Source organism: Streptomyces yangpuensis (assembly GCF_024666385.1).
Classification (GTDB): Bacteria; Actinomycetota; Actinomycetes; order Streptomycetales; family Streptomycetaceae; genus Streptomyces; species Streptomyces yangpuensis.
In genome coordinates this window covers 5,187,827-5,417,234 of the sequence record NZ_CP102514.1, presented here as the reverse complement: position 1 = coordinate 5,417,234, position 229,408 = coordinate 5,187,827, and the positions used below count along the sequence as shown (strand labels likewise).

200 protein-coding genes, 5 tRNA genes, 7 pseudogenes and 1 riboswitch (2 of these 213 cut by a window edge) are annotated in these 229,408 nt (G+C 70.9%); of the genes and pseudogenes, 70 read left to right on the top strand and 142 right to left on the bottom strand.

What is annotated here, in order from left to right:
- The 3 genes from NRK68_RS24955 to NRK68_RS24945 all read left to right on the top strand — a co-directional run.
- Positions 1-1,112, top strand: the 3' portion of a protein-coding gene (locus NRK68_RS24955) for a sensor histidine kinase (protein ID WP_373023645.1). The gene continues 100 nt to the left of window position 1, outside the view; the window shows 1,112 of its 1,212 coding nt (coding positions 101-1,212); its start codon lies beyond the left edge, outside the window; the stop codon is at positions 1,110-1,112.
- The gene (locus NRK68_RS24950; protein ID WP_183068651.1) at positions 1,109-1,780 is read left to right on the top strand and encodes a response regulator; all 672 of its coding nucleotides are present in this window, start codon (positions 1,109-1,111) and stop codon (positions 1,778-1,780) included. The genes NRK68_RS24955 and NRK68_RS24950 overlap by 4 nt, the downstream gene beginning before the upstream one ends.
- Positions 1,781-1,928: 148 nt before the next feature.
- Positions 1,929-3,152: a serine hydrolase domain-containing protein gene (locus NRK68_RS24945; protein ID WP_257856770.1), complete on the top strand. Its 1,224-nt coding sequence runs from the start codon at positions 1,929-1,931 to the stop codon at positions 3,150-3,152.
- On the opposite strand, the gene NRK68_RS24940 is transcribed toward NRK68_RS24945, so the two are convergent.
- Both NRK68_RS24940 and NRK68_RS24935 read right to left on the bottom strand, forming a co-directional pair.
- Positions 3,142-3,615, bottom strand: coding sequence for a hypothetical protein (locus NRK68_RS24940; RefSeq protein WP_257856769.1), 474 nt, complete (start codon positions 3,613-3,615; stop codon positions 3,142-3,144). The genes NRK68_RS24945 and NRK68_RS24940 overlap by 11 nt on opposite strands.
- A 315-nt stretch (positions 3,616-3,930) precedes the next feature.
- On the bottom strand, positions 3,931-5,370 hold the full coding sequence (locus NRK68_RS24935) for a gamma-aminobutyraldehyde dehydrogenase (RefSeq protein ID WP_183068649.1): 1,440 nt from the start codon (positions 5,368-5,370) through the stop codon (positions 3,931-3,933).
- Between the two features lie 169 nt (positions 5,371-5,539).
- Here NRK68_RS24935 and NRK68_RS24930 point away from each other — a divergent pair, with 169 nt between their 5' ends.
- From NRK68_RS24930 to NRK68_RS24885, 10 genes are all read left to right on the top strand, one after another.
- Entirely contained in the window at positions 5,540-6,043 is a 504-nt protein-coding gene (locus NRK68_RS24930; RefSeq protein ID WP_030651035.1) for an Lrp/AsnC family transcriptional regulator, read from the top strand.
- A complete protein-coding gene (locus NRK68_RS24925; RefSeq protein ID WP_257856768.1) occupies positions 6,028-7,407 on the top strand; it encodes an aspartate aminotransferase family protein in 1,380 nt (459 codons plus the stop codon). The genes NRK68_RS24930 and NRK68_RS24925 overlap by 16 nt, the downstream gene beginning before the upstream one ends.
- A gap of 185 nt (positions 7,408-7,592) precedes the next feature.
- A complete protein-coding gene (locus NRK68_RS24920; RefSeq protein WP_183068647.1) occupies positions 7,593-8,348 on the top strand; it encodes an ABC transporter ATP-binding protein in 756 nt (251 codons plus the stop codon).
- On the top strand, positions 8,330-9,400 hold the full coding sequence (locus NRK68_RS24915) for a hypothetical protein (protein ID WP_257856767.1): 1,071 nt from the start codon (positions 8,330-8,332) through the stop codon (positions 9,398-9,400). The genes NRK68_RS24920 and NRK68_RS24915 overlap by 19 nt, the downstream gene beginning before the upstream one ends.
- Before the next feature lie 26 nt (positions 9,401-9,426).
- The gene (locus tag NRK68_RS24910; protein ID WP_183068645.1) at positions 9,427-10,518 is read left to right on the top strand and encodes an LOG family protein; all 1,092 of its coding nucleotides are present in this window, start codon (positions 9,427-9,429) and stop codon (positions 10,516-10,518) included.
- 81 nt (positions 10,519-10,599) lie between these two features.
- Positions 10,600-11,505: a DMT family protein gene (locus tag NRK68_RS24905; RefSeq protein ID WP_183068644.1), complete on the top strand. Its 906-nt coding sequence runs from the start codon at positions 10,600-10,602 to the stop codon at positions 11,503-11,505.
- Positions 11,506-11,618: 113 nt separating this feature from the next.
- A complete protein-coding gene (locus NRK68_RS24900; protein ID WP_257856766.1) occupies positions 11,619-12,254 on the top strand; it encodes a hypothetical protein in 636 nt (211 codons plus the stop codon).
- Between the two features lie 134 nt (positions 12,255-12,388).
- Positions 12,389-12,646 carry a ferredoxin gene (locus NRK68_RS24895; protein WP_183068642.1) on the top strand — a complete coding sequence of 86 codons (258 nt, stop codon included), beginning with the start codon at positions 12,389-12,391 and terminating at the stop codon, positions 12,644-12,646.
- A complete protein-coding gene (locus NRK68_RS24890) occupies positions 12,643-14,046 on the top strand; it encodes an NAD(P)/FAD-dependent oxidoreductase (RefSeq protein WP_257856765.1) in 1,404 nt (467 codons plus the stop codon). The genes NRK68_RS24895 and NRK68_RS24890 overlap by 4 nt, the downstream gene beginning before the upstream one ends.
- A gap of 39 nt (positions 14,047-14,085) precedes the next feature.
- Positions 14,086-15,342 (top strand): cytochrome P450, encoded by a 1,257-nt coding sequence (locus tag NRK68_RS24885; RefSeq protein ID WP_257856764.1) that lies wholly within the window; start codon positions 14,086-14,088, stop codon positions 15,340-15,342.
- A 192-nt stretch (positions 15,343-15,534) separates the two neighbouring features.
- Here the strand turns inward: NRK68_RS24885 and NRK68_RS24880 are convergent, their stop codons facing one another.
- From NRK68_RS24880 to rpsB, 9 genes are all read right to left on the bottom strand, one after another.
- Positions 15,535-16,578, bottom strand: coding sequence for an ABC transporter ATP-binding protein (locus NRK68_RS24880; protein ID WP_183068640.1), 1,044 nt, complete (start codon positions 16,576-16,578; stop codon positions 15,535-15,537).
- Entirely contained in the window at positions 16,578-18,194 is a 1,617-nt protein-coding gene (locus tag NRK68_RS24875; protein ID WP_257857921.1) for an ABC transporter permease, read from the bottom strand. Before NRK68_RS24875 ends, NRK68_RS24880 begins: the two co-directional genes overlap by 1 nt.
- A gap of 113 nt (positions 18,195-18,307) precedes the next feature.
- Positions 18,308-19,408 (bottom strand): thiamine ABC transporter substrate-binding protein, encoded by a 1,101-nt coding sequence (locus NRK68_RS24870; RefSeq protein WP_257856763.1) that lies wholly within the window; start codon positions 19,406-19,408, stop codon positions 18,308-18,310.
- Between the two features lie 253 nt (positions 19,409-19,661).
- A complete protein-coding gene (gene rlmN, locus NRK68_RS24865) occupies positions 19,662-20,777 on the bottom strand; it encodes a dual-specificity RNA methyltransferase RlmN (RefSeq protein WP_183068638.1) in 1,116 nt (371 codons plus the stop codon).
- Between the two features lie 133 nt (positions 20,778-20,910).
- The gene (locus NRK68_RS24860) at positions 20,911-21,987 is read right to left on the bottom strand and encodes a phosphatidate cytidylyltransferase (protein ID WP_183068637.1); all 1,077 of its coding nucleotides are present in this window, start codon (positions 21,985-21,987) and stop codon (positions 20,911-20,913) included.
- Positions 21,987-22,544: a ribosome recycling factor gene (frr, locus tag NRK68_RS24855; RefSeq protein ID WP_030028670.1), complete on the bottom strand. Its 558-nt coding sequence runs from the start codon at positions 22,542-22,544 to the stop codon at positions 21,987-21,989. Before frr ends, NRK68_RS24860 begins: the two co-directional genes overlap by 1 nt.
- 82 nt (positions 22,545-22,626) lie before the next feature.
- Entirely contained in the window at positions 22,627-23,406 is a 780-nt protein-coding gene (gene pyrH / locus NRK68_RS24850) for a UMP kinase (protein ID WP_037928730.1), read from the bottom strand.
- Positions 23,407-23,568: 162 nt separating this feature from the next.
- On the bottom strand, positions 23,569-24,405 hold the full coding sequence (gene tsf / locus NRK68_RS24845; RefSeq protein WP_030650996.1) for a translation elongation factor Ts: 837 nt from the start codon (positions 24,403-24,405) through the stop codon (positions 23,569-23,571).
- 135 nt (positions 24,406-24,540) lie between these two features.
- Positions 24,541-25,407, bottom strand: a complete 867-nt coding sequence (rpsB, locus tag NRK68_RS24840; protein WP_183068636.1) for a 30S ribosomal protein S2 — start codon at positions 25,405-25,407, stop codon at positions 24,541-24,543.
- A gap of 251 nt (positions 25,408-25,658) precedes the next feature.
- On the opposite strand from rpsB, the gene NRK68_RS24835 reads away from it, so the two are divergent.
- A complete protein-coding gene (locus NRK68_RS24835) occupies positions 25,659-26,258 on the top strand; it encodes a M23 family metallopeptidase (protein WP_183068635.1) in 600 nt (199 codons plus the stop codon).
- On the opposite strand, the gene NRK68_RS24830 is transcribed toward NRK68_RS24835, so the two are convergent.
- From NRK68_RS24830 to NRK68_RS24790, 9 genes and pseudogenes are all read right to left on the bottom strand, one after another.
- The gene (locus NRK68_RS24830; RefSeq protein ID WP_183068699.1) at positions 26,212-26,751 is read right to left on the bottom strand and encodes a TetR/AcrR family transcriptional regulator; all 540 of its coding nucleotides are present in this window, start codon (positions 26,749-26,751) and stop codon (positions 26,212-26,214) included. The two genes, NRK68_RS24835 and NRK68_RS24830, sit on opposite strands and share 47 nt — an antisense overlap.
- A gap of 70 nt (positions 26,752-26,821) precedes the next feature.
- The gene (gene whiG, locus NRK68_RS24825) at positions 26,822-27,658 is read right to left on the bottom strand and encodes an RNA polymerase sigma factor WhiG (RefSeq protein WP_183068634.1); all 837 of its coding nucleotides are present in this window, start codon (positions 27,656-27,658) and stop codon (positions 26,822-26,824) included.
- Positions 27,659-27,867: 209 nt separating this feature from the next.
- Positions 27,868-28,383 (bottom strand): annotated as a pseudogene (locus NRK68_RS24820) (DNA-processing protein DprA); the annotation flags it as partial.
- A gap of 82 nt (positions 28,384-28,465) precedes the next feature.
- On the bottom strand, positions 28,466-29,086 hold the full coding sequence (locus NRK68_RS24815) for an RNA polymerase sigma factor (protein ID WP_257856762.1): 621 nt from the start codon (positions 29,084-29,086) through the stop codon (positions 28,466-28,468).
- On the bottom strand, positions 29,013-29,525 hold the full coding sequence (locus NRK68_RS24810) for a hypothetical protein (protein WP_257856761.1): 513 nt from the start codon (positions 29,523-29,525) through the stop codon (positions 29,013-29,015). Before NRK68_RS24810 ends, NRK68_RS24815 begins: the two co-directional genes overlap by 74 nt.
- 635 nt (positions 29,526-30,160) lie before the next feature.
- On the bottom strand, positions 30,161-32,641 hold the full coding sequence (locus NRK68_RS24805; RefSeq protein WP_257856760.1) for a tyrosine-type recombinase/integrase: 2,481 nt from the start codon (positions 32,639-32,641) through the stop codon (positions 30,161-30,163).
- Positions 32,634-33,830, bottom strand: coding sequence for a tyrosine-type recombinase/integrase (locus NRK68_RS24800; protein ID WP_257856759.1), 1,197 nt, complete (start codon positions 33,828-33,830; stop codon positions 32,634-32,636). The genes NRK68_RS24805 and NRK68_RS24800 overlap by 8 nt, the downstream gene beginning before the upstream one ends.
- A gap of 59 nt (positions 33,831-33,889) precedes the next feature.
- Positions 33,890-34,582 (bottom strand): annotated as a pseudogene (locus NRK68_RS24795) (DNA-processing protein DprA); the annotation flags it as partial.
- Positions 34,555-36,030, bottom strand: a pseudogene (locus tag NRK68_RS24790) (YifB family Mg chelatase-like AAA ATPase); the annotation flags it as partial. The pseudogenes NRK68_RS24790 and NRK68_RS24795, both read right to left, overlap by 28 nt.
- A gap of 44 nt (positions 36,031-36,074) precedes the next feature.
- Between NRK68_RS24790 and NRK68_RS24785 the strand changes: the two are divergent.
- Genes NRK68_RS24785 through NRK68_RS24770 form a run of 4 tightly spaced genes read left to right on the top strand, consistent with a single transcriptional unit; the run spans position 36,075 to position 41,897 of the window.
- A complete protein-coding gene (locus tag NRK68_RS24785) occupies positions 36,075-37,604 on the top strand; it encodes a site-specific integrase (protein ID WP_257857920.1) in 1,530 nt (509 codons plus the stop codon).
- Positions 37,601-39,340, top strand: coding sequence for a hypothetical protein (locus NRK68_RS24780; protein WP_257856757.1), 1,740 nt, complete (start codon positions 37,601-37,603; stop codon positions 39,338-39,340). The genes NRK68_RS24785 and NRK68_RS24780 overlap by 4 nt, the downstream gene beginning before the upstream one ends.
- Positions 39,337-41,481, top strand: coding sequence for an integrase (locus NRK68_RS24775; protein WP_257856756.1), 2,145 nt, complete (start codon positions 39,337-39,339; stop codon positions 41,479-41,481). The genes NRK68_RS24780 and NRK68_RS24775 overlap by 4 nt, the downstream gene beginning before the upstream one ends.
- Complete coding sequence (locus tag NRK68_RS24770) at positions 41,478-41,897, top strand: hypothetical protein (protein ID WP_257856755.1); 420 nt, start codon at positions 41,478-41,480, stop codon at positions 41,895-41,897. Before NRK68_RS24775 ends, NRK68_RS24770 begins: the two co-directional genes overlap by 4 nt.
- 142 nt (positions 41,898-42,039) lie before the next feature.
- On the opposite strand, the gene NRK68_RS24765 is transcribed toward NRK68_RS24770, so the two are convergent.
- Positions 42,040-43,521, bottom strand: coding sequence for an NsdA family TPR-like regulatory protein (locus NRK68_RS24765; RefSeq protein WP_505514230.1), 1,482 nt, complete (start codon positions 43,519-43,521; stop codon positions 42,040-42,042).
- 234 nt (positions 43,522-43,755) lie between these two features.
- Here NRK68_RS24765 and NRK68_RS24760 point away from each other — a divergent pair, with 234 nt between their 5' ends.
- From NRK68_RS24760 to NRK68_RS24750, 3 genes are all read left to right on the top strand, one after another.
- On the top strand, positions 43,756-45,522 hold the full coding sequence (locus tag NRK68_RS24760) for an asparagine synthetase B family protein (RefSeq protein ID WP_257856754.1): 1,767 nt from the start codon (positions 43,756-43,758) through the stop codon (positions 45,520-45,522).
- 28 nt (positions 45,523-45,550) lie between these two features.
- Complete coding sequence (locus tag NRK68_RS24755) at positions 45,551-45,988, top strand: NUDIX hydrolase (RefSeq protein ID WP_257856753.1); 438 nt, start codon at positions 45,551-45,553, stop codon at positions 45,986-45,988.
- A 72-nt stretch (positions 45,989-46,060) separates the two neighbouring features.
- Positions 46,061-47,380, top strand: a complete 1,320-nt coding sequence (locus NRK68_RS24750; protein WP_257856752.1) for a UDP-glucose dehydrogenase family protein — start codon at positions 46,061-46,063, stop codon at positions 47,378-47,380.
- Between the two features lie 121 nt (positions 47,381-47,501).
- Here NRK68_RS24750 and NRK68_RS24745 read toward each other — a convergent pair whose 3' ends face one another.
- Positions 47,502-49,172, bottom strand: a complete 1,671-nt coding sequence (locus tag NRK68_RS24745) for a hypothetical protein (RefSeq protein ID WP_257857918.1) — start codon at positions 49,170-49,172, stop codon at positions 47,502-47,504.
- A 453-nt stretch (positions 49,173-49,625) separates the two neighbouring features.
- Positions 49,626-50,558, bottom strand: a complete 933-nt coding sequence (locus tag NRK68_RS24740) for a restriction endonuclease (RefSeq protein WP_257856751.1) — start codon at positions 50,556-50,558, stop codon at positions 49,626-49,628.
- 47 nt (positions 50,559-50,605) lie between these two features.
- Between NRK68_RS24740 and NRK68_RS24735 the strand changes: the two are divergent.
- The 7 genes and pseudogenes from NRK68_RS24735 to NRK68_RS24705 form a co-directional block, all read left to right on the top strand.
- Positions 50,606-50,896 (top strand): annotated as a pseudogene (locus NRK68_RS24735) (TadA family conjugal transfer-associated ATPase); the annotation flags it as partial.
- A gap of 1,259 nt (positions 50,897-52,155) precedes the next feature.
- Entirely contained in the window at positions 52,156-52,428 is a 273-nt protein-coding gene (locus NRK68_RS24730; RefSeq protein WP_257856750.1) for a helix-turn-helix transcriptional regulator, read from the top strand.
- A 312-nt stretch (positions 52,429-52,740) separates the two neighbouring features.
- The gene (locus NRK68_RS24725; RefSeq protein WP_257856749.1) at positions 52,741-53,979 is read left to right on the top strand and encodes a hypothetical protein; all 1,239 of its coding nucleotides are present in this window, start codon (positions 52,741-52,743) and stop codon (positions 53,977-53,979) included.
- Between the two features lie 668 nt (positions 53,980-54,647).
- Complete coding sequence (locus NRK68_RS24720) at positions 54,648-55,736, top strand: ABC-three component system protein (protein WP_257857917.1); 1,089 nt, start codon at positions 54,648-54,650, stop codon at positions 55,734-55,736.
- Positions 55,733-56,194 (top strand): ABC-three component system middle component 2, encoded by a 462-nt coding sequence (locus tag NRK68_RS24715; protein ID WP_257856748.1) that lies wholly within the window; start codon positions 55,733-55,735, stop codon positions 56,192-56,194. Before NRK68_RS24720 ends, NRK68_RS24715 begins: the two co-directional genes overlap by 4 nt.
- On the top strand, positions 56,187-58,034 hold the full coding sequence (locus NRK68_RS24710; RefSeq protein WP_257856747.1) for a P-loop NTPase family protein: 1,848 nt from the start codon (positions 56,187-56,189) through the stop codon (positions 58,032-58,034). The genes NRK68_RS24715 and NRK68_RS24710 overlap by 8 nt, the downstream gene beginning before the upstream one ends.
- A gap of 42 nt (positions 58,035-58,076) precedes the next feature.
- Positions 58,077-58,193, top strand: a pseudogene (locus tag NRK68_RS24705) (IS630 family transposase); the annotation flags it as partial.
- A 51-nt stretch (positions 58,194-58,244) separates the two neighbouring features.
- Here NRK68_RS24705 and NRK68_RS24700 read toward each other — a convergent pair.
- The 20 genes and pseudogenes from NRK68_RS24700 to proS all read right to left on the bottom strand — a co-directional run bounded on the left by NRK68_RS24700 (position 58,245) and on the right by proS (position 75,190).
- The gene (locus NRK68_RS24700; protein ID WP_257856745.1) at positions 58,245-59,264 is read right to left on the bottom strand and encodes a hypothetical protein; all 1,020 of its coding nucleotides are present in this window, start codon (positions 59,262-59,264) and stop codon (positions 58,245-58,247) included.
- 257 nt (positions 59,265-59,521) lie between these two features.
- Positions 59,522-59,920 (bottom strand): DUF5958 family protein, encoded by a 399-nt coding sequence (locus tag NRK68_RS24695; RefSeq protein WP_257856744.1) that lies wholly within the window; start codon positions 59,918-59,920, stop codon positions 59,522-59,524.
- Positions 59,917-60,573 carry a Fic family protein gene (locus NRK68_RS24690; RefSeq protein ID WP_257856743.1) on the bottom strand — a complete coding sequence of 219 codons (657 nt, stop codon included), beginning with the start codon at positions 60,571-60,573 and terminating at the stop codon, positions 59,917-59,919. Before NRK68_RS24690 ends, NRK68_RS24695 begins: the two co-directional genes overlap by 4 nt.
- Complete coding sequence (locus NRK68_RS24685) at positions 60,570-61,505, bottom strand: hypothetical protein (RefSeq protein WP_257856742.1); 936 nt, start codon at positions 61,503-61,505, stop codon at positions 60,570-60,572. Before NRK68_RS24685 ends, NRK68_RS24690 begins: the two co-directional genes overlap by 4 nt.
- 388 nt (positions 61,506-61,893) lie before the next feature.
- Positions 61,894-64,503, bottom strand: a complete 2,610-nt coding sequence (locus NRK68_RS24680) for a DEAD/DEAH box helicase (protein ID WP_257856741.1) — start codon at positions 64,501-64,503, stop codon at positions 61,894-61,896.
- A 315-nt stretch (positions 64,504-64,818) separates the two neighbouring features.
- Positions 64,819-64,980, bottom strand: a pseudogene (locus NRK68_RS24675) (magnesium chelatase); the annotation flags it as partial.
- The gene (locus NRK68_RS24670) at positions 64,980-65,351 is read right to left on the bottom strand and encodes a YraN family protein (RefSeq protein WP_046776326.1); all 372 of its coding nucleotides are present in this window, start codon (positions 65,349-65,351) and stop codon (positions 64,980-64,982) included. The pseudogene NRK68_RS24675 and the gene NRK68_RS24670, both read right to left, overlap by 1 nt.
- A 109-nt stretch (positions 65,352-65,460) precedes the next feature.
- Positions 65,461-65,769, bottom strand: coding sequence for a DUF2469 domain-containing protein (locus tag NRK68_RS24665; RefSeq protein WP_005311352.1), 309 nt, complete (start codon positions 65,767-65,769; stop codon positions 65,461-65,463).
- Between the two features lie 29 nt (positions 65,770-65,798).
- Entirely contained in the window at positions 65,799-66,332 is a 534-nt protein-coding gene (locus NRK68_RS24660) for an NUDIX hydrolase (protein WP_183068631.1), read from the bottom strand.
- Positions 66,322-67,101, bottom strand: coding sequence for a signal peptidase I (lepB, locus tag NRK68_RS24655; RefSeq protein ID WP_257856735.1), 780 nt, complete (start codon positions 67,099-67,101; stop codon positions 66,322-66,324). The genes NRK68_RS24660 and lepB (NRK68_RS24655) overlap by 11 nt, the downstream gene beginning before the upstream one ends.
- A 41-nt stretch (positions 67,102-67,142) precedes the next feature.
- Complete coding sequence (lepB, locus tag NRK68_RS24650; RefSeq protein WP_183068629.1) at positions 67,143-68,039, bottom strand: signal peptidase I; 897 nt, start codon at positions 68,037-68,039, stop codon at positions 67,143-67,145.
- A gap of 112 nt (positions 68,040-68,151) precedes the next feature.
- On the bottom strand, positions 68,152-69,222 hold the full coding sequence (gene lepB, locus NRK68_RS24645; RefSeq protein ID WP_373023644.1) for a signal peptidase I: 1,071 nt from the start codon (positions 69,220-69,222) through the stop codon (positions 68,152-68,154).
- A complete protein-coding gene (lepB, locus tag NRK68_RS24640; protein WP_183068627.1) occupies positions 69,215-69,958 on the bottom strand; it encodes a signal peptidase I in 744 nt (247 codons plus the stop codon). The genes lepB (NRK68_RS24645) and lepB (NRK68_RS24640) overlap by 8 nt, the downstream gene beginning before the upstream one ends.
- 44 nt (positions 69,959-70,002) lie before the next feature.
- Positions 70,003-70,353 carry a 50S ribosomal protein L19 gene (gene rplS / locus NRK68_RS24635; RefSeq protein ID WP_030823745.1) on the bottom strand — a complete coding sequence of 117 codons (351 nt, stop codon included), beginning with the start codon at positions 70,351-70,353 and terminating at the stop codon, positions 70,003-70,005.
- A gap of 134 nt (positions 70,354-70,487) precedes the next feature.
- The gene (gene trmD / locus NRK68_RS24630) at positions 70,488-71,309 is read right to left on the bottom strand and encodes a tRNA (guanosine(37)-N1)-methyltransferase TrmD (protein WP_183068626.1); all 822 of its coding nucleotides are present in this window, start codon (positions 71,307-71,309) and stop codon (positions 70,488-70,490) included.
- Positions 71,309-71,905 carry a ribosome maturation factor RimM gene (gene rimM / locus NRK68_RS24625; RefSeq protein WP_183068625.1) on the bottom strand — a complete coding sequence of 199 codons (597 nt, stop codon included), beginning with the start codon at positions 71,903-71,905 and terminating at the stop codon, positions 71,309-71,311. Before rimM ends, trmD begins: the two co-directional genes overlap by 1 nt.
- 83 nt (positions 71,906-71,988) lie before the next feature.
- Entirely contained in the window at positions 71,989-72,228 is a 240-nt protein-coding gene (locus NRK68_RS24620) for an RNA-binding protein (protein WP_030011889.1), read from the bottom strand.
- Positions 72,229-72,230: 2 nt separating this feature from the next.
- Positions 72,231-72,668: a 30S ribosomal protein S16 gene (rpsP, locus tag NRK68_RS24615; RefSeq protein ID WP_030031059.1), complete on the bottom strand. Its 438-nt coding sequence runs from the start codon at positions 72,666-72,668 to the stop codon at positions 72,231-72,233.
- A gap of 302 nt (positions 72,669-72,970) precedes the next feature.
- On the bottom strand, positions 72,971-73,567 hold the full coding sequence (locus NRK68_RS24610) for a hypothetical protein (protein ID WP_031148710.1): 597 nt from the start codon (positions 73,565-73,567) through the stop codon (positions 72,971-72,973).
- A gap of 210 nt (positions 73,568-73,777) precedes the next feature.
- Positions 73,778-75,190: a proline--tRNA ligase gene (proS, locus tag NRK68_RS24605; RefSeq protein WP_046776320.1), complete on the bottom strand. Its 1,413-nt coding sequence runs from the start codon at positions 75,188-75,190 to the stop codon at positions 73,778-73,780.
- Between the two features lie 131 nt (positions 75,191-75,321).
- Between proS and NRK68_RS24600 the strand changes: the two genes are divergently transcribed.
- Complete coding sequence (locus NRK68_RS24600) at positions 75,322-76,008, top strand: methyltransferase type 11 (RefSeq protein WP_257856729.1); 687 nt, start codon at positions 75,322-75,324, stop codon at positions 76,006-76,008.
- Positions 76,009-76,103: 95 nt separating this feature from the next.
- Here the strand turns inward: NRK68_RS24600 and ffh are convergent, their stop codons facing one another.
- The 5 genes from ffh to nsdA all read right to left on the bottom strand — a co-directional run bounded on the left by ffh (position 76,104) and on the right by nsdA (position 83,795).
- Positions 76,104-77,675 carry a signal recognition particle protein gene (gene ffh / locus NRK68_RS24595; RefSeq protein ID WP_183068623.1) on the bottom strand — a complete coding sequence of 524 codons (1,572 nt, stop codon included), beginning with the start codon at positions 77,673-77,675 and terminating at the stop codon, positions 76,104-76,106.
- Positions 77,676-77,825: 150 nt separating this feature from the next.
- Positions 77,826-80,252 (bottom strand): [protein-PII] uridylyltransferase, encoded by a 2,427-nt coding sequence (locus NRK68_RS24590; RefSeq protein WP_257856728.1) that lies wholly within the window; start codon positions 80,250-80,252, stop codon positions 77,826-77,828.
- A gap of 16 nt (positions 80,253-80,268) precedes the next feature.
- Positions 80,269-80,607 (bottom strand): P-II family nitrogen regulator, encoded by a 339-nt coding sequence (locus tag NRK68_RS24585; protein ID WP_030844530.1) that lies wholly within the window; start codon positions 80,605-80,607, stop codon positions 80,269-80,271.
- Complete coding sequence (locus NRK68_RS24580) at positions 80,604-81,947, bottom strand: ammonium transporter (protein ID WP_183068621.1); 1,344 nt, start codon at positions 81,945-81,947, stop codon at positions 80,604-80,606. The genes NRK68_RS24585 and NRK68_RS24580 overlap by 4 nt, the downstream gene beginning before the upstream one ends.
- 357 nt (positions 81,948-82,304) lie before the next feature.
- Positions 82,305-83,795: a transcriptional repressor NsdA gene (nsdA, locus tag NRK68_RS24575; protein ID WP_183068620.1), complete on the bottom strand. Its 1,491-nt coding sequence runs from the start codon at positions 83,793-83,795 to the stop codon at positions 82,305-82,307.
- Between the two features lie 449 nt (positions 83,796-84,244).
- Here nsdA and NRK68_RS24570 point away from each other — a divergent pair, with 449 nt between their 5' ends.
- Complete coding sequence (locus NRK68_RS24570; RefSeq protein ID WP_183068698.1) at positions 84,245-84,913, top strand: bifunctional DNA primase/polymerase; 669 nt, start codon at positions 84,245-84,247, stop codon at positions 84,911-84,913.
- Between the two features lie 73 nt (positions 84,914-84,986).
- On the opposite strand, the gene ftsY is transcribed toward NRK68_RS24570, so the two are convergent.
- Positions 84,987-86,198, bottom strand: coding sequence for a signal recognition particle-docking protein FtsY (gene ftsY, locus NRK68_RS24565; RefSeq protein WP_183068619.1), 1,212 nt, complete (start codon positions 86,196-86,198; stop codon positions 84,987-84,989).
- A gap of 141 nt (positions 86,199-86,339) precedes the next feature.
- Here ftsY and NRK68_RS24560 point away from each other — a divergent pair, with 141 nt between their 5' ends.
- Together NRK68_RS24560 and NRK68_RS24555 are read left to right on the top strand one after the other, a co-directional pair.
- Positions 86,340-87,836 carry a purine-cytosine permease family protein gene (locus tag NRK68_RS24560; protein ID WP_257856725.1) on the top strand — a complete coding sequence of 499 codons (1,497 nt, stop codon included), beginning with the start codon at positions 86,340-86,342 and terminating at the stop codon, positions 87,834-87,836.
- A gap of 62 nt (positions 87,837-87,898) precedes the next feature.
- Positions 87,899-88,885 (top strand): LLM class flavin-dependent oxidoreductase, encoded by a 987-nt coding sequence (locus NRK68_RS24555; protein WP_183068617.1) that lies wholly within the window; start codon positions 87,899-87,901, stop codon positions 88,883-88,885.
- A 41-nt stretch (positions 88,886-88,926) separates the two neighbouring features.
- Here the strand turns inward: NRK68_RS24555 and NRK68_RS24550 are convergent, their stop codons facing one another.
- The 4 genes from NRK68_RS24550 to NRK68_RS24535 form a co-directional block, all read right to left on the bottom strand.
- Positions 88,927-90,360: a sugar porter family MFS transporter gene (locus NRK68_RS24550; RefSeq protein WP_183068616.1), complete on the bottom strand. Its 1,434-nt coding sequence runs from the start codon at positions 90,358-90,360 to the stop codon at positions 88,927-88,929.
- A 184-nt stretch (positions 90,361-90,544) separates the two neighbouring features.
- Positions 90,545-94,399, bottom strand: coding sequence for an SMC hinge domain-related protein (locus NRK68_RS24545; protein WP_257856723.1), 3,855 nt, complete (start codon positions 94,397-94,399; stop codon positions 90,545-90,547).
- Between the two features lie 185 nt (positions 94,400-94,584).
- Complete coding sequence (locus NRK68_RS24540) at positions 94,585-94,803, bottom strand: hypothetical protein (RefSeq protein WP_030032603.1); 219 nt, start codon at positions 94,801-94,803, stop codon at positions 94,585-94,587.
- Positions 94,804-95,151: 348 nt separating this feature from the next.
- Entirely contained in the window at positions 95,152-95,433 is a 282-nt protein-coding gene (locus tag NRK68_RS24535) for an acylphosphatase (RefSeq protein ID WP_183068614.1), read from the bottom strand.
- Positions 95,434-95,570: 137 nt separating this feature from the next.
- On the opposite strand from NRK68_RS24535, the gene NRK68_RS24530 reads away from it, so the two are divergent.
- Positions 95,571-96,509, top strand: a complete 939-nt coding sequence (locus NRK68_RS24530; protein ID WP_257856721.1) for a CAP domain-containing protein — start codon at positions 95,571-95,573, stop codon at positions 96,507-96,509.
- A gap of 119 nt (positions 96,510-96,628) precedes the next feature.
- Here NRK68_RS24530 and NRK68_RS24525 read toward each other — a convergent pair whose 3' ends face one another.
- On the bottom strand, positions 96,629-97,231 hold the full coding sequence (locus NRK68_RS24525; RefSeq protein ID WP_446459249.1) for a flavodoxin family protein: 603 nt from the start codon (positions 97,229-97,231) through the stop codon (positions 96,629-96,631).
- A 135-nt stretch (positions 97,232-97,366) separates the two neighbouring features.
- Between NRK68_RS24525 and NRK68_RS24520 the strand changes: the two genes are divergently transcribed.
- Entirely contained in the window at positions 97,367-97,777 is a 411-nt protein-coding gene (locus tag NRK68_RS24520; RefSeq protein ID WP_183068611.1) for a winged helix-turn-helix transcriptional regulator, read from the top strand.
- On the opposite strand, the gene mutM is transcribed toward NRK68_RS24520, so the two are convergent.
- The 9 genes from mutM to fakA all read right to left on the bottom strand — a co-directional run bounded on the left by mutM (position 97,750) and on the right by fakA (position 106,781).
- Entirely contained in the window at positions 97,750-98,619 is an 870-nt protein-coding gene (gene mutM / locus NRK68_RS24515; protein WP_183068610.1) for a bifunctional DNA-formamidopyrimidine glycosylase/DNA-(apurinic or apyrimidinic site) lyase, read from the bottom strand. The genes NRK68_RS24520 and mutM overlap by 28 nt on opposite strands.
- Positions 98,620-98,734: 115 nt before the next feature.
- Positions 98,735-99,574, bottom strand: coding sequence for a ribonuclease III (gene rnc, locus NRK68_RS24510; protein ID WP_183068609.1), 840 nt, complete (start codon positions 99,572-99,574; stop codon positions 98,735-98,737).
- Between the two features lie 19 nt (positions 99,575-99,593).
- Positions 99,594-99,767, bottom strand: a complete 174-nt coding sequence (gene rpmF, locus NRK68_RS24505; protein WP_003965982.1) for a 50S ribosomal protein L32 — start codon at positions 99,765-99,767, stop codon at positions 99,594-99,596.
- Positions 99,768-99,769: 2 nt separating this feature from the next.
- Complete coding sequence (locus NRK68_RS24500) at positions 99,770-100,480, bottom strand: YceD family protein (protein WP_183068608.1); 711 nt, start codon at positions 100,478-100,480, stop codon at positions 99,770-99,772.
- A gap of 68 nt (positions 100,481-100,548) precedes the next feature.
- Positions 100,549-101,625, bottom strand: coding sequence for a F0F1 ATP synthase subunit B (locus NRK68_RS24495; RefSeq protein ID WP_183068607.1), 1,077 nt, complete (start codon positions 101,623-101,625; stop codon positions 100,549-100,551).
- Between the two features lie 103 nt (positions 101,626-101,728).
- Positions 101,729-102,208 carry a pantetheine-phosphate adenylyltransferase gene (coaD, locus tag NRK68_RS24490; protein WP_183068697.1) on the bottom strand — a complete coding sequence of 160 codons (480 nt, stop codon included), beginning with the start codon at positions 102,206-102,208 and terminating at the stop codon, positions 101,729-101,731.
- Positions 102,209-102,222: 14 nt separating this feature from the next.
- Positions 102,223-102,801 carry a 16S rRNA (guanine(966)-N(2))-methyltransferase RsmD gene (rsmD, locus tag NRK68_RS24485; protein WP_257856709.1) on the bottom strand — a complete coding sequence of 193 codons (579 nt, stop codon included), beginning with the start codon at positions 102,799-102,801 and terminating at the stop codon, positions 102,223-102,225.
- 72 nt (positions 102,802-102,873) lie between these two features.
- Complete coding sequence (gene recG / locus NRK68_RS24480; protein ID WP_257856708.1) at positions 102,874-105,078, bottom strand: ATP-dependent DNA helicase RecG; 2,205 nt, start codon at positions 105,076-105,078, stop codon at positions 102,874-102,876.
- 26 nt (positions 105,079-105,104) lie between these two features.
- A complete protein-coding gene (gene fakA, locus NRK68_RS24475; protein ID WP_257856706.1) occupies positions 105,105-106,781 on the bottom strand; it encodes a DAK2 domain-containing protein in 1,677 nt (558 codons plus the stop codon).
- A 243-nt stretch (positions 106,782-107,024) separates the two neighbouring features.
- Between fakA and rpmB the strand changes: the two genes are divergently transcribed.
- Entirely contained in the window at positions 107,025-107,210 is a 186-nt protein-coding gene (gene rpmB, locus NRK68_RS24470; RefSeq protein WP_007266795.1) for a 50S ribosomal protein L28, read from the top strand.
- 103 nt (positions 107,211-107,313) lie between these two features.
- On the opposite strand, the gene thiD is transcribed toward rpmB, so the two are convergent.
- Positions 107,314-108,114 carry a bifunctional hydroxymethylpyrimidine kinase/phosphomethylpyrimidine kinase gene (gene thiD, locus NRK68_RS24465; RefSeq protein WP_183068603.1) on the bottom strand — a complete coding sequence of 267 codons (801 nt, stop codon included), beginning with the start codon at positions 108,112-108,114 and terminating at the stop codon, positions 107,314-107,316.
- The gene (locus NRK68_RS24460; protein WP_183068602.1) at positions 108,111-109,094 is read right to left on the bottom strand and encodes a thiamine-phosphate kinase; all 984 of its coding nucleotides are present in this window, start codon (positions 109,092-109,094) and stop codon (positions 108,111-108,113) included. Before NRK68_RS24460 ends, thiD begins: the two co-directional genes overlap by 4 nt.
- Before the next feature lie 245 nt (positions 109,095-109,339).
- Here NRK68_RS24460 and NRK68_RS24455 point away from each other — a divergent pair, with 245 nt between their 5' ends.
- Positions 109,340-109,573: an Lrp/AsnC family transcriptional regulator gene (locus tag NRK68_RS24455; RefSeq protein ID WP_030028650.1), complete on the top strand. Its 234-nt coding sequence runs from the start codon at positions 109,340-109,342 to the stop codon at positions 109,571-109,573.
- Between the two features lie 23 nt (positions 109,574-109,596).
- A complete protein-coding gene (locus NRK68_RS24450; RefSeq protein ID WP_183068601.1) occupies positions 109,597-110,091 on the top strand; it encodes a DUF3515 domain-containing protein in 495 nt (164 codons plus the stop codon).
- A 70-nt stretch (positions 110,092-110,161) separates the two neighbouring features.
- Here the strand turns inward: NRK68_RS24450 and NRK68_RS24445 are convergent, their stop codons facing one another.
- Genes NRK68_RS24445 through NRK68_RS24435 form a run of 3 tightly spaced genes read right to left on the bottom strand, consistent with a single transcriptional unit; the run spans position 110,162 to position 113,118 of the window.
- Positions 110,162-111,319 carry a D-alanine--D-alanine ligase family protein gene (locus tag NRK68_RS24445; RefSeq protein WP_257856705.1) on the bottom strand — a complete coding sequence of 386 codons (1,158 nt, stop codon included), beginning with the start codon at positions 111,317-111,319 and terminating at the stop codon, positions 110,162-110,164.
- A gap of 39 nt (positions 111,320-111,358) precedes the next feature.
- Positions 111,359-112,369, bottom strand: coding sequence for an NAD(P)H-dependent glycerol-3-phosphate dehydrogenase (locus NRK68_RS24440; protein WP_183068600.1), 1,011 nt, complete (start codon positions 112,367-112,369; stop codon positions 111,359-111,361).
- The gene (locus NRK68_RS24435) at positions 112,366-113,118 is read right to left on the bottom strand and encodes a lysophospholipid acyltransferase family protein (protein WP_030958510.1); all 753 of its coding nucleotides are present in this window, start codon (positions 113,116-113,118) and stop codon (positions 112,366-112,368) included. Before NRK68_RS24435 ends, NRK68_RS24440 begins: the two co-directional genes overlap by 4 nt.
- A gap of 244 nt (positions 113,119-113,362) precedes the next feature.
- Here NRK68_RS24435 and cofC point away from each other — a divergent pair, with 244 nt between their 5' ends.
- A complete protein-coding gene (gene cofC / locus NRK68_RS24430; protein WP_183068599.1) occupies positions 113,363-114,166 on the top strand; it encodes a 2-phospho-L-lactate guanylyltransferase in 804 nt (267 codons plus the stop codon).
- A gap of 104 nt (positions 114,167-114,270) precedes the next feature.
- Here cofC and NRK68_RS24425 read toward each other — a convergent pair whose 3' ends face one another.
- From NRK68_RS24425 to leuC, 4 genes are all read right to left on the bottom strand, one after another.
- Positions 114,271-114,948, bottom strand: a complete 678-nt coding sequence (locus tag NRK68_RS24425; RefSeq protein WP_183068598.1) for an HU family DNA-binding protein — start codon at positions 114,946-114,948, stop codon at positions 114,271-114,273.
- 144 nt (positions 114,949-115,092) lie between these two features.
- Positions 115,093-115,320, bottom strand: a complete 228-nt coding sequence (locus NRK68_RS24420) for an SCO5555 family protein (protein WP_030009267.1) — start codon at positions 115,318-115,320, stop codon at positions 115,093-115,095.
- A gap of 137 nt (positions 115,321-115,457) precedes the next feature.
- Positions 115,458-116,051: a 3-isopropylmalate dehydratase small subunit gene (gene leuD, locus NRK68_RS24415; RefSeq protein WP_183068597.1), complete on the bottom strand. Its 594-nt coding sequence runs from the start codon at positions 116,049-116,051 to the stop codon at positions 115,458-115,460.
- 3 nt (positions 116,052-116,054) lie between these two features.
- On the bottom strand, positions 116,055-117,479 hold the full coding sequence (leuC, locus tag NRK68_RS24410; protein ID WP_183068596.1) for a 3-isopropylmalate dehydratase large subunit: 1,425 nt from the start codon (positions 117,477-117,479) through the stop codon (positions 116,055-116,057).
- 182 nt (positions 117,480-117,661) lie between these two features.
- Here leuC and ndgR point away from each other — a divergent pair, with 182 nt between their 5' ends.
- Positions 117,662-118,378 carry an IclR family transcriptional regulator NdgR gene (gene ndgR, locus NRK68_RS24405; RefSeq protein ID WP_007266782.1) on the top strand — a complete coding sequence of 239 codons (717 nt, stop codon included), beginning with the start codon at positions 117,662-117,664 and terminating at the stop codon, positions 118,376-118,378.
- A gap of 185 nt (positions 118,379-118,563) precedes the next feature.
- On the opposite strand, the gene NRK68_RS24400 is transcribed toward ndgR, so the two are convergent.
- From NRK68_RS24400 to NRK68_RS24360, 9 genes are all read right to left on the bottom strand, one after another.
- A tRNA-Glu gene (locus NRK68_RS24400) sits at positions 118,564-118,636 on the bottom strand.
- 14 nt (positions 118,637-118,650) lie between these two features.
- A tRNA-Gln gene (locus NRK68_RS24395) sits at positions 118,651-118,722 on the bottom strand.
- A gap of 21 nt (positions 118,723-118,743) precedes the next feature.
- Positions 118,744-118,816, bottom strand: a tRNA-Glu gene (locus NRK68_RS24390).
- 63 nt (positions 118,817-118,879) lie between these two features.
- Positions 118,880-118,952 (bottom strand) — tRNA-Glu (locus NRK68_RS24385).
- 27 nt (positions 118,953-118,979) lie between these two features.
- Positions 118,980-119,051 (bottom strand) — tRNA-Gln (locus NRK68_RS24380).
- Between the two features lie 86 nt (positions 119,052-119,137).
- On the bottom strand, positions 119,138-119,866 hold the full coding sequence (locus NRK68_RS24375; RefSeq protein WP_183068595.1) for an HAD family hydrolase: 729 nt from the start codon (positions 119,864-119,866) through the stop codon (positions 119,138-119,140).
- Between the two features lie 173 nt (positions 119,867-120,039).
- Positions 120,040-121,515 (bottom strand): glutamate--tRNA ligase, encoded by a 1,476-nt coding sequence (gene gltX, locus NRK68_RS24370; protein ID WP_183068594.1) that lies wholly within the window; start codon positions 121,513-121,515, stop codon positions 120,040-120,042.
- Complete coding sequence (locus NRK68_RS24365) at positions 121,508-122,314, bottom strand: fumarylacetoacetate hydrolase family protein (protein WP_183068593.1); 807 nt, start codon at positions 122,312-122,314, stop codon at positions 121,508-121,510. The genes gltX and NRK68_RS24365 overlap by 8 nt, the downstream gene beginning before the upstream one ends.
- Positions 122,315-122,411: 97 nt before the next feature.
- Positions 122,412-122,600, bottom strand: coding sequence for a hypothetical protein (locus NRK68_RS24360; RefSeq protein WP_030029864.1), 189 nt, complete (start codon positions 122,598-122,600; stop codon positions 122,412-122,414).
- Positions 122,601-123,176: 576 nt separating this feature from the next.
- Here NRK68_RS24360 and NRK68_RS24355 point away from each other — a divergent pair.
- From NRK68_RS24355 to NRK68_RS24320, 8 genes are all read left to right on the top strand, one after another.
- A complete protein-coding gene (locus NRK68_RS24355) occupies positions 123,177-126,788 on the top strand; it encodes a nitrate- and nitrite sensing domain-containing protein (protein ID WP_257856701.1) in 3,612 nt (1,203 codons plus the stop codon).
- A 9-nt stretch (positions 126,789-126,797) separates the two neighbouring features.
- Positions 126,798-127,211, top strand: coding sequence for a roadblock/LC7 domain-containing protein (locus tag NRK68_RS24350; RefSeq protein ID WP_030846990.1), 414 nt, complete (start codon positions 126,798-126,800; stop codon positions 127,209-127,211).
- Between the two features lie 152 nt (positions 127,212-127,363).
- On the top strand, positions 127,364-127,756 hold the full coding sequence (locus NRK68_RS24345; RefSeq protein ID WP_030037344.1) for a DUF742 domain-containing protein: 393 nt from the start codon (positions 127,364-127,366) through the stop codon (positions 127,754-127,756).
- Positions 127,737-128,318: a GTP-binding protein gene (locus NRK68_RS24340; RefSeq protein WP_046776286.1), complete on the top strand. Its 582-nt coding sequence runs from the start codon at positions 127,737-127,739 to the stop codon at positions 128,316-128,318. The genes NRK68_RS24345 and NRK68_RS24340 overlap by 20 nt, the downstream gene beginning before the upstream one ends.
- A 296-nt stretch (positions 128,319-128,614) precedes the next feature.
- Positions 128,615-131,797 carry a sensor histidine kinase gene (locus NRK68_RS24335; RefSeq protein WP_183068591.1) on the top strand — a complete coding sequence of 1,061 codons (3,183 nt, stop codon included), beginning with the start codon at positions 128,615-128,617 and terminating at the stop codon, positions 131,795-131,797.
- Between the two features lie 10 nt (positions 131,798-131,807).
- A complete protein-coding gene (locus NRK68_RS24330; RefSeq protein WP_030037347.1) occupies positions 131,808-132,221 on the top strand; it encodes a roadblock/LC7 domain-containing protein in 414 nt (137 codons plus the stop codon).
- 93 nt (positions 132,222-132,314) lie between these two features.
- Positions 132,315-132,848: a DUF742 domain-containing protein gene (locus NRK68_RS24325; RefSeq protein ID WP_183068590.1), complete on the top strand. Its 534-nt coding sequence runs from the start codon at positions 132,315-132,317 to the stop codon at positions 132,846-132,848.
- Complete coding sequence (locus tag NRK68_RS24320) at positions 132,829-133,413, top strand: GTP-binding protein (protein ID WP_007266770.1); 585 nt, start codon at positions 132,829-132,831, stop codon at positions 133,411-133,413. Before NRK68_RS24325 ends, NRK68_RS24320 begins: the two co-directional genes overlap by 20 nt.
- A 167-nt stretch (positions 133,414-133,580) precedes the next feature.
- Here the strand turns inward: NRK68_RS24320 and NRK68_RS24315 are convergent, their stop codons facing one another.
- On the bottom strand, positions 133,581-133,781 hold the full coding sequence (locus tag NRK68_RS24315; protein WP_183068589.1) for an acyl-CoA carboxylase subunit epsilon: 201 nt from the start codon (positions 133,779-133,781) through the stop codon (positions 133,581-133,583).
- A gap of 23 nt (positions 133,782-133,804) precedes the next feature.
- Positions 133,805-135,388, bottom strand: a complete 1,584-nt coding sequence (locus tag NRK68_RS24310) for an acyl-CoA carboxylase subunit beta (RefSeq protein ID WP_030958489.1) — start codon at positions 135,386-135,388, stop codon at positions 133,805-133,807.
- A gap of 277 nt (positions 135,389-135,665) precedes the next feature.
- Between NRK68_RS24310 and NRK68_RS24305 the strand changes: the two genes are divergently transcribed.
- Positions 135,666-136,274, top strand: coding sequence for a YceI family protein (locus NRK68_RS24305; RefSeq protein WP_046776281.1), 609 nt, complete (start codon positions 135,666-135,668; stop codon positions 136,272-136,274).
- Positions 136,275-136,305: 31 nt separating this feature from the next.
- On the opposite strand, the gene NRK68_RS24300 is transcribed toward NRK68_RS24305, so the two are convergent.
- The 6 genes from NRK68_RS24300 to ureA form a co-directional block, all read right to left on the bottom strand.
- A complete protein-coding gene (locus NRK68_RS24300; RefSeq protein ID WP_257856700.1) occupies positions 136,306-137,661 on the bottom strand; it encodes a hypothetical protein in 1,356 nt (451 codons plus the stop codon).
- A gap of 177 nt (positions 137,662-137,838) precedes the next feature.
- Positions 137,839-139,467, bottom strand: coding sequence for a citramalate synthase (gene cimA, locus NRK68_RS24295; RefSeq protein WP_257856699.1), 1,629 nt, complete (start codon positions 139,465-139,467; stop codon positions 137,839-137,841).
- Positions 139,468-139,799: 332 nt separating this feature from the next.
- A complete protein-coding gene (locus NRK68_RS24290; protein WP_183068585.1) occupies positions 139,800-140,420 on the bottom strand; it encodes a TetR/AcrR family transcriptional regulator in 621 nt (206 codons plus the stop codon).
- Between the two features lie 30 nt (positions 140,421-140,450).
- Entirely contained in the window at positions 140,451-141,500 is a 1,050-nt protein-coding gene (locus tag NRK68_RS24285; protein WP_257856698.1) for an agmatine deiminase family protein, read from the bottom strand.
- A gap of 29 nt (positions 141,501-141,529) precedes the next feature.
- Positions 141,530-143,272: an urease subunit alpha gene (locus tag NRK68_RS24280; RefSeq protein ID WP_183068583.1), complete on the bottom strand. Its 1,743-nt coding sequence runs from the start codon at positions 143,270-143,272 to the stop codon at positions 141,530-141,532.
- Entirely contained in the window at positions 143,269-144,006 is a 738-nt protein-coding gene (ureA, locus tag NRK68_RS24275) for an urease subunit gamma (protein WP_183068582.1), read from the bottom strand. Before ureA ends, NRK68_RS24280 begins: the two co-directional genes overlap by 4 nt.
- Before the next feature lie 156 nt (positions 144,007-144,162).
- On the opposite strand from ureA, the gene NRK68_RS24270 reads away from it, so the two are divergent.
- Positions 144,163-145,587 (top strand): cytosine permease, encoded by a 1,425-nt coding sequence (locus NRK68_RS24270; protein ID WP_183068581.1) that lies wholly within the window; start codon positions 144,163-144,165, stop codon positions 145,585-145,587.
- A gap of 86 nt (positions 145,588-145,673) precedes the next feature.
- Here NRK68_RS24270 and NRK68_RS24265 read toward each other — a convergent pair whose 3' ends face one another.
- The 4 genes from NRK68_RS24265 to NRK68_RS24250 all read right to left on the bottom strand — a co-directional run bounded on the left by NRK68_RS24265 (position 145,674) and on the right by NRK68_RS24250 (position 149,391).
- On the bottom strand, positions 145,674-146,759 hold the full coding sequence (locus NRK68_RS24265; RefSeq protein WP_183068580.1) for a branched-chain amino acid aminotransferase: 1,086 nt from the start codon (positions 146,757-146,759) through the stop codon (positions 145,674-145,676).
- 225 nt (positions 146,760-146,984) lie between these two features.
- Positions 146,985-148,025 (bottom strand): 3-isopropylmalate dehydrogenase, encoded by a 1,041-nt coding sequence (locus NRK68_RS24260; RefSeq protein ID WP_257856697.1) that lies wholly within the window; start codon positions 148,023-148,025, stop codon positions 146,985-146,987.
- A gap of 92 nt (positions 148,026-148,117) precedes the next feature.
- On the bottom strand, positions 148,118-148,246 hold the full coding sequence (locus tag NRK68_RS24255) for a hypothetical protein (protein ID WP_257856696.1): 129 nt from the start codon (positions 148,244-148,246) through the stop codon (positions 148,118-148,120).
- Positions 148,247-148,506: 260 nt separating this feature from the next.
- The gene (locus tag NRK68_RS24250) at positions 148,507-149,391 is read right to left on the bottom strand and encodes a LysR family transcriptional regulator (RefSeq protein ID WP_257856695.1); all 885 of its coding nucleotides are present in this window, start codon (positions 149,389-149,391) and stop codon (positions 148,507-148,509) included.
- 100 nt (positions 149,392-149,491) lie between these two features.
- Here NRK68_RS24250 and NRK68_RS24245 point away from each other — a divergent pair, with 100 nt between their 5' ends.
- Both NRK68_RS24245 and NRK68_RS24240 read left to right on the top strand, forming a co-directional pair.
- Entirely contained in the window at positions 149,492-150,505 is a 1,014-nt protein-coding gene (locus NRK68_RS24245) for an NADP-dependent oxidoreductase (protein ID WP_257856694.1), read from the top strand.
- A gap of 119 nt (positions 150,506-150,624) precedes the next feature.
- Entirely contained in the window at positions 150,625-152,655 is a 2,031-nt protein-coding gene (locus NRK68_RS24240) for a phosphocholine-specific phospholipase C (RefSeq protein ID WP_257856693.1), read from the top strand.
- 35 nt (positions 152,656-152,690) lie between these two features.
- Here the strand turns inward: NRK68_RS24240 and NRK68_RS24235 are convergent, their stop codons facing one another.
- Positions 152,691-153,257 (bottom strand): GNAT family N-acetyltransferase, encoded by a 567-nt coding sequence (locus NRK68_RS24235; RefSeq protein WP_257856692.1) that lies wholly within the window; start codon positions 153,255-153,257, stop codon positions 152,691-152,693.
- Between the two features lie 115 nt (positions 153,258-153,372).
- On the opposite strand from NRK68_RS24235, the gene NRK68_RS24230 reads away from it, so the two are divergent.
- Positions 153,373-154,074 carry a nitroreductase family protein gene (locus NRK68_RS24230; RefSeq protein ID WP_183068574.1) on the top strand — a complete coding sequence of 234 codons (702 nt, stop codon included), beginning with the start codon at positions 153,373-153,375 and terminating at the stop codon, positions 154,072-154,074.
- Positions 154,075-154,178: 104 nt separating this feature from the next.
- Here the strand turns inward: NRK68_RS24230 and pruA are convergent, their stop codons facing one another.
- The gene (pruA, locus tag NRK68_RS24225) at positions 154,179-155,810 is read right to left on the bottom strand and encodes an L-glutamate gamma-semialdehyde dehydrogenase (protein ID WP_257856691.1); all 1,632 of its coding nucleotides are present in this window, start codon (positions 155,808-155,810) and stop codon (positions 154,179-154,181) included.
- Between the two features lie 32 nt (positions 155,811-155,842).
- Positions 155,843-156,769, bottom strand: coding sequence for a proline dehydrogenase family protein (locus tag NRK68_RS24220; RefSeq protein ID WP_046776264.1), 927 nt, complete (start codon positions 156,767-156,769; stop codon positions 155,843-155,845).
- Positions 156,770-156,928: 159 nt separating this feature from the next.
- Between NRK68_RS24220 and NRK68_RS24215 the strand changes: the two genes are divergently transcribed.
- Entirely contained in the window at positions 156,929-158,452 is a 1,524-nt protein-coding gene (locus NRK68_RS24215; RefSeq protein ID WP_257856690.1) for a PucR family transcriptional regulator, read from the top strand.
- A 48-nt stretch (positions 158,453-158,500) separates the two neighbouring features.
- Here NRK68_RS24215 and NRK68_RS24210 read toward each other — a convergent pair whose 3' ends face one another.
- The 7 genes from NRK68_RS24210 to NRK68_RS24180 form a co-directional block, all read right to left on the bottom strand.
- The gene (locus NRK68_RS24210) at positions 158,501-159,079 is read right to left on the bottom strand and encodes a TetR/AcrR family transcriptional regulator (protein WP_257856689.1); all 579 of its coding nucleotides are present in this window, start codon (positions 159,077-159,079) and stop codon (positions 158,501-158,503) included.
- Between the two features lie 165 nt (positions 159,080-159,244).
- The gene (gene serA, locus NRK68_RS24205) at positions 159,245-160,834 is read right to left on the bottom strand and encodes a phosphoglycerate dehydrogenase (protein ID WP_183068569.1); all 1,590 of its coding nucleotides are present in this window, start codon (positions 160,832-160,834) and stop codon (positions 159,245-159,247) included.
- A 310-nt stretch (positions 160,835-161,144) separates the two neighbouring features.
- Entirely contained in the window at positions 161,145-162,146 is a 1,002-nt protein-coding gene (gene ilvC / locus NRK68_RS24200) for a ketol-acid reductoisomerase (RefSeq protein WP_030664757.1), read from the bottom strand.
- A gap of 157 nt (positions 162,147-162,303) precedes the next feature.
- Complete coding sequence (gene ilvN / locus NRK68_RS24195) at positions 162,304-162,828, bottom strand: acetolactate synthase small subunit (protein WP_030027475.1); 525 nt, start codon at positions 162,826-162,828, stop codon at positions 162,304-162,306.
- Positions 162,829-162,859: 31 nt separating this feature from the next.
- Positions 162,860-164,746 carry an acetolactate synthase large subunit gene (locus tag NRK68_RS24190; RefSeq protein ID WP_183068568.1) on the bottom strand — a complete coding sequence of 629 codons (1,887 nt, stop codon included), beginning with the start codon at positions 164,744-164,746 and terminating at the stop codon, positions 162,860-162,862.
- Positions 164,747-164,950: 204 nt separating this feature from the next.
- On the bottom strand, positions 164,951-167,839 hold the full coding sequence (locus NRK68_RS24185; protein WP_257856688.1) for a putative bifunctional diguanylate cyclase/phosphodiesterase: 2,889 nt from the start codon (positions 167,837-167,839) through the stop codon (positions 164,951-164,953).
- Between the two features lie 299 nt (positions 167,840-168,138).
- A complete protein-coding gene (locus NRK68_RS24180; protein ID WP_257856687.1) occupies positions 168,139-169,086 on the bottom strand; it encodes a 2-hydroxyacid dehydrogenase in 948 nt (315 codons plus the stop codon).
- A gap of 72 nt (positions 169,087-169,158) precedes the next feature.
- On the opposite strand from NRK68_RS24180, the gene NRK68_RS24175 reads away from it, so the two are divergent.
- From NRK68_RS24175 to NRK68_RS24165, 3 genes are all read left to right on the top strand, one after another.
- Positions 169,159-170,166, top strand: a complete 1,008-nt coding sequence (locus tag NRK68_RS24175) for an aldo/keto reductase (protein ID WP_257856686.1) — start codon at positions 169,159-169,161, stop codon at positions 170,164-170,166.
- A gap of 108 nt (positions 170,167-170,274) precedes the next feature.
- On the top strand, positions 170,275-171,510 hold the full coding sequence (locus tag NRK68_RS24170; protein ID WP_257856685.1) for a PQQ-dependent sugar dehydrogenase: 1,236 nt from the start codon (positions 170,275-170,277) through the stop codon (positions 171,508-171,510).
- A 41-nt stretch (positions 171,511-171,551) separates the two neighbouring features.
- On the top strand, positions 171,552-171,731 hold the full coding sequence (locus NRK68_RS24165) for a DUF6191 domain-containing protein (RefSeq protein WP_183068696.1): 180 nt from the start codon (positions 171,552-171,554) through the stop codon (positions 171,729-171,731).
- Here the strand turns inward: NRK68_RS24165 and NRK68_RS24160 are convergent.
- The 6 genes from NRK68_RS24160 to NRK68_RS24135 form a co-directional block, all read right to left on the bottom strand.
- Complete coding sequence (locus NRK68_RS24160; RefSeq protein ID WP_257857916.1) at positions 171,694-174,798, bottom strand: helix-turn-helix transcriptional regulator; 3,105 nt, start codon at positions 174,796-174,798, stop codon at positions 171,694-171,696. The genes NRK68_RS24165 and NRK68_RS24160 overlap by 38 nt on opposite strands.
- Before the next feature lie 59 nt (positions 174,799-174,857).
- On the bottom strand, positions 174,858-175,040 hold the full coding sequence (locus NRK68_RS24155; protein ID WP_257856684.1) for a hypothetical protein: 183 nt from the start codon (positions 175,038-175,040) through the stop codon (positions 174,858-174,860).
- Between the two features lie 176 nt (positions 175,041-175,216).
- Positions 175,217-175,825 carry a hypothetical protein gene (locus NRK68_RS24150; RefSeq protein WP_257856683.1) on the bottom strand — a complete coding sequence of 203 codons (609 nt, stop codon included), beginning with the start codon at positions 175,823-175,825 and terminating at the stop codon, positions 175,217-175,219.
- Between the two features lie 97 nt (positions 175,826-175,922).
- Complete coding sequence (locus NRK68_RS24145) at positions 175,923-176,477, bottom strand: GNAT family N-acetyltransferase (protein WP_183068561.1); 555 nt, start codon at positions 176,475-176,477, stop codon at positions 175,923-175,925.
- A gap of 39 nt (positions 176,478-176,516) precedes the next feature.
- Positions 176,517-178,766, bottom strand: a complete 2,250-nt coding sequence (locus NRK68_RS24140) for an MMPL family transporter (RefSeq protein ID WP_257856682.1) — start codon at positions 178,764-178,766, stop codon at positions 176,517-176,519.
- Between the two features lie 208 nt (positions 178,767-178,974).
- On the bottom strand, positions 178,975-179,412 hold the full coding sequence (locus NRK68_RS24135; RefSeq protein ID WP_257856681.1) for a cupin domain-containing protein: 438 nt from the start codon (positions 179,410-179,412) through the stop codon (positions 178,975-178,977).
- A 61-nt stretch (positions 179,413-179,473) separates the two neighbouring features.
- Here NRK68_RS24135 and NRK68_RS24130 point away from each other — a divergent pair, with 61 nt between their 5' ends.
- Both NRK68_RS24130 and NRK68_RS24125 read left to right on the top strand, forming a co-directional pair.
- Entirely contained in the window at positions 179,474-180,283 is an 810-nt protein-coding gene (locus tag NRK68_RS24130) for a GNAT family N-acetyltransferase (RefSeq protein ID WP_257857915.1), read from the top strand.
- A gap of 166 nt (positions 180,284-180,449) precedes the next feature.
- Positions 180,450-180,629: pseudogene (locus NRK68_RS24125) on the top strand (mycothiol transferase); the annotation flags it as partial.
- Between the two features lie 159 nt (positions 180,630-180,788).
- Here the strand turns inward: NRK68_RS24125 and NRK68_RS24120 are convergent.
- Complete coding sequence (locus NRK68_RS24120; RefSeq protein ID WP_183067435.1) at positions 180,789-181,520, bottom strand: siderophore-interacting protein; 732 nt, start codon at positions 181,518-181,520, stop codon at positions 180,789-180,791.
- 75 nt (positions 181,521-181,595) lie between these two features.
- On the opposite strand from NRK68_RS24120, the gene NRK68_RS24115 reads away from it, so the two are divergent.
- The 3 genes from NRK68_RS24115 (at position 181,596) to NRK68_RS24105 (ending at position 186,552) form a co-directional block, all read left to right on the top strand.
- A complete protein-coding gene (locus tag NRK68_RS24115) occupies positions 181,596-183,827 on the top strand; it encodes a penicillin acylase family protein (RefSeq protein WP_373023643.1) in 2,232 nt (743 codons plus the stop codon).
- Positions 183,824-184,438: a GNAT family N-acetyltransferase gene (locus tag NRK68_RS24110; RefSeq protein WP_183067434.1), complete on the top strand. Its 615-nt coding sequence runs from the start codon at positions 183,824-183,826 to the stop codon at positions 184,436-184,438. Before NRK68_RS24115 ends, NRK68_RS24110 begins: the two co-directional genes overlap by 4 nt.
- 185 nt (positions 184,439-184,623) lie before the next feature.
- The gene (locus tag NRK68_RS24105) at positions 184,624-186,552 is read left to right on the top strand and encodes a protein kinase domain-containing protein (protein ID WP_257856680.1); all 1,929 of its coding nucleotides are present in this window, start codon (positions 184,624-184,626) and stop codon (positions 186,550-186,552) included.
- On the opposite strand, the gene NRK68_RS24100 is transcribed toward NRK68_RS24105, so the two are convergent.
- The 12 genes from NRK68_RS24100 to NRK68_RS24045 form a co-directional block, all read right to left on the bottom strand.
- Positions 186,542-187,081 carry a hypothetical protein gene (locus tag NRK68_RS24100; protein ID WP_076042858.1) on the bottom strand — a complete coding sequence of 180 codons (540 nt, stop codon included), beginning with the start codon at positions 187,079-187,081 and terminating at the stop codon, positions 186,542-186,544. The two genes, NRK68_RS24105 and NRK68_RS24100, sit on opposite strands and share 11 nt — an antisense overlap.
- Positions 187,082-187,196: 115 nt before the next feature.
- A complete protein-coding gene (gene gatB / locus NRK68_RS24095; protein WP_183067432.1) occupies positions 187,197-188,711 on the bottom strand; it encodes an Asp-tRNA(Asn)/Glu-tRNA(Gln) amidotransferase subunit GatB in 1,515 nt (504 codons plus the stop codon).
- 16 nt (positions 188,712-188,727) lie between these two features.
- Positions 188,728-188,973, bottom strand: a complete 246-nt coding sequence (locus NRK68_RS24090; protein ID WP_030030669.1) for a hypothetical protein — start codon at positions 188,971-188,973, stop codon at positions 188,728-188,730.
- Positions 188,970-190,463 (bottom strand): Asp-tRNA(Asn)/Glu-tRNA(Gln) amidotransferase subunit GatA, encoded by a 1,494-nt coding sequence (gene gatA / locus NRK68_RS24085; protein ID WP_183067431.1) that lies wholly within the window; start codon positions 190,461-190,463, stop codon positions 188,970-188,972. Before gatA ends, NRK68_RS24090 begins: the two co-directional genes overlap by 4 nt.
- A gap of 5 nt (positions 190,464-190,468) precedes the next feature.
- The gene (gene gatC, locus NRK68_RS24080) at positions 190,469-190,765 is read right to left on the bottom strand and encodes an Asp-tRNA(Asn)/Glu-tRNA(Gln) amidotransferase subunit GatC (protein ID WP_030030671.1); all 297 of its coding nucleotides are present in this window, start codon (positions 190,763-190,765) and stop codon (positions 190,469-190,471) included.
- Between the two features lie 257 nt (positions 190,766-191,022).
- Positions 191,023-193,203 carry a putative bifunctional diguanylate cyclase/phosphodiesterase gene (locus NRK68_RS24075; protein WP_257856677.1) on the bottom strand — a complete coding sequence of 727 codons (2,181 nt, stop codon included), beginning with the start codon at positions 193,201-193,203 and terminating at the stop codon, positions 191,023-191,025.
- A 387-nt stretch (positions 193,204-193,590) separates the two neighbouring features.
- Entirely contained in the window at positions 193,591-195,792 is a 2,202-nt protein-coding gene (ligA, locus tag NRK68_RS24070; RefSeq protein ID WP_257856676.1) for an NAD-dependent DNA ligase LigA, read from the bottom strand.
- Positions 195,793-195,822: 30 nt separating this feature from the next.
- The gene (locus NRK68_RS24065; RefSeq protein ID WP_183067428.1) at positions 195,823-196,806 is read right to left on the bottom strand and encodes a methionine synthase; all 984 of its coding nucleotides are present in this window, start codon (positions 196,804-196,806) and stop codon (positions 195,823-195,825) included.
- Positions 196,803-197,492, bottom strand: coding sequence for an SDR family oxidoreductase (locus tag NRK68_RS24060; protein ID WP_183067427.1), 690 nt, complete (start codon positions 197,490-197,492; stop codon positions 196,803-196,805). Before NRK68_RS24060 ends, NRK68_RS24065 begins: the two co-directional genes overlap by 4 nt.
- A 224-nt stretch (positions 197,493-197,716) precedes the next feature.
- On the bottom strand, positions 197,717-198,667 hold the full coding sequence (locus NRK68_RS24055) for a hypothetical protein (RefSeq protein WP_257856675.1): 951 nt from the start codon (positions 198,665-198,667) through the stop codon (positions 197,717-197,719).
- On the bottom strand, positions 198,667-199,011 hold the full coding sequence (locus NRK68_RS24050; protein ID WP_183067425.1) for a DUF1330 domain-containing protein: 345 nt from the start codon (positions 199,009-199,011) through the stop codon (positions 198,667-198,669). Before NRK68_RS24050 ends, NRK68_RS24055 begins: the two co-directional genes overlap by 1 nt.
- A 94-nt stretch (positions 199,012-199,105) precedes the next feature.
- Entirely contained in the window at positions 199,106-200,143 is a 1,038-nt protein-coding gene (locus NRK68_RS24045; protein ID WP_220819110.1) for a GlxA family transcriptional regulator, read from the bottom strand.
- 127 nt (positions 200,144-200,270) lie between these two features.
- Between NRK68_RS24045 and NRK68_RS24040 the strand changes: the two genes are divergently transcribed.
- Positions 200,271-201,194 carry an NADP-dependent oxidoreductase gene (locus tag NRK68_RS24040; protein ID WP_183067424.1) on the top strand — a complete coding sequence of 308 codons (924 nt, stop codon included), beginning with the start codon at positions 200,271-200,273 and terminating at the stop codon, positions 201,192-201,194.
- A gap of 11 nt (positions 201,195-201,205) precedes the next feature.
- Here the strand turns inward: NRK68_RS24040 and mnmA are convergent, their stop codons facing one another.
- Positions 201,206-202,339, bottom strand: a complete 1,134-nt coding sequence (gene mnmA / locus NRK68_RS24035; RefSeq protein WP_183067423.1) for a tRNA 2-thiouridine(34) synthase MnmA — start codon at positions 202,337-202,339, stop codon at positions 201,206-201,208.
- 70 nt (positions 202,340-202,409) lie between these two features.
- Here mnmA and NRK68_RS24030 point away from each other — a divergent pair, with 70 nt between their 5' ends.
- Positions 202,410-203,075: an N-acetylmuramoyl-L-alanine amidase gene (locus tag NRK68_RS24030; RefSeq protein ID WP_183067422.1), complete on the top strand. Its 666-nt coding sequence runs from the start codon at positions 202,410-202,412 to the stop codon at positions 203,073-203,075.
- Positions 203,076-203,106: 31 nt separating this feature from the next.
- Here NRK68_RS24030 and NRK68_RS24025 read toward each other — a convergent pair whose 3' ends face one another.
- From NRK68_RS24025 to NRK68_RS23975, 11 genes are all read right to left on the bottom strand, one after another.
- Positions 203,107-204,270, bottom strand: coding sequence for a cysteine desulfurase family protein (locus NRK68_RS24025; RefSeq protein WP_183067421.1), 1,164 nt, complete (start codon positions 204,268-204,270; stop codon positions 203,107-203,109).
- A 108-nt stretch (positions 204,271-204,378) separates the two neighbouring features.
- Positions 204,379-205,233 (bottom strand): thioesterase family protein, encoded by an 855-nt coding sequence (locus tag NRK68_RS24020; RefSeq protein WP_257856674.1) that lies wholly within the window; start codon positions 205,231-205,233, stop codon positions 204,379-204,381.
- A gap of 46 nt (positions 205,234-205,279) precedes the next feature.
- Positions 205,280-205,936, bottom strand: coding sequence for a trimeric intracellular cation channel family protein (locus NRK68_RS24015; RefSeq protein WP_046776240.1), 657 nt, complete (start codon positions 205,934-205,936; stop codon positions 205,280-205,282).
- A gap of 245 nt (positions 205,937-206,181) precedes the next feature.
- A complete protein-coding gene (locus NRK68_RS24010) occupies positions 206,182-207,288 on the bottom strand; it encodes an ABC transporter ATP-binding protein (RefSeq protein WP_183067419.1) in 1,107 nt (368 codons plus the stop codon).
- A complete protein-coding gene (locus NRK68_RS24005; RefSeq protein WP_183067418.1) occupies positions 207,285-208,418 on the bottom strand; it encodes an ABC transporter ATP-binding protein in 1,134 nt (377 codons plus the stop codon). The genes NRK68_RS24010 and NRK68_RS24005 overlap by 4 nt, the downstream gene beginning before the upstream one ends.
- Complete coding sequence (locus NRK68_RS24000; RefSeq protein ID WP_183067417.1) at positions 208,415-209,413, bottom strand: ABC transporter permease; 999 nt, start codon at positions 209,411-209,413, stop codon at positions 208,415-208,417. The genes NRK68_RS24005 and NRK68_RS24000 overlap by 4 nt, the downstream gene beginning before the upstream one ends.
- A 132-nt stretch (positions 209,414-209,545) precedes the next feature.
- On the bottom strand, positions 209,546-211,324 hold the full coding sequence (locus tag NRK68_RS23995) for an ABC transporter substrate-binding protein (RefSeq protein WP_183067416.1): 1,779 nt from the start codon (positions 211,322-211,324) through the stop codon (positions 209,546-209,548).
- Between the two features lie 74 nt (positions 211,325-211,398).
- On the bottom strand, positions 211,399-212,394 hold the full coding sequence (locus NRK68_RS23990) for an ABC transporter permease (RefSeq protein ID WP_183067415.1): 996 nt from the start codon (positions 212,392-212,394) through the stop codon (positions 211,399-211,401).
- 464 nt (positions 212,395-212,858) lie between these two features.
- Positions 212,859-213,599 (bottom strand): enhanced serine sensitivity protein SseB C-terminal domain-containing protein, encoded by a 741-nt coding sequence (locus NRK68_RS23985; RefSeq protein WP_183067414.1) that lies wholly within the window; start codon positions 213,597-213,599, stop codon positions 212,859-212,861.
- 94 nt (positions 213,600-213,693) lie between these two features.
- Positions 213,694-214,428 carry an enhanced serine sensitivity protein SseB gene (locus tag NRK68_RS23980; RefSeq protein ID WP_257856673.1) on the bottom strand — a complete coding sequence of 245 codons (735 nt, stop codon included), beginning with the start codon at positions 214,426-214,428 and terminating at the stop codon, positions 213,694-213,696.
- Between the two features lie 112 nt (positions 214,429-214,540).
- Positions 214,541-215,197, bottom strand: coding sequence for an AAA family ATPase (locus NRK68_RS23975; protein WP_183067412.1), 657 nt, complete (start codon positions 215,195-215,197; stop codon positions 214,541-214,543).
- A gap of 205 nt (positions 215,198-215,402) precedes the next feature.
- Positions 215,403-215,506, top strand: a riboswitch (glycine riboswitch).
- 171 nt (positions 215,507-215,677) lie between these two features.
- Here NRK68_RS23975 and gcvT point away from each other — a divergent pair.
- From gcvT to NRK68_RS23950, 5 genes are all read left to right on the top strand, one after another.
- Positions 215,678-216,793: a glycine cleavage system aminomethyltransferase GcvT gene (gene gcvT, locus NRK68_RS23970; protein ID WP_030961310.1), complete on the top strand. Its 1,116-nt coding sequence runs from the start codon at positions 215,678-215,680 to the stop codon at positions 216,791-216,793.
- A gap of 103 nt (positions 216,794-216,896) precedes the next feature.
- Positions 216,897-217,277, top strand: coding sequence for a glycine cleavage system protein GcvH (gene gcvH, locus NRK68_RS23965; RefSeq protein WP_030846773.1), 381 nt, complete (start codon positions 216,897-216,899; stop codon positions 217,275-217,277).
- A gap of 15 nt (positions 217,278-217,292) precedes the next feature.
- Positions 217,293-218,549, top strand: coding sequence for a serine hydroxymethyltransferase (gene glyA, locus NRK68_RS23960; protein WP_183067411.1), 1,257 nt, complete (start codon positions 217,293-217,295; stop codon positions 218,547-218,549).
- A 267-nt stretch (positions 218,550-218,816) separates the two neighbouring features.
- Positions 218,817-220,199 (top strand): L-serine ammonia-lyase, encoded by a 1,383-nt coding sequence (locus NRK68_RS23955; protein ID WP_030846770.1) that lies wholly within the window; start codon positions 218,817-218,819, stop codon positions 220,197-220,199.
- Positions 220,200-220,339: 140 nt separating this feature from the next.
- Entirely contained in the window at positions 220,340-220,840 is a 501-nt protein-coding gene (locus NRK68_RS23950) for an AMIN-like domain-containing (lipo)protein (RefSeq protein ID WP_183067410.1), read from the top strand.
- 41 nt (positions 220,841-220,881) lie between these two features.
- Here the strand turns inward: NRK68_RS23950 and NRK68_RS23945 are convergent, their stop codons facing one another.
- Positions 220,882-221,526 carry a dihydrofolate reductase family protein gene (locus NRK68_RS23945; protein WP_257856671.1) on the bottom strand — a complete coding sequence of 215 codons (645 nt, stop codon included), beginning with the start codon at positions 221,524-221,526 and terminating at the stop codon, positions 220,882-220,884.
- Between the two features lie 58 nt (positions 221,527-221,584).
- On the bottom strand, positions 221,585-222,316 hold the full coding sequence (locus NRK68_RS23940) for a flavodoxin family protein (protein ID WP_183067408.1): 732 nt from the start codon (positions 222,314-222,316) through the stop codon (positions 221,585-221,587).
- A gap of 112 nt (positions 222,317-222,428) precedes the next feature.
- On the opposite strand from NRK68_RS23940, the gene NRK68_RS23935 reads away from it, so the two are divergent.
- On the top strand, positions 222,429-222,986 hold the full coding sequence (locus NRK68_RS23935) for a PadR family transcriptional regulator (RefSeq protein ID WP_183067407.1): 558 nt from the start codon (positions 222,429-222,431) through the stop codon (positions 222,984-222,986).
- Positions 222,987-223,035: 49 nt separating this feature from the next.
- On the opposite strand, the gene NRK68_RS23930 is transcribed toward NRK68_RS23935, so the two are convergent.
- Positions 223,036-223,248 carry an EF-hand domain-containing protein gene (locus NRK68_RS23930; protein WP_183067406.1) on the bottom strand — a complete coding sequence of 71 codons (213 nt, stop codon included), beginning with the start codon at positions 223,246-223,248 and terminating at the stop codon, positions 223,036-223,038.
- A 154-nt stretch (positions 223,249-223,402) separates the two neighbouring features.
- Here NRK68_RS23930 and NRK68_RS23925 point away from each other — a divergent pair.
- Positions 223,403-224,334, top strand: a protein-coding gene (locus NRK68_RS23925) for an IS5 family transposase (RefSeq protein WP_373023642.1) whose coding sequence is annotated in 2 segments (ribosomal slippage) — positions 223,403-223,780 and positions 223,783-224,334 — 930 coding nt in all. Because the reading frame shifts where the segments join, the coding sequence is not laid out codon by codon here.
- 15 nt (positions 224,335-224,349) lie between these two features.
- On the opposite strand, the gene NRK68_RS23920 is transcribed toward NRK68_RS23925, so the two are convergent.
- The 5 genes from NRK68_RS23920 to NRK68_RS23900 all read right to left on the bottom strand — a co-directional run.
- A complete protein-coding gene (locus NRK68_RS23920; RefSeq protein ID WP_183067405.1) occupies positions 224,350-225,537 on the bottom strand; it encodes a YncE family protein in 1,188 nt (395 codons plus the stop codon).
- Complete coding sequence (locus NRK68_RS23915; RefSeq protein WP_373023641.1) at positions 225,534-226,343, bottom strand: polysaccharide deacetylase family protein; 810 nt, start codon at positions 226,341-226,343, stop codon at positions 225,534-225,536. The genes NRK68_RS23920 and NRK68_RS23915 overlap by 4 nt, the downstream gene beginning before the upstream one ends.
- A gap of 363 nt (positions 226,344-226,706) precedes the next feature.
- The gene (locus NRK68_RS23910) at positions 226,707-227,219 is read right to left on the bottom strand and encodes an ATP-binding protein (RefSeq protein ID WP_183067404.1); all 513 of its coding nucleotides are present in this window, start codon (positions 227,217-227,219) and stop codon (positions 226,707-226,709) included.
- A gap of 244 nt (positions 227,220-227,463) precedes the next feature.
- Complete coding sequence (locus NRK68_RS23905) at positions 227,464-228,231, bottom strand: enoyl-CoA hydratase/isomerase family protein (RefSeq protein ID WP_046776226.1); 768 nt, start codon at positions 228,229-228,231, stop codon at positions 227,464-227,466.
- A 127-nt stretch (positions 228,232-228,358) separates the two neighbouring features.
- Positions 228,359-229,408 carry the 3' portion of a L,D-transpeptidase gene (locus NRK68_RS23900; protein ID WP_183067403.1) on the bottom strand. It continues 192 nt past the right edge of the window, so only the last 1,050 of its 1,242 coding nucleotides appear in the window; its start codon lies off the right edge, out of view; the stop codon is at positions 228,359-228,361.

The window sequence follows — 229,408 nt, the reverse complement described above, 5'->3', positions numbered from 1 at the left end:
TGCCGTTCGTGCTGCCGCGGGAGCCCGGGCTGCCCCCGGTGACCTGGGCCTCGTACGCGGTCACCACGCTGGGAGTGCTGCCGCTGGTGTGGCGCCGGCGCCGGCCCGTGCTGGTCCTGGCGGCGATCCTGCTGATCGGCGGCGGGTACAAGGTGGCGATGGACGGGCCCGGCCAGCCGCTGCCCTACGCCGGGCTGATGGCCTTCTACACGGTCGCGCTGCAGTGTCCCGGCCGGGTGCGGGCGGTGGTCGGCGCGGGATCGGTGGTGGTCGTCGCCGCGTCCGCGGGGCTGGGGACGGGAACGGCCAGGGAGCTGTCCTTCACCCTGTTCTGCGCGGGCGCGGCCTACGCTCTGGGCCGGCTGCAGTTCACCCGGCAGGCCTACACCGCGGCCGTCGAGGACCGGGCGGAGCAGCTGGAGCGGGCCAACCGCATCGAGGCGGAACAGGCCGTGGCCCGGGAGCGGGCCCGGATCGCGCGGGAGATGCACGACATCCTCTCGCACGCCGTCAGCATCATGATCGTGCAGGCGGAGGCCGGTCCGGTGGCGGTGCGGCGGGCGCCGGAGCGGGCCGAGGCGGCCTTCGAGGCGATCTCGGAGACCGGCCGGGAGGCGATGGCGCAGCTGCGCACGATGCTGGGGGTGCTCCGCGAGGCGGACGGCCCGGCGCCGCGCGAGCCGCAGCCCGGGGTGGCGGCGCTGCCGGCCCTGCTGGAACGGGTGCGGCGGGGCGGGCCGGAGATCGCGTACGAGGAGACGGGCGAGGTCGGGGGGCTGCCGCCGGCGGTGGACACCGCCGCGTACCGCATCGTGCAGGAGGCGCTGACGAACGTGGTGAAGCACGCGCGGGCCCGGCGGGTGGGCGTACGGCTGCACCACGGGGACCGGGAGCTGGAGATCACCGTGACGGACGACGGGCGGGGACCGGCGGGCGGTGCCGGAAGTGGCGGCGGAAGCGGTGGCGGAATCGGCGGCGGGCACGGGCTGATCGGGATCAGGGAGCGGGCGGCCGCCCACGGCGGGACGGCACGGTGCGGTCCGCGGCACGACGGCTCCGGGTTCGAGGTACGGGCGGTGCTTGTAACCTCGCCGCTGGAGGTGGGGAGTTGACGATCCGTGTGGTGGTGGCCGACGACCAGGAGCTGGTGCGCAGCGGGTTCGCGATGATCCTCGACGCCCAGGAGGACATCGAGGTGGTGGCGGAGGCCGGGGACGGCGCGGCGGCGGTCGCGGCCGTGGAGCGGCTGCTCCCGGACGTGGCGCTGCTGGACGTCCGGATGCCGGTGCTGGACGGGATCGAGGCGTGCCGGGCGATCTCGGCGGGCGGTGCGTGCCGGACGGTGATGCTGACGACTTTCGACTCTGACGAGTATGTGTACGAAGCGCTGCACGCGGGGGCGAGCGGGTTCCTGCTGAAGGACGTGCGGCGGGACGACCTGGTGCACGCGGTACGGGTGGTGGCGGCGGGCGAGTCCCTGCTGGCGCCCTCGGTGGCGCGCCGGCTGATCGAGGAGTACACGGCGGCGACGGTACGGGCGCCCGCGCTTCCCGCGGAGCGGCTGGAGGTGCTGACCGCGCGGGAGCGGGAGACGCTGCTGCACCTGGGGCGGGGGCTGTCGAACGCGGAGATCGCGGTGGCGCTGGTGGTGAGCGAGCACACGGTGAAGTCGCATGTGGGGAACGTGCTGGCCAAGCTGGGGCTGCGGGACCGGATCCAGGCGGTGATCTGCGCGTACGAGACGGGTCTGATCGCGGCGGGCACTCCCTCCGGGGAGTGAGGGGACGGCGTGTCGCCTCCCTCGCGCCGGTGAGTTGTCGTACCGGTGAAGACCCCTCTCATCGGTGATCCGCAACCACCCCTGTGAGCAGGAGCATTGAGGTCATCGGGGCGGAGGTCCCCGAGTGATCGCAGGGGAGCACACCGTCATGAACGCAAGGATGCGCACACTGGTCGCCGCGGCACTGGTCGTCGGGATCGCGTCGGGACCGGCCGTCGCCCACGCGGCGTCGCCGCCGGGCTCCGTCTCTTCGGAGTGGATGGCACCGTCCGTTTCGACGCCGTCCGTGTCGACGCCGTCGGTGTCGACGCCGCCGAACGCGGCGGCGCTGGAGGCGGCGATCGCCGGGCTCGGTCCGCAGCACCGGGACGCGACGGCCGCGCTGGTCCGGGTGGGCGGCACGGCCGGCCGCTGGCAGGGCAGTTCGGGGGTGGCGGACATCCGCACGGGGCGCGATGCCGTCGAGCAGGGCCGGTTCCGGGCGGGGTCGGTGACCAAGGTGTTCACGGCGGCGGTCGTCCTGCAGCTGGCGGCGGAGGGCCGGGTGGATCTCGACATGCCGGTCCGGCGCCATCTGCCCGGGACCGTGCCCGACCGCTACGGGGCGGTCACGGTGCGGCAGTTGCTGAACCACACCAGCGGCATTCCGGCGGCCGACGGTCCCGGTGACTCCTTCGAGGCGCAGTGGGAGCACCGGTTCGAGGTGACCGATCCGCATGCGCAGATCGCCGACGCGGTCGCGAAGGAGCGGGAGTTCGCGCCCGGCACCGCCCAGCACTACCTGAACATCAACTACACGCTGCTCGGTGTACTGATCGAGAAGGTGACGGGCATGCGGTACGAGGAGGCCGTCGGCGCGCGGATCCTGAAGCCGCTGGGGCTGCACGGGACATCGTTCCCGGGGCGGACCGGGACGAGGATCCATGGCCCGCACAACCGGGGGTACCAGGCGATACCGCGGGCGGACGGCTCGCGCGAGCTGCGTGACGTGACCGAGTGGAACTCCTCGGACCGGTGGGCGGCGGGCGACATCATCTCGACGACGGCGGACCTGGAGCGGTTCACCGTGGCCCTCTTCGGCGGCAGGGTGGTGCCCGAGGACCGGCTGGAGGAGATGTTCACCGTGCCGGACGTGCCGGACCGGGTGAGCGGCAAGCCGGCGGTGATGACGGCGGGTCTGTCCAGGATCGTCCTGCCGGACGGCACGGTGGCCTGGGGCAAGACGGGTGGGCGGCACGGCTACAACACCGCGATCGGGGCCACCCGGGACCTCTCCCGCACCCTCGTCTACTCGGTGAACGCCACCGACGCCAAGGGCCAGGACATGAACGGGGTGGCCCTCGGCATCGTCATGGCGGCCTTCACGAAGTAGTGGCGGCCTCGGTCTCCAGCCGCTTGATCATGCGGCGCAGGATCAGCAGGGGGATCACCCCGAAGACGCCGAACGAGATGTCGATGATGCTCCACCAGAAGGGGATGCCGCGGATGGGGCCGCAGATCAGTGCCAGGGGGACCACTCCGGCGCAGGCGATCATGCCGGCTTCGATGATCCAGATGTTGCGGACGGGGTCGCGGTACACGCCGTAGAAGAAGACGGCGATCACGAGGTGGGCGAAGGCGAGCCAGTCGGTTCCGTAGAGGAGGAAGGGGTATTCGGCATCGGCCCGGTCCAGCCCGTCGCCCACCCGTCGCAGCCATATGTTGTCGATCAGGGCGTTGGCCCAGCGGAGCTCGCTGACCAGCGGGAAAGCTGTGAGGCCGCTGAGGACCAGGCATACGACGAAGAGGATCAACCAGGCACGGATCCGCCGCTCAAGGGCGCTTCTCTCGCTCATGGAAGGAAGCCTACGCCGATTTCTGAACACGTTCAGCCAAAGGACTGAACGCGTTCAGTTCCGTGTCCGGACCGTGATCAGAGGCCGACGACGGTCTCGGCGAGTTCGGCGGTCTCCTTGTCCTCGGAGGCAGCCAGGACCTCCCGGGCGGCGGGTACGGGACAGACGTAGTCCGCCCGCCCCTCCTCGGGAACGAAGGCGGGGGAAGGCGAGTTGAGGCATGGCCACAGCCTCGGCGAACGCGGAAGGGGCGGACCATGGACATGTCGTCCACTGCCCGCCCCTTCGGGGCCCTGCTGTGATCGATGCGGCCGATCAGCCGTCGAGCGAGGTCATCACGTGCTTGATGCGCGTGTAGTCCTCGAAGCCGTAGGCGGACAGGTCCTTGCCGTAGCCGGACTTCTTGAAGCCGCCGTGCGGCATCTCGGCGACGAGCGGGATGTGGGTGTTGATCCACACGCAGCCGAAGTCGAGGTTCTTGGACATGCGCATCGCGCGGCCGTGGTCCTTGGTCCAGACGGAGGAGGCGAGGGCGAACTCGACGCCGTTCGCGTACTCCAGGGCCTGGGCCTCGTCCGTGAAGGACTGGACGGTGATGACGGGGCCGAAGACCTCGTTCTGGATGATCTCGTCGTCCTGCTTGAGGCCGGAGACCACGGTCGGGGCGTAGAAGTAGCCCTTCTCGCCGACCCGGTGGCCGCCTGCCTCGACCTTGGCGTGGGCGGGGAGCCGCTCGATGAAGCCGGCGACCTGCCCCAGCTGGTTCGGGTTGTTCAGCGGGCCGTAGAGCACGTCCTCGTCGTCCGGCGCGCCGGTCTTGGTGTCGGCGGCGGCCTTGGCGAGCGCGGCCACGAACTCGTCGTGGATCGACTCGTGCACCAGCACGCGGGTGGCGGCGGTGCAGTCCTGGCCTGCGTTGAAGTAGCCGGCGACCGCGATGTCCTCGACGGCCTTCGGGATGTCGGCGTCCTCGAAGACGACGACCGGGGCCTTGCCGCCGAGCTCCAGGTGGACGCGCTTGACGTCCTTGGAGGCGCTCTCGGCTACCTGCATGCCCGCGCGCACCGAGCCGGTGATGGAGGCCATCGCCGGAGTCGAGTGCTCGACCATCGCCTTGCCGGTCTCGCGGTCGCCGCAGACGACGTTGAAGACGCCCTTGGGCAGGACCGAGTCGATGATCTCCGCCATCAGGACGGTGGAGGCCGGGGTGGTGTCGGAGGGCTTGAGCACGACCGTGTTGCCCGCCGCGATGGCCGGGGCGAACTTCCACACAGCCATCATCATCGGGTAGTTCCACGGCGCGACCTGGGCGCAGACGCCGACCGGCTCACGACGGATGATCGAGGTCATCCCGTCCATGTACTCACCGGCCGAGCGGCCCTCGAGCAGACGCGCCGCACCCGCGAAGAAGCGGATCTGGTCCACCATCGGCGGCAGCTCCTCGCTGGCCGTGAGGCCCAGCGGCTTGCCGGTGTTCTCCGACTCGGCGGCGACGAGCTCGTCCGCGCGCGCCTCGAAGGCGTCCGCGATCTTCAGCAGCGCCTTCTGGCGCTCGGCGGGGGTGGTGTCGCGCCAGCCCGGGAACGCGGCCGCGGCGGCGGCCATGGCGGCGTCGACATCGGCCTGGCCCGAGAGCGGGGCCGTCGCGTACACCTCGCCGGTGGCCGGGTTGACCACCTCGGTGGTGCGCCCGTCGGCGGCGTCCTTGAACTCCCCGCCGATGTAGTTGCGCAGACGACGCAGTTCGGTGGTCACTACAGCCACACTCCTGATCACATGTCCAACGATTGAGACGAACACCAAGCCTAGCCCCTTGGCAGAGGCTTTCGACAGGCCCGAAGGGCACCACCTACGAAATCAGTGAGATCCGAGTCGCCAAACAACGGATTTCATTGATTCCGTCTTGCGGAACAGACGACTCCTCGTGCACAGTGGGCTCGTGGTCAGTCGAAGCGCAGATTCCAGGAACAGACAACCGTCCCCTTCGGTCGATGCTGTGTCCCTGGCGATCATCGAGCAACTGCAGGAGGACGGTCGCCGTCCCTATGCATCGATCGGCAAGGCCGTCGGCCTGTCGGAGGCGGCTGTGCGCCAACGCGTGCAGAAGCTGCTCGACCAGGGCGTCATGCAGATCGTCGCCGTCACCGACCCGCTCACCGTGGGCCTGCGCCGTCAGGCCATGGTCGGCATCAACGTCGAGGGCGACCTCGACCCGGTGGCGGACGCACTGACCGCGATGGCCGAGTGCGAGTACGTGGTGATGACCGCCGGCTCGTTCGACCTGATGGTGGAAATCGTCTGCGAGGACGACGACCACCTGCTGGAAACGATCAACAAGAAGATCCGCACGCTCCCCGGCGTGCGATCTACCGAAAGCTTCGTTTACCTGAAGCTGAAGAAGCAGACCTACATGTGGGGAACCCGATAATCGTGACCCAGGACCTCTCCAAGACCGCGTACGACCACTTGTGGATGCACTTCACCCGCATGTCGTCCTACGAGAACTCCCCCGTCCCCACCATCGTCCGCGGTGAGGGCACGTACATCTTCGACGACAAGGGCAAGCGCTACCTCGACGGTCTCGCCGGCCTGTTCGTGGTCAACGCCGGTCACGGCCGCAAGGAACTGGCCGAGGTCGCCTACAAGCAGGCGCAGGAGCTGGCCTTCTTCCCTGTCTGGTCCTACGCCCACCCGATGGCCGTGGAGCTCGCCGAGCGCCTGGCGAACTACGCCCCGGGCGACCTGAACAAGGTCTTCTTCACCACCGGCGGCGGCGAGGCCGTCGAGACCGCCTGGAAGCTCGCCAAGCAGTTCTACAAGCTGCAGGGCAAGCCCACGAAGTACAAGGTCATCTCGCGTGCGGTCGCCTACCACGGCACCCCGCAGGGCGCCCTGTCCATCACGGGCCTGCCGGCCCTCAAGGCTCCCTTCGAGCCGCTGGTGCCCGGTGCGCACAAGGTGCCGAACACCAACATCTACCGCGCCCCGATCTACGGCGACGACCCCGAGGCCTTCGGCCGCTGGTGCGCCGACCAGATCGAGCAGCAGATCCTCTTCGAGGGCGCCGACACCGTCGCCGCCGTCTTCCTGGAGCCCGTGCAGAACGCCGGTGGCTGCTTCCCGCCGCCGCCCGGCTATTTCCAGCGGGTCCGCGAGATCTGCGACGAGTACGACGTGCTCCTCGTCTCCGACGAGACGATCTGCGCCTTCGGCCGCCTCGGCACGATGTTCGCCTGTGACAAGTTCGGCTACGTGCCGGACATGATCACCTGCGCCAAGGGCATGACCTCGGGCTACTCCCCGATCGGCGCCTGCATCGTCTCGGACCGCATCGCGGAGCCGTTCTACAAGGGCGACAACACCTTCCTGCACGGCTACACCTTCGGCGGACACCCCGTGTCCTCCGCGGTGGCCCTCGCCAACCTCGACATCTTCGACAAGGAGGGCCTCAACCAGCACGTGCTGGACAACGAGAGCGCCTTCCTCCAGACGCTGCAGAAGCTCCACGACCTGCCGATCGTCGGCGACGTCCGCGGAAACGGCTACTTCTACGGCATCGAGCTCGTCAAGGACAAGGTCACCAAGGAGTCCTTCACGGACGAGGAGACCGAGCGCGTGCTCTACGGCTTCCTCTCCAAGGCGCTCTTCGAGAACGGCCTGTACTGCCGGGCCGACGACCGCGGTGACCCGGTCATCCAGCTCGCCCCGCCGCTGACCGCGGACCAGGGCACCTTCGACGAGATCGAGGGCATCCTGCGCTCCGTGCTCACCGAGGCGTGGACCAAGCTGTGACCGGGCTGTAAACAGTCCGAGGCAGCAATCGTCCGAACACACGGCCCGGATCCTCCGTTCGAGTGAGAACGCGGGGGTCCGGGCCGTGTGCTGTCGGCATCCAAGCGGTTCATCTCTTTACATCTCAGTGCGGCGCCAGTGACCGGAAGGGCTCCGTTTCGTTCCCTCGGACGGAGGTGTACGCCATGGTGGTCCCACCGGAGAATGCCCCGCCGGACAACGACGTGCTCTGGGCACGGTCCCTTCACTACGCGCACGACGGTGCCCCCGCCCTCGTCGACGTCTCCCTCGGAGTCCGCCAGGGCGAGATCCTGGCCCTGACCGGGCCCCGCGGCAGCGGCAAGACCACTCTGCTCCGCTGCCTGTCGGGGCAGCTGCGCCCCACCGAGGGCGAGGTCTGGTTCAACAGCGTCCCCGTGCACACCATGGGCGACCTGTCCCGCGAGCGGCTGCGCCGCGACCGCTTCGGCTGGATCGGCCCCGAACCGCAGCTCCTGCCCGAGCTGAAGGCCTGGGAGAACGCCGCGCTGCCACTGCTCCTCGCCGGCGCCTCCCACCGCGCCGCCAAGCACACCGCCTGCGAATGGCTCGACCGCCTCGACATCGGCTCCTTCGCCCGCAAGCGCCCCGCGTCCCTGACCCGCGCCGAGTGCCAGCGCGTCGCCCTGGCCCGGGCCCTGGTCACCGTCCCCTCGGTGATCTACGCCGACGAGCCCACGGCCCCGCTGCACCGGGCCGACCGGGCCCTGCTGCTGCGGACGCTGACCACCGCGGCCCGCTCGCACGAGATCACCGTGCTGCTGGCCACCGACGACGAGGCCACCGCGGCCGTCGCGGACCGCCACCTGACCCTCGTCGACGGCCGGCTCGCGGGGACCGGCGCCGTCTCCCCGCTCCCCGACACCCCGGAGGGCCAGGCCGCGTGCTCGCTCTCCGCCTAGGCCGCGGCTCCCGGCCCCTCGTCCAGATGCGGCGGCTGCTCGTCGCCGCCGCCTCGGCCGGGACCGGGTTCCTGCTGCTGTACGTACTCGCCGGAGCCGTGGCCCGGCCCGCCGGATCGTTCCCTCGCCTGCTGTGGGCACTGGTCCCGCTGGCCGCGACGGTCCACCTCGCCGTCGCCGTCGCCCGCGCCGACCCCGCGACCCGCCCCCGCGAGGGGCTGGACGCCGCCGGGCTGGGACCCGTACGCCTGGCCCTGGTCGCCGCGATCTCCACGGCCGTCGCCTGCACCCTGGGCAGCGCCCTGGCCCTGGCGGTCTTCCTCCACCTGCGCGGGGACCTCTCCGGCCTGCCGTTCGACGGCTCCGGCGCCCGGCTGCTCCACGCCGAGCAGCCGCTGCCCGTGGCGGCCGCCCTGACCCTGCTGGCCCTCGTACCGCTGACCGCGTCGGCCGCCACCGTCCTCGCGCTGCGACCGCACCGGCCGCTGGCTCCGCAGACCGCCCTGCCCTGGGGGATCTCGCTGACCGCCTGCGGGCTCGCCACCGAGGCCTACGCCGGCCGGGGCGGCGGCGTCCTCGCCGGCTGGACGCTGACCGCCGTCGGGCTCGCCCTCGCCGGACCGGGCCTGGCCTACGCCTGCGGGACCCTGGTCCAGGCCGTGCGCCCGGGCGCCCTGCGGCTGCTGGCCGGACGGTCCCTGCAGGCGCAGGCCTCCCGGATCGGGCCGTCGCTGGGCGTGCTGTGCTCCGTCGCCGCCGGGGCCCTGACCGCACTGGCCCTGCGCGACCGGGGCGGGCTGCACGTACCGCTCGGTCCGCTGGCCTGGCCGGCCGCCGCCCTCGTGGCCCTGTGCGCCGCCGCGACCCTTCTCACATCCGCCATGGAGAGCCGCCGCACCGGGGCCGCCGGCCGCGGGGCGATGCTCGATCTGGCCGCTCCCGCAAAGGTCCTGCGTACGGCGGCGGGTCTGCGGGCCACCGCGCTCGTGGCCGTGTGCGTACCGCTCAGCTGGGGTGTGGCACAGCTGACGTCGCTGGCGCTGACCCGCTGAGGTGCCCAGCCCTTAGGGTGGGCCGAATGGTCAACGCAGACATCGAGATCGAGACGCTCGCCGAATTCGACCAGGTCGTGGCACGCGGCTCACTCAGCGGCTACCGGATCCAGTCGGTCAACCTGCTGGAGCGGACCTTCGCCCTGCTGGCCGCCGACACCTCGGCGGCCGTCTTCCTGGGCTGCGCGATGGAGCCCGATGCCTCGGCGAAGGTGCGGGCGGACGGCGCGCTGGTCTTCCCGCCCGTCCCCGACCTGCCCTTCAACCCCTACCGGGGGCTGCTCTACACGCCGGAGGAGCTCTTCGAGGGGCTGTCCGGCGGCTACGAGGCCACCCCGGACGCCGAGACGTACGCCTGGTTCCGGGAGACCGGGGCCGACCGCGACGTCTTCTCGTCGATGCTGCGCTCCGTCCACGACGACGCGATCTCCGACGCCCTCGACGAGCACCTCGCCACGGCCCGCGTGGTGGGCGTGATGGGCGGCCACGCCATGTCCCGGGGCAGCGCGGACTACCGCGGTGCGGCGGAACTCGGCCGGGTCCTGACCCGGTCGGGGCTGACCGTGGCCACGGGCGGCGGCCCCGGCGCGATGGAGGCAGCCAACCTCGGCGCCTACCTGGCGCCCGCCCCCGACGAGGCCCTCGCCGAGGCCCTGGAACTGCTGGCCAAGGCCCCGTCCTTCGAGCCGTCGGTGTCCGACTGGGCGCGCGCGGCCTTCGCCGTACGGGACCGCTGGCCCGGCGGCGGGGACTCCGTCGGCATCCCCACCTGGTTCTACGGTCACGAACCGCCGAACGCCTTCGCCGCGCACATCGCGAAGTACTTCGCCAACGCCATCCGGGAGGACGGGCTCCTGGCCCGGTCCACCGCGGGCGTGGTGTACCTGCCCGGCGCGGCCGGCACCGTCCAGGAGATATTCGACAACGCGACGCCCAACTACTACGGATCCCGGGGCGAGCCCGCGCCGATGGTCCTGGTCGGCCGCACCCACTGGACCGAGCACCTCCCGGCCTGGCCCCTGCTCAGGGCGCTGGCCCGGGGCCGGGCGATGGAGTCGCGGATCGCGCTCGTCGACGCGGTGGACGAGGTCCCCGGCGTGCTCGCTTCGATGAGCTGAGCTCCGGAGGCAACTTCCGGGCCGATTCCCACGTCTGGCAGAGGTACCGCAAAACCTGCCAGACGTGAACGGAGCCCATCGGTGCTCATAGGCCTGCTGACCGCTGTCGCGGCATCCATCTGCTACGGCACGGGATCCGTGCTGCAAGCCGTCGGATCGCGCCGCGCCGCCCGGATGTCCCCGGCTGCGGCCGGGGTGACCGCCCACGGCGGCCCGAACCTGGCGTCCACCGCGAAGGCGGCGATGACGTGGGAGTTCATCGTCGGCACGATCCTGGACTTCGTCGGCTTCGGGCTCGGTGCCCTGGCCGCCCGCCTCCTTCCCCTCTTCCTCTCCCAGACGGTCATCAGCGCCAACCTGGTGATCACGGCCGTGCTGAGTGTGAAGATGCTCGGCATCAGGCTGACCCGCAAGGAATGGGCCTCCATCGGTGTCGTCTGCACCGCGCTCGTCCTGCTGGCGACGGCGGCCGGCCACGAGGGCGGCCACCACGCTCCGATGTCCACCCACTGGTGGCTGCTGGGGATCACCGCGCTGCTGATGGTCGGCGGCACCGTGGCCGTCCGCCTCCTCGGCGGCGGGGCCGCGATCCTGGCGGGTCTGCTGTCCGGTCTGGGCTTCGGCGCGCTCGGCGTCGGCGTGCGGATCCTGGACGGCGTCGACCCGTTCGACCTCGGCACCCTGCTCACCGACCCGGCCCTCTACGCCATCCTGCTGGCCGGCTTCGGCGGGATGTACCTGCACACCGTCGCCCTGCAGATCGGCTCGGTCAACGGTGCCACCGCGGCCCTCGTCGTCGGCGAGACGGTGCTCCCCGGCGCGATCGGCGTGCTCTGGCTCGGCGACGCGTCCCGCCCGGGACTGGCCTGGCTGGCGGTCGTCGGTTTCGTCATGGCGGTGACCGGCGCGGTGGCGGTCGCCTGGTACGGCAAGCACGAGGGCGCGGAGGAGGAAGCACCCGCGCCGGTACCCGAGCCGGTCGGCTGACGGCCCGGCCGGCCGGGCCGGGGCGTACCGGCTCCCTCACCCGGTCGGCCGTCCCCCGCTGGTGACGCGGCGACGGCTGTCGCTTGCTGGACCGGGGGAGAGAGCGAGGGGCCATGGAGCCCACGACCGATCGGCTGAAGACACCCCGCGCCGCCGGTATGGCCGGAGTCGCCTTCGCCCTGCTGCTCGGTGCGGCGATCGTCCTGATGCGGATCTCCGTCCCCGCCGGTGAGGCCGCCGACGCGACCATCGACCAGGACCGCCGGTGGGCGGTCCAGCTGGCCCTGCAGATCGTGCCCTTCGCCGGGATCTTCTTCCTCTGGTTCATGGGCGCCCTGCGCGCGCACACCGGGGAGGCCGAGGACCGGTTCATCGCCACCGTGTTCCTCGGCAGCGGCTTCGTCTTCGTGGCCACCCTGTTCGGGGCCGCCGCGGCGGCCGGCACCGTGCTGAACGAGCAGACGCCCTCCGACTTCGGCCGCCACTACGCCTACACCCTGCTCGCGACGTACGCGATGCGCATGGCCGCGGTCTTCGTCCTCGCGACCTCGATGATCGGGCGGACGCTCGGCGTCTTCCCGCGGCCGCTGGCCATGCTGGGCACCCTCGTCGGCCTGATCCTGATCGTGGTGGGCGCCGGCGTGCCCTGGTCCGAGCTGCTGTTCCCGGCATGGGCCCTGGTGATCAGCCTCTACATCCTGCGGGTCCGGCGCAGGGCGGGGCCCGCGGACCGCTCAGGCCCGCCCTGAACCCCTCCTGACCTGGCGGTCCATGCTCCGGCAGGCGGCCTCCGGGCGGCGCGTGCATGCTGGTGGACAGGGGAGGAACCGGGGGTACCCGGGGGGCGACGGGGATCAACAGCCGAGGGAAAGGCGGATCCGTCATGAGGCTTGTCGTCGACCTCAACCGCTGCCAGGGATACGCCCAGTGCGCTTTCCTCGCTCCCGACGTCTTCGCCATGCACGGCGACGAGTCGCTCCTCTACAACCCGGAGGCGGCTGCCGAGCAGCGCGAGAACGTCGTCCGCGCCGTGGCAGCCTGTCCCGTCGGCGCGATCCTCCTCGAACTCACCGACGAGGACATGGCGGACGTGGTGTCCCAGGGCGCCGGGGCCGGGGCCGGTTCCGGAGGCACCCGGTGACCGGTGAACGCACCCGCGACGGGGCCCTGGAGCAGCTCAAGCGCGAAGGCCGCATCGTCGTCGTCGGCGCTTCGCTCGCGGGTCTGCGGGCCGCCGAGACCATGCGCGACAAGGGGTTCACCGGTTCGCTGACGATGATCGGCGACGAACCCTACGAGCCGTACGACCGGCCCCCGCTGTCCAAGCAGGTCCTGCTCGGCAACGCGGTGGCGGACCACACGGCGCTCCCCCGCCGCCGGGCGATCGACGCCGACTGGCGCCTCGGGGTCCCCGCGACGGGTCTGGACATGGCCGCCCGCAGGGTCCGGCTCGGCAACGGCGACGAGGTCGAGTACGACCGGCTGCTGATCGCCACCGGCGTCCGTGCCCGGCCCTGGCCCAACCCGGAGGAGGCCGAGCTCGAAGGGGTCTTCGTCCTGCGCACCCGCGACGACGGCGAAGGACTGCAACGCGCCCTCGCCGCCGGTCCCCGCCGCGTGCTCGTCATCGGAGCCGGGTTCACCGGGTCCGAGATCGCCTCCGCCTGCCGGGAACGCGGCCTGAACGTGACCGTCGCCGAACGGGGCGAGGCCCCGCTGGTCGGCGCGCTCGGCGCAGTGATCGGCCGGGTCGCGGCCGAGATGCACCGGGAGCACGAGGTCGACCTGCGCACCGGCGTCATGGTCACCGCCCTGGAGGGCGATCCGGCCGGCCGGGTCCGGGCCGCCCAGCTCTCCGACGGCTCCAGCGTGGAGGCCGACGTGGTGGTGGTCTCCCTCGGCGCGCAGCGCAACACCGAGTGGCTCGCCGGCTCCGGACTGGGCGCCGGGCCCCGGGGGATCGCCTGCGACGCGGGCTGCCGGGCCTTCGACGTCCGGGGCATCGTCACCGACGACATCTTCGTGGCGGGTGACGTGGCCCGCTCCCCGCACGCCCTGTTCGGCTACCAGTTCCTGTCCCTGGAGCACTGGGGCAACGCCGTCGCACAGGCCGACACCGCGGCGCACAACATGCTCAGCGAGAGCGCGGACCGCCGCCCCCACCTGTGGGTGCCGGCCTTCTGGTCCTCTCAGTTCGGCGTGAACATCAAGTCGGTCGGGGTGCCGCCGATGGGGACCGAGATCATCGTCACGCAGGGCTCGCTGTCCGAGCGCCGGTTCGCGGCCGTCTACGGCTACCAGGGGCGGGTGATCGCGGCGGTGACCTTCGACAACTGCCGGTGGCTGCCGTTCTACGAGCACCAGATCGAGAGCACCGCGCCGTTCCCGCCGCCGTTCTCCACGGTGGACCGCAGGCCGGAGGGGAACAAGCCGGTGCCGGCGGACTTCCCCGACCCCTCGGTGCCGACCCACGGCCCGACCATCACCCTCAGCGGCTACTCGCCGGCCGACCGGAAGATGACCTTCACCCCCGGGCGCTGACCGCGCCGCGACCGCCCCCGAGGATCACGAGGACCCGTCATGACACAAGCCCTCCTGCGGGAGATCATCGACTACGCGAACCGGGCCAATCCGTACCCGCTGTACGAGGAGCTCCGCAAGACCCCGGTGTCCCACGACGGGACCGGCCCGTACGTCGTGAGCACGTACTACGAGATCCACAGCCTGCTGCACGACCCCCGGATCAGCTCCGACTCGCGCAATCTGAAGGCGACCGGCGACGATCCGCTGGGCGAGTCCGCCGACGACGAGGGGACGGCCCTGCCGCCCTCCTTCCTCAAGCTCGACCCGCCGGACCACGACCGTCTGCGGCGCATGACGAACCGGCCGTTCGGGCCGCCGCACACCCCGCACCGGGTGCACGACATGCGCGACGAGCTCCACGGGCTGGTCGACGGGCTCATCGACGGCATCGCCACCTCCGCAGACCTCGACCGGGTCGACCTGGTCGACCAGTTCGCGTACCCGTTCCCGGTCACGGTGATCTGCCGGCTGCTCGGGGTGCCCCACGAGGACGAACCGCGCTTCCACGTCTGGGCGGAGACCCTCGCCGCCAGCCTGGACCCCGACCCGGACGCGGATCCCGCCCAGCGTGGCAAGGGCACCACGGACGCCCGTATGGAGCTGGGCATGTACCTGGCCGGGCTGATCGAGGAGCGGCGCAAGAACCCCGGTGACGACATGCTGTCCCAGCTGGCCACCGCGGACGGCCCGGACGGGGCGATGACCACCATGGAGGCGCTGAGCACCTCCGCGCTGCTGCTGATCGCGGGCCACGAGACCACGGTCAACCTCATCACCAACGGCATGCTGACCCTGCTGCGTCACCCGGACGTCCTGCAGCGGCTGCGCGAGGAGCCGGGCCTGTCCGTCCCGATCGTGGAGGAGCTGCTGCGCTACGAGCCGCCCGTGCAGCTGCTGCCGCAGCGCACCACGCTCTCCGACATCGAGGTCGCGGGGGTCGCCATCCCCAAGGGCGCCTCGCTGTGGCTGGTCCTGGCCTCCGGGAACCGCGACCCGAAGCGGTTCGAGAACCCGGACCGCTTCGACCCGGACCGCAAGGACATCCAGCACCTCGGGCTCGGCAGCGGTATCCACAGCTGCTTCGGGGCGCCGCTGGCCCGGCAGGAGGCGCAGCTGGCGCTGAGCGAGCTGGCCCGCCGGCTGGTGAACCCCCGACTGCTGGAGGACCCGCCGCCGTACCGTCAGAACGCGGTGCTGCGCGGCCCCCGGCACCTGCCGATCGCCTGCGACGGTGTCCTGCCGAAGGCTGCCTAGGGGGCGTCCGGCGGATCAGGGTCGGACAGCCCGGGTCGTCCGGTGCCATGGGGTCTCCCCAGGCCCGCAGGGCCGAGGGGAAGGAATGCAAGGCGGAGGAGGGAGCCCACGCGGAGCGTCGGCGACCGACGACAACGCAGCAGGCCGCGGTGCCGGACGACCCGGGCCCGGCCCTGATCCGCCGGACACCCCCTAGGGCTTCGCCTCCGGCGGCAGGACCACGACCTCGGCGGGGCTGAAGGTCACGGCGACCTTCTCGCCGACGGCCGGAGCCCCCGCCAGCCCGCATTCGGCCTCCAGCGCCGGGCCGTTCTCGGGGCGCAGGAGCAGGGCGACGTGGGTACCGCGGAAGGTCCGGGACACCACCTCGCACGGCAGGCCGGCCTCGCAGAGCACGACTCCCGCCGGGCGGACCAGCAGCCGCTGCTCCCCCTCGGGGGAGCCGGCGGGGACCGGGACTCTGCCCCAGGCGGTGGCTGCGGCCGGGCCCGCCACGGTCGCCGGGACCACGTTCTCGAAGCCGAGGAAGCGCGCCACGAACTCCGAGGCGGGCTTCTGCCACACCTCCAGCGGGGTCCCGGCCTGCGCGATCCGGCCGTCGCGCATCACCACGACCCGGTCGGCCAGTGCAAAGGCCTCCCCCTGGTCGTGCGTGACGGCCAGGACCGTGGTCCCCAGCCGTGAGAACAGCCCGCGCAGTTCGACGACGAGCCGCTCCCGCAGCCCGCGGTCCAGCTGTCCGAGCGGTTCGTCGAGCATCAGCAGCCGCGGGGAGGGCGCCAGCGCCCGGGCCAGCGCCACCCGCTGCTGCTCGCCCCCGGACAGGGAGGCCACGGCGCGGCCCTGCGCCCCGGGGAGCCCGACCAGTTCGAGGAGCTCGGCGACCCGGTCGGCGTACGAGCGGCTCCCGCGGCCGCGGCCGCCGCCGCGCATCCGGAGCCCGAAGGAGACGTTCGCGCCGACGTCGCGGTGCGGGAAGAGCTGGTGGTCCTGGAACATCAGGCCCACGCCCCGCCGGTGCACGGGGACGGCGGCCTGGTCGGCCCCGTCCAGCAGCACCCGCCCGCCGGACACCTGCTGGAGCCCTGCGACGACCCGCAGCAGCGTGGACTTGCCGCTGCCGCTCGGGCCCAGGACGCAGACGGTCTCGTGTTCGGCCACCGCCAGGTCGACGGAGTCGACGACCGCGCGCTCGCCGAAGCGGACCGACACCCCTTCCAGTTGAAGCAGTGTCATCAGAACTCTCCGGAGGTCTTGTCGGGCCGCAGTCGCTCCAGCAGCAGCAGGGACACCGCGCACACCAGCATCAGGATCGTGCTCAGGGCCATCGCCTGCCCGTAGTTCAGCTCGCCGGCCCGCCCCAGCAGCCGCGCCACGGCCACCGGGAGCGTCGGCCGGTCCGGCCGCGCGATGAAGACGGTCGCGCCGAACTCGCCGAGCGACACGGCGAAGGCGAACCCGGCCGCGATCAGCAGCGCCCGCCGCACCAGCGGCAGGTCCACCTCCCGCCAGGCGCGCAGCGGTGACGCGCCGAGCACGGCGGCCGCCTCCCGCAGCCGCCCGTCCACGGCGCGCAGCACCGGCAGCATGGTCCGTACGACGAAGGGCACACCCACCAGGGCCTGGGCCAGCGGCACCAGGATCCACGAGGTCCGCAGGTCCAGCGGCGGCTCGTCCAGGGTGATCAGGAAGCCGAAGCCGACCGTCACGGCGGACACCCCCAGCGGGAGCATCAGCATCGCGTCGAAGCCGCGGACGAAGCGGCCCCCGCGCCGGGTCAGCGCCGCGGCCGCGAGTCCCCCGATGAGCAGGGCGATCGCGGTGGCGGCGAGCGCGTACTGCAGGGAGTTCCAGATCGCCTCCACAGGCGGCACCAGGAAGGTCCCGCCGCCGGCGCCGGTGACCTGCAGGGCCCGGTAGAAGCCGAGGCCGTAGCCGCCGGGGGCGTCGAAGGACCGCTCGACGAGCACGGCCAGCGGTGCCACGATCAGCAGCCCGATGGTCAGCAGGACCGCGCCCAGCAGGGTGCGCTGCGCCCAGCCGCGCGCCCGGTGCGTGGTGCGGCCCGGGTCGACGAGGCGCAGTGCGGTCTCGCGCCGGCGGACGGTCCAGGCGTGCAGGGCGAGGATCGCGCCTATCGCGGCGAACTGCACCATGGTCAGCACCGCGGCCGTGGACAGGTCCAGGAGCTGCGCGGTCTGCCGGTAGACCGCCACCTCCAGGGTGGAGTAGGCCGGTCCGCCCAGGATCAGTACGACGCCGAAGGAGCTGAAGGTGAAGAGGAACACCATCAGGGAGGCCGCGGCGACGGCCGGGGCCAGGGCGGGCAGCGTCACCCGCCGCCAGGCGGCGAACCGGCCGGCGCCCAGCACCCGCGCGGCTTCCTCCTGGCGCGGGTCGAGCTGGGCCCACAGCCCGCCGACCGTGCGGACGATGACGGCGTAGTTGAAGAAGACGTGGGCCAGCAGGATCGCCCAGACGGTGGTGTCCAGCCGGACGCCGGCCCGTTCGTCCAGCAGTCCGCCGCGCCCGAGCAGGGCGAGGAAAGCGGTGCCGACGACCACGGTCGGGAGCACGAAGGGCACGGTCACCACGGCCCGCAGCAGCTGCTTGCCGGGAAACTCCAAACGCGCGAAGACGTAGGCGCCGGGGAGCGCGATCAGCAGCGTGAGCACGGTGGAGGCGAGCGCCTGCCAGGTGGTGAACCACAGCACGTCGGCGATGTCGGGCCGGGCCAGCACCTCGCCGAACCTGCCGAACTGCCAGCCGGTGTCGGTCTTGAGGCCGCGGCCGACGATCGCGGTGACGGGGTAGGCGAAGAACAGCCCGAAGAAGGCCAGGGGGACGGCCATCAGGGCGAGGCGGACGGCGGTGGCGCGCCCGCTCTCGCCCTGTCCGGGCGTCCTGCCCGGTCCGGGGACCGGGGCGGCGTCGTGCGACGCCGCGCCCGGCTCCTTCGTACCGCTTACTTCACGACGAGCGCGGTCCATGCCTTGACCCACTGCTCACGGTTCTTGGCGATGGTCTCCGGCGCGACGTTCTCGGGCTTCTCGACCACCACTCCGTGCTTGGTGAACAGCTCCGGCAGCGCGGCGTCCTTGGTCACGGGGTTCACGAACATCTGGAGGGGCATGTCCTCCTGGAACTTCTTGCTGATCAGGAAGTCCACGAGGGCCTTGCCGCCCTCCTCGTTCTTCGCGCCCTTCAGAAGGCCCGCGAACTCGACCTGGCGGAAGCAGGTGCCGGTGGAGACGCCCGTGGGGGCCTCGGCCGGCTGCGGCTCGCCGTAGAGGACCTCGACCGGCGGGCTGGAGGCGTAGGAGACGACCAGCGGGCGGTCGCCCTTGGCCTTCTTGCCGCCCGCGGAGCCGGAGAAGCGCTCGTTGTAGGCCTGCTCCCAGCCGTCGACGACCTCGACGCCGTTGGCCTTCAGCTTGCTCCAGTAGTCCTTCCAGCCCTCCTCGCCGTACTTGCCGACGGAGGCGAGCATGAAGCCGAGGCCGGGAGAGGAGGTCGCGGCGTTCTCGACCACCAGCAGGTTCTTGTACTCGGGCTTGACCAGGTCGTCCAGCGTCTGCGGCGGGGCGATCTTCTTGTCGGCGAAGTAGGCCTTGTCGTAGTTGACGCAGATGTCGCCGGAGTCGACCGGGGTGACCCGGTGCTCCTTGTCGAGCACGTACTCGGGCTTCACGCCGCCCAGGCCCTTGGCCTCGTAGGGGGTGAAGATGCCGTTGTCGAGGGCGCGCGAGAGCAGGGTGTTGTCCACGCCGAAGAAGACGTCGCCGCGCGGGGAGCCCTTGGTGAGGATCTCCTGGTTCAGGGCGGCGCCCGCGTCACCGGACTTCAGCACCTTGACGGTGTAGCCGCTCTGCTGCTCGAACTCCTTGAGGACCGCTTCGGTCACGTTGAAGGAGTCGTGGGAGACGAGCGTGACGGTCTTGGACTTCGGGGCGTCGCTCGCGCCGGCGGTCTTGTCCTTGGCGTCGCCGCCGCCGCAGGCGCTGAGTGTGGTGACGCCCAGCGCGGCCGCGAGCGCGGCGCCCGCGATCTTCCTGGTGGTGCTCACTGGTGAATTCCTCCTGGGATGACCAGGAGAAGACGCGGCCCTGCCCGGCGCTCTGTGCGAGCGGACGCCGGGCAGGGCGCAACAGCTTGAGTGGTGACCGAACTTCCTACCCCGAATGACCGGGGCGAGGTTCAGAGGGTCTGCGGATGACGGATACCGCACTCTCAGCGCTGTGGCGCTCCCCTGTCGGAATATGCAATTGGTTCGGCCACAGGGTACCCCGTGGCCGATTCACCTCGAACAGAAGCGGAATTTAGCGCTCCGAGGCGGCCAGCTGGCCGCACGCGCCGTCGATCTCCTGGCCGCGGGTGTCACGTACGGTGACGGGCACACCGTGGCGGGCGATCGCCTCGACGAAGGCCTTCTCGTCCTCGGGCCGCGAGGCGGTCCACTTCGAGCCGGGCGTCGGGTTCAGCGGGATCAGGTTGACGTGGACGCGCTTGCCCTTGAGCAGCCGGCCCAGGAGGTCGCCGCGCCAGGCCTGGTCGTTGATGTCGCGGATCAGGGCGTACTCGATGGAGATCCGCCGGCTGGACTTCTCGGCGTACTCCCAGGCGGCATCGAGGACCTCGCGGACCTTCCAGCGGGTGTTCACCGGGACCAGGGTGTCGCGCAGCTCGTCGTCCGGCGCGTGCAGCGAGACGGCGAGGCGGCACTTGAAGCCCTCGTCGGCGAAGCGCAGCATGGCCGGGACCAGGCCGACCGTGGAGACGGTGATGCCGCGCTGGGACAGGCCCAGGCCGTCGGGCTCCGGGTCGGTGAGCCTACGGATGGCGCCGACGACGCGGTTGTAGTTGGCGAGCGGCTCGCCCATGCCCATGAAGACGATGTTCGACAGCCGTGCCGGACCGCCGGGGACCTCGCCGTCGCGCAGGGCGCGCATGCCGTCGACGATCTGGTGCACGATCTCGGCGGTGGAGAGGTTGCGGTCGAGGCCCGCCTGGCCGGTGGCGCAGAACGGGCAGTTCATGCCGCAGCCGGCCTGCGAGGAGATGCACATGGTGACCCGGTCGGGGTAGCGCATCAGCACGGACTCGACCAGCGTGCCGTCGTGCAGCTTCCACAGGGTCTTGCGGGTGGTGTCGTCGTCGCAGCTGATGTGCCGGATGACGTTCATCAGGTCCGGCAGGAGCTCCTGCTGGAGCTTCTCGCGGGAGCCCGCGGGGATGTCCGTCCACTCGGCCGGGTCGTGCGCGTAGCGGGCGAAGTAGTGCTGGGAGAGCTGCTTGGCCCGGAAGGGCTTCTCACCGATCGCGGCGACCGCTTCGCGGCGCTCGGCCGGGGTCATGTCGGCGAGGTGCCGGGGCGGCTTCTTGGCCCCGCGGGGAGCGACGAAGGTGAGCTCACCCGGAGCGGGACGGGGGGCCATGCGGTACTCCTCAGTACGACGAGGTGGGGGTCACCCCGCGCGTGCAGGGCCGGTCCGCGGCTGAAGCCGCTGGACGGAAAGGGCGCGCCGCGTACACGCGGCGCGCCCTCCAGGATAACCCGACCGGGACCGGTCAGCCGGTGCCGACGAATGCCGCCAGCAGCAGCCACACCACCGGAGCGGTGGGCAGCAGCGAGTCCAGCCGGTCCATGATGCCGCCGTGGCCCGGCAGCAGGGTGCCCATGTCCTTGATACCGAGGTCCCGCTTGATCATGGACTCGCCCAGGTCGCCCAGGGTGGCGCTGACCGCGACCGCGAGGCCGAGGATCAGGCCCTGCCACCAGGCGCCGCCGTCGATCAGGAACTCCATGCAGAGCGCGCCGGCGACCATGGCGAAGGCCACCGCGCCGAAGAGGCCCTCACGGGTCTTGCCGGGGCTGATGCGCGGCGCGAGCTTGGTCTTCCCGAAGCGCCAGCCGACCGCGTAGGCCCCGGTGTCGCTGACCACGGTCAGGAGCAGGAAGGTGATCACGCGCTGCGGCCCGTCGTCGGGGGTGAGCAGCATCGCGACGAAGGTGGCCAGGAAGGGCACGTAGAACGCCGCGAAGGCACCCGCCGTGACGTCCTTGAGGTAGTCCTCGGGCGGCTCGGTCATCCGCCACACCAGGACAGCCAGCACGGTCAGCGCCATGGCCACCCAGGCGCCCTCGGCCCCCCGGACGTATCCGGCGATGACCATGGCCGCGCCACCGACCGCGAGCGGGACCAGAGGGGCCTTGATGCCCTTCTTCTCCTGCAGCCGGGAGGTGAGCTCCCACAGGCCGACGACGACCGCGACGACGACGACGCCGACGAAGACCGCCTTGACGATCAGGAGCGAGGCGAAGATCACCGCGCCGAGACCGACGCCGACCCCTATCGCGGCGCGCAGGTCCCGCCCCGCGCGCTTCTTCTGCGGCGGGGGGGAGGAGTCCTGCGGGTGCTCGGCATGCGGAGGCGGGGGGCTGGGCATGGGCTCCTGCGGCGGCGTATCGGCGCGGAAGGGGGAGCCGCCGTGCGAGGCGGCCCCCCGATCGCGTGCTTCCCGGTCGTCGAAGTCACGGCCGGCGGCATCGGGCACGATGGGCATGGGCCGAGTGTGCGGGCCCACCTGCGCATCGTATGCGGGACCCGCCGGAACCGGCTCCGGCTGCCAGGAAGAGTCGTTCATCAGACTTCGAGGAGCTCGGCTTCCTTGTGCTTGAGGAGCTCGTCCACCTGCGCGACGTACTTCGCGGTGGTGTCGTCGAGCTCCTTCTCCGCGCGACGGACCTCGTCCTCGCCCGCCTCCTTGTCCTTGACGAGCTTGTCGAGGGCGTCCTTGGCCTTGCGGCGGACGGAGCGGATGGAGACCTTGGAGTCCTCGGCCTTGTTCTTGGCGACCTTGATGTACTCCTTGCGGCGCTCCCCGGTCAGCTCGGGGAAGGTCACGCGGATGATGCGGCCGTCGTTGCTCGGGTTGACACCGAGGTCGGAGTCGCGGATGGCCTGCTCGATGTTGCGCAGCGCGGACGCGTCGAACGGCGTCACGATGGCCATGCGCGGCTCGGGGACCGCGAAGGAGGCGAGCTGGTTGATGGGCGTGATGGCGCCGTAGTAGTCGGCGACGATCTTGTTGAACATCGCCGGGTGCGCACGGCCGGTGCGGATCGCGGCGAAGTCCTCCTTCGCGACGACGACGGCCTTCTCCATCTTCTCCTCGGCCTCGAGGAGGATTTCTTCGATCACCACGTGCTCCTGCATGTCTTGAATGGATGGTTCAGGCGGGCGGGCGGGCCGGTCCGGGCCGCCCGGACCGGCAGCGAACTGCTCAGGCCCGGGTTTCCTCGTCGCTGACCAGCGTGCCGATCTTCTCACCCTTGACGGCGCGGGCGATATTGCCCTCGGCGAGCAGCTCGAAGACGAGGATCGGCAGTTTGTTGTCACGGCAGAGGGTGATCGCCGTGGCGTCGGCGACCTTGAGGTCGCGCGAGAGCACCTCGCCGTACTCCAGCGCGTCGAACTTCACCGCGTCCGGGTTCTTCTTCGGGTCGGAGTCGTAGACCCCGTCGACACCGTTCTTGCCCATGAGGAGCGCCTCGGCGTCGATCTCCAGGGCGCGCTGGGCGGCCGTGGTGTCGGTGGAGAAGTAGGGCATGCCCATGCCGGCGCCGAAGATGACGACACGGCCCTTCTCCAGGTGGCGCACGGCGCGCAGCGGGATGTACGGCTCCGCGACCTGGCCCATGGTGATGGCCGTCTGCACGCGGGAGTCGATGCCCTCCTTCTCCAGGAAGTCCTGGAGGGCGAGGCAGTTCATGACCGTGCCGAGCATGCCCATGTAGTCGGACCGTGCCCGGTCCATGCCGCGCTGCTGGAGCTCGGCGCCGCGGAAGAAGTTGCCGCCGCCGATCACGACGGCGATCTCCGCGCCGTCGCGGACCACCGCGGCGATCTCTCGCGCGATGGCGTGGACGACGTCGGGGTCGACGCCCAGTCCTCCGCCACCGGAGAAGGCCTCGCCCGACAGCTTCAGCATGAAGCGGCGGCCCTTCTTGAACTGGTCGCTCTTGTCGTCGGATGCGGTGTGGGGGTCCACGCCCTGATTCATGGAGATCTCCTCGTGCACATACGAAGAAGGCCATTGCCGGTGGGTCCTCGCGGTTCCCTCTACGGCAATGGCCTCCTCGTCAGATCTGCGGTCGCCTCGCGCAAGCGCGGACGACTGCCTCAGACCCTACCGGGGTCCGGTGTCCGTCGCGTACGGACGGACTCAGATGCCGACCTTGATGCGGGTGAAGCGCTTCAGGGTGACACCGGCCTCGTCCAGAACCTTCTGGACGGACTTCTTGTTGTCCAGGGCGTAGGCCTGGCCGAGCAGCGTGGCGTCCTTGAAGAAGCCGTTGACGCGACCCTCGACGATCTTCGCGATGGCAGCCTCGGGCTTGCCCTCCGCGCGGGTGACCTCTTCGGCGATGCGGCGCTCGGACTCGACCTTCTCGGCCGGGACGTCCTCGGCGGACAGCCACTGCGGGGCGAACGCGGCGATGTGCTGCGCGACGCCGCGGGCGACCTCGGCGTTCTCCTTGTCGAGCTCGACCAGGACGCCGATCTGGAACGGCAGGTCGGGCATCGTGCGGTGCATGTACGCGGTCACGTAGCCGCCGGTGAACTGCGCGAAGCGGTCCAGGACGATCTTCTCGCCGAGGTTGGCGTTGGCCTCGTCGACGAAGGCGGTGACGGTCTGACCGGGCTTGATCTCGGACGCGAGCAGCGCCTCGATGTCGGCCGGGGAGGTGGCGGCGACGTGCGCGGCCAGCTCGTTGGCGACGGCCAGGAACTTCTCGCCCTTGGCGACGAAGTCGGTCTCGCACTTCAGCTCGACGATGACACCGGAGGTGTTGTCGTCGGCGATGAGGGAGACGACGGCACCGTTCTCGGCAGAACGGCCCTCGCGCTTGGCGACGCCCTTCTGACCCTTGATGCGGAGGGCTTCCTGGGCCTTGTCGACGTCACCGTCGGCGTCCACGAGCGCGTTCTTGCAGTCCAGCATGCCGGCGCCGGTGAGCTCGCGGAGCTTCTTGACGTCAGCGGCGGTGTAGTTCGCCATGAGTCTGTGATTCTCTCTCGAAGTCGTAGATCTACGGGTGAACGGCGGAGGCGCCGCGCTTGTGGCGCGGCTCCCCCGCCGTCATCGTCCGTGCTGCGAGTGCCCGGCGCGTCAACGCCGGGCGCTCTCAGTGGGTCAGGCCTGCTCGGCGGCCGGGGCCTCGGCGGCCGGGGCCTCGGCGGCGGGGGCCTCGGCGGCGGCCGGGGCGGCCTCGTCGGCCTTCTTGTCACCCTCGAGCAGGTCGCGCTCCCACTCGGCGAGCGGCTCGGCGGCGGCCTTCTCGCCCGGCTTCGAGTCACCGGTCGCAGCGCCGGAGCGGGCGATGAGGCCCTCGGCGACGGCGTCGGCGATCACGCGGGTGAGCAGGGTGACGGAACGGATCGCGTCGTCGTTGCCCGGGATCTTGTAGTCGACCTCGTCGGGGTCGCAGTTGGTGTCGAGGATCGCGACGACCGGGATGTGCAGCTTGCGCGCCTCACCGACGGCGATGTGCTCCTTCTTGGTGTCGACGATCCAGACGGCGCTGGGAACCTTCGACATCTCGCGGATACCACCGAGGGTCTTCTCCAGCTTGGCCTTCTCGCGGGAGAGGACCAGGAGCTCCTTCTTGGTGAGACCCGAGGCGGCGACGTCCTCGAAGTCGATCGCCTCAAGCTCCTTCAGACGCTGGAGGCGCTTGTAGACGGTGGAGAAGTTGGTGAGCATGCCACCCAGCCAGCGCTGGTTGACGTACGGCATACCAACGCGCGTCGCCTGCTCGGCGATGGCCTCCTGGGCCTGCTTCTTGGTACCGACGAACATGATGGAGCCACCGTGCGCGACGGTCTCCTTCACGAACTCGTAGGCGCGGTCGATGTACGACAGCGACTGCAGCAGGTCGATGATGTAGATGCCGTTGCGCTCCGTGAAGATGAAGCGCTTCATCTTCGGGTTCCAGCGGCGGGTCTGGTGACCGAAGTGGACGCCGCTTTCCAGCAGCTCCCGCATCGTGACGACGGCCATGGCCATCTCCTTGGTTTCTCGGTTTGGTTCCTGACGCCCCACCGCGCCCTGCCCCCATGAGAGGACCGAGAGACGCTGTCACCTGGCCGTTTCGGGCTGGTGCCGGGGCGTGCGAAGTCGACCCGGTGACCCGGATCGCCACAAGAAGTGTACGGGACCCGGCGGTATGCCGGGTGACGCCGTTGTCCACAGCGCCCGGTCCGTCCACAGGCCGGCCCGCCGCGGCGGGGGTGCGCGGGACCCTTCGGTGCATGACGACACTGCTGCTCAGCCTGCTGCTGGCCCTGTCCCAGGCGGCCCTCGCCGCCCAGCCGCCCCTCCCGTCCCTCCCGTCCCTCCCGTCCCGGCCGGCCCTGCCCGCGGTCCGTCCGCTCCCCGCGCCGCTGTCGGTGGCGCGCTGGTGGGATCCGCCGCCGACGCCGTACGCGGCCGGCCACCGCGGGGTGGACCTGGCCGCCCCGGTGGGCGCGGAGCTGCGGGCGGTCGCCGCCGGCCGGGTCCACCACGCCGGGCAGGTCGCGGGGCGCGGGGTCCTCTCCCTCGCCCTGCCGAACGGCCTGCGCACCACCTACGAACCGGTCCGGCCGCTGGTCACGGAGGGCGAGGAGGTCTCGGCGGGCCAGGTGGTGGCGGTGCTCACGGAGGGGTCCCACTGTCCGGGGCCGTGTCTGCACTGGGGCCTGCTGGCGGGTGAGGCGTACCTGAATCCGCTGACGCTCCTGGCGCGGCCGACCCCGCGCCTGCTGCCGGATCCCGGCCCGGCCGGCGCGCCGGAGGGGGCTGCGGCGGGCGGGGATGCGGGGCTCAGCCCCGGACCCCCCGCAGGGCGATGGCCAGGGCCGTCTCCGTGATGACCTCGGGGTCCTCCGCCGCGCCGAGCTCGATGCGGCGCACGGCGGCGTCCACGACCCCCTGGAGCAGCATCGCGGCCAGCCGCGGCTGCTCCTGTCCGAGGGCGGCCAGCGCGTCGACGATCATCGCGATCAGTCCGCCGTGCGCGGCGCGGATCTTCTCGCGCGCTCCGGCGTCCAGCTCGCCGGCGGAGATCGCCACGACCGCCCGGTGCCGCCGGTCGCCCACCAGGCCCAGCTGGCTGCGCACGTAGGCCTCGACCTTCGCCTCGGGCGAATCGGCCCGCTCCATCGCCGCCTCGATCTCGGCGGCCCACACGGGGAAGTCCACGGCGCACAGCTCTTCGACCACGGCCGCGCGGGAGCGGAAGTACTCGTACACGGAGGACCGGGCGAGTCCGGTCCGCTCCGCCAGGGCGGGGAAGGTCAGCGCTTCCGTCCCGCCTTCGGACAGCAGGGAGCGCGCGGCGTCCAAGAGGGCGCCGCGCTGCATCGACCGGTGCTCGGCCACGGAGGCCGCTCGAATCCTGGGCACACGTCCACTCTACGGAGGCAGCGCAAGCTCACCGCCCGACATCTGCCAACTTTGCGCGCAGTTGCAGCACGGACTTGGTGTGGATCTGGCTGACCCGGCTCTCGGTGACGCCCAGCACGTTGCCGATCTCGGCCAGGGTGAGGCCCTCGTAGTAGTAGAGGGTGACCACGGTCTTCTCCCGCTCGGGCAGGGTGTTGATGGCCCGCGCGAGCAGCCGCCGCAGTTCGCGGTCCTCCGCCACCTCCACCGGGTTGTCGGCGGCGGTGTCCTCCAGCGTGTCCATCAGCGAGAGGCGGTCGCCACCCTCCCCGCCGACGTGCAGCAGCTCCTCCAGGGCGACCACGTTCGCGAGCGACAACTGGCTGAAGACGGTGTGGAGGTCCTCCACACCGATTCCCATCTCCCCGGCGACCTCGGTCTCCGTCGGGGTGCGCCGCAGCTGGGCCTCCAGCGTGGCGTAGGCCCGCTCCACGGCCCGCGCCTTCTGCCGGACCGAGCGGGGGATCCAGTCCAGCGCCCGCAGTTCGTCGATCATCGCCCCGCGGATCCGGGTGATCGCGTACGTCTCGAACTTGATCGACCGGTCGATGTCGAACTTCTCGATCGCGTCGATGAGCCCGAAGACCCCGGAGGAGACGAAGTCCGCCTGCTCCACGTTGGGCGGCAGGCCCACGCTGACACGGCCGGCCACGTACTTGACCAGGGGTGAGTAGTGCAGGATCAGCTGCTCCCGCAGCCGTTCGTCACCCGAGTCCTTGTACGAGCGCCACAGCCCCTCCAGGGACGAGGGCGCGGTGGACCGCACGCTGCCGCGGGCAGCGGGGGGCACCGCAGCGCGGTCGGACCCTGAGGTGTGCTGGGGCATGCGTCGCCTTTGCCGGAGCCGGATTCCTTGGGAGCGTAGCGTGACGGAAGTGTCGCGGTGCGCGAAGAGTACGGGATGGCGCGGGGCCCGAGGGGCGCCCAGGCTCGCGCGGGCGACCCGGGACCGGCGCCTGGCGCACGGTCCCGGCGACTGTCACCAGGAAGACCGCGTCTCTCATCGGTTTCACTCTTTCACCGGAAGTCCCCAGGTCAACGACCGCCTCGCCGGGTGGGCCGGGTTTGTGTGCCCTCTCCAGCCGGATCTCCGCCCAACCGCCAGCCGTCGCCCTGCCGTTCGACGAACCCCAGAGAGTGAAGTTCGTACAGTCTGCCGATGACTTCATCGGTGCCGGTGCCTGCGGCGAGTGCCACCTCGGCCGCGGTGGCCGGGCGTCCGGCCGGGAGGGCTTCGAGCACGCGGGCGGTCTCCGGGTCCAGGAGGTCGCGGGCGAGCACCGGGCCGCGCCGCTCGGGCGCCAGCTCCCCCATGGAACCGACGAGTTCGACCACCTCCGCGGCATCGGTGACCAGCACGGCCTCGCCCCTCAGCAGTTCGTGCACGCCGGCCGAGAGCCCGCTGGTGGCGGGCCCCGGGACACCCATCGTGAACCGCCCGAGCCGCTGCGCCCGCCGGGCGGTCACCAGGGAACCGCTGCGGTGGGCGGCCTCCACCACGACGGTGCCGCGGGTGAGGGCCGCGATGACCCGGTTGCGCAGGACGAACCTTCTCTGCACTAAGTCAAGAAGGACCGGCCAGGTGAGGGGAGGCGGCGTGGGTGCTTGACCCGCGCCTTGCCTCCGGTCACGCCTAACTGCCGGCGAGCAGTGCGACTGCCCCAACGCGATCGAGTTTCTTCCGCGCGATGGCGATGTGGGACGCGACCGTCCCCATGGAGAGCCCCATCACCGTGGCGATCTCTGAGTGCTTCATGCCGGAGGCCATGAGAAGGACAGCACGACACTGCTGATCGGAAAGATGCTTCCGGAGGACCTCCTGCAGGCCGTTGTAGAGGTCGTCGGCGCCCAGCTCTGTTACTGGAGGACTGACCTGGTCCAGCACGTCGTGGCCGACCGGAACCTCGCGGACGTTCCGCGCCTTGCGGTAGTAGTCGATCCGGAGGTTACGGGCGGACGCAAGAACGTAGGCGCGGTTGCTGTATGCCCGCTCCTTCACGTGATCCCACTTGTGACCGAACGAGATGAAGAGGTCCTGGGCGATGTCGTGTGCGTCGCTTTCCGAGGTCCCCAGCCTCAAGAGGTGAATGACCACGTCCTTGAAGCGGTCAGCGTAGAACTCCTCGAAGCCGTGGCCCCACGACCGGTGACGGTCGCGGGGCTCGCGGGCATCTGGCTGGTCAGGCACCCTCATGGGTTTCCCGCTCGGGCTGGCGCGCGCCTCGCTCCCCGTCGTCACGTCGACGCTGGCCACTCTGGCCGCGGTCGCGCTGGTTCCGGCGCGTGCCGCGCTCGGCCTGGGGTCCGGCCGCCGGACGGCCCTGACCGGGGCTGCGGGTGGGGGGCCGGTTGTCACGGACGGGCGGCTGCCGGTCCTGGCCGCCGGAGTGCCGCTGCCGGGTCTCCGTTCGCGTGTACTCATCGCGCTGCGAGTTCCGCACCAGGCGGAACTCGAAGCCTTCGACGGTCTCGAGCTTCTGCTTCACGGCGATGAAGCCCGTCACGACGAGCTGGATCCCGAGGGCCCAGATGGCCCACGTCTGGACACGTTCCGTGTCGGCTCCCCAGCCGGCGCCGGGCTCGACGAAGTGCTGAACCGCCTCGGTCGTCACGACGACCGAGGCGAGTCCCCACCGCTTGAAGCGGCTGACGAGCCCCACCGCAGCGGCGGGGCTGTTGCTTTCCGAGCTCATGTTCTTCCCAGAGGTTTGAGTAGTGGAGTGATCCCAGTTGAGGTCCGGGCAGGTCCTCGAGATCACCGACCAGAGTCTCCGGAAGGCCCCATTAAGGGCAATACGCAAAGGAGACGCCTGACCACCCTCTGTGATGCGGGTAGCAAAAATACGCCTGCGTCTACTTGCGACGAGGCGTGACCGTTCGGTATGGGCTGGCCGACTGGCCGACTGTTGGTAACTCTTTGCCCGGAGCCAACAGTCGGACCAGCACGACGCGTTCTGTTCAACACACCTCTGGGAAGGCGGGTCCACCCTCTATACGGATCTCACGGCCTGTTTTCTTGATGTCTCTCCAAGATTTCTTGGAGAGACGGTTGCGCGGGACCGTTCCCCGGCAACACGTATCCGCCTGACCAGCGACGATGCCTCTCAGGCGAGGTCCTTGCTCCAACTTTCTTGGCGTGCCAGAGCGAACGGCTTGTTCGCTGCCCTTCTGCATCCGGCAACGTACTCCTCCAACCCTCTGACCTGCAGTTACTCCGTCCTCCGCCGCCTCAGAAGCCAGCTCAGGTCAGCAGGCTTGTGAGTAGCTTCCTGGCGACGCTGGCTGCCGGCCCGGGAGAGGCAGCACTCGATCTGCCTGTCTCTCTGGGTCATGACGGCGGGCGACTGGTCGGGATTCCGAGGGCTACGGGTGTCCGGCGGGTGAGTCGTGCAGCGTCGGCCTGCTTGGTTCGGACGAAGGTCAAGGTCATGTCGATGCCTTCGATCTCGCCGAGCCACTGTTCCTCCTCAGCCCGTTTGCGGCGGAGGATCAGGTCCTTCTCGATCTCGGCCAGCCTCGGCAGCATCTTGGGGTTGACCTGCAGCATTGGGCATCGGATGCATGCGTGTTCATGCTGGCAGGGGGATCCGTAGGGGCGAGCGCAGTTGCCGAGTTCGACCTTGCGCTTGTCGAAGTGCTCTTCGAACTCGTCCCACTCCTCGCTGGTGACGTCGACGTACTCGTCCTCGGGCCTCAGGGTCCGGCGGTGGTTCAGGAACTCCTGGTAGTGCTTGACGATGTCCTCGGCGAAGACCGCGACGTAGCCCTGAGTGGTCTGGAGATTCAGATGTCCGAGTAGGGCTGCGCCGATGTGGATCGGCAGGCCGCCGTTGACGATGTCGGTGGCGAAGAGTCTGCGGAAGTCGTGCGGTGTGAACTTGGTGCCGGCGAAGGCGGGGTTCGTTTCGGCGATCTCCTCGCAGCTGCGGCGGATCATGAGCTGAACTGTTGTCGGCGATACGACATCGTGGCGGGTTCCCAGTTGCCGTTGGAAGAGGAACGGCATGGGTTCTGACCAGGTCTTCTCGTGTCCGTCGTAGCGGCTCAAGAGGGGAATCGGGTGGCCTCTGCGGGTGTGTCGGCGGACGATCTGCGCGACGGCGTGGAAGAGCTCGGCGGACATCGGGATGACACGCTCGCGCTCGGTCTTCGAGGGGGCCACGACCAGGAGGGCGATGACCTCACCACCGGGCCGCTCGTATTGGCGAATGCTGAGGTGGGTGAGCTCAACCAGTTCCTCGACCCGGATACCGCTGTGCCGCAGGATCTCAACGGCGACCCACTCCCAGAACGCGGAGTCCTCGGCCATCGTGACGTGGATCAGCTCGCCGGTCTCGTGGTCGGTGACCCTCACGGCCGGCTCGGCCAGGACCTTCGCCCGGCGGCGGTCCTCGCGGGAGTTGGTGCGGCTGTAGCGGCGGCCCTTGTGCTCAAAGTGCTCACCTAGTGGAATCGGCCGGGCAGCTTCCAGCAGGCCGGCCAGGTGCTCGTAGCGGTCCTCGACGTGCCTGACGAGGACCGGCAACAGGGGCTGGCGAACGCGGGTGCGGTCGGCCATCCTCCGGTAGACCTCTCGGCGCCGCTTGCCGAAGCCCTTCACGTCCCGGGGCAGAATCGGGCAGGGCGTCACCCACTGGGCCCACCGTTCCGGTTCACCGATGGCCCAGCTGTGGAGATCGAGGTAGAGGCCGCGGACGGCCAGCAGAATGGATTCCGAGTCCTTGCGGAGGCGGGTGCGGTCGGTCTTGCCGTCCCTCCGCCAGTACTGGATTTCAGCCCGCCACTGGTCATAGAGCTCCTGGCTGAGGTTCAGGTCGCGCTGATCGGGATTGAGCTCCTCGATCACGGCCCAGAACAGGCTGGCCAGCTGGCGGGCCAATGCCTGGAGGGTGACGTAGTCCGTGTCCGCTCTGCGGCGAGCCAGGTAGTCGACCAGGAGCTGCCGGATCTCGACGTTCTTGATGCCGTAGGCGTCGACAAGTTCCTCGACGCTTCGCTGGCCGCTGTAGGTGAAGGCCCGCAGGGTCGGGCTCGTCTCAGGCGGGAAGTGCCCCATCCTGTGCAGGATCTCCCAGGTGCCCAGGGCCGCGAACCGAGTCGTGTCCCCGTTGGCTCCATGGGTGAGCCCCAGGCGTTTGCTCTCGATCGAGTAGTGCAGCAGGGCCGAGGGAGTCAGTTGCTCCATGGTGATGCCCTGCGTTGTGAGAGCGCAGGTCAGGTCGAATTTGGCGCGCTGCCGGTGCACTGCGGTCAGGTGGTGCTGAGCGTCGACCACTGCGAAGAACTCGTCCAGGCGAGGGTCCTTCTGGACCAGCCGGAACGGATCGGCGTAGTCGCTGAACTTGTTCGCCCGGAACCCGGGCAGCGAGGGCTGGATGATCCTCGCCACGAAGGCCACCTTCAGCGCAGAGAGGATGTCGCTTTGCTCCCAGCGTGCATCCTCGCGACCGAGGACTCGGACCGACAGGGCGTTCTCGCCGTTGAAAGCGCTGGCCTCCCATCGCTCTTGCCAGGTGTTTCCGGGCAGCGTCGCCAAGTGGCCGAAGAGAATGCGGATTCCAGCTCGGCGCTTCCCTGCCCCGGACCTCGACTCCTTCGGCCAGATCGCCCCGGTCAGTTCGCACACATCCGCGATGCCGGCCGTCGACAGGTCCCCGAACGGCGCTGGCGGCCTCTCCGGCCGCGGTGCCGGCGCTGCTTTGACCGAGGCCCTCGAGAACCTCGTCGGTGCCTTGAACCGCGGGACCTCGGCGTAGTTCTGGCGCCGATTGCGGACAGTGGAGACCTCAACCATCGAGTGATCAGCCACCGAACACCGCCTTGATGTCCTCAGCGTCGTAACCAGCGGAGAACGTGCGCTGGACCCGGGGGCGGCTGTAGTGGGCCTGCAGAGCGTCGAAGAGATCCTCCACCCGGGCGTTGAGATAGCGGCCGGTGGTCGCAAGATCGGTGTGCCGCAGGATCGCCCGGACCTGGGCGAGCGTGAGGTTCGGGTCGTTCGCCATGCGGTTCGCGGCGGTGTGCCGCAGGTCGTGCAAGGTCCAGTTCGTGCCGAGCTTCTCGTTCACCCGCTGGAAGACCCGTCGCATCGCCGAGTAGGTCAGCGGCCGGTCCGGCCCCCGCATCGTCCGCAGGACCGGCTCGTGGGCCGGGGGAAGCCCGATCGTGTCGAGGTAGGCGGCCAGGATCGTCAGGGCCTGAGGGCTCACGGGAACGGGCTCGCGGTCGTCGGTGCCCTTGGTCACCACGTAGATCATCTGCTTGGCCCAGTCGATGTCACCGGGGGTGACGCCGAGAAGTTCGCCAGCCCGGGAGCCGCTGGAGACGTAGAGCAGGGTGGCCGCCCGGTCCCGGTCGCAGGTCATCGCCTCGAAGAGCTCGTCCCACATCGCGTCGGGAATGGACCGGGGGTCGGTCTGCCGGACACGCTGGCGCAACCGGGCCCGCCGGAATTGCGGGACCGTGCCGTCCGGAGCCCTGTGTGCGAGGGCCCGGCGCTGGGCGACTGCCTCCGGCACCGGGTTGATCAGCGGACCTCGGTTGTAGTGCCGGTGGTAGGCGTAGAAGCTGCAGATCACGGTCAGGCAGTGGTTGATCGTTGAAGGCGCGTACCCCGCCTTGAGATAGGGCTTGCCGGTGCGGGGATTCACCGAGCCGGGTCGTGGGGCGTCTGGCTTCCGCCGGCGTCGTTGGGGGTTCGGAGCCAGCCGGAGCCAGCCCACCAGCGCGGAGGCTTCCGCCTCGGTCGCCCTGTCCCACGGGACGTCTAGGAACCACAGCAGCCGAAACCAGCGCTGGAGGTCGTACGCGTAGCTCCGGATGGTCAACGGCCGGTTGTCGTCCAGGGTCAGACCCCGCAGGTACGGGACGACGGGAGCGACCGGGGTCCCGTCAGGCCCGAGAACGGCGTACCGCGGTATCGACTCCAGCTCGACGACCGAGCCGACACGGGGCACATCGGCCTGCCCCTCGATTAACTGGCGGTGCAGATCTTGCAAGACACACTTCCTCGAAGACGTAGATCATCTCGCTTCATGATCAGAGACTTAGTGCAGTTAACACACCGGCTGGGCGTGGGATGGCTGCCCGGCGGCAGCTCCCCGAGGACGAGTCCCTGACCGGCGATCCGGCCGAGCAGTCCGGCGTGTCCGCGGGGATAGGCGACGTCCACCCCGCAGGCGAGCACCGCCGCGGTCGCACCGCCGGGCGCCAGGGCCCCGCGGTGCGCGGCGCCGTCGATGCCGAAGGCGGCGCCGGAGACCACGACCCAGCCCCGCTCGGCGAGCCCGGCGGCCAGGGTCTGCGCCATGTGCGCGCCGTACGGGGTGCAGGCCCTGGCTCCCACCACGGCGACCGAACGCAGCGCCCAGGTACGCAGGTTCGGCCGACCCCGCAGCCACAGCCCGACGGGCCGTTCGTCGCCGAGGTCGTCCAGCTGCGTCGGCCACTCCGCCGAACCGGGGTGCACGAACCGGCCTCCCGACCCGGCGGCGAGCTCCAGGTCCCGCCGGGGGTCGGCCAGCGCCGCCCGTCTGCGGTACGCGGCGAGCCGCTCGGGCCCCACCCCGGGCGGCGGCAGCCATGGCGCCTCCGGGTCGGTCAGCAGCCTCATCAGCCCGGCGGCGCCGTACTCCCGCAGCCAGCGCCCGCCGTGCGCGTCCCCCGGCTCCAGCACCCGGGTCAGCGCCGCCCGCGCCAGCAGCTCCTCCTCCCCCGCGCCGGTCATGTCCCCACCCCCGTCATCGACACGGTCCCGCGGGCGATACCGGTCCGCAGCTCCAGCGCCACGGCCACGTCCAGCGCCTCGGGCCGGTCCCGGCCCCGCAGGTCTGCGACGGTCCAGGCGACCCGCAGGACCCGGTCCAGGCCGCGCGCCGTGAGCAGTCCCCGCTCCAGCTCTCGCTCGGCCTGCGCCAGCGCGCCCGGCGCCGCCTGCCAACGGGTCCTCAACTCCTGTCCCGGGACTTCGGAGTTGAGCCGCCACGGGGTGCCCGCGAACCGGACCCCGGCACGCTCGCGGGCCGCGCGCACCCGGTCGGCGACCACCGCGGTGGACTCCCCCCGGCCGCCCTGCCCCAGCAGGTCGCCGCGGGTCACGGGCTCGACCTCCACCCTCAGGTCCACCCGGTCGAGCAACGGCCCCGACAGCCGGGCCTGGTAACGCCGGATCACCGAGGGCGGGCATTCGCAGCCCGACCCGTGCAGGGTGTGCCGCCCGCAGGGGCAGGGATTCGCCGCGAGCACCATCAGGAACCTGGCGGGCAGCCGCACCACGCCGGCGGCGCGGGCGATGACCACGTGCCCCGATTCGAGGGGCTGGCGCAGCGCGTCCAGCGCCCGGCTGTGGAACTCGGCGGCCTCGTCCAGGAAGAGGATGCCGCGATGAGCCAGGGAGACCGCTCCGGGCCGGGGCACCCCGGTCCCGCCGCCCACCAGGGACTGCATGGTCGCCGAGTGGTGCGGGGCGCAGTACGGGGGCCTGGAGACCAGCGGTTCGCCGGGCGGCAGGATTCCCGCGACCGAGTGGACGGCCGTGACCTCCACGGAGTCCTGGCGGGTGAGCGGCGGCAGGATCCAGGGCAGCCGCTCGGCCAGCATCGTCTTGCCCGCGCCCGGCGGTCCGCTCAGGAACAGGTGGTGGCCGCCGGCGGCCGCCACTTCCAGGGCGCGGCGCGCCGTGTGCTGCCCCGTCACATCGGCGAGGTCGGGGAAGTCGGCACAGTCCCCGCCGGGGCGGCCCGGCGCGAGACCGGTGCCCAGGCCCGCTCCGGGCACGAGCAGTCCGGCCAGTATCGGGTCCGGGCGGCCGGGCGGGTCCGGCTGTTCCTCCTCGGGCACCACCCCGTCGGTCAGGACGGCGATCAACTGGCGCAGGCTGCGTACGCCGAGCACCGAGACGTCCGGCACGAGCGCGGCCTCCGCCGCGCACTGCTGCGGCACGACCACCTGACGGTGGCCGGCCTCCGCCGCGGCGAGGACGGCGGGCAGGATCCCCCGGACCGGACGCACCCGCCCGTCCAGCCCCAGCTCGCCGATCAGCACGAGGTCGGCGATGGCCCCCGGGTCGACCACCTCGGCGGCCCCGAGCACCGCGATCGCCACGGCCAGGTCGAAGCCGGCGCCGGCCTTCGGCACGGACGCCGGGCTCAGGCCGACCGTGAGCTTCTTCTGCGGCCAGGCCGCCCCGGAGTTCACCAGTTCCCTGATGATTGAGCGTGTTCAAGCATCAGGGGAGGGAACAGTTGAGCAGGTGGCATGTGGTGCGTGTGCCGGCCCCGTTGAGATGGGGGTCGCTGCCGAACGAGGGTGTACTCGGCGTACAGGATCTGCCTGGGGCGGTGGCCCGGATCGGTTTGCGGCCGGGCGATCCTGTCTTTGTCCGGCCGGATGGAGTAGTCGATCCGGAGTTGCTGGATTTCGTCCGCTCCAAGGAATTCCGGAACCTGGAGTGGGAATCGAAGCGCAATTATGCGACTGACATCCGAATACTTCTGGAGTTCCTGTCGTCCCGCGGGCTGTCGTGGAAAGAGGCGACCGAGCAGGATCTTGCCGACTTCCGGGACTGGCGGTGCCGGGCTCCAGAGAACCCGGAGCGGATCGGCGGGTCGAAGTGGAACCGTGAGGCGGCTGCGTTCACGAAGCTGTTCAGGTGGGGGAAGGTCTACCCGCTGCCGGTGGACGTGTCGCGGCGGGAAGACCGGGCTGCGGACTCGGTCAGTTCGCGGGTGTCGTGGCTGACTCCGCGGACATGGGGGTTGTGGTCGGACGTCGGGCTACGGGGGCACACTCGAGCGGGGGTGGCGGCCCCGGGTTGGGAGTCACGGACGGAGATCCGCAACACGAGCTTCGTGCAGCTGTTGCTGAGCTCGGGCCTGCGTCGGCAGGAGGGTGGTTCGCTGCTGACTCTCGAGTTGCCGACGCAGCGGTTGCGGCACGGCCGCTACTTGCACGGCCGGATCGCGGGGGCCGTGACGAGGTCGAAGAACACCCGCACGTTCTACGCATCGGTCGACTCCGTCGGTCAGGTCGAGGCTTACGTCGAGTCCGAGCGCGCTTGGGCCGTCCAGCGGGCCCAGGAACAGGGGACCTACGACAGGCTGCCGATGATGCGGCTGATCACGAAGGTGAGCCGGGGGCTGAAGCCGAAGGTCGAGTGGATGGATGCCGCTGGCGTCGTCGGCGGGCAGGAATTGAGCCTGCTGGGCTGGCGGGAGAGGCAGTGGTTGTTCCTGGAAGGCCCGGATGGTCCGGAGCCAGCCTGGTTGTGGTTGACCGAGCAGGGCCTGCCGATGGACCCGGATCGGTGGAACGGCGTGTTCAGGGCGGCGAACCTACGCTGCGAGGAGGTTCTGCTCACCGAGGAGGAGCGGAAGGTTGAGCGACGTTTCCGGCTGGCGGAAGTACAGGGGAAGACTCCGTACGCCACCCCGCACTCCGCCCGGCATTCCATGGCCTTGTTCATGTTGATCCTGCTCAACGAGCTGTTCGAGTCCCGCTACGGGCTCACGAGGAAGGATCGGCGTGACTTCGCCCTGCTGTTCGGTGATCCGTGGTGGCTGGTGAAGACGCTTCTGGGGCACGCGGACGTGGAGACGACGAAGCGGCACTACCTCGCGCCCGTCGCACACATGCAGTTGGAGTCGATTCTGGCCGCTGCGGAGAACAACGATGAGGGCCAGGACGCTGAGGACCTGGACGGCGTCTTCGCCCGGCTGGCCAGGGAGACGGCCGGGATCCAGGACATCGACTCGCTCCTGGAGGCGGCTTCGTGAGCGGGCGGGGACGCCGGGCCGTTCTGCCGCCGTCCGGTCACCGCGTCGAGCCCCCGCTGGCGCTGGAGGGCCTGGTGGTCACGGTCACGAATAAGGCGGGCTTCACGAAGGAGTTCGACTTCACCGCACTGTCGGTGGCCGAGCCGATGCAACGGTCGCTCGCTGCGTCCTTCGCGGCTCGGTCCCGCGGCTGGACCAGTCACACCACCGCCAGGACCTGCTGGACCGGTCTTGAGATGTTCGCGAAGTTCGTCGCCGATCTGGGCAGCCCGCCAGATGATCTCGACGGTCTCAGCACGTCCGACCTGCAGTCCTGGCGGGATCGGCACGTCGACACCAACAGCGGCAAGACCACACTGCGCGTCGTTCGGGGCCTGCTGCAGGGCGATGCCCGACTGGCCGACGGTCCAGTGGCGGAGGAGTTGGCACGCCGGATTCCACGGCCCGTGCCGAGCAAGCAGTCCTACGAGGAGAGTGAGCGGGACCGGGTGGTGCTGACGGCTCAGCGTCAGTTCCGGTCTGCCTGGTTGCGGATCGGTGAGAACACCCAGCTACTGAACCGCTGGCGGGCGGGCGATATCGCTGAGGGCAGCCGCGACTGGAAGATCGGGATGGTGCTTGACCACATTGCCCGCACCGGCGACGCTCCCCGCACTGCCCTTCCTGGTGGTCTGAAACAGGTCACGCATCACCGTGCGCTGGGCGGCACGGGCCTGGAGAAGACCTGGGGCCGGCTGTTCCTGACCCGCATGGAACTCACCGCGCTGGCCGTGCTGCTGACGGACCGGTTCGCATGGAACCTGTCCGTCTATGACCGCATGCCAGTGCCGACGAGGAGTCCGTCAGCCGGGGAGACTGCCTCGGTGACTTATCAGGTCCGGGTCGAAAAACGCAGGGCTGGCGATGGACAGTGGTTCTCCACTGAGAACGTCACGGACTCCGGGGCTGACTCTCCCGGCCGACTGATAACGCAGGCCCTGGAAGCAACGGCCCACTCGCGCAGGCTCGCCAACCTCCTGAAGCCGGGGAGCGACCTGCTCATGGCGGCTCGCGCCTATCACGCCGAACAGAAGCACGTCGATCTGGACCGGCCCGCGCCGGTGGGCCCGGTGTCGTTCGGCGTGTCCTACGCCATGGCTAAGCAGTGGGCCAAGAACAACGGGTTGGGCGGGTCCCCGTTCGGGCGGGTCCGCCGGACAACGGTGACGAATGAGGGCCGCCCTCTGCAGCACACTCAGGGCACCCACGAGAGTATTTACGTACTGCCTGACAAGCGGGTCCAGCGTGCTTCTCGGCATGTCTTCGCAGACGGGGCCCGCGAGGCCCTTGAACAGGCTAGGGCTGTTGCGTTCGGCGGAAAGATCGCGGATGAGCCGGCCCCCGGGCATCAGGAGACCGCGACAGCGGACTGCGAGGACGAAGAGACCAGCCCCTGGCCAGCTCCTGCAGGCGGCTGCGGGGCGGATTTCCTGCTCTGCCTGGCCTGCCCCAACGCGCACGTCCATCCCGGGCACCACCCCCGGCTCGCCCACTTGCACCAGCAGATCTTGAGTTTGCTGTCCGCGACGGATGAGCGCACGTTCCGGAAACGCTGGAACGATCATCTGCTGCGTCTGGAAGACCTCCGCGACGACACGAAGGTGGGCCCGGCCGCCTGGGCGGCGGCTCTGGCCCGCGTCAGTGATGCCGATCGCACCGTTGTCCGGCTCCTGCTGAAGGAAGACCTCGCCCCGTGACCAGCCTCGCTGCCGAATACGACCCGTACATCCTGGCCATGCCGGGCCCGGACAGCCCGGTGGTGCTGCCCGAGTGGATCAGCCCCGGCAACACGCACTACAACGCCCGCTACCGGGAGCCCGTCTGGCCGCTTGCGCCTCTCATCGACAATCCCAGCACCAGCCTGCTGTCGATCTCCTGGAGGAACTGCCCAGCCCGTCTGCTCGAGGAGATGAAACTCGTGACCTGGACGATGCTCAACGGCCGGCTCCGGCCCACCTACCTCAAGGAGCGAGGGGCTCAGGCACGGGGCAGGACGTCCGCCTCGGACATGCGGGACACCTGCAACGAATGGATGCGGCTGGCACGCTGGCTGCACGAACGCCGCTTCACCAGCCTCGGGGACTGCACCGAAGAGGTGTGGCGGGCCTACATGTCCGAGCGTTGGAAGGACGGCGTCTCCCGCACCTACGCCGAGAAGATATGCGTCATCTTGTCCGATCTTTGGGCTTTCGACCTACTCAGCGCTCGCCCTGCGAACGTCACGCGGCCCCCGTGGGAGGAGGAGGGCGTCGATGACTTCCTCCCCGCGGCCGACGGCTCCGCGTCCGGAGAGAACAGCCGGGAACCACTGGACCCGCAGACCCTGAGCCCGTTGCTGGTCTGGGCGATCCGCTTCGTCGACGACTTCGCTGACGACATCCTCGCGGCCTGGGCCGAAAGGCGACGGCTGGTCGCCGTGGCCGCCACCAACACGAGTCGCCCGGAGGGACTGGAAGCTCTTGCGGAGCACCTGCTGCCGCTCATCCGGGCGGGTGCAGCACTACCCGCCGTCCGGATGCGCGGCAAGATGGCACTGGCCCGAACCTACATCGCCGCTGTCACCGGCGCGAGCCTTGGTCAGGTCGGCCGCTTCTCCGCACAGCACCGGCTCTCGGCCCTGACCAACGAGTCTCCCGGTCCGTCTCCTTTGCGCGTGCCGGTCACCGGGCGGATCAACGGAAAGCCTTGGCGCACGCACATGGACTTCGACGAGGCCCCTGAGCTGATGCGGCACCTGGGCACGGCCGCAGCGGTCATCTGCCTGTATTTGACTGGTATGCGCCCGCAGGAGGTGCAGGGCTTGCGGTCCGGCTGTTGTCCCGAGCCCGAGCCTGCGACCGACGGCACACGCGGTCGGCATCTGATCCGCGGCCGGCACTTCAAGAACGTCACCGACCACGACGGCAACCTCATCTCGGCGGGTGAGGAGCGCGGGGTCCCCTGGGTTGCTATCCACCCGGTCGTGCATGCCATCCGCGTCCTGGAACGGATGGTGCCTCCTGGCGAGCTCCTTTTGAGCGCTGCACACCACGACTTCATGCAGCAGCGCGGCCACCACGGGGCACTGAAACACGCGGGCCTGAGCACCCGGATCAAGGACTTCGTGGGCTGGGCGAACCAAGAAGCGCAGGTCCTGGGCTTGCCCGATCTGGCCATCCCCGAGGATCCACACGGGACCATCGGCTTGGCCCGGTTCCGGCGAACGCTGGCCTGGCATATCGCGCGGCGTCCCGGCGGGCTGGTCGCGCTCGCGATCCAGTACGGGCATATGCGGACAGTCCTGGATGCCCGAACTTCCAGCGGCTACGGTTCCCGCAGCCGTGGGGGTATCCATAGCGTGCTCGACGTCGAGACCGCCCTCGCCGCTGCGGACACCGCGGCCCGTCTGCGTGACCGCATAGCCGCCGGGGAGAATATCTCCGGTCCGGCAGCCAGGCGGGCTGTTACCGCCGCCGCGACGACGCCACGGTTCGAGGGCCGAATAGTTACCACGACGTTCGCGAGGAAGGCCGCCAAGTTCCTCGCCCGTGACGGCGTCGTGCTCTATGACAACCCGGACGCCTTCCTGATCTGCGCGTTCAAGCACGACAACGCGCTCTGTGAACCTGATCCGGGTGCCACCGCGCCGAGGCAGTACGCCTGTCAGTCCGGCTGCGGCAATACGGTCCGCACCGATACCCACGCCCGTCAGATGCGGGACCGGGCTGGCGAGATCGACCAGCTGGCCGCTGCGGCACCAGAGAAGATCGCCAAGCGTCTGCAGTTGAACGCCTCCAGGCTCCGTGCCACTGCCGACACCCATGACGCCACCGCCCAGACCGCCGAGGCTCTGACATGAACCAGCACGACCAGGAAGAACGCACCCGCATCCGCGAGGCAATGGACCGGCTTCTGGCAGGAAAGGCCGTCGCCTCCAACGGAAGCCTCACCGTCGTCGCTCTCGCCGCCGAGGCCGGCGTCCACCGGATGGCCCTGCTGAAGCGGCACGTGGATCTCAAGAACGAGTTCTACGAGCGGGTCCGATCGGAAGCCCATCAGGTCCCGGAGTCCGAAAGACGGCTCCGGAAAAGCGTCGTCGAGCTCAAGACGACCATCGCGAACCAGAACGCCGAGCTCAAAGAGCTTCGCGCTCTGGTGACCCTTTTGACCCTTGCCAGCGCGGTTCTCACGCAAGACAAGAAGGCGTCCATGGGGCAGGCCCAGGCTCCCGAGCTACCTGAGAACGTCGTGCCGTTCCGTCCGCCCACGGCCTGAGGCCACCGGCCCGCAGGTGACCGCCCAAGATCGAACAGATGGTTGAGCACAGAAGTCCGTACGTGATGGAGCACGAGGAAGTCGTACGCGCCCAGGGACGTCCACCGGCACTTCCCCCTCCTCGAGGAGGGGGAAGTACGCCTCAGGCCGCGATGCCGAGTTCGGTGCGGGTGCGGTGGATGAACTCGCGGACGGCCGGCTCGCGCCGCCAGGGGGCGAGGGCGGTGTTGAACTCGCGGACGTAGTCCTTGGCCCGGGAGGACTGAACGCGGGCGAGGATGTCGACGGAGCGGTGGCCCAGCTCGAGGCCGTGGTCGAGGTCGCGTGCCTGGAGGTGGGCGGTCCCCACGATCGCGAGCCGCATCCCGACCGACCGGGTGAAGACCCCGGACGGCATCGCGGCGGCCCGCTGGTTCCAGGCCAGTGACGCCTTCGGATTCTTCAGATCGCGGAAGACCTCGGCGGCATCCGCCGACAGGCGTGCGTGGTGATAGAAGTCGATCCAGGCAGGCTCGTCACCGGGGCTCTCGTCGGCCTGGCTGATGAGGTCCTCAGACGCGGACAGGGCCCGTGAGGCTGCTTTGGCATCCCTCTCGCGAGCATGGGCGCGGGCTTCGATGAGCTTGGTGAAGGCCAGGACACGCGGGGCGGCCTGGCCCTTCGCGCGTTCGAAGGCACCCTGGGCCATATCGACGGCCTCGGAGGGGAAGCCCCGCAGCAGGGACTGCATGGCCATCGTGGTCAGGACATAGCAGCCGAGCTGGACGTCTCCCCCGGCGCGGGCTAGGCGGAGGGCCTGGATGAAGTGCCGCTGGGCGACATCGTGCTGGCCGACGTCAAAGGCCGTCCACCCCGCGAGCCGCGATAGCTCGGACGTGACGGAGAACAGGTCCTTCCCGACTTTGTCGGTGAAGGAGCCCCGCAGCAGAGGGGCCGCCCGCTCTTGCAGGCAGACGGTGACGGAGTTTGCCTTCCAGTTCCCACCGCCGTATTTGGAGTCCCAGCGGCGGGCCTCGTCGGCCGCATCGCGGAGTTCGTCGAGGTCGGCGCGGCCGACTTGCTTGCCGCCGGCGAGGTCGGAGCCGTCGTCGGCGGGGGTGACCAGCCAGCGGGTCACGGGGGTGGTGAACGCGGACACGGCGAAGCCGGATCCGGTTAAGAAGTCGCGGCGGTTCACGAAACTCCAGAACGACGTGGCCACTCGGACCGCATCAGCACGGTCCCGCGGGAAATCCAACCCCACATCCGCGTCCGGTGTCTCCGCATCGCCCATACCGATTTCGCCAAGCGCCACCGGACGGCCGAGCCGCTCGGAGATCGCCTGTGCGAGGAACGTCGGCACCGGCCACTTGGGGATCATGCCGCGCTGGCACCAGTTCGCAATGGAGGTATGCGAGTAGTCCGTCTCCAGCCCTGCCTGCTGGGCGAGCTGGTTGACCCGCAGAGCCAGAGACTTGTGGCTCGCACCGCAGGTCTCGATGAGCCGGTCCAGGTCCGCGTTCGGCGGACGCTTCCGGCGGCTGGTCGACGCCACCCGAATCCCCTTTTCCACCAGGTCAGCAACATGGCTGCTGACGAGGAAACGCCACGAGGCCAGCCGCGTCGACTGGGCAGTCGTACGCATTCCGACAGGGCACGGGGAGGCCGTTCACCTCTCCGCGTCTGGAGCCACCGAGGGTATTGCCTCGCGGACCCTGGGTGAACCTGCTTTGCGAGTTGTGAGCCCCCCTGCGAGCCCTCCCTGGCATGGGCCGCCGGCGGGTGTGATGAGGACGCAGGCCACCGCCGGGACGCAGGAAGGGCTCCCGGTGGTGGCCGCCGCCAAGGCACCACGACTTCACGCTCGGGGGTGAACCAGATGTGCGGAATTGCAGGACTGGCCGGAGGCGACGCCGTCCGGCACGAGAAGACCGTCGCCGCGATGGGTGCCTCGCAGCACTACCGCGGCCCGGACGGCACCATGCACGCCGCCAGCAGCGACCGCCGGGCGGTGCTGGCCATGAACACGCTGCTGATCGTCGACCCGCAGGCCATGCCTGGCCCCTACCTCGACCGGACCACGGGGGTGCTGCTGGCCTTCAACGGCGAGATCTACAACTGGCGGCAGCAGGCCACCGCCTGGGGCATCGAGATCAGCGAGAGGGAGTCGGACGCCCACTTCCTGCTGCGGGCCTGGGCCAAGATCGGCCCGTCCTGCCTGGACGGCCTGGACGGCATGTTCGCCCTCGCTGTCTATGACCCCAGGGTCGCGAAGCTGTTCCTGGCCCGCGACCGGCTCGGGGAGAAGCCGCTCTACTGGCGGCTGGACGGCGGCCGGCTCGCCTTCGCCTCCGAGGTCACCACCCTTACCGGCTACGGCCCGGCTCCACTGGTCTTACGGCCCGAGGTCACCGCGATCGAGACCCCCGTCGGCGTCGACACCCCGTTCCAGGGAATCCAGCTGCTGGCCCCGGCCACGCTGCTGTCCTTCGACGTCACCACCGGCTCGATCGACCAGATGACCTGGTGGCACCTGGAGGACCGGTCCCCGTTCACCGGCACCTACGACGAAGCCCTGGCCAGGTTCTCGACGATCCTGGCCGAGCAGATCCCGCTCAGGTCGCCGGTCTGCGACTTCGCCCTCCTCCTCTCCGGCGGGCTGGACTCGGCGGTGCTGGCCTACCTGATGCGGCCCCCGGTCTGCGTCACCGTCCGCTACCCGGGCCAGGACCGCCTGGACGAGTCATCGACGGCCGCGGTCATCGCCCGGGACATCAAGGCCGAGCTGGTGGTGGTCGAGCCCGACCACGTCGACTTCACCACCGCTCTGCCGCACATGATGCGAGCCCTGGACTACCCGATGGGCAACGCCTCCACCTTCTCTGAGCACATGGCCTACCGAAAAATCTCCGACCTCGGCCTGCGGGTCGTGATCGGCGGGCTGGGCCCGGACGAGTTTCTGATGGGCTACGTCCGCCAGGCCCTAGTCCTCTTCGGCCCCGACGCCGTCCTGAACGCCGGGCTCGATGCCTACCGGCCACTGGCCGCCAAGCTCATGCACGCCGCCAACGAGCCCCTCGACCCGGCGGAGGCGGTCACCCGGCTGATCCTTCGCGGGCCCGACCCCGACGGCCGCCTCCGCAACCTCGCCGCCGACGCGATGGCCCGCGCGGGCGGTGACCTGGCCCGCGGCCTGACCCTGGCCGACCTGGCGACGGCCTGGAGGCCGCTGGTGATGACCAGCGACAAACTCGCCTCCGCCTACGCGCTCGAACGCCGTTCCCCCTACCTCGCCCGCGACCTGGTCGAGTTCTCATACCGCCTGCCGGTCGACTACAAGATCACAGACCCGGCCCAGGGCAAGCGGATCCTGCGGGACGCCGCCAAGGCCCTCGGCCTGCCCCGCGAGGTCTGGGCCAGCCGGGACAAGCTCGGCTTCGCCTCCCCAGTCCCCAGCTGGCTCAACGGCAACCTCGCGGCCTGGGCCGACACCCAGATCCGCATGGCCCTCACCGACGCCCCGCCCCCGTTCCGCCCCCTCCTCGAGGGGGGTTTGAAGCCCGGCGGCCGCTTCGACCGCACCCGCATGCAGGCCCTCATGGCAGCCGCCTGGTTTTCAGACCAGACGGTGAGGGCTACCGCATGATCCCCAACTCCGTTACTACGGTGAGGGGATGCACTCCGAGACCACCGCCACCGAGGAGCCGGCCGCCGCCCGCGGAGCCGTCGCGATCATCACCAATCGCCGCGGCGAACTCCTCCTCCACCTCCGCGACGACCTCCCCCACATCGCCTGGCCCGCCCACTGGAGCCTCCTGGGAGGCGGCTGCGACCCCGGCGAGAGTCCGGCCACCGCGATCGTCCGCGAACTCGACGAAGAAGCCGGACTCACCACCGACTCGCTGACCGAGCTGTTCGAGATCACCGACCACCGCGGCTCCGGGCAGATCATCACCTTCTTCGCAGCCCGCTGGGACGGCGACGAGACCCGTCTCCCGCTCTCCGAGGGCGTCAAGCTCCAGTTCTTCGCCCCCGAGCACCTCGACATCCTCACGGTCCCGCCCTACATCCGCGACGGGATCAACCGCTATCTGGCCGCCAGGCCCTCCTGACCACCCCGCCCTTCCGGGCGGGGCAAGGGTGGGGCGCCAACGGCGGCCCCACCCGAAGGGACGACCCCGCTCATGAAGATGACCGTCATCGGATGCGGCTACCTCGGCGCCACCCACGCCGCCTGCATGGCCGAACTCGGCCACGAGGTCCTGGGCATGGACTCCGACATCGACAAGGTCCACACCCTCAACTCCGGCCGGGCCCCGTTCTTCGAACGCGACCTCGACGGCCTCCTCGCCAAACACACCGCCCCCGGCCGGCTCCGCTTCACCGCCTCCTACGGCGAGGCCGCCGACTTCGCCGACCTGCACTTCATCGGGGTTGGCACCCCGCCGCAGACCGGCAGCGACGCCTACGACCTCACCCACCTCTTCGACGCCGTCCGCCGCCTGGCCCCCGGACTCACCCGGCCAGCCGTCGTCGCGGTCAAGTCCACCGTCCCGGTCGGCACCGCACCCCGCGTCGCCGAGATCCTGCACGAGTACGCGCCCGCCGGGGACCTCGTCGAGCTCGCCTGGAACCCCGAGTTCCTCCGCGAGTCCTTCGCGGTCGACGACACCCTCCGCCCCGACCGGCTCGTCCTCGGCTTCAACACCACCCACTCCTGGGCCGAGGCCCTGCTGCGGCAGGCGTTCGACAAGATCATCGAGTCGGGGACGCCGACGATCGTCACGGACTGGGCCACCGCCGAGCTCGCCAAGGGCGCCGCGAACTCCTACCTCGCCACCAAGATCTCCTTCGTCAACGCGATGGCCGAGGTCTGCGAAGCCTCCGGCGCCAACGTCGCCGAGCTCGCCGACATCCTCGGCCACGACCACCGCATCGGCCGCCACGGCATGCGGCCCGGCCTCGGCTTCGGCGGCGGATGCCTGCCCAAGGACCTCGCCGGGTTCATCCACCGCGCCGACGACCTCGACGCAGGTCAGGCCGTCGGCATCCTCCGCGAAGCCGCCGCCGTCAACGCCCGCCGCCGCCAGCGCGTGATCGACCTCGCCCACGAAGAACTCGGAGGCGACTTGCGGGGCAAGCGGATCACAGTCTGGGGCGCCGCTTTCAAGCCCGAGACCGACGACATCCGCGACTCGCCCGCCCTCGCCGTCGCCCAGGTCCTCCACGACCTCGGCGCCACCGTCACCGTTACCGACCCCAAGGCCCTCGACAACGCCCGCAAGCTCCACCCCGAACTCGACTACGTCGAGGACCCGATCGCCGCCGTCGATGACGCGGACCTCCTGCTGCACCTCACCGAGTGGCACCAGTTCTCCAACATCGACCCCAAGAGGCTCGTCGCCCGCACCAACAGCCCCAAGGTCATCGACGCCCGAGGCACCCTCAACACCGACCAGTGGCGCGAAGCCGGCTGGATCACCCTGGCTCTCGGCCGCGTCTGATCTGACGACCCCGATGTGGAAGGGACCGGCGCCTTGGGCGCCGGTCCCTTCCACATGGCGCTGGTCCTGGACAGATACGTGCACTGCGCGGACAGGAGGCAGCCAGACCGACACACGAGGATCAGGCTCTGCCGGTCCCAGCCTCCGGACCTGCCAGTTCGGGCTGGGCATCGGCATGCTGAGCGAGCGCTTCGAGCACGTCGGCGGTCGCGGCGAGGAGGCGCGCGAACTGCTCGTCGGGCTTCAGACCGTCGAGCCCGGCCCGGGTCAGGGTGGCCTTCCAGCCCCGGGTCCGGGCGTGGGCAGGTCCGCTGGAGCGCAGACCTTGAAGGACCCGCAGGGGGGCGGTGAGTACGTCAGGGTCTCCGCCGGTCGACTTCACCCAGGCTTCGAGGCAGTTGATGGTCTCAGCCTTGGGGTCGCCTCCTGGCAGGGACCGGATGGCCTTCACGTCGAGGTAGTCGATGACACCCTTGGCCAGTGTCAGGATCAGCGCGTCGGCCGCGCTCTGCTCGCTGCTGGTGGGCAGGTGGAGGCCCTCGAAGGCGATCCGATCCGCAGGGTCCCATTCTCTGTAGACCGCGCGGCCGACAAGTCGGGAGAGCGCCCTGCTGAACTGCTCGCGGCCCTCGAACAGGCGGCGCACAGTGTCAGGGGGACCGTCAACCCACTGCCCGAGGATGTCCCGACGGTGGCGGAGCTCGTCACGACCCCCTCTGGGGGGAACGTTGAAGCTGAGCCAGTGGTCCCGCTCCTCCCCGGGGAGCTTGCCTCCCAGATCTCCGAGCCAGGTCTCGATGAGGCCCTCCGGGTTCGTCCCCAGAGGCAAGCGCCACAGGTCCAGGCAGCTGACTTGGTCGCTCGAAACGCTGTAGCGGGAAGGCTCGGAGTTGTAGCGGTGCAGGACTTCCCGGCGGAAGTACACCCGGGTGAGGTAGTGCGGGGTCCCGCGATCCTCGAAGTAGGTGCTGAGTTTCCTGGGATCGCAGGTCGCGGTGACCTGCTCGCCCGTGGCAGGGTCGACCAGGATGGTGAACTCGGGAAACCGGTCGTCCCGGGGGTGAGGACGAGCCAGATCCGCCGGTTCGGCCGCAATGGGTAGCACGAGCTGCTTTCCAATCAGCCGCACGAAGCCGGGACGATCGGCAGATCGTAGGTCCCCGCTGTGGAATGCGAAGTGGCGTTGTTCCGTGCGGTCTACCGCCTCGATCGGTGGCTCCGGCACAGTGTCCAGCCGGCTGATCCGGTCGTGCTGGAGGACCAGGAGGCGTTCCCGGACGGCGAGGTACCGGCGAAGCGGGAGAGCCGCAACATCGATGCGCAGTTCGGTGTCGGTCCGGCGGATCCGGACCAGTTGGTGGTCGCGGCCGGCGTCGTCTAGGTAGTACCAGGATCCGTCCAGGCCCGGGATCGCGTCGAAGTACCAGAGGAAGGAGGGGGTGAACTCGACGCTGGGCTCAGCTCGGCCGTGGTGAGTACGGCGCTGGACAAAGAACTCCGACTGCTCATCGTGATCTTGGAGACCTTCGTTAAAGACCGTTCGGCGGCTCGGATACTCGGTGCTGATACCAGCGGAGCCGACGGCCCAGGCATTGAAGGTGTACTCGGACAGTGCGTGCGCACGCCCGGCGGGCCAGGTCAGGTAGCTGCTGATCGCCCAGTCGTGGTTTTCGTTCAGCGACACGCCGACGACCGTCACCCAGTCCGTGGGGGCAGGGTCGAGTGAGGCCACATATTCGTCGGGACGCGCATATGCGGGAAGGTCGTCACCGCTGCCACTGCTGTAGTTCATCGCCACGGATCGAGTCTAGGTGGGCGCGGTGACAAGGCACCTGGAGCTGGTATCCACTGGATCACGATGCCGACACCCGCGGAGAGTCCCGGCCGACCAGCACACCGTGAGTACCGCCCCACGCCGATGCGACACGCTTGTGCCAGATGTCCGGTCCTCATTGTCGACTTCAGCGAGTTGCCGCGGCCGATCGAGATCCGCAACAACCTTATCGACCGAATCCGAATCCGAACGCGATGGCTCGGCGATGTCGAGCAGCTATCTGTCAGCCGTACCGCCACAGAGGAAAAGATCGCTCAACTTGAATCGAGAAAGGCCTGGAAGGACTCACCCATCTTCCTCGGCACCCCCAGTTTCGACCGGTCGATTTCTCGGGACGCCGAGACTGGGGTCACCAAGCAGGCATGAAATCTTTACGGAGGACTGAAGGCCAATCACCCGAATGCGACTACTCTAATCGCTAAGCAGGCGAATTAGGTGTCGGAAGTCGCTATCCTTCTCTTTGAGCCCTTCGATGTCGATCTCGGCCACGCGGGCAAGCAGCTCGTTCGGCTTCATTCTTTTCGCTTCACGCTTAGAAGGAAAGCCCAGCCATCTCTCACTCCATGGTCCTGCAATGATCCCGTCCATTCGCCCCGCAGCGTACATTACGTTTTCAGGGAGCTTCTCGGTGGCGCTCTCCAAATCCGTGAAGATCATGACAGGTCCAACACGGGATTCCGCGGCAGCCACCGCAACGTTCGCAAGACCCATGGAGCCTTGCGACCGAATTACAAGCAACTTCCGCGTTCTGACGCCCCCAGCAATGAGATTCTGCGCGATTCCATGGATGAGCAACTCGTCGCGCATCCCCTCCGTTACTACTGTGAGAGGCTTGTCGCTAGGCTGAGGCTTGCCGTTAGGTTGAATCGTTGCAATGTAAGGAACGAACACCTCTCCCAACTCTGCGGCTAGTCGGAGTTTGTGCTGAAGAACTGTGCAGAACCCGTGTGTCGCAGCGGCGAAAACGTCATCGCGATCGAACAGGAGTACGTTCAAATTCTTGCCTACGCGCAGCGCGTCGATGGCGGCAGGGCCGTACTCCGACATGGAAATAAACACACCGATTGTTCCAGCGAGCTTGCCATCTACCTTTCCCTTAAACTGATAGATGGCGGAGGCGGGAACCTGCTCCTTCCACCACTTCGCCTCAAGTAGGTAGAAGCGTCCTTCATGCAGAAAGGAACCATCTATCTCTTCCCCTGGGGGGCGAAATGAAGTTCTCGGTATCATCCCCTCCACTGCGAGAAGCTTGTTCAGCCATTCTTCGAACTTGCGCCCCCGCACCTGTGGCGTCATTCCATGGTGGAGGTTGTCTAGGTTCTCTAGTTCTTCACGTGGCGTCACAGAGAGGAATCCTACGAGCCTTCTGAGTCAGACGGCAGGGTTGGTTCGGAGAAGACACGGTCCACGCGAATGCCGTCGCCCATGCGCCGGCCCGGCTGGAGGCCCTCGGGACGGCCGCCGGGCTCGACCGGGCCGCCCTGCACAGTCCGTTGGCGGCGGCGCTGACCCTGGTGGTCCACCTCGTACGGGACAGGGCCGGCCGGCGCCGAGGTGCACGTCCTGGAGCGGGACCCCGTGGGCTCGTGGTCACCGTGCCGGCGCTGCGCTGGGGTGCGCGCGGGTTCGTACGGGACCGGGGCTGGGAGCGGCTGCGGCCGCTGCTCGCGGGTGCCCGGTGAGCGCCGTGGCGGTGGTGCCGCTACCGGTGTGACGCCGAGACTGGAAACGATCTATTGAGGGGAGCTTCAGGCACCCTGATCAGGGAAGGACCAGTGGAGGTCGTCTAGATCTGTGTCAAGGTGCCAGGAGTGAAGGAGCCGTTTCCTGGACAGCTCGGCCAGGACGAAGGGGATCGACACGAGCGGCAAGCCCGAGCATCGTGCAAGTCGTTCCGCCTCTGCTGACGATCGTCGGGTGCCGAGGGCCGCGTGGGAGGCCAGGACGAGATAAACCAACTGCTCCTGGGTGTTCGCTTCCGCGCGCCTGGCGTGCGCCATCGTCCTCAGAGCCCAGTCCGCTGCGCTTCTGCGAGCTCGCCTGCCAGGATTCTGAAGCAGGACTACGTGGTCGAGTAGTTGGGCGTCCCAGGTGCTGCCGCCTCCTGGCTGGACCGTCGCCCATGCCGGCCTAAGCCAGCCCTCGTGTTCAAGTTCGCTCCAGCAGCTACGGGAGCGTCGCACCCCGGAAGAGCGAACCAGCCCGTACGGCAGCCGTACGGCTCCGAAGGTTGAGGCCCGAAAGGCGCACTGAAGGGCCAGTAGGCGAGCGCCCGCCCCTACCGCTGGGTCGAGGGCTGCGGCGATGTAATTGATCATGTCGCGCGTTCTGCGCCTATCAGCCGAGTCGCGTTGTCCTGAGTTCGATGTGCGCCGCCGACTGCGGCTTCCAGGGACAGGTGTTGGGGTCGGATGCGTGAGCGGTACTACGGCTCCTTGATCCATGGCTGAGGCGCACGCTCTACATGCGTCGGTCAGGTGCCACACCCGCCCGCCGCCGGCGCGTACTACGACGAGAACCAGGGAGCCCTCGCAGCCGCGGTGACGTCGATGCCACCGGCAGTTTTCTTCCCGGCAGCGACATGTCCTCAGATGCGGGAAGGCCGCGCCGCCTCGAGCGTGGTCTGCGAGGTGCGCAAGCGCCGCGGCCCGCCGATGCCCGGGCGCGCTTAGCGGCCCGCAGTGTGCGCATACCGCCGCCAGGTTTCCTGCCTCCGCCCGAATCGTGATCGTCCAGAGGCGGTCGACCTTGCTTACGGGATCGATCTTCATGGGTGTGGCCTCCTCGCGACAGTGGAATCCGAGTCCACCTGCTTCGCAGGTGGTCGACGGCCGCACACCGTAGTGCAGACCTCTGCACTGAGGCTCTGCGGTGCAGATCTGATCAAATAGGGCAGACCTCTGCACTGACACGGCGGGGTGCCGCACCATGCGATAGCCAGGTGACGACTCCTCCGCCAGCCCCGAACCTCAAGGCCCTGCACTTGGAGTTGTCGCGCCTCCGAGCTGCCCGTGGATGGACCTACGATCAGCTTGCCGAGCGCAGCGGCCTGGCCCGACGGACCCTTATTGAGATTGAACAGGGCCGTACGGTGGGGAGCATTCAAACGTGGCATCGCCTCGCGCACGCCCTTGGGACACCCATTGGCGAGATCTTCGAAGCTCTCTGCCATGGACACGAACCGCCCGCGCCCTCAATCGGTGGACCGCGCTGATCGCGGACTGAAGATTCACCCTTCTCGCCTCATGTTTGCGTACCTACGTACAGAATGCGGATGTCTGGTCGAATTGGTGCATCCGAAGGCCGTACGCTACGGCTGCATGGCGGGTTCATGGGATGTATGGCAGCCACTCTCGCGTGTGTGAGCACCTTCGAATCAGCGGGTACCCCCGCCGGCCGGAAGCCTTGGTACCTGACCTCGGCAGATGTGCGGTCTGCCGTCTGCCCCACCTGTGATGCGGCCCGACAAACACCCTGCGTAGATCTGCGCAACAAACCGATCCCCGTTCTTCATCGTGGCCGGACTATGCGCTACCTCGATATCCGGTTCGGGGTTACGCCGTCACCTCGAGCGACTCCAGACAGTGAGCCACAGCCGCAAACGCCGCGCCTGGTCGGGCCTGGCCTGCGCGCGCTACGACCATCCTGTCCCGAGCCCTGGCGCCTTCCGCTGCACGAGCTGGCCGACCAGATCGCTTTTTCATTTCTGGACTACGCCAAGGTGGCAGTGGCCGAAGCGTGTGGACTCGAACGCACCGGTCTGACCGATCTGCTCTACGGTGACGACCGCATCCGACCATCCATCGACGCGCTCACGTACGCGCGCCATCGCCTGCAGCTTCGCAGGGAAGAGCACCACCTGGCCGGCCGATGGGGGGATGATCAATATGAGCACTGGAGATGGCAGTGCGACGCGGTAACTCGTCGCCTCAAGGAGGCCAACACCGAGCTGCAGCGCCAGCGTGACAGGGACCTCAGGCTTCACGGGCTGACCATCGACCATGTAGCGACGGACGATCCGCGTGAACAGGCCCATCGGTGGCTGGCGCAGTACCTCCGCGCGGAATTCAGTGAACTCTTCGTGCGAATCGCCGCGGAAGGCGGCGCACCGCCTCGCGTGCTCACTCCAGCGCGATCTCCTGAGGAAACCATCACCCGTGCATATGACAGGGGCCTGCTGGTTGCCCCGGTTACCCCAGAAGTCGAACGACTGCGCTCATGCGACGACGCGGAGTTCCGACGTCGTGTGCTCAATGACGCAGGTCGTCAGAACGATCGCGATGACATCCTCGCGCATCCGCTGCTCCTGCATCGGTGGCACCGCCAGCTACGGGTACTCCAGGATCAGGTCGCTCCCAGCGCGAGGGCAAGCTCGCCGCGTGGGCTTGACCCGCTTCCCTGGCGGAAGGTCGGGCTGGAGACCGCGGAGGAACTCTCAAGGCTCATGGCCCGGCGCACGCTCTTTGCTGTCCTGCTCCAGCGGTCGGATGAGAACCGGCATCTACGCAACCAGGTCGCCGATGCGATTGTCATCGCTGAAGCCTGCTCTCCAGACACGCCGGTGCTGAGGGAAGCCACTACGTCTGCGCGAGCCGAACTCGTCCGGCGTCATCCTGCCCTCTACCGGCTGATTCGGGATGTACTAGAACCGCACCTGACCAGATACGGACGGTTGAAGGACTGCTCACCCGAGCGGCGGCGGGTGCTCCGTTCCGAAGTCATGAAGACGCTTGACCAACGGCAGGCGTCTTCGGTGGGTGAATGACTGCCGCTCGAGTGGCCGGGACTCGATGGAATCGCCGGGACGCCGTCAGGCGCGAGTGAAGGTTGTTGCTCGGTGTCGTTGGACCCGTCGTGACGATGAGTGCGGATGATGGGAGGTGCTGGCAAGTACACCGGTACGGCCTCAGGCGGATCAGCGCCCTGGCGCCGAGGGCCGTTCGGCGAGAGTCCGGCCCGGCCCAGCCCCGGAGCCGGCAGCGCCCTGGCCTGTTCGAGGTACTTGATCGATCGATTTCAGACCGCAGGGTCAGGGATGTCCGAGAACGGCGTATCACCCGGCGCAATGCAGTTGCTAACTTCCTGGTCAACGCCGGTCGTGACCCTTGAACGCGCACGTCGCGTGGCTTGAATTTCGCTCAAGCATGAGGACTTGCCAGGGCGGCCGAGCCGGGGAACACTGCCGGGCCCGGCCAGGCAGGACGGGGACACAAGGCCGTACCTCATAAGGGAACACGGTCAGGGCCCCTGCGGCCGCCAGCTGCGCTGTGAACGGAGCCCTCCGAGGCGCGGCCCTCCTGGCGCCTTAGGCGTTGGGGTGCCCCGATCGGGAGAGAGCCGGACGGCCACGCGACATTGCATTGGGTTTGTTTGCACTGCATGAGCGGCATGCTGGGGTGTGGGGCGAGACGGCGAGGGGGACGGGTGTCGGACATGCAGGAGCGGCCAGCAGCGGCCGCAGGGGAGCGGCCGCTGACGGTACTGCCCCACACGCTGCGCATGGCGCCGATGCCAACGCCGAAGCAGATGGTCCCCTTCTACGACCCAGAGCAGTTCGAAGAGTTCGTCAAGGAATGGGTCCCGGCTCTCGACTCGCAGTACGTCCTGGTCGAACGCCATGGCGGTGCAGGGGACCACGGGATCGATGTCGCCGGCTACATGTCACCCGCGAGGCTGGAGGGTGCCTGGCACAACTACCAGTGCAAGCGGTACGCCGCCGCTCTCACCTGGGCCACCGCGGCCACAGAGATGCGCAAGATGTTCGTGGCCGCGGCCGCCAAGCACTTCACCGTCCCGACGCGCTACGTGTTCGCGGCCCCCAACATCTCCCGTAGCCTGCCACGCCAGCTCGCGTCACCGACCCAGAGCCGCGCCAGGTTCGTCGCGGAGCTGGCCACGACCACGGACAAGTTCTTCACGGCACTGACCGGTGAAGAACGCGAGGCGGTCACGGAGCTGGCGAAGGCCACCGACTTCTCCATCTTCGAGTGCATCGACCTCGACGAGATGCTCGACCTGCACCGCACAACCCCTCATTGGGCCGACCGGTTTCCCCACGCCCAGCTCCCCCAGGGCCCGCAGAAAATGATCCCGCCCCAGCAGCACCAGGAGGCGGAGACCCGCTACGTCCAGCACCTCCTGGACGTCTACCGCGAGCGCTACCCCGACACGATCACCACCCTTGAGCACGTAGCCGACGTCCCAAAAGCACAGCTGCACCTGAACCGGCAGCGGGAGGCGTTCTACACCGCCGAGGCCATCCGCGTCTTCGCCCGCGACTCCACAACGCCGGCCTACTTCGAAAAACTGAAGGACGACGTGTACGACATCGTCGTCGAGGTGGCGGAGAAGACCTACCCGAACGGCTGGGAACGACACGGTGCGGTCATGGAAGCCGCCGGAACCGTACAGGTGACCCAGACCGTCCTCTCCCCCTACGTTGAGCCCAAGACACGTAAGGGGATCTGCCACCATCTGGCGAGCGAGGACCGTCTGATCTGGTGCGAGAAGGGAGAGGAATGAACCCGCTCAACAGCCCGCTGGAGGTCGGAGTGCGCGCTCTCACCCTCCTCGCCGAGACCTACCCCGAGCCGCTGGACCTGGCCCAGCTCGTCGTCCTGGACCACGCCCTGCTCCACAGCGGCGAGTTCGACGGCCCTCCCAGCCTCCACCCCGACCTTCCCGCGCGGGCCGGGGAGATCGGGATGAAGCGAACCGTGCTGGAGCAGGCCCTGCTGGTGCTGATCCGAGCGGGCCTGGCCGGAGTGGAGAACTGCAGCGAGGGCCTGATGTACAAAGCCACCGACCGCGGCCCGGTATTCGTCGACGTCCTCGAGGCTCCATACGCCGATTCCCTGCGCCGACGCGCCGAGTGGGCCGTGCACCACTACTTCCCCGGAACGGACTCTCGTACCGCCACCCGGGACATCGTCAACCGTGCGGCTGACACTCTCGCCTGGGCGGAGTCTGTACATGAGTGAGCTGCGACTGACCCACCTCACCTATGCGGGGTCCAGCAGGCCGGTGGCGAGCGTGGAGTTCGACGCCGCGCTGACTTTGATCTACGGCGCCTCGGACACCGGCAAGTCATTTATCGCTGAGTCGATCGAGTACATGCTGGGCGGCCGCGGGAACCTGGAACTGGTTCCGGAGGCCGATGGCTACAGCCAGATCCTTCTCGGCCTGCAGCTGCCGGACGGCAGTCCCCTGACTCTGGTTCGGGTACCGGGCAAAGGCACCATCCACATCCACCGCGAAGACCTGCGCTCTCTGGTGACCCGGCCCGCCGATGCCGACGTCACCGCGGCCCACACGGCACGCAGCAGGAACAGCCTCTCCCTGTTTCTGCTCACCGAACTCGGGCTGGAGGGGCTCAGGCTCCGCAAGAATGACGCTGGCGGAACCCGCGAGCTGACCTTGAACGACCTCGTGCACCTCTCGGTTGTTCCCGAAACCCGCATGGTCGATCCTCTCTCCCCGGTCCTCCACTCAAGCGCAACGAGCGGCAAGACCGTGGCAGCCTCCGTCATGAGGCTCCTGCTGACTGGCGAAGGCGACCCGGACGTCGACACCGGCCCGAACGCGGGGCAGCGCCGAGTTAACAAGGGCAAGATCAACCTGCTCGATCAGATCATCATCGATCTGCAGAACAAGCTGACGACCAATGAGAACGTCAGTGAGCTCCGCGCCCGGCAGGTACGCCTACAGACCTCCATCGACGAGCACTCCACGACACTGCGGGTGATCACCGATCGCCACCTGGACGCCGTCACTGCACGGATGAAGGCAGCCGACGAACTCGCCGGCCTTGAAGCGCGGCTCACGGAGGTCGGTGATCTCGTCACCAGATTCGAGCTCCTCGAAGCCCAGTACCGATCTGACCTGGCCCGCCTGGAGATGGTGACCGAAGCGGGCACCCTCCTGGGCTACTTCCAGGTCGGCACTTGCGTCTTCTGCGGAGCCGAGCCCGAGCACCAAAACCCGGACCATGGAGAGCACGAGACCACCCAGCTGCACGTCGCGGTCCAAAGCGAGACGGCCAAGACCAGCGCCCTGCTCGCTGACCTTCTACCCACGATCGAAGACCTGCGTGCACAGTTCGGCGACCTGAGCGCCCGCAGAGCCTCTCTCCTGCAAGAAGCGGCTCGCGCTGATCAACAGATCACCTCAACGCAGGAGCTGATGGCACCCATGCGCGAGCGCATGGACGAGAGCCTTCAGGCCCGCTCCGCCATCGAGCGGGCCCTGGAACTCCACCAGCGGATCGACGAACTGGAGGAGCGGCGCTCACGCCTGGACGGGGAAGGAGCGGTGCCCTCGCAACGCCCCGCCGAATACATTCCCAACCGAGACCTCACCGCCTTCGAGGGTGTGCTGCGCCGGACGCTGGAGACGTGGAAGGTTCCCTCCGTTCAGTTCCCGGAGTACGACCAGTACGCCCTGGACATCCGCGCCGGAGGCCGTACCCGGGCCGGGCGCGGCAAGGGCGTCCGGTCGGTGCTGCACTCGGCGTTCACCACCGCATTGGCACGGTTCTGCTTCGACAACGGCCGGCCGCACCCGGGCTTCGTCGTCCTGGACTCGCCGGTGGTGACCTACCGGGACCCAATCAGCGATGACCCCGTCGGCGAGGACGTCGACATGACCTCGAACGTCGTGGACCACTTCTACCGGAACATGCTCGCCTTCCCCGGACAGGCCATCATCATTGAGAACGGCGACCCGCCGGTCGACGTGATTTCTCAGGCCCTCACCTACCGCTTCGCCGGGGCAGACTCGGGCAGGTCCGGATTCTTCCCCGAACCTGCCCCGCGGGGCTGAGTGCGAGGTCTCGCTCACGGGCGCAAGCCGGGGCCGCACTGCGACCACGCCAGCCACAAGGCCCAAGGCAGCACGATCCGCCGCTACATCATCTGGCGGAACAAGCACGCCGCCGACGAATACCTCCGCAGGGTCGTGGCCAGTGCCAACGCCGCCTGACCGGCCGCTACCCGAACGAGCCGTCGGCTCGACCGGCGAAGCTCTCACAGGCTATTCACTCAGCGGAGCAGGTGAGAGAGACACTGATTCCGATTCCGGCTCCCGCCAATTGGCGTCGTCAAGTCCATCTCTCTCTGAGAGGGAGGCAGTGGGTGCCAGCGTCGAAATCGGCTCAGAATCAAGCAAGGAATATTGTGACATGCCGCGGATTACATCCAGGACCTGCAGCAATGGAAAGCCCCTTCGGGCCTCAAGTTCCTTGACAATATAGCGATCCTCGGCATCTGGGAGATCGACCTGCGCTGGAGTCGCGGCATCACTCCTGAGGAACGCACGGACAAGGAAGAAGCTCTTATAGAAGAGCTCCATGAACGCCGAGTCGTACGGCAGTGGAAGGCGAATGAGATTGAGCTTTTCATCCTTCCGCGGCACGTCCCTATTATTGGCTTTCGGGTAAATCCCGATTCGAAGTCCTTCGGCACCCTCTAGGGCTCCTGGCCGCACCTTCACGGTCGTGCCGACCCACTTGTCAACCTGAGGATTTCCGACGAACAGGTCGGCCTTCCAGAGTCCATTGATTGATCTGGGGAGTGATTCTCTGACATCGCTCCGATGGAATGCCCTAAAGATCTCCGGAATGTATCGCTTGAGCTTTGGGGGGCGCCCACGGTTTCCCACATAGATCAGCGATTCGTCGGTCAGCGAGTTCTGAACCGTCTCCAGAATGGGAATCCTCCCCTCCTTCTCTGGGCCGAAGAGAATCGAACTGGCGCCTCCTGGGATTCCACAGAACCCTTCGAGGACCTCGCTTGCCATCGGCCAGATCAGGTTGTTTCTGTTCCCGATAGCCTCGTGTACGGCCAATTCGAAGCAGATGCCCGCGTCTCCATCCCCCTCGCGGAACTCCCGTGCGAGGTCACGTAGCGTCCAATTTTCGTAACCCCCCAGGCGCTCCACGCGATCCATGGCAACCGAATACAGGATCGCCTCGAAGACGGGTGCCACCATCGCGAACTTAGCCATGACGGCGTCGGAGATATCCTCCTGCTGAAAGCTCTTCAGAACACGCATGGAGTAAGCATCCCAGGTCGGCCAACCGTACGGGCCAGTACGATCCGAGTTCGTAGGCGGGCAGCAGGCGAGCACTGCACCGCCACGGCCGAACGTCGCCAATGGTGCGGCCGAGAGTGACTTACCCCACCGCCTGATCCGCGAGACAGGTACTGACCGTGCCTCATGTGCCGTCTATGACAGCTGCGCTGTGACCTGCAGTGATACCCGCTAGACGTTCGACTGGGAAGTGGCTTCCAGAGTGCGGTGCTGGGTTGTCAGGAGACGGCGGACAGTCTGTGCCACCAGTGGCTGCAGCCGCCAGAGCAGAAGCGCTCGCGCCGCCGTGCGTCGGCGATCGTGATTACTGCGATCAGCAGCCTGAACGCCTTGCGGCGTTCGTCGAGGGGTATGAGACCGGCGATCTTCCCCAGTTGCTCGTCGATCCGGCCTCGTGAGATCAGCACTGCGGGCGTATGCGTCGGGCGCAGCCCGGAACGGCGGATGCTCTCCGGTGCATCCTCAGCGACAGCGCGCGCCTGGACGCAGTGATGGCGCAGGAAGAGCAGCACTTCGGACTGCTCTTCCTGGCTGAGGCCGTCGAACCATTCGATGCCCTCTGACATCGGTCGCAGCCCCTGCGCGAGCTCGTTGAGCAGGACGTCGCGTTCGTTCATGACTGCCTCCCTCGGGACGGACGCCGCTCCGCGGCGATGATCAGGATTCCGAGCAGCACCGCCAGATCGGCCGCACCTTCGACGTCGTCGGCCCAGCGGGTGGTCTCCAGTGGGCGAACCTGGTCGAGTAGGACGCCTTCCCGCGCCAGGACGAAGGCCAACGCCAGCATGGCCGCGCGGGCGTTGCCGTCCTCGAACGGATGGAAGAAGAGGACGTCGAGGTGGGCCCTGGCAGCACGTGAGGGGAGAGGCAGATTCGGTTGAACGCTCTCGGACAGACAGTGCTCGAACAGCGCCTGCGTATCGGGGGCAAGACCGTAGCGCTCCCGTCCGCCCTTCGCGAAGGCCGGCATCGTGCGGAAACCGACCAGGTCGTGGCCCAGTGCAGCCCGCTGCCACTTAGCCATGAGGGCGAAGGTCAGCGGCCTGCCTTGCTCCGCGTCGGCGAAGGCCACGTCGAGGGCGGTCAGGACCCGCGCGGTTCCCTCGCTGTCACGTCCGCCTCGCGTTGCCGTGAAGAAGTTCTGGAAGCCGTCGCGGGCCGGCGCTCCGGAGGCGAGGCATGCGCCGGGCCAGGATGGCCAGGAGATCTCCGGCCGGATGAGCAGCCAGTCGGCGAGGCTGTCCTTCGGTTGGCCGGGCCCGGAAGTCATCTGATTCCGTCCACGCCTCCGGCGAACCGCGAGCTCACGGCGTCGACCACCGGAACTTCAGGGGCGATCCAGCTGTCGAACCGGCCGCCGACCGCGTCCTTGACGATTTCCTCGGCCCGGCCCTCGTCGATGCCGTTGTAGGCGAGGAACCATCGGAGGACTTGCATGCAGTGCCCGTACCAGCCGCTCTCGGCCTGGGTGCGGTCAGCCACCACGGTGACCAGGCGGGTGCATGCTCTCTCCCAGTACCAATGGTCCGCCGAAGTCACCGCAGTGTTCCTCGGCGGAGCCAGGTTCACGAACCGTTCCGCCAGGTCCTCCAGCCAGCCGCGCCATTCCTGAAGAGCCTCAACGACCAGAGGGGCAGTCGCATCCGGGGTCGTCACAGAGTCGGATGAACAGCACCACGCCTCGACGACACCTCCGTCGACGTCACCCTCGCCGACCGACCAGTTCCATCCGCAAGCCCATCGGCCGTACCGGCCTGCCAGGAACTCGGTGACGGGATCCAGCGAACGCCAGCGATCCTCGCGAGCGACCTCAGCGCTGGGCAGCAAGGGCGCGACAAGGCTCGCCAGCTCGTCCGCCGTATCGTCGTTCATCTCGAACGGATGTCGAGCCGGATCCACATCTGCCCACGTCAGGGTGCGTGCCCACAGTTCACTCACCGTCCCACTCTGCCTTGCGTAGCCGCCCTGACTCCACTTCATATCGAGCGGCTGCCCCATCAGCGGGAAACGATCTTCGGTCAACTGGGAAGCGATCTTCAACCGCTTCTGTTTCACCTGGTCAGAGAGACTCGTGAACAGCCGCAGCGGGGTCTGGTCCCGGGCAGTGAGCTGACCGGCGAGCCCGGCCGCGCCGACGCGCTGGCGAGGTCGGTCAGCTTGTGGGGCAAGGCGGGAAGCGCAGCGTTGGGCGGCGAGTCGCACACGGTGGCGTAGGCGCCGCCGAAGACTGCGGCTCCGAGGGTGTCGCCGAGCTGCCGGGTGGAACCGTTGATCTCGGACCCGACGCCGGGCCTATCGGCTGCGGCGGCTCCCCCGAGGGATTCGGCCGCGGGTAGGGAGGTAAGTCTGGTCCTTCTGCTCCCGGCGGCGAAGACGCCGTGCGAGAGCGACGGCCCGAGGCAGTTCCTCCTCTGGTACGCCGAACTCCGCGGCCAGCAGCGTCCGCGAAGCCGGGTCAGGCAGCCACTCGTGGTTCTCCCACCGCGAGCCCGCGCCCTGTTCCAGCAGGTACCCCCGCCTCGTCGCCGCGATTGAGCGCTCTGCTCGGCGGGAAGATCCGAGCAGAGCGCGTCACCGGCAAGGCCCTCACTCAGGAAGTGACTGCGCCGGCGGCACCGACCGGGTACTCAGTGAGGCGCTCGCGGATTTGTGAAGGCAGGAGGCCATAGCGCTGGAACGTCGTAGCGATGAACGGTGTGAGCCCAGCGGCGTCACGGCCTGTCCGACCCGCGAGGAGTTCCTCCCAGGCGTGTTGGACGTCTTGGCCAATCTCCCAGATGGTTTCCGGATGGACGAGGTATGCGTGATCTTCGGCGCCGATAGCACCTGTCGGGTCGACGGCAGGCTTTGGGGAGATGAGGGCAGTGAAGCTGCCGTCCGGGATGACCTGGTGTTTGCGGTCGCTCTTGAGGATTCGGAGTTGGTCGTTGACCTGGCGGATGTCCTTATGGGCCATGACGCCGTCGGGCTCCTGGTCGGACTTGGCCTCGACTACGGCCCACAGGTGATTGCCCCAGCACCAGGTGGAGTCGCAGCGGCCGGTGCCGGACGGCTTGTTCGCTTCTGCGCCAAGGAAGATCCCGAGCTGGGTGAGGGCGGGCTCGTAGGCCGACGCTGCGGTCTCCTTGAGCCCCTCGATCATGCTCCCCAAGCGGTTGTCGAGTTGGCCGGGGGCGATCTTCTGCAGGAGGTTCATGGCAGTAGCCACGGCCTGGTCGTCATGGGCGGGCAGGGCGGGCGCCTCCATGGCGGGCAGGAGCGGCATGTACCTCGCCCATGTGCCCTCGGCGGTTTGCTCTGCCTGCCGAATCAGGGCACGAGCATTCGCGAGACTACCGCTGGCAGCAGGTGCACCGTTAGAGGCAGCGCGGTAGGCCCAGATCCCGGCCAGGTAGAGCCAGAACCCGCGGTATCCCTTGGTGGTGGCGCCGCCGAAGGAGAGTGCTTGTGTGACCTGTTGGGCTTTAGCGCTGGCGTCCTGCCATCGGCCCTGCCCGGCGAGTGCGCATGCCTGGATCTCAGCGGGAACCGCGGAGAAGAGAATCTCGCTGCCATCTGGCAGTTTGCGGACGGCCTCGGCACGTAGCTGGGCAACAATCGGCTCACCGCTCTCGCGCCAGGTGTCGTCAGTCTCCTGAGATAGGAAGGCCGACACGTTCTCCAAGATCTCAGCCTGAGTGGTATTGGTGCTGTTCTCCACCCCGAAGTTGATCTCAGCCTGCAGTTCGGCTGACAGAGCTGTCAGATTCTCCTGGCGGAGCAGGTACTTCGTGAGGTCCCCGAGAACGACGACGACCGCCCAGTCCGACGAACCACGGGTACAGCGACCGACACCTTGAACGACACGGGTGCGAACCCGCTCCGACAAAGCGGCGCCCGCGCGAACCCGACTCGACAGGAACCGCTCCTGCAGATGGTCGCGGTCGGGAACGTTCTCGATGACCTCCAGACGGCAGCCGTGGTCGGGCAGGTCAAGGCCGTCATAGCGGCTGGCCAGCGCACATACCGCGTTCTGCTGAGCAACGAACGGGCCCATCCCGTGAGCGACGTCGTCGATGGTGAGCAGCGGCCATGCCGGTTGACGGACGCTGCCAGCAGTGCGCACAGCGGTTGTCCTGTCCGGCGCTAGCACAAGAGCTTTGCCGGCCAGCTTGACGATCTCCTTGGTCAGCTCGTTGGAGTCGCCGCCGTTGAGGAGACCTGGAAAGACGAAGAACCGCCGGCCAGAACGAGGCTCGGGCGCTGTCTCGGGCAAGCCCAGCCGCTTGATGCCGGTACGCCCGAATGCACGCTCAAGCTCGCCCGCTGCGCCCAGCGTGGCCGACAGGTACAGGCGCTGGCTAGCCTCAGAGAACAAGGTGTTCTCGCGAGTGGGCGGGATAAGTGGGCGGATCTGGATGCTGCTGTGTGTGACGTAGACGAGGCACGAGGCCAGCACATCCCGGATCATGGCGTAGCGGAAACACCATGGTGAGCCGGTCTGGGACAAAGTGCGGGAAAGCCGCTCGGGCATCTGATCGTGACGGGCGGGCACGATGAACTGGACGGCGTTGTGATGACCGGACTCGGCCTCAGGCCTGAGTAGCCGCTGGGCCACTATGCCGTCCAGGGCTGGGGTCAGAATCTCCAGAAGCTTGACGTAGAGGTCGGGATTCGGTGAATCGCCGCCCCACCGGTCAACGGTGACGCTGTACTGGTTCGCGACGTACTGCTCACCGTTGTGTGCGTCATCGAAGATCAGGAGCTGGGGTGGGGCAAGCTTCGGGCTGCTGTTGAACACGGTGGTGTAGGTCGTGATGGCGACTGCCTTGCCCGACACGTAACGCGCATCGTCCGAAGGGTCCCATGCAGTGTGGGAGCCCGTCAGAGTCACAGCGGGAATGCCCTCCCGGTCTGCCGCTGCCGCGACCTGCTTGGTCAGCTGTTCTGTCGGACAGGCGTACACCACCCGCTCCTTGCGCGTGCGCCTCCGCCATTCCGCGATCACCAACGCCGGGATTGTCTTGCCAGTGCCTGTAGGTAGCTCCAGTGCAAGATCGGCGGTAGCGACGTGGCTGTCGGCTGCGTAGCGGCGCAGCAAGTCACCCTGGTGCACCAGCAGGCCCGGCACGGCACCGGATTTGCGGGGCAGATCTGGATACAACGCCTCGGGCGTCGGGTACTTCGTTGCCCCCGTTGCGCCCCCCTTGAATGCCACCACGTCCCCCTTCTGTTCACACCAATGTGGCCACTGACGGTAGCGGCACTGCCCCGCCAACCGGGACGTTTATCCGTCAACTGAGCCGGGTCCCGTTGATCGCCCCCGGGCCCCTCACCGCCACCGGCCTGCCTGGCCCCCCAGGGGCCGACGGGACTGGCGGGATCGGATTTCCTTGGACCTGCTGCACGCGAGGCTCTCCACGGCCGCCAAGGGCCTTCATGGGGCCACTCAGACCGCCACTCCGGCCAGCCGCGCCCTCCACCGCAACCCTGACATCGAGAGGTCAGAACCTGAACACAAGAACTTGACAGGGAACACCACGGCCGCACGCACCCGGTCCCGGCTCTCGACGAGGGTCTTGTCCGGCAGCCCCACCAGCGTGAAGGCCGCGACCCCGGGCTCCAGGTCGGCCTGGACCTCGACCACCACGCCGTCGACGCCGACCAGGGCCACGGAGCAGGCCCGTGCGAACCCCATCAGGCCACCCCCCTGACGTGTTCCACCAGGGGCGCGCCGCGCCGCGGCAGCAGGACACCGACGAGGTCGATACGGACCCCGCCCGGCGGTGGTCCGCCGTGGTCGGCGAGCCAGCGTCCGGCGAGCCGCCTCAGCCGGTCCGCCTTCGCGGCCCGCACGGCCGCCATCGGATGCTCGAAGTCACCCGCGCGCCGCGTCTTGACCTCGCACACGACGAGGGCGTCCCCGTCGCGCGCGACGATGTCGATCTCCCCGGCGCGGCACCGCCAGTTCCGTGCGAGGACGGTCATCCCGGCCTCGGTCAGCCGCCGTGCCGCGAGCTCCTCGCCGTACCGCCCCAATGCCTGTCGTGCCACGCTCTTCGCGTCCATCCGGCACCACCTCCGGCACCGACGGTCCCGCGTCCCCGCCCACCGTGTGGATCTTGGTGGACAACCGGGCCGTTGTGGACGGAGCCCTCACCCTTCCGGGTGAGGCGGCTCAGCTCCCGGGCAGTTCGAGGTCGCTCTTGTTGAGCTCCTCGATGTTCACGTCCTTGAAGGTCAGCACCCGTACCTGCTTCACGAAGCGAGCCGGCCGGTACATGTCCCAGACCCAGGCGTCGGCCATGGAGACCTCGAAGAACACCTCGCCCTGGACGGAGTGCACCTGCATCTCGTAGTCGTTGGTGAGGTAGAAACGACGTTCGGTCTCGATCACATACTTGAACAGCCCGACGACGTCGCGGTACTCCCGATAGAGCTTCAGCTCCATCTCGGTCTCGTACTTTTCGAGGTCCTCGGCACTCATGGCATGTTCCCCTTCAGCCGTGCGTCCCCCTATTGTGCGCCAGCGCCCCGCGCCCCCTGAACGATTTCCGGGGCCAGGACCACCGGCGCACCCGGAGGACCGTCGTCGAGCAGCGTGCGGAGCAGCTCGGCGAGTCTGGTCGGGTACACCGTCTCACGTGCCGCGAGAAGTTCCTCGGAGGTCCACCACCTGGCTCCGGTGACGCTGCGCCGCTCCAGCTCGGTCAGGCCGCCCATGCAGGTCGTGGTGCGGCTGGTCCGGGCCAGGAAGTACCACTCGTCCTGCTCCCAGCGGCGGCCGTCGAAGGGGAAGGAGCAGAAGCGGTGCCACAGCACGGGACCCAGCTCCACCTCGGTGATCCCGGTCTCCTCGGCCAGCTCGCGCAGCGCGGCCTGCTCGCGGGTCTCGGTCCCCTCCAGCCCGCCGCCGGGGGTGAACCACCAGTCGTCCGAGGGGTCGGCCGGTTCGAATCCGTGCAGGAGCAGGATCCGGTCCGCCGGGTCCAGCAGGATCACCCGGGACACCTGCCGCGGGCCGTGACCGCCCACCGGTTCAGGAGGCACCGGCCCGCTCCCGTCGCCCGCGCCCCAGGATCCGTACGAGGGGCCCGTACGCGGCCCCCAGCACCACCAGCGCGGCCCCGGCCACCACGGCCGTCATCTGGAGCCGGAGCGGCCCGTGCCCGGAGATCCCGCCGGGCAGGGCCGCGTACGTCCTCGGCCGCTCCAGCATCGTCACGGACGGCCAGGCCAGGGCGTCGACGCGGGCGCTGACGGCCGACCGGGGCACGGTGCCCTGCCCTGCCTCCTGGAGGTGGGCGCGCGAGTCCAGCGAGGCGGCACGGCGGTCGCCCAGCAGGAAAAGGTTCTCCTCGGGGACCGTCACCTCGAAGGGGGTCCCGGGGGGCGGTGCCTGCCCGGGCGGCATGGCCAGGCCCGAGTCCGGCCGGCTGGTGTCGGCGTAGGGCTCGTCCAGCGGTGTGCCGTTCACGGTCAGCTCGCCGCCCGCGCCGCAGCACTTGACGGTGTCGCCGCCGACGCCGACGACCCGCTTGACCATGGGCAGATCGCTCCACATGGAATCAGTAAAGATGACGACGTCCCCACGGCGCACCTCACCACCGTCGATGCGCTGCGCGAGCACCCGGTCGCCCGGCCGCACCGTCGGCATCATCGAGTCGGTCGGGACCGTGTAGGGCCGGTAGACGAACGCCCCCCACACGAAGCCGCCGAGGAAGAGCGCAAAGCCGATGGCCACGACGATCCCCGACAGCACATTGCCGAGACCACCGCGGCCATCCTTGCCACTGCGTATCGCTTCGGTTCCGCCCATTCCAGCGCCCCCACATCGGGATCGTCGACCTGGGCGGCACCCTACCCGTCGGTACGGCCGCTGGTCAGCCTCCGGCGGCGCCACATCACGAGCGGGACCGCTCCGGTGAGCCCCAGCGCGGCCGGGCCCAGCCCGACCGGCGCCAGTCCGGCGGCCCCGAGGCCGAGCGCGGTGGCCGCGGCCTGGTTGCCGATGCCCGGCTGGTCGAAGGTGTCCGGGACCGGCAGGGTGGACCAGCGGGTGACCGGCCACGCGATCACGACGGCCCGCCCGACGACCTTGTCGACCGGCACGAAGCCCCCGGTGGAGTCCTGCATGTGGTAGCGGGAGTCCTGGGAGTTCTGCCGGTGGTCGCCCATCACCCAGATCTTGCCCTGGGGCACCTTGAGCGGGCCGAACGGAGCGTCGTCGCACGCGGTGTTGCCGGGGTAGATGTACGGCTCGTCGAGCGCCTTGCCGTTGACGACGACCGGTCCGCCCTTCTTGCACTCGACCGTGTCACCGCCGATGGCGATGGTCCGCTTGATCAGGTCCTTCTCCTCGGCGGAGGGCATCAGGCCGATCCAGCTGAGCACCTTCTGGGCGATGTTCGGCTCCGGCGTGGGCTCGCCCGAGAGCCAGTTCGCCGGGTCGTGGAAGACCACGACCTCGCCCCGCTCCGGCTCGGAGCCGAACCACGGCGTGAGCTTGTCGACCAGCACCCGGTCCCCGCGCTGCAGGGTGTCCTGCATCGAGTCGGAGGGGATCGAGAACGCCTGGACCAGGAAGGTCTTGATCAGCAGGGCCAGCAGCAGGGCGATGCCGATGAGGAGCGGGAGCTCCTTCCAGAAGGAGCGGTGCGGCGTCTCCAGAGCGCCGTCCTCCTCGGTCTCTCGCGCGACGGCGTCGTCCGGCCGCTCCTCGCCCTCGTCGCGTCCGGACCGTGCGCCTACCGCCACGTCCCCCACATCCACTCCTCACTCACGATCACCGCCCGCGCCGAACCGGACACGGGCCCTCCCCTCCCTTAACGAGCGGGAGTTCCCTAGGGCTCGGGAGACCGAGGACACACTATGCGAACGGTGTGCCCGTCCGGCGTCGCCTGCGGCCGCGTCCCTCACGGCGTGCCTGGTCCGGCACCATGCGGAAGGTCGCGGGCTGCTCCAGACGGGTCCAGTGCCCGAAGGGCCAGGCGATCACCACGGCCTCCCCCACGACACCTTTCTCGTCGATCGTGCCCTCGAAGGCCTCGTCGAGATGGAAGCGGGAATCGGCCGAATTCGCTCGGTGGTCACCCATCACGAAGATCCTCCCGGCCGGCACCTCCACCTCGAAAGGGATGTCGGAGGGGGTGTTGCCCGGCTTGACGTACGGCTCGTCGAGCGGCGAGCCGTTGACGGTGACCCGGCCCCGGGCGTCGCAGCACTTGACGGTGTCCCCGCCGACGCCGATGACGCGCTTGATCAGGTCCTGTTCGTCGGCCGAGGGCAGCAGGCCGATGAAGGTCAGGGCCTGCTTGATCTGCTTGACCACGATCGGGTCCTTGGGGGGCCGGGCCGCCTCGCCCCTGAGCCAGCCGCCGGGGTCCTTGAACACGACGATGTCGCCGCGCTCGATCTTGGAGCCGAACCACGGGGTCAGCTTGTCCACGAGGACCCGGTCGCCGATCCGAATGGTCTGCTCCATCGAGCCCGACGGAATGAAGAAGGCCTGCACCAGGAAGGTCTTGAGGAGCAGGGCTATGCACAGCGCCACCACCACGAGCAGGGGCAGCTCGCCGGCCCGGCGCGTGCGGCGGCGCCGCCGGACCTTGCGGGCGAGCCGGCGCCGATGGGCCCGGCCCCCCTCCGCCGCGACCGGTTCCGGCTCCGGCTCCCGCCGGCCCCGGGTCCTGCCGCGCGGCTCCGGTTCGGGCTCGCGCTCCCGTCGGCTCCGCGGCCTCCCGCGCGGCTCCGGCGCCGGCTCGGGCTCCCACCGGTCCCTCGGCGTACCGAGGAAGTCCGGCTCCGGCTCGGGCTCCCAGCGGTCCCTCGGCGTACCGAGGAAGTCCGGCTCCGGCTCGCGTTCCCGCCGGGCCCTCGCCCGTCCGCTCGGCTCCGGTTCCCGCTCCCGTCGGCCCTTCGGCCGTCCGCGGCTACCCATGGCCGCCGCCGACGGCACCCCAGCGCGAAACCGGCCAGCCGATCCGGTCGGCCCGCCCGATCACCTTCTCCACCGGCACCATCCCCCCGCCCGGTTCCCCGAGGTGGTCCCGCGAGTCCCGGGACTGGGAACGATGATCGCCCATCACCCACAGGGTCCCCAGCGGCACGACGATCCGGAAGGGCACCGTCGAGGGCGCGTCCCCGGGGTACAGGTACGGCTCGTCCAGCGGAACGCCGTTGACCGAGACCCGGCCGCCCGCGTCGCAGCAGACCACGTCGTCACCACCCACGCCCACCACCCGTTTCACGAAGTCGGTGTCGGAAGGCTCCGCGAGCCCCAGCGCCGAGGCGGCGCCCTGCACCAGGGCGCCGACCGGGCTGCCGTCCGGCCGCTCCCGTACGAAGGATCCCGTGCCGTCGAAGACCACGACGTCCCCGCGGCGCGGCTGGTCGCCGAAACGGTACGCCAGCTTGTTCACCAGTACCCGGTCCCCGACCCGGAGCGTGGGCTCCATGGAACGGCTCGGGATCAGGAAGGGCTGGACCACGAAATTGCTGAGCAGCAGCAGGAAGACCGTGCAGATCACGCCGAGCGCTCCGGCCCGGCGCCAGGTCGGCTGCCGCCGTCCGGGCCCGGCCCCGTCGGTCGTCCGGGAGAACGCAGAACGCGGCCACCCCTCCCCCTCGCGGAGGGAAGAGTGACCGCGCTGCGTGTGAGGTGCTTCGGTGTCCATCGGGGGCGAGCCTATCCGGCCGCCCCCGGACACCGGTGGCGACCTTACTTGTCGCGCTTCTCCTTGATCTTCGCGGCCTTGCCACGGAGCTCACGGAGGTAGTACAGCTTCGCACGGCGGACGTCACCGCGGGTGACGAGCTCGATCTTCTCGAAGATCGGGGAGTGGACCGGGAAGGTACGCTCCACGCCGACGCTGAAGGAGACCTTGCGAACGGTGAAGGTCTCGGAGACACCGGCGCCCTGGCGACGGATGACGACACCCTTGAACTGCTGGATACGGGAGCGGTTGCCCTCGATCACGCGGACGTGCACGTTGATCGTGTCACCCGGGCGGAAGGCCGGGACGTCCGAGCGGAGCGCGGCGGCGTTGACGCCATCGAGCAGGTGAGACATGTTCTTCGTCTGCTTTCTTCGCATGACGCCACAGGTCGCCAGTGCGGGTTTCCGTAGAGAATTCGGGAGCCGTGCCACTCGGCGGCCGACGGTCCCCCTGTGGCAGGGGCGTCCGGCGAGCACACAGCAGCCGCCTATTCTTCCACGGCCTGCGGCCTGCGCCAAAATCGGCCGTCCGGCGACGGCTGCCAGCCCAGGATGGAGAGGATCTCGCGGTCCTTCTTGTCGAAGCCGGAGGCCTCGCAGCGCTCGATCAGGTCGGGGCGGTTGCTCGCGGTCCTGCGGAAGGCCTCGTCCCGGCGCCAGCGGGCGATCCTGCCGTGGTGGCCGCTGAGGAGGACGTCGGGGATGTCCCGGCCGCGCCACACGGGCGGCTTGGTGTAGACGGGACCCTCCAGCAGGTTCGCCATCTCGCCGGGGGCGAAGGAGTCGTCCCGGTGGGACTCGGCGTTGCCGAGCACTCCGGGCAGCAGCCGCGCCACGGCCTCGGTGATGACCAGGACGGCCGCCTCGCCGCCGGCCAGGACGTAGTCGCCGATGGAGACCTCGTACACCGGCATGCGCGTGGCGTACTCGTCCATGACCCGGCGGTCGATGCCCTCGTAGCGGGCGGGCGTGAAGATCAGCCACGGCCGCTCGGAGAGCTCGACGGCGAGTTCCTGGGTGAACGGACGGCCGCTGGGCGTGGGGACCACGATGACCGGGCCGTGCGCGCCCGCCTCGTAGCCGTCGGCCAGCGTCTCGTCCAGCGCCTCGCCCCACGGCCCGGTCTTCATGACCATGCCGGGGCCGCCGCCGTACGGGGTGTCGTCGACCGTGTTGTGCCGGTCGTGGGTCCAGTCCCGCAGGTCGTGGACGTGCACGTCGAGCTGTCCGCGGGCGCGCGCCTTGCCGACGAGGGAGACGTTCAGCGGCTCCAGGTACTCGGGGAAGATCGTGACGACGTCGAGCCGCATCAGGCGTCGTCCTCGGAGCTCGTGGCCTCGGAGTTCGCGGCCCCGGAGTTCGCCGCCTCGTCCTCGCGGGCGGAGGCGATCTCGGCGCGGTCGTCGATCAGCCCGGGCGGCGGGGTGATGACGCAGCGCTGCTCCTCCAGGTCGATCTCGGCGACGATCTCCTCGACGAAGGGGATCATCACCTCGGTGCCGTCGGGGCGCTCGACGATGAAGAGGTCCTGCGAGGGCAGGTGGGAGATCTCGGTGATCCGGCCGATCTCGGTGCCGTCCTCGAGCACCACGTCCAGGTCCATCAGCTGGTGGTCGTAGTACTCGTCCTCCTCCTCGGGCAGCTCCGCCGGGTCCACGTCGGCGATGAGGAGGATGTTGCGGAGCGACTCCGCGGCGGTGCGGTCCTTGACGCCCGCGAAGCGCAGCATCAGCCGGCCGCTGTGCACCCGGCCCGTCTCGATGGTCAGCGGGCCCGCCGAAGCCGGTTCGGTGCGCAGCACGGCACCGGGGCTGAGCCGCAGTTCCGGCTCGTCCGTGCGCACCTCGACCGTGACCTCACCCTTGATGCCGTGGGCGCGGCCGATCCGCGCGACTACCAGCTCCACTGTCTGTGCCTCTCCTGTTCAGACGACGACGGGCCGGGGCGGGCACGTGTGCCCTCCCCGGCCCGTGCCGGTGTTTCAACTGCTCAGCGGACCTGGTCCACGTCGACGAGGTCGACGCGGATCCCCCGGCCGCCGATGGCGCCCACGACGGTACGCAGGGCACGTGCGGTGCGGCCGTTGCGGCCGATCACCTTGCCGAGGTCGTCCGGGTGGACCCGGACCTCGAGCACCTGCCCGCGGCGCAGGTTGCGCGAGGCGACCTGCACTTCGTCGGGGTTGTCCACAATGCCCTTTACGAGGTGCTCAAGAGCCTCCTCGAGCATGCTCAGGCCTCGGTCGACTCGGCGGCGGCCTCAGCCTCGTCCGCCTTCTTGTCGGCCTTCTTCTTCTGCGTGATGGCCTCGCCCTTGCCCTCGCCGATGCCCTCGAGGGCCTTGGCGAACTCGTCGAAGGAGCGACGCTTGTCTTCCTTCGTGGCCGGCTGCAGCAGCGGCGCGGGGGCCGGGAGGCCCTTGTGCGCCTGCCAGTCACCGGTGAGCTTCAGGATGGCGAGAACGGCCTCGGTCGGCTGGGCGCCGACGGAGAGCCAGTACTGGGCGCGCTCACCGTTGACCTCGATGCGCGACGGGTTGTAGGTCGGCTGGTAGATGCCGATCTCCTCGATCGCGCGGCCGTCCCGACGGGTACGGGCGTCGGCGACGACGATGCGGTAGTGGGGAGAGCGGATCTTACCGAGGCGCTTGAGCTTGATCTTGACTGCCACTGGAGTGGTGTCTCCTGAACTTGACGTGGTTGGGCACATGAGATGCCACGTGGGGTTGCGGTACTCGGGTGCCCGATGGACGCGTCAGCCGGAGGAGAGAGGGGTCCTGTGCGACTGTCGAGTACAGCTAGTCATTGTGCCATACGCCTGCGGCGTCCTCGGCCGGGTGGGCAGGACGGACTGCCGCCGGCGGCCCGCTCACGTCTCCGCGCGTGCGCCGGCGGCGGCCGCCCCGGTGGGGGCGGGGGCCCGGCGGCCTCCGCGCCGCAGGACGGTGGTCCCGTCGGCGGGCGGCAGTGCGGTCAGGAGGCCGCCGCGATGGCGACTTCGGGAATCCGGAAGGGCTTCATGCAGCCGCCGCACACGATCGGCGCCTGGGCCAGCACGGAGGGGACGACCCGTACGTTGCGCCCGCAGTCGCAGACCGCTTTGACGCGCACGCCGCCGCCCGAGGAACCGTGCCGGGCGGCGGGCCCGCGGAAGGAGCGCTTGGTGTCGGCGGCGGTGGCGGCGGTGTGCGCCTTCAGCGCGCGCTGCAGCCGCTCCATGGTGGGGCGGTAGCGCCGCTTCGCCTCCGGATTGAGCGTGACCAGCGAGAAGCCGCTGCTGGCGTGCGGCTCGTCGGAGTGGTCCAGCCCCATCTCCTCGGCGATCGCGAGGAATCTGCGGTTGTGGTAGCGGCCTGCGCGGGAGGTGTCACGGACACCGCGGGCGGCCGCGATGCCGTGGACTGCCTCGTGCAGCAGTCGCTCGAAGGAGAGCTCGGCGCCACAGGCGGACGAGGACTCTCCGATCAGGGACTCGGGCGCGGCAAGGTCGGGCAGCTCGGGGTGGTACCGCTGAATGTCGGCCCACGCCTGCGCCAGCTCTGCGGCGAGAACAGGTGGTGTCGTGCTCACGTCGTGACAACGAGCCGAGGTGCCCGGGTGTTCCGATTCCGGGCCATTCCAAATTTTTTGCACGTACCAGTCAGTTCAGCCTGATGCGTCCCGACGAGGACGGGTGCGCCGAACTCAGGAGGAGTCGGTACGTAACGTCGACCAAAAAGCACCGGCCCCGGCGCGCGGCACCAGCCGCACGCCGGGGCCCGGAAGGCTTCGACGGCGGGATCAGTACGAGCGCGCCACGATCGCGAGGGTACCGGGAGCGTCGTCGGCGTCCGGGACGGACCCGTCCTCGGCCACCAGGCAGCGCACGGAGACGGCCTGCTCGGCCAGCTTCGCCTCGCCCTCCGGGCCGAGGTCGGCCCACGGGATCCGCGCCCAGCCGCCGGCGACCGCGGCCTCGGCGGCCTCCTCGATGGTCGCGACGTCGGACGTACGGGCCTCGCGGCGCTCGCGGGACTCGCGCAGCAGCTGCGCCTGGTCCTCGTCCAGCACCTTGGGCAGCAGGTCGACGAGCGCGTCGATCTGGACCGGGGTCTTCCCGCCCGGGATCCGGCGGGCCAGCATCGCGGTGCCGGCCTCCAGGTCGCGGGGGCCGATCTCGATGCGGACCGGAACGCCCTTGAGCTCCCAGTCCACGGCGCGGCGGCCGAAGGGGGTGTCGACGCGGTCGTCGACCTGGACGCGGATACCGGCGGCCTTCAGCCGGTCGCCCAGCTCGCGGACCTTGGCGACGGCCTCGTCACCCTTGATCGCCATGACGACGACCTGGACGTGCGCGAGACGCGGCGGGACGCGCAGGCCGTTGTCGTCGCCGTGGGACATGATCAGACCGCCGACCATGCGGGTCGAGACGCCCCACGAGGTCTGCCAGACGAGCTCCTGCTTGCCCTCCTTCGACAGGTACTGCGTGTTGAAGGCCTTGGCGAAGTTGGTGCCGAGCTCGTGGCTGGTGCCCATCTGCAGGGCCTTGCCGTCGCCCATCATGCCCTCGAGGGTGAGGGTGTTGATGGCGCCGGCGAAGCGCTCCTTGGCGGTCTTGCGGCCGAGCACGACGTCGATGCCGAGCACGTTCGTCATGAAGTCGCCGTAGACGTCGCGGTGGATGCGGGCGGCGTAGTCGCGGGCGTCCTCGTAGGTGGCGTGGGCGGTGTGGCCCTCCTGCCAGAGGAACTCGCTCGTGCGGAGGAAGACGCGCGGACGCATCTCCCAGCGGACCACGTTGGCCCACTGGTTGATCAGCAGGGGCAGGTCGCGGTAGCTCTGGACCCACTTGGAGAAGTAGTCGTTGATGATCGTCTCGGACGTGGGCCGGACGACGACCGGCTCCTCCAGCTCCTTGCCGCCGCCGTGCGTGACGACCGCGAGCTCGGGGGCGAAGCCCTCGACGTGCTCGGCTTCCTTCGTCAGGTACGACTGCGGGATGAAGAGGGGGAAGTACGCGTTCTGGGCGCCCTGGTCCTTGATGCGGGCGTCCATCTCCTGCTGCATCCGCTCCCACAGGCCGTAGCCGTACGGTCGGATGACCATGGTGCCGCGGACCGGACCGTTGTCGGCCAGCTCGGCCTTGTTGATCAGATCCTGGTACCAGCGGGGGAAATCCTCCGCCTGAGGGGTGAGAACGGGTGCCTTTGCCATGCCGCGAATCGTACGGCGCCCGGCACAGGATGCGTGAATCGGGTGCCGCGCTCCTCTGGACGCGGGGGCGAATGGGGAGTTCTCTGGCAACGGGGGCTGGGGGGCGACACGGAATCAGGAGCGCTCATTCGATGACACCGACGCCGACCGCGACGCTCGTCGCCCGGGACTGGGCGGAAATCCAGGAACGGATGCTGGTACCGCTGTACGAGGCGGTCTACGACCGGCTGGAGGTCGGGCCGGGTGACCGGCTGCTGGGCCTCGACTGCGGGGCCGGCCTGGCCCTGCTGCTGGCGGCCGCGCGGGGAGCCGCGGCCACGGGCGTGGAGGGGGACCCGGCCCGGCGGGCACTGGCCCGTGAGCGACTGCTGGAGGTACTGGCGGAGCCGCCGGCGGCGTCCGGGGCGGCCCGCCCCTACGACGCCCTGCTGGCCTTCTCCCCCACCCCGGCGGCCCTGGCCGCGGCCCTGCCGGCCGTGAGACGCGGCGGCGCGGTGGTGCTCGCCGGCTGGGGGCCGGCGGAGCGCTGCACGGTGCCCTCGGTGCTGGGCGGCGGGCCCGCGCCGGGGGATCTGGACGCCCTCGTGGAGGGCGCCGGGCTGCGGCCGGACGGATCGGGGCGGGTGTTCTGCCCGTTCGGCTACGCGGACGTGGACAGCGCGGTGCGGGGACTGCTCTCGACGGGGCTGTACGACGGCGCGTCCGACGCCTCGCTGGTGGAGAAGGAGCTCGCGGAGGCGCTTCATCCCTTCGAGCGACCCGACGGCGCCGTGTGGCTGCCGAACATCTTCCGGTATGTGATCGCCCGGGTGGCGTAACCCGGGCCGGGTGACCTCGTGACGAAGGGCCCCGTACCGTGCGGGCCGGTGCCCGTGCCCGGTCGGGGCCCTTCGTCGCGGCGGCGGTCCGCCCGCTACTTCATGAACTTCTTGAACTCGTCCGGCAGGTCGAAGTCCTGACCGTCCTGGCCGCCGGCGGGGAGGCCGAACGGGTTGGACGCGGCCGCCGGGTCGACCGTCTGCGGGCCCTGCTCGCGGCGGGCCGCGGCGGCGGCCTCCTCCTGCTTGCGCTTCATCGGGTTGCCGCTCTTGCGCTTGCCCTTGGCCTGCTTGACCTGCTTCTTCTGCCGGCCGGGGCCGCCGCCCATCCCGGGGATGCCCGGCATCCCGGGCATGCCGCCGCCCTGGGCCATGCGGGACATCATCTTGCGGGCGTCGAAGAACCGCTCGACCAGCGACTTGACGGCGCTGACCTCGGTGCCGGAGCCCTTGGCGATACGGGCGCGGCGCGAGCCGTTGATGATCGTCGGGTCCTGGCGCTCGGCCGGGGTCATCGACTTGATGATCGCGGCGGTGCGGTCGACGTCACGCTCGTCGATGTTGTTGATCTGGTCCTTGATCTGCCCCATGCCGGGCAGCATGCCGAGCAGCTTGGAGATGGAGCCCATCTTGCGGACCTGCTCCATCTGGGCGAGGAAGTCGTCGAGCGTGAATTCCTTGGGGCCCTTGGCGAGCTTGGCCGCCATCTTCTCGGCCTCGGCCTGCGAGAAGGTCTTCTCGGCCTGCTCGATGAGGGTGAGCATGTCACCCATGTCGAGGATCCGGCCCGCCATGCGGTCGGGGTGGAAGGCGTCGAAGTCGTCGAGCTTCTCGCCGTTGGAGGCGAACATGATCTGCTTGCCGGTGACGTGCGCGATGGAGAGCGCGGCACCACCGCGGGCGTCGCCGTCGAGCTTGGAGAGCACCACGCCGTCGAAGCCGACGCCGTCGCGGAAGGCCTCGGCGGTGTTGACCGCGTCCTGGCCGATCATGGCGTCGACGACGAAGAGGATCTCGTCCGGGCTGACGGCGTCGCGGATGTCCGCGGCCTGCTGCATCAGCTCGGCGTCGATGCCGAGGCGGCCGGCGGTGTCGACGATGACGATGTCGAACTGCTTGGTGCGCGCGTACTCGACGGAGTCCTTCGCGACCTGGACCGGGTCACCGACTCCGTTGCCCGGCTGGGGGCCGTAGAAGGCCACGCCCGCGCGGTCGGCGACGACGGAGAGCTGGTTGACGGCGTTCGGGCGCTGGAGGTCGCACGCGACGAGGAGCGGGGTGTGGCCCTGCCCCTTCAGCCAGAGGCCGAGCTTTCCGGCGAGGGTGGTCTTACCGGCACCCTGGAGACCGGCGAGCATGATCACGGTGGGGGCGGTCTTGGCGAAGCGCAGCCGCCGGGTCTCGCCGCCGAGGATGGTGATCAGCTCGTCGTTGACGATCTTCAGGACCTGCTGGCCCGGGTTCAGGGCCTTGCTGACCTCTTCGCCGCGCGCGCGTTCCTTGACGTTCGCGATGAAGGAGCGGACGACGGGGAGGGCGACGTCGGCCTCGAGGAGGGCGATACGGATTTCCCGGGCCGCCGCGTCGATGTCAGCCTCGGACAGCCGGCCTTTGCCGCGCAGGCCCTTGAAGGTATTCGCCAAGCGGTCGGAGAGCGTATCGAACACGGTGGTCGCGATTCCTCGGGTCGGGGGCGTTGTGGTCGTCCCCCAGGGTATCGGGCCCTTCCCCCGTCCGGGGACCTGCCTGCTCCCTGTACGGTTCCGCCGCTGCCCGGGGTCCGGGGGCGGAGCCCCGCGCAGCGGCGCCGCACCCGGCTACGAGAGGGCCGACTCCACCGCCGCCGCCAGGGCGGCCGCCTCCGCGGTGTCCAGGGGTTTGTCCTCCGGGGTGGTCACGTACAGGGTGTCCACGGCGTTGGCGCCCAGCGTGGAGACGTGGGCGCTGCGCACCCTGACGCCCGCCGTCTCCAGGGCCCGGCCGATCCGGTGCAGCAGGCCGACGGCGTCGGGTGCCCGTACCTCCAGCACCGTGGCCAGTGAGGAGACGTCGGGCACGACGGTGACCCGGGGCGGCGGCGGGACGACCCCCCGGCGCCGCGGGTAGGCCGCCTCGCGGTCCGCCAGCTTGGCCGGGACGTCCAGCGAGCCGTCCAGGGCGCGCACCAGGTCGGTGCGCAGCCGCGCGGCCTCGGGCAGCGCCCCGTACTCGGCGGCCACCCGCCACCGCAGCACGAGGACCTCGCCGAGGCGGTCCGGGAGCTCCACGGAGCGCAGGTCCGCCGCCCGTACGGTGAGCCGGTGCAGGGCCAGCACCCCGGCCGCGGCGGGGAGGACGCCCGGCTGGTCGGGGACGGCCAGGACCAGCTCCACGCCGACCGCGTCCTCCTCCTGGCGGGTGTGGAGCGCCAGGACCGGCTCGCCGGTACGCAGTGCCTCCACCGCGAGGCGTTCCTGCTCGGCGCCCGGGATCTCCGGTTCCCGTTCGGCGGGGGCCGCTCCGCGCAGCACGGCGGCGACGCGGGCGACGAGGTCGGCGACGAGCGAGCCGCGCCAGGCGCTCCAGGCGGCCGGCCCGGTGGCCAGGGCGTCCGCCTCGGTCAGGGCGTGCAGTATCTCCAGCGTGCCCACCGATCCGACGGCCTCGGCGACCGAGCGGACGGTGGCCGGGTCGTCCAGGTCCCGCCGGGTCGCGGTGTCGATCAGGAGCAGGTGGTGCCGTACGAGCGTGCCCAGCACGGCGGCGTCCCGGGCGTCGAAGCCGACCCGTGCGGCGACGTCCCGGGCGATGGTCTCCCCGGCCACCGAGTGGTCGCCCGGCCAGCCCTTGCCGATGTCGTGCAGGAGCGCGGCCATCAGCAGCAGGTCGGGGCGGCCGACCCGGCGGGTGAGGGCCGCGGCCCGCACGGCCGTCTCGATCAGGTGCCGGTCCACGGTCCAGGTGTGGACGGGGTTGCGCTGCGGGCGGCAGCGCACCCGCTCCCAGTCGGGGAGCAGCCGGGTGATCAGTCCTTCCGCCTCCATGGCCTCCCAGACGGCCACGGTCGGCTCGCCCGCGCCCAGGAGCGTGAGCAGCTGTTCCCGGGCCTCGGCCGGCCAGGGCACCGGCAGTGCCTTCCCCTGCTGGGCGAGCCGGCGCACGGCATGCGGTGACACGGGCAGCCCGGCCTGCGCGGCCGCCGCGGCCAGGCGCAGGGCCAGGACGGCGTCGCGGTCCGGGCGGGCGGCCAGGGCCAGGACGGCCTCCCCGTCGGACTCCACCACGCCTTCGGCGAGGGGGGCCCGGGTGGTGGCGGTGGCGCCGCGGCCGCCGAGCAGCCCGCGCAGCCGGGGCCGGGCGGCGCGGGCCCGCAGCACCCGTCCGACCTCGCGCCAGGTCACGTCGCCGGCGTACGCGACCACGCGCGCGGCTTCGTACACCTCGCGCAGCAGTGCGTCGGCGTCGAGCAGTCCGAGCTGCGCCGCGACCTGGTCCTGCTCCTGGAGCGAGAGCCGGTCGGTGGCGCGGCCGGTGACCAGGTGGAGGGCGTCGCGAGCGTCCAGGAGCCGCCGCCGGGCCTCGGCGAGGCCTTCGCGGGGGGCGTCCGCGAGCCAGGAGGCGGCGACGGCCCGCAGCGCGGTGACGTCCCGGAGCCCGCCGCGGGCCTCCTTGAGGTCGGGTTCGAGCAGGAAGCGGAGTTCCCCGGCCCGCTCGGCGCGCTCGCGGCAGAGGGAGTGCAGCTCAGGGAGGCGTTGGGGGGCCTGGTTGCGCCAGTCGGCCAGTACGGCGGTCCGCAGGCCGGCGAGGAGACCGGCGTCGCCCGCGACGGTCCGGGCGTCCAGCAGGCCCAGGTGGACCTTGAGGTCCTCGGCGGCCGTCCGGCGGGCCTCGGCGGGGGTGCGTACGGAGTGGTCGAGGGCGACGCCGAGGTCCCACACCGGGTACCAGAGGCGGTCGGCCAGTGCGCCGAGCGCCGCGGGCTCGGCCTTGCCGTCGTGCAGCAGCAGGAGGTCGAGGTCGCTGCGCGGGGAGAGTTCGGCCCTGCCGTAGCCGCCCACGGCCACGAGGGTGGCGCCGCGGACGCCGGTCTCCCGTGTGGCGGTGGCGAAGAGGGCGCTGAGCCATGCGTCGGTCAGCCCGGCCAGGGCGGAACGCCGCGAGGGCCCGGACCGCGACTCCTCCTGGAGGAGTCGCAGCCGGGCCGCGGCGTATCCGCTGGGTCCCGAGTCGGCCGTGTGGTCCGTGGTGTTCTCGACACTGGTCACCCGGGAACTCCCCTCGCTACAGCGCGTCCGCGCCGCGCTCGCCGGTGCGGACCCGGACGACCGAGTCCACGGGGACGCTCCACACCTTGCCGTCACCGATCTTGCCGGTGGACGCGGCGCTCACGACGACCCGGATGAGTTCCTCGGCGTCGGAGTCCTCGACCAGCACCTCGATGCGGATCTTGGGGACGAGGTCGACCTGGTACTCGGCGCCCCGGTAGACCTCGGTGTGGCCGCGCTGACGGCCGTAGCCGCTGGCCTCGCTGACCGTGAGGCCCTGCACTCCGAAGGCCTGGAGTGCTTCCTTGATCTCGTCCAGCTTGTGCGGCTTGACGATCGCGGTGATCAGCTTCATGCGTCAACCTTCTTGCTCGCGGCGGAGGGGGCGGGGGCGGCGGTGCTCCGCGCGGCGGCTCCGCCGCCGGCTCCGCTGAAGTCGTAGGCGGTCTCGGCGTGCTCGCTCTGGTCGATGCCGGTGACCTCGTCGTCCTCGGGGACCCGCATCCCGATGGTCTTGTCGAGGAGGAGGGCGAGCACCGCGGATGCCACCAGAGAGTAGGCGAGGACGGAGAAGACGCCGATCGCCTGCTTGCCGAGCTGCTCCAGGCCGCCGCCGTAGAAGAGGCCGGCGACGTCGGACTGGACCCCGCCGGTGGCGAAGAGGCCGACGAGCAGGGAGCCGGCGACACCGCCGACGAGGTGGACGCCGACGACGTCGAGGGAGTCGTCGTAGCCGAACTTGTACTTCAGGCCCACGGCCATGGCGCACAGCACACCGGCGATGGCGCCGACGGCGATCGCGCCGAGCGGGCTGACCGCACCGCCCGCGGGGGTGATGGCGACGAGGCCGGCGACCGCGCCGGAGGCGGCGCCGAGGGTGGTGAAGGAGCCGTGGCGCAGCTTCTCGTAGGCGAGCCAGGCGAGCATGGCGGCGGCGGTGGCGACCTGGGTGTTGACGAACATGACCGCGCCGACGCCGTCGTCGTTGCCCAGCCAGGAGCCGGCGTTGAAGCCGAACCAGCCGAACCAGAGGAGACCGGCTCCCAGCATCACGAGGGGCAGGCTGTGCGGGCGCATCGGGTCCTTCTTGAAGCCGACGCGCTTGCCGATGACGAGGATGACGCCGAGGGCGGCGGCGCCCGCGTTGATGTGGACGGCGGTGCCGCCGGCGAAGTCGATGACGCCCATCTCGAAGAGCCAGCCGCCGGCGCCCCAGACCCAGTGGGCGACGGGGAAGTAGACGACGGTGACCCAGAGGGCGGTGAAGAGGATCCAGGCGCTGAACTTGACGCGGTCGGCGAGGGCGCCGCTGATCAGGGCCGGGGTGATCACGGCGAACATCAGCTGGAAGACGGCGAAGACGTAGACCGGGATGGTGTAGCCGTCCCAGAGCTCGGTGATCCCGATGCCGCTGAGGCCCACGTAGTCGGAGTTCCAGCCGATGAGGGAGCCGGAGTCGGTGCCGAAGGCGAGGCTGAAGCCGTAGAGGACCCAGAGGATCGTGACGATCCCCAGGCTGATGAAGCTCATCATCAGCATGTTGAGGCTGCTCTTGACGCGGACCATGCCTCCGTAGAAGAAGGCGAGTCCCGGGGTCATCAGCATGACCAGGGCGGAGCAGATGAGCATGAACCCGGTGTTCGCGGCAGACAGCGTCGGGGCGTCTGCAGCGAGGGTCGTGATGGCTGATGCCATCGGCGTCTCCTCATCGTCGGTACGTTCGCGTGCGGGCGATCGTGAAAACCTGAGCGGCGGCAGAAGGAACTGGCCGGTTATTGGCCATGAGATTCGCGCAGGCCGGTTTCCGGCGGCGCCACCCGATGTTTCGCGGCCGTGACGAAGAGGTCTGTGCTGTTACGCAGCGATGAACACGGCAACCCTCGATTGAGCCACCCCGACGACGAGCAACCCACTCCGGGAGAGCGGCGCCGGATGGGGCGTAAAGGGGTGACCGGCCGCGGCAGTGACCCGGACGTCCTGGCTGGGGGAGCCTGATCGGGCTTCACGGGGTGACTGCCGCGGCCGGAGCCTTGGGAGCGGCCGCTCGGGCCGTCAGACGGCCTCCGCGGCTTCGGGGAGCCGTGAGGCGAGGTGGTCGGTGAGCCGGACCACCTCGGCGACGTCGCCGTATTCACGGGCGGCACTGTCGACGGTCTTGCGGAGGCGGGTGTTCACCCGCTCGGAGCGCACCTTTCCCGCCACGTCGAGGGCCCGGTCGACGAGGGCCGCGGCCTGCTCGGGCTCGCGCTGGAGCAGGTGGACGGTGGCCATGCCGATGAGGTTGAGGGCGTAGGAGCGCTGGTGCTCCGGGTCCTTCTCGAAGAGCTCGACGGCGCGTTCCATGACCGGTTCGGCGAGGGAGGCGTACATGGGGCTGCGCCCGGCGACATAGGCCAGGTCCCGGTAGGAGTGGGAGTTCTCGCCGTTCAGCTCGGCCTCGGAGAAGAAGCGGATCCAGTCGGGCTCCGGCTCGTCCGCGAAGCCCACGTCGGAGAAGGTGTCCTCGGCCATCCGCACGGCCCGCTTGCAGCGGCTGGGCTGGCCCATGTTGGCGTAGGCGCGGGCCTCCATCGCATACAGCATGGCCTGGGTGCGCGGGCCGGCGCAGTCGCGGCTGCCGTACTGCGCGAGGTGGATGAGTTCGAGGGCGTCCTCGGGCCGGCCCAGGTGGATCATCTGGCGGCTCATGTTGGAGAGGATGTACGAGCCCAGGGGCTTGTCCCCGGCCTCCTTGGCGGCGTGCAGGGCGAGGACGAAGTACTTCTGCGCGGTGGGGTGCAGGCCGATGTCGTAGCTCATCCAGCCGGCCAGTTCGGCGAGCTCCGCGGCGACCTTGAACAGCCGCTTCATGACGGGGGCGGGGTGGTTCTCCTGGAGCAGGTCGGTGACCTCGTGGAGCTGGCCCACGACGGCCTTGCGGCGCAGGCCGCCGCCGCACTGGGCGTCCCACTGGCGGAACATCACCGTGGTGGCGTCGAGGAGGTCGAGTTCCGGTTCGGAGAGCCGGGGCGGGCGGTGGCCGCCGAGGGCCCCCGTCGGCCCCGCCCCGCGCGGTCCCGGGTCGGCGGCCGGGGCCGGGACGAGCCAGCGCTGCATGGGCTCGATGAGGGCGGGGCCGGCGGAGAGCGCGAGGGAGGTCCCGAGGAAGCCGCGGCGCGCCAGCATCAGGTCGCTGCGGGAGAACTCGCCGAGCAGTTCGACGGTCTGCGGGCCCGCCCAGGGGAGGTCCACCCCGGAGACGGAGGGGGTCTGGTGGGCGGTGCGCAGGCCGAGCTGTTCGATGGCGACGACGGAGCCGAAGCGCTCGGAGAACAGCTCGGACAGGATCCGCGGGACGGGCTCGCGGGGCTGTTCGCCGTCCAGCCAGCGGCGCACCCGGGAGGTGTCCGTGCTGATGTGGTGGGCGCCCATCTGCCGGGCTCTGCGGTTGACCTGTCGGGCGAGTTCGCCCTTCGACCAGCCGCTGCGGACGAACCACGAGGTCAGCCGGTCGTTGCGCACAGCAGCATCCTCGTTCGTTCCGCTTGCGCCGTTGCCGCTCACTGGAACGCCCCCATCCGCTCAGCCTCTTCCTTACGAAACCCTGGCCGGGACGCCGAGCGTCTCCACGGACCTTCACAGGTCCTTCACGCATTGCCTCCGGCATAACCACGCACGGGCCCGCCTCGGGGTTCGTGCACCGAAAGTAATCCTACGATCACCCCTTCGGCGAGGTCGTTCGCTGAAACGCCACCATTCGCCACCCCTTCGAATGAACTAGCCACCGGCCAGGCGCGATTCACTTGACACGAAGGCGAAACGGACCGGTTGGACCGGAGTGCGCTCGGGGCGCGCGCGGCGAGGAGTGCGCCGGGCGGGTGCGGCGGGCACTCCCCCCGGCGGCAGCGCGGCGGACCGTCGCGCGGCGCCGGCGGCGGGCACTCTGACGTCCTCACCACAGGCGTCGTAACCACCGGCGCGTCCGACCCGTTGGAGGGGGCATGGGCATGGGCATGGGCTTCACGATCGGCGGCAGCCGCGGCACCAAGGAGTTCCGTTCCGGTACCCGGCGCCGCGGCCGGACCTCGGAGTGCACGGCGGTGGCGGAGTACACCGGCTTGTGGGGCTGGGACGTGGTCCCCGGGGCGCGTGCCGCGGCCCCCGCCCGCGACTGCTCCTGCGGGGACGGCCGGTGCGCCGCGCCCGGAGCGCACCCCCTGCCCTTCGCCCGGACGGTCCCGGCCGGCGCCACCCTCGACGAGGTCACCGAGGCCTGGGCCGGCTGTCCGGGCGCCGCGATCCTGCTCCCGGTGGGCCGCGCCTTCGACGTCATCGAGGTGTCCGAGGAGGCCGGGCGGCGGGCCCTGGTGCGGCTGGAGCGGATGGGCCTGCCGCTCGGCCCGGTCATCGTGACCGCGGACGGCCGGGCGCAGTTCTTCGTGGCCCCGGGTGCGGCGGCCGAGCTGCCGCAGCTGCTGTACCGGATGGGCTGGGACGACGCCGACCTGGACCTGCGCGCCCTGGGCCCGGGAGCCTTCGTGACGGCCCCGCCCTCCGACCGGGCCGGGCTCGGCCGGACCGGCTGGCTGCGGCCGCCCGCCCTCGACTGCGCCGGGGGCCCGCCGCAGGCCCGGCTGCTGCTGGGCACGCTGGCGTACATCTGCCACCGGCTGCGCCGCTGACGGTCCCGTACGCACCGGTGCCCCCGCGTTCCTCACGGAAGGCGGGGGCACCGGTACGCATGGAGGGCCGCGCTCAGTCGCCGATCAGGGCGTCCACGAAGGCCTCGGGCTCGAACGGGGCGAGGTCGTCCGCGCCCTCACCGAGACCGACGAGCTTGACCGGGACGCCCAGTTCGCGCTGGACGGCGACGACGATGCCGCCCTTGGCCGTGCCGTCGAGCTTGGTCAGCACGATGCCGGTGATGTCCACGACCTCGGCGAAGACCCGCGCCTGGGTCAGGCCGTTCTGCCCGGTGGTGGCGTCCAGGACCAGCAGGATCTCGTCCAGCGGGCCGTGCTTCTCGACGACGCGCTTGACCTTGCCGAGCTCGTCCATCAGGCCGGTCTTGGTGTGGAGGCGGCCGGCGGTGTCGATGAGCACGACGTCGGCGCCCTCGGCGATGCCCTCCTTGACCGCGTCGTAGGCGATCGAGGCCGGGTCGCCGCCCTCGGGGCCGCGCACGGTACGGGCGCCGACGCGCTCGCCCCAGGTCTGCAGCTGGTCGGCGGCGGCGGCGCGGAAGGTGTCGGCGGCGCCGAGCACCACGCTGCGGCCGTCGGCGACGAGCACCCGGGCCAGCTTGCCGGTGGTGGTGGTCTTGCCGGTGCCGTTGACACCGACGACCATGATCACGCCCGGGGTGTCCTCCCCGCTCTCCGTCTTCACGGCGCGGTCGAAGTCGGTGCCGACCAGCGTCAGCAGCTCTTCCTTGAGCAGAGCGCGCAGGTCCGCCGGGGTGCGGGTACCGAGGACCTTGACCCGCTCGCGGAGCCGCTCGACGAGTTCCTGGGTGGGCACGACACCGACGTCGGCGACGAGGAGGGTCTCCTCGATCTCCTCCCACGTGTCCTCGTCGAGGTGCTCGCGCGAGAGCAGCGTGAGCAGCCCCTTGCCGAGGGAGTTCTGCGACCGGGCGAGACGGGCACGCAGCCGGACCAGACGGCCGGCGGTGGGCTCGGGCACCTCGATCGCGGGCGCGGCCGGGGCCTCCGGCTCGGCGGCCGGCGCTTCGACGGGGGCCTCGGCCTCCGGGAGTCCGACCTCCTCGATCGTGCGGCGCGGCTCTTCCGCCGTCTCTACGGCGTCCTCCCCCACCTGCGGCTCGGCAGGCGGGGCAGTGATGGTCGGCGTGCTCGGCGGTGCCGGGGGCGGCAGCTGCTTCTTCTTGCGGCTGCTGACCACGAGCCCGCTGATCACGCCGACCGCGACCAGGGCGATGACTACAGCAAGGATGAGGATGTCCATAACCCCCCCAGTATCGGCCACGGCCGCCTCGGAGCCGGGAACCCGGGCGCTCCGACCAGGACGTAAGCCTCTGTTTGTGGTTTTAGCGGCACATCTACGATGATGAGCGACTTCCCCTCACACCTCCCAGGGAGCAGCCGCATGCCTGCCGAGCCCGCCGACGGCGGAAACGACACCGCGATGGAGACCCGCGGTCTGGAGCCCGTCCCGGACGCAGAGCGCGGCGGCAGGGCCCGCGAGCTGGTGCCCACCTGGGTCGCCGCCAACATCAGCGTGCTGCTGCTGACCATGGGCGCGGGTCTGGTGATCCTCAACGGGCTGAACGTCTGGCAGGTGCTCGTCGTCGCCGTCGCGGCGCCGGTGGTCTCGTACGGGATCGTCGGCCTGATCTCGATCGCGGGCAAGCGCGGCGGGGCTCCCGGCATGGCCCTCTCGCGGGCGGTGTTCGGGCAGCGCGGCAACCTCTTCCCGGGCGCGCTGATCTGGGTGGCCCGCTGGGGCTGGGAGACCATCAACGCGGTCAGCGGCGCCTACGCCGTGCTGACCGTGCTCGACCTGCTCTTCGGGATCAAGAGCAACACCACCCTCATCGTGGTGACCCTGCTGTTCTTCGTGGGCTGCACCTTCGTGGTCTCGGGCCTCGGCATCAGCGCGCTGCGGGTGTGCTCGACGTGGTCGACGTACCTCTTCGGCGGCTTCAGCGTGCTCGTCCTCGGCCACCTGCTCTTCACGACGGACTGGGCGGCCGTCCTCGGCAAGCCGGCCGGCTCCACCGCGATGATGGTCGCGGGCATCGGCACGATCGCGGCCGGCGGTATCAGCTGGGTGCCCTCGGGCCCCGACTTCACCCGCTACCTGCCGCGCACCGCCTCCTCGAAGGGCATGGTCGGCGCGACGATCGGCGGCGCCGGCATCGTCGTGCTCCCGATGGTCCTGATGGGCGCGGTCATGGCCGTGGGCACCCCGGACCTGGCCACCGCCCAGGATCCGGTCTCCTTCATCGGTGAGCTGCTGCCCACCTGGATCGCGGTCCCGTACCTGCTGATCGCGCTCGTCGGCATGCTGCTGATCAACTCGATGTCCATGTACTCGGCCGGCTTCACCGCGCAGACCCTGGGCATCAAGGTCCCGCGCGCCTGGGCGGTCAGCGTCAACGCGGTCATCAGCCTGGTCTTCGGCTTCCTGCTGATGGTGGTCGCGACCAGCTTCTTCGGCTCCTTCATCTCCTTCCTGACCCTGCTGGCCGTGGCCTTCTCCGCGTGGATCGGCGTGTTCGGCGTGGACATGCTGCGCCGCACGAGCTACGACGGGCCCGCGCTGCTGGACACCACGCGGACCAGCGCCTACTGGTACCGGGGCGGCTTCGCCTGGCAGGCCATGACGGCGTGGGCGATCGCTCTGGTGGTGGGGCTGCTCTTCACCGAGGTGGACTGGTTCGGCGGGCCGCTCGCCGACACCTGGATCGGCCGGAACGGCCTCGGCTGGGTGGCCGGGATCGTGACCTCCGGCGCGCTGTACGCGGTACTGCCCCGGACGGCGCCCACCGGTCCGGCTGCCGCGCCGGAGCAGCTGCCCGAGCCGGATCAGGTGCCCGAGCCGGAGCCCGAGCCCGAGCCCGCCGGATCCCTGTCCAACTGACGTCGCGTCAGCTAACGTCCCCCTTCGCCAGCCCGACCCATCCGGCGAAGGGGGACTTCTCCATGCCCGTCACCGTGGCCCGGTTCAATCTCGTCGACCCGAACGGCACGCCCGAGTCCCTCTCCGCCCGCTACAAGGCCGCGCTGGAGATGGCCCGCTACGCGGACGACCGCGGGATCGACACCGTCCAGACCGAGGAGCACCACGGCACGGACAACAACTGGCTGCCCTCCCCCTTCGCCTTCGCGGGCGCGGTCTTCGGTGCGACCCGCCGGATCGCCGTCACCGTCTCGGCGATCATCGGCCCGCTGTACGACCCCCTGAAGGTCGCCGAGGACATCGCCGTCCTCGACCTGCTGAGCGGCGGACGCCTGGTCACCGTCGCGGGCATCGGCTACCGGCCCGAGGAGTACGAGCAGCACGGCGTGGAGTGGGGCCGGCGCGGCCGGCTCCAGGACGAGCTGCTGGAGACCCTGCTGAAGGCATGGACCGGCGAACCCTTCGCATTCCGCGGGCGCACGGTACGGGTCACCCCCGCGCCCTTCACCCGGCCGCACCCGCTGCTGCTGGTGGGCGGCAGCTCGGAGGCGGCCGCTCGGCGCGCCGCCCGGCTCGGGCTGCCCTTCTTCCCCAGCGCGCACCTGCCGGAGCTGGAGGCGTACTACACGGCGAAGCTGGCGGAGTACGGCACGGAGGGCTTCTGCATGATGCCGGCGGCCGAGACCCCGCTGCTGCACATCGCGGAGGACCCGGACCGGGTGTGGGCCGAGTACGGGGAGCACTTCCTTCACGAGGCGGGCATGTACGCGTCGTGGCAGTCCAAGGACATCCGCAGCGCCGTACGGTCGGCGGCACGCTCGGTGGCGGAGCTGCGCGCGGAGGGCGTCTACCGGGTGCTGACCCCGGACGAGGCGGTCGCGTACGGCCGGGGGGCGGGCGAGGCGGGGAACCTGGTGCTGCACCCGCTGTGCGGCGGGATGCCGCTGGACGAGGGCTGGCGCAGCCTGCACCTGCTGTGCGAACAGGTACTGCCCCGGCTCAAGGGCTGAGCCGGGGCAGTACCGAGGAGAAGGGGTGGTGGCGGGGATGGTCACCCCATCTCCTCCAGCGCCTTGCCCTTGGTCTCCGGCACCCACTTGAGGACGAACGGGATCGAGAGCAGTGCGAAGACGGTGTAGATCACGTAGGCACCGGACAGGCTCCAGTCCGAGAGGGACGGGAACGAGACGGTGATGACCCAGTTGGCGACCCACTGGGCCGAGGCGGCGACGCCCAGCGCCGCGGCACGGATGCGGTTGGGGAACATCTCGCCGAGCAGCACCCAGACCACCACGCCCCAGGACAGGGCGAAGAAGAGCACGAAGGCGTGCGCGGCCACCAGGGCCACCGTGGCCTGGGCGTCGGGCATGGTGATGTCGTCGCCGGTGCCGGTGGTGAAGGAGAACGCCCACGCGCACAGGCCGAGGGAGATCGCCATGCCCGCCGAGCCGATGAGGGCGAGCGGCTTGCGGCCGATCCGGTCGACGAAAATCATCGCGATCACCGTGCCGACGATGTTGATGATCGACGTGGTGAAGGAGTAGAGGAACGAGCTGGTCGGGTCGATGCCGACGGACTGCCACAGCGAGGAGCTGTAGTAGAAGATCACGTTGATGCCGACGAGCTGCTGGAAGACCGAGAGGCCGATGCCGACCCAGACGATGGGCAGGAAGCCGAAGCGGCCGCCGAGCAGGTCCTTGAAGGTGGACTTGGTCTCGGAGTGCATCGCGTGCTCGATCTCGCGGACGCGCCCGTCGAGGTCGGCCTTGGAACCCTCGACCTCGGCCAGCACCTTCTTGGCCTCGTCGGTGCGGCCGACGGAGACCAGGAAGCGGGGGGACTCCGGGATGACGAAGGACAGCAGGCCGTAGAGCACGGCCGGGACGACCATGACGCCCAGCATCCACTGCCAGGCCTCCAGGCCGCCGATCTCGCCGCGCTGGTCGCCGTCGGCGAGGTTGAGGATGCCCCAGTTGACGAGCTGGGAGACGGCGATGCCGATGACGATGGCGGCCTGCTGGAAGGAGGCGAGCCGGCCGCGGTAGGCGGGCGGGGAGACCTCGGCGATGTAGGCGGGGCCGATGACGGAGGCCATGCCGATGCCGAAGCCGCCGATCACGCGCCACATGGCGAGGTCCCAGAGGGCGAAGGGCAGGGCCGAACCGATGGCGCTCGCGGTGAAGAGGAGGGCCGCGATCTGCATGCAGCGGATTCGGCCGATCCGGTCGGCGAGCCGGCCCGCGGTGGCGGCGCCGATGGCGCAGCCGATCAGCGCGGCGGCGATCACCTGGGCGAGCGCCTCCGAACCGACGTCGAAGCGCTCGCGGATGGCGACGACGGCGCCGTTGATGACGGAGCTGTCGTACCCGAAGAGGAAGCCGCCCATGGCAGCGGCCGCCGTGATGAAGACGACGTGGCCGAGGTGGTCGGGCTGGGGCGAGGATCCGCCGCCGGACGCCGGGGGCTGCGCAGTGCTGCTGGTCAAGGTGTGCTCCGTGGGGGTTTCGTCCGTCCTTACAGTGGCGCACAGTTCAAGATCGGGCACCACCCGAAGGCGGGGGACAGCGGAGCGAGCCTATGCGTTCAGTTTTTGAAGTCAAGACCTGGGATGAACTTCGCATGAACCATAGAGCTCTCCCAATGAATTCACTTCTTTAACCAAAGGTGCGTCAGCGCAGCCGCTGGCTGATGACCTTGGAGACTCCGTCGCCCTGCATGGAGACGCCGTAGAGCGCGTCGGCGACCTCCATCGTCCGCTTCTGGTGGGTGATCACGATCAGCTGTGAGCTCTCCTGGAGTTCCTCCATGATCCGGATGAGCCGTTGCAGGTTGGTGTCGTCGAGGGCCGCCTCCACCTCGTCCATCACGTAGAACGGGCTGGGGCGCGCCTTGAAGATCGAAACCAGCATGGCCACGGCCGTCAGCGAGCGCTCGCCGCCGGAGAGCAGCGACAGGCGCTTGACCTTCTTCCCCGGGGGGCGGGCCTCCACGTCCACCCCGGTGGTCAGCATGTTGTCCGGGTCGGTCAGCACCAACCTGCCCTCGCCGCCCGGGAACAAGCGCGAGAACACCCCCTCGAATTCTCGGGCGGTGTCCCGGTAGGCCTCGGTGAAGACCTGCTCGACGCGCTCGTCGACCTCCTTCACCACTTGAAGGAGGTCCGCCCGTGTCTTACGGAGGTCCTCCAGCTGCTCGCTGAGGAACTTGTGGCGCTCCTCCAGCGCCGCGAACTCCTCCAGGGCCAGCGGATTGACCTTGCCGAGCTGCTGGTAGGCCCGTTCGGCCGCCTTGAACCGCTTCTCCTGCTGCGCACGGACGAAGGGGCCGGGCCGGTTGCGCGGGTGCTCGGGGTCCTGCGGCAGCTCCTCGCCGTCGGCCGGCGGGGACGGCGGGACCGGCTGGTCCGGCCCGTACTCGGCGACGAGCGCGAGCGGCTCCATGCCGAACTCCTCCAGCGCCCTGGCCTCCAGGGCCTCGATGCGCAGCCGCTGCTCGGCGCCGAGCACCTCGCCGCGGTGGACGGAGTCGGTGAGCTTGTCGAGCTCGCCCTTCAGGTCGCGGCCGCCGCCTCGCGCGTCGGCGAGCTCGCGCTCGCGCAGACCCTTGGCCCGTTCGGCCAGGGTGCGCTCCGCGTCGGCGCGGTGGAGGGAGACCTCCACATGGGCGAGGAGCTGGCGGGCCCCGTCGGCGACCGCGCGGGCCACGTCCGCCTCGTGGCGCCGCCGTGCCCGGCGGCGTTCGGCGCGGGCCCGGGCCTCGCGCTCGGCGCGGGCCGCCCGGTCGAGGGAGTCGGCCCGCCCGGCGAGCCCCTTGACCCGCTCCTCGTGGGTCCGCAGCTGGAGCCGGGCCTCCATCTCGGTCTGGCGGGCGTTGGCCCCGTCGGCCGCGAGCCGGTCCCGGCGGGAGCTGTCCGGTTCCTCCTCCACCGGCATCTCCTCGGCGACGGCGAGCCGCTCCGCGCACTCCTCGACCTCGGCCAGCGCCTGCTCCAGGGCGTCCTGGGCCCTGGCCGCGGCGGCGGCGCCGCGCTCGGCCTCGCCGACGGCGCCCTTCGCCTGCCCGGCGAGGCGTCCGAGCTGCTGGGCGACCCCGGCCCGGGCCTGTTCCGCGGCGCGCCGCCGCTCGGCGAGCTCCTCGACCAGGGCGGCCGCGTCCTGCCGTCGGGTCTGCGCGGTGGCCTGAGCGGCGGCGAGCTCCTCGCACCGCCCGGCCAACCGGGTCAGCTCCGCCGCGGCCTCGTCGACGGCGGCCTGCACCTCGATCATGCTGGGTGCGCCGGCGGACCCGCCGTGCGCGAGGTGCGCGCCGAGGACGTCGCCCTCGACTGTCACGGCCACGGCGTCGGGGCGCTGGGCGACGAGCGCCTCGGCCTCGTCGAGCGTGCCGACGACGACGTGGTCGCGCAGCACCCACGCCAGCGCCCGCCGCACCTCGTCGTCCCCAGCGATCAGCGCCACGACGGGTACGAACCGCCCCGCCCCGGCCGCCTGGACCTCCACCGAAGCCGACCCGCCGACCGTGGCCTCTGCCGGAGCGAGCCCGGGCCCGGAGCCCTGGCCCGACGGGCCGGGCGCTCCGCCCAGGTCCCCGGCCCGGCCCTCCGCCGCGGGCACCCACGCCGTCAGGCCCTGCCCCGGGCCACCGCCAGAGCCCGCCGCAGGCTCCGCCCCGGCACCCGGACCCGGCCGGACCTCGTCCACCGCAGCGGCCCCGGCCCCGAGGGTCACGCCGCCCGCGGCAGGCGCGGGCCCGGCCCCCTGCACCGGCACCGCCGGACCGCCCCCGGCCGCGACCCCGCCCGGGAGGACGGCCGGTGGGGTGATCAGGAGCGTGGCGCGGCCCGCGTCCGCGTCGCGCAGGTGGCGGATCGCCCCGGCCGCCGCCGACGGGGAGGACACCGCCAGCGCGTCCGCCGCCGAGCCCAGCGCGGCGGCCACCGCCGCTTCGTACCCCGGGGTCACCGACAGCCTTTCCGCCGCAGGCCCGAGCACCCCGGCCAGCCGCTCGCGGGCCGCGAGCAGTGCCCCCGTACCGTCCTTGCGGCGCAGCCCCAGCGCCAGCGCGTCCCGGCGGGCGGCCACCGCCGCCCGCGAGCGCTCCGCCGCCGCCAGCGCCTCGCGCGCGGCGCCCAGCCCGGCCTCGGCCTCCTTCAGCTCCGCCCGCGCGGCCTCGTGGTCCGTCTCCGCCGACGGGTCGTCGAGCCCGCCGACCTCCTCCGCCAGCGCCTCGTACTCGGCCTGCGCGGCCTCGGCCCGGCTCTGTGCCTCGTCCCTCGCCAGCGCGAGCCGGTCGATCTCCGCCTGGGCCGCCCCGGCGCGGGAGCGGGCCGCGCCGAGCCGACCGGTCAGCCGGGCCAGCCCCTCGCGCCGGTCGGCGATGGCCCGCGCGGCGTCCCGCAGCCGGCGTTCCTCGTCGGCCAGCTCCCGTTCCAGCTCCGCGCGGTGCCCGGTGGTGTCCTCCAGGGCGCGGGAGGCCGCTTCCAGGGCGGCCGTCAGCTCGGCCTCCTGTTCACGGATCCGCTCCGCCTCCCGTTCCATGTCCTCGGGATCGCGTCCCCTGCGCTCCTCCTCGACGGGGGCCGTCGCGCTCTTGACCCGCGCGTCCGCGAGGGAGGCGGTGCCGCGTACCCGCTCGGCGAGCTGCGACAGCTCGTACCAGGTCTGCTGCGCCCGCCGGAGCCTGGGGGTGAGTTCCCGTACGGCCTCCTCCAGCTCGGCCTCGCGCCGCAGCGCCGCCGCGAGCTGGGCCTCGGCGGCTTCCTTGCGTTCCTTCAGCGCGGCCTCGTCCGCGATCTCCGCGTCGAGCGCGCGCCGCAGCGCGACCAGGTCGTCGGCGAGCAGGCGCAGCCGCGCGTCGCGCAGGTCGGCCTGGATCACGGCGGCCCGGCGGGCGACGGCGGCCTGGCGGCCCAGGGGCTTGAGCTGCCGGCGCAGTTCGTCGCCCAGGTCCTGCACGCGGGCGAGGTTGGCCTGCATCGCGTCGAGCTTCCGCAGCGCCTTCTCCTTGCGCTTGCGGTGCTTCAGTACGCCGGCCGCCTCCTCGATGAAGGCGCGGCGGCCCATGGGGTCGGCGTGCAGGACGGAGTCCAGCTGGCCCTGCCCGACGATGACGTGCATCTCGCGGCCGATGCCGGAGTCGGAGAGCAGTTCCTGGATGTCGAGCAGCCGGCAGGTGTCACCGTTGATCTGGTATTCGCTGCTGCCGCCGCGGAACATGATCCGGGTGATGGTGACTTCGGCGTAGTCGATGGGCAGCGCGCCGTCGGAGTTGTCGATCGTCAGGGAGACCTCGGCGCGCCCGAGCGGTGGGCGTCCGGTGGTTCCGGCGAAGATGACGTCCTCCATCTTCCCGCCGCGCAGGGACTTGGCGCCCTGTTCGCCCATGACCCAGGAGAGCGCGTCGACGACGTTGGACTTGCCCGAGCCGTTGGGACCCACGACACAGGTGATGCCGGGTTCGAAGCGCAGGGTGGTGGCGGAGGCGAAGGATTTGAAGCCACGCAGGGTCAGGGACTTGAGGTGCACGCCGCCGGACTCTACCTTTCACGTTCGGTTTCACCCATGAAGGTGCAGGGCACGATCGACGTCAAAGGCATCAGGCCCCCCACCCGGCCCTGTGGTCCCTGATGCGGAGTCCAAAGAAAGAAGGGACGCCGGAGCGTCCCTTGCAGATCATGCGGGGCTGGATTCGAGCGACGAGTGAGCGCGGATCAGGTGAGCGCAGGCTCCGCCTGGGGTACGTCGATGTCGATGCTGTCCAGCAGCGAGTCTCCGTCGTGCTGAGCGGCGGCCGCGTTCAGCGCGTCATTTTCGGACTGAATCCGTACGAGCTCGGACTCGAGGTCCTGGACGCGCTGCTGAAGCCGTCGCATCTCGGCGAGGAGTCGCGGGTCGGAACCGCCGACGTAACCGAGAAGCGCCTTTGCCATGATGGATGGTCCTCCACACTGAGTGACCGACCGAAGCGGTGTGGGTCGTGAGGGAATCGCACCCGCGGATGTCCGGCAGCGACTGTCAGTCACTGCGCTTACTACTGCCAGCACTGCCAAACAGCTCAGGTGCGCGGGGCTTCCAGCGTCTCACCAAAAAGTTTGACGGTCAACACGATCACGCCCCGTATCGGCGGGCAGCCCGGGCCCCACAAGGGGCGTGGAGATCATCCTCATCTCCGAGCCTTCCACGGATCGCCCGCCTCGGCAACGCGTCGGCGACGAATGCCCAGTTCCGACCGGGTCCGGACGATCAGAGATGTGATGAGTTCATGATCAGTCGATCGCTCACCGCATCCCGAATCCGTCGTAGCCACCGCGCGGTGTCCCCCAGATCTCTGTCACCCCGTCCACCCGGCCGGGCGTGTCGGCGGACCGCAGCCAGTCGAGCAGGCGGTGGCAATTCTCACGTTGACCTTCGGCGACCACCTGTACCCGCCCGTCGTCGAGGTTGAGCGCGAAGCCGACCATCCCGCCGATCTCCAGGGCGTTCTCCCTGGTGAACCAGCGGAAGCCCACTCCCTGCACACGGCCGCGCACCCACGCGGTCAGGCGGACATCTTCATTCATGCGCGAACGCTATCCGGGCGGCCACTTTTCGGTCACATCGCCCCCGGGGCCCCATGGCGTACAGTCGCGCACCAATGAACTCACCCATTTGGGTGGGTAAGGGATGATCTTGCTCCGGTCAGGAAGGCACGACACCGATGGGACGTCACCGGCTCCCCGCCCCTCCGCGCCGCGGCGGCATGCACGGCACCGCCCTGCGCACCGGCCTGCTCGGGGTCTCGGTCGCCGTCGCCCTCGGCACCGCCGCCGTCACCACCGGCATGGTCCCGGTCGGCGGCTCCTTCCCCTATGTGGGGGTGAGCGGCACGGACACGACCGTGAACGCCACCGCCTCGAAGGCCGCGGCCAAAGCCACCCCCACCCCCGACCCGCTGCTCCAGCGGCAGGGCGGCCTCGCGAGCCTGTCGGGCCACGCCCCGGCGACGACCGGCGCGCCCTCCGCCCCGGCGACCCCGTCGGGCTCCCCTTCACCGTCGGCCTCCCCCACGCCGTCTGCTTCGCCGTCCCCCTCCGCGTCCCAGGCGCCGAAGGCGTCGCCCAGCGCCGCGCCGCCCGCGGCGCCGAGCACCGTACGCAGGACCCCGGCCGCTCCGGCCCCCTCCCCCGAGGCGCCGAAGAAGACCCAGGCCCCGGCACCCACCGAGCCGGCCCCGGCGCCGACCCCGACCACCACCGCGACCCGGCCGAGCCTGGACGGGCACTCCGCGGAGGAGGACGCCGTGGTCGCCCTGGTGAACCAGGAGCGCGCCCAGGCGGGCTGCGGTCCGGTCCGCGCCAACCCGCCGCTGGCGGCGCTGGCCGGCGCCTTCAGCAAGGACATGGCCACCCGCGGCTTCTTCGGCCACGACGACCCCGACGGGAACACCCCCTGGGACCGCGCCGCCCAGGCCGGCCTCTCGGGTCTCGGCGGCGAGAACATCGCCCGCGGCCAGGGCGACGCCGATGCCGTGATGAAGGCCTGGATGAACAGCCCGGGGCACAAGGCCAACATCCTCAACTGCGAGTTCCGCACCCTGGGCGTCGGCGCGCACTTCGCCGCCGGCGGCCCCTGGTGGACCCAGGACTTCGGCTTCTGACACACCCCGCCGTGGGCCGGGCCGCAGGCCGCGGCATGGAACGCCCGGAAGGGGCCGGGTCGCGGACCCGGCCCCTTCTCGTGTCGCGCCGGGCGCCGCCGGGCGCCAGGCGCGAGACGTCAGACGGTGGCGGCCGCCAGGGTCGCCCGGCCCGCGACGACGACGCGGGTGTGCTCGGCCACGCGGCGGCCCAGGTGCTCAGCCGTCGCGATGTCGGCCTTGTGGACCGCGTCCGCACCCTCGTCGGAGTTGGTCTGGGCGGCCGCGCCGGAGAAGAAGCCCAGGCGGTTGAGGTCGTTCTCGGAGGCCGTGCTGGAGTTCCAGCCCGGCTTCAGGCCCAGGTTGACCCAGTTCATGCCGTGCTGCGCGGCCAGGATCTGGAAGAACTGCAGCGTGTGCAGCTTGTCGCCGCTCTTCGAGGCCGAGTTGGTGAAGCCGGCCGCGATCTTGTCCTGCCAGGCGTCGCCGAACCAGCGCTTCGAGGAGGCCTCGGCGAAGACGTGGAAGGCGCCCGAGGCGGTGCCCATGTACGTCGGGGAGCCGAAGACGATCGCGTCGGAGGCGTCGAGCAGCTCCCACTGCGCGTCGTCGATCTCGTCGACCTTGATCAGGTGGACGGTGGCCCCGGCGTCCACGGCGCCGCTGCGGACCGCCTCCGCGACGACGGCGGTGTGGCCGTAGCCGGAGTGGTAGGCGATCGAGACGACGGGGGTGTGCGTGATACCGGACAAGGCTGATCTCTCCCTCGGGAAGACTCCCGTCGCGGCACGGGGCGTGCGGCGACGAGAAGAAGAGAATCACTAACTTTTCGAAAGCGCAAGCTGCGAGTTAGCGCTGCCCGGGAGTACGCTTGTTCCATGGAGACCCCCGCCTGTACCGAAGCCCACGAGTCCGAGTCCGAGCAGCCGTTCGACGTCTTCGCCCGGGCCTGCCCGTCCCGCGAGACGCTGGAGCACGTCACCGGCCGCTGGGGCAGTCTCACCGTGGGCGCGCTGCGCGAGGGCCCGTGCCGGTTCAACGAGCTGCGCCGCCGGGTGGAGGGCGTGAGCGAGAAGATGCTCTCCCAGACGCTGCACGCGCTGGAGCGCGACGGCATAGTCAACCGTGAGGCGCAGCCCACCAACCCGCCGCGCGTCGACTACGAACTGACCCCTCTCGGCACCGAGGTCGCGGACCGGCTCCTCGCCCTGATCCACCACCTGGAGGGGAACATGTCGGCGGTCCTGACCGCCCGGACGACCTACGACGAAACGCGCGGCGGCCGCTGACAGCGCGGGCAGAAGTAGCTCGACCTGTTCATCCACGGCCGGCGGCGCATCGGCGTGCCGCAGCGCCGGCAGGGCTCGTCCTCGCGCCCGTAGGCGTCGAGTGACCGATCGAAGTAGCCCGACTCCCCGTTCACGTTGACGTACAGGCTGTCGAAGCTCGTCCCGCCCACGGCGAGGGCCGCGTTCATGACGTCCCGGACATGGCCGAGGAGTTCCGCGCTCCGGGGGCGCGTGAGGTTGGCCGTGGGGCGCTCGTAGTGCAGCCTGGCGCGCCACAGCGCCTCGTCGGCGTAGATGTTGCCGACCCCGCTGATCAGGGACTGGTCGAGCAGGGCCCGCTTGACGGTGGTCCGCTTGGCGCGCAGCGCCAGGTGGTAGGCCGTCTCGTCGAACAGCGGATCCAGGGGGTCGCGCGCGATGTGCGCGATGACGTCGGGCAGGCCCTCGGCGCTGTCGGCGACGGTCTCGTGCAGCGAGAGCCCGCCGAAGGTCCGCTGGTCCACGAAGCGCAGCTCCGTCCCGGCGTCGTCCCCGAAGCGCACCCGGATCCGCAGGTGCTTCTCGTCGACGGCGCCCTCGGGCTGCACGAGCAGTTGCCCGCTCATGCCCAGGTGCCCGAGCACCGACAGGTCCCGCCCCGCCAGGGGCAGCCACAGGTACTTCCCGCGGCGCTGCGGCACCCCGAGGACCTCGCCCCGCAGCCGCGCCGCGAAGTCGGCCCCGCCGCCCGGATGGCGCCGCACCGCACGCGGGTGCAGGACCTCGACGGCCTCGACGGTCCGTCCGGCCACCCAGCGCTCCAGCCCCCGCCGTACGACTTCGACTTCGGGCAGCTCGGGCACGGGTTTACCTCCGTCGGGTGCGGATCTGACGCTGCCGTGAGCGTACCGGCCGCCCGGGAACGACAACGCCCGCCCCTGCGCTGCGGGGGCGGGCGATGGCGTACGCGAAGGAAGGTCAGGCGTCCGGAGCCGGATCGGCGGGCGTCGGCACCCCGCCGTCCGCGGCCTCGGCCGAAGCCGGGGCCTGCGCCGGAGCGGCGGCCGCAGCCGCCGCGGTCCGCTCGTCCGCCGCGGCGCGGATCCCGCGCCACGCAGACTCCGCGGCCTGCTGTTCCGCTTCCTTCTTGCTGCGGCCGGTGCCGGTGCCGTACGAGACACCACCGACGCGGGCGGCAGCGGTGAAGGTCTTCTCGTGGTCCGGACCGGTCTCGGTGACCAGGTACTCCGGTACGCCAAGACCTTCGGCCGCCGTGAGCTCCTGGAGACTGGTCTTCCAGTCCAGGCCGGCCCCGAGGTTCGAGGACTTCTCGATGAGCGGGTCGAAGAGCCGGTGGACCAGCTCCGAGGCCGCGTCGAGGCCCTGGTCGAGGTAGACCGCGCCGATGACCGCTTCAAGGGTGTCGGCGAGGATGGAGGCCTTGTCCCGGCCGCCCGTGCCCTCTTCGCCCCGGCCGAGCCGGATGAAGGAGCCCAGGTCGAGGCCGCGCCCGACCTCCGCCAGTGCACGCGAGTTGACCACCGCGGCCCGAAGCTTGGCCAGCTGGCCTTCGGGAAGGTCCGGGTGGGTCGTGTACAGCGTGTCCGTGACCACCAGGCCCAGCACGGAGTCCCCCAGGAACTCCAGGCGTTCGTTGGTGGGCAGACCGCCGTTCTCGTACGCGTACGAGCGGTGGGTCAGCGCACGCACCAGAAGGGCGGACTCGAGTCGGTACCCGAGCCGCCCTTCCAGAAGCGTGTGGGACGAGGCCGCGTTGTTACTGTCTGCCTGCTTCTCAGCGTTGGACAGCTCAGACATTGCGCCTCTCACCAGCCGCTCAGACCTCGAGGACCTGGCGCTTGTTGTAGGTGCCGCAGCTCGGGCACGCGATGTGCTGGAGCTTCGGCTCCTGGCAACGCTCACACGAAACCAGGGTGGGGACCGCAGCCTTCCACTGCGACCGGCGGTGGCGCGTGTTGCTGCGCGACATCTTCCGCTTCGGAACAGCCACGGCTACTTCTCCTGCTTCTCGGCGGCGCTCTGAACGTCGTCAGATGCAGTGCCGCTCATGTTGTCCTTCTCGTCGTCCTGATCGGTCACGACGAGTTCCTGCAAAGCCGCCCAACGGATGTCGACGGCGTCGTGGTGGTGGTCCGGGTCGTCGTTGAGGCTGACCCCGCAATCGGGGCACAGTCCCAGACAGTCCTCCCGGCACACCGGCTGCATCGGCAGTGCGAGCACCACCGCATCGCGCAGCACGGGTTCGAGGTCGAACAATCCGTCCTCGAGGAAGAGCGTGTCCTCGTCGTCCTCGGCGTCGTCGGCCGGCTCCGCCTTTGCGCGGCCCCGGTCGTCGGCGTCAGGGTACGAGAACATCTCCTGGAAGTCCGCCTTGAGCTCGCGCTCGACGGCCTCCAGACACCTTACGCACTCCCCCGCCGCCGATGCACGGACGGTGCCTGTGACAAGCACCCCTTCCATGACCGACTCGAGGCGGAGGTTGAGCTTCAGCGGCGCGCCTTCCGGCACTCCGATGACGTCGACGAGACCGAAGTCCGCCGGCGCCGGGATCTCGCGGGACAGCCGCTGCATGGCACCAGGACGCCGGCCCAGCTCGTGCGTGTCGAACACGAGGGGGTTGCGGTGGTCGAGGCGGGTGTTCAGGGCCGTTCCTGCTTTCACAGATCGCTGAAGATCAAATATTCCGCCGCTGAAGGGCAGCATGGATCGCGCCGCATACGCGCGACCGAAGAGCCAGGATACCCGGCGCTTCGCTCTGAGCCCAATCGGCCCTAGCGACCCTGTTCGTACTGGCGCAGCTGGTCCAGGTTGATCATGCTCGTGTCGAAGAAGCTGGTCTCGTCGAGCGAGGGCTGCTGCGCATGCTGCTGGTGCGGGGCCTGCTGCGGCTGCTGGTAGGCCGCGTACGGGTCGGGCTGCTGCGCATCGTAGTGCGCGGCGTAAGCCGCTCCGGTGGAGCCGGTGCTCGCACCGGAGTACGGGTCCGGCTGCTGCTGGTAGCCCCCGTACGGGTCCTGGTAACCGTATGCGTCCTGCTGCTGGGCGGCGGGCTGCTGATAGCCGTACGCGTCGTACACGGGCTCGGCCCGGGCCGGGACCGGCGCCTGCACGTGCGCGGGCTCCGGTTCCGCGAGGCCCGCCAGGAAGTCCGCATCGCTCGCCGAGCGGGAGGGCCGGCCGTCCGCGTCCTGGGCCGCCATGAGCACGCCCAGCTCGTCCGTCGGGACTCGGCCGAGCAGCTTCTGGCGGCCGCGGCCCACGGCCTCCAGGGTCTTGGAGAGCACCGCCTCGAAGGTGGCGAGCTTGGTGTCCACGTAGGCGTCCGCCTGCTGGCGCTGCGTCTCGGGGTCGTGGCTGCGCTCGGGGGCGTCCGCGTCCGGGTAGCCGTCCTCGTCCAGGCCCGGGCCGCGGCCCAGCAGCTTCTCGCGGCCCCGGTCCACCGAGCCGATCGTCTTGGTCAGCACGACCTCGAAGTTCGCCAGCTTGCTGTCGACGTAGTCGTCGGCCTCGGCCCGGATCTGCTCGGCCTCCCGGCGGGCCTCCTCCAGGATCCGGTCCGCCTCGGCCTGGGAGCGCCGCGCGATCTCGGTCTCGGCGATCAGCGAACCGCGCTGGCCGTGCGCGGCGTCGATGATCCGCTCCGCCTCCCGGCGGGCGTCCTCGACCATCTGCTCGCGGCCGCCGATGAGCTCCTGCGCCTGCGCGAGGGAGCCGGGGAGCGCCTGGCGGACTTCCTCCAGCTGGGCGAGCAGCTCGGCGCGGTTGATCACGCAGGACGCCGACATGGGCATGGAGCGGGCGCCGCCGACGGCCGCGACGATCTCGTCGAGCTTCTTCTGCACGTCCATGGGGGCTCGCACTCTCTCGGCCTCGGGCGGTTCCTGAGACGGACGGGTCGACTGTACGGCCACCGGGCGGCCCCCCGACACCGCCTGACGGACTGTCAGGCAGTCAGCGGTCGCGCAGCCGCTCCAGGAGCGCCGCGTGGACGTGCGCCGGCAGCAGGTGGGCGACGTCGCCGCCCCAGGCCGCGACCTCCTTGACCAGCGAGGAGGACAGGAAGCTGTAGGTGGGGATGGTCGGGACGAACAGCGTCTCGACGCCCGACAGGCCCAGGTTCATCTGGGCCATCTGCAGCTCGTAGTCGAAGTCGCTGACCGCGCGCAGGCCCTTGACGATGGCCGGGATGTCCCGCTGCTTGCAGAAGTCGACGAGCAGCCCGCGGAAGGACTCGACCCGGACGTTGCCGTAGTCGGCCGTGGCCTCGCGGATCAGCTCGATCCGCTCCTCGACGGTGAACAGGCCCTGCTTCGACTCGTTGATCCCGACGGCCACGTGCACGACGTCGTACAGCCGGGAGGCGCGTCCGATGATGTCGAGGTGTCCGTTGTGGATGGGATCGAAGGATCCCGGACAGACGGCGCGGCGCAACTGAACTCCCTCGTTCATGAGTCTTCGCAGGTGTTGGCGGCGCGGCCGTACCAAAGGGTGCCCTCGCCGTACTTCCGCGACCGGAGCGGCTCGAAGCCCTCGGGCCACGGGAAGGCGCCGCTCCTGGTGCTGCGCTCCACGGTGACGAGCGCGTCGTCCGTGATCCAGCCATTGGACCGGAGTGTGAGGAGGATCTCGCGCAGGTCGGCGCTGTCCAGGGCGTACGGCGGGTCCAGGAAGACGACGTCGTACGGTTCCCCGCCGGCGCGGGCCGCCACGATCTGCTCGGCCTTGCCCGCCCGGAATTCGGCGCCGGGCAGGCCCAGCGTCCGGATGTTGTCCCGGATCGCCTTGGCCGCCTTGGGGTCCGCCTCGACCAGGAGGGCGTGGTCCGCGCCCCGGGAGAGGGCCTCCAGGCCGACGGCGCCGGAGCCTGCGTACAGGTCGAGCACCCGGGCGCCTTCGACCCCGTGCAGCGACTCCCAGGTGGAGAAGAGCCCTTCGCGCATCCGGTCCGAGGTCGGGCGGGTGCCGGTGCCGGGGGGCACGGCCAGCCGTCGCCCGCCGGCGCTGCCGGCGATCACGCGGGTCATCTGGGGTCCTTCGGTACGGCGGCAGAGTGCCGCGGCGGTCCGCCGCGGCACTCCAACGATATGTCGTGCCGGTCAGCCCTTCTCCAGGTACTGCTCGCGCTCGGTGTCGAGCAGGGCGTCCAGGGCGGTCCGCAGGCCCGGCAGCCGCTCCAGCGCCGGGTCCTCGGCGACCACGCGGGTGGCCTCCTCCCGGGCCTGTGCGATGACCTCCTCGTCCTCGATGACGGCGAGCATGCGCAGCGAGGAGCGCACTCCGGACTGGGCCTGGCCCAGGACGTCGCCCTCGCGGCGCTGTTCCAGGTCGATCCGGGAGAGCTCGAAACCGTCGAGGGTGGCGGCGACCGCGGCCAGCCGGGCCCGGGCGGGGCTCGCCTCGTGCATCTCGCTGACGAGCAGGCACAGGCCCGGGGCGGAGCCGCGGCCGACGCGGCCGCGCAGCTGGTGGAGCTGGGAGACGCCGAACCGGTCCGCGTCCATGATCACCATGACGGTGGAGTTCGGGACGTTCACACCGACCTCGATGACGGTGGTGGCGACCAGCACCTTGACCTCGCCCGCGGTGAAGCGCCGCATGACGTCGTCCTTGTCGGCCGGGTCCATCCGGCCGTGCAGCACCTCGACGCTCAGCCCGGCGAGCGGTCCGCGCGCGAGCTGCTCGGCCACCTCCAGGACGGCGAGCGGGGGCCGCTTGTCGGGGTCGTCCGCGGCGGCGGCCTTCTTCTTGGCGTTCTTGGGGTCGTCCTCCCCGTCGCCGATGCGGGGGCAGACCACATAGGCCTGGTGACCTTTCTCGACCTCCTCGCGGACCCGCTCCCAGGCCCGGGCGAGGAAGTGCGGCTTGTCCTTGGCCGGCACCACATGGGTGGCGATCGGCGAGCGCCCGGCGGGCAGCTGGTCGAGGACGGAGGTCTCCAGGTCGCCGAAGACGGTCATGGCGACGGTGCGCGGGATCGGGGTGGCGGTCATCACCAGCAGGTGCGGGGGCTGCTTGCCCTTGGACCGGAGCGCGTCGCGCTGTTCCACGCCGAAGCGGTGCTGTTCGTCGACGACGACCAGGCCGAGGTCGTGGAACTGCACCTTGTCCTCGATCAGGGCGTGCGTGCCGATGACGATCCCGGCCTCACCGGTGACCAGGTCGAGCAGGGCCTGGCGGCGCGCCGGCATCCCCATCGACCCGGTGAGCAGCACGACCTTGGTGCCCTGGTCGGAGCCGCCGAGCATGCCGCCCTCGGCCAGTTCGCCCATCATCTCGACGATGGAGCGATGGTGCTGCTGGGCGAGCACCTCGGTGGGCGCGAGCATCGCCGCCTGCCCGCCGGAGTCGACGACGGCCAGCATGGCCCGCAGGGCCACCATCGTCTTCCCGCTTCCGACCTCGCCCTGGAGGAGGCGGTGCATGGGGTGGCTGGTGGCGAGGTCGTCGAAGATCTCCTTCGAGACCTTCTCCTGGCCCTCGGTGAGGGTGAAGGGGAGCTTGGCGTCGAAGGCGTCGAGCAGGCCGCCGGGGGCGGGGCGGCGCGGGACGGCCGGGAGCTGGGCGTCGGCGTGGCGGCGGCGGGCCAGGGCGACCTGGAGGACGAAGGCCTCGTCCCACTTCAGGCGTTGACGCGCGTCCTCGATGTCGGCCTTGGTGGCCGGCCGGTGGATCTTCAGCAGGGCCTCGGTGAGCGGGACCAGTCCGCGGCCCTCGCGCAGGGCGGGCGGCAGCGGGTCCACCGCCTCCTGGGCACCGGGCAGTACGGCGTCCACACACTTGGCGATCTTCCAGGACTCCAGCTTCGCGCAGGCCGGGTAGATCGGGATCAGCTGGTTGGCGAAGGCGGTGGCGGCGTCCCGGTCGGAGGCGTCCGCGCCGAGCGGTTCGTACGCCGGGTGCGCGAGCTGGAGCTTGTGGTTGAACCTGGAGACCTTGCCGGCGAACATCGCGCGGCTGCCGGGCAGCAGCTCCTTGTGGGGCTTGTGGACGCCGGCTCCGAAGAAGACCAGCTGGAGCCGGCCGCTGCCGTCGGTGATGGTGACCTCCAGCCGCTTGCCCCGGCCTCCGTTGAAGGTCAGGACGCGGGCGTCGGCGACCTGCGCGACGACGGTCACGTGCTCGTCGATCTGGTCGGCGAGCTCGGCCAGCGAGGTCAGCTCGCCGCGCTCGGCGTACCGCCTCGGGTAGTGGTGGAGCAGGTCCAGGGCCGTGTGCAGGCCGAGCTGCTCGGCCAGCACCTTGGCGGTGGCGGGTCCGAGCGTCTTCTTGAGGTCTTCGTCGAGCGCGGGCACGTGTTCCATTGCACACCATGGCGCTAACAAGCCCGCTATTCCACCCCGATGAGGAGCGGCGCCGAGTACCGGCCGCCCCGGTAGGTGACGGTGTCCACGGCCAGGTGGCCGCACTGGACGTACGCCTCCAGGCGTTCGGCCACGGCGTCCGGCACCTCCGGTCCCAGGACCAGGGTGACGAGTTCGCCGCCGGAGCCCAGCATCCGGTCCAGGACGGCCTCGGCGGTCTCGGCCAGGCCCGCGCCGATCACGGCGACGTCGCCGTCGATGAGGCCGAGCACGTCGCCGGCCTGGCAGATGCCGGCCGAGGTGAAGGACTGGCGTTCGGCGACGGCCAGTTCCCCGTACCGGGTGGCGCCGGCGGCGGCGGTCATGGCCACCACGTCCTCGTCGAAGCTGCCGTCCGGGTCGTGCACGGCGAGCGCGGCGAGGCCCTGGACCGCGGAGCGGGTGGGGATCACGGCCATGCGTACGCCCTCGGCGCGGGCCTGCTCGGCTGCCGCGGCGGCCGCCGCGCGCAGTTCGGCCCCGCCCGGCAGGAGCACCACCTCGCGGGCGTGGGCACGGCGGACGGCGTCGAGGAGTTCGGCGGTGGCCGGAACCTCTCCGGGGCGCACCAGCACGGTGGTGGCGCCGGCCTCGGCGCACAGGCCCGCCAGTCCCTCGCCGGGGACGACGGCGACCACGGCCCGCTGGGCACGCTCGGCGCGGCCCCGCCGGCGCTCGTCGCCGAAGTGCGTGATCCGTATCCGGTACGGCCGCCCGGCGACCACGCCCGCCTCCACGGCAGCGCCGGGGTCGTCGACGTGGACGTGGACGTTCCACAGTCCGTCACCGCCGACCACGACCAGGGAGTCGCCGAGTCCGTCGAGGGTGGCGCGCAGTTCCGCGACCGCCGTCTCCGAGGCCTCCAGCAGGTAGATCACCTCGTACGCGGGCCCGTCCCCGTCCTGCTCGCAGGGGTCGGCCGGCCGCGGTGCGGGCGGCGTCGTCCGGCCGGCCCCCGCGAGCGGTCCGGCGGCCGGCTCGTGGCCGGACAGCGTCTGCCAGAGGGCGCCCAGGACGGCGACCAGGCCGCAGCCGCCGGCGTCGACCACCCCGGCCCGGCCCAGCGCGGCGAGCTGCCCGGGGGTGTCGGCAAGTGCGGCGCGGGCGCCGTCGTAGGCCGCGCGGGCCACGTCCGCCGCGGTGCCGGCGGCCGCCGAGGCCGCTTCGCCGGCCCGCGCGGCGGCGCCCGCGACGGTGAGCATGGTGCCCTCCACGGGGTGGGCCACGGCGGCGTACGCCTCCTCCGCGGCCCGGGTGAGGGCGTGGGCCAGCAGCCCGCCGGGGCCGGTCCGGCGGCCCTCGTGCTCGGCGCCGAGCACGTCGGCCACTCCGCGCAGCAGCTGGGCGAGGATGGTTCCGGAGTTCCCGCGGGCGCCGACGAGCGCGCCGTGCGCCCAGGCCCGTACGGCTTCGGACAGGGAGGTGGGTGCGGGGGTCCCCGCTGCGTCGGCGGCGCTGTCGAAGGCCTCGGCCAGGGCGCGGTCGGCCGACTCGGCGGTGAGGTAGAGGTTGGTGCCGGTGTCCGCGTCGGCGACCGGGTAGACGTTGATCGCGTCGATGTCCTCGCGGGCCCGGCCCAGCGCGGCCAGGGCGAGCGAACTCCAGGTGCGTACGGCCTCGGCGTCGAGCTCGTCGGCGGGCTGCGGCTGCGGCTCGTGCGGCACCGGGCGTTCCTCCTTGTGCGGGCCAGGGTTCACCGCAGGGTAACGAAGGGCCGCGCCTGCGGGGTCCGGACCGCGGGACGGGGTCGCCGGCCGCCATGGTAGTTTTCTTGGACGGGCGCAGTCGTTGTATGCTGCTCCGGTTGCCCGATGAGAGTCGGGTCTTTTCCCCGGCAAACCACTTCAGACCTCTGATCCGGTGCGCCGGATTCACTGTAATTGCATCTGAAGTCTTTGGAGTGACCTGTGGCTGCCAACTGCGACGTTTGCGCCAAGGGGCCGAGCTTCGGCAACAACATCTCCCACTCGCACCGCCGCACCTCGCGTCGCTGGAACCCGAACATCCAGCGCGTCCGTGCCGTGGTCAATGGGACGCCGAAGCGCCTCAACGCCTGCACCTCGTGCATCAAGGCCGGCAAGGTCTCGCGCTGACGCCCGTCGTAGCGCAGCCCCTTCCGGTTGCCAAGAAGGCCGGTCCACCTCTGGTGGACCGGCCTTTTGCCTTGTCCGGGGGATCCCGGTGGGCGGGGCGGGGTCAGCGCAGCCGCCAGGCGTGATCGACCGGGCCGATGCCCCCGCCGAGTGCGAAGCCGGCGGCGATGCCGCCCGTCACGTACTCCTTGGCGGCCGTGACGGCCTCCGGGACGGCGAGGCCCTTGGCCAGTCCGGCCGCGATCGCGCTGGCGAGGGTGCAGCCGGTGCCGTGGGTGTGCCGGTTGGAGTGGCGCGGGGCGCGCAGCCAGCGTTCCTCGGTGCCGTCGGTGAGCAGGTCCACGGCCTCGTCGCCGTGCGCCGCGAGGTGTCCGCCCTTGATGAGCGCCCAGCGGGGGCCGTGGCCGAGGATCGCGTCGGCGGCCCGCCGCATGTCGTCCTCGGACCTCACGGAGATGCCGGTGAGCTGGGCGACCTCGTCGAGGTTGGGTGTGGCCACGGTGGCCCGCGGCAGCAGTTCGCCGCGTACGGCGTCCAGCGCGGAGGCGGCGAGCAGCGCGTCCCCGTGCTTGGAGACGCCGACGGGGTCCACGACGGCCGGGGCCGCGGTGTCGGCCAGCAGCGCGGCCACGGTCTCGACCAGGGCGGTGGAGGAGAGCATGCCGGTCTTCACGGCGTGCACGCCCATGTCGTCCACGACGGCCCGGTACTGGGCCGTGACGGCCTCGGCGGGCAGCTCCCAGGCTCCCCGTACCCCGAGGGAGTTCTGGGCGGTCACGGCGGTCACCACGCTCATGCCGTGGACGCCGAGGGCCAGCATGGTCTTGAGGTCGGCCTGGATGCCCGCGCCGCCGCCGGAGTCCGATCCGGCGACGGTCAGGCACAGCGGCGGCGCCGTGGTCACAGCGTGCCGTCCTGGGCGGCCGGGTCGGCCCCGAAGTGGTCCCAGCCGCCGGTGCTGGTCCAGGGCGCGCCGTCGACGGTCACCTGGGGCAGCGCGGAGCGGTTGAGCACCTCGCCGATGACCTTCCAGCGGGCGGGGAGCTTCACGTCGGGCGGGAAGGTCGCCACGATCGCGTGGTCCTCTCCCCCGGTGAGCACCCACTGGAGCGGGTCCACGCCGACGGCCTGCCCGATGTCGTGCATCTGGGTCGGGATGTCGACGGCGGCCGAGCGCAGGTCGATGCGGACCTTGCTGGCCTCGGCGATGTGCCCGAGATCCGCGATCAGGCCGTCGCTGACGTCGGTCATGGCACTGGCGCCGAGGCCGGCGGCCGCGGGACCGGCGTGGTACGGCGGTTCGGGGCGCCGGTGGGCCTCCACGAACGCCCGCGGGGAGCGGAAGCCGCGCGAGAGCACGGCGAAGCCGGCCGCGGACCAGCCGAGCCAGCCGGTGACGGCGACGACGTCGCCGGGCTGGGCCCCGGAACGCAGGACGGGCTCGTGGTTGCGCAGGTCGCCGAGGGCGGTGATGGAGACGGTGATGGTGTCTCCGCGGACCACGTCCCCGCCGACCACGGCGGCGCCGGCGACCTGGCACTCGTCGCGGATGCCGTCCATCAGCTCGGTGGGCCAGGTGACCGGGAGTTCGGCGGGCACGACCAGGCCGAGGAGCAGTGCGGTCGGCACCGCCCCCATGGCCGCGATGTCCGCGAGGTTCTGCGCGGCGGCCTTGCGGCCGACGTCGTAGGCCGTGGACCAGTCGCGCCGGAAGTGCCGGCCCTCCAGCAGGATGTCGGTGCTCGCCACGACCCGCCGGTCGGGGGCCGAGACGACCGCCGCGTCGTCGCCGGGTCCGAGCCGGACCGCCGGGGTGGTGGTGAGTCGTGAGGTGAGCTCCCTGATCAGCCCGAACTCCCCCAGCTCGCCGACAGTGCCCTTCATCCCTGTGCCCCTTCTTGCCCAGTCCGCTTGCGGTCGCGAGCCGTCACAGCTCTGGGTACCGTCAACAGATACGTCAACTTCTGCTCTCCGTACGCCCCGCTGTGCGTGGCGCCGGGCCCGCAGGTCTCCCCGTGGCGCACGGCGACGCGGTACCGTGGCGTCCCTTCTTCCCCCGGCCCTGTCCATCGTGTGGGGTTCACCCGAAGGTTAGGGGAAATGATCCTCGTGGCCGCCCTGGAGGTTCCGTGGTACAGGCGTACATCCTCATCCAGACCGAGGTGGGCAAGGCGTCGTTCGTCGCCGAGTCCATCGGCCAGATCCCGGGGGTGATCCAGGCCGAGGACGTGACAGGTCCGTACGACGTGATCGTGCGCGCCCAGGCCGACACCGTGGACGAGCTCGGCCGCATGGTCGTCGCCAAGGTCCAGCAGGTGGAGGGGATCACCCGCACCCTGACCTGCCCGGTGGTCCATCTGTAGCCCCCGTCTACTCTTGGCCGGTGATGTCCCTCCACCACCGGCCCCTCCGTGTCCTGGCCGTGCCCGGCGCCCTGGTCGTGCCCGCCGCCCTGGCGGCGTGCTCCCCGGGCGGTTCCGAGGCCCGGGTGGAACCGCCCCCCGCGCCGCCGGGCAATGTCGCGGGGTTCTGTGCGGCACTGCACAAGGAGCTCCCGGAGACGGTGGCCGGCCTGGCACGGACCCGGACCGAACCGGAGTCCGACCTGACCGCCTCGTGGGGCGGCTCGGCGATCGTACTGCGGTGCGGTATCCCCAGGCCCCCCGAGATGCTGGATCCGAAGCAGGGGGGCGTCGAGGTGAACGGCGTGTCCTGGCTGCTGGAGAAGCGCGGCGACGGCGGATTCCGTTTCACCACCGGGATGCGGCTGGCTTACACGGAGGTCCGGGTCGACAAGGAGCATGCCACGGACGCGGGGATGCTCGTCGGTCTGTCCACGGCGATCGCCGCGACCGTGCCCGCGGGCATCGCCTCCTACTGAGCTCCGGCACACCGCCGCCCGCCGGCCGCCCCCGTGCGGGGCGGCCGGCGGGCGGCGGCTCGGCCTGCTGCTAGCGCAGCCCGGTGGAGCGGCGCAGGGCCGCCTGGATCAGGCGGTCCACCAGCTCCGGGTACGCGATGCCGGTCTTCTCCCACATCAGCGGGTACATCGAGATCGGCGTGAAACCGGGCATCGTGTTGATCTCGTTGATGACGAACTCGCCGTCCTCGGTGAGGAAGAAGTCGGCGCGCACGAGGCCCTCGCAGGACGCGGCCTCGAAGGCCTCGATCGCGAGCCGCTGCACCTCGGCGGTCTGCTCCGGGGTGAGCGGGGCGGGCACGATCCCGGAGGCGGAGTCGATGTACTTCGCCTCGAAGTCGTAGAAGTCGTGGCTGGAGACCGGCGGGATCTCGGCGGGCACGCTGGCCCGCGGCCCGTCCTCGAACTCCAGGACGCCGCACTCGATCTCGCGGCCGCGCAGCAGCGCCTCCACGATGATCTTCGGGTCGTGGCGGCGGGCCTCCTTGACGGCGGCCTCCAGGCCGGAGGCGTCGTCGACCTTGGTGATGCCGATCGAGGAGCCGGCCCGGGCGGGCTTCACGAAGAGCGGCCAGCCGTGCTCGGCGGCGAAGTCCAGGATCCGGGCCGTGGCGGCGTCCCGGTCGGCCTCCCACTCACGGGGGCGGATGGTCACGTACGGGCCGACGCTCAGCCCGAAGGACGTGAACACCCGCTTCATGTAGTCCTTGTCCTGCCCGACGGCCGAGGCGAGGACGCCCGAGCCGACGTACGGGATGCCGGAGAGCTCCAGGAGGCCCTGGAGGGTGCCGTCCTCGCCGTAGGGGCCGTGCAGCACGGGGAAGACGACGTCGACCTCGCCCAGGGCCTTCGGGACGGCGCCCGGCTCGGTGTAGACGACCTGGCGGCTGGCCGGGTCGACCGAGAGGACGACGGCGCCGTCCTCGGACTCGGCGAGCTCCTCGACGCTCGGGAGCCTGCGGTCTGCGATGGCCATCCGCGCGGGCTCGTCGGCGGTCAGCGCCCACCGGCCGTCCGTGGCGATGCCGATGGGCAGCACCTCGTACTTGGACCGGTCGATGGAGCGCAGGACGGCGCCCGCCGTGACGACCGAGATGGCGTGTTCCGAGCTGCGGCCGCCGAACACGACGGCCACGCGGGGCTTGCGGCCCTGCTGCTCAGGGGTCTGGGGGAGGTTCTCGCTGCTCATATCGGCATGAGCGTACCCGCTCATGCGTCCGGGAAGGAGTCAGCGACGTTCCGGTTTGGCGCTGCGGCCCATCAGTTCCTTCAGGGCCACCAGGGTCGGCTTGCCGTGGTGGACGATGTCCACCACCGTCTCGGTGATCGGCATGTCCACCCCGTGCCGGCCGGCCAGATCGGCCACCGACTGGCAGGACTTGACTCCTTCGGCGGTCTGCTTGGTGACCGCGATGGTCTCCTCCAGCGTCATGCCGCGGCCGAGGTTGGTGCCGAAGGTGTGGTTCCGGGAGAGCGGCGAGGAGCAGGTGGCGACGAGGTCGCCGAGGCCCGCGAGGCCGGAGAAGGTGAGCGGGTCGGCGCCCATGGCCACGCCCAGGCGGGTCGCTTCGGCGAGTCCGCGGGTGATGAGGGAGCCCTTGGTGTTGTCGCCGAGGCCCATGCCGTCCGCGATGCCGACGGCGAGGCCGATGACGTTCTTGACGGCGCCGCCGAGCTCGCAGCCGATGACGTCGGTGCTGGTGTACGGACGGAAGTACGCGGTGTGGCAGGCGGCCTGGAGGCGCTGGGCCACGGCCTCGTCCACGCAGGCGACGACGGAGGCCGCGGGCTGGCGGGCGGCGATCTCGGCGGCCAGGTTGGGGCCGGTGACGACGGCGATGCGCTCGGCGGGGACCTTGGCCACCTCTTCGATGACCTCGCTCATCCGCTTGGCGGTGCCGAGTTCGATGCCCTTCATGAGGGAGACGAGCACCGTGTCGGGGGCCAGCAGCGGGGCCCAGGCGGCGAGGTTGTCGCGCAGGGTCTGCGAGGGGACGGCCAGGACGGTGAAGTCGGCGCCCGCGGCGGCCTCGGCCGGGTCGCCGGTGGCCCGGATGTTCGCGGGGAGTTCGACGTCGGGGAAGTAGTCCGGGTTGGTCCGGCCGGTGTTGATGGCGTCGACGACCTCGCTGCGGCGGCCCCACAGGGTGACCTCGCAGCCGGCGTCGGCGAGCACGATGGCGAAGGCCGTGCCCCAGGAGCCTGTTCCGAAGACGGTCGCCTTCATGGGACGTGTCACTTCTTGCCCTCCCCTGCGGCCTTGCGCCGCTGTTCCGCCCTGGCGTTGCGATGGTCGTACGGCTGCTCGGGCGCGGTCTCTCCCCGTACCTCCTCCAGGAGGCGGGTGACGGCCGCCATGATGGTCTCGGTGGCCTCCTTCAGGACGTCCGGGGTGGGTTCCCGGTCGTAGTAGGCCGAGAGGTCCACGGGCGGTCCGGCGAGCACCTGGAGGGTCTTGCGCGGGAGGAGCCGGACCTTGTTCTCCTTGGCGTACGGCGGCATGGCGAGGTTCGCACCCCACTGGGCCACCGGAATGACGGGGGCCCTGGTGATCAGCGCGACGCGGGCGACGCCGGTCTTGCCGGCCATCGGCCACATGTCGGGATCCCGGGTCAGGGTGCCCTCGGGGTAAAAGGCGACGCATTCGCCGCGTTCGATGGCGTCGACGGCCGCCCGGAATGCGTCCAGGGCGTTGGTGGTCTCCCGGTAGACGGGGATCTGCCCGCTGCCGCGGAGGATCGACCCGACAAAGGGGACCTTGAAGAGGGCGGCCTTGGCGAGCAATCGGGGCACCCGGCCGGTGTTGTACTGGAAGTGCGCGTAGGAGAGCGGGTCCAGATACGAGTTGTGATTGACGGCGGTGATAAAACCGCCCTCGGCCGGAATGTGCTCCATTCCCCGCCAGTCCCGCTTGAAGAGCACTACCAGCGGCGGTTTTGCGATGACCGCCGCCAGGCGGTACCAGAAGCCGATTCTGCGGCGGGACACTCGGACACCTTCCTCTAGGACCGGTCGCGGCTGGGGCACCTCGTCGTCGGCCGGACAAGTGTCACCCCGGGCCCGGTCTCTGTCGAGAACACCGTACGCCCCGCTCACCCCGGCAGACCCCCGGGCCGCCCGGCGGGGGCGACAATGGGCCGACACATGACCGGGCCATGACCCGGCCTTGGCCCGGGGAGGGCCGGAGCGTACCGGAAGGAAGGGGTCCGTCACGAACGCCGTCTGGAGTCTGGTGGTCCCGCTGAAGCCCCTGTCGGTGGCCAAGAGCCGGCTCGCGGCGGCCGTGGGGGCCTCACGCCCGGGGCTGGCCCTGGCGTTCGCCCTGGACACCGTCGCGGGGGCGCTGGCCTGCACCGCGGTCTCGGATGTGGTGGTCGTCACGGACGACGCCGCGGCCGGCGCGGAACTGGCCGGGCTGGGTGCGCGGATCGTCCCGGACGTCCCGGCGGCCGGGCTCAACGCGGCGCTGGCGCACGGCGCGCGGGCGGCCCGCGAGGCGCGGCCCGCCGCCCCGGTCGCGGCGATGAACGCGGACCTGCCGGCGCTGCGACCCTTCGAATTGCTACGCGTGCTCGAAAACGCATCGGTATTTCCGCGGGCATTTCTGGCGGATGCGGCCGGAATCGGTACGACCTTGCTTTCCGCCGCGTCCGGCGTGGAATTGGTCCCTTCCTTCGGGGGCGCGTCGCGGGCCAGGCATTCCGCCTCGGGCGCGGTGGAAATCGCACTGGCGGACGTGGACAGCGTGCGCCGCGACGTGGACACGGCGGCGGACCTGCGCACGGCGCTCGCCCTCGGTGTGGGGCGGCACACGGCCCGATACAGTGCGGGTATGCAGGCGACCGCGTACACGTACGACTCCCAGACCCGCAGCGGCAGTGTGCTGCTGGACGACGGCACCCCGGTGTCCTTCGAGGCCCCGGCGTTCGACGCGGGCGGCCTGCGGCTGCTGCGGCCGGGGCAGCGGGTCCGGATCGAGACGGACGGCAAGGGCGCCGACCTGCGGATCACCCTGATCACGCTGCAGACCTTCTGAACCGGTCCGCCGGAACGCCCACGGGGCGGCCGGCGGTCCCCGTGACGCACCGCGGGCCGGCTTCCCCGCGGGGGAAGCCGGCCCGGCGTGTGTGACTCGTGCCCTTACTTCTTGCGGGCGGTGGTCTTCTTCGCGGTGGCCTTGCGGGTCGCCGTCTTCTTGGCCGGCGCCTTCGTCGCTGCGGTGACCTTCTTGGCCGCCGGGGCGGTCTTCTTCGCGGCGGCGGTGGTCTTCTTCGCCGCGGCCGTGGTCTTCTTGGCGGTGGTGGCCTTCTTGGCGGCCCCGGTGGTCTTCTTCGCCGTGGTGGTGCTCTTCGCGGCCGCCTTGCCGGCGGTCGCGGTGGTCTTCTTCGCGGCGGACTTCTTTGCGACCGTGGTCTTCGCCGCGGCCTTCTTCGCGGTGGTGGCCTTCTTCGCCGCGGCCTTCTTGACCGTCGCGGAGGCACCGCCGGTGAGGCTGCCCTTCGGCGCCTTCTTCACCGACACCTCGCCGCCCTTGGGCAGCTTCTTGGTGCCGCTGACCAGGTCCTTGAAGCCCTGGCCGGCACGGAATCGGGGCACCGAGGTCTTCTTGACCCGGACGCGCTCACCCGTCTGCGGGTTGCGGGCGTAACGGGCCGGACGGTCGACCTTCTCGAACGAGCCGAAGCCCGTGACCGAGACCCGGTCGCCCGCGACGGTAGCGCGGACGATGGCGTCCAGTACCGCGTCGACAGCGTCCGCGGCCTGCTGGCGGCCGCCCAGCTTGTCGGCAATCGCTTCTACGAGCTGCGCCTTGTTCACGTCTTCCCCTTCGGAGACTTCGCCAGAACGAATGTGTTCAAGCTTATTTCGCACGTTAGGCGGATATATACCGCAAATCAAACACGAAACGGGCTAATCACCCTAGTGCCGCAACGCCGGAGGCGGTTACGGAGTTCCTTCGCATCAGTCGCCTTCAGGGAATCGACCCTCGTCGAGGTCCTTCATCAACCTGTCCAGGCGCCTTGCCGCATCGGCGAGATCATGCTTCGCCGCGGCCGTGACGACCAACAGCTTCCGGGACAGCGCCATCCTTACGCCCTCCGGGACTTGCAGTGAGCGCACCCGTGTGTGTGCTTCTTTCAGCCGGTCCGCGACGAGTTCGTAGAGCTCGAGTTGACTGTCGCGTTCCATGCACAGATTGTGCCATCTGGGGCGAGTTGTCGCCTCACGGGGCCTCAACAAACGGCTATGCCCCCCGCCGGAGGGCGGGGGGCACAGTGTTGTCCTTGTGATCACCCGGGGGTGAATAACCGCTGATCAGGCAGGAATCAGGCCTGAATGGTGCGCGGCTTGAAGGCCGGTCGGCCGCTTTCGTAGGTGGCGATGTCCGCTTCGTTCTGAAGGGTGAGCGAGATGTCGTCCAGGCCTTCCAGCAGACGCCAGCGGGCGTTGTCGTCAAGTTCGAACTCGGCCACGATGCCTTCCGCGCGCACCTGGCGGTCGACCAGGTCGACCGTGATCTCGGCGGCGGGGTCGGCCTCCGTCAGCGCCCACAGCCGGTCGACCGTCTCCTGCGGGAGCACGACGGTCAGCAGGCCGTTCTTCAGCGAGTTCCCGCGGAAGATGTCGGCGAAGCGGGAGGAGATGACCGTCTTGAAACCGAAGTTCTGCAGGGCCCAGACTGCGTGCTCGCGCGAGGAGCCGGTGCCGAAGTCGGGGCCTGCGACGAGCACCGTCGCGCCGGCGCGCTCCGGGCGGTTCGTGACGAACTCCGGGTCCTTGCGCCAGGCCTCGAAGAGTCCGTCCTCGAAGCCGTCGCGGGTGATCTTCTTGAGCCAGTGGGCCGGGATGATCTGGTCGGTGTCGACGTTGCTGCGGCGCAGCGGGACGGCCCGGCCGGTGTGGACGGTGAAGGCTTCCATGGTTCAGACTCCGGCGGTCGCGTCGGCGGCGGACAGGTCGGCGGGCGAGGCCAGATGGCCCAGCACGGCGGTGGCGGCGGCCACCTGCGGGGACACCAGGTGCGTACGCCCGCCCTTCCCCTGCCGGCCCTCGAAGTTGCGGTTGGAGGTGGACGCGGAGCGTTCACCGGGCGCCAGTTGGTCCGGGTTCATGCCCAGGCACATCGAACAGCCCGCGTGCCGCCACTCGGCGCCGGCCTCCTTGAAGACCTTGTCCAGGCCCTCTTCCACGGCCTGGAGGGCGACGCGGACCGAGCCCGGTACGACCAGCATCCGTACGCCGTCGGCGACTTTGCGGCCCTCGATGATCCCGGCGACGGCGCGCAGGTCCTCGATGCGGCCGTTGGTGCAGGAACCTACGAAGACGGTGTCGACCTTGATGTCGCGCAGCGGCTGCCCGGCGGTCAACCCCATGTACTCCAGGGCCTTTTCGGCCGCGAGGCGCTCCGAAGCGTCCTCGTACGAAGCCGGGTCGGGGACCTGGGCCGACAGGGGCGCGCCCTGGCCCGGGTTGGTGCCCCAGGTGACGAACGGGGAGAGCGCGGCGCCGTCGATGACGACCTCCGCGTCGAAGACCGCGTCCTCGTCCGTGCGCAGGGTCTTCCAGTACGCGACGGCCGCGTCCCAGTCCTCGCCCACGGGGGCGTGGTCGCGGCCCTGCAGGTAGTCGAAGGTGGTCTGATCGGGGGCGATCATGCCCGCGCGGGCGCCGGCCTCGATCGACATGTTGCAGATGGTCATGCGGGCTTCCATCGAGAGCTGCTCGATGGCCTCGCCGCGGTACTCCAGGATGTAGCCCTGGCCGCCGCCGGTGCCGATCTTGGCGATGATCGCCAGGATCAGGTCCTTGGCGGTGACGCCTTCGGCCAGCGCGCCGGTGACGGTGATCGCCATCGTCTTCGGGCGGGCCAGCGGCAGCGTCTGGGTGGCCAGTACGTGCTCGACCTGGCTCGTGCCGATGCCGAAGGCGAGCGCGCCGAAGGCGCCGTGCGTCGAGGTGTGCGAGTCACCGCAGACCACGGTGGTGCCGGGCTGGGTCAGTCCCAGCTGCGGTCCCACGACGTGGACCACACCCTGCTCCACGTCGCCCAGCGAGTGCAGGCGGACACCGAACTCGGCGCAGTTCGCGCGCAGCGTCTCCAGCTGGGCCCGGGAGACCGGGTCCGCGATCGGCTTGTCGATGTCGAGGGTGGGGGTGTTGTGGTCCTCGGTCGCGATGGTGAGGTCGAGGCGTCGGACCTTGCGGCCGGCCTGGCGCAGGCCGTCGAAGGCCTGCGGGCTGGTCACCTCGTGCAGCAGGTGCAGATCGATGAAGAGGAGGTCGGGCTCGCCTTCGGCGCGCCGGACGACATGGTCGTCCCAGACCTTCTCCGCGAGTGTCCTACCCATCGCTTTCCCTCCGGCCGGCGGGTTGTGCCGGCGCTTCATAGAGATTCGTGCGCCAGACGCCCGTACCCCACGTCCCGGACGACGGCTCGGACCCAGTGGTTCGTGGACCCGCACATACAGACTCGCTGGTTCTTGGAAAAATTGAACTTGCGTTTCACAGTGTGAGACGCGAATATCGTTTCATGGACAACTCTAGCGGCGTCGGCGTTCTCGACAAGGCAGCTCTGGTATTGAGCGCACTGGAGTCCGGTCCGGCCACCCTCGCCGGGCTGGTCGCGGCGACAGGGCTCGCACGACCCACGGCACATCGCCTTGCCGTGGCACTGGAACACCACCGGATGGTGGCGAGGGACATGCAGGGCCGGTTCATCCTCGGACCGCGGCTGGCGGAGCTCGCCGCCGCGGCCGGCGAGGACCGCCTGCTGGCCACGGCGGGACCGGTACTCACCCACCTCCGTGACGTGACGGGCGAGAGCGCGCAGCTCTACCGGCGTCAGGGAGACATGCGCATCTGCGTGGCGGCGGCGGAACGGCTGTCGGGCCTGCGGGACACCGTCCCGGTGGGCTCGACCCTGCCGATGAAGGCCGGCTCGGCCGCGCAGATCCTGATGGCCTGGGAGGAGCCCGAGCGGCTCCACCGCGGCCTCCAGGGCGCGCGTTTCACGGCGACGGCGCTCTCGGGCGTACGGCGGCGCGGCTGGGCGCAGTCGATCGGCGAGCGGGAGCCCGGCGTGGCGTCCGTCTCCGCGCCGGTGCGCGGCCCGTCGAACCGCGTGGTGGCCTCCGTATCGGTCTCCGGGCCGATCGAGCGCCTGACCCGCCACCCGGGCCGGATGCACGCCCAGGCCGTCATCGACGCGGCCGCCCGCCTCACGGAGGCGCTGCGCCGCTCCGGCTGACGCACCGATCCCACCTGTTCACCCCCGGGCCCGGGGGCGCGTTCGACGCCGCACACGTCCGAACACGCGCCTCCGGGCCCGTACTTGTGCCCGCGGCCTCGTTGGCGGCGCATGCCTGCGTCGGCAGGGGCGGGGCAACAGCGAAGAGGCCCTCCGCGCTGAACGCGGAGGGCCTCTTCTGTGCGTACCCCCGACCGGATTCGAACCGGCGCTACCGCCTTGAGAGGGCGGCGTGCTAGGCCGCTACACAACGGGGGCTTGCTTGTACTGCGCTGGGCTACCAGGACTCGAACCTAGAACAAAGGAACCAGAAACCTTCGTGTTGCCAATTACACCATAGCCCAATGTGGTCTATACCAGACCAGTACCCCCGACCGGATTCGAACCGGCGCTACCGCCTTGAGAGGGCGGCGTGCTAGGCCGCTACACAACGGGGGCCCTAGCGATCCTGCATCAAGACGTCCGGGAGCTACCCAATGGAGATCTTGCGGGAAGGATCTGTACCCCCGACCGGATTCGAACCGGCGCTACCGCCTTGAGAGGGCGGCGTGCTAGGCCGCTACACAACGGGGGCTAAGCACTGCGTTACTACTGCACTGCGCTGGGGTACCAGGACTCGAACCTAGAATAAGGGAACCAGAAACCCTCGTGTTGCCAATTACACTATACCCCACCGAAAGTCAACCCCTTGGGGGGATTTTCTTTCGAGTGGCGCCTCCGTCCGGCCTTTCGGCCCGCTCCGGCGGCGCAGAAAGAACATTACCGGATGCCTGACCGTGCTCCAAAACGGGTATCCCGTGCCAGCAGCTCAGGCAGCCGGTCAAGGCCTTCGATCCGGTGCGCCCCCTCGGGGCCGGGGCCTCTGCGGCCGTCCCGGTCGATCCAGACGGCCAGCAGCCCGGCGTCGCGGGCCCCGCGCGCGTCGATCTCGGGCTGGTCCCCCACGTACGCCACGTCCTCCGGCGGCAGTCCGAGCGCCTCGCACGCGGCGAGGAAGGCCTCCGCCGCGGGCTTGCTGACGCCGAGCTCGACGGCGCAGACCAGCACCTCGAAACGCTCGCGCAGTCCGAGCCGGCGCAGCTTGGGGTCCTGGTTGGCCGTGGAGGAGTTGGAGAGCACGCCGTGGCGGTAGTCGGCGGCGAGGACGTCGAGGGCCGGCACGACGTCGGGGAAGAGGGTCCAGGCGGCCTTGTAGTGCTCCACGTACTGGTCGAACCACGCGTCGGCCTCGGCCGCCGTCATGCCGGGCTCGTCGAGGAACTCCCGCACCCGCTCCTGGCGCTGCCCCTGGAAGGTGCCCACCCCGGCGGCGAAGCGCGCCCAGTGCCGGTCGGTGATCTCCCGCCAGCGCGCGAGCGCCTGCGCGGGGGTCCCGTACCGCTCCGCGAGCCGGACGGCCTCCAGCTGCGCCGCGAGACCGGCCGCGTCGGCCCCCGTGTAGTCGAAGAGGGTGTCGTCGATGTCCCACAGCACGGCGCGGATCGGCATGTGCCAGAGCCTACGCCGCGGGCACCTCCGGGGTGGGCACGATCAGGAAGTCCGTCACGAAGGTCGGCGACACGGGCGTACGTCGCTGCGAGCCCGCCGGGGACAACGCCGCAGGGGGCGGCGGCCCGGGTTCGGGCGCCGCCCCCTGCGGGACGTGACGGTGCTGCCGCGGGTCAGCCGGCCAGCTTGGCGAGGGCCGCGTCGATGCGGGACAGCGAGCGCTCCTTGCCCAGGATCTCCAGGGACTCGAAGAGCGGCAGGCCGACCGTGCGGCCGGTGACGGCCACGCGGACCGGCGCCTGGGCCTTGCCGAGCTTGAGGCCGTGGGCCTCGCCGGCGGTCAGGACGGCCTGCTTGAGGGACTCCGGGTCCGACCAGTCGGCGTCGGCCAGCTTCTCGCGGGCGGTGGTCAGCAGGGCCGCCGGCTCGCCCTTCATCGCCTTGTCCCAGGAGGCCTGGTCCTCGACGGGCTCCTTGCGGAACAGGAAGTCCACGTTGGCGGTGATCTCCGACAGGACGCCCACGCGCGTCTGGGCGTACGGCGCGATGCGCTCCCAGGCCTCGCTGTCGAAGTCCTCCGGCTCCCAGTTGGCGTGCGGGGCCTGCAGCCACGGGGCGCAGCGGTCCGCGAACACCTTCGGGTCGAGCAGGCGGATGTGGTCGCCGTTGATCGACTCGGCCTTCTTCAGGTCGAAGCGCGCCGGGTTGGCGTTCACCCCGTCGATGTCGAACTTCTCGACCATCTGCTCGATGGAGAAGACGTCCTGGTCCTTGGAGAAGGACCAGCCGAGGAGCGAGAGGTAGTTCAGCAGGCCCTCGGGGAGGAAGCCGCGCTCGCGGTACAGGTTGAGCGAGGCCTCGGGGTCGCGCTTGGAGAGCTTCTTGTTGCCTTCGCCCATCACGTACGGCAGGTGGCCGAAGGCGGGGGTGCTCTTGGCGACGCCCAGCTCGATCAGCGCCTTGTAGAGGGCGATCTGGCGGGGGGTGGAGGAGAGCAGGTCCTCGCCGCGCAGGACGTGCGTGATCTCCATCAGCGCGTCGTCCACCGGGTTGACCAGGGTGTAGAGCGGGGCGCCGTTGGCCCGGACGATGCCGAAGTCCGGCACGTTGTCCGGGGTGAAGGTCAGCTCGCCGCGCACCAGGTCGGTGAAGGTGATGGGCTCGTCGGGCATCCGGAAGCGGACGATCGCGGGGCGGTGCTCGCCCTGGTACGCCTCGATCTGCACGGGGGTGAGCTCGCGGCAGTGGCCGTCGTAGCCGGAGGGCTTGCCGGCGGCGCGGGCGGCCGCGCGGCGGGCGTCGAGCTCCTCGGTGGAGCAGTAGCAGTGGTACGCGTAGCCGCCGTCGAGCAGCTTCTTCGCGACGTCCGCGTAGATGTCCATGCGCTCGGACTGACGGTACGGCGCGTGCGGACCGCCGACCTCGGGGCCCTCGTCCCAGGTGAAGCCGAGCCACCGCAGCGAGTCGAGCAGCTGAGCGTAGGACTCCTCGGAGTCGCGGGCCGCGTCGGTGTCCTCGATGCGGAAGACGAACGTGCCGCCGTGGTGGCGCGCGAACGCCCAGTTGAACAGGGCGGTGCGGACCAGACCCACGTGGGGGTTGCCGGTCGGGGAGGGACAGAAACGTACGCGGACAGGTCCGTTAACCACGCTTGATCACCTTGTTGGTGAGAGTGCCGATGCCTTCGATGGTGACGGCGACCTCGTCGCCGACGTTGAGGGGGCCGACTCCGGCCGGGGTCCCCGTGAGGATGACGTCGCCGGGGAGCAGCGTCATGGCCTCGGTGATGTGGACGACCAGGTCCTCGATGGAGCGGACCATGTCACTGGTGCGGCCCAGCTGGCGCTGCCGGCCGTTGACGGTGCACTGGATGGTCAGGTCGCCCGGGTCCAGGTCGGTCTCGATCCAGGGGCCGAGGGGGCAGGAACTGTCGAAGCCCTTGGCGCGGGCCCACTGCTTCTCGCGCTGCTGCACGTCGCGCGCCGTGACGTCGTTGGCGCAGGTGTAGCCGAGGATGACGTCCTTGACGCGCTCCCTGGGGACCTCGCGGCACATGCGGCCGATGACCACGGCGAGCTCCGCCTCGTGGTGGAGGTCCTGGGAGAAGGAGGGGTAGGTGATCGGGTCGCCCGGGCCGACCACGGAGGTGGACGGCTTGAAGAAGGTGATGGGGGCTTCGGGACGGCCTTGATCGTCAAGGATGGCGTTGCCGAGCTCCGCCGCGTGCTCCGCGTAGTTGCGGCCGATGGCCACGACCTTGTTCGGGAGCACGGGCGGCAGCAGGCGGACCTTGCTCAGCGGGACCTTCGTGCCCGAGAGCTCGAAGTCCGCGAACGGGATGCCCTTGATGATGTCGAGCACGAGCGACGCTTCGTTGCCGGGGGCGGCGTCGCCCTCGACCGCGCCGAACGCGACATTGCCGTCGATCGAGAACCTGGCGATGCGCACGTGTTGCGTCTGCCCCTCTGTATGTCCGCTGGCTGGAGTCTGCGGATCCCAGGCTAACGCGGCGGGCAGCGGCGCTTCACGTTCCGTGCGGGGCGGCTTACTGCGCGGCGGCGGCGACCGGCGCGTCCATGAGGACCGTGCGCCGGGGGTTGGCGGTCTGCGTCGGCAGCTCGACGGCGTGCTCCGGGGTGGCCGGTGCCGCCTGCAGCTCCTCGGCGTCCTTGAGGTGCGCGAGGGTGGTGCGGCGGGGGTTGGCTATGTTGCGGAACATCGTCGTCGTCTTCATCGGAGTACGGGGTCCTCGGTTCGCTCTGCGGATGTCGGCCGGCGCGGGCACCAGCCCTGGCCCAACCCTTCAATGGGCAAGGCTAAACATCTGAATCCCCTGGCGAACCGGGAAGTAATGGCCACGGCTATGTGAGTTTGCTCACCAGCGACCGGACATTACTTCCATAATGGACAGTCGATCACACGGACCGAAACGGACATTGCGCCACTGAATGCGCCATTCCGCTCCTGATCATCTCGACTGGGACACCTTGCCGACCATGTTGTTTGGATGACGTAAGTCCGATTTCAACCGAATGTGGTCGCACATCGCGTAGCGCGTCTGTTACGAGCCGTGACCGACTCTCCGGGCCGACACGCGCACCTTGTTGGAGATCCGCCACTGTGCTGGAATTCGCGGGACCGCCGCGGGACTCAGTCCGGCGCGCAGGTGGCGCGACTCAGCGCCGAGCGGCGGAGAGAAAGGGAGACGCGCCGGTCACCGACGACCACCATGGGGCCGAAAGTGCCCCACGACTCGACACCGTTCCGCCGGTCGCCCGGCGGGACGCCTGGTCCAGAGGTTGCGACGCTAGTGCAGGGACGATTCAAGAGGGATGGCAGCGCTGCGGCGGAGCAGGAGCCGCGCGGCGGGACCGACCGTGGCTCCTCGCCCCAGCACGCCCAGAACCGCGGGCCGGCTGTCGAAGGCGTGAGCCCCGACGCTTCCGCAGCGGTGAAGGCGAAGGGCCGCGTGAAGAGCCTGAAGGCCAAGTCCAAGGACAAGGCCGGGCCGGCTGAGCAGGACGCGGCGATACCGAAGGCCCCCAGTGGGCCCGGCTCCCGCCTCGCCATGCAGAACTGGCGCATCAGCACGCGACTCGTGTCGCTGCTGACCCTGCCGGTCGTCGCCGCCACCACGCTCGGTGGCTTCCGTATCAACGACTCGCTCAACGACATCGCGCAGCTCGAGCACATGCAGCTGCTGACGACGATGACGCGGCAGGCCACCAACCTGGCCGCCATGCTCCAGGAGGAGCGCGACCTCTCCGCGGGTCCGCTCTCGCTCTCCAAGGGCAAGACCAACAGCAGCGTCGAAGGTGCCCGCGCACAGACCGACACCGCCGCCAAGGCCTTCGCCGCCGCGACCGACAAGGTCGACAGCACCGGCGAGAAGGACGACACCCTCAAGTCGATCCGCAACAACGTGCTGCAGATCGGCCGTCAGATCGCGAACATCCAGACGGTCCGCGACAAGGCGTACGTCAACGGCGCCCAGCAGACCGTCAGCGAGTACAACGCGATGATCGTCTCGCTGCTCTCGCTCTCCCAGGACATGGCGCAGGCCACCTCCAACCCGGAGATGATCAAGCGTACGCGTGCCCTGGCCGCGTTCTCCGCCGCCAAGGAATACGCCTCCATCCAGCGCGCGATCATCGCCGCCTCGCTCCCCGAGACCTCGGACAAGCAGGGCAAGCTGGAGGAGAACGACCGCCTCTACGCCCTCTCCGCGCAGAAGGGCGAGCAGCAGTCGAAGACCACCTTCGAGCTCGTCTACCAGGGCCGCACCGAGGAGCTCCTCGCGGGTCTGGGCGACAGCAACTCCGAGATCTCCAGCGCCGACCACTACGCCCGCCGCGTGCTGGCCAGCCAGGACGCCTTCCTCCGCGAGAAGAACCGGTCCTGGCTGGACTGGTACGACGCGGACGGCACCAAGCTCCAGGCGATGAAGGTCATCGAGCTGACCCTGCTCGAGGAGATGGAGCAGAAGGCCCGTGAGCTGAAGAACGAGGCCCAGCAGGACGCCATCATCAACGGTGCCCTGATCCTCCTCGTCCTCGGTGTCTCCCTCGTCGGCGCCTTCGTCATGGCCCGCTCGATGATCCGCTCGCTGCGCCGCCTGCAGGACACCGCGACGCGCGTCGCCCAGGACCGTCTGCCCGAGCTCGTCAAGCAGCTGTCCGAGTCCGACCCGCAGGACGTGGACACGTCCGTGGAGTCGGTCGGTCTGCACACCCGCGACGAGATCGGCCAGGTGGCCGCGGCCTTCGACGACGTGCACCGCGAGGCCGTCCGCCTCGCCGCCGAGCAGGCCCTCCTGCGGGGCAACGTCAACGCGATGTTCACCAACCTCTCGCGCCGCTCGCAGGGCCTCATCCAGCGTCAGCTCTCGCTCATCTCCGAACTGGAGTCGCGCGAGGCCGACCCGGACCAGCTGTCCTCCCTCTTCAAGCTCGACCACCTCGCGACCCGCATGCGCCGTAACGGCGAAAACCTCCTCGTCCTCGCGGGCGAGGAGCCGGGCCGCCGGTGGACCCGCCCCGTTCCGCTGGTCGACGTGCTCCGCGCCGCCGCGTCCGAGGTGGAGCAGTACGAGCGCGTCGAGCTGGCCTCGGTGCCCGGCACCGACGTCGCCGGCCGCGTCGTCAACGACCTCGTGCACGTGCTCGCAGAGCTGCTGGAGAACGCCACCTCGTTCTCCTCCCCGCAGACCAAGGTCAAGGTCACCGGTCACGCGCTGCCCGACGGCCGCGTGCTCGTCGAGATCCACGACACCGGCATCGGTCTCTCGCCGGAGGACCTCGCCGCGATCAACGAGCGACTGGCGTCGCCGCCCACCGTGGACGTCTCCGTCTCCCGGCGCATGGGTCTGTTCGTGGTCGGCCGCCTGTCCCTGCGACACGGCATCCGCATCCAGCTGCGCCCCTCCGACTCGGGCGGTACGACGGCCCTCGTCATGCTCCCGGTGGACGTCGCCCAGGGCGGCAAGAAGCCGGGTCCGACGCCCGGCCAGGGCGGCGCCCAGGGCGCCCCCGGTGCCCAGGCCTCCGTGCCCGGTCCGGGCGGACGTCCCTCCGTGGGCCAGAGCCCGCAGCGCGGGCAGGTCGGCGGCGGTCAGCGTGCCGCGCTCCCCGGCCGCGACGGTGCCGGCCAGCGTCCGCAGGGCGGACGGCCGCAGGGCGGACCGCAGGGCGGTCCCGGTGCTCCCGGTGCCCGTCCCCAGCAGGGTGGTCCGACCACCGCCGGCCAGGGCCAGGGCGCCTTCGGCTCCGGCGCTCCGCTGCCGACCCGCGGCCCGGTGCCCAGTGTCGGCTTCGGCGGCAACACCCAGGCCCGTCCGGCGTCCTCCGGTGCCTCCGGCTTCCAGCAGGGCAGCGGTTTCGAGCGTCCGCAGCAGCCCCAGCCGCAGCAGGCCCAGCAGCAGGCCCCGCAGCAGCCCGGTCCCGGGGCTGCGGCCCCTGGCGGTCCGCGGCCGCAGCTGCCGCCGCGCGGTGGCGCCGCCGGCGGCCGTCCGGAGCTGCCCGGCCCGCAGACCACCAGCTGGGGTTCCGACCAGGCCCGCGGCCACGACGAGCTCTCGGGCCCCGGCTCGACGGCCGAGTTCGCGCGCCCGGACTTCAACGCGCCGATGCCCCAGGGCGACGGCATGGGCAGCACCACCGGCCAGTTCGAGCGTCCGGACGTACGGGGCCCCATCGACCCGTCCTCCACCGGCCAGTTCGAGCGCCCGGGCTACCAGCCCCAGCGGCCGGGCGGCCCCGGCGTCGGCGGGTTCGCCCGCCAGCCGCAGGCCCCGCAGCAGCCGCAGGCTCCGCAGGGCGGCGAGTACGCACCCGTACCGCCCGCGCGGTCCGAGGCCCCGCGGCTGCCGCAGGCGCACCGGCCGGAGGCACTGCCCCCGGCCCAGAGCGCCGGCGACGCCCGCAGCCCGATCTTCGACACGCTGGAGTCGAACTGGTTCCGCGAGGAGGGGCAGCAGTCCCCCGCGCAGGTCCCGGCGGTACCCCAGCAGCCGCAGCAGTCCGCTCCGCCGGCCCCTGCCCCGCAGCAGCAGCTGCCGCAGCGCGGCCAGGAGCAGGCGGCCGAGTCCTCCCACACGGCGACCGGCGCCATGCCGACCGTCAGCTGGAAGTCCTCGCCGAACGACGAGCTGATGCGGCAGGCCGAGCGCGTGCGCCAGCCCGCCGCCGGCGGAATCACGACCTCGGGGCTGCCCCGCCGGGTCCCGCGGGCGAACCTCGTGGCCGGCACCGCGCAGCAGCAGTCCGAGGCGCAGGCGGGTCCGCAGGTCTCCCGGGCGCCGGACGACGTCCGCGGCCGTCTGACCAACCTCCGACGCGGTATCCAGCAGGGCCGTCAGGCTGGCAACAACAGCCAGGCGACCGGCAGTTACCACATCGACCCCACTTACCAGCAGGAGCGTTAGTTGAGTTCGATGAGCCAGGCGGCACAGAACCTGAACTGGTTGATCACCAACTTCGTGGACAACACCCCCGGGGTGTCGCACACGGTGGTGGTCTCCGCCGACGGCCTCCTTCTGGCGATGTCCGACGGGTTCCCCCGCGACCGCGCGGATCAGCTGGCGGCCGTGGCCTCCGGTCTGACCTCGCTGACCGCCGGTGCCTCCCGCATCTTCGAGGGTGGCGCCGTCAACCAGACCGTGGTCGAGATGGACCGGGGCTTCCTGTTCCTCATGTCCGTCTCCGACGGATCCTCGCTGGCCGTACTGGCGCACCCGGAGTGCGACATCGGCCTCGTGGGCTACGAGATGGCTCTTCTGGTGGATCGCGCGGGCAGTGTCCTCACCCCGGACCTGCGCGCCGAACTGCAGGGAAGCCTGCTCGGCTGACTTCCCCTCTCCCGGCCGGACGGTACTACCGGCCGGGAGACCGGGGCCTCCGCCCCGGAATCCAGTACCACCGCCAGGCCGTCATACCGTTCCCCCCACCGGCCGCCCCGTCAGACGGCACGCTGACCACTGCTGTCCAGCCCGGAGGATCCATGACCCCGCCCCCCGCCTACCCCGATGCGTACGGAGATTCGTACTCGGAAGGCGATCAGCCGTTGGTGCGTCCCTACGCGATGACCGGCGGCCGGACCCGGCCCCGCTACCAGCTCGCCATCGAGGCGCTGGTCAGCACCACCGCCGATCCGATGCACCTGTCCGGCCTGCTCCCCGAGCACCAGCGCATCTGCACGCTGTGCCGTGAGGTCAAGTCGGTCGCCGAGGTCTCCGCGCTGCTTTCCATGCCGCTCGGTGTGGCTCGCATCCTCGTCGCCGACCTGGCGGAGGCCGGCATGGTGGCCATCCACCAGCCGGGCAACGGAGAGGCCGGCGGCACGCCGGATGTAACACTGCTCGAAAGGGTGCTCAGTGGCCTTCGGAACATCTAGCGGAGCGGCTCCCCGCTCCACCACCTCCGCGAAGATCGTGGTGGCGGGCGGCTTCGGCGTGGGCAAGACCACGTTCGTCGGAGCCGTGTCCGAGATCAACCCGCTGCGCACCGAAGCGGTCATGACCAGCGCCTCGGCCGGCATCGACGACCTCACGCACACGGGTGACAAGACGACCACCACGGTCGCCATGGACTTCGGACGCATCACGCTCGACCAGGACCTGATCCTGTACCTGTTCGGCACGCCCGGCCAGGACCGCTTCTGGTTCATGTGGGACGACCTGGTCCGCGGCGCCATCGGTGCCATCGTGCTGGTCGACACGCGCCGCCTCGCCGACTGCTTCCCCGCGGTCGACTACTTCGAGAACAGCGGCCTGCCGTTCGTCGTGGCGCTCAACGGCTTCGAGGGACACCAGCCGTACACGCCGGAGGAGGTCCGCGAGGCCCTGCAGATCGGTCCCGGCGCCCCCATCATCACCACCGACGCCCGCCACCGCGCGGACGCCAAGAGCGCGCTCATCACGCTCGTCGAGCACGCCCTCATGGCGCGGCTCAAGTAGCGGAGCGGCTCCAACTGCCGCACGGGAGGGGCGGGCTGTGTCGTATGACACGGCCCGCCCCTGTCGTTCATAACGTTTCGACAGAGAATTGAAGCCAATTGGCAACGGGATGCGTTCGGCCGGTGCCACTGCGCTCACAACCACCCCGGCTTTTGCCGCAGGACGCTCTTTATGTCCGGTTTATGTGAGGCGTAGGTCTCTGGAACCCGCGGATTTCAACTGTTTGGAACAGGACCGTCAACCGTGCTGGAATTCAACGAACTAGCTAGTAGCACCGCCGAGAGGTTGTTGGTCGAGTGAGGCGAAGCAACGCAAGCCCCGCGGATGAACCCGCGCGCGGCAACTTCACCCCGCCGCCGCGAGCGGCCGCGTCGCCCGCCGACGTGCCCGTGGAACCGCCTGTGAAGAGCGGGAGCACCAGCCGGTTCTCCCCGCGCAACTGGCGCGTGCCGACCCGCCTGAACGCCATCCTGCTCGTGCCGGCCCTCGTGGGCCTGGTCATGGGCGGGTTCCAGGTGAAGGGCTCCGTCGACACGTGGAACGAGGCCAAGGACGCCGAGCAGATAGCCCGGGTCGTCCAGGCAGCCTCGGAATACAGCCAGGCACTGCTCAATGAGCGTGACCTCACGGCCGAGCCGCTCCTGAACGGCCTCACCAAGGACGACAAGGTCACCAAGGCCTACGCGGACACCACCGCGGCCAAGGAGAAGTTCGACAAGGCCGTCCAGGACCTGCCCGAGAACCAGGGCATGGAGCGGCGTCTGGAGCTCTTCCGCACCGAGGAGCCCAAGCTGACGGACGTCCGTCAGACGGCGTACCAGGCCGGGATCGAGAGCCCCAAGAAGAACCCGCCCACTTCGTTCGGCCCCATCCCGACCGAAGAGGGCTACGTCACGGTCCAGCACTACCTGATGCAGTTCGCCAACGAGCTGGGTCTCGGCACCGGCAACGTGACCTCGTACGGCCGCATGGTCTACGCGATCCAGCTGGCCAAGGCGGCGAACTCCCTCCAGCGCTCCGTCGGCACGCACCTGCTGGTGCGCCCCAGCAACGACGAGAACACCCGCAAGGCCCAGCTCGTCGCCTTCTCCTCCTATGCCTACCTCGAGGAAATCGCCATCGGCGAGTACGTCGCGGCGGGTACCGAGGAGGACGTGACCCGTCTGAAGACGGTCATGGGGAAGAAGTCCGAGGAGGGCGCCGCCAAGCTCGCCGAGGCCAAGGCCGCCGCCGAGCAGGCCGGTACCCCCTTCAAGTCCCCGCCCGTGTCGCAGACCAACAAGTCGATCCTCACGGGTATGACCGAGGCCATCGCCAGCGGCGAGCCCAAGAAGAAGGTCATCGACGGCGGCACCACTCCGGCTGCCTGGCAGTACGCCGCCACCGCCAAGTTCGACGGCTACGACGAGATCGAGAAGGAACTCCTCGAGAAGGCCGTCACCGACGCCGTCGCGGTCTCCGACGACGCCCGCACCGACGCCATCACCAACGGTGCCATCGTGGTCGTGGCCCTCCTCGCCGCCTTCATCCTGGCCGGCATGATGGCCCGCCAGATGGGCCGTGCGATGGGCCGCCTGCGCACCGCCGCCTTCGACATCGCCGAGCAGCGCCTGCCGTCGCTCGTCGACCAGCTCTCGCGCACCGATCCGGGCAAGGTCGACACCCGTGTCCACCCCATCCCGATCGACTCCCAGGACGAGATCGGCGAGGTCGCCCGCGCCTTCGACCAGGTCCACCGGGAAGCGGTCCGGCTCGCCGCCGAGCAGGCGCTCCTGCGAGGCAACGTCAACGCGATCTTCACGAACCTCTCCATGCGCAACCAGTCGCTGATCGAGGGCCAGCTGACCCTCATCACCGACCTGGAGAACAACGAGGCCGACCCGGACCAGCTGGAGAACCTCTTCCGCCTGGACCACCTGGCCACCCGTATGCGCCGCAACGGCGAGAACCTCCTCATCCTCGCGGGTGAGGAGCCGGGACGCCGCTGGGACCAGCCCGTGCCCCTCGTGGACGTGCTCCGCGCCGCCTCCTCCGAGGTGGAGCAGTACGAGCGCATCGAGCTCTCCGGTGTCTCCGAGGCCGAGATCCACGGCCAGGCCGTGACCGACCTCGTGCACCTGCTCGCCGAGCTGCTGGAGAACGCCACCACGTTCTCCTCCCCGCAGACCAAGGTCCGCGTCAACGCCACGCGTCTGCCCGACGGCCGTGTGATGGTCGAGATCCACGACAAGGGCATCGGCCTCACCGCCGAGGACTTCGCGGACATCAACCACAAGCTCGCCAACCCGCCGACCGTGGACGCCGCGATCTCGCAGCGCATGGGTCTGTTCGTGGTCGGCCGGCTGGCGGACCGCCACAACATCCGCGTCCAGCTGCGCCCCTCGGGCGAGGCGGCCGGCACCACCTCGCTGATCATGCTTCCCGACGCCATCACGCACGGTGGCGGTGGCGAGGGCATCCCGGACGACGACTTCACGGTCTCGCAGATCATTCCGGAGCAGCAGGCCCAGCAGGCCGCCCCGATGCGTACGGCCGCGGAGCTCGGCTTCGACGACTCGCGCTACGAGCAGGGCGGCGAGGCGCGCGGCCTCGACCCGGTCGGGCGTTCGCTCGGCCGCGAGGAGCGGCGCGCCGCGCTGGAGGCCCAGGTCGGCTTCCCGCAGGAGCAGCAGTACGCCGACCAGGGCGGCCAGGACTATCCGGAACCTCAGCCGGAGCACGGCTACCAGCCGTACCAGGGCTACGAGCAGCAGTCCGAGCAGGGATACGAACCCGCGTACGACGGACAGCGCCAGGAGCAGGGGTACGAGGCGTACCCGCAGCAGGACTACGCCTATACGGAAGACGGCTACCCGGACCAGCAGTCGAACACTCAGGGCTACGACGACGGCTACGAAAGCCGGTCGGCGCAGGCCGAGTGGCCCGAGCAGAACACGTATCCGGCTGCCTACCAGCAGGATTACGGGACTGAATCGGAATCCCAGGCCGTCCCCGAACCGGCCGCGGAGCGCGTAGGCTTCGACCGTCCGGGCGCCGCTGCCGACACCGGTCACGAAATGACCGGAGCGGGCCTGCCGCGACGCGGCAGCCAGCAGCAGTGGCAGCCGGCACAGCAGGAAGCGGAGTCCCCCGGGTCCCTCTTCGAGCAGCGGCCGCAGCGTCAGCGGCAGGCCGCGGCGCCGGAGCAGGACCAGGACGGTGGCACGGGTTGGCGCTCGGGCAATGACGAGCGCTGGCAGCAGGCCGCCAAACTCCGTGAGCCGAAGGCGGGCGGGGTCACCTCGTCCGGTCTCCCTCGGCGCGTGCCCAAGGCCAACCTGGTCGAGGGCGCAGCGGAGACGACCCCGCAGGGCGGCCCCCAGGTCTCCCGCGCTCCGGAGGACGTCCGCGGCAGGTTGAGCAACCTGCGGCGGGGTGTCCAGCAGGGACGCAGCGCGGGTACTGAGCAGTCAAGTAACAGCTATGACCAGGAGCGTTAGTGTGAGCCCGATGAGCCAGGCGGCACAGAACCTGAACTGGTTGATCACCAATTTCGTGGACAACACCCCCGGGGTGTCGCACACGGTGGTGGTCTCCGCCGACGGCCTTCTTCTGGCGATGTCCGACGGATTTCCGCGCGACCGCGCCGATCAGCTGGCGGCCGTGGCCTCCGGTCTGACCTCGCTGACCGCCGGTGCCTCCCGCATCTTCGAGGGTGGCGCCGTCAACCAGACCGTGGTCGAGATGGACCGGGGCTTCCTGTTCCTGATGTCCGTCTCCGACGGATCGTCCCTCGCGGTGCTGGCGCACCCGGAGTGCGACATCGGCCTCGTGGGCTACGAGATGGCCCTTCTGGTGGATCGTGCGGGCAGTGTCCTGACCCCGGACTTGCGCGCCGAACTGCAGGGAAGCCTTCTCAACTAGCAAACAGGCAGTGCGTTTCGCGCCATCGCACCGTAGGGTGCGGTGGCGCGGTTCCACAGGGAGTACTGCGTTCTTGGAGTCGGAGGAGGAGACGTGACAACACCCGGAGGACATCCTTATGGCGGCGCGCAGCAGCCGCAGGGTGGGCACGACCAGAACCGCTTCAACTTTCCCTCCGCGCCAAGCCGGCCCATGCCGGAGCAGAACCCCTACCAGCAGTACGGGCAGCCCCAGATGCCCGCGCAGGCGCCTCCGCGCGCCGCGCGGCAGCCGGCCCCGAAGGCCCACAACCCGCTGGTGCGCCCGTACGCGATGACCGGCGGCCGTACTCGGCCGCGCTACCAGCTCGCCATCGAGGCGCTGGTCAGTACCACGGCGGATCCCGCGCGTCTGCAAGGGCAGTTGCCCGAGCACCAGCGCATCTGCCGCCTGTGCCAGGAGATCAAATCCGTCGCGGAGATCTCGGCACTTCTCTCCATTCCTCTTGGTGTCGCCCGCATCCTCGTAGCCGACCTGGCGGAGGCGGGCCTTGTCGCCATTCACCAGCCCGGCGGCGACGAGTCTGCCGGTGGCCAGCCAGACGTGACACTGCTCGAAAGGGTGCTCAGTGGACTTCGCAAGCTCTAACGGCGGAGCGGCTCCCCGCTCCACCACCTCCGCGAAGATCGTGGTGGCGGGCGGCTTCGGCGTGGGCAAGACCACGTTCGTCGGAGCCGTGTCCGAGATCAACCCGCTGCGCACCGAAGCCGTAATGACGTCCGCGAGCGCGGGCATCGACGACCTCACCCACACCGGTGACAAGACGACCACCACGGTCGCCATGGACTTCGGACGCATCACGCTCGACCAGGACCTGATCCTGTACCTGTTCGGCACGCCCGGCCAGGACCGCTTCTGGTTCATGTGGGACGACCTGGTCCGCGGCGCCATCGGCGCCGTCGTGCTGGTCGACACGCGCCGCCTCGCCGACTGCTTCCCCGCGGTCGACTACTTCGAGAACAGCGGCCTGCCCTTCGTCATCGCCCTCAACGGCTTCGACGGGCACCAGCCGTACACGCCGGAGGAAGTCCGCGAGGCCCTGCAGATCGGCCCGGACGCTCCCATCATCACCACCGACGCCCGCCATCGCGCGGACGCCAAGAGCGCGCTCATCACGCTCGTCGAGCACGCCCTCATGGCGCGCCTGCGGTAGGAACCGTCGCGCACCCCGACAGGCCCCTGTGTCCACGACGCGGGGGCCTTCGCCATGGGCCGCCTCCCGGGGCGCCTGCACGGGGGGTACGCACGGGACGGTACGCGGAAGGCCCCGCACCCTGGACGGGTGCGGGGCCTTCTCGGCGGATTGCGTGAGCCGGGGGCTCAGCCCTGCCAGCTGTGCGGGGCGCGGAAGCCCGGGGTGCGCTCCAGGCGGCGCCAGCCGGCCTGGCGCGGCAGGCGGACCGCCGCCTGCTCGGGGGTGGCGGCGGCGCGGGCGAGCAGGATCGCGGTGATCGCGGCCAGCTCTTCGGGCGCCGCGGTGCCCTTCTCGACGCGGAGCAGGGTGTCAGAGGTGTTGGTCATGGGGTGGCAGATCTCCTTCGCGGTTACTGCGGCGGGTTGCCGTGCTTGCGGGACGGCAGATCGGCGTGCTTGTTGCGGAGCATCGCGAGGGCGCTGACGAGCACCTCGCGGGTCTCGGCGGGGTCGATGACGTCGTCGACGAGGCCGCGCTCGGCCGCGTAGTACGGGTGCATCAGCTCGGACTTGTACTCCTTGACCATGCGCACGCGCATGGCCTCGGGGTCCTCGGCGTCCGCGATCTGCTTGCGGAAGATGACGTTGGCCGCGCCCTCGGCGCCCATCACGGCGATCTCGTTGGTGGGCCAGGCGTAGGTGATGTCGGCTCCGATGGACTGGGAGTCCATGACGATGTACGCGCCGCCGTAGGCCTTGCGCAGGATCAGCGAGATCCGCGGGACGGTGGCGTTGCAGTACGCGTACAGCAGCTTGGCGCCGTGGCGGATGATGCCGCCGTGCTCCTGGTCGACGCCCGGGAGGAAGCCGGGGACGTCCAGCAGCGTGATGATCGGGATGTTGAAGGCGTCGCACATCTGGACGAAGCGCGCCGACTTCTCGGAGGCCTCGATGTCGAGGACGCCGGCGAGGTGGGCGGGCTGGTTGGCGACGATGCCGACGACCTGTCCGTCCATGCGCGCCAGGGCGCAGATGATGTTGCGGGCCCAGCGCTCGTGGATCTCCAGGACGTCGCCGTCGTCGACGAGCTCCTCGATGACCTTGTGCATGTCGTACGGGCGGTTGCCGTCCGCGGGGACCAGGTCCAGGAGGACCTCGCTGCGGCGGTCCGCCGGGTCGCTCGTCTCGTGGACGGGCGGGTTCTCGCGGTTGTTCGAGGGGAGCATCGAGATGAGGTAGCGCACCTCGGAGATGCAGGTCTCCTCGTCGTCGTACGCGAAGTGCGCGACGCCCGAGGTCTCGGCGTGCACGTCGGCGCCGCCGAGGCCGTTCTGGGTGATCTCCTCACCGGTCACCGCGCGGACCACATCCGGGCCGGTGATGAACATCTGCGAGGTGTCGCGGACCATGAAGACGAAGTCGGTCAGGGCCGGGGAGTACGCGGCTCCGCCGGCGCACGGGCCGAGCATCACCGAGATCTGCGGGATGACGCCCGAGGCCTTGGTGTTGCGCTGGAAGATGCCGCCGTAGCCGGCGAGGGCGGAGACGCCCTCCTGGATACGGGCGCCGGCGCCGTCGTTGAGGGAGACCAGCGGGGCACCGGCCGCGATGGCCATGTCCATGATCTTGTGGATCTTGGTGGCGTGGGCTTCGCCGAGGGCGCCGCCGAAGATCCGGAAGTCGTGGGCGTAGACGAAGACCGTGCGGCCCTCGACCGTGCCCCAGCCGGTGATGACACCGTCGGTGTACGGCTTCTTGTTCTCGAGGCCGAAGCCGGTCGCCCGGTGGCGGCGCAGCTGCTCGACCTCCCTGAAGGACCCTTCGTCGAGGAGCAGTGCGATGCGCTCGCGCGCCGTCAGCTTGCCCTTCGCGTGCTGGGCCTCGGTCGCACGGTCACTCGGTCCACGCCGCGCCTGCTCGCGCAGGGAGTGCAGCTCGGCCACGCGCCCACGGGCGTCCGTCGGCTCGCTCGGGATCTGGTCCACAACGGTCATGTACCGACCTTACGAAGATCGTGATGAAAAACCTCCGTTCATTCCGCACAGTCTCGGGAGTCTTCCGCTGTCCGGCCCGCACAGAACAGCCCTGGGAATTAAGGACTCCGCCAGATGGGGCCATCCCCGCTTGTAGGACCTTCACAGAAATCACCGACACCCCGGATAGTGGTTGAAATTTGAACGGAATGGTTCTAGTGTCTCTGGTGTCGAGGTCGTTGAACATTCAACAGCTTCGGACGTCCCCCCGCACAGAACCACTACCGAGGAGTAGGTCATGGGCCTCTTCAACCGCCGCACCCAGGAGAACACCGCCGCCGTCGCCACCCTGGAGGTGGACCCGGCACTCGCCGCTCTCACCGGCGACTACGCCATCGACCCGGCCCACAGCAGCATCGGCTTCACCGTCCGCCACGCGATGGTGACCAACGTCCGCGGCTCCTTCGCCGACCACGAGGGGTCCCTGCACCTGGACGGCTCCGACCCGTCCCGTTCCACCGCGTCGATCGACGTGAAGATCGCCTCCGTGGACACCGGTATCGCAGACCGTGACGGCCACCTGCGCAGCGGTGACTTCTTCGACGCCGAGGCCTTCCCGCTGATGACCTTCCGCTCCACCGAGGCCGCGTTCCTCGGCGGGGACACCTACCGGATCACCGGCGACCTCACCATCAAGGACGTCACCCGGCCGCTCTCCATCGACCTGGAGTTCAACGGCTCCGCCACCGACCCGTACGGCAACCAGCGCGTCGGTTTCGAGGGCAGCGCCGACATCCTGCGTTCCGACTGGGGCCTGACCTGGAACGCGGCGCTGGAGACCGGCGGCGTCGTGGTCAGCGACAAGGTGAAGCTGACCTTCGACATCTCCGCCATCAAGCAGGCCTGACCGCCGCACGGCGACCCGGGGGCGGCGCGGTCTAGAAGCCGCCCCCGTCGAAGCCACCACCGCCGAATCCGCCTCCGCCGCCGAAGTCCCCGCCCCCGAAGTCGGACGGGTTGAAGTCGGCCCCCGAGAAGTCCCCGCCGTCGTAGCCGCCGCCCATGCCGCCGCCGTAGTCCGCGGCGTAGGCCGGGGTGGACATCATCGAACCGAGCATCGTGCCCATGAGCAGGCCTGGCAGGATGCCACCGCCGAAGTAGCCGCCGGCCCAGGGCCCGTACGCCGGGCCGGCGTCGTAGTAGGGCCGCGGTCCGCGCTCGGTGTCGACCGTGCGCACGGCCGGGTCGAGTCCGTCGCGCAGCCGCACCGCGTCCGCCGTGCAGACGGGCACCGTGCGCGCCGCCCCCGAGGCCGGGGCCCAGGTCGCGTCCTCGGTGCTCGGCCCGTGACGCGGGTCGAAGAAGCAGGGCGCACGGCGCTCGGGCACCGGCTCGCCCCTCCGGCGCGCGTCCAGGCAGGCCAGGGCGTACCGGCCGTCCTCCAGGGCCTGGGTCACCCCGGTGACCTCTTCCGGGCGCTCGACGGAGGCCATGATCCGCTTGGCCTTCTCGTACGAGTCGAGCCCCCGCTCGTAGTCCGCGCGCATGGCGTCGTCGGCGCCGGGCTCACCCGGGTGGAAGTCGAGGCGCTCCAGCTCCTCGCCGAAGGCCGTGATGTCCTCGTCGACGACCACGCCGAGCCGCTCGACGGCCTCGCGCCGGGCCTCTTCCTTCTGCCTGCGGTTCCGGCGGACCAGTACGTACGCACCGCCGCCACCGACCGCGGCCACCGCGCCGAGGGTGATCAGCCCGCCCACCGGGACGCCGTCCTCGGCGCCGGTGGTGCCCCAGGAGTCGGGGGCGCCGCCCCTGGTCTGGGGCAGGGCCTGGTCCACGAAGTTGTTGAGCTGGGTGCTCGCGTCGACCGGGGCGCCGGTCTTGACCGCCTCGGTGAGGTTGCGGACGGCGTTGGCCGGCATGACCGCGCGGTCGGCGCCGGCGCTGAAGCCATCGCCGAGCCGGATCGCGTAGAGCCCGGTGATGCCGGTCTCCGCGCGGACCGCGGCGAGCACCTTGTCCTGCGGGAAGTCGGCGGTGGCCGGGAGCACGGCGACGAAGACCGGCTTCCCGGCGTCCTTGATCTTCTCGGCGAGCGCGTCGGCCTCGGCCTGCGGCAGCTGTGCCGCGGCCCGGGGGTCGACATACACGGGGCCCTCCTTGAGGGCCTCCGCCACGGCGGCGACCCCGGTGTCGGCCGATGCCTGCGGCGCGGCCGCCAGGGCGGTCGCGCCGAGGGCCAGCAGCACACCGGAGAGCAGCGATCCCCAACGTATGGATATCAGCCTGGTCCTCATATCCATGACGCTACCCGAACCGGCACTTTCCCGTGTGAGCCGGACATAAGGTCTGCCCTGACCGGACGCCGAGGACCTCGCCGGGCCGGAGCCCGGCGAAGTGTGGGCGGGCGATCGGGCCATGACGCGGAAGGAGTTCCGCGAGCACCGCGACCACCGGTGCTGAGCCGACGGCGGCTACTCGGCCGGTTCGACGCCCGCGTGCAGGAGGCCGTAGGTGAACGCGTCCTCCAGGGCCTGCCAGGAGGCGGCGATCACGTTGGGGGCGACCCCGACCGTGGACCACTCGCGGACCCCGTCCGTCGTGGCGACGAGCACGCGGGTCGTGGACTCCGTGCCGTGGGTGCCCTCCAGGATGCGGACCTTGTAGTCGACCAGCTCGAACTTGGCGAGCTGCGGGTAGAACCGCTCCAGCGCCACCCGCAGGGCCCGGTCCAGCGCGTTGACCGGGCCGTTGCCCTCGGCCGTGGCGACGATCCGCTCGCCCTTGGCCCACAGCTTCACGGTGGCCTCGTTGGCGTGGGTGCCGTCCGGGCGGTCCTCGACGATCGCCCGCCAGGACTCGATACGGAAGTACTTGCGGGCCCGCCCCTCGGCCTCGGCCCGCAGGAGCAGTTCGAAGGAGGCGTCGGCCGCCTCGTAGGTGTAGCCCTGGAGCTCGCGTTCCTTGACCCGCTCCACGACCCGGGAGATCAGCGCGCGGTCCCCGCCGAGGTCGACGCCGAGTTCCTTGCCCTTGAGCTCGATGGAGGCGCGGCCGGCCATGTCGGAGACCAGCATCCGCATGGTGTTGCCGACCCGCTCGGGGTCGATGTGCTGGTAGAGGTCCGGGTCCACCTTGATCGCCGAGGCGTGCAGGCCCGCCTTGTGTGCGAAGGCGGAGACGCCGACGTAGGGCTGGTGGGTGGAGGGGGTGAGGTTGACGACCTCGGCGATGGCGTGCGAGATCCGGGTCATCTCGGCGAGCGCGCCGTCGGGGAGCACCTTGCGGCCGTACTTGATCTCCAGTGCGGCGACGACGGGGAACAGGTTGGCGTTGCCGACGCGCTCGCCGTAGCCGTTCGCGGTGCACTGGACGTGGGTGGCGCCGGCGTCGACGGCGGCCAGGGTGTTGGCGACGGCGCAGCCGGTGTCGTCCTGGGCGTGGATGCCGAGGCGGGCGCCGGTGTCGGCGAGGACGGTGGCGACGGTCGCGGACACCTGGGCGGGCAGCATGCCCCCGTTGGTGTCGCAGAGGATGACGACGTCGGCGCCGGCCTCGTACGCGGTGCGCACGACGGACTTCGCGTACTCGGCGTTGGCGCGGTAGCCGTCGAAGAAGTGCTCGCAGTCGACGAAGACGCGGCGGCCCTGGGCCACCAGGTGGGAGACGGTGTCCCGGACCATCTCCAGGTTCTCGTCCAGGGTGGTGCGCAGGGCGAGCTCGACGTGGCGGTCGTGGGACTTGGCGACGAGGGTGATCACAGGGGCGCCGGACTCCAGCAGGGCCCGCACCTGGGGGTCCTGGTCGGCCGAGCCGCCGGCGCGGCGGGTGGCGCCGAAGGCCACCAGCCGGGCGTTCTTGAAGTCGATCTCCGCACGGGCGCGGGCGAAGAACTCGGTGTCGCGGGGGTTGGCGCCGGGCCAGCCGCCCTCGATGAAGCCCACTCCGAAGTCGTCCAGATGGCGCGCGATCGTCAGCTTGTCGGCGACCGTGAGGTTGATGCCCTCACGCTGGGCGCCGTCGCGCAGGGTGGTGTCGAAGACGTGGAAGCTGTCGTCCAGGCCTCCGGACAGCGCTGCTGCCGCCTCTGGTGTCGTCGTCATGCTGATCTGACTCCTGTCGGATGAGTGGTTCCGAAAAACCCGCCCATGGGAAGGCCGCCGTCACTGCCCCCATCATCGCGCGCAGTACGGTCCCGGCTGGGATGGTCCGGGAAACGAAAAAACCTCTCGCGGGTAGCGAGAGGTCTGCACGCGGGTCCGAGGCACGGTGGCCGCTTCCGCGAAGTTCTTCCACGGTTCAGCGGCCACTGGGGACCGGCGCGCTGCTGGCGATAATCATGAGCTGAGCAGGCACGCTGGCAGTCTGCCACACCCCTCGCCGTGGATGGACGGCCATCTCACGATGCGGGCAGTGCCTGTCCGTGGCGGTGCGGCTACGGCCGCACGGACAGGGTTTCGGTGAGGAATTCGCGGACGTGGGCCAGGATGGCCGTCCGGTCGAGCGTCGGGAGGCCCACCGCCAGCTGGATGCTGAAGCCGTCGAGGAGGGCCCGGATGCGGGTCGCCACGCGTTCGGCGTCCACCGGGCGGAACTCCCCGCGCGAGATGCCCTCGGCGAGGAGTGCCACCAGGTCGCGGTGCCAGGCGCCCTCGATGGCCGCCTGCCGGTCGCGTTCCTGGGGGCCGGCGTTCTGCGACCGGTTCCACACCTCCAGCCACAGCGTCCAGTGCGGGTCGCGGGCCCGGGTGGGCACGTACAGGTCCACGTACGCCTGCAGGCGCTCGGCCACCGGGCCGCGGCGGGCCAGCAGGGCGCGGCGCGCACTGCCCAGTTCGGCCTCGCTCCATTCCAGGGTCTGGAGCAGGAGCTCGTCCTTGCTGCGGAAGTAGTAGAGGAGGTGGCCGCTGCTCATGCCGACCTCGCGGCCCAGCCCGGCCATGGTCAGGCCGTCCAGGCCGCGCTCGGCGATCGTGGCCATGGCGGCGACGAGTACGTCCTCGCGCGGGGGCGCGTTCTTGCGCGCCGCCCGTACCGGTACTCCGCCCGCCGCCATGCGCCGCTCCTTCGTGAGGTCCGCCGTAGGTCAGACCTTCGGCTGCTGCTGGGTGATGCAATGAATACCGCCACCCCCGGCGAAAATCGTACGTGCGTCGACGAGGGTCACGGTCCGTTCGGGGAACAGGCCACGGAAGATCTCGGCCGCCTCCTCGTCGCGGGGGTCGTCGAAGGAGCACAGCACGACGCCGTCGTTGCACAGGTAGTGGTTGATGTAGGAGTAGTCCACCCACTCGCCGTCCTCCTCCAGCACGGTCGGCGCGGGGATCTCCACGACCTCCAGCCGCCGGCCGGCGGCGTCGGTGGCCGCGCGCAGGATCGCCGCGATGGTCCGGCAGCGCTCATGGTCGGGGTGGGAGGGGTCGGGCTGGCTGTGGACCATGACCACACCGGGCCGGGCGAAGGCCGCGACGATGTCGACGTGGCCCTGCGTGCCGTAGGTGCCGTAGTCGCCGGCCAGGCCGTACGGCAGCCAGATCGCCTTGGTGGTGCCGAGGTGGGCGTGGATCTCGGCCTCGACCTGCTCGCGGGTCCAGTCGGGGTTGCGGCCCTTGCCCAGCTGGACGGTGTCGGTGAGCAGCACGGTGCCCTCGCCGTCGACGTGGATCGCGCCGCCCTCGTTGACCAGCGGGGTGCTGAAGGTGCGGGTGCCGAGCACGTCCGAGACGTGCCGGGCGATCTTCGAGTCGTGCTCCCAGCGGGCCCATTCCTGGGCGCCCCAGCCGTTGAAGGTCCAGTCGACGGCGGCCAGCTCTCCGGTGTCGTCGGTGACGAAGGTCGGGCCGATGTCGCGCATCCAGGCGTCGTCGAGCGGGCGCTCGACGAGGTCGAGTGGGTGGCCGTCGCCGGCGCCGGCGATCGCCCGGGCGTTCTCGGCGTCGCCCGGGCCGACCACGAGGGTCACGGGCTCGTACCGGCGCACCGCGCGGGCGACGGCTCCCCAGGCCTCGCGGGCCTCGGCGAGCTCCTGCTCGGTGGTGAAGGTCGGGTTCGGGCTGGGCCAGGCCATCCAGGTGCGCTCGTGGGGCGTCCACTCGGCGGGCATCCGGAATCCGTGGTGCACGGGCTTGGCGGTCATGGCAGGCAGGTCCTTACGGCTGTGCTGACTTACAGGAAGTACAGGCGGTTGAGGGAGACCGATGCGGCGGCTTCGGAGCGCAGGGGTTCCCCGTCGAGGGAGACGAGTCCGCTGCGCGCGTCCACGTCGACCGCGCCCACCCGGGAGTTGAGGAGCAGGTCGGCGGGTCCGATGCCGCGGGTGCCGCGGACGGCGACCCGGCGTCGGCGGGTCGGCATGGCGTCGCCGCCCAGGGCGGCCGCGGCAGCCGAGACGAAGGCGACGGAGATATCGGCCGCGGTGGCCCCGTACGCGCCGAACTGCGGGCCCAGGACGAGGGGTTCGCAGGTGTCGGTGGCGGCGTTGGGGTCGCCTGTGACGCCGTAGGCGGGGAACCCGGCCTTCAGGACGAGCTGCGGCTTCGCGCCGAAGAACGGGGGCCGCCAGAGCACGATGTCGGCGAGCTTGCCGACCTCGATGGAGCCGATCTCGTGCGCCAGGCCGTGGGCGATGGCCGGGTTGATCGTCAGCTTGGCCATGTAGCGCAGCACGCGGGCGTTGTCGTCGCCCTCGCCGTCGCCCTCCAGCGGGCCGAGCTCGCCCTTCATCTTCGCGGCCATCGCGAAGGTGCGGCGGACCGTCTCGCCGGCGCGTCCCATGCCCTGGGCGTCGGAGGAGGTGATGCCGATCGCGCCCAGGTCGTGCAGGACGTCCTCGGCGCCCATCGTCCCGGCCCGGATCCGGTCGCGGGCCATCGCGGCGTCGCCGGGCAGGTCGGGCTTGAGGTCGTGGACGGAGACGATCATGCCGTAGTGCTCGGCGACGGCGTCCCGGCCGAAGGGCAGTGTCGGGTTGGTGGAGGAGCCGATGACGTTCGGCACGCCCGCCATCTTCAGCACGTTCGGGACGTGCCCGCCGCCGCAGCCCTCGATGTGGAAGGCGTGGATGGTCCGGCCCTCCAGTACCCGCAGGGTGTCCTCGACGGAGAGGCATTCGTTGAGGCCGTCCGAGTGCAGGGCGACCTGTACGTCGTGCTCCTCCGCCACCCGCAGCGCGGTGTCCAGGGCCCGGGTGTGCGCGCCCATGTCCTCGTGCACCTTGAAGCCGGAGGCGCCGCCTTCGGCGAGGGCCTCGACGAGGGGCGCGGCGTCCGAGGAGGAGCCGCGGGCGAGGAAGCCGATGTTGACGGGCCAGGCGTCGAAGGCATTGAAGGCGTGCTTCAGGGCCCACGGGGAGTTGACGCCGACGCCCCAGACAGGGCCGAACTCCTGGCCGATGACGGTGGTGACGCCCGCGGCGAGCGAGGCCTCCATGATGCGCGGGGACAGCAGGTGCACGTGGGTGTCGACGGCGCCGGCGGTGGCGATCAGGCCCTCGCCGGAGACGATCGAGGTGCCGGTGCCCACGACGACGTCGACGCCGTCGAGGGTGTCGGGGTTGCCGGCCCGGCCGATCGCGTGGATGCGGCCCTCGCGGATGCCGATGGAGACCTTGCGGATACCGAGGACGGCGTCGATGACCAGGACGTTGCTGATCACGACGTCGCAGGTGTCGCGGACGGCGGCCGCCTTCAGGTGCAGGCCGTCGCGGGCGGTCTTGCCGAAGCCGGCCAGGAACTCGTCCCCCGGCTTCTGCGCGTCCGACTCCACCCGTACGGTCAGCCCGGAGTCGCCGAGGCGCACCCGGTCCCCCGCCCGGGGGCCGAAGACGGCCGCGTACTCGTGGGGATCGATGTGCCGGCTCCCCGGCGCGCAGTGCGCACTGTGATCGGTGTGCGGCGTCTGCCTGCTCATGCCGTCGTCCCTTCCGGGCGGTCGGTGGTGCCGGCCCGGCCGTCCCCGGCCGGGGTGGCGCCCAGGTAGCCGCAGGCCGCCGCGCGGCGCAGGGCCTCCTCCCGGGCTCCGGGGGCGTCGAGGGGGCCGTCCACCAGGCCCGCGAAGCCGATCGCGATGCGGTCGCCGCCGATGGGGACGAGGCCGACATCGCCCTCGCCGTGCGGGTCGAACCGTACGGAGGAGCCCGCCGGCACGCACAGCCGCATGCCGTAGGCGGCGGCGCGGTCGAAGTCCAGGCGTGGGTTCGCCTCGAAGAAGTGGAAGTGCGAGGTCACGCTCACCGGGACGGCGGCGGTGTTGCGCACGTGCAGGTGCACGGCCGGCTCCGGCTGGGGGACACCGGGGCCGGGGACGACGGCGCCCGGGGCGTCGTCGCCGAGCGGTACCGCGCCGCGGACGGGGGACGAGACCACGGCAAGGCGGGATCCGTCCTCGAAGACGGCTTCCACGTGCACCTCGGTGACCACGTCGGCGACGCCCGGCAGGACGTCGTCGGGGCCCAGCACGGCGCGGGCCTCCTCGATGGCCTCGGCGAGCCGTTTGCCGTCGCGCGCCGCCTCGCAGACCGTGTCCGCGATCAGCGCGGTGGCCTCCGGGACGTTGAGCCTCAGACCGCGGGCCCGCCGGGCCCTGGCCAGTTCCGCAGCGCTGCGGAGCAGCAGCCGGTCGCGCTCCGTAGGGGTCAGCCGCACGCCGATCCACCACCTCTTGAGTCGATGGGTTAGAGCATCACTCTAACTCTTCATTTCGTGGCTGGGAATCATTGACCGGAACGCAGGGCTTGAGTCACATTGAGTGTCGCTCAAACAAAAGCCCGACCACCCCCCGCCCTGCCAAGGGAGTCCCCCATGCCCATCGAACAGCGCGGAGTCGACACCATCCCCGAGGAGGAACGGACCAGCGGTCCCCGTGACCTGATCTCGATCCTCCTCGGCTCCAACCTGTGCCTCGGTGTGATCGTCTTCGGCTGGCTGCCCCCGTCCTTCGGACTGGGCCTGTGGCCCTCGGTCACGGCCATCGTGACCGGCACCCTCGTCGGCATCGCCTTCACCGCGCCGCTGGCCCTCGTCTCCCTGCGCACCGCGACCAACCTCTCCACCTCCAGCGGCGCGCAGTTCGGTGTGCGCGGCCGGCTCGTGGGGTCGGTGGTGGGGCTGCTGCTCTCGCTCGGCTATACCGCCCTCACGCTGTGGATCGGCGGCGACGTGATGGTCGGCACCCTCGCGCGGCTCACCGGGCTCCCGGACACCGGCCTGTCGCGGGCCGCCATGTACGGCCTGCTCGCCGCGTGCACCGTCGTCGCGGCCGTCTTCGGCTACCGGCTGCTGCTGCGCATGAGCAAGGTGCTGTCCATCGCCATGGTGCTGCTGCTGGCCGCCGGCCTCGTCGCCTACGCCCCGGACTTCACCACCGCCGCGCCGCCCGAGACCCCGTACCTGCTCGGCTCCTTCTGGCCGACGTGGCTGCTGGCCGCCGTCGCCGCCGGGCTCAGCGGGCCCGTCGCCTTCATCACCCTGCTGGGCGACTACACGCGCTACATCTCCCCGCGCCGGCACACCTCGCGCACGGTCCTGTGGGCCACCGCCCTCGGCCTGCTGATCGGCCTGCTGATCCCCCAGCTCTTCGGCACCTTCACCGCGCTGGCCGCCCGGGCGGGCCTGGACTACGCCGGTCCGCTGGTCGAGGCCGCGCCGTTCTGGTACCTGCTCCCGCTGCTGGTGGCGGCCGCGGCCGGCTCGGTCGGCAACGCCGGGCTGATGCTCTACTCCATGGGGCTGGACCTGGACGCGATCGTCCCCCGGGCCACCCGCACCACCGCCACCGTGATCGCCGCGGCCGTCGCGACCGCCTTCGTGTTCGTCGGGTCCTTCGAGTGGGACGTGCAGTCGGCGATGACCTCGTTCGTGCTGGTGCTGACCGCGATCGGCACCCCGTGGGCCGTGATCACCCTGATCGGACACATGCGCTGCCGCGGGGTCTACGACGCCGACGCACTCCAGGTCTTCAACCGCCGCTCGGCGGGCGGGGCCTACTGGTACCGCTCCGGCTGGAACGTCGCGGCCACCGCCTCCTGGGTGATCGGCGCGGCCGTCGGCCTGCTCGCCGTGACCACCCCCTTCCACGAGGGTCCGCTGCTCGCCCTCACCGGCGGCGTGGACTGCTCCTTCGTCCTCTCCGGCCTCACCGGCGGCCTCGTGTACACCGCGCTCACCGCCCGCCGAGCCGCCGCCCCGGCCCCGGCGGCCGCCGCCGAGGAGCCGGCGAGCGCCTGAGGCCCCTCCCCGTACGCGAGCGGGCCCGCACCCCGGAGATCCGGAGTGCGGGCCCGCTCCCGTACGCGGGTGGCGACAAACGGCGACTAGCCGAGGGGGTGCATCCAGCCATGGGTGTCGGCGGCGTGGCCGGTCTGGAGCTCCAGCAGCGCCTTGCGCAGGCGCATGGTGACCTCGCCCGGCTCGCCGTCGCCCTGGGTCCAGTTGGCGCGCTCGGACTTGACCGAGCCGACCGGGGTGATGACGGCGGCGGTGCCGCAGGCGAACACCTCGGTGAGAGTGCCGTTGGCGTTGTCGCGCTGCCAGTCCTCGGTGGTCAGGCGGCCCTCCTCGGCGGTGTAGCCGAGGTCGCGGGCGATGGTGAGGAGGGAGTCGCGGGTGATGCCGGGGAGCAGCGAGCCGGTCAGCTCGGGGGTGACGATGCGGTCGCCGTACACGAAGTACAGGTTCATCCCGCCCATCTCCTCGATCCAGCGGTGCTCGACGGCGTCGAGCCAGACCACCTGGTCGCAGCCGTGCGAGGCGGCCTGGGCCTGCGCGACCAGCGAGGCCGCGTAGTTGCCGCCGGTCTTGGCCGCGCCGGTGCCGCCCTTGACCGCGCGGACGTAGTCCTCGGAGAGCCAGACGGAGACGGGCTTGACCCCACCGGGGAAGTACGCGCCGGCCGGCGAGGCGATGACGATGAAGAGGAATTCGTTGGCCGGGCGGACACCGAGGCCGACCTCGGAGGCGAACATGAAGGGCCGCAGGTAGAGGGAGGCCTCGCCGGAGTCCGGGACCCAGGCGCGGTCCTGCTTGATCAGGGCGTCGCAGGCCTCGATGAACAGCTCGACCGGCAGCTCCGGCATCGCCATGCGGCGCGCCGAGGCCTGGAAGCGCTCGGCGTTGGCCTCGGGGCGGAAGGTGGCGACGGTGCCGTCGGGCTGACGGTAGGCCTTGAGCCCCTCGAAGATCGTCTGCGCGTAGTGCAGGGTCATGTTCGCCGGGTCGATCGAGAGCGGCGCGTACGGGACCAGTTCGGCGTCGTGCCAGCCGCGGCCCTCGGTCCACTTGATCGTCACCATGTGGTCGGTGAAGTGGCGGCCGAAGCCGGGGCTGGCCAGGATCGCCTCGCGCTCCGCGTCGGACAGCGGGTTCGAGGAGGGCTTGAGCTCGATCGTGGGCGTCGTCATGAGTGCTTGTCCTTCACCGGTTGTGTATGGCGGACCGCGCTCACGGCGTACCAGGACGTCCGAGCTTCCCGCATTCCGCGGCCTCGCGTTCGATTATCGCGCGCGGGCAGGCTTCGGAGAAGCGGGGGATTGCGGCCCAGGGGAGATGGTGGCACCCGCGGCCGCACAGGAGAAGCCGCCAGGTCCCATTGTGACCCGGCGGCTTCCTGGGGTGGAGCGGCCGGGTCAGCCGGCTACTCGCGCGGCGAGGGCGTCGCCGATCGCGTCGGTGGAGCGGAAGGTGCCGTCGCGCTCCGCGAGGTCGGCGGAGACCGCGTCCTCGATGCGGACGGCCTCGGCCTCGTAGCCCAGATGGCGCAGCAGGAGGGCGACGGAGAGGATCGTCGCGGTCGGGTCGGCCTTGCCGGTCCCGGCGATGTCCGGGGCCGAGCCGTGGACGGGCTCGAACATGGACGGGAAGGCGCCGGTCGGGTTGATGTTCCCGGAGGCGGCCAGGCCGATTCCGCCGGTGACGGCCGCGGCCAGGTCGGTGAGGATGTCGCCGAAGAGGTTGTCGGTGACGATGACGTCGAAACGCTCCGGCTGGGTGACGAAGAAGATCGTCGCCGCGTCGACGTGCAGGTAGTCGGTGGTGACCTCGGGGTACTCCTGGCCGACCTTGTCGAAGATGTTCTTCCACATGTGGCCCGCGTACACGAGGACGTTGTTCTTGTGGACCAGCGTCAGCTTCTTGCGGGGGCGGGAGTCGGCCCGCTCGTACGCGTCACGGACGACGCGCTCGACACCGTACGCGGTGTTGACGCTGACCTCGGTGGCCACCTCGGCGGGGGTACCGGTGCGCAGGCTGCCGCCGTTGCCGGTGTACGGGCCCTCGGTGCCCTCGCGGACCACGACGAAGTCGATGTCCGGGCGGCCCGCCAGCGGGGTGGCGGTGTTGGGGAACAGCTTCGACGGCCGCAGGTTGATGAAGTGGTCGAAGGCGAAGCGCAGCTTGAGCAGCAGGCCGCGCTCCAGCACGCCGGACGGGACCGAGGGGTCGCCGATGGCGCCCAGCAGGATCGCGTCGTGGTGTTTCAGAGCTTCGAGTTCCGCGTCCGGGAGGGTCTCACCGGTGCGGTGCCAGCGCTGGGCGCCGAGGTCGTATTGCCTGGTCTCCAGCTTCACATCCTGGGGCAGGACCGCGGTAAGGACCTTGAGTCCCTGAGCCACGACTTCCTGGCCGATGCCATCACCGGGGATCACTGCGAGATTGATGCTGGTCGACATGGCGAAACCGTACTCCGTGTCCAGCCCTCAGACATTTCACGTCCACGATGTGGACGCGAAATGTCCCGGTCGGGCGTGGCGCCGAGGGCCGGTCAGTGGCCGGTCGAGCCGCCGTTGTCACGGCGGTCGAGGGCACGCTGCAGGGCCGCGGCGGCGTTCTTGCGTTCGTCGGCCGAGGCGGAGGCGTGGCGGACGCGGCGGGTGGCGGTGGTTGCGGTCATGGTGATCGACTCCTTGAGATCACGGCGTGGCGGGGCCACGGATGAGGGGTTCCTTCAAGGCGCCGGAAGAGGCGGGGAGCAGCGCGCCGCAGGGGTTGCCTGCCAGGGGCACGCGCTCTCGACCGCCATTCGCCCGATCGGCGAGACGTTCGGCTTCTACAAAGCTAGGTCAGGTCCCGCTGTATGTCTCGGCAATTACTCGGACTTCCTACTATCTGAGACGCGAATCCCCTCCAACACCCTCCTCCCGAGGGTCCGTTTCAGCCCTTCTGCGAGCGAAGTTCCCTGATCAGAGCCCTGACGGCGAGGGTTGCGGCGGATTCCGCCGTAGTGACGTATCCCACCTGTCTCACGGGCCCCTGCGGGCCCAGACCGGTGATCTCCACCGCCTCGGTCGCGTCCCGCAGCGACAGCTCGGGCATGATCGCCATGCCGAGTCCGCGGCCGACCATGGTCAGCACCATCGCGTCGTCCTCCGCCTTCACCGTCGCCCGAGGGATCCAGTCCTGGGCCCGCCACCAGGCGCGGGTGTAGGAGCCGCAGTTCTCGTCCCAGTCCACGAGGGGCAGCGACCTCGGGTCCGGATGACCGGCCGGGTGCACCAGGCGGTACGCCTCCCGCGCGAGCACCCCTGTCAGCAGGCCGGGCGGCGTCTCCTCCCGGGCGCCGCCCAGGGTGGCGATGCCCAGGTCCGCGCGGCCCGCCGCCACTTCCCCGGCCGCACCCGCGCCGATCTCGCGCACCACGCGGACCTCGGGGCGGATGCCGGGGTGCCGGGCGGCCAGCCGTTCCAGGGCCGGCGGGAGCAGATGCAGGGCGGCGCTGCGGAACGCCACGATCCGCAGGACGCCCCCGAGTGCGTCGCGGCCCGCCTCCCGGGCCGCGCCGCGCACCTCCGCGCCCATGACCTCGTACGACCGCAGGATGCGGCGGGCGTGGCCGACCGCCCGCTCCCCCGCCGGGGTGGGCGAGGCCCCGGACCGCCCGCGCTCGAAGAGCACGGCGCCGAGCTTGGCCTCGCTGCCGCGCACCGAGTGGGACACGGCCGACTGGGTCACGCCGAGCGCCGTGGCCGCGGCGGAGAAGGCGCCGGCCTCCGCGACGGCGACCAGGATCCGCAGTTCCTGCGGGAGCAGTTCGGACACCCGGGGCCCACCTCGTCGTATGAGTGCTGTTCATGGATGCGTGACTTCCATGAACCCAACCCCCTGCCCGGCCGCCGGATTCCTTCCTAGCGTCGTGGCCATGACCACGAACACCGCTCACGCCGTCCACCAGATCGCCCGCCCCGAGGGCTTCCCCGGCGCCTGCGACTTCGCGTACGTCACCTCCCCGGTACCCGAACCGCGGCCCGGCACCGCCCTGGTGGAGAACCTGCTGCTCTCCGTGGACCCGTACCACCGCGGTCTGATGGACGGCGGGGAGGGTGGCTTCGAGCTGAACACCCCGCTGGAGGGCCGCTCGGTGGGCCGGGTGATCGCCTCCCGCGACCCGGGGCTGCGCGAGGGCGACCTGGTCTTCCACCGCGCGGGCTGGCGCACGCACGCCCTGGTCACCCTCGGCGAGGCGGGGACGCGCCGGCTGCGCGACCACGCGGGCGTCCCGCTGGAGGCGTACCTCTCGATCCTCGGCGGCACCGGTCTGACGGCGTACGCCGCACTGACCCGGACGGCCGCGCTGCGCGAGGGCGAGGACCTGTTCGTCTCCGCCGCCGCGGGCGGGGTCGGCACCGCCACCGGGCACATCGCCCGGCTGCTGGGCGCGCGGCGGATCATCGGCAGCGCGGGCTCGGCGGCGAAGGTCCGCCACCTCACGGACGTCCTCGGCTTCGACGCCGCCTTCGACTACCACGACGCCCCCGTCGGCGAGCAGCTCGCGAAGGCCGCCCCGGAGGGCATCGACGTCTACGTGGACAACGTGGGCGGCGAGCACCTGGAGGGCGCGATCGGCGCACTGCGCGAGTTCGGGCGGATCGCCTGGGTCGGCGCCGTCTCGACCTACAACGGCGACCGGTCCCCCGCCGCGCCCCGCAACCTCTTCGAGGTCGTCCACAAGTCGCTGCGCATGGAAGGCGTATTGGTCCGCCATCACACCAATCTGCAGGACGAGCTGGAGGACTTCCTCGTCCCCCATCTGCGCAGCGGCCGGATCGGCACCGACACCACCGTCGTGCAGGGGTTCGAGCACACGGTGGACGCCTTCCGGGGCATGCTCCGCGGCGAGAACGTGGGCAAGATGCTCGTACGCGTCGGCGGCTGACCCCGGCCGTCCCGAAGTTCACCGAACTCTTGCCGCACGGATGTAGACCTTTACGGCCACCCCCGCCACCCTTGCCGTCGATGTGCCACCGGGGCACCACCGTGGGAGGCGAGGGACCAGTGACACCGATCAGCCGCAGAGGTTTCGTGGGCATCGGCGCCGGGCTGATGGCGGGTGCGGCGCTGCCCGTCGCGGCGCCCTCGTCGGCGGCCGCGGCCGCCGCGAGCGGCACCATCACCGACGTGAGGCACGTGGTGATCCTGATGCAGGAGAACCGCAGCTTCGACCACTACTTCGGCCGGCTGAAGGGGGTACGCGGCTTCGGCGACCGTGCCGCAGGCAACATCCCGGGCGGCTGGGGCACCTTCGCCCAGCCCAACTGGGGTGGCCGGCAGTACCCGTGGAAACTCTCGTCCACCCCGCCGGCGGGCGGCGCGGACGGTGCGACCCTGGCCCAGTGCAGCGGCGACCTCCCGCACAGCTGGACCTCGCAGCACGCGGCGTGGAACAAGGGCCGGATGGACAACTGGGTCCTGGGCGTCGGCAACACCCGCACCCTGGGCCACCTGGACCGCGGCGACATCCCCTTCCACTACGCCCTCGCCGACCACTACACGATCTGCGACGCCTACTTCTGCTCCGCCCTCAGCGCCACCGGCCCGAACCGCACCTTCCTGTGGAGCGGGAAGATCGACGCCGCCAGCAAGGACGGCGGCGACGAGTCGGGGCTGACCTGGGAGACGTACGCGGAGGCCCTGCAGCGCGCCGGGATGACCTGGAAGGTCTACCAGAACGCCCAGGACAACTACGGCGACAACGGCCTGGCCTACTTCAAGAACTTCACCGACGCCGCCCCCGGCAACCCCCTGTGGGACCGGGGCATGGGCTCGGTCCCCAGGGTCACCGGCTCCACCCCGGACGACATCGCGGCCGCGATCCGCGCCGACGTCGTCGCGGGCACCCTGCCCCAGGTGTCCTGGGTCGTCGCGAACGAGGCCTTCTCGGAACACCCCTACGCCCCGCCCGGCGACGGCGCGCACTTCGTCGACCTGGTCTACCGCGCCCTGGCAGCGAACCCGGAGGTCTTCGACTCCACCGTCCTGTTCCTCAACTACGACGAGAACGACGGCCTCTTCGACCACGTACCGCCTCCGGTCGCCCCGCCCGGCACCCCCGGTGAGTACCTGGACGGCATCCCGATCGGCCTCGGCTTCCGCGTCCCGATGCTGGTCATGTCCCCGTGGACGCGCGGCGGCTGGGTCAGCTCGGAGGTCTTCGACCACACCTCCGTGCTCCGCTTCATGGAGACCTGGACGGCCGCCCTCGGCACCCCCGCCGCCTGCCCCAACATCAGCGCCTGGCGCCGCAGGGTGGTGGGCGACCTGACCGGCGTCTTCGACTTCACCCGGCCCGTGTACGGGGTGCCCGCGGGCCTCCCGTCGACCGCCAGGGTGATCGGCCAGGCGACCTGCGCCCCGCTGCCCAATCCGGTCCCGCAGGACAACGCCCTCCCGGTGCAGGAGCCGGGCACCCGCCCGGCGCGCGCCCTCCCGTACCAGGTCAACGGCAACCTGGACCGTTTCGAGTTCGGGGCCGCCGGCCAGATCACGGCCTGGTTCTCGATGAGCAACCAGGGCCCCCGGGCCAAGCGCCCGGCGCACTTCTCGATCCATCCGCACCAGCACCGGGACACGGCGGCCTGGCAGTACACGGTGGACCCGGGCGCGACGTCGACCGACTACTTCCACATCGGGCTCGGCCACGGCTCCGGCAGGTACGACATCTCGATGTACGGCCCGAACCGCTTCCTGCGCCGCTTCATCGGCGACGCGTCCAAGGCGGGCAGGGCCATCGAGGTGGCGGCGCGCTACGCCGTGGAGCCGGGCACCGGAAAGACGGCGGTCTGGTTCAGGATGACGAACTCCTCCGCCTCCCCCGTCACCTTCACCATCCGCTCCAACGCCTACCGTTCGGACGGCCCGTGGACCTACACCGTCCCGGCGAACTCCTCCCGCGAGGACTTCTTCAACGCGGTGGCCTATCACAAGGGCTGGTACGACTTCACGATCCTGGCCGACTCCGACGGCACCTGGTCGCGCCGCTACACGGGCCACATCGAGACGGGCTCGGCGAGCATCACGGGGTCGTAGGCCCTGCTCCCGGGGCGGCCCCTACGGGACAGCCCTTAGAGGACGTCCCCGTCGCGCCAGTCGAACTCGAGCCGCGCGGCGGGGTCCGGCCGGGCTCCACCGGGCGGCGCCCAGACGTAGGTGGAGCCCTCCTCCTCGGGCAGCCGTACCGGCCCGTCCGGCGAGAGCGCGCCCACCTCGCCCGGCCACACCGACCAGCCGCGGGCCAGGTAGAGCCCGGCCCCCTCCTCCGACGCCGACAGCGCGCCCAACACGTAGGCCCGGGCCACGATCTGCTCCAGCCCGGCCATGACCCGCCCGCCGAGACCGCGCCGACGCAGGTCGGCCCGTACGGCAACGGCCTCGACATACCCCGTGCGCAGGGCGTGCCCGCGGTGCACGACCCGCCGCTGCACGACGCTGCCGTGGGCGGCGAGCCGGCCGTCCACGCCGATCAGGACGTGCATCCCACCGAGCGCGTGCTCGAAGTCCTCGTCGGCGAAGTCGCCCTCGAAGGCGTCGTCGAGCAGCGCCCGGACCGCGCCGAGCTCACCGGCGGTCAGCTCCGAGGTGTGCGCGGTCCGCGTGTCCGTGTGACAGGTTCCGAAGTCCTGGTCGCTCATCCCCCGAACGTACCAAGGACGGGTACCGCATTGCGGACGCCGAACGCCGCACTCCGGCCGCCATCGGCCGAAGCGGCTCTAGCGGTCTGGACCAATATCTCGGCAGACTCGCCCCATGTCGCCCGATACCCAGCGGTGGACCCCCACCCACGGCCAGCCGTACCGCCCCGCCTCCTACCGGCCCGAGCGGATGCCGCACCACGAATCCCTGGCCCGGGCCGCCGAGTTGCGGGCCCGGATGGACGAGCGGCGGACCGTACGCCACTTCTCGGCCGACCCGGTGCCCGAGCAGGTCGTCCGGGACGCCATCGCCTGCGCGGCCACCGCGCCGTCCGGGGCGCACCAGCAGCCGTGGACCTTCGTCCTGGTCAAGGACCCGGCCGTGCGGCGGCAGATCCGCGCCGCCGCGGAAGAGGAGGAGGAGCTCTCCTACGACGGCCGCCTCGGCGACGAATGGCTGGCGGCCCTGCGCCCGCTCGGCACGGACGCCGTGAAGACCCATCTGACGGACGCGCCCGCGCTGATCGTGGTGTTCCAGCAGCGGTACTGGCTCGGCCCCGACGGTACGAAGCGCAAGCACTACTACGTGGACGAGTCGGTCGGCATCGCGGTCGGCATGCTCCTGTCCGCCCTGCACCTGAGCGGTCTCGCCGCCCTGATCCACACCCCGAGCCCGATGCGGTTCCTGGGGCACGTCCTGGACCGGCCGGCGAACGAGAAGGCCTTCGCGGTCGTCCCGGTCGGCTATCCGGCGGACGACTGCGAGGTCCCGGACCTGGTCCGCAAGTCCCTGGACCAGGTCATGGTCGAGGTGTGACGGCCTCCGCGCGCCGCATCCCGGTCCGGTGGGGAAATGGATACCGCCCCCGCTCCGGACTTGGGGGTACCGGAACGGGGGCGGGGTTCAGCAGGGGCCGGAGGTCAGCCCATGTGGGGGTAGCCGTACTCGGTCGGCGGGACCAGGGTCTCCTTGATGGAGCGGGTCGAGGTCCAGCGGAGCAGGTTCGACGCGGCGCCGGCCTTGTCGTTGGTGCCGGAGGCGCGGCCGCCGCCGAAGGGCTGCTGGCCGACGACGGCGCCGGTGGACTTGTCGTTGATGTAGAAGTTGCCCGCCGCGAAGCGGAGCTTCTCCATCGCGTCCGCCGCCGCGTAGCGGTCCGCGGCGATGATCGAGCCGGTCAGGGCGTAGGCCGAGACGGACTCCATCTGCGCCAGCATGGCGTCGTAGTTCTCGTCCTCGTAGACGTGGATCGCCAGGATCGGGCCGAAGTACTCGGTCGTGAAGACCTCGTTCTCCGGGTCGGTGCAGACGATGACCGTCGGGCGGACGAAGTAGCCCTCGGAGTCGTCGTAGCTGCCACCGGCGACGATCTCGCAGGTCGGGTCGGCCTTGGCACGGTCGATCGCGGCCTTGTTCTTCGCGAAGGACCGCTCGTCGATGACGGCCCCGATGAAGTTGGACAGGTCGGTGACCGGGCCCATGGTGATGCCGTCGACCTCGGCCGCGAAGGCCTCCTTGAAGCCGTCGTTCCAGATGGAGGCCGGAACGTAGGCGCGCGAGGACGCCGAGCACTTCTGGCCCTGGAACTCGAAGGAGCCGCGGGTCAGGGCGGTCTTCAGGATCGCGCGGTCCGCGGACGGGTGCGCGACGACGAAGTCCTTGCCGCCGGTCTCGCCGACCAGGCGCGGGTAGGACCTGTACTTCTCGATGTTGTTGCCGACCGTCTTCCACAGGTACTGGAAGGTCTTGGTCGAGCCGGTGAAGTGGATACCGGCGAGCTCCGGGTGGTTCAGGGCCACCTCGGACACGGCGATGCCGTCGCCCGTCACCAGGTTGATGACGCCCTTGGGCAGGCCGGCCTCCTCCAGGAGCTCCATCAGGAGGACCGCGGAGTGGGTCTGCGTCGGGGACGGCTTCCACAGGACCACGTTGCCCATCAGGGCGGGAGCGGTCGGCAGGTTGCCGGCGATGGCCGTGAAGTTGAACGGCGTGATCGCGTAGACGAAGCCTTCGAGCGGGCGGTGGTCGCTGCGGTTCCACACGCCTGCGGAGTTCGCGACCGGCTGCTCGGCCAGGATCTGGCGGGCGAAGTGGACGTTGAAGCGCCAGAAGTCGACAAGCTCGCACGGGGTGTCGATCTCCGCCTGCTGGGCGGTCTTCGACTGGCCCAGCATGGTGGAGGCGGCGAGCTTCTCGCGCCACGGGCCGGACAGCAGCTCGGCGGCGCGCAGGATGATCGCGGCGCGGTCGTCGAAGGACATCGCGCGCCAGGCCGGGGCGGCGGCCAGGGCGGCGTCGATGGCCTCCTGGGCGTCGGCCTGGGTGGCGTTCGCGTAGGTGCCGAGCACCGACTTGTGGTCGTGCGGCTGGACCACGTCGAAACGCTCGCCGCCGCCCATCCGCTTGACACCGTTGATCGTCATCGGAAGGTCGACCGGGTTCTCGGCGAGCAGCTTGAGCTGCGCCTCGAGCCGCGTGCGCTCCGGGGTCCCGGGGGCGTACGAGTGGACCGGCTCGTTGACCGGCGCGGGGACCTGGGTCACAGCATCCATGGGGCTGATAACTCCTTAGACCTGGTTCTTGGCTAGTTCTTGGTGATCATCGAGCGGACGAAGAAGAGCAGGTTGGCGGGCTTCTCCGCGAGGCGGCGCATGAAGTAGCCGTACCAGTCCGTCCCGTACGCGGTGTAGACGCGCATCCGGTGACCCTCGGCGGCGAGCCGCAGGTGCTCCTCGCTGCGGATGCCGTACAGCATCTGGAATTCGTACTCGTCCAGCTTGCGCCCGGCCTTGCGGGCGAGCTCCTGGCCGATGGCGATCAGACGCGGATCGTGGGACCCGATCATCGGGTACCCCTCGCCGTCCATCAGGATCTTCAGGATGCGGACGTAGGCCTTGTCGATCTCCGCCTTGTCCAGGTACGCGACCTCGGCGGGCTCCTTGTAGGCGCCCTTGACGATCCGGACGCGGCTGCCGTTCGCGGCGAGCCGGCGGGCGTCGGCCTCGGTGCGGAAGAGGTAGGCCTGGATCACGCAGCCGGTCTGCGGGAAGTCCTTCCGCAGCTCCTCGTGGATGGCGAACATCGAGTCGAGGGTGGTGTGGTCCTCGGCGTCCAGCGTCACGGTGGTGCCGATGGCGGCGGCGGCCTCGACGACCGGGCGGACGTTGGCGAGCGCCAGCTCGTGGCCGCCCTCCAGCGCCTGGCCGAACATGGACAGCTTCACGGACATCTCGGCCTTCTCGCCGAGGCCGAGCTCCGCGAGGCGCTCGATGAGCTGGAGGTAGGCGTCGCGGGCGGCGTGGGACTGCTCCACCTCGGTGATGTCCTCACCGACGACGTCCAGGGTGACCTCGAGGCCGGCCCGCGTGAGGTCCTCGACGATCGGGATGACCTGATCGACCGTCTCGCCGGGGATGAACCGGTTCACCACGGGCTTGGTCACCGGGGCGGCAGAGACGATACGGCGCATCTTGTCGCTGCGCGAAGCGGCGAGGATCACGGGACCCAGCACGGGGCACCTCCAGCGGGTGGCAGAAGAAAAGCTCAAGTAAAACCACCGTGAAACTTAAGGATCGCTTTGATCCTCTGCCATCGACAGCTGTCACGCATCCGTGTCCGCGATCTCATACATCTGTCTGAAGAGCGGGGCCGGAGGTGGGAGAATGTCCGGGTGAAGGGCGATTACCAGGACCTGGTGGACGAGATCTCGGCGCTGCTCGGCGCCCCGGCGACCCTGGAGAACCGGGACTTCCGCCTCATCGCCTTCGGTGCCCACGACAGCGACGACGACCTCGCCATGGACCCGGTGCGCACCCGCTCGATCCTGACCCGGCAGTCGACAGCGGCCGTGCGGTCCTGGTTCGAGGGCTTCGGCATCGCCCGCGCCACCGGCCCCGTCCGCATCCCGGCGGCGCCCGACGCGGGGGTGTTCCGGGGCCGGATCTGCCTGCCCGTGCGCTACCGGGGCATCGTGCAGGGGTACGTGTGGCTGCTCGACCAGGAGCCCGGAACGCCCGGCCCCGGCCCCGCGGCGCTGGACGCGGCCATGGAGGTGGCCCAGCGGATCGGGGTGCTGCTCGCCGAGGAGGCGAAGGCGGGGGCGGACCTGTCGCGGGAGTTCCAGGCGGTCCTCACGGCGGGGCGGGGGTGGCAGCAGGACATGGCGGTGGCCGCACTGCGGGCCGCCCTCGGCCCGGCCGGGGACGGCCTGCACGCGGCGGTCTGCGTGGCGCCGTGGTCCGGCGAGGCCCCGGCGTCGGTGCCGGGCGCCGCGGCGGTCTGCGTCGTACCCCGGCGTGGCGGCGGGGCCGGCGAGCCGGGCGAGGCGCCCGGTTCCGGCGGGGCGGCGGGCCCGGCCCTGGCCGTGCTGCTGCGGCTGCGGTCGACGGACGCGCTGGCGCCGGCGCTGACGGCGGTGGCACGCCTGCTGCCGCGCCCGCCGGAACCGACGGCGGCCGCAGTGGGCGCCGTCTCGGGTGCGGGCGGCGCCGGGCCGCAGAACCGGGCGGCGGGCAGGACCTCGGCCGGGGCCTCCGCGCAGGCGGCGGGGGCGGCCGGACCGGCCGGCGCCGCGACGGCCCGCTCGGCGACGTCCGGGCAGGGGCCGGCCCGGTCCGCGAGTGCCGGCCAGGGGGCGGCCCGGTCCGCGACGGCCTCACCTGGGACATCCGCACCTGGGCCGGCCGGGCCCGCGTCGGCCGGACCCGGGGCGGTCACACCCGGGGCAGTCACCCCGGGGGCGGCCTGGGGCCCGGGGGGCGCCTCCCCGGCCGGCCCGCACCGGATGACCGCGGGAGTCGCCGACCCCGTCCGCGGGCTCGCCGACCTGCCCGCCGCCTGGGAGCAGGCCGTCGCCGCGGCCCGCGCGGCGGTCGCCGAGCCCCGGCTCGGCCCGGTCGCCCAGTGGTCGCGGATCGGGCCGTACCGGCTGCTGGCGAGCCTGGGCGCCGACCCGGTGGACGATCCGGCGGCCCGGCCGCTGCTCGCGCCCGCCCACCGCGAACTCGCCCGTACCGCAGAGGTGTTCCTGGACTGCGCCGGCCAGGCGGGCCGCGCCGCCGCGGCCCTCGGCATCCACCGCCAGACCCTCTACTACCGCCTCGGCCGCGTGGAGCAGCTGACCGGCCTCGACCTCGACGCGGGCGAGGACCGCCTGCTGTTGCACATGGCCCTCAAGGCCTCCCGTATGGCCTGAGGGTCACGTCCGGGACGGGACCGGCTGCGCCGGGAGCCCTCTCCGGGGCTACGCCTGCGCCCCGGTCACCGCCTCGGCGGCCCGGCGCATGCCCTCGGTGAACTCCTCGGCCGTGGCGGCCGACTCCGGGTCGAAGAGCCACTGCACCATCAGGCCGTTGAGCAGCGCCTGGTAGAAGGAGCCCAGGGTGCGCACGTCCCGCTCGTCGAGTTCGTCCTCCGGGGTACCGGTGAGCAGGGAGACCAGCCCGCGGCGCCCCGCGGCCTGCGAGGCCGCGAGCACGGCCCGCAGCTCGGGACGCCTGTCCCGGCCGAGCGCCACCTCCAGGCTCGCCGCCCAGACGGGCGCGGACTTCTCGCGCTGCCCGAGGACTCCTTCCCAGAGCGCCCGGAAGCGTTCCAGCGAGCCGTCCTCACCGGCCAGGCCGTCCTGGAAGACCGCCCCCCACTCCTCCATCAGCCCGATGAAGGCCTGGCTGAGCAGGGCGTCCTTCGAGCCGTAGTGGTAGCCGATGGAGGCCAGGTTCGTCCCCGACGCGCTGACGACGTCGCGCGCGGTGGTGCGTACGAACCCCTTCTCCACCAGGCACTTCTTGGCGCCCTCCAGCAGATCTTCGCGGTGTCCCATGGCCTCACCGTAGCCGCCTTGGACAGCGGTCCCGTACGGCCGTTCCATACAAGCGTCATATTCGAGCCTTCACGACGCACGCGGCCCGGCGCGGCGCGCCCTGCGGGACGCGGAAGGGCCCGGGGTCTGCCCCGGGCCCTTCCTCGTGGCACTGCCGTGGCGGCGTCAGGCGAGGCTGACGGTGCGCGCCGAGGCGGCGCCGATCTCGGCGGCGATGTCCGCGAGGACGTTCGCCGGCACCTCGGCGTCGACGGTGAGGACCGCGAGGGCCTCGCCGTGCTCCTCCGCACGGGCGACCTGCATGCCCGCGATGTTCAGGCCGCCCTCGCCGAGGACGCGGCCGACGGTGCCGACCACGCCGGGACGGTCGGTGTAGCGCAGGACGACCATGTAGTCGGCGAGCGCCAGGTCCACGTCGTACTCGCCGATGCCCACGATCTTCTGCAGGTGCTTCGGGCCCGCGAGCGTGCCGGAGACCGAGACCTCCTGACCGTCCGACAGGGTGCCGCGCACGGTCACCACGTTGCGGTGGTCCGGGGACTCCGAGCTGGTGGTCAGGCGCACCTCGACGCCGCGCTCCTGCGCGAACAGCGGGGCGTTGACGTAGGAGACCGTCTCGTCGACGACGTCCTCGAAGACACCCTTGAGCGCGGAGAGTTCGAGCACCTTGACGTCGTGCTGGGTGATCTCGCCGCAGACCTCGACGTCGAGCCGGACCGCGACCTCGCCGGCGAGGGCGGTGAAGATGCGGCCGAGCTTCTCGGCGAGCGGCAGGCCCGGACGGACGTCCTCGGCGATGACACCGCCCTGGACGTTGACCGCGTCCGGTACGAGCTCACCGGCGAGCGCGAGGCGCACCGACTTGGCGACCGAGACACCGGCCTTCTCCTGGGCCTCGTCCGTGGACGCGCCGAGGTGCGGGGTGCAGACGACCTGGTCGAGCTCGAAGAGCGGGGAGTCCGTGCAGGGCTCCTTCGCGTACACGTCGAGGCCGGCGCCGGCGACGCGGCCCTCCTTGATGGCCGAGTACAGGGCGGCCTCGTCCACGATGCCGCCGCGCGCGGCGTTGACGATGCGGACGGACGGCTTGACCTTGTGCAGGGCCTCGTCGCCGATGAGACCGATGGTCTCGGGGGTCTTGGGCAGGTGCACCGTGATGAAGTCGGCGACCTCGAGGAGCTCGTCCAGCGTCAGCATCTTGACGCCCATCTGGGCGGCGCGCGCGGGCTGCACGTAGGGGTCGTACGCGACGATCTTCATGCCGAAGGCCGACATGCGCTGCGCGACGAGGACGCCGATGCGGCCGAGGCCGACGACGCCCAGGGTCTTCTCGCTGAGCTCGACGCCCGTGTACTTGTTCCGCTTCCACTCGCCGTTCTTCAGGGCGGTGTTCGCCTGCGGGATGTTGCGGGCGGTGGCGACCAGCAGGCCGCAGGCGAGCTCGGCCGCGGTCACGATGTTCGAGGTCGGGGCGTTGACGACCATCACACCGGCCTTGGTGGCGGCGGAGACGTCGACGTTGTCCAGACCGACGCCGGCGCGGGCGACGACCTTCAGCTTCTTCGCCGCGGCGATGGCCTCGGCGTCGACCTTCGTCGCGGAGCGGACGAGGATCGCGTCGACGTCGACGATGGCGGGCAGCAGCTCCGCGCGGTCGGCTCCGTTGACGTGCCGGATCTCGAAGTCCGGACCGAGCGCGTCCACCGTGGCGGGCGACAGCTCTTCGGCGATGAGTACGACAGGTTTCGAGCTCACGTGGGTCATCCTCACAAGTCCAGTGCGGACGGCCGTCCCGACGGCCGCAGGCGGTGGAGGGGGTAGCCGCGTGGAAGACGCACGACACTGTGGGCCTGACGCGTATGTGTTGAGCAGTGTAGTGGCGCGGGCGGACCGGTTTTCCGCCTGTACGGAAGGATCACTCTTCCGTGGTTGGCCGGGGTGGACAAGCCACGCCCGCGAGAGCCCGGTCCCGGGCGCCCCGGTCACCGGTGCGGCCGGTGCCGCCCGGCCGCGTGATGTGCGGCGGGGCCGGGACGCTCACCGTCCCGGCCCCGCCGCCACGAGATCAGCTCTCGTCGTTGTCGACCCAGCTCATCAGCTTGCGCAGCTTCTTGCCGGTGGTCTCCAGCAGGTGCTCGGAGTCGGCCTTCTTGTACTCGTTGTACTTCGGCAGACCGGCCTTGTACTCGGCCATCCACTCCTCGGCGAACTTGCCGCTCTGGATCTCCTCCAGGACCTTCTTCATCTCGGCCTTGGTGGCGTCGGTGATGACGCGCGGGCCGGTGATGTAGTCGCCCCACTCGGCGGTCTCGGAGACCGACCAGCGCATCTTCTCCAGGCCGCCCTCGTACATGAGGTCGACGATGAGCTTCAGCTCGTGCAGGCACTCGAAGTAGGCGATCTCCGGCTGGTAGCCGGCCTCGGTCAGGGTCTCGAAACCGGCCTTGACCAGCGCGGACGCACCACCGCAGAGGACGGCCTGCTCACCGAACAGGTCGGTCTCGGTCTCCTCGGTGAAGGTGGTCTTGATGACACCGGCGCGGGTGCCGCCGATGCCGGCCGCGTAGGAGAGCGCCAGGTCGAAGGCCTTGCCGGTGGCGTCCTGCTCGACGGCGGCGATGCACGGAACGCCGCGGCCCTCCTCGTACTGGCGGCGGACCAGGTGGCCCGGGCCCTTCGGCGCGACCAGGGCGACGTCCACGTTGGTGGGGGGCTTGATGAAGCCGTAGCGGACGTTGAAGCCGTGGCCGAAGAAGAGCGCGTCGCCCTCCTTGAGGTGGTCCTTGATGGACTCCTCGTAGATCTCGGCCTGCAGCGGGTCCGGGGTGAGGATCATGATGACGTTCGCCCATTCGGCGGCCTCGGCCACGGGGACGACCTTCAGGCCCTGCTCCTCGGCCTTGGCCTTGGACTTCGAGCCCTCCTTCAGGCCGACGACGACGTCGACGCCGGAGTCACGGAGCGACAGCGCGTGGGCGTGGCCCTGGCTGCCGTAACCGATGACCGCGACCTTGCGGCCCTGGATGATGGACAGGTCGGCGTCGTTCTCGTAGAACAGCTCGGCCACTGGGATATCTCCTTGGTGCGCTGGTGTTGCTCCCACCGTACGGCGGGGAACGGAATCTGAGTCTGTCGGTCTCGCTATGCGGGCCGAGCGTGTCTGCGGCGGCCCGGGCGGGCGTCGTACCGCGGGCGCCGGGCCTCGGCCGCCGCGCCGGTACGGGTCAGGCGCTGCGGTCGAGCGCGCGCAGGCTGCGGTCCGTGATGGACCGTCCGCCACGCCCTATGGCGATCGTGCCGGACTGCACGAGCTCCTTGATGCCGAAGGGCTCCAGCATCTTGAGCATGGCGCCGAGCTTGTCGGAGCCGCCGGTCGCCTCGATGGTGACGGCCTCCGGGGAGACGTCGACCGTCTTGGCGCGGAACAGCTGGACGATCTCGACGATCTGCGAACGGGTTTCGTTGTCGGCGCGGACCTTCACCAGGACGAGTTCGCGCTCGATGGCGTTGTGCGGCTCCAGCTCGACGATCTTGAGCACGTTGACCAGCTTGTTCAGCTGCTTGGTCACCTGCTCCAGCGGGAGGTCCTCGACGTTGACGACGATGGTGATGCGGGAGATGTCGGGGTGCTCGGTGACGCCGACCGCGAGGGAGTCGATGTTGAACCCGCGGCGGGAGAACAGGGCGGCGATCCGGGCGAGGATGCCGGGCGTGTTCTCGACCAGGACGGAGAGCGTGTGCTTGGACATGTGAGGCGTTCTCTCTCTCGGCTCTCTCGGCTCAGTCGTCTTCGTTGTCGCCGAAGTCGGGACGGACGCCCCGGGCTGCCATGACCTCGTCGTTGGAGGTGCCGGCGGCGACCATCGGCCACACCATGGCGTCCTCGTGGACGATGAAGTCGATGACGACGGTGCGGTCGTTGATGGCGTTGGCCTCGGCGATGACCTTGTCCAGGTCGGCCGGGTCCTCACAGCGCAGCGCCACGCAGCCCATGGCCTCGGAGAGCTTGACGAAGTCCGGGACGCGCGTGCCCTTGCGGGGCGCGATGGACTCGCCGAGCTGGGAGCCGACCGTGTCGTGACCGGTCTCGTCGGCGTGCAGGACGGTGTTGGAGTACCGCTGGTTGTAGAACAGCGTCTGCCACTGGCGGACCATGCCCAGCGCACCGTTGTTGATGATCGCGACCTTGATCGGGATGTTGTTCAGGGCGCAGGTGACCAGCTCCTGATTGGTCATCTGGAAGCAGCCGTCGCCGTCGATCGCCCAGACGGTGCGCTCGGGCATGCCGACCTTGGCGCCCATCGCGGCCGGGACCGCGTAGCCCATGGTTCCGGCGCCGCCCGAGTTCAGCCAGGTGCGGGGCTCCTCGTACTTGACGAAGTGCGAGGCCCACATCTGGTGCTGGCCGACACCGGCCGCGAAGACCGTGCCCTTCGGCGCGAGCGCGCCGATCCGCTCGATGACCTGCTGCGGCGAGAGGCTGCCGTCCTCGGGCAGGTCGTAGCCCAGCGGGTAGGTCTCGCGCCAGCGGTTGAGGTCGTTCCACCAGGCGGTGTAGTCGCCGGCGCTTCCCTCGGTGTGCTCGGCCTGGACCGCCTGGATCAGGTCGGCGATGACCTCGCGGGCGTCACCGACGATCGGGACGTCGACGGCGCGGTTCTTGCCGATCTCGGCCGGGTCGATGTCCGCGTGGATGATCTTGGCGAAGGGGGCGAAGCTGTCCAGCTTGCCGGTGACGCGGTCGTCGAAGCGGGTGCCGAGCGCGATCAGCAGGTCCGACTTCTGGAGCGCGGTGACACCGGTGACGCTGCCGTGCATGCCGGGCATGCCGACGTGCAGCGGGTGGCTGTCGGGGAAGGAGCCCAGCGCCATCAGGGTGGTGCAGACCGGGACGCCGGTCAGCTCGGCGAGGACCTTCAGCTCGGCGGTCGCGCCGGACTTCATGACGCCGCCGCCGACGTACAGCACCGGGCGCTTGGCCTGGCAGATGAGCTTGGCGGCCTCGCGGATCTGCTTGGCGTGCGGCTTGGTGACCGGCCGGTAGCCGGGGAGGTCCTGGGAGGGCGGCCACGCGAAGGTGGTCTTCGCCTGCAGGGCGTCCTTGGCGATGTCGACGAGGACCGGGCCCGGGCGGCCGGTGGCGGCGATGTGGAACGCCTCGGCGATCGTCCTCGGGATGTCCTCGGCCTTGGTGACCAGGAAGTTGTGCTTGGTGATCGGCATGGTGATGCCGACGATGTCCGCCTCCTGGAAGGCGTCGGTGCCGATCGCCTTGGAGGAGACCTGGCCGGTGATCGCGACGAGCGGGACGGAGTCCATGTGCGCGTCGGCGATCGGGGTGACCAGGTTGGTGGCGCCCGGGCCGGACGTGGCCATACAGACGCCGACCTTGCCGGTGGCCTGGGCGTAGCCGGTGGCGGCGTGGCCGGCCCCCTGCTCGTGGCGGACCAGGATGTGACGGACCTTCTTGGAGTCCATCATCGGGTCGTACGCGGGGAGGATGGCGCCTCCCGGAATCCCGAAGACGGTGTCGCACCCCACCTCTTCGAGAGAGCGGATGAGGGACTGCGCACCCGTGACGTGCTCAACTGCGGCGGACTGCTGTCCGCCGGAACGGGGCCGCGGCTGCGGATGGTGGGCCCCGGTGGCCTGCTCGGTCATCGGCATTCTCTTCTCGAAGCTGAGGGTTTTACGCGGATTCGACTCTGTGCCAGTGCAACAAAAAACCCCTCGTGCCAGGAGGCAAGCGAGGGGAGCGCGTCGGGTGTGTTGAGCGGGGACATGCAGGCCCCAGCTTCAGCCGACGCGCTTTCCAAGTACGAGAATTCGGGTGCGCATGGCACTGACCCTCCCTCCGGCGGGAGGGTGATGTCAAGTAGGTGGGACGGGCGTCTCATTATGTGAGCCTCTGCGGACGACCATGGAGCCCCCGGAGGAGCCGCCCGCCAGTGCGGGCTGGGCCGCTCCGCCCGGTACTGGGAACGTACCGCGCACCAGCGCGCGCCGCAGCCTGTACTCGTCGAGGGGGCCGGAAAAGGCCATCCCCTGGCCGTGTGTGCACCCCATGGCGCGCAGCGCGGCCACCTGCTCCGGCAGGTCCACCCCGTCGGCCACCGACCGCATGCCGAGGTCGTTTGCGATGCGCAAGAGGCCGGCTGTGATCTTGTGCAGGCGGGCCGACTCGACCACGCCCTCCACCAGCCCCCGGTCCAGCTTGAGCAGGTCCACGGGGAGCCGGCGCAGGGCGCTGATGGCGGCGTAGCCGCTGCCGAAGCCGTCCAGGGCGATCCCCACCCCGAGCCGGTGCAGGGCGGCGAGGCGGCGCTCCAGGTCGTCGAAGGGGACCCTGGGGTCGGAGACCGCGAGCTCCAGCATGAGGGCCCCGGAGGGCAGGCCGTGCCGGGTCAGGAGTGCTTCCACGGAGCCGATCGGCATGGCGCTGTCCAGCAGCCGCTGGGCGGTCATCCGCACGGCCACCGGTACGTCGTGTCCGGCCCGGTGCCGGTCGGCGGCCTGCTCGACGGCCTCCTCCAGCAGCCAGCGGCCCAGCTCGGCGGTGCGCGAGGCGTCCGGGCCGGTGCCGGCCGCGCCGCCCGCCACGCCCTCGCTGTATTCGGCCACCCGGAGGAACTCCGCCGGGGTGAAGAGGATCCCCTGGGCCGACCGCCACCGCGCCTGCGCGGCGACGGCCGCGATCTCTCCGGTGGCCAGCGAGACCATGGGCTGGTGGAGCAGGGCGAACTCTCCCTCGTGCAGTGCGGTGCGCAGCCGGCCCGCCAGCTCGGCCTTGCGCACCACCTCTGCCTGCATCTGGGGGGCGTACACCTCGACCCGGTCCTTGCCTCCGGCCTTGGCCCGGTACATCGCGAGGTCCGCGTTGCGCATCAGGTCCGAAGGGGTGATCCCGGGGTCGGCGAAGGCCACGCCGATGCTGGCCGCCACCCGTACCTCGTTGCCGCCGATCCGGTACGGCTGGGAGAGCCGGGCGCGGAGCCGGTCGGCGATCTCGCGGGCCTGGTACTCGCGGGCGCTGCGGTCGCGGCTGCCGTCGCCGAGGATCAGCGCGGCGAACTCGTCGCCGCCGAGCCGGGCGGCGGTGTCCCCGGCCCGGACGGAGTCCTGGAGCCTGCGGGCGGCCTCGACGAGCAGTTCGTCGCCGGCCTGGTGGCCGATGGTGTCGTTGACCGCTTTGAAGCCGTCGAGGTCGATGAAGAGGACGGCGGTGCTGTGGTCGCCGGCGCGGCGGCCCGTCAGGGCCTGGCGTACACGCCGGGTGAAGAGGGCCCGGTTGGGCAGGTCGGTCAGGGGGTCGTGCTCGGCGCTGTGCTGGAGCTGGGCCTGGAGCCGGACGCGCTCGGTGACGTCCCGGCTGTTGAGGATGAGTCCGCCCTGGTGACGGTTGACGGTGGACTCCACGTTCAGCCACTCGCCGCCGCCCGACTTGAAGCGGCATTCGATGCGGGTGGTGGGTTCCTCGGCGGGCGGTGCGGCGAGGAAGCGGCGTACCTCGTGGACCACCCTGCCGAGGTCGTCGGGGTGGATCAGGGTGGCCAGTTCCGTGCCGACCAGCTCCTCCGCCTCGCGGCCGTAGACCCCGGCGGCGGCCGGGCTGACGTAGCGCAGGGTCCCGGTGGGTGCGGCGATCATGATGACGTCGCTGGAGCCCTGGACCAGGGAGCGGAAGTGGTTCTCCTTCTGCGCCAGTTCCTGGGTCAGCGCGATGTTGTCGAGGAGCATGATGCCCTGCCGGATGACGAGGGCGAGCACGACCGTGCAACCGGTGAAGACGACCATCCGGTCGACCTTCCGGCCGTCCACGACGTTGTAGAGGATTCCGAGGGTGCACACGGCAGCCGCGAGGTAGGGCGTGAGGGCGGGCAGCGACCCGGTGAGCGGGCGGCTGTGCGGGCGGTCCCGGCGCGGGGGGCCGGCCGGCACCGGGCCCTGGTGGATGCGCCGGGCGCCCCAGGGCGCGTACGCGAGCAGCAGCGAGCCGGCGAACCAGCCGGCGTCGAGCAGCTGCCCGGACTGGTACTCGGCGCTCAGCAGGGGCGAGGTGAACAGGGCGTCGCTGAGGACGGTCAGGGCCAGCGCCGCGATGGCGGTGTTCACGGCGGAGCGGTTGGTCTCGCTCCGCCGGAAGTGCAGGACGAGGACCATCGAGACGAGCGCGATGTCCAGCAGGGGGTAGGCGAGGGAGAGCGCGGCGCGCGGGACGCTGCCCGGGGCGCCGGACTGCGCGGTGCGCGCGGCGTGGGCCAGGGCGAGGCTCCAGGACAGCGTGAGCAGGGAGCCGCCGATGAGCCATGAGTCGAGCCCGAGGCAGACCCAGCCGGCGCGGGTGACCGGGCGTTTGGCGAGGACGAGCAGGCCCACGATGGCGGGCGGGGCGAAGCAGAGGAAGGCGAAGTCGGCGAGCGAGGGCTTCGGCACGTCCTGGCCGAGGACCACCTCGTACCAGCCCCAGACGGCGTTGCCGCAGGCGCCCATGAGGGAGGAGAAGGCGAAGAGCAGCCAGGCGGGGCGCTCCCGGTTGTCGATCGTCCGCGAGTAGGTGTAGCAGGAGACTGCGGCCAGCAGTCCGGCCGTACTCAGTCCGAAGTCGCCCATGATCTCTGCGAGTTCCTCGGACCCCCAGTTGAGGGCGGCACCGACGGCATACCCGCCGCAGACGACCGCGAGGATCACCTGCATCGCCCGGCACCTGCCTCCGCCCGATACGGACGGCCGGTCCAGGAGCGCCGCCCCCTGGGTGCTCACCGGTCCCCCTCGCCGGCTGGTCCCGGCGCGGCCCAGTCCCGGCAGCGTCGCCTTCTGCGGCCGTGCCGCGTCGGATCCTTCATCCATTGGCCGTGCATCGCCCGTCGCCCCCCAAAGTGTCCGATCACTCCCCAGCGCCAGACGTTCCCGGCGCAGCCCCTTCTTCCGGACGATACACCACTTTCGTCACTCAGGGACATAGTTGGCCTACGCTCCGTTACCAAGCAGGGAGTTGCGGCGACGACACGCGTTCGGATGACTGCGGAGCGTACACGCCACGGGTGTCGTTCCGGGGGCGGTCATTCGGTGATCAGCACGGTGTGCTCCACGGGCTCTCCGGCGGCGAAGCGGGTGAGCTGGCGCACCAGCAGTCGCTTGGCCCGCGGCTCGAACGCCGAGCTGCTGCCGCCGACATGAGGCGTGATCAGGACGTTCGGAGCGTGCCAGAGCGGGTGGCCGGCGGGCAGCGGTTCCGGGTCGGTGACGTCGAGCGCCGCGCGCAGCCGGCCGGACTCCACCTCCGCCAGCAGGGACTTGGTGTCGACGACGGGGCCGCGCGAGACGTTCACGAGCAGGGCGCCGTCCTTCATCCGGGCGAGGAACCCGGCGCCCACGAGCCCTCGGGTGGCTTCGGTCAGGGGCGTCACGAGGATCACCACGTCGGCCTGCGGCAGGAGCCGGGGCAGCTCGGCGATGGCGTGCACCGGCCCGCGTTCGGTGGTCCGCGCAGACCGGGCCACCCGTTCGATCCGTTCGCACTCGAACGGCACGAGCCGGTCCTCGACGGCCGAGCCGATGGATCCGTAGCCGATGATCAGAACTGACTTGTCGGCGAGGGCGTCGTAGAAGCCGGAGCGCCATTCCTCGCGGTCCTGCCCGCGGACCATGCCGGGGATGCCGCGCAGGGAGGCGAGGGTCAGGGCGAGGGCCAGCTCGGCGGTGCTGGCCGTGTGGACCCCCACGGCGTTGCACAGCCGTACGCCGGGGCGCAGGTCTGCGAGGCCGCCCAGCATGTGGTCGATGCCGGCCGTCAGGGTCTGGACGACCCGGACGGCCGGCATCGCGGCGAGCGGGCGCACGGTGACCTCGGCGGACTTCATGTAGGGGGCCACGTAGAAGACGCAGTCGGCCGGATCGGCCGGGAAGGCGTCCTCGCCGTCCCACTGGCGGTACCGGAAGGAGTCGGGGAGGCCGGCGACCTCTTCGGCGGGGAAGGGGAGCCAGACGTCCCCGGGCGTTGCAGTCATGATCACGAGGCTATGCCAAGCCGTCTTGATCAAGCCGTTAGTTTGGTTGCCGGAGCGGAGGGGGACGCAGGGGTGGAGCGCAGGTCGATCGGGGCGGGGACGCTGAGCGTGGGCGCCGTCGGCCTCGGCTGTATGCCGATGAGCTGGGCGTACACGCCTTCGCGGCGACGGGGACACGAGTCGCTGGCCGCCGTGCATGCGGCGCTGGACCTGGGATCGAACCTGCTGGACACGGCCGATGTGTACGGGCCGTTCACCAACGAGCTGCTGCTGGGGCGGGTGCTGCGGGAGCGGCGGTCCGACGCGTTCGTGTCGGCCAAGGTCGGACTGCGGGCGGGCGACCAGCACGTGGTGGCGGACGGGCGGCCCGGCTATCTGCGGCGGGCTTGCGACGCCTCGCTGCGGCGGCTGCGCACCGACGTCATAGACCTCTACCAGCTGCACCGGGTGGACCCGGAGGTCCCGGTGGAGGAGACCTGGGGGGCCCTGGCGGAACTGGTGGGCGCCGGGAAGGTGCGGGCGCTCGGTTTCTGCGCGCTGGGGGCCGGGGCCGGCCCGGGGGCGGGGCGGCGCGGTGACCGCGGGTACCGGACGACGCTGCGGCACCTGGAGCGGATGCAGCAGGTGTTCCCGGTGAGCGCGGTGCAGGCGGAGCTGTCGGTGTGGTCGCCGGAGGCGGCGCGGCAGCTGCTGCCGTGGTGCGCGGCGCGCGGGGTGGGGTTCCTGGCGGCGATGCCGCTGGGCAGCGGGTTCCTGACCGGGACCCTCAGGCCGGGCGAGGGCTTCGAGCCGGAGGACGTCCGGGCCCGGCACCCGCGATTCACGGCGGAGGCGATGGCCTCGAACCAGGTGCTGGTGGCGGGGCTGCGGCGGGTGGCGCTGCGGCACGGGCCCGAGGTCACGGTCGCCCAGGTAGCCCTGGCCTGGGTGCTGGCGCAGGGGCCGCAGGTGGTGCCGGTGCCCGGCGCGGACCGTGCGCACTGGGCCGTGGAGAACGCGCGGGCGGCGCAGCTGCGGCTCACGGCCGCGGACCTGGCCGAGATCGCGGGCCTTCCGGTGGACGTGGGAGCCTGGGACTGACCGCCCACAACCACTCGATCGGGTGTACGAGTGGTGGAACTTCGGGAACTGCCCCGGCTGTTGAGACGGGTGAAGGGCAGGATCGGAGGACCGGAAGGGAGCAGGGCGATGCGATACGGAAGTTCTCCCGGGCAGGCGGGGTGCGCGGGGCCCGGCGGGCGGCGCCGGAGCGTGCTGGCGGCGGTGGCACTGGCCGGGTGCGGTGCGCTGCTGGCGACGGGGTGCTCCCCAGAGGGCGCCCCGGACGCCGGGCGCGGGGCTTCCCCACCGGGAGCGACATCGGCGGGGACGGGGTCACCGGGCCCCTCCGGGAGCGGGGCCGCCTCGCCGTCGGCGTCCGGGCCCCCCGCGAAGGGGTCGGTGACGGTCACCGGCGAGGTGGCCAAGGGCCTGGAGTCGCCGTGGGGTGTGGCCCCGCTGCCGGGAGGTGACCTTCTGGTCGCCTCCCGGGACAAGGGCACGATCAGCCGGGTCGCCGCCGGGTCGGGCACGGTGACGCAGATCGGCGAGGTGCCCGGCGTGGATCCGGGCGGCGAGGGCGGACTGCTGGGTCTTGCGTTGTCGCCGGACTTCGCCTCGGACCGTCTGGTGTATGTCTACTTCACGACCGCGTCCGACAACCGGATAGCGCGGCTGCGCTATGACGAGCAGAGACCTCCCGGGCAGCAACTGGGCGCGCCGGACACCGTGTTCCGGGGGATCCCCAAGGGACTGATCCACAACGGCGGACGGATCGCCTTCGGCCCGGACAGGATGCTGTATGCGGGGACGGGAGAGACGGGTGTCACCGGGCTCGCGCAGGACAGGAAGTCGCTCGGCGGCAAGATCCTGCGGATGACTCCGGACGGGGATCCGGTGCACGGTAATCCGGAGGCGGATTCGGTCGTCTATTCCTACGGGCACCGCAATGTGCAGGGCCTCGCCTGGGACAAGGACAAACGGCTGTGGGCGGCCGAGTTCGGCCAGCACACCTGGGACGAGCTGAATCTGATCGAGCCCGGTGCGAACTACGGCTGGCCCGAGGCCGAGGGGAAGGCCGGCAGGCCCGGCATGCGGGATCCGGTGGCGGTGTGGAAGACGGACGAGGCCTCGCCGAGCGGGATCGCCTGGGCGGAGGGGTCGATATGGATGGCCGGGCTGAGGGGCGCGCGGCTGTGGCGGATCCCGCTGTCCGGGACGGCGCCGGTGGCCGAGCCCGAGGCCTTCCTGACGGACAAGTACGGCCGGCTGCGGTCGGTGATCGCTCTCGGGGGTGACCGGCTGCTGCTGGTCACGAGCGAAACGGACGGGCGCGGGTCGCCGGAGGCGGGCGACGACAGGATCCTGACACTGACGGTGCGATGACCGGCATGCCCCCGGGCGGGGGCGAAGGGTGCGTGGACACGGTGTTCAACATGATCGAGGAGCTGTTCAGCCCGGGACGCAAGCACACGAACGACGAGAAGAAGCGGCTGGAGCTGTCCCGGGCCGATGTGGGCGACAACGATCCGGGACGGGGCCCGATAGACCTCGACTCCGGCAGGGTGCTCATACGCCTGGACGAGGAGCCCGCCGACGGTCACTGACCGGCCCAGCGCCGGCCGTGCCGGGCGGACCGGTCGGGGTGGCTGGTACGGGAGGGGTGAAGAGGCGGAGCCTGTGGGCGAGTGCGGCCGCTTCCCCTCGGCCGGCGACACCCAGTTTGGCCAGGATGTTCGAGACGTGCACGCTCGCCGTCTTCGGGGAGATGAAGAGTTCCTCGGCGATCCTGCGGTTGGTGCTGCCCGCCGCCACCAGTTGCAGGACGTCCCGCTCGCGGCTGGTCAGGCCGAGCGCCTCGGCCGGGTCCGGCTGAGCCTCGGGGGCCTGCGCAGGGGTGTCGTCGGCCGTCAGGGGGATCCGTGCGCGCCGGGCGAGCAGGGCCAGGTCCTCCCGCAGCCGGCGTGAGCCGATCCGGTCGGCGGTGGCGTGGGCCTCGCGCAGCAGGGCGGCCGCGGGCTCCTTGTCGCCGACGGCCAGCAGGGCCTCGGCGAGCCGGTGGCGGGCCCGGGCCAGCAGGTACGGGCGCTGCAGCGGGCGGACGGCCTCCTCCACGGCGGTCCAGTCGGCGACGGTGTCCCGGGCCTCGGCCCGCAGCAGTTCGGCCCGCAGGTATTCGGCGTGCGCGGTCCACACCGGGACCGGGGTGGCGAGGGTGCGGGCGGCGGTGCGCAGCACGTCCAGGGCGGCGGCGCGGCCGGCTTCGGCGGCGGGGAGTCCGCGGGCGTCCGCCTCGGCGGAGGCGGAGGCGAGCAGCAGGGGCCAGGCGTAGCGGTGCTGTCCGAGCGGGAAGCCGGTGGCCACGGCGGCGGCCGTCTCGGACCGGACGTCGGCGATCCGGCCCTCCCCCGCGGCGACCCCGATAGCCAGGCGGTGCAGCGGGATCCGGTGCTGGGGCTGGGTCTCGTGCGTGCCGAAGTGGCTGTGGGCGGCGGCGAGCCGGTGGGCCGCCTCGGCCGACTCGCCCCGGGCCAGGGCCAGGTGGGCGAGCCGCGCGGAGGCGGAGCCGCGCGGGGCCGCGCTCCGGCCGACCAGCAGGGTGCGGCGGGCCGCTTCGGCGGCCTCGTCCCAGCGGCCGAGGCTGTAGAGGCTCTCGGCCATGTTTCCGCAGATCCAGGCCTCGGTGTCCAGCAGCCGGGACCGCCGGGCCAGTTCGGTCCCCTGTTCGCACAGTTCCACGGCCTCGTGGGACCGTCCCAGGCTTTCCAGCTGAGAGGAGAGGTTGATATGCGCACGACCCGCAAGGAGCGCCATCCCGAGTTCCATGGCCCGTTCCCTGACCGCGTACATCTCGGCGATGCCGCCCGGGCCGTCGCCGGCGTCGGTGAGCAGGGCGCCGACCGTGATCCTGGCGTTGAGCTCGGTCTCGGCCGCGCCGACCATCCGGGCGTATTCGACGGCGCGTTCGGCGGCGGCGAGGTTGCCCGGTCCGGGCTTGTGGAGCATGCCCCAGCTCGCGGCCCGGACCAGGACCTCGGCGTGCACCTGGGACGGGGGCAGCCCCCGGACGAGGTCCTGCGCCCTGGCTATCTCCTCCCAGCCGTCGCCGCGGCCGAGGGAGGCGACCAGGCGGGAGCGCTCGGTCCAGAACCACGCGGCGCGCAGCGGGTCGCCATGTTCCTCCAGCAGGTGCAGCGCCGTCTTCGTGACCTTCAGGGCGCGTTCGCGTTCCCCTCCGTAGCGCGCCGCGACGGTCGCCTCGGCCAGCAGGTCGAGGCGCTGGAGCGGGGTGGTGGCGGGGTCGCAGCCGCAGGGCGGGTACACCTCCGTGCAGTCGGCCGGGCGAAGCGCCTCGCGGACCTCCTCCGGGGTGCTGTCCCACAGGTCCAGCGCCCTCTCCAGCAGGTTCAGCTGCTCGGAGTAGGCGTGGCGGCGGCGGGCGGCGACGGAGGCGGCCAGTACGGCGGGCAGCGCCTTGGCGGGGTCGTTGGCGTGGTACCAGTGGCTGGCCAGCCGGATGACCCGCTCCTCGGCGCGGATCAGGTGGGCGTCGGCCTCCACCGCCTCGGCGTAGCGGCGGTTGACGCGGGCGCGCTCGCCGGGCAGCAGGTCGTCGCCGACGGCCTCGCGGACCAGAGAGTGCCGGAAGCGGTAGCCGTCGCCGTCGGGGGTGGCGAGGAGGATGTTGGCTCCGACGGCGGCTCTGAGCGCCTCGATCAGTTCGTCCTCGGAGAGCCCGGCGACGGCGCGCAGCAGCGGGTACTCCACGGTGGAGCCTCCCTCGGCGACGATGCGCACCAGGCGCTGGGTGTCGTCGGGGAGCACCTCGACGCGGACGAGGAGGAGGTCGCGCAGGGATTCCGTGAGGCCGGTGCGGCAGCCGCTCTGCCGGGAGGCGACGAGTTCCTCGACGAAGAAGGCGTTGCCGTCGGACCGGTCGAAAACGGTGTCCACGAAGTCCTCGTCGGGCTGTGCGGCGAGGATGCCGCCGAGCTGGCGGCGTACCTCGGCGCGGTTGAAGCGGGAGAGTTCGATCTTCCCGACGGTGCGGAGCCGGTCGAGTTCGGCGAGGAGCGGGCGCAGCGGGTGGCGGCGGTGGACGTCGTCCGAGCGGTAGGTGGCGACGACGACGAGACGGCCTGCGGCGAGGGTACGGAAGAGGTAGGAGAGCAGGTGCCGGGTGGAGGCGTCCGCCCAGTGCAGGTCCTCCAGGACGAGGACGACGGTGCGGCCGGCGGCGAGTCGCTCCAGCATCCGGGCCGTCAGGTCGAAGAGCCGGGCGGTGCTCTCCTCGTCGTGCGGTCCCCTGGGGGTGTCGCCGAGTTCGGGGAGGATCCGGGCGAGTTCGTCCTCCTGGCCCGCGGTCGCGGCCGCCAACTCCTCGGGGAGCAGGCGGTGCAGGGTGCGCAGCGCTGTCGAGAAGGGGGCGAAGGGAAGGCCCTCCGCCCCGATCTCGACGCAGCCGCCGACGGCGACGACGGCGCCCCGCCGGTCCGCCTCGGAGAGGAATTCCTCGGTGAGGCGGGTCTTGCCGACCCCGGCCTCTCCCCCGATGAGCACCGCCTGGGGCTCCCCGCCTCCGGCGCGGGTCAGTGCGTCGGTGAGGACGGCCAGTTCGTCGGCGCGGCCGACGAACACCGGGCTGACAGATCTGGTCTCCACGTCGCCGAGCATCGCACAGGGTCCGTGGCCCGCGGCACCCGATACGGGGTCGTTCCGCACGGCGCGAGGGTTCACGCGGACCGGCGCGCGGAACGGGCGCCGCGGGGCCCGGGTGTGGTCACCCGCCCCCGGGGTTCCCGGCCGCGTGTGGTGGCGCGGTGCGCCTTCCGGGCTTCCCGGACCACGTGGTACGCGGCCGCTTCACGGAGGAGGTCGGTGGTGCGGGCGGCCGCGGCGATCTCGTGCTCGAACATGTCGGACTCCCTGGTTGCGGTTCTCGGCACCTCGTTCGGTGTGATCCGAGATTCGCCTCCCAGGGGGCACCGGCGCATCGGTCGCATGCCGCATCCGGCGGGGGCCGGGGGCCTTGGTCCGGCGGGGGCCGGCCGGGACGGGCCACGGGCGCCTAAGGCAGTGCCGAGGCACCTCCTTAGACGGCTCCTGCCTTCGGGATGGCCAGGAGGAGGTCGAAGTACATGAGGACGAAGAGCAGTACGCCGAGGGCGCCCAGGCCGATGCCGGCCCAGGAGACGGACCGCACCCAGGTGGGGAGGGTGCGCTCGGGGGTGCTGAAGGCCGGGAGGGCGAGCACGAAGGTGGCGATGATGAGGGCGAGGGCGGAGAAGACACCGTTGACCATCGCGGTGGTGTGCCACGGATCGACGAACTGGGCGGCGATCTGCGCGTTGGCGTCGGCGGCCTGGCTCAGCTCCAGACGGGCGGCGACGCTCGCGCGCTCGGACACGATGCCGGCGACCCAGCTTCCGCTGAGGGCGACGACGGAGAGACCGGCGGAGACGATCGCGAAGGCCGCGGAGCCCACGTGGCCCGGCTGCTCCTCGTCCGCGGGGTCCTCGGCGAACTCGTCGTCGAGGTCGGCGTCGGCGAGGGCGGCGGAGCCGTTGTCGGCCGCGGCGTCGAGGTCGGCATCGGCCTTGGCCTCGGTCGCGGCCTCCTGGGCGGTCTCGGTCTTCTCGAGGTCGACCGGGGTGGTGTCCGCCTCGGCGGCGTTCGGGGCGGGGGTCTTCGTGGTGTCCATGCGGGGCACCGTAGGGGCCGTGTCTGAGAGTTCTCTGAGAATCCGGTGGTCGTGGCCGTATCGGGCCCCGCGGTCGGCGGGGCCCGGGCGGCGTGCCTCAGGAGGAGCGGGTGGCGGCCCACTCGTGGGCGAGGATCGACCAGACCTCGGTGTCCTGGCGGACGCCCCGGTGGAAGTAGTTCTCCCGCAGGACGCCCTCGCGGGTCATGCCGAGGCGTTCGGCGACGGCGAGGCTCTTCTTGTTGCCGGTGGCGGCGTGCCATTCGACGCGGTGCATGCCGCGCTCGCCGAAGGCGTAGTCGATCAGGATCCGGCAGGCCTTGGTCACCAGGCCGCGGCCGGCTGCGGCGGGCTCCAGCCAGCAGCCGATCTCGCAGTTCCCGGCGTCGGCGTCGAAGTTGGGGTAGAGGACGCCGCCCACGAGGGTGCCGTCGAGGCGGATGCCGAAGAAACGGGCGCCGTCCTCACCGGCCTTCACGGCGTACTTGGCCAGGAAGGCCCTGGCGGAGTCGACGTCCGGGGACCGGTCCGGGAAGCCGACGTACTGGCCGATGTACTCGCGGCCGCGCTCGATGTGCGCGAAGAACTCCTCGGCGTGCCGGGCCTCCAGCGGGAACAGCTGGGCGCCTTCGGCGAGGTCTATCGAGAACATGCGGCTTCTTCCTTGGGTCTCGTGCGGCGGTTCGCCGGATCACCGGGAGGCTGTGGCGGGCTCGGCCTCGTCCTCGCTCGTGGTGGGGACGGTGCCGGACCGCTGTGCCGGAAGTGTCGCATGGGGACGGCGCTCGGGGGCCTCGATGCTGATGCGGGGGAGCCGCCGGTCGAGCCAGGCAGGCAGCCACCAGTTGGCGCCGCCGAGCATGTGCATCAGGGCCGGGACGAGGAGGGTGCGCAGCACGAAGGCGTCGAGGGCCACGGCCGCGGCGAGTGCGATGCCGAACATCGCGATGATCCGGTCGCCGCTGAGCACGAAGGCGAGGAAGACGGAGATCATGATGACGGCGGCGGAGTTGATGACGCGGCTGGTCTCGGCGAGGCCGACGCGCACGGCACGCCTGTTGTCGCCGGTCTCCAGCCACTCCTCGTACATCCGGCTGACGAGGAAGACCTGGTAGTCCATCGACAGTCCGAAGAGGACGGACACCATGATCACGGGCAGGAAGGGCTCGATGGGGCCGGCGCTGCCCAGGCCCAGCCGTTCGCTGCCCCAGCCCCACTGGAAGATCGCGACCACGACTCCGAAGGAAGAGGCGACGGCGGCGACGTTCATGGCCGCCGCCTTCAGCGGGATGCCGATGGACCGGAAGGCCAGCAGCAGCAGGACGCAGCCGAGGGCGATGACCACGCCCACGAAGAGCGGCAGCTTCCCGATGATGACCTCGGCGAAGTCGTCGTAGGCGGCTGTCACACCGCCGACGTGGACCTCCATGGGGCTGCCCTGGCCGGCGCGCGGGATGACGTCCTGCCGGAGCGTGTCGACGAGGTGGCTCGTGGCCCGGGACTGGGGGGCGGAGTCCGGTACGACGGTCAGGACGGCCGTGTCGCCGCTGCGGTTGAAGACGGCGGGGCCGGTGGAGGCGACGCCCGGTGTCGTCCGCAGGGCCTGCTCCAGCCGGTCCACGGCGAGCCGGTCCCCTGCGCCGTCCAGCCGGGCGACGACGGCGAGCGGGCCGTTCGCGCCGGGCCCGAAACCGTCCGCGAGCAGGTCGTAGGCCTGCCGGGTGGTGGAGCCGGCCGGGTTGTTGCCCTGGTCGGAGGTGCCCAGGTGGAGGGAGAGGGTGGGCAGTGCCAGGACCACCATGACGGCGGTGGCGACGGCGCCGAGCAGCTTGGGGTGGCGCTCGACGAAGGCGGACCAGCGGGCGGCGAAGCCGGAGGTCCGCTCGGGCTGCGGGCCCTCGGCGGCGAGCCGGCGGCGCTCACGGCCGGAGAGGGCCCGCATGCCGATCAAGGAGAGCAGCGCGGGCAGCAGGGTCACGGAGGCGGCGACGGTCAGAACGACCGTCACGCATGCCGCTATCGCGACGCCGTTGAGGAAGTTCAGCCTCAGCACCAGCATGCCGAGCAGCGCGATGCAGACGGTGAGGCCCGCGAAGACGACGGCCCGGCCGGTGGTGGCGACGGCCCCGGCGGCGGCCTCCTCCACGGGAAGGCCGCGCATGAGGCCCTTGCGGTGCCGGGTGACGATGAACAGCGCGTAGTCGATGCCGACGCCGAGGCCGATGAGGGTGCCGAGCATGGGGGCGAAGTCGGCGACCGGCATCGCGTGCCCGAGCAGGGTGATGCCGAAATAGGCGGTGCCGACGCTGACGAGGGCGGTCGCGATGGGCAGCAGGCTCGCTGCGAGGGAGCCGAAGGCGAGGAACAGGACGAGGGCCGCGACGGCCACGCCTATGACCTCGGCGAGGTGCGCGGTGGGGGCCTCGGTGAGCTGGATGGCGCGGCCGCCCAGTTCCACCTGGAGTCCGCCGGCCTCGGTGGTGGAATTCTTCGCGGTGTCGACGACGGCTCTGGCCTGGGCCTTGGGTACGGAGTCGGCCGGCTGGTCGAAGGTCACCACTGCGTAGGCGGTGCGCCCGTCGGGGCTGATGCGCGCGGCGCTCTCGGGGCCGGGACCGTACGGTCCGGCGACCGATCCGACACCGGGCAGTGCGGCGACGGCTTCGAGGGCCCGGGTCATGCGCTGTTCGATGTCCGGGGTGCGCGCGTTCTGGTGGTCCGGGGCCCGCCACACGATGGTGTCGGTGTCGCCGCCCTGACCGTGGAAGCCTTCGCGCAGGAGGTCGTTGGCTTTCCCGGACTCGGTGCCGGGGACCTCGTAGTTGTTGGAGTACGCCGTTCCGGCGGTCACTGCGGCCGCCGCGGTCCCGCCGAGGGCGAGCAGCCAGATCAGGACGGCGAGAAGACGGTGGCGCATGCACCACCGCGCGAGGACTGCCAACGGACGTGCTCCCTGGTGGGTTCGGATCTTTACCGGGAGACAGCCCGTCGCAAAGAACGCGTGAACTCGTGAAGGCCCGGCCGAAGGCCCGGGGGGTCGCCCCGTGGTCCGGCCCAGATGGTCTGCAACCCCCACGGTCTCAGCGTTTCGTGATCGTTGGCCCGTTTCGTGTGCATCATCACAGCAGGATCGGGAGGGATGCGGGAACTCAGATGCCGGACGGGGTCCCGGCCTCGCCGGAGGCCGCCGGGGCGAGAACGCCCTCCCGGTCCTCGGGCTCGTCGACCCGGTAGCCGGGGATCGAGGGCCAGCGGACGGTGAGGACGACGGCGTCCTCCTCCGCGTACCAGGAGTGGTCGACGCCGCGCCCCCAGAGCACGTAGTCGCCCTGCTCGGCGAGGACGACGGTCCGCCCCGGGAACTCCAGCCGGAACCGCCCGCTGATCAGAACCAGCAGCGCGGTGCGCTTCTCGGCGGTCGCCCAGCGCTCGCGTGCGTCGCCCTTGGGGTGGACACCCCACTTGATCTCCACGTCCTCGCTGTGACGGGGATCGGCCGGGTCCTTGAAGTGGCCGAGGAGCCAGCCTCGGTCGGCGGCGGCGTCGGGGGCGGCCTTGCCGGTGTGGATGGTGAGGTCGTCGTTCACGCTGGTGAGGCTAATGCAGTTGTGCGGGCCCGCCGGACACTGGTGAGCTGGGCCGATGACGATGGATCTTGATGAACTGCTCAAGGTGCGCGCCCGGTTCGACGCGGAGGTGCGTGAGGGTGCGCAGGCCGACGGCGGGGGCGCCCTGGTGGTACGGGTGGGCCCGGTCGTGCGGCAGAGCGTGCCCGGTCCCGGCTGGAACGGCGTGCTCTGGTCGGACCTCGACGCGGAGACGGCGGACGCGCAGATCGCCGCGCAGGTGGGGTTCTTCGCGGAGCGCGGCTGCCCGGACTTCGAGTGGAAGCTGTACGCGCACGACCGGCCGGCGGACCTCGGGGACCGGTTGCGGGCCGCGGGCTTCGTACCGGAGCCGCCGGAGACGCTGATGGTGGGGCTGGTGGCCGAGCTCGCGCAGTTGCCGGTGGATCCGCCGGAGGGGATCACCCTGCGGGTGGTGACGGACGAGGCCGGGGTGGATCTGATGATGGAGGTCCACGCGGGGGCCTTCGGCTCGGAGCGGCCCCGGATCCGGGAGGCGCTGCTGAGCAGGCTGCGCGACGAGCCGGAGACCGTCGCGGCGGTGGTCGCGATGGCGGGCGACGTCCCGGTGAGCGCCGCGCGGATGGAGATGCGGCCGGGGGCGGCCTTCGCCGGCCTGTGGGGCGGCGGCACGGTCCCGCAGTGGCGCGGCCGCGGTATCTACCGCCTTCTCGTCGCACACCGTGCGCGCCTGGCGGCGGAGCTCGGCATCCCCTACCTCCAGGTGGACGCCTCGGACGACAGCCGTCCGATCCTGGAGCGGCTGGGCTTCGGGGTGATGGGCGTGACGGTGCCGTACATCTGGACGCGGCCCGGCCCGGACGCGGACTGAGGCCGTACGGGGAGGCCCCGCCGGCCCCGCCGGCCCCGCCGGGACGGCCCGGCGCGGGACAGGGATTCCGCGACGCCCCGGGGCCCCCGGACAGGATCTTGGACAGGGAACGCGTCGGCCCGCCCCGTCCACCCTGTCAGGCGGCCCCCCGGAGGTGACGGCGTTGACGGCGTACGTGCCGCGGCGGAAGGAGGAGGATTCGCTGCGCCTGGGACTGCTCCACCTGATCCACGAGTACGCGCGCCACAACGGCCACGCGGACTTCGTGCGCGAGGCAATCCACGGGACGACCGGGCCATGGCCCCCGGCCCGGGCCGGCCCGATCGCCAGGCCACCCTCCCGCTAGGGGGTGTCCGGCGGATCAGGGTCGGACAGCCCGGGTCGTCCGGTGCCGTGGAATGCAAGGCGGAGGAGGGAGCCCACGCGGAGCGTCGGCGACCGACGACAACGCAGCAGGCCGCGGTGCCGGACGGCCCGGGCCCGGCCCTGATCCGCCGGACACCCCCTAGGCGGCGCGCCAGTACCCCAGGCCGTTGACCCGCTGCTTCGGCAGACCGAGGTCCTTGCGCAGGTAAGCCGTCAGGGTGCGGGTCGTGGCCGTGTCGCAGGCGAGCCAGACGTATGCCGATCCCGGGTCGCCGAGCAGCTCCGGCAGCTCGGCCCTGACCCGGTCGGCCAGCGCCGTCCCGTCCCTCGGCACCCGGCGCATGTCGTGCCGCTCCGCGTCCAGCCGTACGGGCAGGTCCGTGTCGGAGGTGTGCTGGGTCTCGAACCAGATGGTCGCGGGCAGGCCGGGGAAGGCGTCCAGCAGCGAGTTGATCGCCGGGAGGGAGGCGGGGTCGCCGATGACCAGCAGGCGTTCCGGGGACGGCGCAGGGGCGGAGAATCCGGTGCCCTGGACGGTGGCCTCGATGGTGTCGCCCGGCTTCGCGTCGCGCGCCCAGTCGCTGGCGACCCCGTCATGCAGGGCGAACTCGAAGCAGAAGGTGCCCGCTTCGGGATCCGGGTCCACCAGGGTGTAGGCCCGCTGGTGCGGCTTGCCCGCGTTCTGGAACCAGACCCGTACCCACATCGTCGGGTGCAGCGATTCACCGGCGGCGGCCAGCAGTCCGCCGTCGGTGAAGTACACCCGGCGGTAGTGCTCCGTGACGTCTTCCGCCCCGGTCACCGTGAACGTGAAGTCCTTGCCCCGCAGAAGCTTGAGGACCACGCCCTCCCAACCCTTGCCGACCGCCATGTCCGACCCCTCCCCTGACACCTTTATAGTTAGGCCAGCCTAACCTAATGCGCCATCGGGGAGAGTGTGAGCAGCGTGAGCAGCAGTGTGAGCAGCGAGAGCGACCCGGCGTCGGACGCGGGCGCCCGGGGCGGACCCCACGGGCAGCCCCCGGAATCCTACGACGTCTTCCGCGACCCCTGGGGCATCCCCCACCTGCGCGCATCGGACGAACTCGCGCTCGCCCACGCCCAGGGGCGGGTCACCGCTTTCGACCGCGCCTGGCAGCTGGAGGTCGAGCGGCACCGCGCCGAGGGCTCCAGCGCCTCCTTCCTCGGCCCGGACTCCGTCACCTGGGACCGCTTCGCCCGGCGGAGCCGCCTCGCCGACACCGCCCGCCTCTGCTTCGCGGCGATGGAGACCGACGACCCCGCGACCGCCGCCTGGGTGCGCGCGTACGTGGACGGCGTCAACGAGGGCCTGGCCGCCGGCGCCGGCCGCGACGAGCGCTTCGCCCGCACCGGCCTGGCCCCCTCGCCCTGGGAACCGTGGGTGCCGCTGGCGATCTGGATCGCCACGCACATCCTGTTCGCGGGCTTCCCGACCAAGCTGTGGCGCGAGCGCGTGGCCCGCGCTCTGGGCGACGACGCGCTCACCCTCTTCGCCACCGACGGTCCCCGCATCGCCGGCAGCAACGGCTGGATGGTGCCCGGCGACCGCACCACCACCGGTGCGGCGATCATCGCGGGCGACCCGCACCGGTTCATCGAGGACCCGGGCGTCTACCAGCAGATCCGCCTGTCCTGCCCGGACTACGACGTCCTGGGCCTCGCCGTCCCCGGCGTCCCCGGCCTCGCCCACTTCGGGCACACCGGCAGCGCCGCCTGGGCCATCACCAACGCGATGTCCGACTACCAGGACCTGTACGTGGAGCAGTTGCGCCGCGGCGAGGGCTCCGCCGTCGAGGCCCTCGGCCCGGACGGGGTCTGGGAGCCCGTCGCACGCCACACGGAGACCATCGCCGTGGCGGGCGGCGACGACGTCGAGGTGGAGATCCTGGAGACCGCCCGCGGCCCGGTGGTCGTGCACGCGGACGGCTACCCCGGCGCGGGCACGGACACGGACACGGGCACGCACACGCACACGCACACGGACACGGACACGGACGCCGCCTCCGCGGACGCCGACCGCAGCACGCAGACCCTCTCCCTGCGCTACCCGCCCCGTGTCCGGCGCGACCTCGGCTTCGCGGTCCTGCCCGCCCTGCTGCGCGCCCGCACCGTCGCCGACATCGACCGCGCCCTCGACGGCTGGGCCGAGCCGGTCAACGTCGTCCACGCCGCCGACACCGAGGGCGGCCTGCTGCACCGCGTCGCGGGCGCCGTTCCGCTGCGCCACCCCGACAACCGGCTGCGCCCCGTACCCGCGTGGGACCCCCAGCACGCCTGGCAGGGCTGGGCGCCGACCCCGGCCGAGCCGGTGCAAGGCTTCGCGGTGATGGCGAACGCGCGCGGCATCGCCTCCCCGCTGGGCGTGGAGTTCGCGCCGCCGCACCGAGCCGACCGCATCCGCGAGCTGCTCAGCGGCTCCGCGCACTGGTCGCCGAAGGCGATGGCCGACGTGCACCGCGACACCCACCTGGCCTCGGCCGAGCCGCTGCTCGCCCTGCTGCCCGGCTTCGACGGGCTGACCCCGGCCGCGCGGGAGCTGCGCACCCGGCTGCTGGCCTGGGACCGGCGCATGGAGGCGGACAGCACCGACGCCACCGTCTTCTCGGCCTTCCGGACCGCGACCGTGCGCCGCTTCGCCGCCGATCCCGTCTTCGCGGACCTGGCGGGGGCGCCTGCCGGCCCCGCGGTGTTCCACCCCTGGCTGTACCTGGTACCCAAGATCGGTTACGCGCTCGAAGGCCTGCTGACCACGTCCCTGCTGCCGGAGCTGGACCGCGCGGCGCACGTCCGGGCAGCCCTGGAGGAGACCGCCGCGGCGGGCTCCCCCGACACCCCGTGGTCGGAGGTCCACCGGCTGGCCCCCTGGCAGGCGGTGCCCGACCCGGACGCCCCCGAGTGGCCCGGCCTCGGCGGCGACCACGACTGCGTGAACGCCACCTCCTCCGTACCCGGTTTCACCGATGTCACCGCCCGCGCGTCGGCCGCCCGCTACGTCTGGGACCTGGCCCGCCGCGAGGACAGCCTCTGGGCGGTCCCGCTGGGCGCGGACGGCGTCACCGGCAGCCCCCACCACCGCGACCAGCTGCCCCTGTGGGCGCGCTGCGAACTCGTCCCCGTCGTCACCGACTGGGCCCGGCTGACCAAGGAGTCGATGTGACCACCGCAGCCGCCGCCCGGCAGCCCGTCCACACCCACCTCGTGGAGGGCTTCGGCACCGTCACCGTCACCCCGGTCGATCCGGCCGCCGACGCCGGCCTGATCCACGGCTGGGTCACGCAGGAGCGGGCCCGTTTCTGGGGCATGGGCGGGGCCGGCCGGGAACTGGTCCGGGAGATCTACGAGGACATCGACCGCCGCACCACCCACCACGCCTTCCTCGTGGCCCTGGAGGGTGAACCGGTCGCGCTGTTCCAGACGTACGACTGCGCAGCGGACCGGGTGAGCGAGTGCTACGACGCCCGGCCGGGCGACGTCGGCGTGCACCTGCTGATCGGCCCGTGCGAGGGCGCCCCCCGGCCCGGCTTCACCGGGGGTCTGGTCGGGGCCTTCCTCGCCTTCGTGTTCTCCGATCCGGCCACCCGGCGTGTGGTCGCCGAGCCGGACGCGCGCAACACCAAGGCCATCGCACGGCTGGAACGCACCGGGTTCACACTCGGCCCCGAGGTGGTGCTGCCGGAGATCGACCTGCCCGAGGTCCACCTCCCGGCCAAGCCGGCCCGTCTCGTCTTCCTCGACGCACCGGCGCCGTCTCCCGCGGGAAGCCGCTGACCTGCGCCGCCCCGACGGCGGGGCGTTCGGCGAACGCAGGCCGCCCGGTGGGCGGTTCCGCGAGCCGGGCGCCCCGCCGACGGCGAACACCTGGACGGCCGCGGCAAACCGATCGTTCCGATTGACCGGGTGATTCCGGTCACGGAAGACTGATGGTCAATCACCAACCCGGCGCTGGGGGGAAATTGACCAGCCAGAATCTGCACATCGGGCCGGACGCGGCAGCGGACCGCTACCGCCTGCTCAGGTCGATCGGGCGCGGCGGGGAGGCCGTGCTCTACCTCGCCGAGATCGAGCTCGCCGGCGGGTCGGAGCCCGTCGTCGTCAAGGTGCTCGACTCCAGGACGACCATCACGCCCGAGGTCTTCGACCGCATCAGCCAGAAGTGGAACGAGCAGGCGGAACTGCTGAGATTCGTCCACCGGCCCGGCGTCGTGGGGGTGCGGGAGCACTTCGAGGGACCGCCGATCCACCGGCCGGGGGAGTCGTCCACCCTGACCGGGCGGGCGCTCGTCCTGGTCATGAACCACATCGACGGGCTCGACCTGCGGGACTGGCGGGCCGAGCGGACGCTCGCCACCGCCGCCGAGCGGCGCGAGGTCATGCGGACCCTGGAGCAGCTGGCCGAGGTGCTGGACTGGCTGCACTCGGGGAAGGCCACGCCCTCCGGGCGCCAGGTCGTCCACGGCGACCTCTCCCCCGGCAATGTGATGGTCGACGCGCACGGGCAGGCCACGCTGGTGGACTTCGGCCTCAGCAAGCTGACCGCCGACCATCAGACGGCCGAGGTCTGGTTCACCCCCGGCTACGCGGCGCCCGAGGTGTTCGAGGGCAAGCGGACACCGGGCACCGACCGGTACGCCTTCGGGGCGATCGCGTACTTCCTGCTCAGCGGAGAGTCGCCGCCCGCCTCCCCGCAGCAGCTGGGGCGGGCGATGGCCGAACTGCCGCAGATCGCGGTGCTGGACGCAGAACAGCGGGCCCGGATCACCGACCTCTACGCGGAGGAACCCTCCCGGCGGCCGGTGAACCTCACCGGGTGGGTGAAGGACCTGCGCCGCGCGGTGGTGTCCACGACGGCGGCGACGACATCGCAGCGGCCCCCGCAGGACTCCCCGCCGAAGCCGGCCGCGCCACCACAGCCCGCCGTACCGCCCCAGCCGGCCACCCCGCCGGACCGGCCCGCGCAGTCCGTGCCGCAGCCGCCGCCGTACGTGCCGACCGCACCGGCGACGGCTCCCGACCCGGCCCCGGCACCACCTGCCACGCTCGCGGACCCGGCCCCGTCCGCGCCCACGGCGTCGGCGCCCGCGCCCGCGGCTACGGCGGCGCAGCCACCCGCGGCCGTCCCGGACGCGGTGCCTGCCGGATACGGCCCGGCCACGGCGTACCACCAGGGCCCGGGCATGCCGGCGGCCGTGCCCCAGCCGTCCGCCGCGCAGCCGAGGAGGAAGCGGACCGCGGTGGTCCTGGGCTCCGCGGCCGCCGTGGTGGTGCTGGCCGTGCTCGCCGTGGTCGGCGTACAGCTCCTGGGCGACAAGGACAAGGCCGACGCCGCGCGGGACGGCCGCTCAGGCGGGGACGGCACCCGGGCGGCCACGGCCACCGCGTCGCCCACCCCGTCGCAGTCCGGGGCGACGGCAGGGGCCTTGAACGGGGCCACGCCCGAGGCCCCCGCGAGCCCGGAGGGCTCGGCGAGCCCGCACGCCCCGGGGGCGGTCAAGGACAGCAACGTGGCCGACCTGACCGTGCTGGCGTCGGTCGGGAACGTCGACAACTTCGAGGTCGGCTCCGCCAAGCTGAACACCACGGAGTACGGCGCGGCGCTCCTCGGCAGCTGCTACTACGGTGCGGCCATCGAGTACGACGTCAACCGGGCGTGGTCCACGCTGGAGTTCACCGCCGGGATCGACGACGGATCTACCGTGGAACAGGCGCGGCTGACCATCTCGGTGGACGACAAGCCCGCGATCTTCTCCGAACTGGTCCACCTGGGCAGGCCGGTCACCAAGGCCCTCGACATCAAGGGCGCCCTGCGGCTGCGCATCAAGGTGGAAGAGGGCTGCAAGGGCCGCGGCAACGCCGTCCTCGCCGCCCCCGTCCTCACCCGCTGACGGGCCCGGACCCGTCCGACACCCCGAGGTCGGCCCGCATGGCCGCGCGCATCTCCCGCAGCAGGGCCCAGATCTCCTGCTGGTCGCGGGAGACGGTGGCCATGGTCTCGCCTTCCTCGGGGGCGCCCCGCTCCAGGCGCTTGACCTGGCCGTAGACCCGGCTCAGGGCGTGGTTGACGGCGCTCGCGGGCCCGAGCACGGCGTCCGGCGCGATCATCTGCGCCTCGGAGTAGCGGTCGCGCTGGGCGTCCTTGGCCTCGTCGAGCGCCTCCCGGTCCGCGTCCTCGACCGCGCGCTCCCGCATGACGTGCAGATGGCGGTTGAGGGCGGTGGTGAACTGCCGGGCGTCCCGGTTGAGGTCTGCGTAGCAGGTCCGTCGCAGCGCCAGGTAGTCACGGATCTCCTCGTGACCGCGCAGGAGTTCCATCTCCCGGCGCTTCGCCCGCTCCGCGCCCCGCTGGGTGAGCAGCGCCCCGCCCAGGGTGCCCACGACACCCACGGCGGCGATGACCATCGCACCGATCTCCACCCTCGACTCCCCCGTCCTCGGTCGGCTTCGACGGTCCAGTGTGCAGGAGACGACCGAGGCCCCGCACCAACAGGTGCGGGGCCTCGGGATGTCCGGGCCGTCAAGGGCCAAGGGATCAGCCCTCGGAGACGCCCAGGCGCTCCAGGATGAGCTCCTTGACGCGCGCCGCGTCGGCCTGGCCGCGGGTGGTCTTCATGACCGCGCCGACCAGGGCACCGACCGCGGCGACCTTGCCGCCGCGAATCTTGTCCGCGATGGCCGCGTTGCCCGCGATGGCCTCGTCGACGGCCGCGCCGAGCGCGCCCTCGTCCGAGACGACCTTCAGGCCGCGCTTCTCGACGACCTCGTCCGGGGTGCCCTCGCCGGCGAGGACGCCCTCGATGACCTGACGGGCCAGCTTGTCGTTCAGGTCGCCCGCCGCGACCAGGGCCGCGACCCGGGCCACCTGCGCCGGGGTGATCGGCAGCTCGTCGACGACGACGCCCTGCTCGTTGGCGTTGCGGGCCAGCTCGCCCATCCACCACTTGCGGGCGGCGGCCGAGTCGGCGCCCTCCTCGATGGTGGCCACGATGGAGTCCACCGCGCCCGCGTTGAGGATCGACTGCATGTCGTGCTCGCTGACGCCCCACTCCTCGCGGAGGCGGTTGCGGCGCACGCGCGGCATCTCGGGCAGACCGGTGCGCAGCTCCTCGACCCACTCCCGGGCCGGCGCCACGGGCACCAGGTCGGGCTCCGGGAAGTAGCGGTAGTCCTCGGCGTTGTCCTTGATGCGGCCGGCCGTGGTGGAGCCGTCCTCCTCGTGGAAGTGCCGGGTCTCCTGCACGATCGAACCGCCGGAGGACAGCACGGCCGCGTGCCGCTGGATCTCGAAGCGGGCGGCGCGCTCGACGGAACGCAGCGAGTTGACGTTCTTGGTCTCCGAGCGGGTGCCGAATTCCTTCGTCCCGTTCGGGCGCAGCGACAGGTTCACGTCGCAGCGCATCTGGCCCTTGTCCATGCGGGCCTCGGAGACGCCGAGCGCCTTGATGACCTCGCGCAGCTCGGCCACGTACGCCTTGGCGACCTCGGGGGCCCGCTCGCCCGCGCCCTCGATGGGCTTGGTGACGATCTCGATGAGCGGGATGCCGGCGCGGTTGTAGTCCAGCAGGGAGTGGGACGCGCCGTGGATACGGCCGGTGGCACCGCCGACGTGCAGCGACTTGCCGGTGTCCTCCTCCATGTGGGCGCGCTCGATCTCCACGCGGAAGATCTCGCCGTCCTCCAGCTGGACGTCCAGGTAGCCGTTGAAGGCGATGGGCTCGTCGTACTGGGAGGTCTGGAAGTTCTTCGGCATGTCCGGATAGAAGTAGTTCTTCCGGGCGAAGCGGCACCACTCGGCGATCTCGCAGTTCAGCGCGAGACCGATCTTGATGGCGGACTCGACGCCGATCGCGTTGACGACCGGGAGGGAGCCGGGCAGGCCGAGGCAGGTGGGGCAGGTCTGCGAGTTGGGCTCGCCGCCGAGCTCGGTGGAGCAGCCGCAGAACATCTTGGTCCTGGTGCCGAGCTCGACATGGACCTCGAGGCCCATGACGGGGTCGTACGACGCCAGGGCGTCCTCGTACGACAGCAGTTCGGTGAAGGTGGTCACGGTGAAACTTTCCCTCTCAGCCCAGCAGGACGTCGTCGTCGCCCAGGCGCTTGAGCTCGCGGTACAGGATCGCGAGGCCGGTGACGATGGCGGCGGCGGACACGGCGGCGTCGACCAGCTTCAGCATGTCGTGCTCGCTGCGGGCCTTCTTGACCTGCTTGAACACGCTGATGGCGCCGAAGGCGGTGGTGCCGATCGACAGGTAGGTGCCGGTCTTGGACTTCTTGAAGCCCTTGGCCTTGGACAGTGCACTGGTGCTCACAGCGACGGTGCCTCCTCGAGCAGCGGGTGACCCCAGCGCGCGACGAAGGCGGCCTCGACGGCGGCACCGACCTTGTAGAGCCGGTCGTCCTTCATCGCGGGGGCGATGATCTGCAGCCCGACCGGGAGGCCGTCCTCCGGCGCCAGGCCGCAGGGCAGCGACATGGCCGAGTTGCCGGCCAGGTTGGTCGGGATGGTGCACAGGTCCGCGAGGTACATCGCCAGCGGGTCGTCGGTGCGCTCACCGATCGCGAAGGCGGTGGTCGGGGTCGTCGGGGAGACGATCACGTCGACCTGCTCGAAGGACTTCTCGAAGTCCTGCGAGATGAGCGTGCGGACCTTCTGGGCGGAGCCGTAGTACGCGTCGTAGTAGCCGGAGCTGAGCGCGTACGTACCGAGGATGATGCGGCGCTTGACCTCGTCGCCGAAGCCGGCTTCGCGGGTCAGGGCGGTGACGTCCTCGGCGGACCTGGTGCCGTCGTCGCCGACGCGCAGGCCGTAGCGCATGGCGTCGAAACGGGCCAGGTTCGAGGAGCACTCGGAGGGCGCGATCAGGTAGTACGCGGCCATCGCGAGGTCGAAGGACGGGCAGTCCAGCTCGACGATCTCGGCGCCGAGCTCCTTGAGGAGCTCCACCGACTCGTTGAAGCGCTGGACGACGCCGGCCTGGTAGCCCTCGCCCGCGAACTGCTTGACGACACCGACGCGCATGCCGGTGACGGAGCCGTTGCGGGCGGCCTCGACGACCGGCGGGACCGGGGCGTCGATGGAGGTGGAGTCGAGCGGGTCGTGCCCGGCGATCACCTCGTGCAGCAGGGCCGCGTCCAGGACCGTACGGGCGCAGGGACCGCCCTGGTCGAGGGAGGAGGAGAAGGCGACCATGCCGTAGCGGGAGACGCCGCCGTAGGTGGGCTTCACGCCGACGGTGCCGGTGACGGCCGCGGGCTGGCGGATGGAGCCGCCGGTGTCCGTGCCGATGGCGAGCGGGGCCTGGAACGCGGCGAGGGCCGCGGCGGAGCCGCCGCCGGAGCCGCCGGGGATGCGGGTGAGGTCCCAGGGGTTGCCGGTCGGGCCGTAGGCGCTGTTCTCGGTGGAGGACCCCATGGCGAACTCGTCCATGTTGGTCTTGCCGAGGATGACGACGTCGGCTTCCTTGAGCTTGCGCGTCAGGGTGGCGTCGTAGGGCGGGATCCAGCCTTCGAGGATCTTCGAACCGACGGTGGTCGGGACCCCGACGGTGGTGAAGATGTCCTTGAGGGCGAGGGGTACGCCGGCCAGCGGGCCGAGCTTCTCGCCGGCCGCGCGCTTGGCGTCGACGGCGCGGGCCTGGGCGAGCGCGCCCTCGCGGTCCACGTGCAGGAAGGCGTGGACCTTCTCGTCGGTGGCGTCGATGCGGGCCAGGTGGGCCTCGGTCACCTCGACGGCCGTGAGCTCGCCGGAGGCGATCTTCTCGGCGGTCTCGGCGGCCGTGAGCTTGATGATGTCGACCATGGCTGTTAGTCCTCCCCCAGGATCTGCGGCACCTTGAAACGCTGCTGCTCCTGGGCGGGAGCACCGGAGAGCGCCTGCTCGGGGGTGAGCGACGGACGGACCTCGTCCGCACGCATGACGTTCGTCAGCGGCAGCGGGTGGGAGGTCGGCGGGACGTCTTGGTCGGCGACCTCGGAGACACGGGCGACCGCGCCGATGATGTCGTCGAGCTGTCCGGCGAAGTGATCCAGCTCGTTGCTGGACAGCTCAAGGCGCGCCAGCCGTGCGAGGTGGACGACCTCCTCGCGCGTAATGCCAGGCATGCAGCGATCCTCTGGGGGTGGGTGGATGTTTCGTTTCGGACCCAATCCTATGGGTCCGGGCGCTCGGCCTGCGAAACGGTTTGGCCCGGGACGCCGTGCGGGTCCGGGCGCGGGCCCGCCGCACGGGTGCCTGTGCGGCTCCGCCGGACCGGAGCCTCGATCGCCGGCGGCGCTCCCCGAACGGCCGGCGCCGCTCACCGACAGGGCGGCGCCCCTCACCGACAGGGCGGCGCCGCTCGCCGACGGGCCGGCGGCGGTCAGACCGCGTCGGCCTCGGCCGCCGCCAGCTCCGCCGTGATGTCCGCGGGGCGGCGCCAGCCGCGCTCGCCGCGGGCCAGCAGCCAGGCGGTGGCCTCCTGCGGCGGCATCGCGGCGGCCACCAGCCACCCCTGCACGGCGTCGCAGCCCAGGTCCCGCAGCCGCTCCCAGGTCTCGTCGTCCTCGACTCCCTCGGCCACGACGAGCAGGCCGAGCGAGTGCGCGAGGTCCACGGTGCAGCGGACGATCTCCGCGTCCTGCGTGTCGACCGCGAGCCGGCCCACGAACGAGCGGTCGATCTTCAGCTCGCTGACCGGCAGGCGGCGCAGGTGGACGAGGGAGGAGTAGCCGGTGCCGAAGTCGTCCAGGGACATCTTCACGCCGTGCCCGGTGAGGCCGGCCATGGTGTCCGCCGCCCGCTGGGGGTCCTCCAGCAGGACGTGTTCCGTTATCTCCAGCTGCAGGCCGCTCGCCGGGACCCCGTGGCGGGCCAGTCGCGCGGCCACCGCTCCGGCGAAGCCGGGGGTGTGGACGTCGCGCGGGGAGACGTTGACGGCGACGGGGACCTTCAGCCCCTGGGCGCGCCAGCGGGCCACCTGGGCCAGGGCGGTCTCCAGCACGTACTCGGTCAGGTGTGGCATCAGCCCGGAGGTCTCGGCGATGGCGATGAACTCGTCCGGGGGGACCCGCCCGCGTTCCGGGTGGACCCATCGGACGAGTGCTTCGAGCCCCGCGACCTGTCCGTCGAAGCGGACCTTCGGCTGGTAGTGGAGTTCCACCTCGCCGGCGTCGAGGGCCCGGCGCAGGTCGCCGAGGAGACCCAGGCGGTCGGGGGTGTTGCTGTCGCGCTTGGACTCGTACACCTCCACGCCCGTACGGTCCCGCTTGGCCTGGTACATCGCCACGTCCGCGCGCCGCAGCAGCCCCTCCGCGTCCAGTGCATGGTCGGGGAAGACGGCGAGGCCGGCGCTGGCCTCCAGGACGAGCGTGAGTCCGTCCAGGTCGAGCGGGGAACTGAGCGCCGCGACCAGGTGGCGGGCGACGCGCTGGGCGCTGGTGGTGGAGTCGGCGACGGGGAGCAGGACGGCGAACTCGTCGCCGCCCAGGCGCGCGGCCTCGGCCTCCTCGGGCAGGGCTTGGCGCAGCCGGTCGGCGATCTGCAGGAGCAGCCGGTCGCCCGCCAGGTGCCCGAGGGTGTCGTTGACGGCCCGGAAGCGGTCCAGGTCGATGAGCACGAGCGCCGACCGGGTGCCCAAACGTTCAGCCTCGTCCAGGGCGGACCAGGCCCGCTCCAGCAGCCACTGCCGGTTCGGCAGGCCGGTCAGCGGGTCCCGCAGCTGCTCCTCGGCGCGGGCCCGGGCGATCCAGAGGGTGGAGTCCAGTGCGATCAGCGGGACGGCGAAGAGCGGCAGCAGCACCGGCTGGGTGACCGCGACCACGCAGATGAGGGGGGCGATGCCGAGCAGCGCGACCGCGACTAAGGCCTGTCGGAGCAGGGCGGTCCGGGCGACGGTGGGCAGCCCGCCGCCGCGCGGGGCGAGCGCGATCCAGAGCAGGAACCGGGTGGCGAGCAGGTAGGTGACGGCGACGAGGACGATCTCGGGTACGGCGTCCAGCCCCCAGACGGCGGGCAGCCAGGGCGTCTCGACGGTGGGTGTCTCGCCGAAGGCGGCGAGCACGAGGGCGCCGGCTCCGATGCCGAGGATGTCGACGGAGCCGTGGAGCAGTCCCTGGCGCCAGCGGTGCCGGCGCGCGGCCCCGACCAGGGAGACCACGGCCAGCGAGACCAGTCCGGCGGGCACCCAGCCGTAGAGGATGAGCACGCCGAGGGTGAGCGCGGCACCCGATCCGGTGCCGCCCCACCAGCGGTCCCGGCCGAGGGCGACCAGGTGGCCGACGATGATGCCGGTGAGGAGGGCCAGCGCCCAGCCGACGGGCCCGCCGGGGAACAGCGCATGACGGCCGCTCAGGGCGGACGCGATGCCGGTGGTGAGGACCGCGACCGCGAGACCTACGACGAGGTAGGGCAGCACGCCGCGCCGCCCCTGTCCGCCCGCACCGGTGTCGACCGGTCGGGTCTCCGGTGTCCTGGCACCCAGGACACCGAGCCTGCCCGCCCGCATGGACGGGATGTCCCCGCCGAATTCAGGTGACGGGTCGGCGCTTTCGGTGGGTTTCATGCCCGTACCTCTCACAGCCGGCGATGCCGATGTCACGCGATGGCCCCGATGTCATGCCACCACGGCCGGACGTCGCGTCCTGCAGCCGTGCACGACAGGCGCACCCCTCAACAGTAGGACGCGGGAGGCTTCCAGGGGCAGCGGTCGGCAGTGGTTGCCCGAATGCGCCCCAGCCATCCTCATGAGTACGGTATCCGCCGAACGGGTGAGTTTGGACCGGGACCCCCTGCCACCCGACCGATGATCCGACAGGTCACCGCCCTGCGACCAGCCTTGTACCGGCCTTTTACCACCGTCCGCCGCGCCTGGCGTGCGCCCGCCCGTGCAGCCGCACGCCACGCATCCGTTCGCCTTCGCTACTCCCCTTCGGTGATTCCCCCTTCGGTCCTACTCGCCTTCGGCCGCGCCGTCCACCGGGAGCGCGGCCTCGCGCGCCGCGTCCGGGCCCTGCTCCAGCAGCACGGCGAAGCCGGCGTCGTCGAGGACGGGCAGCTTCAACTGGACGGCCTTGTCGTACTTCGAGCCGGGGTTGTCGCCGACCACGACGAAGGAGGTCTTCTTGGAGACGGATCCGGTCACCTTGGCGCCGCGGCTCTGCAGGGCCTCCTTGGCGCCGTCCCGGGTGTGGTTCTGCAAAGTGCCGGTGACGACCACGGTCAGTCCCTCCAGGGGCCGCGGCCCCTCCTGCTCGGCGGAACCTTCCTCCTCCATCCGCACCCCGGCCTCCCGCCACTTGCGCAGGATCTCCTGGTGCCAGTCGACCGCGAACCACTCCTTGAGGGAGGCGGCGATGATCGCGCCGACCCCGTCGGTCGCGGTCAGTTGCTCCTCGGTCGCCGCCTCGATGGCGGCGATGGAGCGGAACTCGCGGGCGAGCGCCTCGGCCGCGACCGGTCCGACATGGCGGATGGACAGGCCGTTGATGATGCGGGCGAGCGGCCGCTCCTTCGCGGCCGCGATGTTCTCCAGCATCGCCAGGGCGTTCTTCTTCGGCTCGCCCTTCTGGTTGGCGAAGACCGTGACGATCTTCTCCTCGCCCGTCTTCGGGTCGCGCTTGGGCAGTCCGCTGTCCTGGTCCAGGACGTACGCCTTGATGGGCAGCAGTTGCTCGATGGTCAGGTCGAAGAGGTCGCCCTCGTCGAGCAGGGGCGGTTCGGCCGGCTCCAGCGGGCCGGTCAGCGCGGCCGCCGCGACGATGCCGAAGTTCTCGATGTCCAGCGCCTGCCGGCCCGCCAGGTAGTAGATCCGCTCGCGCAACTGGGCGGGGCAGGTCTGCCCGTTGGGGCAGCGGACGTCGATGTCCCCCTCCTTCATGGGCCGCAGCGCGGTCCCGCAGGCGGGGCATTCGGCCGGCATCTCGAACTCCCGCTCGGTGCCGTCGCGCAGGTCGACCACCGGGCCGAGGATCTCGGGGATGACGTCACCGGCCTTGCGCAGGACCACGGTGTCCCCGATGAGCACGCCCTTGGCCTTGACGACCTCCTGGTTGTGCAGGGTCGCGAACTCGACCTCGGAACCGGCCACCGTGACCGGCTCGACCTGCGCGTACGGGGTCACGCGCCCGGTGCGGCCGACGCCGACCTTGATGTCGATCAGCTTGGTGTTGACCTCTTCGGGCGCGTACTTCCAGGCGATGGCCCAGCGCGGGGCGCGGGCGGTGGAGCCGAGCCGGCCCTGGAGGGCGATCTCGTCGAGCTTGACGACGACGCCGTCGATCTCGTGCTCGACGGAGTGCCGGTTCGCGCCGAATTCCGTGATGAACTCCCGGACCTCGGCGAGCGAGGAGACCACCTTGTTGTGCCGGGCGGTGGGCAGGCCCCACTCGCGCAGCAGCTCGTACGCCTGCGACTGGCGCTCGATCTCGAAGCCCTCGCGGGCGCCGATGCCGTGGACGACCATGTGCAGCGGGCGGCTCGCGGTGACCTTCGGGTCCTTCTGGCGCAGCGATCCGGCCGCGGCGTTGCGCGGGTTGGCGAAGGGCTTGCCCTCGGCCTCGACGAGTCTCGCGTTGAGTTCCTCGAACTTCTCCATCGGGAAGTAGACCTCGCCGCGGATCTCCACCAGCGCCGGGATCCGGTCGCCCGAGAGCCGGTCCGGGATCTCGGCGATGGTGCGGACGTTGGGCGTGATGTCCTCACCGGTGCGGCCGTCGCCGCGGGTGGCCGCCCGGGTGAGGCGGCCGTTCTCGTAGGTGAGGTTGACGGCGAGGCCGTCCACCTTCAGCTCGCACAGGTAGTGGTAGGCGGAGGTGCCCGTGTCCCGGGCCACCCGCTCGGCCCAGGCGGACAGTTCCTCGTCGTCGAAGGCGTTGTCGAGGGAGAGCATGCGCTCGCGGTGCTCGACGGAGGCGAAGTCCGTCTCGTACGCCCCGGCCACCTTCTGGGTGGGCGAGTCGGGCGTGCGCAGCTCCGGGTACTGCTCCTCCAGCGCCTCCAGCGAACGCAGCAGCCGGTCGAACTCGGCGTCGCTGACGACCGGCTGGTCGTTCACGTAGTACCGGAAGCGGTGCTCCTCGACCTGTTCGGCCAGCAGCTGGTGCTGTTCGCGCACCGCCGCCGGTACTGCCGTGTCCTGCTGTTCGGCTGCCATGCCGTGTCCTCCCGTGGCCCGTCCCGACCGTCACTCAGGGTTGTCGGCGAGCGACCTCGCCGCTCTGACGCAATGCGCCTGCACCGCGCGGGCGTAGGCGGGCGAGGCACCCGCGAGACCGCACGAGGGGGTGACCACGACGGACTCCGCGAGAGTCCCCGGGGCCAGTCCCAGCCTGCGCCAGAGCTTCCTGACACCCATGACGCTACCGCCCGGGTCCGACAACGGGCCGTCGGTGCCCGGCACCACTCCGGCGAACAGCTTCGTGCCGCCTTCGACGGCCTCCCCGATGGCGTCGTCCTCGCGCTCCGTGAGCAGGGAGAAATCGAACGACACCCCCGTGGCGCCGGCCCGACGCAGCAGGCCGAAGGGGACCTCGGGCGCGCAGGAGTGGACGATCACCTCGCCGTCGTGGACGGCGAACAGGTCGCGCAGCGCGCCCTCGACGACCTGCCGGTCCACGGCGCGGTAGGTGCGGTAGCCGCTGGCGGAGCGGACCCGGCCGAGCAGCACCGCGGTCAGGGACGGCTCGTCGAGCTGGAGCACGATGTCGGCGCCGGGGATCCGCCTGCGCACGTCGGCCAGGTGCTCGCGCAGGCCCTCGGCGAGCGATCCGGCCAGGTCCCGGCAGGCGCCGGCGTCCTGCAGCATCGCCTCGCCGCCGTGCAGTTCCAGGGCGGCGGCCAGCGTCCACGGGCCGACGGCCTGGACCTTGAGCCTGCCGGTGTAGCCCTGGGTGAACTCCTCCAGGGCGTCCAGGTCCTCGCCGAGCCAGGACCGGGCCCGGCGGGTGTCGCGCCCGGGCCGGTCGCTGATCCGCCAGCCGCTGGGCTCCACGTGCGCGTACATGTCGACGAGCAGCCCGGTCGAGCGGCCGATCATGTCCGCGCCGGGCCCGCGGGCAGGCAGTTCGGGCAGGTACGGGAAGTCCTCGAAGGAGCCGGTCGCCGTCTTGGCGGCCTCGCGGGCGTCGCCGCCGGGCAGCGAGCCGACGCCGGTCGCGCCTGCGCTCATCGGCCCGGCCTGACGGACAGGTCGTTGACCTCGGCGTCGCGGGGCAGGTCGACGGCCATGACGATGGTGGTCGCCACCGACTCGGGGTCGATCCAGGCGGCGGGGTCGTACTCCTTGCCCTCCTGGGAGTGCACCTTGGCCTGCATGGGGCTGGCGGTGCGGCCCGGGTAGACGGAGGTGACGCGGACGCCGTTGGCCCGCTCCTCGGCGCGCAGCGAGTCGGCGAGGGCCTTCAGGCCGTGCTTGGAGGCGGCGTACGCGCTCCAGTCGGCGTGGGCGTTGAGTCCGGCGCCGGAGTTCACGAAGACGACGGTGGCCTTGGAGGCGCGCAGGGTGGGCAGCAGCAGCCGGGTCACCTCGGCGGGGGCGATCAGGTTCACGTTGAGCTGCTGGTGCCAGGTCTTGGGGCGCAGCTCGCCCACCGGTCCGAGGTCCACGATCCCGGCGATGTGCAGGAGCGAGTCGATGCGCTCGGGTACCGCCTGCTTGGAGAAGGCCCAGGAGAGCCGGTCGGGGTCGGCGAGGTCGCCCACGAGGGCCCGGGAGCCGGGGTAGCGCTCGACGAGCTGCCTGCCGCGGGCGGCGTCACGGGCCAGGAGGACGAGGTCGTCGCCGCGGGCGTGCAGGCGAGCCGCGACGGCGGCGCCGATGCCGGAACCGGCACCGGTGATCAGGTGAGTAGCCATGGGGCCCATGCTCGCAGGTCCGGCGCGCCGGAGCGGGGGAAGCCCCGGGGTCCCGGCCCCGGGGCCGGGCCGGGCGGCTCGGCCTGCCGCGGCGGCCCGCCGGGAGCGTACGAGGACGGCCCGCGCCCGGCCGCCCGCTAGGCCGGGCGGCGACGGCGGGCGGCGACGGGCGGGAAGCCGGCGCCGACGGCCGTCCCACGGACCGCGGGGCCGGAAGGTCGCGGTCAGGTGCCGACGGCCGCCGCGTAGGCCCGCTCCACTGCGGCGCGGGCGGCGGCCGCCCGCTCCGCGGTGACGGAGGGGCCGAAGCCCTGGCCGATCGTGGCGTGCGGGAGCGCGGCGACGAGCCGTGCCCGCACGTCGGCCCGCGGCCCGGCCCACCGCCGGAGCGCCTGCGCCCGTACGTCGGCCAGTGCGGCGGCGCGGTCCGGCGCGGGCGGGGTGAAGCGGCCGCCGGAGGCCCGTACGTGCTCCTCCCAGCGGTCCTCCCAGAACTCCACCGTCCAGCCGGGCCACCGCCGCCCGACGGTGCGGGCGTGGGCCCGGGCCGTGTTCAGCCACCAGCCGACGCGGCGCCGGGCCGGGTCGACATGGATCCCGGCATCGGCCCGCAGCCGGTACCGGCCGTGGTCGGGGGCGTCCCGGAGCCGGTCCAGCAGGGCGGGACCCTCCTCGACCGGATGGTCGCCGATGTCGGCGAGGACGTGGCAGCGGCCGGTGCCGACGGTGACCACGGCGACCAGGGGATCGGGACCGGCCAGTTCCTCGTCGTCCGGCTCCAGCGCCGGGCCGGGACACACGTCGGTGTCCCGCTCCTGCGGGGCGAGGCCGAGGTGGGCCCGCAGCCCGCTCTGGCCGTCGTGGAGCCGGCGCACCTCCCAGCCGGGCCAGGCGAGCCGCAGCAGCTCCAGTCCGGCGGCCCGGGTGCGCAGGGAGGCGGCGGGCCCCTCCCACGCGAAGACCAGCAGGAGCCTGCGGGAGGGGTCGGCGAGGACGCCCGCCTCGACCATGTCGTCCGGGTACCAGCTGTCGTCGGGCGCGTGGGCGCGCAGGTACGGGAGCACCACCTCGGGCCCGGCCAGCAGGTCGAGGTCGAGCGCCACCGCGCCGTGGGAGGAGCGGTGGCGGGTGTGACCGTCGGGGCCCGCGATCACGAAGACGGCCCGGTTGCCCATCAGAGGCCGGCTTCGGCGCGCAGGCGGGCCGCCGTCCGCGTCGCGTCGTAGTCGGCCGGGACGCCCTCGACCAGGACGGCCTCGCCCGCTATGTGGCGCGTGCGCAGCGGGAGGATGGCCTGGTAGGCGTCGGAGGCGTACCAGGCGCGGGCCCGCTCGATGTCGGGGAAGCCGATGACGACGACGGTGCCGGGGAAGGGGCCCTCCAGGACCTCGACCTCCTTGCCGTGCACGAGGAAGCGGCCGCCGAAGGGGTCCATCGTCGACTGGATGGCCTCGATGTAGCCGAGGACGTCCTCGTTCATCGTCTCGGGGCGGAGGTGGGCGATGGCGTACGCGGTCATGGTCTTCTCCCCTGTCGATGCCGGCCGGTCCGCCGGTGCGGGCCGTCGGTCCGATCCTGTCAGCGCGCGACCGGGGTGGCGATTACCTCCGGGGTCATGCCGGGGCGGCGGGCTGGAAGGTGCGGCGGTAGGCGATCGGGGAGACGCCGAGGGACGCGCGCATGTGCTGGCGCAGGGAGTTCGCGGAGCCGAAGCCGGACCGGTGGGCGACGAGGTCGACCGGGAGGTCGCTGGATTCGAGCAGGTGACGGGCCGTCTCCAGGCGCTGGGCGGTGAGCCATTGCACCGGGGTCATGCCCACCTCGTCGCGGAAGCGCCGGGTGAAGGTGCGCAGGCTCATCCGGGCGTGGGCGGCGAGCTCGGCGAGGCTGACCGGTTCGGCGAGGCGTTCCAGGGCCCAGGCGCGGGTGGCGGTGGTGGTGGCGACGGTGGGCTCGGGGACGGGCCGGTCGATGAACTGGGCCTGCCCGCCGTCGCGCCAGGGCGGTACGACGCACATGCGGGCGGCCCGGTTGGTGACGGCGACGCCGTGGTCGCGGCGGATCAGGTGGAGGCACAGGTCGACTCCGGCGGAGACTCCGGCCGAGGTCAGGACGTCGCCGTCGTCGACGAAGAGGACGTCCTCGTCGATGCGGACCCGGGGGTAGGCGCGGCGGAACTCCTCGGCGAGGTTCCAGTGGGTGGTCGCGGGGCGGTCGTCGAGGAGTCCGGCGGCGGCGAGCACGTAGGAGCCGGAGCAGATCGACACCAGGCGGGTGCCGGGGCGGATGCCCGCGATGGCCTCGGCGACCGCGGGCGGCAGCGGCCCGCCGCGGGCGAGCTCGGGCATGGCGTGGGTGGGCGGGACGATCACGGTGTCGGCGGCGGCGAGGGCCTCGGGTCCGGCGGCGGGCTGGAGGGTGAACCCGGAGTCGCTGGCCACGGGAGCGCCGTCGGCGGTGCAGACGACGACCTCGTACAGGGCTTCGCCGTCGTCGTCCACGGCGCTGCCGAAGACCCGGGAGGGTATGCCCAGCTCGAACGGGGGGAAGCCTGGCAGGGCCAGCACCGCGACCAGGTGCCGGCCGTCCGTGCCGTTCCCGGGGCGGGTCGTGTCCTCGGCGTGCTCGTGGTTCTCGCGCAGATCACCCATGGCCAGATCCTGTCACATAGTGGCCATACGGCCAACACCATGGGGGTGCGCGGTGCCCGAGTCTGGGACACGTCGCCGGGAAACGGCCCGGTATCGGACGCAAACGAACGGAATGAGGCGGACTGAGATGCGCGCGATCGTCGTCAACGAGTGGGGCGGCCCGGAGAACCTGGTCGAGCGGGAGATCGAGCGGCCGGAGCCGGGGCTGGGCGAGGTCCTCGTCCGGGTCCACGCGGCGGGCGTCAACCCGGTCGACTGGAAGACCCGCGCCAGCGGCGCCCTGATCGCCTGGGGCGAGACCCCGATCGTGGGCTGGGACGTCTCGGGCACCGTCGAGGCGGTCGGCCCCGGCGTCACCCTGTACGCCCCCGGCGACGAGGTGTACGGCATGCCGCACTTCCCGCGCCAGGCGGGCGGTTACGCCGAGTACGTGGTGGCCCCGGCGCGGCACTTCGCCCGCAAGCCCGGCTCCCTCGACCACGTGCAGGCGGCGGCCCTGCCGCTGGCGGCGCTCACCGCCTGGCAGGCGCTGGTGGACACGGCCGGCGTCACGGCCGGCCAGCGGGTGCTCGTGCACGCGGCGGCCGGCGGCGTCGGTCACCTGGCGGTGCAGATCGCCAAGGCGCGCGGCGCGTACGTGATCGGCACCGCCAGCGCCGCCAAGCACGAGGTGCTGCGCGGGCTGGGCGCCGACGAACTGATCGACTACCGCTCGGTGGACTTCGCCGAGGCGGTCTCGGACGTCGACGTCGTCCTGGACGCGCTGGGCGGGGACACCGCCGAACGCAGCCTGAAGGTCCTCCGGACCGGCGGACACCTGGTGTCCCTGCCCGGTCCGGACGACGTCCCGGCCGGCGCCGAGGGGGTCAACGCCTCCTGGGTGCTGGTCGACCCGGACCTCAAGGGGCTGGAGGCGATCGCAGACCTGGCGGACAGGGGCCTGCTGAAGCCGCTGGTCGAGACGGTGCTGCCGCTGGCGGACGCCGCCCGGGCCCACGAGATCGGCGAGCAGGGCCGGACCACCGGCAAGATCGTCCTGACGGTGGTCTGACCGGGGGCCCGTCAGACGGCTGCGGCGGCCCGCGTCGTCGTGGCGATGGTGGCGGAGCCGACCACGCGGGTGCCGTCGTAGAGCACGATCGCCTGGCCGGGGGCCACGCCGCGGACGGGCTCGGTGAAGGACACGCGCAGCTCGCCGTCCACGACCTCGGCGAAGACCTCGGTCTCGCCGCCGTGGGCGCGCAGCTGCGCGGTGTAGGTGCCCGGGGCGGCCGCCTCGGCACCGCACCAGCGGGGCCGGATCGCGGTGAGGGCGCTGACGTCGAGGGCCTCGACGGGGCCGACGGTGACGGTGTTGTTCACCGGGGAGATGTCGAGGACGTAGCGCGGCTTGCCGTCGGGGGCGGGGTGGCCGATCCGCAGGCCCTTGCGCTGGCCGATGGTGAAGCCGAAGGCGCCCTCGTGGGTGCCGACCTTCTCGCCGGTCGCCTCGTCGACGATGTCGCCCTCGGCCTTGCCGAGACGGTCGGCGAGGAAGCCCTGGGTGTCGCCGTCCGCGATGAAGCAGATGTCGTGGCTGTCGGGCTTCTTCGCGACGGCCAGGCCGCGCTGCTCCGCCTCGGCGCGGATCTCGTCCTTGGTGGTGAGGGTGTCGCCGAGCGGGAAGAGGGCGTGGGCGAGCTGCTTCTCGTCGAGGACGCCGAGGACGTACGACTGGTCCTTGGCCATGTCGGAGGCGCGGTGCAGTTCGCGGGAGCCGTCCTCCTTGAGCACGACGGTGGCGTAGTGGCCGGTGCAGACGGCGTCGAAGCCGAGGGCGAGGGCCTTGTCGAGCAGCGCCGCGAACTTGATCTTCTCGTTGCAGCGCAGGCAGGGGTTCGGAGTGCGCCCGGCCTCGTACTCGGAGATGAAGTCCTCGACGACGTCCTCGCGGAAGCGCTCGGCGAGGTCCCAGACGTAGAAGGGGATGCCGATGACGTCGGCGGCGCGGCGGGCGTCGCGGGAGTCCTCGATGGTGCAGCAGCCGCGTGCGCCGGTCCGGAAGGACTGCGGGTTCGCGGAGAGCGCGAGGTGGACGCCGGTCACGTCGTGCCCGGCTTCGACGGCGCGGGCGGCGGCGACGGCGGAGTCCACTCCGCCGGACATGGCGGCCAGGACGCGAAGGGGGCGGTCGGTGCGCGGCAGGTTCTCAGTCATAGCACCGTCCAGGGTACGGGGGAACCGAGCGGGGTCACAGCGCGTTATCGGGTCAAGGGGGGTGGATCACATGACCGAGCAGGGGAACACCGGGTCGAAGCCGAAGAGCCGCACGCGCCGTGCGGTGCTGTTCGGTGGCCTCGGGGTGGTGGCCGCGGCGGCGGTGGCGGGGCGGGACGAGATCAGCCGGGCGTGGTGGCTGCTGCCGGGAGTGGCCAAGCCGCGCAAGGAGGGTGAGATCGACCACGTGGGGGCGGGGTGGACCGCGGCCTCGCCGGCGAACTGGCGGATGGCGGACCGGCCCGACGACTACCGGGTGGACCGGATCGTCGTGCATGTCACACAGGGCGGCTTCCAGTCCTCGGTGGACGCCTTCAAGAACCCGTGGCACAAGGCTTCGGCGCACTACATAGTCCGCGGCGACGGGCATGTGGAGCAGATGGTGCGCGAGCTGGACGTGGCCTTCCACGCGGGCAACCGCTCGATGAACGAGCGCAGCGTCGGCATCGAGCACGTCGGCTTCGTGGACCGGCCGAAGGATTTCACGGACGACATGTACGCGGCGTCGGCGAGGCTGGCCGCCGGCATCTGCCGCCGCTACGACTTCCCGGCGGACCGGGGGCACATCGTCGGGCACTCGGAGGTGCCCGGCGCCGACCACACCGACCCGGGCGACCACTGGGACTGGGACCGCTACATACGCATGGTCCGGGAGGCCCTGGCCGCTTCGGCCTGATCCGAAGGCACGGCCTGAGCCTCCCGGACGCTCAGCTGAGGCCTGCCGTCCGGGCGCGTTCGACGGCCGGACCGATGGCGGCGGCCAGGGCGGCGACGTCCTCCTTGGTGGAGGTGTGGCCGAGGGAGAAGCGCAGGGTGCCGCGGGCCAGCTGCGGGTCGGTGCCCGCCGCCAGCAGGACGTGGCTCGGCTGGGCGACGCCCGCGGTGCAGGCCGAGCCGGTGGAGCACTCGATGCCCTGGGCGTCGAGCAGGAGCAGTAGAGAGTCACCCTCGCAGCCGGGGAAGCTGAAGTGCGCATTGGCCGGAAGCCGCTCTTCCGGGTCGCCTCCGAGGACGGCGTCGGGCACGGCGGCCAGGACGGCGGCGACCAGTTCGTCGCGCAGGGCGCCGATCTCGGTGGCGAACTGCTCGCGCCGCTCGGCGGCGAGGACCGCGGCCACCGCGAAGGCGGCGATGGCGGGCACGTCGAGGGTGCCGGAGCGGACGTGCCGCTCCTGGCCGCCGCCGTGCAGGACGGGTACGGGGCTCTGGTCGCGGCCGAGGAGCAGCGCTCCGATGCCGTAGGGGCCGCCGATCTTGTGGCCGCTGACGGTCATGGCGGCGAGTCCGCTGTCGCCGAAGTGGACGTCGAGCTGCCCGAAGGCCTGGACGGCGTCGGAGTGCAGCGGGATGCCCGCCTCGCGGGCGATGGAGGCCAGTTCGCGGACCGGCATGACGGTGCCGATCTCGTTGTTGGCCCACATGACGGTGGCCAGCGCGACGTCGTCGGGGTTGCGCTCGACGGCTTCGCGGAAGGCGTCGGGGTGCACGCGTCCGTAGCGGTCCACAGGCAGGTAGTCGACCCGGGCGCCCTCGTGCTCGGCGAGCCAGTGCACGGCGTCGAGCACGGCGTGGTGTTCGACGGGGCTGGCGATGATCCGGGTCCGCGCGGGGTCCGCGTCGCGCCGGGCCCAGTAGAGGCCCTTGACGGCGAGGTTGTCGGCCTCCGTGCCGCCCGCGGTGAAGACCACCTCGCTGGGGCGGGCGCCGATCGCCTCGGCGAAGGCCTCGCGGGCCTCCTCGACGGTACGGCGGGCCCGGCGGCCGGCGGCGTGCAGGGAGGAGGCGTTCCCCGTGGCGGCGAACTGCGCGGTCATCGCCGCGGCGGCCTCCGGCAGCATGGGGGTGGTGGCGGCGTGGTCGAGGTAGGCCATGATCCCCCGATTCTAGGGGCCCGCCCTCGCGCTTCCGCCCGGCGGGACCCGATCCGGCCGGGGCGCGGGGCTCGTACCGCACCCGCAGCTCCCCGGCCGGGCGGCTCGTCACATGCGCAGGGCGCGCGCCAGCTGGCGGGACTGGGCGACGAGGTGATCGGTGGAGTCCCAGACCTCGGCGTCCTCCTCCAGGAAGCCGCCGGCCAGGTTGCGCGTGGTGATGGAGATCCGCAGCGGGCCCGGGGCCGGGCGGCGGCGGATGTGCGTGGTGAGCTCCACGGTCGGGGTCCAGGCCACCAGGCCGAGGTCGAAGGCGGTCGGCGGCAGCGCGTCCACCGCGAGGAGCATGGAGAGCGGGTCGGCGTCGCGGCCGTCGGCCAGCTCGAACCAGGCCCGCATCTCGCCCTTGCCGGAGGGTGCGCCGACGGCCCAGCCCGCCGTCGCCGGGTCCAGCCGGAGCCGGAGCCGGTCCACGATGGCGGAGCTGCCGGGAATCGGCGCGGGGCCGGCCTCGGGGCCGATGCAGTTCTCGTAGGAGGGCATGAGCGGCGGCACGGCGACCGTCCGCACGTCGTCGGGCAGGGACGCGAGGTCGCCGTAGGAGGCGAGGACGCGGATGCGCTCGACCTCCCTGCCGTGCTCGTCGTACTGGAAGAGCGACGCCTGGCCGGTGGAGAGGGTGCGGCCGACCCGGACGACCTCGGTGCGGATCACGGCGGGGCCGGGCACGGAGGAGGTCAGGTAGTGCGCGGACACCGTGAAGGGGTCCGGGTGCGGGAGGGCCGCCGCCAGGGCCCGGCCGACGAGGGCGAGCAGGTAGCCGCCGTTGACGGCGGCGATGATCGTCCAGCCGGCGGAGAGCTCCGCGTCGTACACGCCGGGCTCGTCCGCGCGTTCGGTGATGGCGGTGTCGCGGTCGAACTCGCTGTCGCCGATGGATGCCTGGGCAGCTGCATATGACATGGAACGACGGTACACCCGCTTGCTACTAAGCGGTAGCTTTCTCTCGTTACGGCTCTTCGGCCACCGAGGAGCGCCGGTTCCAGGCCAGTGGCGCCCGCCAGTGGTAGCGCATCGCGAGCAGCCTCAGGACGAAGGTGGTGACGATCGCCAGGGCGGTGGTGATCGCGTTGAGCGACTCCAGCGCGATGGAGACGGCGACCATCGCCGCGCCGACGGTGGCGGGCACGGCGTACATCTCGCGGTCGCGCAGCAGCGAGGGCACCTCGTTGACCAGGACGTCGCGCAGTACGCCGCCACCGACGGCCGTGGCGAGGCCCAGCGCGGCGGACGCGGTCAGGCCGAGGCCGTACTCGTACGCCTTGGTCGTGCCGGTGACGCAGAACAGCGCGAGGCCGGCGGCGTCGAAGACGTTGATGGCCCGGTTGATCCGCTGGACCTCGGGGTGCAGGAAGAAGACGAACGCGGCGGCGATGAGCGGGGTGACGAAGAAGCTCAGCTCGCCGAAGGCGGCCGGCGGGACCGCGCCGATGACGAGGTCGCGGAAGAGGCCGCCGCCGAGGGCCGTGACGAGGGCGAGGACGGCGATGCCGAAGACGTCGAAGTTCTTGCGGACGGCGAGCAGGGCGCCGGAGGTGGCGAAGACGAAGATGCCGGCGAGGTCCAGGGCATGCTGGACCCCCGGCGGGAAGAGATCGTGGAGCACGGGGCCATTGTCGCCTGCCGGGCCGCCTGCGGCGGGCTCGGCGGAATGCGGGGCTCCGCCGCCGCGGGGACGGGCCCCCGGGCGGGGCCGGCTTTGACCGGCGGGTCAATGCCGTGCGGCGCCGTTGCGGGGGCGCTGCCCCCGAGCCCCCGCGCCTCAAACGCCGGCGGGGCCGGATTCGGCCGGGGTTTGGCCGGCGAGACTCGGGTGGTGCGGGCGGGCCGTTGCGGCCCGCCCGCACGCGGTCACTCCGTCGCCGTCGTCACCGTGTCCGACGCGCCCGGGAGGGGCTTGTCGCCCGGGGCCTGGTCGGGGGCGTTCTCCGGGTGGTGGCAGGCCACCTGGTGGCCCGGCTTCAGCGCCAGCAGCGGCGGCTCCTGCGTCGCGCAGATCTGCGTCGCCTTCCAGCAGCGCGTGTGGAAGCGGCAGCCGCTCGGCGGCGAGATCGGCGACGGCACGTCGCCCTTGAGCAGGATGCGGCCGCTCTTGGCGCCCCGCCGCCTCGGGTCCGGTACCGGCACGGCCGACATCAGGGCCGTGGTGTACGGGTGCATCGGCTCCCCGTACAGCGACTTGTTGTCGGCGAGCTCGACGATCTTGCCCAGGTACATCACCGCGATGCGGTCCGAGACGTGCCGGATGACCGAGAGGTCGTGCGCGATGATCACGTAGGTCAGGCCGAGCTCCTCCTGGAGGTCGTCCAGCAGGTTGACCACCTGGGCCTGGATCGAGACGTCCAGCGCCGAGACGGGCTCGTCCGCGACCACCAGCTTCGGCTTGAGCGCCAGGGCCCGCGCGATGCCGATGCGCTGGCGCTGGCCGCCCGAGAACTCGTGCGGGTAGCGGTTGTAGTGCTCCGGGTTGAGGCCGACGAGCGACAGCAGCCGCTGGACCTCCGCCTTGAGCCCGCCCTCCGGGGTGACGTTCTGGAGCTTGAACGGGGCGCTGACGATGGTGCCCACCGTGTGGCGCGGGTTCAGCGAACCGTAGGGGTCCTGGAAGATCATCTGCACGTCGCGGCGCAGCGGACGCATGCCCGCCACCCCCAGGTGCGTGATGTCCTTGCCCTCGAACTCAATCCGGCCGCCGGTCGGTTCGAGCAGCCGCGTGATCAGGCGGCCCATCGTCGACTTGCCGCAGCCGGACTCGCCGACGATGCCGAGGGTCTCACCGCGCCGCACGTCGAAGTCGAGGCCGTCGACGGCCTTGACCGCGCCGGACTGCCTGCGCAGCAGCCCCTTGGTGATGGGGAAGTGCTTGGTCAGGCCGGTGACCTTGAGCAGCGGCTCGGGAGAGTCCGTGGCCTGTGCCGGAAGGGTGACGGCCGGATCCGTCTTCTGGGTGTCGGTCACAGCTTCGGCGCAATCTCTTCGGTCCAGATCCGGGTCCGCTCCTCCTGCGACATGTGGCAGGCGGACCAGTGGCGGGTGCCGTCCTGCCCGGCGTCGTCCGTCGCCGTGAGCTCGGGGCGCACGGTGCGGGTGACATCGCCCTTGGGCACGTCCGCGTACGGGCAGCGCGGGTTGAAGGCACAGCCGCTCGGGATGTTGATGAGGCTGGGCGGCGAGCCCTTGACCGGGATGAGGCGCTCGGTCTGCTCACGGTCGATGCGCGGCATCGAGCCCAGCAGCCCCCAGGTGTAGGGGTGCCGCGGCTCGTAGAAGACCTTCTCGGCGGTGCCCCGCTCGACACACCGGCCGCCGTACATCACGAGGAGTTCGTCGGCCATCTCGGCGACCACGCCGAGGTCGTGCGTGATCATGATGACCGCGGAGCCGAACTCCTTCTGGAGGTCCCGGATCAGGTCGAGGATCTGGGCCTGGACGGTGACGTCCAGGGCGGTCGTCGGCTCGTCCGCGATGAGCAGTTCGGGGTTGTTGACCAGCGCCATCGCGATCATCGCGCGCTGGCGCATGCCGCCGGAGAACTCGTGCGGGTAGCTGTCGACCCGCTTGTGGGGCTCCGGGATGCCGACGCGGTCGAGGAGTTCGACGGCCCGTCGGCGGGCGGCCTTCTTGTCCACCTTGTGGTGGACCCGGTAGGCCTCGGCGATCTGCTTGCCGACGGTGAAGTAGGGGTGCATCGCCGACAGCGGGTCCTGGAAGATCATCGCGATCTCCCGGCCGCGCAGCCTGCGCACCTCGTCCTCGTCGGCGGAGAGCAGTTCCTTCCCGTCGAGCCAGATCTCGCCGGAGATCCGGGCCCGCTGGCGGCCGTACTGGCCCACGCGGTGCAGGCCCATGATGCCGAGCGAGGTGACCGACTTGCCGGATCCGGACTCGCCCACGATGCCGAGGGTCTTGCCCTTCTCCAGGGTGAAGGAGAGGCCGTCGACCGACTTGACCAGGCCGTCCTCGGTCGGGAAGTGCACCTTGAGGTCGCGGACGTCGAGGAAGGCGGTGGAGCCCGGCGACCCGTCGTAGGGCTGGTTGGGCGCTCCGGTCGGTGCGGTGGTCTCTCCGGTCTTGGTCGGGTCGGTCATGACAGCCTCACTCGGGGGTCGATCACCGCGTACAGGAGGTCAACGATGAGGTTCGCGGCGACGACGAAGAACGCGGAGATCAGGGTGATGCCCAGGATGACCGGGAGGTCGTGCTCGCTGATGGCGCGCACGGCGCTGTATCCCAGGCCGTGCAGCGAGAACGTGTACTCGGTCAGGACCGCGCCGCCCATCAGGGCGCCGAGGTCGAGGCCCAGGACGGTCAGGATCGGTGTCATCGTCGAGCGCATGGCGTGCTTGCCGATGACGACGGGTTCCGTCAGGCCCTTGGCGCGGGCGGTGCGGATGTAGTCCTCGTTCAGGACTTCGAGCATGGTCGCGCGGGTGAGCCGCGCGTACATCGCCGCGTAGAGGAAGGCGAGCGAGACCCACGGCAGGATCATGCCGTTGAACCACTTGGCCGGATCGTCGGCGAAGGTCGCCTCCGGTCGTCCGAACCAGCCGAGCTGGTCGGAGAAGAGGGCGATGACGAGCATGCCCGTGAAGTAGATGGGGAGGGAGACTCCGGCGAGGGCGACGCCCATGGCCGAGCGGTCCAGGACGCTGCCCCGCTTGAGTGCGGAGATCACACCGGTGGCGACACCGCCGGCCACCCAGAGCACGACGGCGCCCAGGGCGAGGGAGAGCGTGACCGGGAACCAGTCCAGCAGCAGCGGCCAGACCTCCTGCTCGGTCTTGAAGGAGTATCCGAAGCAGGGCGCGGCGCAGTGCGTGACGTCGGAGCCGTTGGCGTACGTGCGACCCGCCACCAGCCCGACGACGAACTTGCCGAACTGGACGAGGATCGGGTCGTCGAGACCCATCTTCTGCCGGATGCCCTCGATGGCGATGGGGTCGGACTGCTTGCCCACGAAGTACAGGGCAGGGTCCGTCCCGATCAGCTTCGGGAAGAGGAAGAAGATTCCGAAGGTCACCAAGGTGATGACCAGCAGCATGACGAGGACGGCGAAGATCCGTCGGATGAGGTATGCAAGCACTGCGCTCGGCCTGGCTGCGGCCCGGGGGCGCCCTCTTCCGGAGAGCGCCCCCAGGCCGTAACCGCGGCCATCACCTGCCCTTCGTGCCTAGCGGGTGTGGCACTGGAACACTGGAACTGGACTGATGGACCGTTACTTCACGACACCGAGGGACGCGTAGTCGTAGCGGCCGTTGTAGGCGTCGGTGGTGTAGGCGTTCGTCAGCCGGGTGCTGCGCCAGGTGATCGTCTTGTCGTAGACGAAGGGCAGGTAGACGGCGGCCTCGGAGACCTTCTGGTTCATCTGCTTGTAGATGTCGCCGGCCTTGGCCGGGTCGGTCTCCGCGATGGCCTGGTCGAACAGGGTGTTGATCGCCGGGTCGTTCAGCTCGGAGAAGTTGTTGTTACCGCTCTGCAGGATGAAGCGGCCGTCGACCAGCGGCTGCGAGAAGCCCTGTCCGGTCGGGAAGTCGGCGCCCCAGCCCATGATGATGATGCCGTAGCCCTTCTCCTTGACGACCTTCGGCGAACCGATGATGCCGGAGGTCTGGGCGCCGTCGAACTGGTCGACGTCGGCCTCGATGCCGACCTGCTTCAGGGCGTTCTGGAGGGAGACGGCCGTGGCGACCTCGACCGGCTTGTTGTTGCGGACGGCGATGGTGGTCTTGAAGCCGGTCTCCTTGCCGCAGGCCTTGAGGGCCTCCTTGGCCTTCTCGAGGTTCGGCTTGCCGTCGTTCTTCAGCACCTCGTACGGGTCGTACTTGGCGTCCGAGCCCTTGATGCCCAGCGGGAGCATGTTGGGGGCGATGTCGCCACCGGCCTGCGGGCCGCCGCGGGCGGTCTGCAGCGACTTCTTGTCGGCGGCGTAGATGACGGCCTTGCGGCACTCGATGTTGTCGAACGGCGCGACGGTCTGCGGCATGACCGCGTACCGGATGAAGCCGGTCTGGCCGTTGTCGAGGTTGCCCTTGTGGTCCTTCAGCGCGGTGGCGCGGGCCGCCTGGCCGATGCCGGTCGCGTTGATGTCGAGGTCGAACTCGCCGTTCATCAGGCGCTTGTCCATGTCGTCCGCGTTCGCCATGAACGTGACCGAGATGGTGTCCGGGAGCGCCTTGCGGATGGTGTCCGACTCGGGCTTGTAGTTCTCGTTGCGCGAGAGCTTCATGCTCTTGTTCGGCTCGTACGAGTCGATCTTGTACGGGCCGTTGGAGAAGGGCTTGAGGCCGTACTTGGCGGCCGTGTCCTTGTCCTGCTTGACCGGGCTCGCCGCCGGCATCGCCAGCATCTGCTCGAAGTCACCGTTGGGCGTCGGGAGCTTGAAGATGATGGTCTTCGCGTCCGGGGTCTCGATCGCCTTCAGGCCGAGCTTGTCCGGAGCGGTGTCCTTGTACGGGCCCGGGTACTCGGTCTTCGGGTCGAGGACCTGCTGGAGGTAGACCGGGCCGCCGGAGATGACGTCCTGAGCCCAGGTGCGCTCGATGCCGTACTTGATGTCCTGGGCGGTGACGGGCGAGCCGTCCTCCCAGGTCACGTTGTCCTTGAGGGTGTACTTGTAGGTCTTGCCGCCGTCGCTGATCTCGGCCTTGGCGGTGGCGAGGTCCGGGACGAGCTCGGTGCTCTCCTTGCCGGGGCCGGGCTTGAAGCTGATCAGCTGGCGCGTGTAGTAGCGGGAGAAGTCCCACATGAAGCCGTAGTAGCCGCGCTGCGGGTCCCACGAGTCGGCGTCCTGGGTACCGACGAACTTCAGCTCGCCGCCCTTCTTGTCCGACGGGTTGGCGACCTTCTCGATGCCCGCGTTGAAGCCGCCGCCGGAGGCGGCGCTCTTGTCGTCCTTCTTCTCGCCCCCGCCACAGGCGGTCGCGGTGAGCATGGCCGCGAGCACGACGGCCGTGCCGGCGGCAAGTCTGCGCTTCGACGTGCGATGGGTAGTCACGATGCTCGCAACCCTCCGTTGTAGTTCCGGTGTACGTACGGCACGAGGCCGGTTCCTGGTTTGCCCTGCGGTTGCTAGCGGGAGCCCTTCGGGTCGAGGGCGTCGCGGACGCCGTCGCCGAAGAGGTTGAAGGCCAGCACGGTGATGAAGATCGCTACGCCGGGGAAGATCATGAAGAGCGGATCGTCCTCGTAGGTCCGCACGGCCGTGGCGAGGGTCTCCCCCCACGACGGCGTGGGCGGCTTGACGCCGACTCCGAGGAAGCTCAGCGCCGCCTCGGTCAGCACGTTGGTGGGGATCATCAGCGTCGCGTAGACGGTGATGGGCGCCACCAGGTTCGGGAGCAGTTCGCGGAAGAGGATGTAGAAGCGTCCCGCGCCGAGGCTGCGCGCGGCCTCGACGTACTCGCGCTCGCGCAGCGAGAGGGTCTGGCCCCGGACGATCCGGCCGATGTACGGCCAGCCGAAGAAGCCGATCACCATCACCAGGACGGCGATGCGCAGGCCCGAACCCTCGAAGCCCCAGAGCTTGTTCGGGATGACGGAGATCAGCGCGATGATGAAGAGCAGCTGCGGGAAGGCCAGCAGCAGGTCCATGACCCGGCTGATGGCCGCGTCGACCCAGCCGCCGAAGTAGCCGGCGACGATGCCGAAGAAGGTGCCCAGCGAGACCGCCACGAAGGCGGACAGGAAGGCCACCAGCAGCGAGATCCGGGCGCCGTAGACGATCCGGCTGAAGACGTCGCGGCCGTTGACCGGCTCGACGCCGAGCAGGAACTCGCCGCTCATACCGCCCCAGTCGCCGAGCGGGAGGCCCAGCAGCGGGTCGAGCATGTCCTCGTGCAGCTCCTCCGGCGGGTGTCCGAAGGCCTTGACGATCAGCGGCGCGAAGATCGCGACGACGATCAGCAGGAGCACGATGACACCGCCGGCCAGGGCGACCTTGTCGCGCTTGAGGCGCAGCCAGGCGATCTGCCACGGCGAGCGCCCCTCGATCGCCTTCTGCGGAACGTCGGGGGCGGCCACGGCTGCGGGCTCGGCCGCGCTGGTGTCGTGCAGTGGTGCCGTCATCGTGGTGGGGACCCCTCTCGGCCGACGGTGGCCGGCCCATGCCCGCCGCTGTGGCGGCTTGGTTCAATCGGCGTCGCTGGTGGTGCGATTGGCGAGAAATGTGCCGGAAGTGCACGTGAAGAGCTGGTGCTTGCGAGATGGACCGGCCTTCGGTGGGGGGAGTCTTCAACGCCCTCTCAATCGCCCGCCAGACCCCCCGGGGATGTGATGCGCAACCGTGATCTGCGCCTACACCTTCCGTTATCCGAACCGCCAGACCTGTTGAGCGGTGAAACACCGCATGTTCGGCGCGGAACGGACATCCGGCCCAACTGCCCTTTCGAACGCGGATCTTGGGCGGATTCGGCGGATATGCCGAAGGCCGCACCGGTGGGTCCGGTGCGGCCTTCGAGATGGATGTCTCACTATGCGAAATGTGATGCCGGAGGTCCCCGCAGGTCCGCGGAGCACTCCGGCGGGCCGGTTCAGTAGGCCGGCGCCTGGCCCTCGCGGTCGTAGAAGGGGCGGGTCTGCGCCCGCAGCCACATCGCCACGGGATCGTGCTCGTCCGCCAGCGCCACGGTGCACACCGGGACGCCCTCGGGGACCGCCCCGACGGACTGGCGCATCATCTCCCGTACGGATTCCAGCGCGGGCGCGGAGGCGTCGTACAGGTCCAGCCCGACCGCGAGGTACGGGGACCCCAGCGCCGGCTGCACCCAGGCGCGGCGCAGCGACCGTACGGCCGGGGTGCGGTGCGCGTGCTGGGTCAGCAGCCCGTAGAACTGGGGCAGCTCGATGCTGGGCTCGGACAGCCGCAGCGGACCGGCCGGCATCCGGTCCAGGCCGGTCGCGATCCGGCGCAGGTCCGCCCACGGGACGCCGAGACCGCCGCCCTGGGCGTGCGGGTTGAGCCACAGGCCCCAGCGGTCCGGGTAGAGGGCGCGGGCGATGTCCCGCCCGGTGACCACCTCGTAGCCCCGGTGCCAGCCGCTCGCGGCCAGCTCCTGGGGGGAGGTGACGCAGGGCGCGTAGCCCAGACCATCGACCTCCATGCCGCCGTACTGGGCGTCCGGGGACCCCGGCTGCCCCTGCCACAGCAGCATCCACAGCCGCCCCTCGGACAGGGCGTGCAGCAGTGACTCGTAGCTCTCGTAGCGCCCGGGGGTCACCTGGCGCATCATGTGCTCGACCTGCCCGGCCGCGGCCGTGCCTGACGCACTCACCCGGTACCCCTCTTCGTCCGCCCGTCGCTCCACGCGTGCCTCACCCGCCGGCGCTCATGCGTGCGGCCGGGAGATGTAACCAGCTTAAGCGGCCCTACGCGAGGTAGAAGGGGCGTACGCGCTCACGAATCCAGTCCGTGACCGGGTCCTGGGCCGCGTCGAGGAGGATCAACTGCACGGGCCAGGGCGCCGGAACACGGGCCAGGGCCCTTCCGAGCGCCTCCATCGGGGCCTCTCGCATCTGCGGTTCCCATCCCACCAGTCGGACACCGATGAACAGTTCCGGGTCCCCACCCTCGACACTGGCGAGGCATCGGTGGGCCGCGGCAACGACGCCGGTGGCGCGGAACTCCTCGCCGGCGACGGCCAGGAAGTCCACCGGGTCGTCCTGCCAGTCGGGCTCGAAAAGCCGTACGCGGCCGCCGGTGGCGGGACCGTCGAGCGCGCTGCGCCCGGCGCGGCAGAGCTCCGCGACGGCCGGCGGCGGCAGCGGGACGCCGACGGCGCCCTCCGGATTGACCGCGATGCCGAGCTGCGGGGGCAGCCCCCGGGCGAACTCGACCGCCGGTGCCACCGCGAAGTCCATGCCGGGCCCGGCACAGGCGAGGAACTGGGCCTCGGAGCTGTAGACGGGCACGTACGCCGCCCCGCCGATGTCCATGGTGGGCAGGTCCAGGCCGGCCGCGTCCGGGCCGCCGCCGCCCGGCAGCGGGATCCACACCTGGCTGCGCCCGAGCACCTCCAGGATCCGGCCGCCGGCGTCCGGCTGCCCGAGCGCCGCCCCGAGCACCTGCTCCAGCTCATTCCCCGGCCAGCCGCTGCCCTGCATCCGCCCTGCCCCTGTCTGGTCCGCCGTCTGGTCCGCACACGCGCTCCCGCGCGTGTCGCCCCGCAGGGTACCGGCCCCGGGGCGGGCGCCGCCGCCGGGGCTCCGGCCGCGGTCAGTCGGGGAAGCCGATTCCCGTCACGGCGGCGGCCGAGCGGCGGTCCAGCAGGGTCGCCGAGGCGCAGCCGGCGGGCGGGCGGCCCGCCTCGGCGTCGCGCAGCAGGCGGCCGACGGCGCCGCGGTGGCGGGCGAAGGCGTAGGCGGACACCCCGCGGCCCCGCGCCGCCTGCCCGGACAGGGCCTCCTCGGGGCTGCTGTCCAGGAGGACGAGGTGCAGCGCCCGGCCCCGGCGGCGGGCGGCCGCGGCGAGCAGGCCGCGCACCCAGCTCTGGGTGCCGCAGTCGTGGACGACCACGGAGGCGCCGGAGCGCAGGATCCGGTACAGCCCCCAGTAGTGGGCGGCGCGCACCAGCGGGCGGTAGACCGCGTACGGCAGCCCGGCGGGCATCCGGCGCTCCCAGCGCTCGCGGGTGTCCTGGGAGTCGACGGCCCCGCCCTCCGGCGCGGCCCGCTTGATCAGCGTGCTCTTGCCGCCGCCGGGCAGCCCGGAGACGACGACGATGTCGCCCTCGGCGAAACCGAGCCGCCGGGGTCCGCGCAGCGCCGGGCCGCGCAGGTCGCGCACGAGGCCGAGGCCGTCCGCCGTCCTCCCGCGCTCACGCGCGCCGCGCCGCTGCACCGGCACCGCGTCCACGGTTCCCGTCGTCGTCACCGGTCCGAATCTCCGCACAGTGTTCGCCTCCCCCGAATCGGGTCACCGGGACCCTTCCCCACTGAGTGTAAAGAGACGGTAATCGGCATGTCCGGTTCCGCTCCGCCCGCTCGGATGGGCATACGAACTTTCGGACCCCGACCCCCGATCACGGACATGCCGTGCAATGATGTGCGCCATCTGGACCAACTGCATACCGGCCGCTTGAATCCGCGCGGGAGAGTCCCGGCACGCCGCAAGGCCGTGCGCGGGCGCCGAAGGAGCAAGAACCTCCCTTGAATCTCTCAGGCCCCGTACCGCGTGGATGAGGCAGATCTGAAAAGCGAGCTGCGCGGCAGCTCCACCCAAGGTGCAAGTCGGGGTGACCGGCGATCGGACGATCGGCGGAACTCTCGGCGAACCTCTCAGGTTCCGATGACAGATGGGGAGGAACGTCCTCGTCATGTCATGTCGATGCCCTGGGACCCGGGAGCCACACCCATGAGCACTGCCCCCCGTCTGACCGCCCTCGATGCGCTGCACCGCTCGCTCGGTGCGACCATGACCGACTTCGCGGGCTGGGACATGCCGCTGCGATACGCCAGCGAGCGCGACGAGCACAACGCCGTCCGCACGAAGGCCGGTCTCTTCGACCTGTCCCACATGGGCGAGATCACGCTGACCGGCCCGGAGGCCGTCAAGGCCCTGGACTACGCGCTGGTCGGCAACATCTCCACCGTCGGCGTCGGCCGCGCCCGCTACACGCACATCTGCCAGGAGGACGGCGGGATCCTCGACGACCTGATCGTCTACCGCCTCGGCGAGACCGAGTACATGGTCGTCGCCAACGCCTCCAACGCCCAGGTCGTCCTCGACGCCCTGACCGAGCGTGCCGCCGGCTTCGACACCGAGGTCCGCGACGACCGCGACGCCTACGCGCTGATCGCGGTGCAGGGCCCGGAGTCCCCCGGCATCCTGGCCTCGCTCACCGACGCCGACCTCGACGGCCTGAAGTACTACGCCGGCCTGCCGGGCACCGTCGCGGGCGTGCCCGCGCTGATCGCGCGTACGGGCTACACCGGCGAGGACGGCTTCGAGCTGTTCGTCGCCCCCGAGCACGCCGTGGAGCTGTGGCAGGCGCTCACCAAGGCGGGCGAGGGCGTCGGCCTGGTCCCGGCCGGCCTGTCCTGCCGCGACACCCTGCGCCTGGAAGCGGGCATGCCGCTGTACGGGCACGAGCTGACCACCTCCCTGACCCCGTTCGACGCGGGTCTGGGCCGGGTCGTGAAGTTCGAGAAGGAGGGCGACTTCGTGGGCCGCGCCGCCCTGGAGGCCGCCGCCGAGCAGGCCGCGACCAAGGCGCCGCGCAAGCTGGTCGGCCTGATCGCCGAGGGCCGCCGCGTCCCGCGTGCCGGTTTCGCCGTCACCTTCGGCGGCGAGGTCGTCGGCGAGGTCACCTCGGGTGCCCCGTCCCCGACGCTGGGCAAGCCGATCGCGATGGCGTACGTGGACGCGGAGCACGCCGCGCCCGGCACCTCCGGCGTCGGCGTCGACATTCGCGGTACGCATGAGCCGTACGAGGTCGTGGCGCTGCCGTTCTACAAGCGGCAGAAGTAACCCTCCGCGCACGACGTCCGCCGTACGGGTACCCGCACGGCGCCGTCTCAGTACCCAAGACCGCAGTTCGTATCCACTCCCCCGCATCCAGGAGAATCAGGCCATGAGCAACCCCGAGAAGCTGCGTTACACCAAGGAGCACGAGTGGCTGTCGGACGTCGTGGACGGCGTCGCGACGGTCGGCATCACGGAGTTCGCGGCCAACGCGCTCGGTGACGTCGTCTACGCCCAGCTCCCCGAGGTCGGCGACACCGTGACCGAGGGCGAGACCTGCGGCGAGCTGGAGTCGACCAAGTCGGTCAGCGACCTGTACTCCCCGGTCTCCGGCGAGATCGTCGAGGCCAACCAGGACGTCGTCGACGACCCGGCGCTCGTGAACACCGCCCCGTTCGAGGGCGGCTGGCTGTTCAAGGTCCGTCTCTCCGAGGAGCCCAAGGACGCGCTCTCCTTCGAGGAGTACACCAAGCTCACCGCCGGTAACTGACCCCAGGGGACCCTGATGTCTGTACTGAACACCCCTCTCCACGAGCTCGACCCCGACGTCGCCGCCGCCGTCGACGCGGAGCTCGTGCGCCAGCAGTCCACCCTGGAGATGATCGCGTCGGAGAACTTCGCTCCGGTCGCCGTCATGGAGGCCCAGGGCTCGGTCCTCACCAACAAGTACGCCGAGGGCTACCCGGGCCGCCGCTACTACGGCGGCTGCGAGCACGTCGACGTGGTCGAGCAGATCGCGATCGACCGCATCAAGGCGCTGTTCGGCGCCGAGGCCGCGAACGTCCAGCCGCACTCCGGTGCGCAGGCGAACGCCGCCGCGATGTTCGCGCTGCTCAAGCCGGGCGACACGATCATGGGCCTGAACCTGGCCCACGGCGGTCACCTGACCCACGGCATGAAGATCAACTTCTCCGGCAAGCTCTACAACGTGGTCCCGTACCACGTGGACGAGTCCGGCGAGGTGGACATGGCCGAGGTCGAGCGCCTCGCCAAGGAGTCCAAGCCGCAGCTGATCGTCGCGGGCTGGTCCGCCTACCCGCGCCAGCTCGACTTCGCCGCCTTCCGCCGCATCGCGGACGAGGTCGGCGCGTACCTGATGGTCGACATGGCGCACTTCGCCGGCCTGGTCGCCGCGGGCCTGCACCCCAACCCGGTGCCGCACGCCCACGTCGTGACCACCACCACGCACAAGACCCTCGGCGGTCCGCGCGGCGGTGTCATCCTGTCGACGCAGGAACTCGCCAAGAAGATCAACTCCGCGGTCTTCCCCGGTCAGCAGGGCGGTCCGCTGGAGCACGTGATCGCGGCCAAGGCCGTCTCCTTCAAGGTCGCGGCCTCGCCCGAGTTCAAGGAGCGCCAGGAGCGCACTCTGGAGGGCGCGAAGATCCTCGCCGCCCGTCTGGTCCAGGACGACGTCAAGGCCGTGGGCGTGGACGTCCTCACCGGCGGCACCGACGTTCACCTGGTCCTGGTCGACCTGCGCAACTCCGAGCTGGACGGCCAGCAGGCCGAGGACCGCCTCCACGAGGTCGGCATCACGGTCAACCGCAACGCCATCCCGAACGACCCGCGGCCGCCGATGGTCACCTCGGGTCTGCGGATCGGTACGCCGGCGCTGGCCACCCGCGGTTTCGACGCCGAGGCCTTCACCGAGGTCGCCGAGATCATCGCGCAGGCGCTGAAGCCGGCGTACGACGCCGAGGGCCTCAAGGCGCGCGTCTCGGCGCTCGCCGCGAAGTTCCCGCTGTACCCCTCGCTCTAGCGGTGGGCGTGGAAGGGCCCGGCCTGGTCACCGCACAGGGCCGGGCCCTTCCCCCTTTTTCCCCTCCCCTTCGCCCCTTTCCCCGGGTCCCCGGGGGGTGCGGCCACCGGCTCCGGCCCCGGCCCGCCACGTCGGCGTAACGCTTCCCACTCCTTCCGGCAGCCAGGTCGTTCACCGCGCCGCGTTAAGCTCGTCTGTCGGACATAGTCCGAACAATCCCCCTCCTGCCCCCTCCCACCCCACGAGCAGACAAGGGAGTCCGCCACCGTGGCCATCTCCGTCTTCGACCTCTTCTCCATCGGCATCGGTCCCTCCTCCTCCCACACGGTCGGTCCGATGCGCGCCGCCCGCATGTTCGTGACGCGGCTGAAGAAGGACGGCGTGCTCGCCCAGACGGCCTCCGTGCGGGCCGAGCTCTTCGGCTCCCTCGGCGCGACAGGCCACGGCCACGGCACGCCCAAGGCGGTGCTGCTGGGCCTGGAAGGCCACTCCCCCCGCACCGTGGACGTGGAGACCGCCGACGACGAGGTGGAGCGCATCCGCAAGAGCGGCCGCCTGCGCCTGCTGGGCGCGGAGATAGGCGATGGCCACGAGATCGCCTTCGACGAGCCGAACCAGCTGATCCTGCACCGCCGGCGCTCCCTGCCGTACCACGCGAACGGCATGACGCTCTTCGCGTACGACGAGGCCGGCACCCCGCTGCTGGAGAAGACCTACTACTCGGTCGGCGGCGGCTTCGTCGTGGACGAGGACGCGGTCGGCGAGGACCGGATCAAGCTCGACGACACGGTGCTGAAGTACCCCTTCCGCTCCGGTGACGAGATGCTGCGCCTCGCGAACGAGACCGGCCTGTCGATCTCCTCCCTGATGCTGGAGAACGAGAAGGCCTGGCGCACGGAGGAGGAGATCCGCGAGGGCCTCCTGGAGATCTGGCGCGTCATGCAGTCCTGCGTCTCGCGCGGCATGTCCCGCGAGGGCATCCTCCCCGGCGGCCTGCGGGTCAAGCGCCGCGCCGCCTCCACGGCGCGCCAGCTGCGCACCGAGGGCGACCCGATGATGCACCGCAGCGAGTGGACCACGATCTACGCGATGGCGGTCAACGAGGAGAACGCGGCCGGCGGCCGTGTCGTCACCGCGCCCACCAACGGCGCGGCGGGCGTCCTCCCGGCCGTCCTGCACTACTACATGAACTTCGTCCCGGGCGCGGACGAGGACGGCGTGGTCCGCTTCCTCCTGGCCGCGGGCGCGATCGGCATGCTGTTCAAGGAGAACGCCTCGATCTCCGGCGCCGAGGTCGGCTGCCAGGGCGAGGTGGGCTCGGCCTGCTCGATGGCGGCCGGCGCCCTCGCCGAGGTCCTGGGCGGCACCCCGGAGCAGGTCGAGAACGCCGCCGAGATCGGCATGGAGCACAACCTGGGCCTGACCTGCGACCCGGTCGGCGGCCTGGTCCAGATCCCCTGCATCGAGCGCAACGGCATGGCCGCGGTCAAGGCCGTCACCGCCGCCAAGATGGCGATGCGCGGCGACGGCTCCCACAAGGTCTCCCTCGACAAGGTCATCAAGACCATGAAGGAGACCGGCGCCGACATGAAGATCAAGTACAAGGAGACCGCCCGCGGCGGGCTCGCGGTCAACGTCATCGAGTGCTGACCGCACACGCGTGACGCAGCGGGGGCCGGGCGGCGTACGCCCGGCCCCCGCTGCGTTCCCGGCGGGCGGAACCGGCGGGTCCGGGGTGGCGTCCTAGGGGGTGCCATCAGTCCCCGTCTCTCGAGAATCGAGGGGACATCATGATCCACACACGTCTTCGGCGGTTCGTGGCTCTGGCCTCCGGCGTGCTGCTCGCCGCCGGACTCGCGTTCGCCTCGCCCGCCTCGGCCTCCTCCCTCGCCTCCACCCAGGTCCCGACCCCGCTCGTCGTGAACGCCCGCTGGGGCGGGCACGCCACGTTCGACCGGATCGTCATCGACCTGCAGGGGTACGCCCCCACGGTGACCGTCACACCCGTCGCACAGCTCGTGTACGACGGGTCCGGAAAGCCCGTCCCGCTGGCCGGGAAGCATTTCCTGGAGATCCGCCTCAACCCCGCCGCCGCGCACAACGACGCGGGCGAGAGCGTCTACCACGGCCCCAAGCTGCAGAGGATCTACCTCAGCAAGCTGAAGGGGCTCGCCATGACCGGCGACTACGAGGGGTACGTGACCTTCGGCGCCGCCTTCGACACCCTCCCCTACTACCGCGCCTACAGCCTGCACTCGCCCGAGCGGTTCGTCGTGGACATCGCGCACTGAACCAGCGGCCCGGGGCGTCGTACGCCCCGGGCCGGCCCGTGTCACCGGCGCCAGAACAGATGGTGCGTCACGCCGCTCGGGCTGGGCACGACCTCCAGGTGGAAGCGGTCCAGCAGCTCCTCGGGCGATTCCCACAGCCGCACCCCGGAGCCGATCTCCACGGGCGCGACCGCCACGTGCAGGGTGTCGACGAGGCCGGCGTCGAGGAACTCCCGGATGGTGGTGGCCCCGCCGCCGAGCCGGACGTCCTTGCCCCGCGCCGCTTCCCTGGCCGTGGCGAGGACGGCGGCCGGGTCGTCGTCGACGAAGTGGAAGGTGGTGTCGGAGAGCGTGAACGAGGGGCGCGGGTGGTGGGTCATGACGAAGACCGGCGTGTGGAACGGCGGCTCGTCCCCCCACCAGCCGCGCCAGTCGTGGTCGGCCCAGGGCCCCCGCTGGGGTCCGAACTTGTTGCGGCCCATGATCTCCGCGCCGATGTTGTGCGTGAAGTCCCGGGTGAAGTAGTCGTCCAGGCCCCGGCTGCCGCCCGGGTCGGTGCGGTTCGGCCAGCTCGCGGTGGCCCCGGCCCACGCGAACATGGCACCGGGATCGGCGTGCCCGAAGGGCCGCTCCAGGCTCTGGTGCTCACCGGTGCCGAATCCATCGCGCGAGACGCAGAAGTTCTGGACTCTCAGCAGCTGCTCCACGGGCTTCCTCTTCCTCCGGTCGTGTCGTCCACCGTGAGACCGTCCGGGCGCGCAGAACTCATCGGTGCTCGGGGTTGGGGAAGTCGAAGCGGCAGCCGGCGTCCCACTCCGAGCGCTGGTTCCCGTGTGCCGGGATGCCACCGGAACGCTTGAGCAGGGCGGCCAGGTGCATGAGGTTCCAGGACATGAAGGCCGTGTTGCGGTTGGTGAAGTCGTTCTCGGGGCCGCCCGAGCCGGGGTCGAGGTAGGACGGCCCCGGGCCCGCCTCGCCGATCCAGCCCGCGTCGGCCTGCGGCGGGATCGCGTAGCCGAGGTGCTGGAGGCTGTAGAGGACGTTCATGGCGCAGTGTTTGACACCGTCCTCGTTGCCGGTGATCAGTGCGCCGCCGACGCGGCCGTAGTAGGCGTACTGGCCGTGCTCGTTCAGCAGGGAGGAGCAGGCGTAGAGCCGCTCGATCACCTTCTTCATCACGGAGCTGTTGTCGCCGAGCCAGATGGGGCCGCACAGGACGAGGATGTCGGCGTCCATGACCTGGCTGTAGAGGACCGGCCACTGGTCGCTCTCCCAGCCGTGCTCGGTCATGTCCGGCCAGACGCCCGTCGCGATGTCGTGGTCCACGGCGCGGACGAGGGAGGTGCGGACGCCCGCGGAGTCCATGACCGCGCGGCTCCGGTCGATCAGGCCCTCGGTGTTGCTGGTCTCGGGCGAGCGTTTGAGCGTGCAGTTCACGTAGAGGGCCGTGAGGTCGGCGTAGCGCGCAGGGTTCGGCGTGTTCTCGTCGGCAGCCACGCACCCAGCGTGCGCAGCCCGCGGGGCGGACGCCAGCGGGCCTGGCCCGTACGGGGGCGGCCGGGGGGAGGGGATCGCGCCGGCCGGGTCTGCGCAAACCTAGGATGGCGGCATGTCGCTGCCGCACGCCATCCTCACCGCCCTGCTCGAGAAGCCCTCGTCCGGGCTGGAGCTGACCCGGCGGTTCGACAAGTCGATCGGGTACTTCTGGTCGGCGACGCACCAGCAGATCTACCGCGAGCTGGGACGGCTGGAGGAGGCCGGGCTGATCCGGGCGCTGCCCAGCGAGGTGCCCGTGCGGGGGCAGAAGAAGGAGTACGAGGTGTTGCCCGCGGGAGGCTCGGAGCTGGCCCGGTGGGTCGCGGAGAGCCAGGACCCCAAGCCGATGCGCGATCCGCTGCTGCTGCGGATCCGGGCGGCGGGCGTCGTGGGGCCGCAGGGGCTCGGCCCCGAGCTGCGGCGCCATCTGGACCTGCACCGGCGCCAGCTGGCGCAGTACGAGGCCATCGAGGCGAAGGACTTCCCGCCGGGGCGCGACGCCGTGGAGGACCGGCTGCGCCGGCTCGTCCTGCACGGCGGGATCGCCCTGGAGACGTTCTGGCTGACCTGGCTGGAGGAGGCCCTCGCCGAGGTCGGTGACATGGAGGACGGGTCCGGGCCGGCGGCCTGACGCGCTCTGCCGCCCGGGGCCCGCGGGCCCCGGGCGGCAGACCGGGGGACTACTTGTTCAGGGAGGCCCAGAACTCGTCGAAGCTCAGCAGGTTGTCGCCGTTGGTGTCCTTGGAGGCGACGACGGAGTCCGCGACGGCCGGGGAGACGTGGGCGTCGCCCATGGCGCGCATCGCGGCGCTGTATTCGTCGGCCGTGATGAAGCCGTCACCGTTCACGTCGAACCTGTCGAACGTAGCCCGTGCGCTCTCGATGTCCGCCACTGGGTCCACCCCTTCTTGGTGCTTGTTGACCGGCCCAGGGTAGCGGCACCCCGGGCGGGCGGGACCCCCCGGGTCCCGGGGCTCCGCCGGACACCCCCTAGGACTTGTCCGGTCGATCATGTGACTACTTCGCCGTCGTGTCGTTGATGTGGACATGGGGCGGGGAGATCTGAGTGATGCCGAGTGGGAACGGCTGCGGCCGTTCCTGCCGGTCAGTAACAGGCGTTGCGGCAGGTGGCGGGATCACCGGCAGGTGATCGACGGGATCCTGCACCGGGTGCGGACCGGGGTTCAGTGGCGTGACCTGCCCGAACGGTTCGGCCCGTGGAAGACGGTCTACGAACGCCACCGCCTGTGGTCGGCCGACGGAACCTGGGAACGCCTGCTCCAGCAGGTCCAGGCCGAGGCCGACGCGGCCGGGGAGATCGACTGGGACATCTCGGTCGACTCCACCATCGTGCGGGCACATCAGCACGCCGCCGGGGCCCGCACCGAACCACCGCCGGCTCCTGCCTCAAAGGGGGACGCGGCGGCAGAACACCAGGGCGAAACGCCGTGGCAGAGCCTGGTCGCCCGCCTGGTGGAGGTGGTGCAGGAGGTGAGGGCCTGGGCCGCTCGCGCGGCGGGTTCACCACCAAGCTCCACCTGAGCGCGGACGGCCGCTGCCGCCCGCTGTCCCTGATCGTCACACCCGGACAGCGGGCGGACTGCACACAGTTCACGCCCGTGCTGGAGAAGATCCGCGTCCCGCGGACCGGTCCGGGCAGGCCCCGGAAGAAGCCGGACAGCCTCGCGGCGGACAAGGCCTACAGCAACGGCCCGTGCCGCGAATATCTGCGGCGCCGGGGCATCCGGCACACGATCCCGGAGAAGACCGACAGCCAGGCCGCCCGCCTACGCAAAGGGTCACGCGGCGGACGGCCACCCGGCTTCGACGAAGAGCGCTACAAGAAACGCAACACCGTCGAACGGGCGATCAACCGGCTCAAGCACTCCCGAGCCGTGGCCACCCGCTACGACAAGCGCGGCTACGTCTTCCTCGGAACCGCGACCGCCGCAGCCCTCGTCATCTGGCTCCGCACATGATCGACCGGACAAGTCCTAGCGGAAGATCCCGGTGTGGCCGAGCGAGTAGCGGCCGGGCTGCGGGTACACGGCGAGGCCGTGGGGGCCGCCGCCCACCGGGATCCGGGCGAGCTGCTTGCCGGTCACGGTGTCGATCGCGTACACCTCGGAGTTGTAGCGTCCGGACAGCCACAGCACCTTGCCGTCGGCGGAGACGCCGCCCATGTCGGGGCTGCCGCCGTCCGGCAGCGTCCACTTCTTGGTGAGCTTCTTCTGCGGGAAGTTGTAGACGGAGACGGTGCCCTCGCCGCGGTTGGAGACGTACATCTCCTTGGAGTCGCGGCTCACGTAGAGGCCGTGGCAGCCCTCGCCGGTGGGCAGCAGCTTGGGGGTCTCGAAGGTGTCGCCGCTGAGCACCCACATGCCGTGCGCCATCATGTCGGCGACGAAGAAGGTCTTGCCGTCCGGGGAGACCTTGACGTCCTGCGGCATCGCGCCCTCGAAGGGCAGTTTCTGCTGGCCGACGACCTCCATCCGCTCGGTGTCCACCTTGAGGAGTTCGCCGGAGAACTCGCAGCTGACGATGAAGTAGCGGCCGTCGGCGGAGAAGTCCGCGTGGTTGACGCCGTAGCAGGTCACCGGGACGGTCTTCACGCGGTCCATGGTGTGGGGGTCGCGGAAGACCAGTTCCTTGTCCATCGAGGCCATGACGATCGCGTACTTGCCGTTGGGCGTGAAGTACAGGTTGTACGGGTCGTGCACCTCGACGGGCTGGCCGGCCTCGCCGGTCGCGGGGTTGATCGGGGTGAGCGTGTGGCCCCGGTTGTTGTTGACCCACAGGGTCTTCAGGTCCCAGGAGGGCACGACGTGCTGGGGCTGGACCCCGACCGGGATGGTGTCGATGACCTGGTAGGTCGCGGGGTCGATGACGGACACCGTGTTGGAGTTGGTGTTCGGCACGTAGACGCGGGACGGGAAGTCCTTCACCACCGGGGAGAGCTTGCCCGGCCGGTCCGCCGCGTAGACGTCGTTCGGGTCCAGCAGGGGCGGCATGCCCGGCAGTCCGGGCGGGGCGGCCGGTACGGCCTTGACCGGCTCGGCCGGGCCCTCGGTGCCGAGCGCCGCGGCGGATTTCCTGTCTGCCGATCCGCAGCCGGAGAGGGCGGCGAGGACCAGACCGGCCAGCAGCACGCCGGCATTCCGGGTCAGGCGGGTGGTCTTCATGGCGTCAGCAGCTCCGTGGTGGTCACCGCGCGCAGCTTGCGGCGCGCGAGTTCTGCGAGGAGGGAAGGCATCGCGTCGACCGTGTCCGCGTAGCCGAAGTGCAGGCTCACCACGGATCCGGGCCGGATCGTCCCGGTGACGGTGCGGAGGACGGCCGCGGCGCCGGGCGAGGTGAAGTCGAGGGAGTCGACGTCGTACGAGAGCACGTGCGGGTAGCCGGCCCGCTGGGCCAGTTTCCGGACGAGCGGTGTCGCGTACTGCGTACGGGAGGGCCGGAACCAGGTGCCGATGGAGCCGGTGAGCCGCTTGAGGCGCTGGGCGCAGCCGGTGATCTCGGCGTAGGCCTCCGTCTCGGTCATGTCGTTGATCGCGAGGTGGCGCTGGGTGTGGTTGCCGAGTTCGTGACCGCCGTCGAGGATCCGGCGGGCCATGTCCGGGTGGGCGTCGAGCCAGGCGCCGATCGCCAGCACGGTGACCCGCGCGCCGCCCTTCTCGGCCGCGGCCAGCGCCGCGCGGGCGAGGGCGGGATCGCCGTTGCCGTGGAAGGTGAGGGCGACCCGGTCGCGGTCGCGGGGGCCGTGGCCGATCTCGACGGGCTGCCCGGCGAACCGGCGCGGGGCGGCCGGTGCCGCCCGGGCGGGCTCGGCGGGGCGGGCCGGACCGGGGGGCGGGGAGGTGGTCCCGGAGGGGTGGCGACCCGGGCCGCACCCGGCGGTGAGTCCGGCGGTCGCGGCGCCGGCCGCACCGAGTCCGGCCGCGCGCAGAGCCGCACGCAGGGCCGCGCGGCGGCCTGGATGTGAGAGCACTTGCCCATTTAAGAGGCGGATGGCCCGGAAGGTAATGATTGACCCATTTCGGGACGTTCATCGACCGAGCCCGACCGGGCACCCATTCACCACGTGATCAAGGATTTACTCAGAGCAGTCGATAGTTATTCATGGATTGTGAGGTGAGTGGCCCACCTCACCTAGGATTTAGCTAGAAAGTCTTGGGATTTGCACACTTATGTCCAAGTAGGGACTTTTGGCGTTCGAGCCCTCGTCTGTCATAGTCGAAAGCACGACTTCCCATTGACCCGAGCGAAGTCGCCGGGCCGAGGATCACACCCCCTTCGATCCTCGGCACTCCCATGAAGCCCCCGCCCCGCCCCACACGGCGAACCGGGGGCTTCAGGCGTTCTGGCGGTCGGCGACCCGCATCTCGAACCAGGTGATCTTCCCCCGGGGCAGCAGATCGGCGCCCCATCGGTCGGAGAGCTTGTCGACGAGGAAGAGGCCGCGGCCCGTGGTGTCCAGCTCGTGGACCGGCATCAGACAGGGCAGCCCGCGCGAGGGATCGCGCACCTCCACCCGGATCCAGCCCCGCCGCCGCAGCATGCGTAAGCCGAAGGAGCGGGCGCCGGTGTGGCGGACCGCGTTGCCGACGAGTTCCGAGACCAGTAGGACGGCGTGCTCGGAGATCTGCGGCGAGAGGCCCCAGAGCCGGATCACCACGCACTGGGTGAGCCGCCGCGCGGTACCGGCCGACTCGGGCATGGACGGCAAGGTCACTTCGGCCTCGGCCGGGTTGCCGTACAACTCCAGCGCCTTGAGGCCCTGTTCCTCCTCGACGGCCGCCGTGATCCGTACCGCCGAAGCACCACCGCGTTGCCGCGGCTGTTCCACACCCTCCAGGCCCGCCATGCACCCATCATGGACGGCCGGCCCGCCCCTCCGGGCCGTTCCACAGGAAAACACCCCCCGGATTCAACCAATCCAAGGGGGTGTCCTGTCATATGCGGGAGGCAACAAGGGGGCCTGAAAACCGGACCTGACCTGGCGTGACGCACCGCACGGGAGCGATCACACGGAGTTGATCACCCCTTGCGCTTAAGGCTGCCTTAAGGCCTGGCTAATCCACCCCCAGGGAGGACCGCCCGCCCACGGCTCAGACGAACTTCGCCTTGCCCGGGCCCTCTTCGACGAAGCTGCGCATGCCGATCTCACGGTCCTCGGTGGCGAACAGGCCCGCGAACCAGTTGCGTTCGATGGTGAGCCCGGTGTCGATGTCGGCCTCCAGACCCGCGTCCACGCACTCCTTCGCGGCGCGCAGCGCGATCGCCGGACCCTGCGCGAGCCGGGCCGCCCAGGCGTGCGCCTGCTCGTACACCTCGGCCGCGGGCACCACCCGGTCGACCAGGCCCAGGGTGAACGCCTCGTCGGCCTTGACCATCCGGCCGGTGAAGATCAGGTCCTTGGCCCGCGAGGGGCCGACCAGCCGGGACAGCCGCTGGGTACCGCCGGCGCCGGGGATCAGGCCGAGCAGGATCTCGGGCTGGCCGAGCTTGGCGTTGTCGGCGGCGATCCGGTAGTCGGCGCACAGCGCGAGCTCACAACCACCGCCCAGCGCATAGCCGGTGATCGCGGCGACGACGGGCTTGGGGATGCGGGCGACGGCGGTGAAGGCGTCCTGCAGCGCACGGGACCGGACGACCATCGCCGCGTGGTCCATCGTCTGCATCTCCTTGATGTCCGCGCCCGCCGCGAACACCTTCTCGCCGCCGTAGATGACGACCGCGCGGACGTCCGCCCGGTCGGTCGCCTCCACCGCGAGCTCGCGCAGCCGGTCCTGGGTGGCGATGTCCAGGGCGTTCATGGGCGGCCGGTCCAGGCGGATGGTGCCGACGCCTTCGGAGACTTCGAGAGAGATGGTCATACGGGTCAGGTTAGGGCCCGGGGGGTCCGGGGGTCTCCCCGGGACAGGCACAGCACGTGAAGTGGCCCGGTGCCGTGGGTCACAGCACCGGGCCACCCGGATCACGTACGGGGCGTACGCGCGACGGTTACTTGATCCACTCCGCCCACGGCATGTTCCAGCCGTTGAGCCCGTTGTCCGGGGCGATCTGCTTGTCCTTGGAGTTCTTCACGACGACCACGTCACCGATCAGCGACTCGTCGAAGAACCAGGCGGCGGGCTGCTTGGAGTCACCGGCGCCGCGGACGTCCTTGAGTCCGATGCAGCCGTGGCTGACGTTCGCCGAGCCGAAGGTGCCCGCGGAGGCCCAGTAGTTGCCGTGCACGAAGGTGCCCGACTGCGACAGGCGCATGGCGTGCGGGACGTCGGAGATGTCGTACTCGCCCCCGAAACCGACGGTCGCGCCGTTCATCCGCGTGACCTTGTACTTCTCGCTGATGACCATCTGGCCGTTGTAGGTCGTGGTCGACGGGGCGCCCGCGGTGATCGGGACGTCCTTGAGGACCTGGCCGTCACGGACGACCTGCATGGTGTGCGCGGCCGCGTCGACCGTGGAGACCTGGGACCGGCCGATGGTGAAGGTGACGGTGCGGGTCTGCTTGCCGTACACGCCGGGGCGGCCCTCCACTCCGTCGAGGGCGAGCTTGACGGTGACCTTGGTGCCCGCTGCCCAGTAGTTCTCGGGGCGGAAGTCGAGGCGGTCGTTGCCGAACCAGTGGCCCTCGATCGGCACGGCCGGCTCGGCGGTCACGGTGATGGCCTTCTCGACGGCCTCGGGGTTGGTGATGCCACGGGTGAAGTTGATCGAGACCGGCATGCCCACGCCGACGGTCGAGCCGTCCTCGGGCGTGTAGTGGCCCACGAAGGTGTTGGTCGGGGTCAGGGTCGTGAAGCTGGTGTCCTTGGCGGACTCCCGGCCGGCCTCGTCCTTGGCGACCGCGTGCACCTTGTACTCGGTGGCCGAGGCCAGGTGGCGGGCCGGCTCCCAGCTTGCGCCGTCGGCGGAGAGCTTGCCCTCGACCGCGTTGCCCTTGGTGTCGGCGACGGTCACCGTGCTGAGCTTGCCGCCGGTGCTCGTGATCTTCAGGACGCCGCTGGTGGCGACCTCCTTGGCGCCGTCGTCGGGCTTGACGTTGAC

Coding starts and splice junctions, on each gene's coding strand:
- NRK68_RS24190 (WP_183068568.1), bottom strand. CDS start 164,746: ATGCCGATGACCGAGCAGGCCACCGGGGCCCACCATCCGCAGCCGCGG.
- NRK68_RS24695 (WP_257856744.1), bottom strand. CDS start 59,920: ATGAACGAACGCGACGTCCTGCTCAACGAGCTCGCGCAGGGGCTGCGA.
- pyrH (WP_037928730.1), bottom strand. CDS start 23,406: ATGAATCAGGGCGTGGACCCCCACACCGCATCCGACGACAAGAGCGAC.
- NRK68_RS24910 (WP_183068645.1), top strand. CDS start 9,427: ATGGTCAACGCAGACATCGAGATCGAGACGCTCGCCGAATTCGACCAG.
- ligA (WP_257856676.1), bottom strand. CDS start 195,792: ATGGCAGCCGAACAGCAGGACACGGCAGTACCGGCGGCGGTGCGCGAA.
- NRK68_RS24230 (WP_183068574.1), top strand. CDS start 153,373: ATGTCGCCCGATACCCAGCGGTGGACCCCCACCCACGGCCAGCCGTAC.
- NRK68_RS24770 (WP_257856755.1), top strand. CDS start 41,478: ATGAACCAGCACGACCAGGAAGAACGCACCCGCATCCGCGAGGCAATG.
- NRK68_RS24030 (WP_183067422.1), top strand. CDS start 202,410: ATGACCGAGCAGGGGAACACCGGGTCGAAGCCGAAGAGCCGCACGCGC.
- NRK68_RS24745 (WP_257857918.1), bottom strand. CDS start 49,172: ATGAACTACAGCAGTGGCAGCGGTGACGACCTTCCCGCATATGCGCGT.
- NRK68_RS24540 (WP_030032603.1), bottom strand. CDS start 94,803: ATGGCAAAGGCGCTTCTCGGTTACGTCGGCGGTTCCGACCCGCGACTC.
- NRK68_RS24120 (WP_183067435.1), bottom strand. CDS start 181,520: ATGGCGGTCGGCAAGGGTTGGGAGGGCGTGGTCCTCAAGCTTCTGCGG.
- whiG (WP_183068634.1), bottom strand. CDS start 27,658: ATGCCCCAGCACACCTCAGGGTCCGACCGCGCTGCGGTGCCCCCCGCT.
- NRK68_RS24830 (WP_183068699.1), bottom strand. CDS start 26,751: ATGCAGCGCGGCGCCCTCTTGGACGCCGCGCGCTCCCTGCTGTCCGAA.
- NRK68_RS24835 (WP_183068635.1), top strand. CDS start 25,659: ATGACGACACTGCTGCTCAGCCTGCTGCTGGCCCTGTCCCAGGCGGCC.
- NRK68_RS24945 (WP_257856770.1), top strand. CDS start 1,929: ATGAACGCAAGGATGCGCACACTGGTCGCCGCGGCACTGGTCGTCGGG.
- NRK68_RS24345 (WP_030037344.1), top strand. CDS start 127,364: ATGACCCCGCCCCCCGCCTACCCCGATGCGTACGGAGATTCGTACTCG.
- NRK68_RS24310 (WP_030958489.1), bottom strand. CDS start 135,388: ATGACCGTTGTGGACCAGATCCCGAGCGAGCCGACGGACGCCCGTGGG.
- gatA (WP_183067431.1), bottom strand. CDS start 190,463: ATGGTCGACATCATCAAGCTCACGGCCGCCGAGACCGCCGAGAAGATC.
- NRK68_RS24210 (WP_257856689.1), bottom strand. CDS start 159,079: ATGGGACACCGCGAAGATCTGCTGGAGGGCGCCAAGAAGTGCCTGGTG.
- NRK68_RS24350 (WP_030846990.1), top strand. CDS start 126,798: ATGAGCCAGGCGGCACAGAACCTGAACTGGTTGATCACCAACTTCGTG.
- NRK68_RS24600 (WP_257856729.1), top strand. CDS start 75,322: ATGACACCGACGCCGACCGCGACGCTCGTCGCCCGGGACTGGGCGGAA.
- rsmD (WP_257856709.1), bottom strand. CDS start 102,801: ATGACCCGCGTGATCGCCGGCAGCGCCGGCGGGCGACGGCTGGCCGTG.
- NRK68_RS24270 (WP_183068581.1), top strand. CDS start 144,163: ATGCCCATCGAACAGCGCGGAGTCGACACCATCCCCGAGGAGGAACGG.
- NRK68_RS24235 (WP_257856692.1), bottom strand. CDS start 153,257: ATGAGCGACCAGGACTTCGGAACCTGTCACACGGACACGCGGACCGCG.
- recG (WP_257856708.1), bottom strand. CDS start 105,078: ATGGAACACGTGCCCGCGCTCGACGAAGACCTCAAGAAGACGCTCGGA.
- cimA (WP_257856699.1), bottom strand. CDS start 139,467: ATGACGACGACACCAGAGGCGGCAGCAGCGCTGTCCGGAGGCCTGGAC.
- gcvH (WP_030846773.1), top strand. CDS start 216,897: ATGAGCAACCCCGAGAAGCTGCGTTACACCAAGGAGCACGAGTGGCTG.
- NRK68_RS24715 (WP_257856748.1), top strand. CDS start 55,733: ATGAACCCGCTCAACAGCCCGCTGGAGGTCGGAGTGCGCGCTCTCACC.
- NRK68_RS24755 (WP_257856753.1), top strand. CDS start 45,551: ATGCACTCCGAGACCACCGCCACCGAGGAGCCGGCCGCCGCCCGCGGA.
- NRK68_RS24145 (WP_183068561.1), bottom strand. CDS start 176,477: ATGTTCTCGATAGACCTCGCCGAAGGCGCCCAGCTGTTCCCGCTGGAG.
- ftsY (WP_183068619.1), bottom strand. CDS start 86,198: ATGGACATCCTCATCCTTGCTGTAGTCATCGCCCTGGTCGCGGTCGGC.
- NRK68_RS24160 (WP_257857916.1), bottom strand. CDS start 174,798: ATGCTCGGCGACGTGGAGACCAGATCTGTCAGCCCGGTGTTCGTCGGC.
- NRK68_RS23935 (WP_183067407.1), top strand. CDS start 222,429: ATGTCGCTGCCGCACGCCATCCTCACCGCCCTGCTCGAGAAGCCCTCG.
- NRK68_RS24170 (WP_257856685.1), top strand. CDS start 170,275: ATGCGATACGGAAGTTCTCCCGGGCAGGCGGGGTGCGCGGGGCCCGGC.
- NRK68_RS23910 (WP_183067404.1), bottom strand. CDS start 227,219: ATGGCGGGCCTGGAGGGTGTGGAACAGCCGCGGCAACGCGGTGGTGCT.
- NRK68_RS23905 (WP_046776226.1), bottom strand. CDS start 228,231: ATGACCATCTCTCTCGAAGTCTCCGAAGGCGTCGGCACCATCCGCCTG.
- glyA (WP_183067411.1), top strand. CDS start 217,293: ATGTCTGTACTGAACACCCCTCTCCACGAGCTCGACCCCGACGTCGCC.
- leuC (WP_183068596.1), bottom strand. CDS start 117,479: ATGGGTAGGACACTCGCGGAGAAGGTCTGGGACGACCATGTCGTCCGG.
- NRK68_RS24760 (WP_257856754.1), top strand. CDS start 43,756: ATGTGCGGAATTGCAGGACTGGCCGGAGGCGACGCCGTCCGGCACGAG.
- NRK68_RS24765 (WP_505514230.1), bottom strand. CDS start 43,521: ATGCGTACGACTGCCCAGTCGACGCGGCTGGCCTCGTGGCGTTTCCTC.
- NRK68_RS23950 (WP_183067410.1), top strand. CDS start 220,340: ATGATCCACACACGTCTTCGGCGGTTCGTGGCTCTGGCCTCCGGCGTG.
- NRK68_RS24530 (WP_257856721.1), top strand. CDS start 95,571: ATGGGACGTCACCGGCTCCCCGCCCCTCCGCGCCGCGGCGGCATGCAC.
- NRK68_RS24130 (WP_257857915.1), top strand. CDS start 179,474: ATGGATCTTGATGAACTGCTCAAGGTGCGCGCCCGGTTCGACGCGGAG.
- NRK68_RS24155 (WP_257856684.1), bottom strand. CDS start 175,040: ATGTTCGAGCACGAGATCGCCGCGGCCGCCCGCACCACCGACCTCCTC.
- NRK68_RS24620 (WP_030011889.1), bottom strand. CDS start 72,228: ATGCTCGAGGAGGCTCTTGAGCACCTCGTAAAGGGCATTGTGGACAAC.
- NRK68_RS24520 (WP_183068611.1), top strand. CDS start 97,367: ATGGAGACCCCCGCCTGTACCGAAGCCCACGAGTCCGAGTCCGAGCAG.
- trmD (WP_183068626.1), bottom strand. CDS start 71,309: ATGCGGCTCGACGTCGTCACGATCTTCCCCGAGTACCTGGAGCCGCTG.
- NRK68_RS24025 (WP_183067421.1), bottom strand. CDS start 204,270: ATGGCCTACCTCGACCACGCCGCCACCACCCCCATGCTGCCGGAGGCC.
- NRK68_RS24265 (WP_183068580.1), bottom strand. CDS start 146,759: ATGACGACGCCCACGATCGAGCTCAAGCCCTCCTCGAACCCGCTGTCC.
- NRK68_RS23920 (WP_183067405.1), bottom strand. CDS start 225,537: ATGAAGACCACCCGCCTGACCCGGAATGCCGGCGTGCTGCTGGCCGGT.
- NRK68_RS24665 (WP_005311352.1), bottom strand. CDS start 65,769: ATGAGTGCCGAGGACCTCGAAAAGTACGAGACCGAGATGGAGCTGAAG.
- NRK68_RS24885 (WP_257856764.1), top strand. CDS start 14,086: ATGACACAAGCCCTCCTGCGGGAGATCATCGACTACGCGAACCGGGCC.
- NRK68_RS24570 (WP_183068698.1), top strand. CDS start 84,245: ATGGGCTTCACGATCGGCGGCAGCCGCGGCACCAAGGAGTTCCGTTCC.
- NRK68_RS24330 (WP_030037347.1), top strand. CDS start 131,808: ATGAGCCAGGCGGCACAGAACCTGAACTGGTTGATCACCAATTTCGTG.
- rpsB (WP_183068636.1), bottom strand. CDS start 25,407: ATGGCCGTCGTCACGATGCGGGAGCTGCTGGAAAGCGGCGTCCACTTC.
- gcvT (WP_030961310.1), top strand. CDS start 215,678: ATGAGCACTGCCCCCCGTCTGACCGCCCTCGATGCGCTGCACCGCTCG.
- gatC (WP_030030671.1), bottom strand. CDS start 190,765: ATGCCTGGCATTACGCGCGAGGAGGTCGTCCACCTCGCACGGCTGGCG.
- NRK68_RS24920 (WP_183068647.1), top strand. CDS start 7,593: ATGGTGGTCCCACCGGAGAATGCCCCGCCGGACAACGACGTGCTCTGG.
- NRK68_RS24880 (WP_183068640.1), bottom strand. CDS start 16,578: ATGACACTGCTTCAACTGGAAGGGGTGTCGGTCCGCTTCGGCGAGCGC.
- NRK68_RS24670 (WP_046776326.1), bottom strand. CDS start 65,351: ATGGACGCGAAGAGCGTGGCACGACAGGCATTGGGGCGGTACGGCGAG.
- NRK68_RS24290 (WP_183068585.1), bottom strand. CDS start 140,420: ATGGCGGCGGGCGGAGTACCGGTACGGGCGGCGCGCAAGAACGCGCCC.
- NRK68_RS24450 (WP_183068601.1), top strand. CDS start 109,597: ATGTCCCTCCACCACCGGCCCCTCCGTGTCCTGGCCGTGCCCGGCGCC.
- NRK68_RS24255 (WP_257856696.1), bottom strand. CDS start 148,246: ATGACCGCAACCACCGCCACCCGCCGCGTCCGCCACGCCTCCGCCTCG.
- lepB (WP_373023644.1), bottom strand. CDS start 69,222: ATGGGTAGCCGCGGACGGCCGAAGGGCCGACGGGAGCGGGAACCGGAG.
- NRK68_RS24005 (WP_183067418.1), bottom strand. CDS start 208,418: ATGACCGACCCGACCAAGACCGGAGAGACCACCGCACCGACCGGAGCG.
- NRK68_RS24560 (WP_257856725.1), top strand. CDS start 86,340: ATGCCTGCCGAGCCCGCCGACGGCGGAAACGACACCGCGATGGAGACC.
- NRK68_RS24045 (WP_220819110.1), bottom strand. CDS start 200,143: ATGGGTGATCTGCGCGAGAACCACGAGCACGCCGAGGACACGACCCGC.
- NRK68_RS24040 (WP_183067424.1), top strand. CDS start 200,271: ATGCGCGCGATCGTCGTCAACGAGTGGGGCGGCCCGGAGAACCTGGTC.
- NRK68_RS24940 (WP_257856769.1), bottom strand. CDS start 3,615: ATGAGCGAGAGAAGCGCCCTTGAGCGGCGGATCCGTGCCTGGTTGATC.
- NRK68_RS24900 (WP_257856766.1), top strand. CDS start 11,619: ATGGAGCCCACGACCGATCGGCTGAAGACACCCCGCGCCGCCGGTATG.
- NRK68_RS24305 (WP_046776281.1), top strand. CDS start 135,666: ATGGGCCTCTTCAACCGCCGCACCCAGGAGAACACCGCCGCCGTCGCC.
- NRK68_RS24050 (WP_183067425.1), bottom strand. CDS start 199,011: ATGACCGCGTACGCCATCGCCCACCTCCGCCCCGAGACGATGAACGAG.
- NRK68_RS24060 (WP_183067427.1), bottom strand. CDS start 197,492: ATGGCTACTCACCTGATCACCGGTGCCGGTTCCGGCATCGGCGCCGCC.
- NRK68_RS24075 (WP_257856677.1), bottom strand. CDS start 193,203: ATGAAACCCACCGAAAGCGCCGACCCGTCACCTGAATTCGGCGGGGAC.
- NRK68_RS24375 (WP_183068595.1), bottom strand. CDS start 119,866: ATGCCGATCCGCGCCGTGCTGTGGGACATCGACGACACCCTCTTCGAC.
- NRK68_RS24150 (WP_257856683.1), bottom strand. CDS start 175,825: ATGGACACCACGAAGACCCCCGCCCCGAACGCCGCCGAGGCGGACACC.
- NRK68_RS24860 (WP_183068637.1), bottom strand. CDS start 21,987: ATGAACGACTCTTCCTGGCAGCCGGAGCCGGTTCCGGCGGGTCCCGCA.
- NRK68_RS24460 (WP_183068602.1), bottom strand. CDS start 109,094: ATGAAGGGCACTGTCGGCGAGCTGGGGGAGTTCGGGCTGATCAGGGAG.
- NRK68_RS24535 (WP_183068614.1), bottom strand. CDS start 95,433: ATGAATGAAGATGTCCGCCTGACCGCGTGGGTGCGCGGCCGTGTGCAG.
- NRK68_RS24180 (WP_257856687.1), bottom strand. CDS start 169,086: ATGACTGCAACGCCCGGGGACGTCTGGCTCCCCTTCCCCGCCGAAGAG.
- pruA (WP_257856691.1), bottom strand. CDS start 155,810: ATGGATGCTGTGACCCAGGTCCCCGCGCCGGTCAACGAGCCGGTCCAC.
- NRK68_RS24445 (WP_257856705.1), bottom strand. CDS start 111,319: ATGAGCAGCGAGAACCTCCCCCAGACCCCTGAGCAGCAGGGCCGCAAG.
- NRK68_RS24500 (WP_183068608.1), bottom strand. CDS start 100,480: ATGCTGCCCTTCAGCGGCGGAATATTTGATCTTCAGCGATCTGTGAAA.
- NRK68_RS24020 (WP_257856674.1), bottom strand. CDS start 205,233: ATGTCATATGCAGCTGCCCAGGCATCCATCGGCGACAGCGAGTTCGAC.
- NRK68_RS24420 (WP_030009267.1), bottom strand. CDS start 115,320: ATGGAACGCGACAGTCAACTCGAGCTCTACGAACTCGTCGCGGACCGG.
- mnmA (WP_183067423.1), bottom strand. CDS start 202,339: ATGACTGAGAACCTGCCGCGCACCGACCGCCCCCTTCGCGTCCTGGCC.
- NRK68_RS24315 (WP_183068589.1), bottom strand. CDS start 133,781: ATGACCAACACCTCTGACACCCTGCTCCGCGTCGAGAAGGGCACCGCG.
- NRK68_RS24285 (WP_257856698.1), bottom strand. CDS start 141,500: ATGACCGCCAAGCCCGTGCACCACGGATTCCGGATGCCCGCCGAGTGG.
- NRK68_RS24280 (WP_183068583.1), bottom strand. CDS start 143,272: ATGAGCAGGCAGACGCCGCACACCGATCACAGTGCGCACTGCGCGCCG.
- NRK68_RS23980 (WP_257856673.1), bottom strand. CDS start 214,428: ATGCAGGGCAGCGGCTGGCCGGGGAATGAGCTGGAGCAGGTGCTCGGG.
- NRK68_RS24895 (WP_183068642.1), top strand. CDS start 12,389: ATGAGGCTTGTCGTCGACCTCAACCGCTGCCAGGGATACGCCCAGTGC.
- tsf (WP_030650996.1), bottom strand. CDS start 24,405: ATGGCGAACTACACCGCCGCTGACGTCAAGAAGCTCCGCGAGCTCACC.
- NRK68_RS24580 (WP_183068621.1), bottom strand. CDS start 81,947: ATGGCATCAGCCATCACGACCCTCGCTGCAGACGCCCCGACGCTGTCT.
- NRK68_RS24720 (WP_257857917.1), top strand. CDS start 54,648: ATGCAGGAGCGGCCAGCAGCGGCCGCAGGGGAGCGGCCGCTGACGGTA.
- NRK68_RS24810 (WP_257856761.1), bottom strand. CDS start 29,525: ATGAGCTCGGAAAGCAACAGCCCCGCCGCTGCGGTGGGGCTCGTCAGC.
- rplS (WP_030823745.1), bottom strand. CDS start 70,353: ATGTCTCACCTGCTCGATGGCGTCAACGCCGCCGCGCTCCGCTCGGAC.
- NRK68_RS24300 (WP_257856700.1), bottom strand. CDS start 137,661: ATGAGGACCAGGCTGATATCCATACGTTGGGGATCGCTGCTCTCCGGT.
- lepB (WP_257856735.1), bottom strand. CDS start 67,101: ATGGGCGGAACCGAAGCGATACGCAGTGGCAAGGATGGCCGCGGTGGT.
- NRK68_RS24875 (WP_257857921.1), bottom strand. CDS start 18,194: ATGGCCGTCCCCCTGGCCTTCTTCGGGCTGTTCTTCGCCTACCCCGTC.
- NRK68_RS24495 (WP_183068607.1), bottom strand. CDS start 101,625: ATGGACGTGCAGAAGAAGCTCGACGAGATCGTCGCGGCCGTCGGCGGC.
- leuD (WP_183068597.1), bottom strand. CDS start 116,051: ATGGAAGCCTTCACCGTCCACACCGGCCGGGCCGTCCCGCTGCGCCGC.
- NRK68_RS24710 (WP_257856747.1), top strand. CDS start 56,187: ATGAGTGAGCTGCGACTGACCCACCTCACCTATGCGGGGTCCAGCAGG.
- lepB (WP_183068627.1), bottom strand. CDS start 69,958: ATGGACACCGAAGCACCTCACACGCAGCGCGGTCACTCTTCCCTCCGC.
- NRK68_RS24700 (WP_257856745.1), bottom strand. CDS start 59,264: ATGCGTGTTCTGAAGAGCTTTCAGCAGGAGGATATCTCCGACGCCGTC.
- NRK68_RS24260 (WP_257856697.1), bottom strand. CDS start 148,025: ATGTCGACCAGCATCAATCTCGCAGTGATCCCCGGTGATGGCATCGGC.
- NRK68_RS23990 (WP_183067415.1), bottom strand. CDS start 212,394: ATGACGGCACCACTGCACGACACCAGCGCGGCCGAGCCCGCAGCCGTG.
- ndgR (WP_007266782.1), top strand. CDS start 117,662: ATGGACAACTCTAGCGGCGTCGGCGTTCTCGACAAGGCAGCTCTGGTA.
- rlmN (WP_183068638.1), bottom strand. CDS start 20,777: ATGGCCCCCCGTCCCGCTCCGGGTGAGCTCACCTTCGTCGCTCCCCGC.
- proS (WP_046776320.1), bottom strand. CDS start 75,190: ATGGCAAAGGCACCCGTTCTCACCCCTCAGGCGGAGGATTTCCCCCGC.
- rnc (WP_183068609.1), bottom strand. CDS start 99,574: ATGTCTGAGCTGTCCAACGCTGAGAAGCAGGCAGACAGTAACAACGCG.
- NRK68_RS24690 (WP_257856743.1), bottom strand. CDS start 60,573: ATGACTTCCGGGCCCGGCCAACCGAAGGACAGCCTCGCCGACTGGCTG.
- NRK68_RS24725 (WP_257856749.1), top strand. CDS start 52,741: ATGCGCTACCTCGATATCCGGTTCGGGGTTACGCCGTCACCTCGAGCG.
- NRK68_RS24585 (WP_030844530.1), bottom strand. CDS start 80,607: ATGAAGCTGATCACCGCGATCGTCAAGCCGCACAAGCTGGACGAGATC.
- NRK68_RS24555 (WP_183068617.1), top strand. CDS start 87,899: ATGCCCGTCACCGTGGCCCGGTTCAATCTCGTCGACCCGAACGGCACG.
- NRK68_RS24750 (WP_257856752.1), top strand. CDS start 46,061: ATGAAGATGACCGTCATCGGATGCGGCTACCTCGGCGCCACCCACGCC.
- NRK68_RS24055 (WP_257856675.1), bottom strand. CDS start 198,667: ATGGGCAACCGGGCCGTCTTCGTGATCGCGGGCCCCGACGGTCACACC.
- NRK68_RS24065 (WP_183067428.1), bottom strand. CDS start 196,806: ATGAGCGCAGGCGCGACCGGCGTCGGCTCGCTGCCCGGCGGCGACGCC.
- ilvN (WP_030027475.1), bottom strand. CDS start 162,828: ATGTCCAAGCACACGCTCTCCGTCCTGGTCGAGAACACGCCCGGCATC.
- NRK68_RS24245 (WP_257856694.1), top strand. CDS start 149,492: ATGACCACGAACACCGCTCACGCCGTCCACCAGATCGCCCGCCCCGAG.
- NRK68_RS24360 (WP_030029864.1), bottom strand. CDS start 122,600: ATGAAGACGACGACGATGTTCCGCAACATAGCCAACCCCCGCCGCACC.